The sequence below is a fragment of the Providencia sp. PROV114 genome, from assembly GCF_032704305.1.
Lineage (GTDB): Bacteria > Pseudomonadota > Gammaproteobacteria > Enterobacterales > Enterobacteriaceae > Providencia > Providencia rettgeri.
The window spans coordinates 461371-692056 of sequence record NZ_CP120528.1 but is presented as its reverse complement, the minus strand read 5'-3'; the positions used below and the strand labels follow the sequence as shown (position 1 = coordinate 692056).

At 41.4% G+C, this 230686-nt stretch carries 175 protein-coding genes, 3 tRNA genes, 3 rRNA genes, 1 pseudogene and 1 other annotated feature (2 of these 183 running past the window's edge); of the genes and pseudogenes, 64 read left to right on the top strand and 118 right to left on the bottom strand.

The window, feature by feature from the left end; genetic code table 11:
• On the bottom strand, positions 1-782 hold the 5' portion of the coding sequence (gene tal, locus P3L37_RS02930; protein ID WP_004914703.1) for a transaldolase. It extends 172 nt beyond the left edge of the window; only the first 782 of its 954 coding nucleotides appear in the window; the start codon lies at positions 780-782; the stop codon falls past the left edge of the window.
• Between the two features lie 384 nt (positions 783-1166).
• Here tal and yaaA point away from each other — a divergent pair, with 384 nt between their 5' ends.
• Both yaaA and P3L37_RS02920 read left to right on the top strand, forming a co-directional pair.
• Positions 1167-1943 (top strand): peroxide stress protein YaaA, encoded by a 777-nt coding sequence (gene yaaA, locus P3L37_RS02925; RefSeq protein WP_109911856.1) that lies wholly within the window; start codon positions 1167-1169, stop codon positions 1941-1943.
• Positions 1944-2134: 191 nt separating this feature from the next.
• Positions 2135-3124 (top strand): aldo/keto reductase, encoded by a 990-nt coding sequence (locus P3L37_RS02920; RefSeq protein WP_004914707.1) that lies wholly within the window; start codon positions 2135-2137, stop codon positions 3122-3124.
• Positions 3125-3175: 51 nt separating this feature from the next.
• On the opposite strand, the gene P3L37_RS02915 is transcribed toward P3L37_RS02920, so the two are convergent.
• Genes P3L37_RS02915 through P3L37_RS02895 form a run of 5 tightly spaced genes read right to left on the bottom strand, consistent with a single transcriptional unit; the run spans position 3176 to position 9811 of the window.
• Complete coding sequence (locus P3L37_RS02915; protein WP_042851912.1) at positions 3176-3598, bottom strand: DUF411 domain-containing protein; 423 nt, start codon at positions 3596-3598, stop codon at positions 3176-3178.
• A 41-nt stretch (positions 3599-3639) separates the two neighbouring features.
• On the bottom strand, positions 3640-6777 hold the full coding sequence (locus P3L37_RS02910; protein ID WP_110731401.1) for an efflux RND transporter permease subunit: 3138 nt from the start codon (positions 6775-6777) through the stop codon (positions 3640-3642).
• 3 nt (positions 6778-6780) lie between these two features.
• Positions 6781-8049: an efflux RND transporter periplasmic adaptor subunit gene (locus P3L37_RS02905; RefSeq protein ID WP_110731402.1), complete on the bottom strand. Its 1269-nt coding sequence runs from the start codon at positions 8047-8049 to the stop codon at positions 6781-6783.
• Between the two features lie 17 nt (positions 8050-8066).
• A complete protein-coding gene (locus P3L37_RS02900; RefSeq protein ID WP_227024219.1) occupies positions 8067-8408 on the bottom strand; it encodes a copper-binding protein in 342 nt (113 codons plus the stop codon).
• Between the two features lie 8 nt (positions 8409-8416).
• Complete coding sequence (locus tag P3L37_RS02895) at positions 8417-9811, bottom strand: efflux transporter outer membrane subunit (protein ID WP_211889272.1); 1395 nt, start codon at positions 9809-9811, stop codon at positions 8417-8419.
• Positions 9812-9965: 154 nt separating this feature from the next.
• On the opposite strand from P3L37_RS02895, the gene P3L37_RS02890 reads away from it, so the two are divergent.
• The 5 genes from P3L37_RS02890 to P3L37_RS02870 all read left to right on the top strand — a co-directional run bounded on the left by P3L37_RS02890 (position 9966) and on the right by P3L37_RS02870 (position 13744).
• On the top strand, positions 9966-10649 hold the full coding sequence (locus P3L37_RS02890) for a heavy metal response regulator transcription factor (protein ID WP_109911851.1): 684 nt from the start codon (positions 9966-9968) through the stop codon (positions 10647-10649).
• Positions 10642-12027, top strand: a complete 1386-nt coding sequence (locus tag P3L37_RS02885; RefSeq protein ID WP_004914721.1) for a Cu(+)/Ag(+) sensor histidine kinase — start codon at positions 10642-10644, stop codon at positions 12025-12027. The genes P3L37_RS02890 and P3L37_RS02885 overlap by 8 nt, the downstream gene beginning before the upstream one ends.
• Before the next feature lie 114 nt (positions 12028-12141).
• On the top strand, positions 12142-12609 hold the full coding sequence (locus P3L37_RS02880) for a hypothetical protein (protein ID WP_109911850.1): 468 nt from the start codon (positions 12142-12144) through the stop codon (positions 12607-12609).
• Between the two features lie 215 nt (positions 12610-12824).
• A complete protein-coding gene (locus P3L37_RS02875) occupies positions 12825-13040 on the top strand; it encodes a hypothetical protein (protein WP_004914725.1) in 216 nt (71 codons plus the stop codon).
• Between the two features lie 56 nt (positions 13041-13096).
• Positions 13097-13744, top strand: coding sequence for a hypothetical protein (locus tag P3L37_RS02870; protein ID WP_004914728.1), 648 nt, complete (start codon positions 13097-13099; stop codon positions 13742-13744).
• A 126-nt stretch (positions 13745-13870) separates the two neighbouring features.
• Here P3L37_RS02870 and thrC read toward each other — a convergent pair whose 3' ends face one another.
• The 4 genes from thrC to thrL all read right to left on the bottom strand — a co-directional run bounded on the left by thrC (position 13871) and on the right by thrL (position 18715).
• Positions 13871-15166 (bottom strand): threonine synthase, encoded by a 1296-nt coding sequence (thrC, locus tag P3L37_RS02865; RefSeq protein WP_109911849.1) that lies wholly within the window; start codon positions 15164-15166, stop codon positions 13871-13873.
• A gap of 3 nt (positions 15167-15169) precedes the next feature.
• Complete coding sequence (gene thrB / locus P3L37_RS02860) at positions 15170-16099, bottom strand: homoserine kinase (RefSeq protein WP_109911848.1); 930 nt, start codon at positions 16097-16099, stop codon at positions 15170-15172.
• Between the two features lie 3 nt (positions 16100-16102).
• Positions 16103-18562: a bifunctional aspartate kinase/homoserine dehydrogenase I gene (gene thrA, locus P3L37_RS02855; RefSeq protein WP_109911987.1), complete on the bottom strand. Its 2460-nt coding sequence runs from the start codon at positions 18560-18562 to the stop codon at positions 16103-16105.
• 24 nt (positions 18563-18586) lie between these two features.
• Positions 18587-18708 (bottom strand) — a sequence feature (Thr leader region).
• Positions 18647-18715 (bottom strand): thr operon leader peptide, encoded by a 69-nt coding sequence (gene thrL, locus P3L37_RS21380; protein ID WP_071548816.1) that lies wholly within the window; start codon positions 18713-18715, stop codon positions 18647-18649. It overlaps the preceding feature by 62 nt.
• A gap of 1078 nt (positions 18716-19793) precedes the next feature.
• Here thrL and arcA point away from each other — a divergent pair.
• Positions 19794-20510, top strand: a complete 717-nt coding sequence (gene arcA / locus P3L37_RS02850) for a two-component system response regulator ArcA (protein WP_004905684.1) — start codon at positions 19794-19796, stop codon at positions 20508-20510.
• 110 nt (positions 20511-20620) lie between these two features.
• On the opposite strand, the gene creA is transcribed toward arcA, so the two are convergent.
• Complete coding sequence (gene creA, locus P3L37_RS02845; protein ID WP_004914737.1) at positions 20621-21097, bottom strand: protein CreA; 477 nt, start codon at positions 21095-21097, stop codon at positions 20621-20623.
• A 185-nt stretch (positions 21098-21282) separates the two neighbouring features.
• Between creA and robA the strand changes: the two genes are divergently transcribed.
• Positions 21283-22197: an MDR efflux pump AcrAB transcriptional activator RobA gene (gene robA / locus P3L37_RS02840; RefSeq protein ID WP_004914738.1), complete on the top strand. Its 915-nt coding sequence runs from the start codon at positions 21283-21285 to the stop codon at positions 22195-22197.
• Positions 22198-22240: 43 nt separating this feature from the next.
• Here the strand turns inward: robA and gpmB are convergent, their stop codons facing one another.
• Positions 22241-22888, bottom strand: a complete 648-nt coding sequence (gene gpmB / locus P3L37_RS02835) for a 2,3-diphosphoglycerate-dependent phosphoglycerate mutase GpmB (protein WP_102138956.1) — start codon at positions 22886-22888, stop codon at positions 22241-22243.
• Between the two features lie 52 nt (positions 22889-22940).
• Between gpmB and yjjX the strand changes: the two genes are divergently transcribed.
• Positions 22941-23477 (top strand): inosine/xanthosine triphosphatase, encoded by a 537-nt coding sequence (gene yjjX, locus P3L37_RS02830; protein ID WP_004914743.1) that lies wholly within the window; start codon positions 22941-22943, stop codon positions 23475-23477.
• Positions 23478-23845: 368 nt separating this feature from the next.
• Here the strand turns inward: yjjX and trpR are convergent, their stop codons facing one another.
• Entirely contained in the window at positions 23846-24163 is a 318-nt protein-coding gene (trpR, locus tag P3L37_RS02825; RefSeq protein WP_004914745.1) for a trp operon repressor, read from the bottom strand.
• Between the two features lie 325 nt (positions 24164-24488).
• Positions 24489-26402 carry a murein transglycosylase gene (gene sltY / locus P3L37_RS02820; RefSeq protein WP_184957478.1) on the bottom strand — a complete coding sequence of 638 codons (1914 nt, stop codon included), beginning with the start codon at positions 26400-26402 and terminating at the stop codon, positions 24489-24491.
• A 473-nt stretch (positions 26403-26875) separates the two neighbouring features.
• On the opposite strand from sltY, the gene ettA reads away from it, so the two are divergent.
• A complete protein-coding gene (gene ettA, locus P3L37_RS02815) occupies positions 26876-28543 on the top strand; it encodes an energy-dependent translational throttle protein EttA (RefSeq protein ID WP_004914750.1) in 1668 nt (555 codons plus the stop codon).
• A gap of 190 nt (positions 28544-28733) precedes the next feature.
• Here the strand turns inward: ettA and nadR are convergent, their stop codons facing one another.
• From nadR to serB, 3 genes are all read right to left on the bottom strand, one after another.
• A complete protein-coding gene (gene nadR, locus P3L37_RS02810) occupies positions 28734-29969 on the bottom strand; it encodes a multifunctional transcriptional regulator/nicotinamide-nucleotide adenylyltransferase/ribosylnicotinamide kinase NadR (protein WP_109911846.1) in 1236 nt (411 codons plus the stop codon).
• 29 nt (positions 29970-29998) lie between these two features.
• Complete coding sequence (gene radA / locus P3L37_RS02805) at positions 29999-31384, bottom strand: DNA repair protein RadA (RefSeq protein WP_004914753.1); 1386 nt, start codon at positions 31382-31384, stop codon at positions 29999-30001.
• A gap of 319 nt (positions 31385-31703) precedes the next feature.
• A complete protein-coding gene (gene serB / locus P3L37_RS02800) occupies positions 31704-32681 on the bottom strand; it encodes a phosphoserine phosphatase (protein ID WP_004914755.1) in 978 nt (325 codons plus the stop codon).
• Positions 32682-32873: 192 nt separating this feature from the next.
• Here serB and P3L37_RS02795 point away from each other — a divergent pair, with 192 nt between their 5' ends.
• Entirely contained in the window at positions 32874-33647 is a 774-nt protein-coding gene (locus P3L37_RS02795; protein WP_272667458.1) for an AhpA/YtjB family protein, read from the top strand.
• 26 nt (positions 33648-33673) lie between these two features.
• On the opposite strand, the gene P3L37_RS02790 is transcribed toward P3L37_RS02795, so the two are convergent.
• Positions 33674-34456 carry an energy transducer TonB gene (locus tag P3L37_RS02790; protein ID WP_109911845.1) on the bottom strand — a complete coding sequence of 261 codons (783 nt, stop codon included), beginning with the start codon at positions 34454-34456 and terminating at the stop codon, positions 33674-33676.
• Positions 34457-34635: 179 nt separating this feature from the next.
• On the opposite strand from P3L37_RS02790, the gene P3L37_RS02785 reads away from it, so the two are divergent.
• From P3L37_RS02785 to P3L37_RS02765, 5 genes are all read left to right on the top strand, one after another.
• The gene (locus P3L37_RS02785) at positions 34636-35172 is read left to right on the top strand and encodes an RNA polymerase sigma factor (protein ID WP_096864546.1); all 537 of its coding nucleotides are present in this window, start codon (positions 34636-34638) and stop codon (positions 35170-35172) included.
• Positions 35172-36158 carry a FecR family protein gene (locus P3L37_RS02780; protein ID WP_109911844.1) on the top strand — a complete coding sequence of 329 codons (987 nt, stop codon included), beginning with the start codon at positions 35172-35174 and terminating at the stop codon, positions 36156-36158. Before P3L37_RS02785 ends, P3L37_RS02780 begins: the two co-directional genes overlap by 1 nt.
• 117 nt (positions 36159-36275) lie before the next feature.
• Positions 36276-39053: a secretin and TonB N-terminal domain-containing protein gene (locus P3L37_RS02775; protein ID WP_109911843.1), complete on the top strand. Its 2778-nt coding sequence runs from the start codon at positions 36276-36278 to the stop codon at positions 39051-39053.
• A 69-nt stretch (positions 39054-39122) separates the two neighbouring features.
• Positions 39123-40829 carry an ABC transporter ATP-binding protein/permease gene (locus P3L37_RS02770; protein WP_196719791.1) on the top strand — a complete coding sequence of 569 codons (1707 nt, stop codon included), beginning with the start codon at positions 39123-39125 and terminating at the stop codon, positions 40827-40829.
• Positions 40819-43608, top strand: coding sequence for a M16 family metallopeptidase (locus P3L37_RS02765; protein ID WP_272667459.1), 2790 nt, complete (start codon positions 40819-40821; stop codon positions 43606-43608). The genes P3L37_RS02770 and P3L37_RS02765 overlap by 11 nt, the downstream gene beginning before the upstream one ends.
• Positions 43609-43679: 71 nt before the next feature.
• Here P3L37_RS02765 and P3L37_RS02760 read toward each other — a convergent pair whose 3' ends face one another.
• The gene (locus P3L37_RS02760; RefSeq protein WP_110731407.1) at positions 43680-44699 is read right to left on the bottom strand and encodes a hypothetical protein; all 1020 of its coding nucleotides are present in this window, start codon (positions 44697-44699) and stop codon (positions 43680-43682) included.
• Between the two features lie 205 nt (positions 44700-44904).
• Between P3L37_RS02760 and P3L37_RS02755 the strand changes: the two genes are divergently transcribed.
• Positions 44905-45399 carry a GNAT family N-acetyltransferase gene (locus P3L37_RS02755; protein WP_109911839.1) on the top strand — a complete coding sequence of 165 codons (495 nt, stop codon included), beginning with the start codon at positions 44905-44907 and terminating at the stop codon, positions 45397-45399.
• A gap of 59 nt (positions 45400-45458) precedes the next feature.
• Here the strand turns inward: P3L37_RS02755 and deoD are convergent, their stop codons facing one another.
• From deoD to P3L37_RS02705, 10 genes are all read right to left on the bottom strand, one after another.
• Complete coding sequence (gene deoD / locus P3L37_RS02750; protein WP_004914779.1) at positions 45459-46175, bottom strand: purine-nucleoside phosphorylase; 717 nt, start codon at positions 46173-46175, stop codon at positions 45459-45461.
• 398 nt (positions 46176-46573) lie between these two features.
• Positions 46574-47797 carry a phosphopentomutase gene (deoB, locus tag P3L37_RS02745; RefSeq protein WP_004914781.1) on the bottom strand — a complete coding sequence of 408 codons (1224 nt, stop codon included), beginning with the start codon at positions 47795-47797 and terminating at the stop codon, positions 46574-46576.
• A gap of 52 nt (positions 47798-47849) precedes the next feature.
• Positions 47850-49172 carry a thymidine phosphorylase gene (gene deoA, locus P3L37_RS02740; RefSeq protein ID WP_110731408.1) on the bottom strand — a complete coding sequence of 441 codons (1323 nt, stop codon included), beginning with the start codon at positions 49170-49172 and terminating at the stop codon, positions 47850-47852.
• Between the two features lie 48 nt (positions 49173-49220).
• Positions 49221-50000 carry a deoxyribose-phosphate aldolase gene (gene deoC / locus P3L37_RS02735; RefSeq protein ID WP_110731409.1) on the bottom strand — a complete coding sequence of 260 codons (780 nt, stop codon included), beginning with the start codon at positions 49998-50000 and terminating at the stop codon, positions 49221-49223.
• A 494-nt stretch (positions 50001-50494) separates the two neighbouring features.
• On the bottom strand, positions 50495-51778 hold the full coding sequence (locus tag P3L37_RS02730; protein ID WP_181937082.1) for a NupC/NupG family nucleoside CNT transporter: 1284 nt from the start codon (positions 51776-51778) through the stop codon (positions 50495-50497).
• A gap of 305 nt (positions 51779-52083) precedes the next feature.
• A complete protein-coding gene (locus tag P3L37_RS02725) occupies positions 52084-52869 on the bottom strand; it encodes a TatD family hydrolase (RefSeq protein ID WP_272667460.1) in 786 nt (261 codons plus the stop codon).
• On the bottom strand, positions 52862-53959 hold the full coding sequence (locus P3L37_RS02720) for a patatin family protein (protein ID WP_004914789.1): 1098 nt from the start codon (positions 53957-53959) through the stop codon (positions 52862-52864). Before P3L37_RS02720 ends, P3L37_RS02725 begins: the two co-directional genes overlap by 8 nt.
• 132 nt (positions 53960-54091) lie before the next feature.
• Positions 54092-54502: a BON domain-containing protein gene (locus P3L37_RS02715; RefSeq protein ID WP_110731411.1), complete on the bottom strand. Its 411-nt coding sequence runs from the start codon at positions 54500-54502 to the stop codon at positions 54092-54094.
• 192 nt (positions 54503-54694) lie between these two features.
• On the bottom strand, positions 54695-56284 hold the full coding sequence (gene prfC, locus P3L37_RS02710) for a peptide chain release factor 3 (RefSeq protein ID WP_004914793.1): 1590 nt from the start codon (positions 56282-56284) through the stop codon (positions 54695-54697).
• 202 nt (positions 56285-56486) lie between these two features.
• On the bottom strand, positions 56487-57551 hold the full coding sequence (locus tag P3L37_RS02705) for a tartrate dehydrogenase (protein ID WP_004914795.1): 1065 nt from the start codon (positions 57549-57551) through the stop codon (positions 56487-56489).
• Positions 57552-57653: 102 nt separating this feature from the next.
• On the opposite strand from P3L37_RS02705, the gene P3L37_RS02700 reads away from it, so the two are divergent.
• Entirely contained in the window at positions 57654-58568 is a 915-nt protein-coding gene (locus P3L37_RS02700) for a LysR substrate-binding domain-containing protein (protein ID WP_110731412.1), read from the top strand.
• Between the two features lie 34 nt (positions 58569-58602).
• Complete coding sequence (locus P3L37_RS02695; protein ID WP_109911835.1) at positions 58603-59508, top strand: helix-turn-helix domain-containing protein; 906 nt, start codon at positions 58603-58605, stop codon at positions 59506-59508.
• 45 nt (positions 59509-59553) lie between these two features.
• On the opposite strand, the gene P3L37_RS02690 is transcribed toward P3L37_RS02695, so the two are convergent.
• From P3L37_RS02690 to P3L37_RS02680, 3 genes are read right to left on the bottom strand one after another with little or no spacing between them, the layout of a single operon-like run.
• Positions 59554-60507 carry a PDR/VanB family oxidoreductase gene (locus tag P3L37_RS02690; protein WP_109911834.1) on the bottom strand — a complete coding sequence of 318 codons (954 nt, stop codon included), beginning with the start codon at positions 60505-60507 and terminating at the stop codon, positions 59554-59556.
• 16 nt (positions 60508-60523) lie between these two features.
• The gene (locus tag P3L37_RS02685; RefSeq protein ID WP_109911833.1) at positions 60524-61972 is read right to left on the bottom strand and encodes an NAD-dependent succinate-semialdehyde dehydrogenase; all 1449 of its coding nucleotides are present in this window, start codon (positions 61970-61972) and stop codon (positions 60524-60526) included.
• A gap of 38 nt (positions 61973-62010) precedes the next feature.
• Positions 62011-63138: an aromatic ring-hydroxylating oxygenase subunit alpha gene (locus P3L37_RS02680; protein WP_004914806.1), complete on the bottom strand. Its 1128-nt coding sequence runs from the start codon at positions 63136-63138 to the stop codon at positions 62011-62013.
• Between the two features lie 322 nt (positions 63139-63460).
• Between P3L37_RS02680 and P3L37_RS02675 the strand changes: the two genes are divergently transcribed.
• The gene (locus P3L37_RS02675) at positions 63461-65020 is read left to right on the top strand and encodes a BCCT family transporter (RefSeq protein ID WP_196718585.1); all 1560 of its coding nucleotides are present in this window, start codon (positions 63461-63463) and stop codon (positions 65018-65020) included.
• 86 nt (positions 65021-65106) lie between these two features.
• Here the strand turns inward: P3L37_RS02675 and rimI are convergent, their stop codons facing one another.
• Both rimI and P3L37_RS02665 read right to left on the bottom strand, forming a co-directional pair.
• Positions 65107-65559: a ribosomal protein S18-alanine N-acetyltransferase gene (rimI, locus tag P3L37_RS02670; protein WP_109911832.1), complete on the bottom strand. Its 453-nt coding sequence runs from the start codon at positions 65557-65559 to the stop codon at positions 65107-65109.
• Positions 65528-65938: a DNA polymerase III subunit psi gene (locus P3L37_RS02665; protein ID WP_004914814.1), complete on the bottom strand. Its 411-nt coding sequence runs from the start codon at positions 65936-65938 to the stop codon at positions 65528-65530. The genes rimI and P3L37_RS02665 overlap by 32 nt, the downstream gene beginning before the upstream one ends.
• A 133-nt stretch (positions 65939-66071) precedes the next feature.
• On the opposite strand from P3L37_RS02665, the gene rsmC reads away from it, so the two are divergent.
• The 3 genes from rsmC to P3L37_RS02650 all read left to right on the top strand — a co-directional run bounded on the left by rsmC (position 66072) and on the right by P3L37_RS02650 (position 67499).
• Positions 66072-67085 (top strand): 16S rRNA (guanine(1207)-N(2))-methyltransferase RsmC, encoded by a 1014-nt coding sequence (rsmC, locus tag P3L37_RS02660; protein ID WP_272667461.1) that lies wholly within the window; start codon positions 66072-66074, stop codon positions 67083-67085.
• A 195-nt stretch (positions 67086-67280) separates the two neighbouring features.
• A tRNA-Leu gene (locus tag P3L37_RS02655) sits at positions 67281-67366 on the top strand.
• 47 nt (positions 67367-67413) lie between these two features.
• Positions 67414-67499: transfer RNA gene (locus tag P3L37_RS02650), tRNA-Leu, on the top strand.
• A 109-nt stretch (positions 67500-67608) separates the two neighbouring features.
• Here the strand turns inward: P3L37_RS02650 and P3L37_RS02645 are convergent.
• The 6 genes from P3L37_RS02645 to P3L37_RS02620 all read right to left on the bottom strand — a co-directional run bounded on the left by P3L37_RS02645 (position 67609) and on the right by P3L37_RS02620 (position 74046).
• Positions 67609-67863: a DUF1435 family protein gene (locus P3L37_RS02645; protein ID WP_004914817.1), complete on the bottom strand. Its 255-nt coding sequence runs from the start codon at positions 67861-67863 to the stop codon at positions 67609-67611.
• A 118-nt stretch (positions 67864-67981) separates the two neighbouring features.
• Entirely contained in the window at positions 67982-68512 is a 531-nt protein-coding gene (locus tag P3L37_RS02640; RefSeq protein WP_109911985.1) for a GNAT family N-acetyltransferase, read from the bottom strand.
• 206 nt (positions 68513-68718) lie between these two features.
• Positions 68719-70158 (bottom strand): alkaline phosphatase, encoded by a 1440-nt coding sequence (gene phoA, locus P3L37_RS02635; protein ID WP_004914820.1) that lies wholly within the window; start codon positions 70156-70158, stop codon positions 68719-68721.
• Between the two features lie 181 nt (positions 70159-70339).
• Positions 70340-71908, bottom strand: a complete 1569-nt coding sequence (locus tag P3L37_RS02630) for an alpha/beta hydrolase-fold protein (protein ID WP_226537940.1) — start codon at positions 71906-71908, stop codon at positions 70340-70342.
• Between the two features lie 58 nt (positions 71909-71966).
• A complete protein-coding gene (locus P3L37_RS02625) occupies positions 71967-72581 on the bottom strand; it encodes a DUF3156 family protein (protein WP_042851671.1) in 615 nt (204 codons plus the stop codon).
• On the bottom strand, positions 72556-74046 hold the full coding sequence (locus P3L37_RS02620; RefSeq protein ID WP_004914823.1) for an APC family permease: 1491 nt from the start codon (positions 74044-74046) through the stop codon (positions 72556-72558). Before P3L37_RS02620 ends, P3L37_RS02625 begins: the two co-directional genes overlap by 26 nt.
• Positions 74047-74443: 397 nt before the next feature.
• Between P3L37_RS02620 and P3L37_RS02615 the strand changes: the two genes are divergently transcribed.
• Complete coding sequence (locus P3L37_RS02615) at positions 74444-75106, top strand: helix-turn-helix domain-containing protein (protein WP_109911828.1); 663 nt, start codon at positions 74444-74446, stop codon at positions 75104-75106.
• 145 nt (positions 75107-75251) lie between these two features.
• Here the strand turns inward: P3L37_RS02615 and P3L37_RS02610 are convergent, their stop codons facing one another.
• The 4 genes from P3L37_RS02610 to P3L37_RS02595 form a co-directional block, all read right to left on the bottom strand.
• Positions 75252-76745: an aldehyde dehydrogenase family protein gene (locus tag P3L37_RS02610; RefSeq protein WP_004914825.1), complete on the bottom strand. Its 1494-nt coding sequence runs from the start codon at positions 76743-76745 to the stop codon at positions 75252-75254.
• 28 nt (positions 76746-76773) lie between these two features.
• Positions 76774-77142: a cupin domain-containing protein gene (locus P3L37_RS02605; protein ID WP_109911826.1), complete on the bottom strand. Its 369-nt coding sequence runs from the start codon at positions 77140-77142 to the stop codon at positions 76774-76776.
• Positions 77143-77191: 49 nt separating this feature from the next.
• Complete coding sequence (locus P3L37_RS02600; protein ID WP_109911825.1) at positions 77192-78496, bottom strand: NAD(P)/FAD-dependent oxidoreductase; 1305 nt, start codon at positions 78494-78496, stop codon at positions 77192-77194.
• 340 nt (positions 78497-78836) lie between these two features.
• Positions 78837-79580 carry a helix-turn-helix transcriptional regulator gene (locus tag P3L37_RS02595; protein ID WP_109911824.1) on the bottom strand — a complete coding sequence of 248 codons (744 nt, stop codon included), beginning with the start codon at positions 79578-79580 and terminating at the stop codon, positions 78837-78839.
• Positions 79581-79845: 265 nt separating this feature from the next.
• Between P3L37_RS02595 and P3L37_RS02590 the strand changes: the two genes are divergently transcribed.
• Complete coding sequence (locus P3L37_RS02590; RefSeq protein WP_004914829.1) at positions 79846-80790, top strand: nucleoside hydrolase; 945 nt, start codon at positions 79846-79848, stop codon at positions 80788-80790.
• A 43-nt stretch (positions 80791-80833) separates the two neighbouring features.
• Here P3L37_RS02590 and P3L37_RS02585 read toward each other — a convergent pair whose 3' ends face one another.
• On the bottom strand, positions 80834-81820 hold the full coding sequence (locus tag P3L37_RS02585) for a glycosyltransferase (RefSeq protein ID WP_004914830.1): 987 nt from the start codon (positions 81818-81820) through the stop codon (positions 80834-80836).
• 303 nt (positions 81821-82123) lie between these two features.
• On the opposite strand from P3L37_RS02585, the gene P3L37_RS02580 reads away from it, so the two are divergent.
• The 4 genes from P3L37_RS02580 to idi all read left to right on the top strand — a co-directional run bounded on the left by P3L37_RS02580 (position 82124) and on the right by idi (position 86511).
• Positions 82124-83038 (top strand): DUF808 domain-containing protein, encoded by a 915-nt coding sequence (locus P3L37_RS02580; protein ID WP_109911823.1) that lies wholly within the window; start codon positions 82124-82126, stop codon positions 83036-83038.
• A 373-nt stretch (positions 83039-83411) separates the two neighbouring features.
• A complete protein-coding gene (gene narX / locus P3L37_RS02575; protein WP_109911822.1) occupies positions 83412-85169 on the top strand; it encodes a nitrate/nitrite two-component system sensor histidine kinase NarX in 1758 nt (585 codons plus the stop codon).
• Positions 85170-85187: 18 nt separating this feature from the next.
• On the top strand, positions 85188-85844 hold the full coding sequence (narL, locus tag P3L37_RS02570; RefSeq protein ID WP_272667462.1) for a two-component system response regulator NarL: 657 nt from the start codon (positions 85188-85190) through the stop codon (positions 85842-85844).
• A 145-nt stretch (positions 85845-85989) separates the two neighbouring features.
• Entirely contained in the window at positions 85990-86511 is a 522-nt protein-coding gene (gene idi / locus P3L37_RS02565) for an isopentenyl-diphosphate Delta-isomerase (RefSeq protein ID WP_004914838.1), read from the top strand.
• Positions 86512-86990: 479 nt separating this feature from the next.
• On the opposite strand, the gene P3L37_RS02560 is transcribed toward idi, so the two are convergent.
• From P3L37_RS02560 to pepQ, 9 genes are all read right to left on the bottom strand, one after another.
• Complete coding sequence (locus P3L37_RS02560; RefSeq protein ID WP_316927673.1) at positions 86991-87164, bottom strand: hypothetical protein; 174 nt, start codon at positions 87162-87164, stop codon at positions 86991-86993.
• 90 nt (positions 87165-87254) lie between these two features.
• A 5S ribosomal RNA gene (rrf, locus tag P3L37_RS02555) occupies positions 87255-87370 on the bottom strand.
• A gap of 143 nt (positions 87371-87513) precedes the next feature.
• Positions 87514-90531, bottom strand: a 23S ribosomal RNA gene (locus P3L37_RS02550).
• Positions 90532-90868: 337 nt separating this feature from the next.
• Positions 90869-90944 (bottom strand) — tRNA-Glu (locus P3L37_RS02545).
• Positions 90945-91076: 132 nt separating this feature from the next.
• Positions 91077-92616, bottom strand: a 16S ribosomal RNA gene (locus P3L37_RS02540).
• The 16S, 23S and 5S rRNA genes sit together here with 1 tRNA gene alongside, the layout of an rRNA operon.
• Before the next feature lie 461 nt (positions 92617-93077).
• Positions 93078-93602 carry a menaquinone-dependent protoporphyrinogen IX dehydrogenase gene (gene hemG, locus P3L37_RS02535; protein ID WP_109912565.1) on the bottom strand — a complete coding sequence of 175 codons (525 nt, stop codon included), beginning with the start codon at positions 93600-93602 and terminating at the stop codon, positions 93078-93080.
• A gap of 60 nt (positions 93603-93662) precedes the next feature.
• Complete coding sequence (gene trkH, locus P3L37_RS02530) at positions 93663-95114, bottom strand: Trk system potassium transporter TrkH (RefSeq protein WP_109912566.1); 1452 nt, start codon at positions 95112-95114, stop codon at positions 93663-93665.
• 28 nt (positions 95115-95142) lie between these two features.
• Complete coding sequence (locus tag P3L37_RS02525; protein WP_109912567.1) at positions 95143-95757, bottom strand: IMPACT family protein; 615 nt, start codon at positions 95755-95757, stop codon at positions 95143-95145.
• On the bottom strand, positions 95757-97091 hold the full coding sequence (pepQ, locus tag P3L37_RS02520; RefSeq protein ID WP_109912568.1) for a Xaa-Pro dipeptidase: 1335 nt from the start codon (positions 97089-97091) through the stop codon (positions 95757-95759). The genes P3L37_RS02525 and pepQ overlap by 1 nt, the downstream gene beginning before the upstream one ends.
• Before the next feature lie 257 nt (positions 97092-97348).
• Between pepQ and fadB the strand changes: the two genes are divergently transcribed.
• Together fadB and fadA are read left to right on the top strand one after the other, a co-directional pair.
• Complete coding sequence (gene fadB, locus P3L37_RS02515) at positions 97349-99541, top strand: fatty acid oxidation complex subunit alpha FadB (RefSeq protein WP_272667552.1); 2193 nt, start codon at positions 97349-97351, stop codon at positions 99539-99541.
• Between the two features lie 4 nt (positions 99542-99545).
• A complete protein-coding gene (gene fadA, locus P3L37_RS02510) occupies positions 99546-100712 on the top strand; it encodes an acetyl-CoA C-acyltransferase FadA (RefSeq protein WP_004914870.1) in 1167 nt (388 codons plus the stop codon).
• A 214-nt stretch (positions 100713-100926) separates the two neighbouring features.
• Here fadA and fre read toward each other — a convergent pair whose 3' ends face one another.
• From fre to pepE, 3 genes are all read right to left on the bottom strand, one after another.
• Positions 100927-101628: an NAD(P)H-flavin reductase gene (gene fre / locus P3L37_RS02505; protein WP_004914872.1), complete on the bottom strand. Its 702-nt coding sequence runs from the start codon at positions 101626-101628 to the stop codon at positions 100927-100929.
• 10 nt (positions 101629-101638) lie between these two features.
• The gene (gene ubiD / locus P3L37_RS02500; protein WP_004914873.1) at positions 101639-103114 is read right to left on the bottom strand and encodes a 4-hydroxy-3-polyprenylbenzoate decarboxylase; all 1476 of its coding nucleotides are present in this window, start codon (positions 103112-103114) and stop codon (positions 101639-101641) included.
• Positions 103115-103226: 112 nt separating this feature from the next.
• The gene (gene pepE, locus P3L37_RS02495) at positions 103227-103952 is read right to left on the bottom strand and encodes a dipeptidase PepE (RefSeq protein ID WP_109912570.1); all 726 of its coding nucleotides are present in this window, start codon (positions 103950-103952) and stop codon (positions 103227-103229) included.
• 165 nt (positions 103953-104117) lie between these two features.
• Here pepE and rfaH point away from each other — a divergent pair, with 165 nt between their 5' ends.
• Entirely contained in the window at positions 104118-104612 is a 495-nt protein-coding gene (gene rfaH, locus P3L37_RS02490) for a transcription/translation regulatory transformer protein RfaH (protein ID WP_004914877.1), read from the top strand.
• A gap of 76 nt (positions 104613-104688) precedes the next feature.
• Here rfaH and tatC read toward each other — a convergent pair whose 3' ends face one another.
• The 17 genes from tatC to ltnD all read right to left on the bottom strand — a co-directional run bounded on the left by tatC (position 104689) and on the right by ltnD (position 120556).
• On the bottom strand, positions 104689-105456 hold the full coding sequence (tatC, locus tag P3L37_RS02485) for a Sec-independent protein translocase subunit TatC (RefSeq protein ID WP_109912571.1): 768 nt from the start codon (positions 105454-105456) through the stop codon (positions 104689-104691).
• A gap of 3 nt (positions 105457-105459) precedes the next feature.
• A complete protein-coding gene (gene tatB / locus P3L37_RS02480; protein WP_004914882.1) occupies positions 105460-106005 on the bottom strand; it encodes a Sec-independent protein translocase protein TatB in 546 nt (181 codons plus the stop codon).
• A 3-nt stretch (positions 106006-106008) separates the two neighbouring features.
• Positions 106009-106290, bottom strand: coding sequence for a twin-arginine translocase TatA/TatE family subunit (tatA, locus tag P3L37_RS02475; protein ID WP_004260812.1), 282 nt, complete (start codon positions 106288-106290; stop codon positions 106009-106011).
• Between the two features lie 113 nt (positions 106291-106403).
• Positions 106404-108038: a ubiquinone biosynthesis regulatory protein kinase UbiB gene (gene ubiB, locus P3L37_RS02470; RefSeq protein ID WP_004914885.1), complete on the bottom strand. Its 1635-nt coding sequence runs from the start codon at positions 108036-108038 to the stop codon at positions 106404-106406.
• The gene (locus P3L37_RS02465; RefSeq protein ID WP_004914888.1) at positions 108025-108678 is read right to left on the bottom strand and encodes an SCP2 domain-containing protein; all 654 of its coding nucleotides are present in this window, start codon (positions 108676-108678) and stop codon (positions 108025-108027) included. The genes ubiB and P3L37_RS02465 overlap by 14 nt, the downstream gene beginning before the upstream one ends.
• Before the next feature lies 1 nt (position 108679).
• Entirely contained in the window at positions 108680-109435 is a 756-nt protein-coding gene (gene ubiE, locus P3L37_RS02460; RefSeq protein ID WP_047756010.1) for a bifunctional demethylmenaquinone methyltransferase/2-methoxy-6-polyprenyl-1,4-benzoquinol methylase UbiE, read from the bottom strand.
• 75 nt (positions 109436-109510) lie between these two features.
• Complete coding sequence (gene rmuC, locus P3L37_RS02455) at positions 109511-110866, bottom strand: DNA recombination protein RmuC (protein WP_109912573.1); 1356 nt, start codon at positions 110864-110866, stop codon at positions 109511-109513.
• Positions 110867-110973: 107 nt separating this feature from the next.
• The gene (locus P3L37_RS02450) at positions 110974-111504 is read right to left on the bottom strand and encodes a DedA family protein (protein WP_004914898.1); all 531 of its coding nucleotides are present in this window, start codon (positions 111502-111504) and stop codon (positions 110974-110976) included.
• 150 nt (positions 111505-111654) lie between these two features.
• Positions 111655-112437 (bottom strand): tyrosine-protein phosphatase, encoded by a 783-nt coding sequence (locus P3L37_RS02445; protein WP_109912574.1) that lies wholly within the window; start codon positions 112435-112437, stop codon positions 111655-111657.
• A gap of 274 nt (positions 112438-112711) precedes the next feature.
• Positions 112712-113470 (bottom strand): uridine phosphorylase, encoded by a 759-nt coding sequence (gene udp, locus P3L37_RS02440; protein ID WP_004914901.1) that lies wholly within the window; start codon positions 113468-113470, stop codon positions 112712-112714.
• Positions 113471-113759: 289 nt separating this feature from the next.
• Positions 113760-115136, bottom strand: coding sequence for a GntP family permease (locus tag P3L37_RS02435; RefSeq protein ID WP_004914902.1), 1377 nt, complete (start codon positions 115134-115136; stop codon positions 113760-113762).
• 10 nt (positions 115137-115146) lie between these two features.
• Positions 115147-116106, bottom strand: a complete 960-nt coding sequence (denD, locus tag P3L37_RS02430) for a D-erythronate dehydrogenase (RefSeq protein ID WP_004260834.1) — start codon at positions 116104-116106, stop codon at positions 115147-115149.
• Between the two features lie 63 nt (positions 116107-116169).
• Positions 116170-116937 carry a DeoR/GlpR family DNA-binding transcription regulator gene (locus P3L37_RS02425; RefSeq protein ID WP_004914906.1) on the bottom strand — a complete coding sequence of 256 codons (768 nt, stop codon included), beginning with the start codon at positions 116935-116937 and terminating at the stop codon, positions 116170-116172.
• 12 nt (positions 116938-116949) lie between these two features.
• Complete coding sequence (gene otnI, locus P3L37_RS02420; RefSeq protein WP_117163038.1) at positions 116950-117729, bottom strand: 2-oxo-tetronate isomerase; 780 nt, start codon at positions 117727-117729, stop codon at positions 116950-116952.
• Positions 117730-117739: 10 nt separating this feature from the next.
• On the bottom strand, positions 117740-118381 hold the full coding sequence (locus tag P3L37_RS02415; RefSeq protein WP_109912576.1) for an aldolase: 642 nt from the start codon (positions 118379-118381) through the stop codon (positions 117740-117742).
• The gene (gene otnK, locus P3L37_RS02410) at positions 118374-119651 is read right to left on the bottom strand and encodes a 3-oxo-tetronate kinase (RefSeq protein WP_110731420.1); all 1278 of its coding nucleotides are present in this window, start codon (positions 119649-119651) and stop codon (positions 118374-118376) included. The genes P3L37_RS02415 and otnK overlap by 8 nt, the downstream gene beginning before the upstream one ends.
• Entirely contained in the window at positions 119648-120556 is a 909-nt protein-coding gene (gene ltnD / locus P3L37_RS02405) for an L-threonate dehydrogenase (protein ID WP_004914916.1), read from the bottom strand. The genes otnK and ltnD overlap by 4 nt, the downstream gene beginning before the upstream one ends.
• Positions 120557-120938: 382 nt before the next feature.
• Between ltnD and P3L37_RS02400 the strand changes: the two genes are divergently transcribed.
• The gene (locus tag P3L37_RS02400; RefSeq protein ID WP_109912578.1) at positions 120939-121328 is read left to right on the top strand and encodes a YidB family protein; all 390 of its coding nucleotides are present in this window, start codon (positions 120939-120941) and stop codon (positions 121326-121328) included.
• 214 nt (positions 121329-121542) lie between these two features.
• Here the strand turns inward: P3L37_RS02400 and metE are convergent, their stop codons facing one another.
• Positions 121543-123816, bottom strand: a complete 2274-nt coding sequence (gene metE, locus P3L37_RS02395) for a 5-methyltetrahydropteroyltriglutamate--homocysteine S-methyltransferase (protein ID WP_109912579.1) — start codon at positions 123814-123816, stop codon at positions 121543-121545.
• Positions 123817-123924: 108 nt separating this feature from the next.
• Between metE and metR the strand changes: the two genes are divergently transcribed.
• Positions 123925-124881 (top strand): HTH-type transcriptional regulator MetR, encoded by a 957-nt coding sequence (gene metR / locus P3L37_RS02390; RefSeq protein WP_109912580.1) that lies wholly within the window; start codon positions 123925-123927, stop codon positions 124879-124881.
• On the opposite strand, the gene P3L37_RS02385 is transcribed toward metR, so the two are convergent.
• The 3 genes from P3L37_RS02385 to P3L37_RS02375 all read right to left on the bottom strand — a co-directional run bounded on the left by P3L37_RS02385 (position 124766) and on the right by P3L37_RS02375 (position 128982).
• A complete protein-coding gene (locus tag P3L37_RS02385) occupies positions 124766-125665 on the bottom strand; it encodes a carboxylate/amino acid/amine transporter (RefSeq protein WP_117163035.1) in 900 nt (299 codons plus the stop codon). The two genes, metR and P3L37_RS02385, sit on opposite strands and share 116 nt — an antisense overlap.
• A 57-nt stretch (positions 125666-125722) precedes the next feature.
• Positions 125723-127372 (bottom strand): Na+/H+ antiporter, encoded by a 1650-nt coding sequence (locus P3L37_RS02380; RefSeq protein ID WP_004914931.1) that lies wholly within the window; start codon positions 127370-127372, stop codon positions 125723-125725.
• 263 nt (positions 127373-127635) lie between these two features.
• The gene (locus P3L37_RS02375; RefSeq protein ID WP_004914933.1) at positions 127636-128982 is read right to left on the bottom strand and encodes an NCS2 family permease; all 1347 of its coding nucleotides are present in this window, start codon (positions 128980-128982) and stop codon (positions 127636-127638) included.
• 614 nt (positions 128983-129596) lie between these two features.
• On the opposite strand from P3L37_RS02375, the gene P3L37_RS02370 reads away from it, so the two are divergent.
• A complete protein-coding gene (locus tag P3L37_RS02370) occupies positions 129597-131285 on the top strand; it encodes a hypothetical protein (RefSeq protein ID WP_109912581.1) in 1689 nt (562 codons plus the stop codon).
• Positions 131286-131332: 47 nt separating this feature from the next.
• On the opposite strand, the gene P3L37_RS02365 is transcribed toward P3L37_RS02370, so the two are convergent.
• Together P3L37_RS02365 and P3L37_RS02360 are read right to left on the bottom strand one after the other, a co-directional pair.
• Entirely contained in the window at positions 131333-132616 is a 1284-nt protein-coding gene (locus P3L37_RS02365; RefSeq protein WP_109912624.1) for an MFS transporter, read from the bottom strand.
• Positions 132617-132710: 94 nt separating this feature from the next.
• Positions 132711-133463: a sulfite exporter TauE/SafE family protein gene (locus tag P3L37_RS02360; RefSeq protein WP_109912582.1), complete on the bottom strand. Its 753-nt coding sequence runs from the start codon at positions 133461-133463 to the stop codon at positions 132711-132713.
• A 211-nt stretch (positions 133464-133674) separates the two neighbouring features.
• Here P3L37_RS02360 and P3L37_RS02355 point away from each other — a divergent pair, with 211 nt between their 5' ends.
• Positions 133675-134232, top strand: a complete 558-nt coding sequence (locus P3L37_RS02355) for a helix-turn-helix domain-containing protein (protein WP_109912583.1) — start codon at positions 133675-133677, stop codon at positions 134230-134232.
• Here P3L37_RS02355 and P3L37_RS02350 read toward each other — a convergent pair.
• The 4 genes from P3L37_RS02350 to ivbL all read right to left on the bottom strand — a co-directional run bounded on the left by P3L37_RS02350 (position 134229) and on the right by ivbL (position 137262).
• Positions 134229-134891, bottom strand: a complete 663-nt coding sequence (locus tag P3L37_RS02350) for a hypothetical protein (protein ID WP_109912584.1) — start codon at positions 134889-134891, stop codon at positions 134229-134231. The genes P3L37_RS02355 and P3L37_RS02350 overlap by 4 nt on opposite strands.
• A 193-nt stretch (positions 134892-135084) precedes the next feature.
• Entirely contained in the window at positions 135085-135369 is a 285-nt protein-coding gene (ilvN, locus tag P3L37_RS02345; protein WP_004914949.1) for an acetolactate synthase small subunit, read from the bottom strand.
• Positions 135370-135371: 2 nt separating this feature from the next.
• Complete coding sequence (ilvB, locus tag P3L37_RS02340) at positions 135372-137069, bottom strand: acetolactate synthase large subunit (RefSeq protein ID WP_109912585.1); 1698 nt, start codon at positions 137067-137069, stop codon at positions 135372-135374.
• Positions 137070-137172: 103 nt separating this feature from the next.
• Positions 137173-137262 carry an ilvB operon leader peptide IvbL gene (gene ivbL, locus P3L37_RS02335; protein ID WP_196719222.1) on the bottom strand — a complete coding sequence of 30 codons (90 nt, stop codon included), beginning with the start codon at positions 137260-137262 and terminating at the stop codon, positions 137173-137175.
• A 333-nt stretch (positions 137263-137595) separates the two neighbouring features.
• Here ivbL and P3L37_RS02330 point away from each other — a divergent pair, with 333 nt between their 5' ends.
• Together P3L37_RS02330 and P3L37_RS02325 are read left to right on the top strand one after the other, a co-directional pair.
• Positions 137596-138768, top strand: a complete 1173-nt coding sequence (locus P3L37_RS02330; RefSeq protein WP_272538066.1) for an MFS transporter — start codon at positions 137596-137598, stop codon at positions 138766-138768.
• A gap of 239 nt (positions 138769-139007) precedes the next feature.
• Positions 139008-139415 (top strand): helix-turn-helix domain-containing protein, encoded by a 408-nt coding sequence (locus P3L37_RS02325; protein ID WP_117163030.1) that lies wholly within the window; start codon positions 139008-139010, stop codon positions 139413-139415.
• Between the two features lie 274 nt (positions 139416-139689).
• Here the strand turns inward: P3L37_RS02325 and P3L37_RS02320 are convergent, their stop codons facing one another.
• Entirely contained in the window at positions 139690-140211 is a 522-nt protein-coding gene (locus P3L37_RS02320; protein WP_109912589.1) for a single-stranded DNA-binding protein, read from the bottom strand.
• Between the two features lie 486 nt (positions 140212-140697).
• Between P3L37_RS02320 and uvrA the strand changes: the two genes are divergently transcribed.
• Positions 140698-143532, top strand: a complete 2835-nt coding sequence (gene uvrA, locus P3L37_RS02315; RefSeq protein ID WP_109912590.1) for an excinuclease ABC subunit UvrA — start codon at positions 140698-140700, stop codon at positions 143530-143532.
• 79 nt (positions 143533-143611) lie between these two features.
• On the opposite strand, the gene P3L37_RS02310 is transcribed toward uvrA, so the two are convergent.
• The 3 genes from P3L37_RS02310 to dnaB form a co-directional block, all read right to left on the bottom strand.
• Positions 143612-144808, bottom strand: a complete 1197-nt coding sequence (locus P3L37_RS02310) for an aromatic amino acid transaminase (RefSeq protein ID WP_109912591.1) — start codon at positions 144806-144808, stop codon at positions 143612-143614.
• Positions 144809-144910: 102 nt separating this feature from the next.
• On the bottom strand, positions 144911-145993 hold the full coding sequence (gene alr / locus P3L37_RS02305; protein WP_004260901.1) for an alanine racemase: 1083 nt from the start codon (positions 145991-145993) through the stop codon (positions 144911-144913).
• Between the two features lie 291 nt (positions 145994-146284).
• Positions 146285-147697 carry a replicative DNA helicase gene (dnaB, locus tag P3L37_RS02300; RefSeq protein WP_004260904.1) on the bottom strand — a complete coding sequence of 471 codons (1413 nt, stop codon included), beginning with the start codon at positions 147695-147697 and terminating at the stop codon, positions 146285-146287.
• A 211-nt stretch (positions 147698-147908) separates the two neighbouring features.
• Here dnaB and P3L37_RS02295 point away from each other — a divergent pair, with 211 nt between their 5' ends.
• Entirely contained in the window at positions 147909-148892 is a 984-nt protein-coding gene (locus P3L37_RS02295; RefSeq protein WP_110731425.1) for a quinone oxidoreductase, read from the top strand.
• 55 nt (positions 148893-148947) lie between these two features.
• On the opposite strand, the gene dusA is transcribed toward P3L37_RS02295, so the two are convergent.
• The 7 genes from dusA to P3L37_RS02260 all read right to left on the bottom strand — a co-directional run bounded on the left by dusA (position 148948) and on the right by P3L37_RS02260 (position 156460).
• Positions 148948-149949, bottom strand: coding sequence for a tRNA dihydrouridine(20/20a) synthase DusA (gene dusA, locus P3L37_RS02290; protein ID WP_109912593.1), 1002 nt, complete (start codon positions 149947-149949; stop codon positions 148948-148950).
• Between the two features lie 212 nt (positions 149950-150161).
• Positions 150162-150788 (bottom strand): isochorismate family cysteine hydrolase YcaC, encoded by a 627-nt coding sequence (gene ycaC, locus P3L37_RS02285; protein ID WP_004914979.1) that lies wholly within the window; start codon positions 150786-150788, stop codon positions 150162-150164.
• Between the two features lie 137 nt (positions 150789-150925).
• Positions 150926-151135, bottom strand: a complete 210-nt coding sequence (locus P3L37_RS02280; protein ID WP_109912594.1) for a YdgH/BhsA/McbA-like domain containing protein — start codon at positions 151133-151135, stop codon at positions 150926-150928.
• A gap of 362 nt (positions 151136-151497) precedes the next feature.
• Entirely contained in the window at positions 151498-151971 is a 474-nt protein-coding gene (locus tag P3L37_RS02275; RefSeq protein ID WP_004914988.1) for a DUF6882 domain-containing protein, read from the bottom strand.
• Positions 151972-151974: 3 nt separating this feature from the next.
• Entirely contained in the window at positions 151975-152910 is a 936-nt protein-coding gene (locus P3L37_RS02270) for a nucleoside hydrolase (protein WP_109912595.1), read from the bottom strand.
• 98 nt (positions 152911-153008) lie between these two features.
• Complete coding sequence (locus P3L37_RS02265) at positions 153009-155168, bottom strand: ornithine decarboxylase (RefSeq protein ID WP_110731426.1); 2160 nt, start codon at positions 155166-155168, stop codon at positions 153009-153011.
• 272 nt (positions 155169-155440) lie between these two features.
• The gene (locus P3L37_RS02260) at positions 155441-156460 is read right to left on the bottom strand and encodes a mechanosensitive ion channel family protein (RefSeq protein WP_109912597.1); all 1020 of its coding nucleotides are present in this window, start codon (positions 156458-156460) and stop codon (positions 155441-155443) included.
• 143 nt (positions 156461-156603) lie between these two features.
• Here P3L37_RS02260 and P3L37_RS02255 point away from each other — a divergent pair, with 143 nt between their 5' ends.
• Entirely contained in the window at positions 156604-157011 is a 408-nt protein-coding gene (locus P3L37_RS02255; protein ID WP_004915000.1) for a DUF2750 domain-containing protein, read from the top strand.
• Positions 157012-157046: 35 nt separating this feature from the next.
• Here the strand turns inward: P3L37_RS02255 and P3L37_RS02250 are convergent, their stop codons facing one another.
• The 3 genes from P3L37_RS02250 to rbsK all read right to left on the bottom strand — a co-directional run bounded on the left by P3L37_RS02250 (position 157047) and on the right by rbsK (position 160473).
• Complete coding sequence (locus tag P3L37_RS02250) at positions 157047-158063, bottom strand: aldose 1-epimerase family protein (RefSeq protein WP_272667551.1); 1017 nt, start codon at positions 158061-158063, stop codon at positions 157047-157049.
• Positions 158064-158127: 64 nt separating this feature from the next.
• Complete coding sequence (gene fucP, locus P3L37_RS02245) at positions 158128-159435, bottom strand: L-fucose:H+ symporter permease (RefSeq protein ID WP_110731428.1); 1308 nt, start codon at positions 159433-159435, stop codon at positions 158128-158130.
• Positions 159436-159543: 108 nt separating this feature from the next.
• Positions 159544-160473 (bottom strand): ribokinase, encoded by a 930-nt coding sequence (gene rbsK, locus P3L37_RS02240; RefSeq protein ID WP_004915011.1) that lies wholly within the window; start codon positions 160471-160473, stop codon positions 159544-159546.
• A gap of 168 nt (positions 160474-160641) precedes the next feature.
• Between rbsK and deoC (P3L37_RS02235) the strand changes: the two genes are divergently transcribed.
• Together deoC (P3L37_RS02235) and deoR are read left to right on the top strand one after the other, a co-directional pair.
• Entirely contained in the window at positions 160642-161310 is a 669-nt protein-coding gene (deoC, locus tag P3L37_RS02235) for a deoxyribose-phosphate aldolase (protein WP_109912599.1), read from the top strand.
• 55 nt (positions 161311-161365) lie between these two features.
• Positions 161366-162145, top strand: coding sequence for a DNA-binding transcriptional repressor DeoR (deoR, locus tag P3L37_RS02230; protein ID WP_004915016.1), 780 nt, complete (start codon positions 161366-161368; stop codon positions 162143-162145).
• Between the two features lie 42 nt (positions 162146-162187).
• Here deoR and rnz read toward each other — a convergent pair whose 3' ends face one another.
• A complete protein-coding gene (gene rnz / locus P3L37_RS02225; RefSeq protein WP_110731429.1) occupies positions 162188-163102 on the bottom strand; it encodes a ribonuclease Z in 915 nt (304 codons plus the stop codon).
• Between the two features lie 235 nt (positions 163103-163337).
• On the opposite strand from rnz, the gene P3L37_RS02220 reads away from it, so the two are divergent.
• From P3L37_RS02220 to P3L37_RS02210, 3 genes are all read left to right on the top strand, one after another.
• On the top strand, positions 163338-165620 hold the full coding sequence (locus P3L37_RS02220; RefSeq protein ID WP_109912601.1) for an inverse autotransporter beta domain-containing protein: 2283 nt from the start codon (positions 163338-163340) through the stop codon (positions 165618-165620).
• Between the two features lie 194 nt (positions 165621-165814).
• On the top strand, positions 165815-167983 hold the full coding sequence (locus tag P3L37_RS02215; RefSeq protein ID WP_109912602.1) for an inverse autotransporter beta domain-containing protein: 2169 nt from the start codon (positions 165815-165817) through the stop codon (positions 167981-167983).
• A 424-nt stretch (positions 167984-168407) separates the two neighbouring features.
• Positions 168408-181949: an invasin domain 3-containing protein gene (locus P3L37_RS02210; protein ID WP_272667550.1), complete on the top strand. Its 13542-nt coding sequence runs from the start codon at positions 168408-168410 to the stop codon at positions 181947-181949.
• A gap of 60 nt (positions 181950-182009) precedes the next feature.
• Here the strand turns inward: P3L37_RS02210 and rtcR are convergent, their stop codons facing one another.
• The gene (gene rtcR, locus P3L37_RS02205; protein WP_109912625.1) at positions 182010-183593 is read right to left on the bottom strand and encodes an RNA repair transcriptional activator RtcR; all 1584 of its coding nucleotides are present in this window, start codon (positions 183591-183593) and stop codon (positions 182010-182012) included.
• A 486-nt stretch (positions 183594-184079) separates the two neighbouring features.
• Between rtcR and P3L37_RS02200 the strand changes: the two genes are divergently transcribed.
• Genes P3L37_RS02200 through P3L37_RS02190 form a run of 3 tightly spaced genes read left to right on the top strand, consistent with a single transcriptional unit; the run spans position 184080 to position 186583 of the window.
• Positions 184080-185198, top strand: a complete 1119-nt coding sequence (locus P3L37_RS02200; protein WP_004915038.1) for a slipin family protein — start codon at positions 184080-184082, stop codon at positions 185196-185198.
• A gap of 3 nt (positions 185199-185201) precedes the next feature.
• Positions 185202-186428, top strand: coding sequence for an RtcB family protein (locus P3L37_RS02195; RefSeq protein WP_117163018.1), 1227 nt, complete (start codon positions 185202-185204; stop codon positions 186426-186428).
• 26 nt (positions 186429-186454) lie between these two features.
• Positions 186455-186583: a nucleotidyltransferase domain-containing protein gene (locus P3L37_RS02190; RefSeq protein WP_226537988.1), complete on the top strand. Its 129-nt coding sequence runs from the start codon at positions 186455-186457 to the stop codon at positions 186581-186583.
• Between the two features lie 86 nt (positions 186584-186669).
• Here the strand turns inward: P3L37_RS02190 and P3L37_RS02185 are convergent, their stop codons facing one another.
• The 5 genes from P3L37_RS02185 to P3L37_RS02165 all read right to left on the bottom strand — a co-directional run bounded on the left by P3L37_RS02185 (position 186670) and on the right by P3L37_RS02165 (position 191847).
• Complete coding sequence (locus P3L37_RS02185) at positions 186670-187092, bottom strand: DoxX family protein (RefSeq protein WP_004915049.1); 423 nt, start codon at positions 187090-187092, stop codon at positions 186670-186672.
• 205 nt (positions 187093-187297) lie between these two features.
• The gene (locus tag P3L37_RS02180) at positions 187298-187864 is read right to left on the bottom strand and encodes a molecular chaperone TorD family protein (protein WP_117163017.1); all 567 of its coding nucleotides are present in this window, start codon (positions 187862-187864) and stop codon (positions 187298-187300) included.
• A gap of 34 nt (positions 187865-187898) precedes the next feature.
• The gene (locus P3L37_RS02175; protein ID WP_117163016.1) at positions 187899-188798 is read right to left on the bottom strand and encodes a dimethyl sulfoxide reductase anchor subunit family protein; all 900 of its coding nucleotides are present in this window, start codon (positions 188796-188798) and stop codon (positions 187899-187901) included.
• On the bottom strand, positions 188795-189433 hold the full coding sequence (locus tag P3L37_RS02170; RefSeq protein WP_109912607.1) for a DMSO/selenate family reductase complex B subunit: 639 nt from the start codon (positions 189431-189433) through the stop codon (positions 188795-188797). The genes P3L37_RS02175 and P3L37_RS02170 overlap by 4 nt, the downstream gene beginning before the upstream one ends.
• Positions 189430-191847: a DMSO/selenate family reductase complex A subunit gene (locus tag P3L37_RS02165; RefSeq protein ID WP_264967545.1), complete on the bottom strand. Its 2418-nt coding sequence runs from the start codon at positions 191845-191847 to the stop codon at positions 189430-189432. The genes P3L37_RS02170 and P3L37_RS02165 overlap by 4 nt, the downstream gene beginning before the upstream one ends.
• A gap of 192 nt (positions 191848-192039) precedes the next feature.
• On the opposite strand from P3L37_RS02165, the gene P3L37_RS02160 reads away from it, so the two are divergent.
• Positions 192040-192813: an AraC family transcriptional regulator gene (locus tag P3L37_RS02160; RefSeq protein WP_004915063.1), complete on the top strand. Its 774-nt coding sequence runs from the start codon at positions 192040-192042 to the stop codon at positions 192811-192813.
• A gap of 24 nt (positions 192814-192837) precedes the next feature.
• Here the strand turns inward: P3L37_RS02160 and P3L37_RS02155 are convergent, their stop codons facing one another.
• The 4 genes and pseudogenes from P3L37_RS02155 to soxR form a co-directional block, all read right to left on the bottom strand.
• Complete coding sequence (locus P3L37_RS02155; RefSeq protein WP_162598843.1) at positions 192838-193080, bottom strand: hypothetical protein; 243 nt, start codon at positions 193078-193080, stop codon at positions 192838-192840.
• A gap of 153 nt (positions 193081-193233) precedes the next feature.
• Positions 193234-193558 (bottom strand): annotated as a pseudogene (locus P3L37_RS02150) (fimbria/pilus outer membrane usher protein); the annotation flags it as partial.
• A 318-nt stretch (positions 193559-193876) separates the two neighbouring features.
• On the bottom strand, positions 193877-195523 hold the full coding sequence (locus P3L37_RS02145; RefSeq protein WP_004915075.1) for a Na+/H+ antiporter: 1647 nt from the start codon (positions 195521-195523) through the stop codon (positions 193877-193879).
• A gap of 342 nt (positions 195524-195865) precedes the next feature.
• Positions 195866-196363, bottom strand: coding sequence for a redox-sensitive transcriptional activator SoxR (gene soxR / locus P3L37_RS02140; RefSeq protein WP_109912609.1), 498 nt, complete (start codon positions 196361-196363; stop codon positions 195866-195868).
• 99 nt (positions 196364-196462) lie between these two features.
• Here soxR and P3L37_RS02135 point away from each other — a divergent pair, with 99 nt between their 5' ends.
• The 4 genes from P3L37_RS02135 to P3L37_RS02120 are packed head-to-tail and all read left to right on the top strand — an operon-like array spanning position 196463 to position 201301.
• Positions 196463-196891 (top strand): DoxX family protein, encoded by a 429-nt coding sequence (locus P3L37_RS02135; RefSeq protein ID WP_109912610.1) that lies wholly within the window; start codon positions 196463-196465, stop codon positions 196889-196891.
• Between the two features lie 12 nt (positions 196892-196903).
• Positions 196904-198013: an efflux RND transporter periplasmic adaptor subunit gene (locus P3L37_RS02130; protein ID WP_109912611.1), complete on the top strand. Its 1110-nt coding sequence runs from the start codon at positions 196904-196906 to the stop codon at positions 198011-198013.
• A gap of 10 nt (positions 198014-198023) precedes the next feature.
• Entirely contained in the window at positions 198024-201128 is a 3105-nt protein-coding gene (locus P3L37_RS02125; protein WP_109912612.1) for a MexW/MexI family multidrug efflux RND transporter permease subunit, read from the top strand.
• Positions 201125-201301, top strand: a complete 177-nt coding sequence (locus P3L37_RS02120) for a hypothetical protein (protein WP_162598844.1) — start codon at positions 201125-201127, stop codon at positions 201299-201301. The genes P3L37_RS02125 and P3L37_RS02120 overlap by 4 nt, the downstream gene beginning before the upstream one ends.
• A 65-nt stretch (positions 201302-201366) precedes the next feature.
• Here P3L37_RS02120 and arnT read toward each other — a convergent pair whose 3' ends face one another.
• From arnT to P3L37_RS02090, 6 genes are all read right to left on the bottom strand, one after another.
• Complete coding sequence (gene arnT, locus P3L37_RS02115; RefSeq protein WP_109912613.1) at positions 201367-203010, bottom strand: lipid IV(A) 4-amino-4-deoxy-L-arabinosyltransferase; 1644 nt, start codon at positions 203008-203010, stop codon at positions 201367-201369.
• Between the two features lie 368 nt (positions 203011-203378).
• Positions 203379-204653 (bottom strand): bifunctional O-acetylhomoserine aminocarboxypropyltransferase/cysteine synthase, encoded by a 1275-nt coding sequence (locus P3L37_RS02110; protein WP_109912614.1) that lies wholly within the window; start codon positions 204651-204653, stop codon positions 203379-203381.
• A gap of 292 nt (positions 204654-204945) precedes the next feature.
• On the bottom strand, positions 204946-206205 hold the full coding sequence (locus P3L37_RS02105) for an aromatic amino acid transport family protein (protein WP_004915136.1): 1260 nt from the start codon (positions 206203-206205) through the stop codon (positions 204946-204948).
• 275 nt (positions 206206-206480) lie between these two features.
• The gene (gene dcuC, locus P3L37_RS02100; protein WP_004915139.1) at positions 206481-207839 is read right to left on the bottom strand and encodes an anaerobic C4-dicarboxylate transporter DcuC; all 1359 of its coding nucleotides are present in this window, start codon (positions 207837-207839) and stop codon (positions 206481-206483) included.
• A gap of 252 nt (positions 207840-208091) precedes the next feature.
• Entirely contained in the window at positions 208092-208547 is a 456-nt protein-coding gene (locus tag P3L37_RS02095; RefSeq protein WP_004915141.1) for a regulatory protein RecX, read from the bottom strand.
• Between the two features lie 173 nt (positions 208548-208720).
• Positions 208721-210178 (bottom strand): DUF4026 domain-containing protein, encoded by a 1458-nt coding sequence (locus tag P3L37_RS02090; protein ID WP_209102635.1) that lies wholly within the window; start codon positions 210176-210178, stop codon positions 208721-208723.
• A 253-nt stretch (positions 210179-210431) separates the two neighbouring features.
• Here P3L37_RS02090 and P3L37_RS02085 point away from each other — a divergent pair, with 253 nt between their 5' ends.
• From P3L37_RS02085 to P3L37_RS02045, 9 genes are all read left to right on the top strand, one after another.
• Complete coding sequence (locus P3L37_RS02085; RefSeq protein WP_004915146.1) at positions 210432-210614, top strand: hypothetical protein; 183 nt, start codon at positions 210432-210434, stop codon at positions 210612-210614.
• A gap of 236 nt (positions 210615-210850) precedes the next feature.
• Positions 210851-211870, top strand: a complete 1020-nt coding sequence (locus P3L37_RS02080; protein ID WP_109912617.1) for a hypothetical protein — start codon at positions 210851-210853, stop codon at positions 211868-211870.
• Complete coding sequence (locus P3L37_RS02075) at positions 211870-213015, top strand: BamA/TamA family outer membrane protein (protein ID WP_109912618.1); 1146 nt, start codon at positions 211870-211872, stop codon at positions 213013-213015. Before P3L37_RS02080 ends, P3L37_RS02075 begins: the two co-directional genes overlap by 1 nt.
• Positions 213015-214160, top strand: a complete 1146-nt coding sequence (locus tag P3L37_RS02070; RefSeq protein WP_109912619.1) for a DUF4056 domain-containing protein — start codon at positions 213015-213017, stop codon at positions 214158-214160. The genes P3L37_RS02075 and P3L37_RS02070 overlap by 1 nt, the downstream gene beginning before the upstream one ends.
• 491 nt (positions 214161-214651) lie before the next feature.
• Entirely contained in the window at positions 214652-215461 is an 810-nt protein-coding gene (locus P3L37_RS02065; protein WP_109912620.1) for a protein bax, read from the top strand.
• 511 nt (positions 215462-215972) lie between these two features.
• Positions 215973-217391, top strand: coding sequence for an MBOAT family O-acyltransferase (locus tag P3L37_RS02060; RefSeq protein ID WP_272667548.1), 1419 nt, complete (start codon positions 215973-215975; stop codon positions 217389-217391).
• Positions 217378-218547 carry a DUF459 domain-containing protein gene (locus tag P3L37_RS02055; RefSeq protein ID WP_109912621.1) on the top strand — a complete coding sequence of 390 codons (1170 nt, stop codon included), beginning with the start codon at positions 217378-217380 and terminating at the stop codon, positions 218545-218547. The genes P3L37_RS02060 and P3L37_RS02055 overlap by 14 nt, the downstream gene beginning before the upstream one ends.
• On the top strand, positions 218519-219745 hold the full coding sequence (locus P3L37_RS02050) for an SGNH/GDSL hydrolase family protein (RefSeq protein ID WP_272667547.1): 1227 nt from the start codon (positions 218519-218521) through the stop codon (positions 219743-219745). Before P3L37_RS02055 ends, P3L37_RS02050 begins: the two co-directional genes overlap by 29 nt.
• A 502-nt stretch (positions 219746-220247) precedes the next feature.
• Positions 220248-221069: a helix-turn-helix domain-containing protein gene (locus P3L37_RS02045; protein WP_110731440.1), complete on the top strand. Its 822-nt coding sequence runs from the start codon at positions 220248-220250 to the stop codon at positions 221067-221069.
• Between the two features lie 72 nt (positions 221070-221141).
• Here P3L37_RS02045 and P3L37_RS02040 read toward each other — a convergent pair whose 3' ends face one another.
• The 3 genes in view from P3L37_RS02040 to P3L37_RS02030 are tightly spaced (each overlapping or abutting the next) and all read right to left on the bottom strand, a layout consistent with a single transcriptional unit that may run on beyond the window.
• Entirely contained in the window at positions 221142-227999 is a 6858-nt protein-coding gene (locus P3L37_RS02040; protein ID WP_316927672.1) for an Ig-like domain-containing protein, read from the bottom strand.
• Positions 227996-229537 carry an Ig-like domain-containing protein gene (locus P3L37_RS02035; RefSeq protein ID WP_316927671.1) on the bottom strand — a complete coding sequence of 514 codons (1542 nt, stop codon included), beginning with the start codon at positions 229535-229537 and terminating at the stop codon, positions 227996-227998. The genes P3L37_RS02040 and P3L37_RS02035 overlap by 4 nt, the downstream gene beginning before the upstream one ends.
• Positions 229534-230686, bottom strand: partial view of an Ig-like domain-containing protein gene (locus tag P3L37_RS02030; protein WP_316927670.1) — the 3' portion only. Its footprint extends 374 nt past the window's final position; only the last 1153 of its 1527 coding nucleotides appear in the window; its start codon lies beyond the right edge, outside the window — the gene reads right to left on this strand; the stop codon is at positions 229534-229536. The genes P3L37_RS02035 and P3L37_RS02030 overlap by 4 nt, the downstream gene beginning before the upstream one ends.

Here is a 230686-nt window from a genome sequence, read left to right as displayed (position 1 = left end):
CGTACTAATTCACCTTGTGATTCTGACAGCTCTTTCAATAATCCTGGAGAGATAGTTAAGCGGTCACAACCGGCTAATTCAATGATTTCACCCACATTACGGAAGCTTGCGCCCATTACCACAGTTTTATAACCGTGAGCTTTGTAGTAGTTGTAGATTTCAGTAACAGAAACCACACCTGGATCTTCATGTGGCGCGAATTCTTTCTTATCTGTATTCGCTTTGTACCAGTCAAGAATACGACCCACAAATGGAGAGATCAGGTATACACCCGCTTCCGCACAAGCACGTGCTTGAGCAAAAGAGAATAATAAAGTCAGGTTACAGTTAATGCCTTCTTTTTCCAGTTTCTCTGCAGCACGGATACCCTGCCAAGTCGAAGCCAGTTTAATCAGAATACGGTCATTACTGATGCCTGCATCGTTGTACATTTTGATTAAGTGACGCGCTTTAGCAATACAAGCTTCTTCATCATAAGAAAGGCGCGCATCAACTTCAGTAGAAATACGACCCGGAACTAATTTCAGAATTTCCAGACCGATATTAACAGCCAGCTTGTCACAAGCATCAACAATTTGTTGCTCGCGATTATTGCTTTGCTTACGTGCCCATTCTACCGCTTCATCAATTAATTTACGGTACTCAGGAATTTGTGCAGCATTTAAGATCAGCGATGGATTTGTGGTCGCGTCTTGTGGCTTGTAAAGCTTCATTGCTTCGATGTCGCCAGTATCAGCAACAACAGTTGTCAGACTACGTAATGAGGTTAGTTTATCGGTCATTTCTTTAATCTCGTTGTTATACCCGTCATATTCCAAGTTGTAGCGGTGTTGGCTACCTACAATTCTTGCGACTCTTGTGGTGTAGGCTAACAAACTGCAACTTGAATTACTTTGCGTATTATAAAGGAATTGTGGCTATCGCCGCACCGTCTACAGATAATATCATGCATCCATATTGCTGCAAGCAAGTAAATCTAGTCAAAAGCAACTATTTGATTGGCAATCGATTTCGCTAGCCAATTAGAAACTGAATCCTTTTAGCAAGTTATATCGTGCTGTTATTGTAATAAAGAATAATATTGGTTTGGCTTATCGTATCAATTAGCCAATTAGGCAGAATTTTTGCTAAAGTAAGTAGTATCATTCTTTATTAAGGGTCAAGTCATGCTTATTACAATTTCACCTGCAAAAACATTAGACTACGAAAGCCCACTTGCAACACAGCAATTTACTCAGCCTGAGTTACTCTCTGAGTCTCAAAAATTAATTAATGTCTGTCGTAAGTTAACCCCCGCGGATATCGCCAGTTTAATGAAAATTAGTGACAAACTTGCAGGGCTCAATGCCGCTCGTTTTGCAGAATGGCATGCGGACTTTACCCCAGAAAATGCACGCCAAGCGATCCTCGCCTTCAAAGGTGATGTATATACGGGTATGCAAGCAGAAACGTTTTCTCAAAACGATTTTGAGTTTGCTCAATCCCATTTACGTATATTATCAGGCCTTTATGGTGTTTTAAGACCGCTAGATTTAATGCAGCCTTATCGCTTAGAAATGGGAATTCGTTTAAAAAATACCCGTGGAAAAGATTTATATGAGTTTTGGGGAGACATTATCACCAAGCAATTAAATCATGCATTAGCCGAGCAAAAAGACCCAATATTAGTCAATCTTGCCTCAGATGAATATTTCAAATCAGTGAATACAAAAAAACTGGATGGCCAAATTATCAAGCCTATTTTCTTGGATGAAAAAAATGGTAAATATAAAGTTATCAGTTTTTATGCAAAAAAAGCTCGAGGTTTAATGAGCCGTTTTATTATCCAAAATAAATTAACGAAAACAGACCAACTGGCTGATTTTAATTTAGAAGGCTATCAGTTCGATGAAAGCCAATCTAAAGGTAACGAGTTGATATTTACTCGCCCAGAGCAAGCTTAATGCACAAAACGTGGGGACTGGCGCACAGCAGATACCCACGTATTTCAAAATACTTCATTCTTTTTTCAGGCTCAATCACAATTTACTCATAAACCTTCTTGCTAAGCACGAATTAGCATTGATTCCTCAGCCTACTTTTTAGCTTTATGACAGTATAAATTGAGTTTTACCCACTATTTTGGAGGTGAAGTATGCCTTATGTCGCATCATCAAAACGCTATACTGAAATGGAATATCGTTTATGTGGCCGTAGCGGATTACGCTTACCACTGATTTCATTAGGGTTATGGCACAACTTTGGCGATAACAAACCCTTTGATAATTGCCAAGCCATGCTTCGCCACGCTTTTGACCTTGGGATCACCCATTTCGATCTTGCGAATAATTATGGGCCACCGCCAGGATCTGCCGAAAGTACATTTGGCAGGATCATGCAACAGGATTTTCTGCCTTATCGTGATGAAATGATCATTTCATCGAAAGCCGGTTTCACTATGTGGGATGGCCCTTATGGCGACTGGGGAAGTAAAAAATATTTGGTTGCAAGCCTAAATCAAAGTTTGAAACGCATGGGTTTAGATTATGTAGATATCTTTTATCATCATCGACCTGACCCCAATACTCCATTAGAAGAAACTATGGGAGCACTAGATCTCATTGTTCGCCAAGGAAAAGCTCTGTATGTGGGAATTTCTAATTACCCAACAAATTTAGCTAAAGAAGCCATTAATATTCTCAATGAATTAGGAACCCCTTGCCTGATTCACCAACCTAGATATTCCATGCTAGAACGCACTCCTGAAGAAGATTTACTTGATTTACTGGAAGAAGAAGGTGTCGGCTCTATCGCATACTCTCCGTTAGCAGGTGGAATTTTAACCGATCGCTATCTTAATGGTATTCCTGCGGATTCACGCGCTGCGGGTAATCCTTCTTTACCGCCAGAAAGACTCACATCCAACGTTTTATCAAAGGTTAAACAGCTGAACGAGCTGGCGGTAAAAAGAGGACAGAAGCTAAACCAAATGGCCTTAGCATGGTTACTGAGACATGATAGGATCACTTCAGTGCTCATCGGAGCAAGCCGTATCAGCCAAATTGATGATGCGATGGGGATCCTAAAAAATCGTAATTTTACGCAAGAAGAGCTCAAAGCTATCGAATTAATATTAGAAAGCTAATGAAATACACAAGTTGCAGGAAATCCTGCAACTTACTGAAATACAGCTTAATTAACGATATTCCCCATTTGCTTTAAACTGCACCACAGAATAAGGCTGAGTACGGCCATCTGGCTGCTCCATACCTAGGCTACCAATTGGCATGCCCGGAACAGAAATTCCCACCACATCTGCCGGTAAAGCATCAATCGCATCAAGGCTACTCACAGGAACATGCCCAACAATCACTTTGCCTTTGTATTTCGCTATGTGGCAGCTGCGTAAGTTATAAGGGACCTTCAATTCATCATTGAGTTGATTTAATTCATCATAACTAATTTCGTTCACTTCAACGTTATATCCCGCTTTTTTAACCCCTTCTCCCCACAATTCACAGCAACCGCAATTTGCATCTTTATACAATTGCACGCTCTGGCTTTGAGAAAATGCCGAAAATGACAGTAATAACATTCCACTCAACATTAATTTTTTCATTTTTAATTTACCTTCAAAATAGTCATGGTGAATATTCATCATTATTTATTATGACGTAACTGGCAGATTAATTTATAAGCTGCAGGAATAATAAATAGGGATAATAACGGTGCGGTGATCATGCCGCCAATCATCGGCGCCGCAATACGGCTCATCACTTCCGAACCAACGCCTGTTCCAAGTAATATGGGTAATAAGCCCGCTAAAATTACAGCAACCGTCATGGCTTTAGGACGAACTCGTAAAACAGCGCCTTCATATAATGCACGGTCTAAATCTTGATCTGATAAGCTGCTTATTCCTTGCTGTTTTTCTTTATCTTCGATTGCATGGCGTAAATAAATCAACATTACCACACCAAATTCAGCGGCTACACCTGCTAATGCAATAAATCCAGTTCCTGTCGCAACCGATAAATTAAAGTTCATCCAGTAAAGGAACCAAATAGCCCCAACCAAAGCAAAAGGTAAGCTTAATAAAATCAGCAAAGCTTCACTAAATCGTCTGAATGCTAAATAAAGCAAGACAAAAATAATCATGATGGTAGCGGGAACCATTAACATTAACTTTTGATTAGCCCTTTCAAGTAATTCGAATTGCCCCGTAAAGGAATAGCTAAGACCCGGCTTCATTTGGATGTTATCTTTTATTGCTGCATCAATATCTTTAATAACAGAGACCATATCGCGATCGCGCGCATCAATATAAATCCAACTAGTCGGTCTTGCATTCTCAGTTTTCAACATTGGAGCGCCCATATTCACGAATACATCCGCAACATCACTAAGCACAATTTGCTGTTTACTCGGCGTTAAAATTGGCAACAATTTCATCGCAGATACACTATTTCGGTAATCTTGAGGATATCTTATGCTAATTGGATAACGCTCAATCCCTTCAACCGTTTCCCCAACCATTTCCCCGCCAGTCGCCATTGAAATATAAACTTGTACGTCACTGATGCTCATACCAAAACGAGCTGCTTTTTCTCTATCAATTTTGACATCAATATAGCGCCCACCAACCAATCGCTCGGCTAAAACAGAAACAACTCCAGGCACCGATTTGGTGACTTTTTCAATTTCTTGGGCTAATGCATCAATTTCTTCGAGATCTCTGCCGGATACTTTGATACCTATAGGGCTTTTGACTCCCGTAGATAACATATCAATACGATTGCGAATAGGAGGAACCCATAAGTTCGCAACTCCAGGTAAACGCACCGTTTCATCAAGCTCATCAATAATTTTTTCGAGAGTCATACCTTCTCGCCACTGTGTTTGCGGCTTCAAACGTATCGTTGTTTCAATCATTTCCATCGGGGCTGAATCCGTAGCTGTTTCAGCTTTACCGACTTTTCCAAATACCGTATCCACCTCAGGAATAGTTTTGATTAACTTATCTGTATTTTGTAGTAAAAATGCTGCTTGTGCAGGAGAAACCCCCGGTAACGTTGAGGGCATATAAAGTAAGTCACCTTCATTAATCGCAGGAAGAAATTCACCACCTAAATGTTTTAATGGCCATATCACGGTAAATAAAGATAAGAAACCAATTAACAAAGTTGTTTTTGGCCATGCCAATACCTTAGTTAAAATAGGGCTGTAGAGTGAAATCAACCAACGATTCAGTGGGTTTTTATTTTCATTTGGAATATTACCGCGGATCCAATACCCCATTAGAATTGGAATAACAATTAATGCTAACGCTGCAGCCCCCGCCATGGCATAGGTTTTTGTAAATGCGAGTGGACCGAATAAACGGCCTTCTTGCCCTTCTAACGTAAAGATAGGAATAAAAGACAATGTGATAATTAATAAGCTGATAAATAATGCGGGTCCAACCTCAACAGCCGAGTCCGTAATAACTTTCCAACGCTGGGCATTATCAATGACTTTACCTTCATTTTCATGCTGCCACTTTTCTAATTTTTTATGTGCATTTTCTATCATAACAATGGCAGCATCCACCATGGCTCCGATCGCAATTGCAATACCCCCTAATGACATAATATTTGCATTTATTCCTTGGTAGCGCATGACGATAAAGGCAATAAATAATCCAAGAGGCAAGGAAATAATAGCCACGAGAGCAGAACGGAAATGCCATAAAAAAACAGCACACACTAATGCGACAACAATAAATTCTTCCAGTAACTTATAACTTAAATTATCAATCGCGTTATCAATAAGAATACTTCTATCATAAGTCGTGATAATTTCGATGCCTTCCGGCAAGCTAGCACTTAAATCTTCAAGCTTCTGTTTTACATCATGAATCACATTACGTGCATTTTCACCTGAACGAAGCAAGATAATACCACCCACGACCTCGCCTTCTCCATTTAGCTCTGCAACCCCACGGCGCATTTCGGGCCCTTCCTGTATTCGAGCCACATCTTGTAAGTAAATGGGGACGCCATTTTCCGAGGTTTTTAGGTAGATTTTATTAAAGTCATCAATAGATTGAAGGTAGCCACTTGCTCTAACCATATATTCAGCTTCAGCAATTTCAATCGATGACCCACCCGCTTCTTGGTTAGCCATTTCAACTGCCTGTTTTATTTCAGGTAATGTCACTGAAAATTGGCTAAGTTTGAGTGGGTCAACTAAGATTTGGTAAGATTTAACCACACCGCCAACGGTTGCAACTTCTGAAACATTTGGCAACGCCTTCAATTCATATTTCAAAAACCAATCTTGTAATGAACGCAGTTCCGCTAAATTATGCTTTCCCGTTTTATCCACTAAAGCATATTCAAAAACCCAACCAACACCTGTTGCATCAGGTCCAATGGATGCCACTGCACCTTTAGGTAATTGGTTTTGGACTTGGTTTAAATATTCTAAAACTCGTGAACGAGCCCAGTATAAATCTGTATTATCTTCAAAAATAACATAAACATATGAGTCGCCAAAGGCAGAAAAACCACGCACCGTTTTTGCTCCCGGCACAGATAACATTGTGGTTGTTATCGGGTATGTGACTTGGTTTTCGACCAATTGTGGCGCTTGCCCTGGGTAAGTGGTTTTGATGATCACTTGTACATCAGATAAGTCAGGTAATGCATCAACAGGAGTACTGCGAATGCTCCAAATACCCGCAATAACTAAAAATACGACCCCCATTAGCACTAAAAACCGGTTAGCAACTGAGCGTCTTATAATCCATTCCAACATACTCTACTCCTGAGATTTATGTGATGAATGATTAGATGACGCCGATGGTTCGGGAAGCGCTTCCATCTTGGCTAATGCCCCGGCAATATTCGCTTCAGAATCAATTAGGAAAATCCCCTGAGTCACTATATGCTCGCCCACTTGTAAGCCTTCAGATATTGCCGTCATTTGTTGGGATTCACTCAGCACTCGCACCCTTTTCGGAATAAATTCACCATTCTCACCAACAGCAATAACATGCTGTTTTTTCCCTGAATCCACAATGGCTTGTGATGGGATCAACAAACTTTCCTTACCTTCTGCAACTAGATTTAAATATGCAGTCATACCCGGTTTTAATAAATGGTTAGGATCCGCAATTTCTGTACGAATATTAATTGTACGACTTGCTTGATCTGCACTGGGTAATATCAACCAGTTTTTTACATTAAATAACTGCGAAGGGTAGGCAGGAATAGAAACTGTAAATTGTGTTTGTTGATTAAGTAATTCAGCAACTGACTGAGGAACAGATGCATTAATCCACAATGGATCTGTTCCTTGAATTTGTGCAATAACGACTTCTTTGGATACGTTCATCCCTAAGCGCAAATTAAGTGCAGTAATTACCCCAGAAATAGGGGCTTGAACGGTAAAACGTGTTTGCACTTTTCCTGTTTTAATAAACTGGGAAAGCGCACCTTCTGGCATACCATTTAAACGTAAACGCTCAATGACGCTATTAAGATCTTGTTGGCTCGCATTCATTTGCTTAAGTGCGAGATATTCGCTTTGTGCTTCAACCCATGCTGGGATCGTTAGCTCCGCAATAGGAACGCCTTTTTGGATCCTCTCACCGACTGTGAATGGATAAACTTTTTCAACAAAACCATTTTCTCGTGCTTGTACGATCGCAAATTGGTGATCATTAAACACAATTTCAGCTGGAAATGTTAAGTCATAGTTTAATTTTCCCCACTTTACATCCACCGTTTTAAGCCCTAAATTTTGTGTCTGTGTTGGGTTAATTGTTATTCCTTTGCTATCCGCTGAAGCCAAGTTTTCATCCGCATATTTAGGAACAAGGTCCATGTCCATAAATGGGGATTTTCCTGGTTGATCAAATTTAGTATTGGGATACATTGGGTCATACCAATACAATACGGTGCGTTCTTGTTTTTCAACTGATTGGCTATTATTTTCTACAACGAAAAAATAACGATAAAATAAAATTGAAATAACGCTCGATAAAATAATTACCAATAGCAATTTGGTCAGGTTAACTAATGACATAACATCTCTCTACCTATTTAGTTTATCTTTTCGATGGATTTCAACATTGAAAGATTACCTTGTTGTACAAAGGAAAATTTTAATTCATCATTTTCTTGTAAACCGTTGATCATATTTTCATTTTCATAAGTAAAACGCATAGTCATTGGTGGCCAGCCAATACTTTCAATTTCTTTATGGTTAATCGTTAATTTCTTGTTCTCTTTATCAATCGAAATGAGCTTTCCTTCCGTATTGATTGTCGGTTCTGCGACTTTTTCTGGATAAATAGAGTGGTTATGTTCAGCGCCGCTTGCATAGCCAGTTGCTGCTAACATCGCCATTGAAATTGCAAAAAATACCGTATTTAATTTTTTCATTGTTACCCTCATGATTTTATTAATCCGCCACCTAGTGCAGAGAATAAATTTATTTCATTCTTCTGCTGTTCTATTTTCAACATCAATAAATTTTGCTGTTCGGTAAATAAGCTACGCTGTGCTTCAAGAACATCGAGATAGCTCAAGCCACCATATCGATAACTAGCTTGTTTCTGTATTAAGACGTTTTGCAGCGTGTTGACATATTGCTCTTGGGATATAAGTTGTTTTTCTAAACTCGATTTGATCACTAGGGCATCTTTCACTTCACGAAACGCCACCTGAATGCTTTTTTCATAATTAGCAATCGCTTTATTTTTTCTAATATTTGCCAACTCTAAATTTCGGCTATTTGATCCTCCAGTAAAAATAGGTAACGTGATTTTAGGAATAAAATTCCAGATACCATTTGAAGAATCAAATAGCCCAGTTAAAGACTCGTTATTATTTGCGATACCCGTATTAAAGGAAATTGAAGGAAAAAAAGCAGCTCTCGCTACACCAATATTGGCATTCTCAGAAACAATATTTTGTTCCGCTGCCATAATATCTGGGCGTTTTAATAATATTTCAGAGGGAATATTTGAAGGTGTTGTAATCAAGGGATAATTCGGTTCGTAGTGCCCTAACTCTGAGTTTATCTTTGTTACATAATCATTCGTCAAAAAATTCAGTAAATTTTCATTTTTTGCAATTTCACTTTTAATTTTTTCGATATTAATAGAAATAGACTGAACTTGTCCTTTAGCTTGTTCTAAGTCTGATAGCCCCGCTTTTCCTGCCGCCACTTTTTGTATTACTATCGATTGACTATTGAGGTAGCTTTGTTTCGTCTCTTGTGCAATTAATAATAGTTTTTGGTTATACACCACATCTAAATACGCTTCTGCTACCGTTTTGATTGTTATAATTTGTGTCGCACGGTTCATCTCTTGAGAAGCGATAAATTTTGCTTTATCTGCATCAGATAAATTTTTAATACGTCCAAAAAAATCCAGTTCATAGCTGATATCAATACCCGCACTATATTTCTTATTGAACGATGTGCCAGACTCTAATGATTGGCTGTAGTCAGCACTCATTGATGAATTAACTCGAGGATATTTTTCAGCTTCCGCTAACCCAAAACGCACACGAGCTTCTTCTACATCTAACGCAGCAAGATATAAATCACTGTTTTTCTCAAGCGCAATTTCTATCGCTCTTTTCATTTGTGGATCTTGAATAAATTTGTCCCAACTAGGAATCGATAATTCTATTTGAGCCTGCTTTACTGCATCAGGAATATTGCTACTGAATTGATGAGGTACATTAAGATTAGGACGTTGATATTCAGGGGCTAGCGAAACACAACCCGTCAAAATTAAGGCATAAGCTATAATTAATATTTTTGGGGAATACATGGTATAGCCATGCCTCTAGTGATTAAAATTGAGGCTATAGTAAAAAAGAACAACTGTTAGATTCATGACATGAAAATGACAAATTTGTCATTTTACATTTCGTTACTGTAGTGCTTAGAATGGCAGTATTGTTTACCTGTCTGCTAGGTCTAAGATGAAATTACTTATTGTTGAAGATGAACATAAAACGAGAGAATACTTATCTAAAGGCTTAAGTGAGTCCGGGTTTATTGTTGATGCAATCGAAAATGGCATTACAGGCCTGCATATGGCCACAACTGAAGACTATGATTTAATTATTCTTGATGTGATGTTGCCGGATATTAACGGCTGGGAGATTGCAAAAAAATTACGCAGTGTAGGAAAAAATACACCAATACTCATGCTTACTGCTTTAGGTAATGTTGAACATCGAGTCAAAGGGTTAGAGTTAGGTGCTGACGATTATCTCGTTAAACCATTTGATTTTTCTGAGCTACTTGCCCGAGTGAGAACTTTATTGCGCAGAGGCAATAACAGCATCCAAAAAACACAATTTACCATCGCTAATTTGCATGTTGATCTGATCAAACGGCGCGTTACCCGTGAAAATGATAAAATTATACTCACCAGTAAAGAGTTTTCTTTATTGGAATTTTTTATTCTTCACCAAGGTGAAGTTCTTTCTCGTTCTCTAATAGCCTCAAAAGTTTGGGATATGAATTTTGATAGTGATACCAATGTCATTGATGTTGCAGTCAAAAGACTGAGAGCTAAAATAGATCAAGGCTATGAACCTAAATTGATTCATACCATCAGAGGAATGGGCTATTTACTTGAGATCCCTGAAAATGATTAAGTTATTTCGATCTCCTGTCTCTATTTCAATTCGTCTTATTGTTTTAATCAGTATTACCCTCTCCCTCGCTTTATTATTATTTAGCTCGATCATGATCAATTCAGTTATGTTACATTTCAAACAGCAAGATGAATATACATTGAGCCAAATAAATCTCACTATTCGCAGTTTATTAAGTGAAAAAACTAACTCACAAGATGAACAATTTTCACGTATCAGAACTATTTTGAATGAACACCAAGATTTGGTTGTCTACCTCATAGATCAAAATGGGAATGTCCTGACTTCCTCAAATGCAACTGTAGACCTCATTTCTCGCCTAAAAAATTATGACTCGACTAAAGATAATGCGGATCAATATCTTGAAAGTTATCGATTAGCCGAAAGTAAAATTAAGGTATATCGCTCCAATGATATACAGCAATACCGCCTAGTAACGGCTCTTTCTCTTAATTTTCATCATAATTATCTTAGCTCTCTCATATATAACCTGATAATCAGTGCGATTTTACTGTGTTTATTTACTATTGCAGTTGTTTATTTTTTAGTTATCAAAGGCCTCAAGCCACTTAAAGAAGTTAGCGATGAAATAAAGAATGTAACCTCTGAAAATTTAAGTGTTCGTTTAGACCCTGACTCTGTGCCTAATGAATTAAAGCAATTAACTAAATCATTTAATCAGATGTTAGTAAAGATTGAAGATGTTTTTGTAAGGCAAACGAATTTCTCTGCAGATATTGCCCATGAAATGCGTACGCCAATTACTAATTTAATGACTGAAACTCAAATATCTCTGAGTAAAAACCGCAGTAAAGAAGAGCTAGTTGAGGTGTTATATTCTAATTTGGAAGAATATAACCGTCTATCACGAATGATATCTGACATGCTTTTTCTTGCTCAAGCAGATGATAATAGGCTTATTCCAGAGAAAAAAATGATTAATATTAAAACTGAAATAGAGCTTATATTTGATTATTTTGAATATCTCGCAGAAGAGAATGAAATAAAACTCAAGCTGATTGGTGAAACAACCTCTATTATGGCCGATAAAGACATGTTAAGGAGAGCGATTACTAACTTAATCTCAAATGCTATCCGCTATACCCCAAAAGGCGATTCTATCAGTATTAATATTTCAAATGTAAAAGAGGGAATTGAATTAATCATCAGCAACCCTGGTATAAAAATACCAGAAGAACATTTAGCTAAACTTTTTGATAGGTTTTATCGCGTGGATAAATCAAGACAACGAAAAAATGAAGGAAGCGGTATCGGATTAGCTATCGTCAAATCGATTGTATCAGCACATAAAGGCAGGATCACTGTAACATCAGATGATTTTTCAACACGTTTCACTGTATTTTTACCTATAAAATAAAATTAAAAATTTCGTTATAAATGGCAATTTTGTCATTTTGTTGTCAGTATTCAGACAGAAATAAAGCCTTATTATAGTTATAAGATAAATTATTTAACTTAATAAGGATTCACAATGAAAAAAATTATTTTTGCTTTAGCGATTTCTGCTGTAACAACACATGTAACAGCAGCCCAAACAGAAAAAGAAATTCATTATAATGCAGCAACTGCTCTCAGTTTCACTGAAAATAATACCTCTTATTCCAATCTAAAATCGATTAATAACCATTTAAAGCAAGCGGGTATTTCTGGCAATAATATAATTAACTCACCTCAGTCATTTCTTCAATTAGATGAACATACTCAAGCTGCTACTGCATTGAATTTTACTCAAAATAACACATCTCCAGTAATACTGAATATGATCAGCCGCCATCAAAAGCAATCACCTAACTATAAAAAACCGATAGTAAAAACGGCTAAATTATTTTCCGATATGAATGAAAGTGAGAAGGCTATTACTATGCTAAGTTTCAATAAAAATAGCTCTTCGGCACCAATTCAAAATGAAATTATGAAAATATCAAAAGATAACAAATAATTAGTTTTAAATAAAATTATTTAGTTCAATTAAATAAAACAAAAGTCTATTTTAATCGGAAAATCATTATAGTAAGTTTAAAGCTTATTATAATGATTTACCCTATTACATTTTTTATTACCTAAATAAATAAATCCTTTATTGATTATTCGAATCTGTGAATTACAATTCACTTGCAGTACACATTCATTTAAACTTTTCAATGAGGATTTATTATGTACAAAGCATCTATTATTATCGCATCATTATTATTTTCAACACTAGCATCTGCAACTTCCTTAGAGTCTCAATTATCATCAAAAAATATAATGACTTTTTCTGCCGAATATTCACTACATAATGGTGGAAACGGTGGTAATGGTGGTAATGGTGGCAACGGTGGTCATGGTGGCAATGGTGGTAACGGCGGCAATGGCGGACATGGTCATTAATTTATCTCAATATTAAATTTCTCCCCCTTCTTTTTGGAGGGGGAAAGGAGAAATACATGAATCATAAGGTTTGCATTTCATTAAGTCTGTTATTAATTAGCTCTTATTCCATCTCAAGTTATTCTCATTCCTTATTTAATACTACATCTAACTGTTCGTTAAAAAATGAACTTATTATTAATGACGTTAATAATAAAATATGTTCGATATTAAATGGTCAATATTATTATTCTAAGATCCTTAGCTTTGCAAGCCATGGGCAAAACGGAAATCATGGCCAAAATGGAAGTCATGGTCAAGGTGGATTAGGTGGTCAGGCCGGGCAAGGTGGTGATGGTCAAAATGGTGGAAATGGCGGAACAGGTTCAAATAACGGCAACGGTAGTAACGGTGGAAATGCAGAAGCTGGCAGTAATGGTAACGGTGGAAATGGTGGCCATGGTAGTGTTACCGGTGGTGACGGTGGCCATGGGGGAAATGGTGATGGAACCGGCAATGGTGGTAATGGCGGCAATGGCACAATGAATGGGAATGGAGGAAACGGGGGGAATGGGGGAAGTAATGGTGGGAATGGCGGCAATGGTGGAAATGGTTCTGGAGGTGGAAATGGCGGCAATGGTGGCAATGGCAGCCAAGGCGGTAAAGGGGGACGCGGTGGTTCAGATGGTGGTAGAGATGGCCTCGACGGCATCAGTACACTCTAATAGGCAAATTCATTAGCTGTGAATAAGTGATGTGGCAATATGAAACCATATAATTACCTTAACAATAAATGGTCTTATCATTAAAAACGGAAGCTTCTGCTTCCGTTTTTCGTATCCACATATTCTTTATTGCTTAGGTGCTAATTTCATTAAAAATGTGCGTAATTGGGTAAAGTCAGATGGTAAAAAGTGTGAAAGTAGCGGTAGCTCTGCACGCTCAGCTAACTCTTTTGGTAAAGGTATGGCCTTATTAAGGATCTCTTCAACACTTTCCTTAAACTTAGCTGGATGTGCCGTACCTAAAAACAGCCCGTATTCGCCTTCTTGCAACTGGTCACGCAGCACACGATAAGCAACCGCAGCATGTGGCTCAGATAAATATCCTTTTTTATCTAATTCACGTACTGTTTCTTTAGTCACTTCATCACTCACAACCCCATGGCCTAATTCATCAAGGGACCAACCTTTACGGCGGAATAACTCCTCAATACGAGGCCAGTTGTTCGGCTGACTAACATCCATGGCATTCGATAATGTAGCCACAGTTTGCTTTGGTTTCCATTGTCCATCAACAAGGTAACGCGGCACAGTATCATTTACGTTAGTCGCTGCAATAAAGCGTTTGACAGGTAAGCCCATTGCTTTGGCTAATAAACCTGCCGTAAGATCCCCAAAGTTCCCACTCGGAACCGAGATCACTAGTTGATCGCGTTTTTCTGCTGGGATCTGCGCGACCGCTTCAAAGTAATAGCAGATCTGAGCAAGTAAACGACTGATATTGATCGAGTTCGCTGAATTTAAGTACAGCGCCTTTTTCAACTCTTCGTCATCAAATGACTGTTTTACTAATGCCTGACACGCATCGAAGTCATCTTTAATCGCAACCGTATGAATATTTTCACCCAGTGTACAAAAGAGTTTTTCTTGCAGCGGGCTGATTTTCCCTTCTGGATAGAGAATAACAACTTGCACGTTATTAAGACGATAGAATGCGTGAGCGACTGCCGCTCCGGTATCCCCTGAAGTTGCCGTCAAAATGGTCACAGGTTGCTCACCAGCGACTTGACCTAACGCCTGAGCCATAAAGCGGCCACCGAAGTCTTTAAATGCGAGGGTTGGCCCATGATATAGCTCCAACGTTGCAACATCATCTTCAACTTTAGAAACTGGCGCAGGAAAAGCAAATGCGGCTTTAACTCTCGCTGCTAGCTCTTCTGATGGAATTTCATCACCAATAAAAGCACTTAAAATACGGCTGCTACGTGTGACAAAATCTAATTTTAATAATTCGTCGATTTCAGCCGCACTAAATTCAGGCAGATCTTGGGGAAAGAATAAGCCTTGTTGCTTCCCTAACCCTTGCTTAACCGCTTGCGCAAAACTTACTTGTTCATTGTTATCTTTTAAATTATACAGTTTCATTATTTACCCTATTGTCCTTGCCCCGGCCAGATCCAAACGGCAGATATGCACAAAGCCTTCATCATTCTGAATATAATGTTGTTGCAAGTAGCTCGCCATATTTTCAGCGATATGTTTCTCATCGCAAATAGCAAATAGTGTTGGCCCAGAGCCAGAGATACCACACGCCAATGCACCTATTTCTTTTGCGTTCTGGCGCGCTGCCGCAAAACCCGGTAATAGTTGTGTACGATAAGGCTCAGCAACAACATCTTGGATCATCGTTGCTGCAAGTAACGGCTGGTTTGTATGACATGCATGAATGAACCCTGATAAGTATCGACCATGGTTTACAATGTCGTGACGTGGGTAGCTATCAGGCAGGATCGCACGTGCTTCCGCTGTTGATACTTTAATTCCTGGATAGGCCATAACCCAATACCAATTTTCAAATGCAGGTACAGGCTGTGAAATAATACCATTTTGCTCGATAATCAGTTGTAAACCACCTAAAAAACACGGAGCGACATTATCATAATGCACACTACCAGAAATACGCCCTTCCAGTTCCCCCATCATGCCAAGCAGTTGGGTATCATCAAATGGTTTCTCTGCAAATTCGTTTAGCGCCATCAATGCGGCGACAACAGAGCAGGCACTAGAACCGAGCCCTGAACCAATTGGCATATTTTTTTCAAGCGTCATCGCAACATTTAATGGCTGACCAAGACGCTCACAAAACAGCTGCCAACATTGGTAAACAATATTGTGCTCATTCTTTTTCGGAAGTTTAGCAACGAATTTGCCTTTATTCGTCAACGAAAAGGTGTCTGCCGCTTCAACTGTTACACAATCACCTAATAGTGAACCGTCTGCAGGCGAAACTGCTGCCCCTAGGACATCAAACCCGACGCTCACATTACCAATTGAAGCCGGTGCATAAACTTTAATCACTTATTAAACTCCCAATTTCCATGAAAGGGTACGCAGCATATCCGCAAATACACCAGCCGCAGTAACATCATTACCTGCGCCATAACCTCTTAATACTAAAGGAATTGGTTGGTAATAGCGTGTATAGAAAGCTAGTGCGTTTTCGCCATTTTTAACTTTGAAGAGAGGGTCATTACCATCTACGGCAACAATCTTAACCTGACAGCGTCCTTCTTCAATCAATCCAACATAGCGTAACACTTTTTGTTCTGCTTCTGCGGCTTTTATACGTTGCGCAAATTGTTCATCCAATTGTGGTAGGCGTGCCATAAATTCAGGCACTGCGCCACTACTGTCAAAATCCGTTGGTAAAACAGGTTCAATTTCAATATCTTGTAACTCTAAGTCATAACCTGCTTCACGGGCTAAAATTAACAATTTACGCGCCACATCCATACCCGATAAATCATCACGAGGGTCTGGCTCCGTAAAACCTTTTTCTTTAGCGAGTGTTGTGGCTTCGGATAAAGACATGCCTTCGTCTAACTTACCAAAGATGAATGATAAAGAACCGGATAAAATTCCGCTGAAATGAACCAGTTCATCCCCTGCATTCAATAAATTTTGCAGGTTCTCAATAACCGGCAAGCCCGCGCCTACGTTAGTGTCATAGAGGAATTTACGTTTCGATGTTTCACTTGCCGCACGTAACTGATGGTAGTAATCCATCGACAAAGTATTGGCTTTTTTATTTGGTGTGACCACATTAAAACCATCTTTCAAGAAATTGACATACTGCTCTGCAATTTCCTGATTTGATGTGCAGTCAATAATGACAGGGTTCAAGAAATGGTATTCACGCTCTAAGCGAATTAAACGGCTTAAACTAAATGGCTCTTTCGCTTCCGCTAGCTCCGCTTTCCAGTTATCTAAATCAATCCCTTGCATATCCGTTAACATTGCCCGTGAATTAGCAATACCACATACACGCAAATCAATATGCTTTTGTTTTAACCATTGTTGCTGGCGGTGAATTTGCTCAATTAATGCATTACCAACGCCACCAACACCAATGATAAAGGCCTCGATAACTTGTTCCGCATTAAATAGCATTTGGTGACATAAGCGTACCGCCGTTGTGGCTGACTCGTTGGCAATAACAGCAGAAATAGAGCGTTCGGAAGACCCCTGTGCGATAGCGACAATGTTTATGTTACCGCGAGTTAAAGCGGAGAAGAAACGCGCGGAAATGCCTTTCAACGTGCGCATGCCGTCACCCACAACTGAAATAATCGCCAACTGCTCCATCACATCCAGAGGATCAAGTACGCCATCTTTCAGCTCTAAGTAAAACTCTTCTTCCAGTGCGGCACGTGCTCTCACTAATTCATTTTGCGGGACACAAAAGCTAATACTGTACTCTGATGAAGACTGCGTGATCAGGACGACCGAGATCCCTTTACGAGACATGACTGAGAAAATGCGTGCAGCCATACCCACCATTCCCTTCATACCGGGGCCAGATACGTTAATCATCGCCATGTTATTCAGGTTGGTGATCCCTTTCACTGGTGTGCTATCGTCAGTTTGACCATCACCAATTAAAGTCCCCGGAGCGCTTAAGTTAGTGGTATTTTTTATCAGGCAAGGGATTTGGAATTGAGCAATTGGGGCGATGGTACGAGGATGGAGAACTTTGGCACCAAAGTAGGATAACTCCATGGCCTCCTGATATGACATACCTTTCAACAAGCGTGCATCGGGTACTAAACGCGGGTCACAAGTATAAACCCCATCTACATCAGTCCAGATTTCACAACAATCAGCCCGTAAGCATGCCGCTAAAACTGCAGCTGAATAATCAGACCCATTACGACCTAATACCACTAATTCACCTTTGTCATTACCTGCAGTGAAGCCCGCCATTAAGACAAAATGATCTTTCGGTATATTTAAATCAGCAATGCGTTTTGTTGACTCATTTATATCAACGGTAGACTCAAGGTAATGGCCTTTCGCGAGTAAGCTCTCTACAGGGTTAATTACAGTCACATTATGGCCGCGTGCTTTTAGCACCGACTCCATAATGGCGATAGAGAGTTTCTCGCCACGGCAGATAATGGCTGCGTTAATGCTGTCAGGACATTGTCCGAGAAGAGTAATACCATGCAGTACTTGTTTGATTTGTGCGAATTCTTGCTCTGTCAATTTTTTTAAACGGTCATATTCAAAACCGGGTTGTTTTTCTTTTAATCCTTTTAAAAGGTTAGCAAAAATCATTTCAGCATCATTAACATGCGTGATGACATCTTGTCCTGCAACCGTTTTTTCAATCATAGCAACCAGATGGTTAGTGATTTTTGCTGGCGCGGATAACACCAAAGCCACTTGTCCATCTGCTAGTTTACTTTCAGCGATGTCGGCAACATTCAGTACTCGTTCGTCATTTGCAACCGAAGTACCGCCAAATTTAAGCACACGCATGGTATTTCTCTCCTGAATTAACACCAAAAAAAAGCCCGCATCGGTTAAGTATGCGGGCTTTTTCATTTTTATTTTTTGGATGCGTCAGCCCGCCCCGTTTCCTGTGGTTACGGTGGTGGTGGTAATAATAATAGTCAGGCTGATATTACGCATAGATTCTGTCTGTCTCTTAGATTCTTTTAAGTTTCTCCCTATACGGTTAAAGCAATTGGTATATTTTGTCAAATTTATTTGCAAAACATCCCTTTTAAAACTCTTTTTTTATTTGATAAATTATCTATCAGCGCGAAAAACACATTCACAAAAAGATACCTATCACACCAATGATGGTATTAAAAACCAAAAAAACTTAAATTTTAAGTTAAATAATTTTTTACCTAGCCAGAAATGAAATTGCCTATTAAATAGGCAAAACAGATAGCCTTTAGCGATTTCTTGTGAAGAAAATCAAAATGAAAATATGAACAACAATGACCCACTTAATCAATGCATTTAGCAGCTATATTTCTTATCATTTGCCCCATGTTCATCAATACATAGGCACCATTACACAAGTCAGTATTGATACTTAATTTTATGATTTTTTCATTCGTTTAAATTACAAACAAATGCTATGAAATTGTTAAAAAATAGTCACAGCAAAATAAAATAAGTATTTTTCCTAATTAAATGAAACAAAAAATCACAAACTAAATATTTACACCCCGTTATCTCTAGCAAGATAAATTTTTCACCTTTTTCTGTAGCAAAATAACATTTCGAAATTGGAGGTAAGTCACAAATTAAACATTATTTATAATGGTATATTTAACTCATTGAAGACTATGTTCATTGATACCAAGCCGAAGCATACCCTATGCATCAACTACTCCCCTTTTTTAGACGCTATCTGATTCCTAAACACCGCATTAATTTATATAATTATCTGCCTAACAATTTTTGTTAACGTGCTACAATTGATTTTGATATGTATCAACAAAAGTTAGTTTTTTAGGTGGTAAATGCAGTATTAGCTGTTATATTGCTGTTAACAGTACAATATTGGGAAAGTGCTTACATTTTGACTTGCAGTTAAAGTCTTTTGCCTAAAATGGCAACATAATGTCACTGTTGAATTTCAAAACAAATTTATACTCATAAACGTTTTTTCCAGAGAACAATATCAATAACCACCTAACTGGAAACGGCTTGTGAGTTCAGTATTTTTATTTTAATACTTTAGGTAGCAACTATGCAGACCCCACACATTTTGATTGTTGAAGATGAAATTGTCACACGCAATACGCTTAAAAGCATCTTTGAAGCGGAAGGCTATGTGGTTCATGAGGCAACTGATGGCGAAGAGATGAATAACGTTCTCTCTGAGCACGACATCAATTTAGTCATCATGGATATTAATTTACCAGGAAAAAACGGTTTATTACTTGCTCGTGAGCTTCGTGAACAAGAAAGCATTGCGTTAATGTTCCTAACAGGACGTGATAACGAAGTCGATAAAATCCTTGGCCTTGAAATTGGTGCTGATGACTATATCACTAAACCATTTAACCCACGCGAACTGACTATTCGTGCACGCAATTTACTGTCCCGTACAATGAATTTAGCGGGTGGTACGGAAGAGCGTCGTTTAGTGGAAAGCTATAAGTTTAATGGTTGGGAATTAGACATCAACAGCCGTTCATTAGTCAGCCCTGCCGGTGAGCACTACAAATTACCCCGTAGTGAATTCCGTGCGATGCTGCATTTCTGTGAAAACCCAGGAAAAATTCAGACTCGTGCAGACCTGCTGAAAAAAATGACTGGCCGTGAATTAAAACCACACGACAGAACTGTTGACGTAACGATCCGTCGTATTCGTAAACATTTTGAATCGACACCTGACACACCAGAAATTATCGCTACTATCCACGGTGAAGGCTATCGTTTCTGTGGTGATTTAGACGAATAATTAGAAAGCTAATTATTTACTGGTTATCGAAATCCGTTGTCTTTCTGGCAACGGATTTTTTATTTGCGAGTGATTTTTATTGCGAGTATAGCGGCTCAACTATTTTGTGATCACCAAGGCATAATCGGTACTGCGCTCAGCGCATTCTTTGGAGAACCATCGATCATCTTATCTGAATAAGTCAAATAAATTAATGCATTACGCTTAGGATCATAAAAGCGTACAACTTGCAATTTCTTGAAAACTAAAGATGTTCGTTTTTGAAAAACAACCTGCCCTTTCGTTGGTTTGCGTTTGACACGGTCATTTAACTCAATCGGCCCAACTTGCTGGCATGAAATTGCAGCATCAGAAGTATCTTCTGCTAAACCTAAGCCACCTTTGATTCCCCCTGTTTTTGAACGGCTTAAATAACAAGTCACATTCTCAACATCGGGGTCATCAAATGCTTCAACGACAATTTTATGGTCAGGGCCGAAAATTTTAAAAACAGTATCGACTGAACCAATTTCTTCAGCAAATGTGATGCCCGGCAACACTGATAATAATGCTGCAAGTACGATATTTTTTAATCTGGAACGACGCATACTGAATTCCCTATTCAACTAAAAATCGGTAAAACTTCGTAGTAAAACGAGACTTATTATTCACTTTCTTAACTAATTATCAAATACAACTCATTTACTATAAACGAAAAAGATAACTTGATATAGAATAGCAATTCATTGATAGATTATATCTGTTCTATAAGTCGCATTGGCTGGGGATATACATGGATCAAACTAATATTATTCGCGACTTGCTTCGCTGGATAGATGACAACCTAGACAAACCACTCTCACTGGATAATGTTGCAGCAAAAGCTGGCTACTCTAAATGGCATTTACAACGAATGTTCAAAGAGGTGACTGACCAAGCGATTGGTGCTTATATTCGAGCCAGAAGGCTTTCTCGTGCAGCTGTGGCATTGCGGCTAACAAGCCGACCAATTCTTGATATTGCGTTACAGTATCGTTTTGATTCGCAACAAACTTTTACTCGAGCCTTTAAAAAGCAATTTAACCTAACCCCTGCTTTTTACCGCCGAAGTGAAGAATGGTGTGCAGCAGGAATTTGCCCACCGATTATTTTAGATAATCACACGAATATTGAACATGAATTCTTGCAAATGCCAGCGCAAGAGCTGGTTGGCTTGGAACAAAGTTGTTCTTATGCGTTAGAAGAGTGGTCAACGGCCTGTTCGCAAATGCGCCAGACATTTTGGCACTACTATTTGGATAATACGACGACAATTGCGTCAGAAGTTTTTGGCTTGCACCATGCCATTCATAATCCAGAAAAAGAAGATGAACAAACGGTGTTTTATACCACTGCGGTAAGACCCGAAGATGCAAGTTTTAACACTGACCAATACACAAGTTTAACGTTGCCAAGTGGTCATTATGTTAAATTTTCGTTCAACGGCACACCAACTCGAGATGCATTACAAGAGTTTTTATACCAAATTTATGGTGTATATCTGCCTAAGCTGAATTTAACGCGTCGTCCTGGTTATGACATCGAACATTATCGATTAAAAAATATCGATTTACGTCATATCACCCCAGAAAATGATGACCCAAAAACACATATCGATACCTTTGATTATTATGTCCCAATCAAAACAGGTTCGACCGCAACACCTTAAAGTAGAGGAGTTTCAGTTTGTTGAAACTCCTTTTTCTAAATCGTTAACCTTGCTGTTCATCGAGAGCAGGCTGCGACAAGTGTGTCACCTCACCAGCTGTTTCAACTATCCAACCATTCGCCAACCATGGGCTGTTTTGGTAATCAACACGAGATAGTGAACAATTACGTAAACGTAAGCGGCGTTCTGAATAGGCAGGAACCCCCATAATACGGCTAATTAACGTACTTAACGCAATGCCGTGACTAACAATCAGTGGGCGACTCCCTTCAGGCAAATCTAAACAACTATTTAGTGCTGCAAACATGCGTGTATACAGCTCCTCCATCGATTCACCCTCTGGAATTCGTCCTCCACGTGTGCCATCAATTAAGCTTTTACGCCACTGTTCTTCCTCTGGCGTTAACGACTCTATTGCTCTTTGCTCAAGAACGCCCATATTTAGTTCACGTAGACGCGGTTCTGTGGTAATTTCACACCCGCATACACTTGCAATTATTTGTGCAGTTTCCAGTGTGCGTCCCATATCACTAGTGATAATATGGGTAATGCCTTCTGACTTTATCCTCTCAGCCACCTGCCTTGCTTGCAGTCGTCCAGTGGCGGTCAGAGGGCTATCGGATTGTCCCTGGATGCGACGAGCTAAATTCCATTCAGTTTCGCCATGGCGAACAAGATAAACCTGTAACATAGATGTGTTCCGTTATTACTTTTCGAAGTATGTGTTCAAAGGAAAATAATTAATGTACCAAGTTATAGCTGCAACGACTAATCCTGCCAAAATTAAAGCGATCCATCTTGCTTTCGATGCTGTTTTTGGGGCTGGCAGTTATCAAATTGAAGATATTAATGTCGATAGCAGCGTTCCACAGCAACCTATCGGTAATAATGAAACCCGTACTGGGGCTAGACAGCGCGTCATGGCCTCTCGGCAAGTTCGCCCTGAAGCGGATTTTTGGGTTGGTATTGAAGCGGGTATCGAAGACGATATGACATTTGCTTGGATAGTGATTGAGCATAAGCAAATACGCGGTGAGTCTCGCTCTGCCAGTATTATGATCCCAGAAAAAATTCTGGCGGGTATTCGTGAAGGCCGTGAACTCGGTGATGAAATGGCCTTTTTAACAGGCATCGATAATATCAAACAACAAGGTGGTGCCATTGGTTTTTTCACTGACGGGGTATTAACTCGCACCAGTGTTTACCAACAAGCCTTGATATTGGCCTTGGTTCCCATTAAGCATGAAATTTATAAAGAGCTAAACCAAGTAGAAGATTAATTATACTTAAAATAATTAAAATTGCATGTGCGATTAAACACCACTCTTTTCACACTAAAGTATGGGAAACCATACTTTTTTTGTGCCTATTTATTTGAAATATGACCAATACCAATACACTAAATAGTTCGAATTGTAGGTAGGCGGCAAGTGGCGCTAAGCCCTAGGAGCATACACAAGTATGTGACTAAGGCTCCCTCATGAAGCCAACACCGTGACAGTGCAAAATATGACGCGTATTTATATTCTAAATAATTCGTGCTGTGACTAGGCGACCAACGAGGATAGCTCGGGGAGCATACATAAGTATGTGACCCGAGTAGCTGAGAGCAGTCAACAACGTCACAGTACGAAGTATGACGAATATTTTAGAGGAGTTGTTGCTCCAACCACTCCTTCACAGGAATAGGCGCTGACTTCAAACTATTTGACCCGCGCGTAATAGTCGCAATTCCCACGCCTAGCTCATTTTTCAGTTCTCTTTGGCTCATTTCGCCGCGCATCAGTTCTTGCACAATTTTAACGCGAGTCGCTAACGCTGTACGCTCATCTGGCGTGAGTAATAACTGAAGAACTGGCAGATGAATATCTTGTTCAAATGCCAATTGTAATAAATTCACAAAGCGCAGCCAGTCAGCGTTCTCATCGGCTGTTAGAGCCGGATCTTGGTGTTGATTTGCTGTCATCGTTTATCCACCCATACTATTTAACTAGTACAAATAATAACACACTCTTATTAGAAATCATCAACCAAACGCTTTTCAAGCTTCAATAATACAAAAAATAACCAAATTTCATTTAGTTAGCTAATAACGCTTTAGATAGTTTGAATAATATCTAATCGACCGATGTGGAAAGTTAGAAATAAACATTTCCCATACCCACCAACACGCTAAAGCATTCGTGCTGTAGCAAGGCGGCAAAAGAGCTAGGCCCTAGGAGCATACATAAGTATGTGACTAGGGCTAGCGAGTGCAGCCAACACCGCTACAGTGCGAAGGATGACGCGAATTAGTATTTCATATTCCACTCATTAGAAAGCAACACCTTACTATTTTTCTGCCCCATAAAGTGCCGATAGAATAAGTCATATGACAACACGTTTTTCACATAGCCGCGAGTTTCTGAGAACGGAATACTTTCCACAAAGGCGACCGCATCAATACGCCCACCACTATTACCTAACCAACGAGTCACACGAGATGGGCCTGCATTATAAGCCGCACTGGCTAAAATGCGGTTATTACCAAACTGCTGATAAACATCTTCCAAATATGCTGTTCCCAGCTCAATATTGGTCGTAGGATTAGTTAATTGACTAGCATTTACGTAGTTAATACCTTGTTTTTGCGCGGTATGTTTTGCTGTTGCTGGCATCAATTGCATCAAACCTGTCGCTCCGACAGGTGAGCGAGCTTGTGGATTCCACGCACTTTCTTGGCGAGCGATTGCCATTGCATAGCTCTTTTGAATATCTTTCGATTTGGTATATAAATTGAATTCTTTATCCCACGCTAATGGGAAACGTTCTTCTAGGTGATCCCAAAGTTTAGCAGTGATAGTCGCCTGCACGCTGAGATCCGCCCACTTATTATCAAACGCATAACGCGCTAATTGCTCTTGCTGGTTGGCAGGTAGCGATGCCACTAAACTCACCCATTCAGAACGAGCAAGGTTGTCTAGCTCCCAATACATTAACTCTCTAACTCGCTGAACTTCTGGGAGTTGACTGACGCTTGAGTCTGGTTTAACAGCCGTTTTAACGTATACAGGGTAATCTACTTCTAAAACTTGTGCTGCAACCATTGGGTAGAAACCGCGTTTTTCAGTTAATTGGCGAAGTAACGTCTCACCTTCTGCTTTTTTACCTGCATCAATTAACGTGATGGCCTGCCAATATTGCCACTCTTCTTTATTTTTCACTTCCGCTGGCAAGCGATTTAACCATGAAGCGACACCTTTCTTATCGCCAGCCCCTAATGCCAAACGAACACGACGCTCTCTCAATGAAGATGAATTGCTTTCTTGAATGGTCTCATCACGCCATTGAGCCTGTTCAGGGGTCACATCTCCCATATATTGCCAAGCAATACTGTCTTTAAGTAATTGCTTTTCTGCCATGTTCATTTTTTGTGCAGAACTTATGCTATTAAGTACCATACGAGCCGCATCAGGGGATTGACGTGCATAACGACTAAAAGCCGCGATGGTGGCTTGGCGAGTAAAATCCGTTGGCGTCATCGTTTTGGCGAATGTCACAACTGAGGCTGGGTCATTTTGTAATTTCACTAACGCATCACCAATCGTTTTATAACTTGCTGGTAAACGTTTAGCTAAATAACTCGCAATCGAAGTATTACCCTCTTTTATGGCTAAATTAATGCGCTCAAGAGTCATTTCAGGGGTTAAATAACCCGCTTTTTCCCATTCATTAAATAACTTATCACAAGCACTCGGCATTGAACGGCCATTTAACCAGGCTTTTTCTGCCCCTTGCCATGCAACTTGTTTATTTCCCACTGCCCAATTAGCAAAATAAAAATTACATTGTGCTTCTGCAGGTTTTGGGGCTTCAGGGCTAAACTCCAGCAATGATTTCCACTCTTGACGACGGGCTAACTCATTCACAAATCGAGTTTTTAAGTTTTTAGCAACGGGTAGCGTCGGGTAAGTATTAATAAACTCCTGAACTTGGCGAGGTGATACAATATCTAAGTCTTGAGTTAGCTCACGATAAGCGAGATAAGGGTAAAGTGGATAATCATGCAAGGTCGGCAGCAAGCGCTCGACTTCATCCATTTTATTGGCATCCCATGCAACCTTAATTGCTTGATAACGCTCCCGCTGTGCCTGTAAGGAATCCGCCCATACTGTGCTGGAAACCAGCAACATTGTTACAGGTACTGCCGATAACCAACCTTTCATATTCACTCGCTCCATCGCTAAACTAAAGTCAAAATACAGGAAAACCTTAACCTATATATACCCCAAATAATTCGAGTTGCAGGTAGGCGACAAGCGAAGATAGACGGGGGAGCATAGATAAACTATGTAACTCGGCTAGCCTAGTGCTGTCACTTACACCTCAACGAAAAGCGCTGCAACTTGAAGGATTACGGGTATATTAAACATATATCAATACTATGAATGCTACCGAAAGTTTTTATTTAGTAACAGCGGAGAGTTCTTGAATTTTTCGACTTTACAGTCTTTTACTTTATATTTATTAGGTTTTTACTCTCGAGTTAACGCAGATAGCCTAGACCATCACATACGCAATCAGGTATAGTTCATACCAAAATATTTATTGTTGTTTATCCAATCGCAGTAGGTCATGTATTCCTACTGCATAGAAACAGAAAATTAAAATTCCCTTTATAAATCAAAAGGTAAATAAATTGGCTCAATACGTTTATAGTATGTATCGGGTTGGAAAAATTGTTCCACCGAAACGTCATATTTTAAAAAATATCTCTCTGAGCTTCTTTCCGGGGGCTAAGATCGGTGTTTTAGGTCTTAATGGTGCAGGTAAATCAACATTACTGCGTATTATGGCAGGTATTGATACCGATATCGAAGGCGAAGCACGTCCACAACCTGGTTTGAAAATCGGCTATCTTCCGCAAGAACCTAAGTTAAATCTTGAACATACTGTCCGTGAAGCCGTTGAAGAAGCGGTTAGCGAAGTCAAAAATGCATTAACTCGTTTAGATGAAGTTTATGCAGCTTACGCGGAAGAAGGTGCAGATTTCGATAAACTCGCGAAAGAGCAAGGCGAGTTAGAAGCGATTATTTCCGCACAAGATGGCCATAATTTAGATAACCAATTAGAGCGTGCGGCGGATGCACTGCGCCTACCCGCTTGGGATGCTAAAATCGAAAACCTCTCTGGGGGTGAACGCCGTCGTGTGGCAATTTGCCGCTTACTACTCGAAAAACCCGATATGCTACTGCTCGATGAGCCAACCAACCACTTAGATGCTGAGTCTGTTGCTTGGTTAGAGCGTTTCTTACACGATTACGAAGGGACTGTTGTGGCTATCACGCATGACCGTTACTTCTTAGATAACGTTGCGGGTTGGATCCTCGAACTTGACCGTGGTGAAGGTATTCCTTGGGAAGGTAACTACTCTTCTTGGCTTGAGCAAAAAGATGAGCGTTTGGCGCAAGAAGCCTCTACAGAAGCCGCTCGCCGTAAGTCTATCGAAAAAGAACTTGAGTGGATCCGCCAAAATCCAAAAGGCCGTCAAGCTAAAGGTAAAGCGCGTTTGGCTCGCTTTGAAGAACTCAATAGCGTTGAATATCAAAAACGTAACGAAACTAGCGAACTGTTTATTCCACCTGGACCGCGTTTAGGGGATAAAGTTATCGAGGTTGAAAACCTAAGTAAATCTTATGGTGACCGCGTTCTGATTGATAACCTGAATTTCTCAATCCCGAAAGGGGCAATAGTCGGGATTATCGGCCCTAACGGTGCGGGTAAATCCACCCTGTTCCGTATGATTTCAGGCCAAGAGCAACCGGATTCCGGCTCAATCACGTTAGGTGATACCGTAAAAATTGCCTCTGTTGACCAGTTCCGTGATGCGATGGATGACAGCAAAACTGTCTGGGAAGAAATTTCTAACGGCCAAGATATCATGCGTATTGGTAACTTTGAAATTCCAAGCCGTGCCTATGTGGGTCGTTTTAACTTTAAAGGCGTGGACCAAGGTAAACGTGTTGGTGAGTTATCAGGTGGTGAACGCGGCCGTTTACACTTAGCTAAATTACTGCAAGTGGGCGGTAACGTCCTGTTACTCGATGAACCAACCAACGACCTCGATGTTGAAACTTTACGTGCCCTGGAAAACGCCCTGTTAGAGTTCCCAGGCTGTGCCATGGTTATTTCCCATGACCGTTGGTTCCTTGACCGTATTGCAACCCATATTATTGATTACCAAGACGAAGGTAATATTACGTTCTTCGAAGGTAACTTCTCTGAATATGAAGATTACAAAAAACGGACGTTAGGCGCGGAAGCGTTGCAGCCACATCGTATGAAGTATAAGCGTATGACCAAATAATCCCTGTCATAATTTAGAATTATAGCGGTGTTGGCTGCGCTCGTGAGCCCTAGTCACATACTGGTGTGTGCTCCTAGGGACTCACTCTCTTGCCGCCTACCTATAATTCAAATTATTTAAGGGATCGATATCATATAGATAGAATAAAAAACGGCATCATTCGATGCCGTTTTTTATTGGGTGACTTTATTTATAAGTCATCCAACATCAGTAACTGCTGAACAAGGGTAACACACTCTAAGAAGCGTGTGTCATAATCTGAGGATTCTACACGCACAAATTCAATATTGTTTTTCTTCAGCATTTCAATGAGTAAGCCTTGGAACGCTTTCCGGTCTTTATCACTCCCCAAGCTTCTTAAACCATCAGCTACCCAAGGAGTGTTATTCTCTAAAACTATGACTAAATCGAATCGGTATTCGTCTATCAATGCCTGAACAAATGGATGCTCTTTGCCTTCATAGCGCAAACAAAAGGCTTGAGTCGTGACAAAGTCGGTATCAATAAATGCGACTTTATTAGCATATTTTACTGCAAAATCAATATATTGAGCGTGTCCTAAGGCGATTTTGTCGTAGTCAGAATATTGCAATGCCATCTCATCACCACCTAAGTGGCTAAACACATAGTCACGGCCATATTCCCATGCGCTGGATGTATTGAAAATATTCGCTAACTTATTGACTAACGTAGACTTACCACTCGATTCACCGCCTAAAATCGCCACTTTACGCACAAAGAAGGGTTTAACTTCCGTTGGGATATATTCCCAATAACGAAACGGCGCCTGACGAATTTGGTTACCGCTAATATTCATAAACGTACGTTCAGGGTCAATCAAAATGGTTTCGATACCTAAATATTTTTTATAGCGCGGAGCGTCATTCGCTTCCCCTGAATAAATAAAACTTGGGTTAATATTATGCTTTTTCAAAAAGCCTTTCATTCCATCACTCCACACTTCCCAACCGTGTGGATACGGCTCTATGCCATTTTCATCAAATGAGTGAATATGAATATTTTTTTGATATTTAAAGGTTTGTAATAACCACCGTAAACGGTCGCTTACTGTGGGCTGTTGAGACATAGAACTGTTAATAAACAAGTCCTTATCACGGGGTTCATCGTGGCAGAGAATGACATGAAGCTCATCCACTTGGCTACACGCCCGTTGAATCAAATAAATATGCCCAGTATGTAATGGATAAAATTTGCCGAACACTACCCCAATCGTTTTTTGCTGATTGGGGTATTCAAGACCTAAAAAGCGATGAAGAGCCGCAATTTTTTGTGCGCTAGGGCTTTTAATTTTGTCGTTAATCAACTGGCTGAGATAGCCTTTGGTCATATCTGTCGCATCCGCAACTTGCTGGAGCGTGTAACCCGCCCGTTTAATTGCGTTTTTAAGATAGTCAAATTCAGCCATGTATTTTCCTTTTACCCTAAATTAAAAGCTTATAATTCATCCAAAATACTTAATGCGTCTGCTAATTTCTTCACGCCATACACTTTCATGTCCGGAGGTGATTTTTTGGGCATATTCGCATGAGGGACAATAGCGCGTTTAAAACCATGTTTTGCTGCTTCAGAGATACGTTCTTGCCCACTTGGAACTGGACGAATTTCCCCTGCCAGCCCAACTTCACCAAATACCACAAGGTCTCTAGGTAACGGACGATCACGAAAACTAGAAACAAGGGACAGCAATAGTGCTAAGTCAGCACTGGTTTCGGTGACTTTAACGCCCCCCACGACGTTAACAAAAACGTCTTGGTCTGACATTTGCAAACCACCGTGGCGGTGTAATACGGCCAATAAAATGGCTAAACGGTTTTGTTCAAGCCCGACCGCAACACGCCGTGGATTCGACATCATAGAATGGTCGACAAGCGCTTGGATTTCCACCAGCAGCGGTCTTGTCCCCTCCCAAACTACCATTACCGAACTACCTGATGTGATTTCATCACCACGGCTTAAGAAGATTGCTGAGGGGTTACTGACTTCTTTAAGCCCTTGTTCTGTCATGGCAAACACACCTAATTCATTGACTGCTCCGAAACGGTTCTTATGACTACGCAAAGTACGGAAGCGGTTATCCGCATCGCCATCTAGCATAATAGAGCAATCAATACAGTGTTCGAGGACTTTAGGGCCTGCCAATGAGCCATCTTTGGTGACGTGACCGACCATAATGATGGCCACACCACGGGTTTTCGCAAAACGGGTAAGATAAGCCGCGGTTTCCCTAACTTGTGCCACACTGCCCGGGGAAGATTGGATATCCGCCATATGCATCACTTGGATAGAGTCAATCACCATCAATTTGGGCTGCTCTTGCTCCGCAGTTAAGCAAATTTGCTCAATACTGGTTTCTGACAGCATATTGAGTGAGTCGGTCGGTAGCCCTAAGCGGTGCGCTCGCATCGCCACTTGTTGAAGAGACTCTTCTCCTGTGACATACAGAGTTTTCATTTCACGGGACAACAAACACATGGTTTGCAACAATAAGGTACTTTTACCCGCTCCGGGGTTCCCTCCAATGAGGATGGCACTCCCAGGTACGACTCCGCCACCGAGCACGCGGTCAAACTCTTTAAATCCTGTAGTAAAACGAGGCAGTTCTTCGAGGCTGATTTCAGATAATTTCTGAACCTTACTGACCCCAGCCGCATTTCCTGCATAGCCCGTTAAGCGGTCAGTACGCGATGAAGAGCTTGTTGAGGCCAGACGCACTTCCGTAATGGTATTCCATGCATGGCACGCACTACATTGCCCTTGCCAACGCGGATAATCTGCCCCGCAATCATTACAGACAAACGCCCTTTTAACCCCTTTTGCCACAGCAAACTCCTCTTAAAATTCAATTTTGTTCTTATTTCTTATTTTTATAACATTTCAACCCTATACGCTAAATAGTTCGATATTGTAGGTAGGCGGCAAGCTTAGTTATCCCTAGGAGCATACATCAGTATGTGACTAGGGTGATTAAGTGCAGCCAACACTGCCACAGCACAAACCATAAAATATCGATATCAATATTCAAAATAGTTCGGGTTGTGGCTAGGCGGCAAAAGAGGATGTCTTGGGGAGCATACACAAGTATGTGACCCAAGCAGCCGAGTGCAGCCAACACCGCCACAGCACGAAATATAAAGAATATTTAGCGTTCTTCGTGTTTGAGGCCCCCGCTCAACACACACATCACCCCCATCAGATCTGCATGACGAATAGCGACCTTCGCCCTTGCGTACACCTTTGGTTTCGCATGATACGCAATACCCAGCCCCGCTTTACGGATCATCTTCAGGTCATTTGCCCCATCACCGATCGCCACCGTTTGTTCAATGGGAATTTCCAGTTTTTCAGCCAATTTAACCAAGGTTTGCGCTTTATATTTCGCATCTACAATTGGGCCTTTAACTTTGCCCGTTAACTTGCCATTTTTGACTTCAAGTTGATTAGCAACCGCCGCCACAAGTTTCAATCGCTGTTGCAAGTTATTAGCAAAGAAAGTAAAACCACCGGATGCTATCGCAATGTGCCAATTCATTGCTTGTAACTTACGTACGAGATTCGTTAAGCCTGGCATTAAAGGCAATGTTTCCATCACTTGATCAAGAATAGCGGCATCAGCGCCTTCAAGTAAGCTAACTCTTGCTCGTAAACTTTCCGTAAAATCGAGCTCCCCTAACATGGCTCGCTCGGTCACTTCTGCAACCTGCTCTCCCACCCCTGCTAAGCGAGCAATTTCATCGATACATTCAATCTGAATGGCTGTCGAGTCCATATCCATCAGTAATAGGCCCGGTGAACGCAAACGTGGTATTTGCCCTAATGGCACCACATCTAATAAACATTCGTCAGCGAGTTTTTTAATTCGCGGTGTAATACTCCCGGCAATTCTGACCACTTGGTAGTCATCAATACGCCACGAGGAGACAATTACGATAGCGATCCCTAATCGCTGTTGGAAATTACTGATCCGCGCTTTATCTAAGCCACGGCCATATAGTAACCACCCACTGTCACCTGCACGATAATCCAATGGCATCACTTCTTCACCACTTAACGACAATGGCAACCCCGGCCATTTTTGGATTTCGTCGGGTAGATAACAATAGGTCAAACTCGTTGACATGAAAATTAGCTCCTGTAATCGAAAAAACTTTTTTATAATGATAAGTTGCGAGCAGCCGAACGAAGCCACTATACTAAATTTTAAGGCTTTGTGACCTTATGTATTTACTGTTAAAACTGAAGATAACCCCATATTCGCTAAAGTATAACGGCATCTTTATACTCAAAATAAGTCGAGAGCACCAATAAAGCAATGAAACTTACCTTTAGGCTCCACAAAACAGTCATTATCGTTATCTGCGTTGCGTTGGTAACTTTACTTATGCATGGTATTTCTTATTTAGGAAATAGCCAAAACCAAGGCAGAATTGAGCAATTTAAACAATTGACCTATGTTCTTGCTGAACAAGTCGCCTTCAGCTTATCTGATTATATTGTTCCAGGCAGTAAAGATTTTAACTTAGAGCGCATTAATGCCAATTTAAATAACGTGGTGAAAGATAGGTATATTTTAGATGCCAGTATCTATACCGCTAGCGGCACATTGGTCACTCAAGTTGGTGAACCTACCACGGTAAAAGAACGTCTCGCGATAGATGACAGCTCATCACTACAAAACTTTCAATACCAGCTTGTTGTTCCCATTCAAGGAACAAAAGAGCCAAAAGGCTATTTACGCTTGACGATTGATACAGAGCTCCTTTCAGCCGAAATTCAACAAGCAGATAACAGTACCAATGTATTACGAATTTTTATTCTACTCTCCTTGTGTATTGGTTTCGTTTTAGCAAATACATTACTGCGTTTAAAGAAAAAGAAAGGTCACAAACAAGCCCCTCCGTTAGTCATTAATACAGAGGAAAATCAAGATGATAATGGAGATGACAACAGTAATGAAGATGGCAAGCAAGAGAACAAAGGAACGCCAGCTACTAAACCAGCACGTTTGAAACGAAAGAAAGAACCTCGACCTTATCGCCCTAAACGGCCTACCTCAAAAAATAAGCCAAATTCATCTGATAAATAGCCCTAAAAAGGGCTATTGAGTTAAATTTAAATAGAAGTTGTGTCGAACACGATTGGCGCAATAAACTCGACCCGACCATCGACTAGCAATGTTTCTGGCGGGGTAGGAAAAGGCGCAGCACGTGAAATTGTCGCCAACGCTTCTTTATCCAATATTTTCGTACCGGATGAATTCAATAAACTGGCGGCAATCACTTGGCCCCGACTATCCAAAACTACTTTTATATGAGAAACCCCTGTTGAGCGGTAACGCAGTGCAGCACGCGGATAGCGTTTGGTTTTAGCTATCCGCTGATGAACCTCACTTTGCCAACCTTGGTGCCCACTCACTGCCGCAGACGCATTACTGGAAAAATTCGCACTGCTACTGGATTCGCTCCCTGATGCAGGGGCGGAAGTGACCGTCGACTCCTGGGTGGTAACAGGTGCTTCGTCGATGACTTTTTTCTCTTGTGGAATTTTCTTTTTCGGTGGTCGTTTTTTCTCACTGACTTTCGTCAATGTGCCATTATCTACAATCGCAGTTTCAGGTAATTTATCCACCTTTTCAACGACTTCAGGTAATGATTCCTCACGTGTCGTCATTTGTTGTTTAGGGGCATGATTGATTTCAGGCTCAGCCTGCTGTTCAAGCTGATAAACACCCAGCTGCAACGAGATTGCTGGTGGTAATACCCCGGTCTTAGGAATTGAAGAGGTAAACCATCCAATAAAAATGATTGCCAGTGTTCCATGGAAAAGACAACTTAAAACCAAACCGCCTAGTGGACGGAAAATCGGGCGCTCTAACTGACCCGTCATACTGCTCATATTCTGCCTCACGACTTTATTTTTTGCAGATTATAGGCATAATACAAACAAAAATGATATTCATTATTATTAGTAAAAACACAATTATTAAAATAAATTATTGATTTAAATAATAAAGTAATCTGAGCAGATTATTAATCAGCACAACTGTGCTCTTTTATGACATTAACACCAGTAAAATGACTATTGATAAATCTCTTGCCCGTAAAATTAGCGGTGCGTATCAGTCAACATATAGCCAACTTGTGCGCTTTTTCCGCAATCGGCTAGATAACAGCAACGATGCTGATGATTTATCACAGGATGTGTTTACACTATGGCTAAACCGTAAAGAACAAACGCCTGTAAAAGAGAGCCGCGCTTATCTGTTTAAAATTGCGAATCATGTTTTGATTGACCATTGGCGACGAAACCAACGCCAAACTAAATCAGAGACATCCATTGATGACGTTACTCATGAGCCACATTTTGAACAGAGCCAAGCTGATCCCAGTGAAATCTTGGAACATCAGCAACGGATCCAACGGCTGAGCGAAGCACTTGAAACGTTACCCCCCCGTCGACGAGAAGCATTTTTGCTGTATCGTTTTGATGGCTTATCTCAAAGCGAGATTGCTGAGCGAATGGAAATTTCAATCAGTATGGTGGAAAAACATATTGCAGCAGCACTTGTTCACTGTAAAAAACACCTTGATAATCAGGGCAATAATTCGTAATGACACACGACTCTTTGCAAACATCAGATGATGAAAGCCGCATTGATGAAGAAGCCGCGCTGTGGTTTACCCGCATGCATAGCCAACGCATTAGTGCTCTTGAAACTGAGCAATTCAAACAATGGGTTGCAGCATCACCTGAACATGCAAAAGCGTATGATGCCATTGCTGAGCTATGGCGCGATTTTGATGATATGCCGCGCCCTGCTAGCACAATACTTCCGAAGGAAAAACGCCCTTTTTTTCGCTTATGGCGCCCTTTGGGCAACACTTTAGCGGCATTTTTTATTGCAGCTATTTTGTTTTTACCTTACAGCCACTTGCCTGCGATGTTACTCAATAATATGACCTTAGTAGCAACGGATACGCCTAAAGAAGTCACATTACCCGATGGTTCTCAGCTGTTTCTTAACCGCAATACCCGTATTCATGTCGCCTATGAAACTCCAGTGCGTAATCTGTACCTAGAACAGGGAAATGTTTACTTTAAAGTCAAATCCAACCCTTATCGGCCTTTTATTGTTCAAGCTGATAACCGGCGTATTCAAGTGGTAGGAACCGAATTTGAAGTTAACAAAGTGGCTCAGCAAGTTGCTGTGAATGTCAGCCAAGGCATTGTCAGCTTTGAAGATGCCGCAAGCAAACAACCCGTTTTCCTACTTGCTGGTGACAGTGCAGTCAGTCAATCGCCGAACAGCCCAATCGCTCGCCAACACATCAACCCGCTAGATGTGGCTCGTTGGCGTTTTGGTGAATTTGTTTTTGTTGATAAACCACTTTCAGAAGTCCTCGACGAACTTAAAAACTATTCATCGATAAATATCGAGCTTTCTCCTGCTCAATTAGCGAAGAGTAAAATCTCAGGTCGCATCAATACCCATCAGCCAGAACAGTTTTTTCAAGCCCTTCCTTCATTACTTCCGGTACAAGTCGTCTATCGAGATAAAAATAACGTATTGATTATTCAAAATAAAAAAAATAAATAAAAAATATTTTCATTTGCAGGTGAGGATAATTCTCATTTCACCCTCTTCTTAACTAGTCATCATTTTGCTGACCTATTTTCGCACACTTTTTGTGCAGCTTAAGAATAAGGGATAACCATGTCTATTCAGTTTACTCAAAGCCGATTAAGGCCGCTCGCCCTTGCTATTGCAGTGAGTAGCGCCATTGTTTGTCAAACTGCCTTCGCGCAAGAAATGAATTTTTCATTACCAGAACAATCACTGGCTGCCTCAGTGGCTGAAATTAGCCGCCAAGGTCAAATTCAATTGATTTATGATAAAGGTCAGTTAAATGGCTTACGAGCACCTGCCTTGTCTGGTAACTACTCCGCACAAACCGCATTACAAAAAATACTCATCGGTAGCGGCTTAGAGTTAGTCAATGAAAATGGTGTTTTCGTTATTCGTCAGCAAAATTTAAGCCAAGGCACATTGGTATTACCGGAAACTCAAGTCTCTGGCGTTGTTCAGAATCACCCCGCAACAGATGTTATGTCAGCACCGCAATATGTGACGTCTGAAGAGATTAGCCAGAAAAATACCGGTGATGGCAATATCACCGATTTAATGAAAACTAACCCTGCTGTCCAATTTGCTAACAATGACAGCAACTCGATGAACCAAGGAGAAATCAAGCCTTCCCGCATCTCAATCCACGGCTCAAGCAGCTATCAAAATGCTTATCGCCTTGATGGTGTTAGTTTTAATAATGATTTTGACCCCGCAGACAGTGGTCTCGGTGAAACAGCGACCCGTCTGAGCAGTAGCGACCAAGGGATCTACATCGATAGCCGTCTGATCGACAGCATGACAGTGTATGACAATAACATTCCTGTCGAATTTGGTGGGTTTACAGGGGGAACCGTTGAAGTCAATAGCCGTCGCTGGCAAGGGGAAAATAGCGCCCATGCCTATTACCGCTTAACTCGCTCCGGTTGGAACAACTTGTTCCATGACTCCACACAAGGTATTGATACCACAAAAAATGATACCGCCAACCCTGCTCGCTTTCAAAACCGCTACGATAAAAATGACTTTGGTGGCTGGTTTGAATTAGGGGTGAGTGAAAATTCAGGGCTCGTATTCTCGGCCTCACGTCGTAGCTCGACTATCCCGATGACAGTGACGGGTGGCGAAGCATTTGTACTGGAAAACAACCAAATCGAACCTATTTTTTCTGATTCAGGTAAAAAAAATCAGCGCCGTACCTCAGATAATTACTTTTTAAAATATTCACTGGATTTATCGGATAAAAGTTCATTAGATTTATCTGCTAACTACGCCTCTTACGATAGCCGCTTATTTTCTTCGTCCGTCAGCAACTCGGGTTATGATTCAACCCATGATGGATTAGGTTTTACCGCTGTATTTAAACATCAGCTGGATTTAGGCCAATTTGAAATCACTGCTAATACTCAAGACTTAAAAGATAACCGTAGCAACGACCAAAAATACTCACTAACCGTTAGAGCGATTGAGTTTGATGAGGATTGGAATTACCTCGGCATGACAGAACGTAATAGTGGTGGCCTTGGTGATTTAGAATCGAAACAGAAAAGTCATGGTCTAAAAACAGTGATGAGATTTAATTCTCTCGAAGATAGCTTAGGGATAACTCATCAACCAACGTTAGGGGCCGAAATAAACTATACCAAAGGGACGTATGTCCGTGATCATGATTATCTCCGCTACACCTATTCAGGTAATCTAATCAAAGATGATTATAATGGTAGTCTGACAAATATTAACCGATTTAAAAAAGGGTCATATTCCGCAGACTACACTAACTATGCAATTTTCTTGGATGATAACATCCAGTATGGCAATTTAACGCTACGACCAGGTATTCGTCTTGATCGTGATGATTTTGTAAACCGCACTAATATCGCACCACGTTTATCCGGTAACTATGATGTATTCGGTAATGGTAAAACGCAAATTATAGCAGGTGCGAACCGCTACTATGGCCGCTCCATGCTGACTTATGCACTGTACGGTGCGCAAAATGGCGGAATGCAAAATTGTAATGGTAGTGAATGGGATCCTTGCTCCCTAATATTAGAGAATAACAATTGGGATAATCAAAAAGATTACGAAGGGATCGATTCACTAAAAACGCCATATAATGATGAGCTTACTGTTGCTCTGCAACAAGAAATCCTTTCAACCACATGGCGTCTACAATACGTACACCGTGAAGGGTATGACGAAGTCAGAACTCGTACCAAATATGACACTCGTGATGCCGATAAACGTAGCATTCGGATGTACGACAATGGCGGCCGTAGCTCACACGACACCGTAACCCTTTCAGTTAATAACAGCCAACCTTGGGAGTGGGCAGATGCTTCCCATGTAATGACAGCATCACTTACATGGCAGCAAAGTGAAAGTAATACCCCGAAAGATTCAGGTTATAACTCATTTGACCCAGCCAATAAAGTCAATCTAAACAAAGTTTGGTATGACGGCAAAATTATTGATGCATCAAAATTGCCTTCAACCAGCTTTAACTCTCCGTTCAAATTTAACTTAGAACTGACCAGTGTTTGGGATGATTATGACCTAACTTGGTACAACCGCCTACAATGGTGGGGAGCTCGAGACCAAGCAGTTCGCTACGATAACGCCTACGCAGTCGACCCTGAATATGGACAAGTTCGTAAGTACACCAAGCAGCATTTCTCCAGTAAATATACGTGGGATACTCGCCTAGGCTGGAAACCTGAATTCGCTCACGGTTTTGGCTTCTCAGTCGAAGTGAACAATATCCTTAACAATAAAAATGTTGCTGACCGCTTTGTCTTTGAAGACCGAGTATTGAAGTCCTACGACCCGGGCCGTCAGTTCTGGTTACAAGTCAATTACGACCTGTAATCCACCAGCAATGTGAGCAATTTAAAAAATATAAGCCATTAAAATAAAACAACAAATGAACAAAACGTCATGAAGACACTGAAACAATTTTTCTATTTAGTAAAACCTTTTTGGGGGCAGCGTGCTGCCCTTTTGTGCTGGATACTGCTGTTTGCCTCACTCGGGCTCACGTTGTCCTCAGTTTGGTTCAACGTCAAAATGAACATGTGGAATGGGGATTTTTATAACGCCCTACAAAAACTCGACGGCCAAGCGCTGTATGGCTTATTGCAATACTTTGTGATTTTAGTCAGCGGGCTAATTTTTGTCGTTGTTATGGGTAATTACCTAAAACAAATGCTGATTATCCGCTGGCGCAAAGGCATGACGGAGCAAGTACTTAGCCGTTGGTTATCCCCAAATAGCAAACATTACCTATTAAGGCTGACATCACAAGAGCCAGATAACCCAGACCAACGTATTGCCGAAGATATTCGTTTACTGATTGAATCGACATTAAATTTAGTGGTGACATTCCTCCACTCAATGTTAACTCTGATTTCATTTGCGACCATCCTTTGGACACTTTCCGGTAGCCTGTCGTTTAACTTTGCCGATAGCGACTGGACCATTCCTGGGTATATGTTCTGGGCTTGTATTATTTATACCCTCATTGGTATTGCACTTACCCAATGGATTGGTTTCCCACTTCGCCGTTTGCATATGGATAAACAACGCCGCGAAGCGGATTACCGTAGCTCATTAATTAATTGCCGCCAACACGGTGATGCCATCGCAGGGCAGCGTGGTGAAACTCAAGATAGAAAAGAACTGATGGGGCGCTTTGGTGAAATTATTAGCAACTGGAACCGCTTGATCCGTTGTGAGCGGAACCTCTCTTTCTACACAGTGGGTTACCAACAAGTTACCGCCTTAGCGCCTGTATTACTCGCATTACCTAAATTCCTTGCGGGTGAAATCATGTTGGGTGGCTTAATGCAATTGCGCCAAGCCTTTACCAGTGTTGCCACTTCACTCGGCTGGTTTATTTTTGCCTATAAAGAAATCGCCGCATGGCAAGCCACAGTCTCCCGTTTATACAACTTTGTGGTTTTATTGGAAAACGATAACAAAGCGGTGGTTACTATCGACGAAAAATCGCCACCTCTGATCGCTAAATTATCCGTTTCTACCGCAGACAACCGCTGCTTAATTAATTCCGTGAATATAACCGCCAAACAAGGCGAATTAACCTTGATTCGTGGCCGTTCTGGTGTTGGTAAGTCCACCTTATTACGCACGCTAAGTGGGCATTGGCCTTTCTTCAACGGCACTATCAGCCGAACAGAAAAAGTTATGTGGATCCCACAACGCCTCTATTTACCAATTAGTCGGCTTGATAGCTTATTGGCTTATCCCAAAGCAACATCCCAATTTAGTCAGCAAGATTTTCAATATGCATTGATGTTAGTCGGGTTAGAAAAGCTGCATCACCAACTCGCACTCGAAACTGATTGGAACAACCGCCTATCTGGTGGAGAACAGCAGCGCATTATGTTTGCGCGTTTATTGCTCAACCGACCAAAACTACTGTTATTGGATGAAACCACCTCTGCCCTTGATGAAAACAGCGCATTAGAACTCCTCGCTCTATTGAAAGCTGAGTTACATGACAGTGCCATTATTTTGGTTAGCCATCAGAGCTTCGTTGCTCAATTTGCGGAACAACAAATATTGCTCGTTGAACCTGCGAGTGAAAAATCCTTAAATACAGGAACACCTGAATATGCTTCGTAAAATTACCTTCGCCACACTGGTAAGCATTCTGCTCGGTGGCTGCGCAGGCAGCACATCTGTGAGTCAAAATGCAACCTCGCTGTTGCCCGTACGCGGTGACCTGCAACACTATCAACTCGAAAATGGACTGCAAGTTTACCTTCTACAACGCAATCAACCTGGAGTTGAACTGCGTTTGTTGGTCAGTAGCGGTTCATTGCAAGAAAATGAACAGCAACTTGGTCTCGCGCACTTTACTGAACATATGGCGTTTAAAGGCACCAAACATTTTCCGGGAACCACGGGGTTCAAACAGCTTGAACACCAAGGGCTTAAACTCGGTAGCCATGTTAATGCGATCACCAGTTTAAATTCCACACTATATAAATTATCACTCCCTGAAGCCACGACAGCACAAGTCGCCACGGGCTTACAAGTGATGGCTGATTGGGCATCAAATATGACATTTGACCAAGACGCCTTTGAAAAAGAGCGTCCTGTCATTGTTGAAGAGTGGCGTTTACGCCAAGGAATGGGCTATCGCATCAACGATAGTTTAGAAAAATTACGCTACCACGGTAGCCGATACGTCGATCGCAACCCAATTGGTTCATTAGATGTGGTACGCAATGCCCCGATTGAGCAAGCGAAAAGCTATTACCAAACATGGTATCAACCTCAGCGAATGTCACTATTAATTATTGGTGATTTCAATAGTTCATCAGTACGTAATCAGGTTGATAATTTATTTGCGCTCCCTAAACCCGAAAAAGTGGCAGAAGATAACCCGCAATGGAAACAATTTGCCCACTCAACCAATATGTTAGTGCAAGGCGTGTTTGATAAAGAGCAAGGGGCGCGTTATGTGCAATTTGCCTTACAAAAGGATGTTAGCGCACCGCTAAATACGCGCTTAGGGCAGTCCGAAGATTTACTCGATAACCTCTGGTTAGCCATTTTAAACCAGCGTTTCTCCGTCATGATGGATAACGGTATTTTGCCATCCATTAGTATCAATGAACAAGGAGCAATGTTAGATAACCAGCGCTTACAACAGTTGATGATCATCCACCCTAAAGGCAATGATTACCAAGGTGCGACTGAGATTTTATTTACAGAGCTACAACGCCTTGCTACTGAGCCGGTTACCCAAGAAGAACTTGATTCTGCAAAGCAAGCCATGCTGAAAAAATTTAGCCAGCAAGCCGCTTCAGAACAACGTTATAGCAATGAATATTTAGCGGGGCAACTCACTACGGCACTTGAATACGACATGCCGATGTGGAATAAGCGCCAGCAGTTAGATAACAGCTACCAATTGATAAAGTCTGTCAAACCGCAGGATTTACAACAACATGTCGCTAAATTCCTACAAACCGCCTCCCCGCGTTTAGCATTAATTGGACCGGATACAGATGCCGCGACAATGGATAAGTCCGCATTTAATCAACAATGGCTTAAAATACGCCAAAGTACACCCGGGCCATTTACGCTGCGCTCCAAAGCGATTCAACTACAGCTACCTCAAGTTCCCAAAGGGGATATTGTTGAGCAATCTAAGCTACCGGTTGAAAAAACAGAGCGTTGGACATTAAGCAATGGTATTCAGGTAATTGTTAAAACAGATAAAAATCTGAAAGATGACATTCAATTTAACTTGCAATTACCGGGTGGCCGCTCGTTAGAAACACAACAAACGGCAGGTTTAACCGATTGGGCATTGAAACTTCCTGAAAGCAGCGGTTATGGGAATTACAGCGCTCGTGATCTGGCTTTACTGGCAAAACAAAACCAAATTAGCGTTCGCCCATACAGTGAATTACTCACGCATGGTTTTCGCGGAAAAGCCCCTGTCGATAACCTTGAAACGGCGCTACAGTTACTCAATTTAAAACTTACCGCTCCACAATTTAGTGGTGAAAAATTAGAGCAACAAAAACAGTCTTTTGCGTTAAATTTAGCCAAAACCCCCGTAGAGCGCACGTTCCTTGATAATATCAATCAAGAAAGCTATACCCATGGTGAATTTTTAGTGATCAATCCACAGGGGAGCTGGCAACAATTTACGGCTCAACAGTTACAGCAAGCCAACCGCCAATTGCTCACATCAACGGTGGATATGACACTGGTGATCACCGGAGCAATGAATAGCCGTGAGCTAAAACCGCTGTTAGAGCAATGGGTTGCATCATTACCACAAAGTAACCAAAAGCTGGTATCTCGTGACCAAGGGATCATGCCAAAAATGGCCAGCTTTAATAAAACATATCCCATCAGTAGCAGTGATAAAAGCATGGTCAGCATTCAATTCGCCTCACCCGCCGTATGGAGCCAACAAGATAGCTTAGCAATTCAACTTATTGATACCATTGTGAGCCAACGTCTGCGCGGTGAATTACGTGAAAAAGCCAGCGGGATCTATGCATTAGGTTTTTCACAGATGTTAGCGAAAAAACCGCAACCTTATTACCTCTCTCGCTTGAATTTCACCACATCACCTGAGCGCGCTGAAGAAATGACGCAAATCGCCCAAAAAACGATTGGGCAAATTCGTCAAACAGGTGTGAGTGAAAAAGAGTTAACTGAAGCAAAAAATATTTGGCTCACTGAAAATTCACAAGTGACGGATAGCTCAAGCTATTGGACCGAAGCTTTGGCACAGATTGCTGCAGATGATGGGCAATATCAGCGTTTAAGCCAACAGCAAGATATTATTCGGCAACTCACGGTTGAGGATATTAACCGCTTGGCTCGTCAGTATTTAGGGCAGAATTCAAAAGTGTTTATGATGACGCCTTAATTACTAAATCAAGGTTAGAAAGCCAACAATATATTGTTGGCTTTTCTATCCCGAACTATCATTATTGCTATTCAAAAACGAAAAAATTTTTTCATCTCTAAATAAACTTCTTTTGCTTTTTTTATAAAGAAAAATAATTTCCATTCAATAGCATTTAATAATCGCTCCCGTAAGCTTTTAGGTTTCATTTTGATATCATCGAATATATGGATAGGCTTGACTATTTCAGTATCTATTTTTATATAATCAGCAAGATTACTCTCAATTCTACCTAACGTTGCCTGTGATAAGATATCAAATCCATATTCGAATAGGGAATTTAGTTTTTTAATAAATATCTCTGGTTTCTCATTTTCCTTCAATTTTAAAATATTATCTTTAAAGTGAATAAATAGTTCATCGGGAACATCCTTTAATCTACTCATTTTAGAAATGGTTTTAGTTAATTCCTTATATAACTCATCAGCAACATCAATCGGTTCTGGTGTTGTTATAGTTGCTTGTGATGGTAGCGGAGGAAAAGATTCTAAATTAGTACATTGCGTATCTTTAGCTATCCCCATTGGTTCTTCTAAATAGTTAACAATAAATTTATTTGTAACATATTCTTTATCTAAAAAAAGCTCATAAAAATCATAAAGTTTAATAACAATGTCATCCGATGATTTCGTTTTTTTCATTTCGCTAATTATTTCTTTAATTAAATCAACATCTCTCTCATCTACTTTATTATTTTTCAATAAGCTATAGAAGCTTTTTTCCATTTCATTTGGAATGGCAATCGCTTCCATTAATGGTGGCCATTCCGGCTTCTCAATGACTCTTATTCTATATTCGTTTCTTTCAAGTCCAACTTGGGGTAGATTACTACCTTTCAATACACCGTGAAGAGGGGCCTCTGCATATTTAATCTCATCAATATTATTTTTATTCTTTCCTCTTAGATTTATAGGCGATAACGTTCGAGTCTGCTTAATATTTTTTATTTGCTTAGTAACATATTTTTTAATTTTTTTTGGGGCATTTTTTATATTCTCCTTGCTCGCTGTTAAGTTAACTAAAATGTTTTTCCTACCCATTGATTCAAGCATAATAATTCCTCTGAATAAATTACTGAACGCTATATAGCCAAAATCGTATATCTATTTATTATGTTGTGATATCAGATAGCGATTTTGTCTATTTTTAGTCACTCAATTTGTAATGCCTTTCATGACGTTGATGACTATCGATTGACAGGTCATCGTTTTAATGTGATTAATATTCTTATAATAAATAACGATAAAGAGACTCGATGTGAACAACGTAACCATCCGCAGAGCAACACTGGACGATGTGTCTGCAATCACCCAAATGCACGCTGACTATTCCGCGTATGCGAATACTTTACAACTGCCATACCCAACAACAAATACGTGGGAAGCTCGCCTAAGTGCTAATGACCCGCTAGTCACACAGTTTGTGGCCACTATTGATGATGTCGTTGTCGGGTTACTCGTTATTCATCAACCAAGCCAAATACGTCGCCGCCATGTGGCTACCTTCGGGATTACCGTTAGTGAAGCCCACCAAGGCAAAGGTATTGGCTCACAACTGATGCGAGTGATGGTGGATTACTGTGACAACTGGCTGAATGTCCATCGCATAGAACTAGAAGTATTCGCCGCAAATGGTAGTGGCGTCGGGCTGTATGAAAAGTTTGGTTTTGAACTAGAAGGCCGCATGAAAGATTATGCATTTCGTGATGGGCAATATGTTGATGCGGTGATGATGAGTAGGATCAAAAAATAGCGATAAAAAAATGCCACACAATAGGTGGCATTTTAGCGCATAATGAAAACGTCTAACGACTATTTGTCGCCTAACAGCACGGAGTCCAGTGCAATTTCAATCATCTCATTAAACGTGGTTTGACGTTCTTCTGACGTTGTTTGTTCGCCAGTTTTGATGTGGTCAGAAACGGTACAAATCGTTAATGCACGTGCACCAAACTCAGCGGCAACACCATAAATACCCGCAGCTTCCATTTCAACACCTAGGATGCCGTATTTTTCCATCACTTTGAACATATCAGGATCTGGTGAGTAAAATAGGTCTGCTGAGAACAAGTTACCCACACGCACATTCACGTTTCTTGCTTTTGCCGCTTCAACCGCATTATGGACTAAGTCATAGTCTGCAATCGCTGCAAAATCATTTTCTTTAAAACGTTGACGGTTAACACGTGAATCAGTACAAGCGCCCATACCAATCACAACATCACGCAATTTGACGTCATCCATTACTGCGCCACATGAACCCACACGAATAATCACTTTTACACCAAAGTCAGTGATCAGTTCTTTCGCGTAAATGGAGCATGAAGGGATCCCCATACCGTGACCCATAACAGAAATTTTACGACCTTTATAAGTCCCTGTAAAACCTAACATGCCACGCACATTATTGACTTGGCGAACATCCTGAAGGAAGGTTTCAGCGATGTATTTTGCACGTAATGGGTCGCCTGGCATCAGAACGACATCAGCGAAATCACCCATTTCTGCATTAATATGTGGAGTTGCCATGATTATTTCCCTTTAAATGATTAAATTTTTTTAAATGAATAAGGTGGTTCCCCACCTTATTCTTAAAAAAGATGACGGCAAAGCCTTGCCCATTACCTTTAACTGCGCACAATTACCCTAAATAATTTGAGTTGTCGCTAGGCGACAAAGAAAATCATCCCTATGAGCATACATAAGTATGTGATTAGGAGGATTTTATGCAGCCAACACCGCGACAGCTCAAAGAATGACGGCAAAGCCTTGCCCATTACCTTTAACTGCGCACAATTACCCTAAATAATTTGAGTTGTCGCTAGGCGACAAAGAAAATCATCCCTATGAGCATACATAAGTATGTGATTAGGGGGATTTTATGCAGCCAACACCGCGACAGCTCAAAGAATGACGGGTAATGGGTGTTAGAGCATTGGTTTACCATACTCCATTGGCGACAAATCAAAGTACTTAGCGACTGTCTGCCCAATGTCCGCGAACGTTTCACGGTGACCTAATGAGCCAGGTTTAACTTTTGGTCCATAAATCAGTACTGGGATGTGCTCACGGGTATGGTCTGTACCTGGCCAAGTTGGGTCACAACCGTGGTCAGCGGTTAAAATCAGAATGTCATCTTCTTTAACTAATTTCATTAGTTCAGGTAAACGACGGTCGAACAATTCTAATGCTGCGGCATAACCAGCCACATCACGGCGGTGGCCGTATGCTGAGTCAAAGTCCACAAAGTTAGTGAAAACGATGGTGTTATCACCCGCCAGTTTCATTTCTTCTACCGTTGCATCGAACAGTGCATCAATACCTGTGGCTTTAATTTTCTTAGTGATACCAACATGAGCGTAAATATCAGCAATTTTACCGATAGAAACCACTTCACCTTGTTTTTCATCAACTAATTTTTTCAATACTGTTGGTGCTGGTGGCTCTACCGCTAAGTCATGACGGTTACCTGTACGTGTGAAGTTACCGGCTTTATCACCAACAAATGGACGCGCGATAACACGGCCAATGTTATAACCACCTTTGGTTAACTCTTCACGTGCGATTTCGCACAGCTCATACAGTTTATCTAAGCCATAAGTTTCTTCGTGGCACGCAATTTGGAATACGGAGTCAGCAGAGGTATAGAAAATCGGTTTACCGGTTTTCATGTGCTCTTCACCCAGTTGATCGAGGATAACTGTACCGGATGAATGGCAGTTACCTAAATAGCCCGGCAAGTTTGCTTTCTCGACTAAAGTATCCAGCAGCTCTTGTGGGAAGCTGTTTTCTTCATTAGAGAAATAACCCCAATCAAATAGCACAGGTACACCCGCAATTTCCCAGTGACCTGACGGGGTATCTTTACCCGAAGAAATTTCGCTCGCATAAGCGTATGCGCCAATAATTTCTGCATTAGGATCAAGGCCTGCAGGGAATGAACCGCTTGATTCTTCTCCTGCTTTACCTAAACCTAATTTTGTTAAATTCGGTAAATGCAGAGGCCCTTTACGACCAATATCCGCTTCGCCACGTGCGCAAGCATCTGCAATGTGACCCAGTGTGTTTGAGCCTTCATCACCAAATTTATGTGCATCGTGTGCAGCACCGATCCCAAAGGAATCCAAAACCATAATAAATGTGCGTTTCATATTTTTCTCCTGCGGTATTTTTAAATACGATATACCACTAAAATCTTGTGTATTACTCGCTGATTTGGCGATAAACCATTGGTGTAGCTTCAGGTGCTTTACCACCAATCACCATCGCTTCACGCACTTCCTTCGCGGCTTCTTCCCACGCTTTTTCACTATTTGCATGGATAATTGCCAGTGGCGTTTGGGTATCCACTTTGGCACCTAACGCAGCGATATCACTCAAACCAACACTATAATCAATTGGGTCTGTCGCTTTACGACGACCACCACCTAAAGTCACGACAGACATTCCCAGCGCACGTGTATCCATTTGCGTGATAATGCCGTCTTTTGGTGCATAAACCGCTTTGCTCAGCACTGCAGTCGGCAGGTATTTGTTGTAATTTTCAACAAAATCAGCTGGCCCTTTTTGCGCTGCAACCATACGGCCAAACACTTCTGCCGCTTTACCATTGTCTAATACTGCCTGTAATTTTTGACGTGCTTCTTCGCGGTTTGCGGCTAATGAGCCAGACACTAACATTTCTACGCATAGCGCCATGGTGACTTCATAAAGACGTGGATTACGGTATTCACCTGTCAAAAATTGTACAGCTTCACGCACTTCAACGGCGTTACCGGCACTGGATGCCAGTACTTCATTCATATCAGTTAATAATGCGGTGGTTTTACACCCTGCGCCATTCGCGACTTTAACAATAGACTCAGCTAGCTGTTCTGACTTCTCATAAGTTGGCATAAATGCACCTGAGCCAACTTTAACGTCCATCACCAGAGCATCAAGGCCTTCTGCCAATTTTTTACCTAAGATTGAAGCCGTAATTAGCGGAATAGAATCTACTGTCGCAGTGATATCACGGGTCGCATAAAAACGTTTATCTGCAGGTGCTAATGAATTGGTTTGCCCAATAATTGCTACCCCGACATCTTTGATAATGTCACGGAAACGCGCATCATCTGGGAAAATATCGAAATTAGGGATCGCTTCGAGTTTATCTAATGTGCCACCGGTGTGGCCTAAACCACGGCCTGAGATCATCGGTACATAGCCACCACACGCTGCGACCATTGGGCCGAGCATTAATGAAGTGACATCACCCACACCACCAGTTGAATGTTTATCAACTAATGGGCCATTGAGATTGAGTGATTTCCAGTTCAGCACCGTTCCTGAATCACGCATAGCTAGCGTTAATGCAACACGCTCAGGCATGGTCATATCATTAAAATAGATAGTCATTGCCAATGCAGCAATTTGACCTTCTGAAACTGAGTTATCGCGAACACCATTGATAAAGAAACGAATCTCTTCTTCGCTTAATGGCTTACCATCACGTTTTTTACGGATAATTTCTTGTGCCAGAAACACAATATGCTCCTTTAAAGTCGAATTTATCGGCTAACAATATTGCGAAAATTAATAGCTACTGCTTGATTTTTTAACGTCAAAACCCAGCGTATTTAATAAATTTGCTAATAAACTAGAAGCACCAAAACGGAAATGACGGCTATCTGCCCAATTATCACCTAAAATTCGACCAGCTAACGCTAAATATTCTGCCGCTTCTTCTGCGGTACGTACGCCACCAGCAGGTTTAAAACCAACAGTTTTTTCCACACCCATATCATGAATGACTTGCATCATGATTTCTGCGCTTTCTAATGTTGCATTAACAGGCACTTTACCTGTTGAGGTTTTAATAAAATCAGCACCCGCTTTAATGGAAATTTCAGAAGCTTTACGGATTAATGCCGCATCTTTTAACTCACCGGTTTCAATGATCACTTTCAACAGCACATTGGCTGCCGCGCAAGCGTCTTTACAGGCTTTCACTAAGTCAAAACCAATTTTCTCATTACCGGCAATCAATGCGCGATAAGGGAATACCACGTCAACTTCATCCGCACCGTAAGCAATCGCCGCTTTAGTTTCAGCTAATGCGATATCAATATCATCGTTACCGTGAGGGAAATTTGTGACCGTTGCAATACGTACATCTGGAGTGCCTTGTTCACGTAATGTTTTACGTGCAATTGGAATAAAACGAGGGTAAATACAGATTGCTGCTGTATTGCCTGCAGGGCTTTTCGCCTGATGGCACAGTGCGATGACTTTCGCATCAGTATCGTCATCATTTAAAGTGGTTAAATCCATAAGGGACAGCGCGCGTTGTGCGGCCGCTTTTAAATCAGTCATATAACTCTCCAACGTAGTTAATTCTTCAGAACGACACGTTCTTTGTTGGCGAGCGGGCTTGGTTCCTTAAAGATGCTAGTCGGATGCTTTCCGAACTGAGCAGCTGAGATCCTTCTCACCGCATCATGCCCTAGAGTCCTAGACTCTGAGAACTAGCAGTTCCATAGCAGCTTACTAATGCCTATTTGACCATGGAATGATGCCATTTTATGTGCTACAAATCACATTAATCGACTGAATGTTACATTATTAAAATAAAAAATGTGATCACAATCTAATTATAACATCTCTCGCCATCCATTTTTCTCTCAAATGGCTTTTCAATATATTCTTCATCATTAATTGACTAAGTTAAGAATAGTTGAAAATTTACGATTGATATAAAAAGTCACAAAAGAATATAGCGAATCAAAATGAAAACGGAAGGGCTATTGCCCTTCCGATTGACTTATTTGAGTTTGAGATGATATTAATCTTACCACCAGATACATAAACTAAATGACTGCTGCTGCGCCTAATGTCAAGAAAAAGCCAGCAATCGTTGCACTCATTAAGTTAGACAGGGTACCGGCCATAACCGCTTTCATACCTAAACGAGCAACATCACCACGGCGATTTGGCGCCATTCCGCCTAAGCCACCGAGTAAGATAGCGACGGATGAAAGGTTAGCAAAACCACATAATGCAAACGAAATAATCGCTTTAGTATGGTCAGAAAGTACTTGTTTACCTGCCGCCAGAACTTCAGCATCCGCTTTCATGTATTCACCAAAATTCATGAATGCAACAAACTCATTCACGACAATTTTTTGGCCGATGAAAGAACCGGCAATTGTCGCTTCACTCCACGGCACACCAATTAAGTATGCGATTGGGGCAAATAACCAACCTAACAATAATTCAAGTGATAATTGTGGATAATCAAACCAGCCACCAATGCCACCTAAGATACCATTGATCAATGCAATCAAAGCGATAAACGCCAATAACATTGCACCCACATTCAGTGCCAGTTGCATCCCTGATGATGCCCCAGAAGCGGCCGCATCAATGATATTAGCAGGGCGTTCATCTTCAGCGACTAAATCTGTCGCATCAACCCTATCTTTTACATCTTCTGTTTCTGGAACCATCAGTTTGGCGAATAACAAACCACCTGGAGCGGCCATAAAGGAGGCCGCAATCAGGTATTCCATCGGTACACCCATTTGTGCATAGCCCGCCAAAACTGAACCCGCGACAGAAGCTAAACCACCACACATAATGGCAAATAACTCTGATGTCGTCATTGTTGCAATATAAGGACGAACAACCAATGGCGCTTCCGTTTGCCCAACGAAGATATTTGCTGTCGCAGATAACGATTCTGTTCTTGAGGTTCCCAATATTTTTTGCAGGCCACCACCAAGTACTTTAATCACTAACTGCATGATCCCTAAGTAGTAAAGGACAGCAATCAATGAAGAGAAGAAAACAATGATTGGCAAAACGCGGAAAGCAAAAATAAAACCACCGCCGCCAAACAGTTCAAACATTTTATCGGAAACCAAACCGCCAAAGATGAAGCTCATCCCATCTTGACCATATCCAATAACTTTAGAAACCGCGTCAGACATCCCTTGGAGCACACTACGCCCCGCAGGAACATAAAGAACAAATGCACCAATGGCTAATTGAATTAAAAATGCGCCGCCAACTGTGCGTAGCCTAATTGCTCGGCGATTGCTGGAAAATAGAATAGCTATCGCGATAAGTACCGCCATTCCGATAATACTCATAATGAGCTGCATGGAAGGATCCCTGTTCACTTTATTTTAGGTTGATATATAAGGAAACGTGTAAGTCGCCTTGACTCTTAGTTTAATGATTATACCTAGTCATCACCAATAACCCGCAATACTCATCACAAATACATACTGCAATAAACAACAAAAATTCAAGTAATGTGATAAAAATCACAAAATCAACTCAGTTTAGTCTGGAAAGACACTAAAATCCCAATTAGCCACAATAAAAACTAAATAGATTTAAATAGCTAATTAATGAAATTATATAAATATTATTTATGATTATGTATACGGTTTTACTGAGGAAGATTAAATAACGACAAACTATTGTTGTAAAGTTGTTGGGCTATTTCTGCAGGGGATTCGTGGCGAAGCTCACATAATGAACGAAAAACCCACTCAATACGCTCAGGTCGATTTGGCTCGCCTTGGAAACCTGAAACAGGCATATCGGGGGCATCCGTTTCGAATAATAATGAAGTCAAAGGAAGTTCTGACATCACATCGCGAGTTTTATTCGCTCTTTCATAGGTAATTGTCCCACCCACACCAATATAATAACCCAGCTTAACAAAGGCTTGCGCTTGAGATAGGCTACCAGCAAAGCCATGTACGACTCCACGAGCAGGAACATCAAAACGACGCAACATCGCCGCTAATGGGTCATGACTTTTACGTGAATGCAAAATAACTGGTAAATCAAACTGTTTCGCTAGCTTTAATTGGGCGGACAATACCATTTGCTGGCGTTCAAACTGAGGGTTTTGCATATAGAGGTCGAGCCCTATTTCCCCTATCGCCACACACTTTTTATTTTTTTTGTTAAGATAATCAACCAAAATATCAATGTGTTGCTCTTGAAACTGGCTCAAATATAACGGATGAAACCCCATAGCAGCATGCAACTGCGAATACCGCTGTGCCAGTTGCCAAACTCGTGCAAAATTATCCACACTCACGGTAGGAATAACAATATCACTCACGCCACTTTGTCGAGCAAGCTGCAAACTTTCAGCGAAGGAATCACTAAAAGGAGGGAAATCAAAATGGCAATGGGTATCGATAAATTGATGTTTAGCCATCACGGTTTTCATTTGCTGATATTGCGGCCAAAGGCATTGACGTGACAGGCTCTGCCACCAATTCCGGAATGAGTTCGTTCGGTACTTGTGGCTCAAGCTGAATATCTAATGGGTTAGACTCAATTTTTTGTGCCAAGGTATGGCTAAAGCGATTTGTGTTGTGCTCAAAGGCATTACCCAGTGCAGCAATAAAATAACGACCACACCGGCGCCCCGTATGGTAATCTTGATTAAGCGAAGACACCTTACTACCCAGTGCACTGCTTTTCAGTGGAACAGGTGGATAAATCTCAAAGACCTGTACATCTTTTGGTGGGTTTTCAATAAATTCTTGTGTTCTACGGTAGCTTTTCAGATGAACTTTCAGCATCGCAGCCATACGTTGTAGGCCATTCTTATCCCCTTCCAGCCACCGAGTCATTCTTTTCACCCATTCAGGGGTAAAATACATTTGGGAAGGCACGGTACGGATCACCACAATAGTCTCTGCACCGCGGCGGTATGCCTCTTCAACTGGGATAGCTGCACTAATGCCACCATCTTGGTAAAGCGTGCCATCAAATTCGACACCTGCCCGGTAAAAGCCAGGGATAGCGCTGGATGCGCGAATAATATCGAGCCAATTGTCAGCGTCAGGTTTTAGAAAAGCGGCTGAAAAATCATCACTGCGGCTTGCTCCCATATAGAATTCACGACCTGAATTTAATAAATCGAGCCCTGCTTGTATACGTAATGGGAATTCTTTTGCTGTGGTGTCGACGAGCCAATCTAAATCAATCAGATGGCCTCCACGGATAAAGCGTAGTGGATTAAAAAATGCCGAATTGGTCGTATAGCGAGTGATCACACGGCGCGCATAACCCGCTTGCCCACAAATATACGCAGACAGGTTTTGAGCCCCTGCTGAAGTACCTATCATCAGATCAAAAGGGTTGAAGTCAGAAATAAGAAACTCATCCAGTACACCCGCTGTAAAAATCCCTCGTTGGCCGCCACCTTCACAAATCAGGGCAGTTTTTCCCGAGTTAATATTATCAAAGAATGCAAGCGGCTCAATCGTGCCAAGTGTAACTGAAACGTGTTTTCCCATAATGCCTCTAGATGACAGAAGTTCATTTGAAATAGCTCAAAAACAGAATGAGCTTCCTTTTGAAAGCCCACCCTATCAAGATTGTACAATAAATATTCAGCAATATGAGCTATTGAGACATTTATTTATAGATTAGTTAGCAATCACTAAACCATTTTGTACTGATTTTACCCCTTTAACTTGAGAGGCGACTTGGGTAATTTTATCTATCTGATCGGCTGATTTTACAAAGCCTGATAAGTAAACAACACCATTGACGGTTTTAACTGATACGCTGTTACTCGAAATACCTTTCGTACCCAGTAATTTTCCTTTTACGTCCGCAGTAATCGCTGAGTCATCAATGTACTCACCGGTATTTTTAGCGCCACTCGAAATGGCATTCCCAGTGTCTTTACCGGCCATTTCCACTGTCTTAGATGCACTGTCCCATGTTTCTGAAGCTTGTTTTTTCAAAGCACTATCCGATGATGAGCTACAAGCTGCTAGCGTCCAGCTCAACCCAATAACTCCTAACACGCTCAATAGTTTTGCTTTTTTCATAAAAACCTTCCTTTCACTGCAATGGACAACGAATAATATAGCCTAAGTAAAAAAATATAAAAAATAAAGAGAAAGGTAATAAAGACAGAATATTCTTGATGATAAGCACCAAAAAACAGAAAAAGAAGCTTTAAATGAAGTTCGAAATAAGATGACCCACTGACTATTGTTAGCCGTGGGCCATCAACGCAATTAGTGTTCGCGTGTTTTGCGGAATTTAACGTCAGGGTAACGTTCACTGGTGAGGTTAAGATTCACCATAGTCGGTGCGATATAAGATAAGTTATCGCCACCATCAAGGGCTAAGTTTTGCTCATTTTTGCGTTTAAACTCTTCGAATTTCTTCGCATCATCACACTCAACCCAACGCGCAGTAGAAACGTTAACGGCTTCATAGATAGCTTCAACGTTATATTCGCTTTTCAAACGTGAAACCACCACATCAAACTGCAGCACCCCTACAGCACCAACAATTAAATCATTGTTAGTTAACGGGCGGAAAACCTGTACCGCTCCCTCTTCAGATAACTGAACGAGGCCTTTTAACAGTTGTTTTTGCTTCAATGGGTCACGTAAACGAATACGGCGGAATAATTCAGGGGCAAAGTTAGGAATCCCCGTAAACTTGAGTTCTTCACCTTGCGTGAAGGTATCACCGATTTGAATCGTGCCATGGTTGTGTAACCCAATGATATCCCCTGCATAGGCGTTTTCGACCTGAGAGCGATCCCCCGCCATAAAGGTTAAAGCATCAGAAATAACCACATCTTTTTTGATACGCACTTGGCGTAGTTTCATGCCTTTTTCATAAGTACCTGAAACAATACGCATAAATGCAACACGGTCACGGTGTTTCGGGTCCATATTCGCTTGAATTTTAAATACGAAACCGGTGAATTTTTCTTCTGTCGCATTAACTTGGCGTAAATCTGTTTGGCGTGGCTGCGGCTGTGGAGCCCATTCAACTAAGCCATCTAACATATGGTCAACACCAAAGTTACCTAATGCAGTGCCGAAAAAGACAGGGGTTAATTCACCCTGCAAAAATGCATCATGGTCAAATTCATGGGATGCCCCTTGAACCAATTCCAGCTCATCGCGTAACTGCGCGGCTAGTTCCTCACCAACAGCGGCATCGAGATCGGGGTTGTTTAACCCTTTAATTATACGGACTTCTTGAATCGTATGCCCTTGGCCTGTTTGGTATAGGATTGTTTCATCACGTAATAAATGATAAACACCCTTGAATAATTTACCGCAACCGATAGGCCATGTGATTGGACAACAAGCAATTTTCAGCTCATTTTCCACTTCATCCATTAATTCCATTGGATCACGAATATCACGGTCCAATTTATTCATGAAAGTTAAGATTGGAGTATCACGTAGACGGGTAACTTCCATCAGCTTACGTGTCCGGTCTTCAACCCCTTTACCGGAGTCAATCACCATCAAGCAGCAGTCAACCGCCGTTAATGTACGGTAAGTATCTTCGGAGAAGTCTTCGTGCCCTGGGGTATCCAGTAAGTTAACAAGACAATCATTATAAGGAAACTGCATGACAGAGGTAGTAATCGAAATACCACGCTGCTTTTCCATTTCCATCCAGTCAGATTTAGCGTGTTGATTAGAGCCACGGCCTTTTACCGTACCTGCACGTTGAATAGCATGCCCGAACAATAACACTTTTTCAGTGATTGTGGTTTTACCCGCATCGGGGTGGGATATGATAGCAAACGTTCTGCGTGTGCTAACTTCATGGAGAAAGTTCTGATCTGTCATTTAACCGTTCTTTTCGTTTATATACAGATTTGTATAAGCATTCGAAGAGGCTCAATGTGGCTCTTGGCGTCGCAAATCCGTCTTGTTAATCAAAATTGGCGGATATTTTCGCAGATCTTGGGGGTATTAACAATCAAAGCATCGAGGAACAGGCAAAACAGTCCCCCGATAGCTCACTAAATTGGCTCAATAAATACCGCCTTTAGGCACTGACTAAACGGGTAATTTCATCCCCTAGCGCCTGTGTACTAGCATTGCCTCCCATATCGCGAGTCAAATGTTGACGTTGTTTAATCGCTGTTTCTACTGCGGACATGATAGAATCATGCATCTCGGGACATCCCAAATGCTGCATCATCATGGCGGCTGCCCAAATCGTACCAATCGGGTTGGCAATATTTTGCCCTGCGATATCAGGTGCTGACCCGTGAACAGGCTCAAACATCGATGGGAATTGTTTTTCTGGGTTAATATTGGCCGATGGCGCAATCGCAATAGTTCCCGTACAAGCAGGCCCTAAATCAGACAAAATATCACCAAACAGGTTTGACCCGACAATCACATCGTAGAACTCTGGCATTCTCACTAAGTTTGCTGCAAAAATATCAATATGGAATTGGTCAACTTTGATATCTGGGTATTGCTTCGCCATTTCGGCTACACGGCTATCCCAATAAGGCATTGAATGAAATAACCCATTAGATTTCGTCGCTGAACTTAAATGTTTTTTCTCACGTGACTGCGCCAAATCAAAAGCATATTTTAAGATACGGTCGGTACCTTTACGGGTAAAAATACTTTGTTGCAATACCATTTCTTCATCCGTACCTTCGTACTGAATACCGCCAATCGCAGAATATTCCCCTTCAACGTTTTCACGCACGACATAAAAATCAATATCTCCCGGTTTTTTATCTGCTAGTGGGCATTTAATGCCATCAAATAAGCGTACAGGGCGTAAGTTAACATATTGGTTAAAAGCGCGGCGGATGGGTAATAGCAGCCCCCATAATGAAATATGATCAGGAACACCAGGGAACCCTACCGCGCCGAGGAAAATCGCATCAAATTTTTGCAACTGTTCTAAGCCATCTTCAGGCATCATGCGCCCAGTACGGTGATAGGTTTCGCACGACCAATCAAAATGGGTAAAGTTAAGTTTTACATTGTGTTTATTGGCTGCTGCTACTAATACTTTTAATCCTTCAGGGATCACTTCGGTACCAATACCATCACCAGGAATAACCGCTATATTAAATTGTGACATTGTGAAAACCTCTGATAAATGAATTATGTCTGTTTGTTCTCCAGTTTAGGGGTTGCTGTGATAAAGTATAGATATGAAGTGTAATCCTTAGGTTTACAAACTATGAACAAGCTTCCTTCGTTAGAGGATATCCGCGTTTTTGTCACAGTTGCCCGCTTGATGAGTTTCTCTCAAGCGGCTTCACAGCTGTTAGTGTCCCCAGCTTATGTTTCTAAACGCATTAAATTGCTAGAAGAAAATTTAGGACAAACTTTATTTTTTAGGACTGCTCGCTCAATTAAGCTAACTCACGAAGGGCAAATTATTTTACGTAGCAGTGAAGTGATGCTAGCTGAATTGGAACAGATGCAACAGCAACTCAACGCCTGTCGCGAAGAGATCCGCGGCTCACTGCGTATCAGTTGTAGCACAGGGTTTGGCAGTACTTATATTAACCCGTTTATCCTCACACTACGGGGAAATTATCCTTTATTAGGTATTGATCTCACTTTAACCGATAAGTCTGTCGATATTATTAGTGAAAACATTGATGTTGATATCTGTATTGGCGGTGCAATAGCAGAGCAATTTATTGCAAGGCGAATTGCACAAAACCAACGAATTTTGTGCGCTTCACCAACCTATTTAGCAAAACACGGCTACCCAAAATATCCACAAGAGTTAGAACAAAAACACTTTTGTATTGCGATTAAAGAGCGCAACCAAGCCCCCGCCGTATGGAAGCTTGAACAACAGCAAGAAAGTATGACGGTCACCCCCAATAGCAAATTAACCGTCAACAATGGTGAAGTCGCTAAACAATGGTGTTTAAGTGGCGAAGGGATCCTATTGCGCTCCCAATGGAGTGTGCAGCCTGAGTTACAGTCTGGCCAATTAGTACGAGTGTTACCGCAATGGCACCAAACCGCAGATGTTTATGCTGTATATTCGAGAAGTCTCCGAACGAGTGCTAATCTTAGAGTCTTTATCGAAAATCTAGAGCAATACCTTGCTACTCACTTATCACATGGTTTTTAGTTAACCCCATAAGTTATAAGGTAAACATGAATTGATGACAGAAACAGAGACATTCAAAGAACGTTTGTTGAAATTGCTAAAACAGAAAAAAATGAGTCAATTAAAAGCAGCTGAAGCCCTTGGGGTTTCCCGAACGGCGGTTAATAAGTGGACAAAAGGCGGTATGATTGATGAAGATAATCTTGAAAAGCTCGCCACGTTATTGGATGTCGACAAAATATGGTTGAAATACGGTGAATATACCAATAACCAAGTTACTGTTAGCAATTCAGGTGTCATGCGCAACATCAACGAAGTTCATCTTCAAGAGTCGGCAGATATCGTGACATGGGAGTGGGACTTATTAACGGGAGAATTGAACTACTCGGACAACGTTGAAGCCGTTTATGGCATTAAAATCACCAGTAATGAAGATTTCTGGGCCTTAATGAGCCATGACTCCAAAGAAAAACTGGTCAATGGATATTCTAAAATTATCCGTGAAGGTGGTGCCCATGAAATGGATTTTAAAATTAACTGGGAAGACGATTACCGCTGGATCACCTCCCGAGCGACAGGGGTTAAAGGCCCGAATGGCAAAGTGACAAAACTGGTTGGGATCAGCTTAGACAACACAGAACGTAAAAATACCGAACTGCGCCTGCGTAAAATCAAATGCTATTTCGACGTCTTATTGTCCCATTTCAATCATTTAGTCGTATTTACCGATAAAGCAGGTGAAATATTAGCCAGCAACTTACACAACCAATCGACTGAAATAGATTACCTTGAACTACAACGTTTATTGTATCAATTAGTGATCAACCATAAGCCATGGTTAGATGAAGTATTTCGCACTGGGCGGGGGCAAATCGTATTTCAAGATAAGCAAATTACGGCTTATCAACACTTTAATGATGAAAAACAGCCTTTTTTAATGTTTGAATTAAAAGATATTTAAAACCAGTATCTTGCCCCACTTATGGCTAAAGCGGGGCAGCTTTGATTATAAATCAAGAACTAATCGTTTAGATTTAGCTCGCGAAACACACAACATCATCGTTTTTTGCTCGGCTTTTTCATCATCATCAAGGTAGTGGTCACGGTGGTCGGCCTCTCCCTCAAGTATCGCCGTCTCACAAGTCCCACAAACTCCATTACGGCATAAACATTCCACGTTAATGCGCTTATCAGCTTCGATTACCTGTAAAATAGACTCGTCTTTACCCACTTCCAAACTAAAGCCTGAACGTTGAAAATAGACCTCAAATGAATCCCCTTCACTGGCAATTTCACCAAAATTTTCAAAATGAACCTGTGATTCACCAAGGTGCTGATGACCCTTTTCAATCACCTCATTAATTAATGATTGAGGGCCACATACATACAGATGGCTATTACTCGCTTGTGCTTTAACCAATTGTTCGACAGACATTCGCTGCCCTTGGCTGCTGTCATAAAGAAATAACCGCGAGCCAATACGCTGTTGTAAATGTTCAAGAAATGCCGCTGTTGCACTATCACGAAAACAGTAATGAAGCTCAAAATCCATTTCATTTTCTTCTAGCTCATAGAGATAAGAAAGAAAAGGCGTGATCCCAATCCCACCTGCGATCAAAATATGCTTACATTGGTTATCCGCAGCTAATGAGAAAAAATTCTGCACTGGGGACAAATATAAACTATCCCCAGCAGATAGGTGCTCATGCATAAATGCCGAACCGCCTTTCGAATTTTCATCACGTAAGACTGAAATACAATAGCTTCCACATTGCTGTGGGTCACTGATTAATGAATATGCACGTTGCAAACCAGCCTGCTCACCCATATGAACGGTGACATGACTACCTGCGCTAAAAGGCATTAGCGCGCCCTCTTGTGCAACAAACTCGAACATTTTGATATTTGGGCTAATTTGCTCAATTCGACTGACATTGACTGCAATTTTTTGTTGGTTCATCACAGTGCCCCTCTCATTATTCAATATCTAAACACAGATACTTAGTACTTAAATAATCCTCAATGCCATATCGAGAGCCTTCTTTTCCTAAACCTGATTGTTTTACTCCTCCAAAAGGAGCAACTTCATTAGAAATTAAGCCTGTATTGATACCGACCATGCCACTTTGCAGTTTTTCAGCAACGCGGTAAACACGGCTAACATCACGAGAAAAGAAATAAGCCGCTAAGCCATAAATCGTATTATTGGCACGAGCAATCACTTCATTTTCATCACTAAAACGAATCAATGTTGCAATAGGACCAAAGATTTCTTCATGAACAATCCTCATTGAGTCATCAACATCAACAAGAACTTTTGGATTAAAGAAATTGCCATACTCCGCCACTTCGCTACCTAAGGTTAATTGGTGTGCCCCTTTCGCGAGTGCATCTTGCAGTAACTCATTCATACCATCAATGGCACGTGTTGTTATCATAGGCCCAATATCCGTTCCTATTTCAAGGCCATTACCGACTTGCAATTTGGCGACTTCTGCAACGAACTTGGACTGAAATTCATCGAAAATAGCATCTTGAAGATAAAAACGGTTCACACAAACACAGGTTTGCCCGCCATTACGAAACTTCGCTTGCACCGCACTTTTTACCGCTTTATCAATATCTGCATCATCAAAAACAATAAAAGGCGCATTTCCCCCCAGTTCGAGTGATGTTTTTTTAATTGTCGATGCACACTGCTCAGACAATACTCGGCCAACTTGCGTTGAACCGGTGAATGAAAACTTACTAATAAGCTCATGTTTAGTTAGACGTTCACCTAAAACACGAGAATCCCCAGTAATGATATTGAATATCCCTGCGGGAATGCCCGCTTCATCGGCCAACTGAGCGAGGGCAAGTGCCGTAAAAGGCGTTTCAGTCGCTGGCTTGATGATAATACTACAACCCGCAGCCAGTGCTGGAGCCGCTTTACGAGTGATCATCGCTGCGGGAAAATTCCATGGCGTAATCGCACTACAAACGCCGATCGGCTGCTTGATTGTCGAAAGACGGTTACTTCCCACCGTTTGAGGGATGGTTTCCCCATAAACACGTTTCCCCTCCTCCGCAAACCATTCGATAAAAGAAGCCGCATAGCGAATTTCACCTTTTGCCTCATGCAACGGCTTACCTTGTTCAAGAGTCATTAAACGCCCAAGATCATCAACATGGGCTTCAATCAGCTCAAACCAGTGGCGTAAAATGATAGAACGCGCTTTAGCAGTAAGCTTACTCCAATCTTCCATTGCGACATGCGCTTGTTCAATAGCGTCATCCACTTGGGTGACTGACAGGCTGGGAATTGTTCCCAGCACAGATTGGTCAACAGGATTAGTCACAGGGATTTTTTTATCTGAATCAACCCATTGCCCATTGATGTAGCATGACTGACGAAATAGCGCAGGGTGAGTTAAATGATGCATTTGTGACTTCTCCTTTTGTTTTTTTATGGATAACGTGATTACTCAGTGTGTGCGCCAGCAACAATTTTGTGGAAATGGGCAACACCATGTTCACTAATTCCACTACGCTGTCTGTCAGCCATAATGCGCCCTTGGCCTCGGTAACCTCGTGATCGCAATCCTTTTTGTACACTTTCCACCAAGCGCAGATCTTCTGGGCGGAATACGGTACGATACCATTCAACTAAGTTTTTCTGATATTCAGTCAGTTCTTCATTGAGGAAATAAATATCATAGTGCTGCAAGGTTTCCCCTGCGTTCACTGGAAACTCATAAATCACCGTCATGAAATCCCCGCCAGGAGGCATATTGAACATGGTGCTTGGCCAAATCCAAAAACCAAAGAAACGAGGGTCTAAAACAGATTCATCAAACTGATAAGAGGACTCAGAGGGTTTTGCTTTACCAATTTGAACAGTCCAATTATCCAATAATTGGTGTTCGTATACGTTAACATCTACGGAACTTGCAAAGCTCACATGGTTAGTTGGACAGTGATAACACTCAATATAGTTATCAACGATGGTTTTCCAATTGGCTGGTGTATGACTAACAAAACGTGCAGCCAATTTTAAATCGCTAATCACCGCACATGCTTCTTGCATTTTTTCGGCTAAGCCTGGAAGCTGCTCTTCAATAGGTTGTGGTTCACCAACTGTCATATTTACATAGATAAACCCTGCATGTTCAATAACATGGAAGCTACTCAATGACATTGCATCTGCTTCAAAATTGTTCACATTCTCACAATTGGTCGCATGTGCTAGTTGACCATCTAACTTGAATGCCCACGCATGGTAAGGGCAAGTAATCACATTTTTGACTTTACCACTTTCACCGCTGATCAACTGGTGTCCACGGTGCGGGCAGACATTATAAAAACCACGCAATACATCATCACGACCACGAACAATCACGAGGCTTTCGCCAATGAGCTCACGAGTGATATACGAATTTTTTTCTTTTACCTCACTAACATGAGCGACACAAACCCATGAATTAGCAAATATTTTTTCTTTTTCATACTCAAAAACATCATTAGACGTGTAATAACGAGCAGGGATTGTCCATGCGTTATCAATATCAAGGTGATCATTAATCGAAATGACTTTAGCTGCATTGCTCATAATTGCCCTCACTTATGTAAACTTATAGTTAACACATTTTTCAGGAATGTTAATGCAGATCGCATTAATGATCAAATGAAATATTGATAAAAATTTAGTCAAAAAGATTTATTTGTTTTATAACAATGAATTGCATTAACAATAATTATTGCAACTGTTAATAATTAGTTAATTACTTGTTGACTACGTAATCTTTGCATGGCTATTCTCTGTAAACCAAAAGTAGCATTTAACAAAAAAGTACCCTTAAAAACAAAACGAGTATTCCCTGCAAGCCAACTCTCATAAAAGAAAAAAATAAGTGAGCAACTGGAGAAGAGGTATGATGAATCACAAAAAATCCGTATTTTACGTGTCGCTAGCCTTTAGTCTGGCGTTAATCAGTTTTGGGGCATTTATTCCTGATAAACTGGAAGCTTTTTCACATTCCGCCTTAAGTTTTATCTATAACAATCTAGGTTGGTTTATCCTAGGTTCCGTTTTTATCTTTTTCAGCTTTTGTATGTTTCTTGGATTTTCCAAATTTGGTCACATACGTCTTGGTGATGACAATGATAAGCCGGAATACAGCACAGTCACTTGGATTGCGATGTTATTCAGTGCCTCAATTGGTATCAGTTTGATGTTCTGGGGAGTGGCAGAGCCTGTTTCCTATTATATCAGCCCACCAGTTGGTCAAGGTTCAACAGAACAGTCGGCCAAAGCAGCCATGCAATATGTCTATCTACACTGGGGGGTTTCCGCATGGGCGTGTTATGCACTCGTCGGTGTGGCTTTGGGCTATTTCCAATTTAGGAAAAAGCTCCCGTCGTCACTTAGTTCTGTTTTCTATCCCTTAATTGGGGATCGGATCTACGGCTCTGTCGGGAAATGGATCAATATATTGGTGATGTTATCGGTCGTTATTGGTATCGCCACATCATTAGGCTTTGGTACACTACAAGTTAACAGTGGTATGAATTACTTATGGGGATTGCCCATTAGTATTTATGTACAAATTGGTTTGATTGCTATCATTACTGTTGTTTATGTTGCTTCGACAATTTCCGGGCTACAAGGGGCAATAAAACACCTATCAAACTTAAATATCATACTTGCTCTAGGATTGATGGCATTTATCTTTCTATCTGGCCCAACCCAAACTATCTTAAAAGTCTTATTCCAAGGCATTGGAGACTACGTCCAAAATTTTGTCAGCATGTCATTTCGCACTGAACCCTATAATGACGGTACTTGGATTGCTAACTGGACACTGTTTTACTTTGGTTGGTGGATAGCATGGGCACCGCTAGTTGGCAGCTTTGTGGCTCGTATATCGAAAGGAAGAACAATCAAAGAATTTATGATTGGCGCAGTATTTATTCCTGTATTAAGTGCTTTTGCTTGGTTTGCAGTCATGGGTGGGTCAGCAATCCATCTTATTCAAAATCTAGGCCAAACAGCACTGGCTGATGCCGTAAAAACCGATGTCACATCCGCATTGTTTAAGTTCTTAGACTATTTCCCTGCATCAACATTTATCAGTATTTTAGCCATTGCCTTAGTGCTGATTTTCTTTATTACTTCTGCTAACTCAGCGGTATTTGTACTGGGAATGGTCAGCGAAAATGGGAACCCAAATCCTTCTCATGTCACTAAAACCATTTGGGGAGTCATTATTGCAGCAATCGCGATCGTGCTAATTATGACAGGTGGATTATCAGGTTTGCAATCCGCACTGGTTGCTATGGCGGTGCCATTATCCATCATGATGCTAATTATGTGTTACTCCACCTATAAAGGCCTCAATGAAGAAGTCAATGCACAAGCTGCAGCCAAAAAAGAGTTAAAAGATAATATCCAAATAATTAGTAAACCTATCCTTCCTGAAATTGAAAAATAATCGTCACTAAAAGCACAAACCCCAGTATGTCTGACAACATATTGGGGTTTTAATTATATTAGTAATAAATTATTTATTACTTAAATTTATTCATCGGAAAATAGAGTTAAAGCAAGTACTAAAGCATCTTCTCGGCCTTTTTTGGCAGGGTAGTAATCTTTACGTACCGTTACTTGGTGAAAACCTAGCTTATCGTATAGATGCAAAGCAGATGCATTTGATTCTCTCACTTCTAACCATAATGTGAGAATGCCTTTCTTTATGAGTTCCTTGATAAGCTCTTCTAGCAACAAGCGGCCATACCCTTTCCCTTGGTAATCAGGGTGGAGAGCAATATTGAATAGGGTCGCCTCATCAAGAACACATTGTGTTATCGCATAACCAATAATTTGATTATTAACAGAAATTTTTAAGTTATGATACTTTTCCCCTTGATTTCCATAAAAAACTCGCTCAGTCCATGGAAAGTCATGGCTTAACTTCTCAATTAAGTACGCAGTTGCAAGATCAGATTGCTTTAGTGTTGAAATTTTCATCATATTGATAAATTTGTTTCCATAGTGCCCGTTTAGCGCTACAGCTTGTACTTAGCTCAGACAAAACAGGTGAAGTAAACATGACTTTTGAACCTTCAGGCTGGATTTCATCACCTAATACCCAACATGGTGTTATTATTGGTGTTGGGATTAAACCTAATTGCTCTGAATTGACACAAACCACATCGTCCTGTGCAATATTCATGGAAAGAAAAACATCTTTTAGCAATTGGCTATTTAAATCAAGGTTCTCATCAGTAATAATAATAAGCTTAGTCGACGCTGGGATCCTTACACCACGTTCACCACGTAACACAGCAGGATTTCTCACCATCCATTGAGTGATCCCCATTTGTTCTAAAAGCCTGTCACGTCGTGTCATTTGATTTTCCAGTCGCAATTTTACAACCACATCTTATCAAAGGGGATTAATAGCGCCAACAGAGCAATGCTATTTCTCTTATCTTTGGTAAGATGTCATCGGTTTTTTTATTATTTTAGGAGATTGACAGAATATGTCATTACTGACACCTGCCAGCGAAGTTATTCAACGCCATCTCGAACATTTTACAGATCGTCATGTCATTTTGGCTGGTGACATTCAGGATGAGCTCGCTGCAACCTTAGAAGCAGCTAGTGTTCGCGTCATCACCAACCAGTATCATCACTGGCAACGCTTACAACCGTTAATGGGTGATATGGGGTTATTCTCTGCCATAACCCCAGCAGAATTTATCCAGCCTTGCGATACTCTCATTTATTTTTGGCAAAAAAACAAGCAAGAAGCCTGCTTCCAACTCGATGACCTTTGTACTCACCTTGCTGCAGGTAGCCAAATTTTTATCGTCGGCGAGAATCGCAGTGGTGTTAAAAGCGCCGAATCTATTATGGAAGGGATCGCTAACTTACAAAAAATCGACTCTGCACGCCGTTGTGGCTTGTACTATGGTGAATTAGAACAACCCACAACCTTTGATATTGCTCGCTGGTGGCGTCATTATCAAATTGATAATGTTAGAATTAATGCATTACCTGGGGTATTTAGCCATAATGAGCTGGATATCGGTAGTGATCTACTATTGTCCACGCTAACTGACCCAATGAGCGGTGATCTGCTTGATCTCGCCTGTGGCAATGGCGTGATCGCTGCGGTGATCGGCTCACAAAACCCAGAGATCAAACTCACCTTAAGTGATGTCAGTGCGTCTGCGCTTGATTCCGCAGTATCCACTCTTGAGGCCAATAAACTGGTCGGCAGAGTCATCGCAAGTGATGCTTACTCTGATATTAACGATAAATTTGATTGGATTATTTCAAATCCACCATTCCATGATGGCCTAAATACCAGTTATCGTGCGGTTGAAAATATGATTTACCAAGCCCCTAAATACCTGAAAAAAGGTGGACGTTTGCGCATCGTAGCTAATGCTTTCTTACCCTACCCTGATTTGCTCGATAAAGCTTTTGGTAGTCACGAAGTACTTGCCAAAACAGGAAAATTTAAAGTTTACCAAGCAGTTAAGCGTTAATTTAATCGCTAATAATTTAACTAAAGCACAATTTATCATACTACTCATTGGCTGGTGCTCCTTTACCGGCCATTTTTTCATCAATCGAAAAATACTTCATAAAAAAATTATTGACGTTCGTCGAAATTAGCCTAAAATCCGCACCACATTATTGCTGGTTAGAAGCATTGATGAATCAAAGTTTAGTTAGGTATTGCGAGGGTGGCGGAATTGGTAGACGCGCTAGCTTCAGGTGTTAGTGTCCTATGGACGTGGGGGTTCAAGTCCCCCCTTTCGCACCACTAACTTTGTATAAACCACAATAATTTAGTATTGACGAGACAGTATTGCGAGGGTGGCGGAATTGGTAGACGCGCTAGCTTCAGGTGTTAGTGTCCTTCGGACGTGGGGGTTCAAGTCCCCCCTTTCGCACCACTGGTCAGTCATTGTTTATAACACCCTGCCCATTTTGACCTTCCTTGTACGACTAGCGCTGCCCTAATTCTCTATTTTGTTCTGTTTACTTACTGATTAGATTATAGAACTACCTTTGTAGAACAAAGGCCATCATAAAACATGCGAGTGAAATAACTGCGGGGACAATCAATAAACGACGAGAACCGCGATTAAATAGCATCCCAGCGGTTGCTACCATCATGGTAATCATAATGATTTTTAGATTATCTAAGCCCATATTATTGAGTATATAAGCAATGCTCAGCAATATCACAGCAAAAACACCCCAAAGGCCAGCACCTATTCGCCTTAAACCTGTGGTTTTTGATATGCTAGTTGGCATAGTGACCTCAACACCCTTAAATGATAATGATTATCAATCATATCTAGTTTCTAGTAAATTTCAATGCTTTTTTATTTCACCACGCTATAAATTAACACTTATTTTACAAAATACAAACTTACGAAAATAGATAAATAAAATGAATATCTTCGGGCTCCAATGCAAATAATTCAGGGTCAGGCTGGGCAATTAAGGAACAACCGAGATGTTGATAAAAGTGCACCGTATTTTCTGAAGGTGTCGCAGAAATATATAAGCCTTTTGCTCCTTTTTGTATCGCCATTTCAGCGCATTGTTGGAATAACATCCCTGCTAAACCTTTACCACGATGTGAGTGGCTCACATGCAGGAAAGACAATTGCAGTAAATTTTTTTGTTCGCCGCGCCACACATTATCTAAACTTGCGGCGGCAATTAGCTTGCCCTGCTCAAAAACACCAAGAAATACCGCTCCTTGGTCATAACTTTCCAACAAATGAGGGGTATAAGCTTCAGGTTCGCCTTCTGGCCAACCTTTCATATCAAACCGCTGCTTGGATAGCACCAACTCACCATTTCGATATAGATAAAGGTTTTCAATTAATTCAGTGCGGTCGATAGACCAAACAGATGGGATTTCCTCTCGTTGCAGTTCGCGAACTTCTCTCATAATGTCATTCTCATTATTCGTGCCTATGAATAAGCACATTTATTGTTATTTAATAAATCAATTTATCAAGATAATGAATAAAAAAAGAAGTGCAAATGTTTAGTACGTTCATTGAGGCATGGTTGAAAAATAAGAAAAAAAAGGGCTAGAAATAAAAAAACTCCCCGCAACATCCTATTGCGGAGAATTTTTACTACAGGGTTGGTTTATTGCTTCAATCCCATTGCATCGCGCATGGTAAAGAACAAATCAGTTTGGTCAGTCAGACCCATTACGTTTGCCGCATGTGGACCATAAGCCGCCACACGTAACTGAGCACCCGTGTGCTCTTGAGAATCATCTTCTTCAGAGTTACCGTAATTTACCACCATCACAGAACCGTCTTTAGTAATCAACGCCTGCGTTAAACCCGTTGACTTAGTGCCTTCAGGAATAATTTGGCTTGAATGTGAATGGTCAGCGGTCACGATAACTAATGTATCACCATGTTTTTTAGCGAAATCTAAGCCGACTTGTACAGCTTGGTCGAGAGCGACAGTTTCACCAATTTGACCACATGGGTTTGCTTTATGGTCTTGCTTATCGATAGAAGCACTTTCAACCTGCAAGAAGAAACCATTTGGGTTGACTTCTAACAGCTCAATCGCTTTTTTCGTCATTTGAGCCAATGTTGGTGCATTCGGGTCTAACTTAGCATTCGGTTTACATTCTAACGGCGCATTGTTGATATTACCGTAATGAACTGCTTTCGGGCCTTCCCATGCAACAGTCATGTTGCCATCATGGAATAAGCCCAGAACAGGTTTATCTTGATTTGCAACAGTAATGCTGTCTAATGACTTAGCGTCACGCACAATATTATACCCACGCTCAATCGCCTGTTGCTCCAACGTTTTACCTTTGTAGTCACCCGCCTTTGCTTCTTGCTTGAAGCTCTTAGCTCCACCACCAAGGGTGACATCTGGGCGAGTTACCAACAGTTGCTCTGAAATTGAACCACGACCGCCATTTTCTAGCGCGTTAGCCGCACATTTTTCTGCTGTTTCCTCAGGGCCATAACATTTACGCGCACTCACATGCGAAAACTGTGCAGCTGGCGTAGCGTCTTGAATCTCAGAGGTTGTGACGTTACCCGTCGCTTTACCATTACGTTTAGCTATCTCAATTAATGTCTCATGATCGTTGCCAAATACATCAATCCCTAATGCGCCATTGTAGGTTTTTACACCAGAAGACCACGCCGTGGCAGACGCTGCAGAGTCAGTCACATAGTCTGGTTTTTGGGTTTTCTTATCTAACGCATAATGGGTATATTGGCCTGTAATTGGCAAGGCATCGATTCCTTTAAAGAACCCTGAAGCACCTTCTGCATAGTTACGGGCAACGGTTATCTCTGAGTCACCCATACCATCACCAATAAACAGAATCACATTTTTGGCTTGGCCATTGTGAAGTGCCGCTTTCATGATATCAGTTTGCTCTGTCGCTAAACGACGCGCACCACCAAATTTTGTGATATCACCTTGTGCCGCACGGTTTTCTGACACCGCATCATTTTTATCAGCCGCGTAGGCAGGGACTGCACTTCCTAAAATTAAAGTACTTACCGTGACAGCTAAAAGGGATTTCATAAAATTACCAGTCATAACTGTTTCCTTGCCAATCAATAATAAAAAGAGAAAATGTGTATTTCAAATAATGACAGGCATGCTAAAGGAGCTAGATGACAGTTGAATGACGCTTTTATGGCGAAATGAAGACGTTTGTCATAAATGTGAAAAAGCAGCTAAATATAAGCTGCTTGTTGTGAATCAGTGTTATGGCTATTTACCATTGTGACACAAGTTGATTTGTTCCCTCATAAAGCGTTTCACACCAAGAAACATAGTCGTGCCCGCTAGGTAACTCAATAGCATCAACTTGATAACCTTTGTGTTTTAGAACATCCAGTAATCGGTAGTGGTTCTGAATAATTCCCCCCCAACTACCGCGTTGTTCGAATAAGCCGGCCTCAAGGAAAAAACGGATAGGTTGCGTTGGTATAATTTCGATTTCACGAATTAACCACTCAGGGTCTTTATCTTTTGGAGCCCACCAATAAGATCCTGACATACTGATAACATTACCGAAGATTTCAGGATGTTGTAATGCATTCCATGTCGCGCCAATCCCACCATAACTGGAACCCGCAATAATCGTATGGCTTGCAGGCGCTTGAATTCCCATTTGTGCTAATTGAGGCATAAGCTCATCTGCCAGCAACTTAGGAAAGGCATCATTTGGGGGAAGCTCATCCCCACGACGCTCTGAATTTATGCTATCAACAAATATAATATTCATAGCTGGAAAACTCCCCTGATTCATCCACTTATCAAAGAATTTCTCCATTTGATAGTTTTGCAGGTAAATTTGCCCATCCAATAGCAACAATAACGCCGGTGATTCCATTGGTACATTAGGCTGATAAACCGTTATTTTTCTTTCGTTTTTTAATATTTGACTCACCAACGTAAAAGTCTCTAAACGGCCTTTAATCTGCCGATTTTCTACATCAGGAAAGTGACACTGGCGTATGTTCGGTGCCAATGATAACAACGAAAAACGGTTATATTTATCGACATTTAGGGAAGGAATAACGTGAGAATTATATGGGTCAGACTGCGCGGTGACTAGAATTGCTTTACGTTGAGCAAAACCGCCTTCCGGTACAGAAGGGATATCAGGTGCAATTTTATATTGCGATAACGTATCATTAGGGATGATAAAAGAACGATACCAAATATCCGTTCCCGCCAAATGGGCCATTCTTTCGTGATTACCTGACGGCGCACCTAAAATATAGGCGTTTGCTTTCGCGCCACGCCAAAGGAATGTCACCCGTTTTTGTCTATTTGAAAAATCTTCAACCAGTGGCGTTCCTTGCGCGGCAACGGCTTGCCAAAATGCGCTTGTATCACCATTTTGATAATATTCATCCAATAAACTTTGCAGCTTAGGAGTAACCGGTTCATTATCCTTTTTAATGGCTAAAGGCTGGTACTGGGTGACATCAAACTTTAATTGCCAAGGTTTACCCGGCTCACCATTCAACGCTAAATAATAAACCCCATTTTTTGATACTAAATAATCCGCACTATGAGGTTCTTGTACTGAACCGTACTCTTGCAATGCACGCACTGGCTGTTTATTGGAATCCAATAATAGAACCTTGGAAAGACCTTCACCGCGTTGTTTTATAAAATCTTGCTGCGATACTTCAAAAGATAAGCAGCTATGACCTTCGCTATCATGTACCCCTTCAGCAAAGGAAAGCTCAGATAAACGTATACAGTCAGCGTGTGTTGCCATCACCGCAGAAGAAAACAACATACAACCTAAAAGAGGCAAAGATTTCACATCAAATTCCAGTGAGTCAATTGATAATAATTATTACTATCAAAAAACTCTTTTAAACTCAATGGCTCACAGCACGTTTTTCCACCAGTTGGTTAATTAACTGCAGCGCACTCAATAAATAATAGCGTTGTTTTTTTATTAATCTCAAATAACGGCGAGTCGCGGGAATGCGGCTCACCATTTCTGATGCCGTGTAAGGCTCAATTTCACAACGCCAACGACCTCGGCTAAACTCTATCTCGCAATGATTAAATTCCAGCTCTTCTAATGTTTGCCTAATAATTGGGTACTCATTCAGCCATTCAATAACTTTCTGCCCATCCATCTGCTTCGAAACAAAATGGATATGCTTCTTCTTTATAGTCCCACGGGTTTTTACTTCAATTTTTGCATTGATACTATCTGTACATTGGCCAGATACCGCAAAACGGCTATACACAATAAAAGCGAGAAACAATTTTCTTGGCCGTTCAGTCACCTCAATCGTTAATTCGGGTTGAGGCTGCACATGAAGCACTCCGGGTGCCCCCCACTCACATGGATAAGGCGCCATGTCCTTCTCAACACGGTTAAGAGTCAATCCTGTTTGATATCCGGCAGGCAAACGTTGCTGGGTAAACTTACCGATTTTCTTCCACAAAGACGGTTTAGGCGAGGTTACGTAATGGCTCAAGTTGGCCTCCTTCCATTTCTTCATCAGCGAAGGAATTAGATAAAACGTATTCAACATCCACAGGTTTAAATGGGTTCACTTTCTGTACAAAAACGGTCCAAATTAATGCATATCCGGCTGTTAAACCTAACATAATGGCAAAAGGAATATAGATATCCGATTTATTCATGCCTGGTGGAGTGATATACACAATCGCTAAAATAATCCCGACACTCGAAATAATTTGCGGTATAGGGAAAAAAGGCGAACGATAGGCTCGATGTAAGTCAGGTCGACGAATACGCAATAACACTACTGAAATCGTTACCAGCAAGTAAGCCGTACCCCAAGAACACACCGCCGCCAGTACCAATGGAATGATACGATCAAGGTCGCCTTGAATAGCAAAAGCGTGCAAACATGGGATCATCACAGCTACTAAAATACCGAATACTGGAGTTTTAAAACGAGGGTGCAAATAAGCAAAGATGCGTGGTAATGCCCCATCAAGAGCCATTCCATAAAGAATGCGAGGAACCGCTGCCATTAACGTATTGATGGTCGCTCCACCAGCCAGTAATAACGCGATACCTATCCAGTATTTACCAAACTCACCCATAACAATTTCGGCGAATGCAGGGATTGCCATCGGTGTTTCAAGTAAACGCGTACCTGTCAGCGGGTCAACGACCACATTTTCCACTTGGTTCGCTAGCGCTGCACCGAATAACACCATACAGAGTGCGACACAAAATAAACCTGTTGTCATCGCACGGGGAATCACTTTCGCGGAATTTTTAATTTCAGGAGCCATTGGGGTTACTAGCTCACAACCAACAAACATGAACATTGCCATACCAACAAAGCTCAGTATTAGTGTTGGGTCCGTATTGAGTGGCTGACCAAACCAGCCGTCCATATCCACATGAAATGGCAACAACAAACCACTCACACTAAAAATTACTAACGTGGACCACATGGCAAATGTCAGTACAACCTCGACCTTACCAAAGGCTTCAATACCAAATGCATTTAAGATACCAAACGTGACAACCAACCCAACACCTACCATCCAAGATGAGTTACTGGTCTCTAAGACCGTGTTGAGATGCTCAAAATTAACGAGAGCCATAATCCCTGACAGAATAGTTTCGGCAGTTCCTGCAAACACATGCACAATCAAGTAAGCCGAAAGCGCACCTGTTATCGCCCAAAAGCGTCCCATCCCACAAGAGATATAGTCATATACTGAGCCTGACGTTGGGAGAATGGCCGCAGCCTCCGAAAATGTAGTTAACTGAGCTTGCATCATGATGAAACTGAGTAGCACCGCTAAGGCAAACGTATCGCCACCGATGCCGAATCCACTCGTGACGGTTAAAATAACAGGACTGGCCATAATCAAACCAGCAGAACTCGCCAAGGTGGTCGGAAAGCCAACTTTCCCTTTTTCTAAATGTGTCGACAATTTTGAGGATAAATTCATCTTGCTTCCCTCTCACTCTCTACCTAGCTATTAATGTGAATTTTTTGTAAAAATAAAGTGGTTTCATATCCACTATAGAAATAAGCTTAAATCCACTGCTATCGTTCTAAAGGACGATACCCAGAGAGAGGGGAAATAAAGTATAGCTCGCGAAAAGTACCCATATTTTTAAAAACAAAAAAAATAATTAAAGTAATATCAATATGTAACAAACAAACCACTTGTTAATATATTAATAAATATCTTTCTAAAGATACCAAAAAGCAGCAAATCAATATTCATGAGGTTTTCATGAGTTTTAAATACTGCTATCAACTTCACGTTATTAATATGTTTATTTTATGTTAAATCCATTAAGAGGCATGATAATAATTCGATTAGTACACAAGGGAATATGATGAATTCACCATTATTCGAGCCTCATCAACAAACATTGATTGATTGCTGCCTAAATACCATTGCGCATATTATTCCGGTTTCTGCATTGGTGTATTACCTCGTGAATGATCATTGCCAACCAGATAACTACGTTCTTCACGGGATACCGGCAAAAATGCATGAAGAGTATCTCGCTTATTTTCACCAATTAGATCCTTTACACCCTGACCATTTTCGCAGCGATGATTTACGCTTAGTGAGAATGGATTCTGAAATACGCCAGCAGAATCAAGCTTTTTTCCATGATTTTATGCAGCCAAATAACATGACTGATATGGCGGAAATATTTATTCGTCGTAAAAATAAAATTATTGCGGGGATTTCGGTGCTGCGAGACAGCCCATTTAGCCAACAAGAAATCATGCGATTAAATACTATTTTACCTGTCGCTGAGCTAATGACATTTGATGTACTACCTGATTCCTTAGTGGCTTATACCCCCAAAGAACAAGAAATTATCCATTTAGTACGAGAAGGCGCGAGCAATAAGCGAATTGCATTATTACTGGGGGTTTCGCTATCAACAGTGAAGACTCACTTACGCAATATCTTCACTAAAGCAAATGTGACTAACCGAACCGAGCTTGTTTCATCCGGGTTTATCATTCACCAAGAAAAATGACAGTAAATCTAACGACCACCCGCCGTGGATGAACATCCACAATAGCTTTGTCTTTGAATTGATTAATAAGCCATAGTATCTATCAAATATAAAAAACCCGGCACGATGGCCGGGAAATGTTGATTAATTGAATATAAATTGAACACTAATAACGCACCATGACAGACTTTAACTCTGTGTAATACTCAATAAAGGCACTACCAAATTCACGACCAATACCTGATGACTTAATGCCACCAAATGGCACTGCGGGGTCAAGGAAGGTATGCATATTCACCCATACCGTTCCCGCTTCAATGCGTGAAATCATACGCATTGCTTTACTAAGATCATTTGTCCATAAACTCGCAGCTAAACCAAACGGAGTGCTATTCATCATCTCAATAAGTTCTTCTTCGTCATCGTAACTCAAGAAAGTCCCTATTGGCCCAAATGTTTCCTCTTTCATCAATACATCATCTGGGCTATTAGCACGAATAATGGTTGGAGGCACAAAGTACCCAGCGCCTGCAATGGGTTGGCCACCATAAATAATTTCACTACCCTCTTGGCGAGCTTTTTCAAACAAACCTAAGATTTTTTCGTAATGCGCTTTATTGGCCAGCGGCCCCATCTCGGTTGTTTCATCCAATGGAGAACCGACTTTCATCGCAGACAAACGCGTTTTTAGTTGCGCTAATACTTCATCCATCAATTTAGATGGAATATAGAACCGCTCAGCAGCCGCGCAAATTTGCCCTTGATTTAGATACCCCGCTTCAATAATCCCATTAACAATTTTTTCAACCGGAAGGTCAGCTAAGAATGCAGCACCATTTTTCCCACCAAGCTCCAGTGTTACTCGGGTTAGTTTACCTTCCATTGCTGAACGCCCTACCGCCAGCCCAGTCGGTACAGACCCCGTAAATGTCACTTTAGAACAAAGTGGATGATGAATCAGTGCCGGCCCAACTTCACGACCACCACCATTTACGATATTAATTACACCGTCAGGAATTCCCGCCTCTTTTGCCAATTCCACCACTCTTAGCATAGTTAGTGGAGTAAATTCACTTGGTTTCAACACAATCGTACAGCCACATGTTAAAGCAGCCGCTAATTTCCAAATGGAAATCATAATAGAAAAGTTCCAAGGAATAATACCAGCCACAACACCAACAGGTTCACGCTGGGTAAATGCAGAATATTTCTCACCATTAAAAGAAGGCAATGAAACATTCAATGTTTCCCCGCTGATTTTAGTCGCCCAACCGGCAAAATAACGCAAAAACTGCGCAGATGACCCCACTTCAAGAAAACGAGATAATTGAATGGTTTTACCTGAGCATAACGTCTCTAACTGGGCTAATTCTTCAAGGTGCTTTTCAAGCAAGTCAGCAAGGCGGTTTAAGCAATTCCCTCTTTCCATTGGTGTCGTGTTTGCCCAAACTCCTTTAAATGCAGCATGAGCCGCATCCATTGCGGCATCAACTTCCGCTAAAGTTCCTTCTTTTACTTTAGCAATAACCTGTTCAGTGGCTGGGTTAACAACATCAAAAAAAGTATCGCCTTTGCCAGAAACCGGTAACCCGTTGATAAAATGACCGTGCTGACGCTTCAAAAACTCACTGACTTCTGGTAATAGGGTTAACTCGCTCATTGTTATCACTCCACTCAATAGAAATTAATTAGGCATTTACACAAGCTAAGTAATGTTTTACGAAGCGTGGTGTATCAATTTCCCATAAAACTTCGGTACCTTTCGCGGCAAACCAGGTATCGCCTTTATGGTATTCAACCGTCACACCGGTTTTCACATCCGTTAACTTCACCGAACCTTCGTGGACTGTCGCCATTTCATCAAATGGATATACCATTTTGAACTTGCCTTTAGTACAAGCAAAAATACCGCAGGTCAGGTTATCCGTTGGTTCACCGTGGATCATTGCAACACTCGCTTGAGGATCGCCTTCAACAACCACAGAGCCTAAATTTGTCACGCTACCAACATTCAATAACTCAGGTAGTGGTTTATTTAACAGTAATGGACTAATCATAATTTTTACCTTTAATCGATTTTAATAAACTAATTAGGTGGATAACGAATTAGCGACGACCTTGCCAATAACCGGATGTCTGATGCATTATTTTTGCCAACGAAACAATCACATTACGCAGACTATCTTTACCAATAATATTGGCGTGCGGGATAGAACTCATTAAGTCATAACGATGAGAACCTTCCACCATCCCTTCAGCAAGAACTTTGCACACAATCTGGCTTGGCGTAACACCAAAACCTGAATAGCCCTGTGCATAAAACACATTTTTGTGTTGTGGTAATGAACCAATTTGTGGAAATAAATTTGCACTACATGCCATTGGTCCACCCCAAGCTAATTCAATTTTGACGTCTTTGAGGTAAGGAAAGACTTTTAGCATTAAATTACGATTCCATGCTTTAAGATCAGACGGAATATATTCAAGAAAATGAGTGGAACTGCCAAATAATAGGCGATTCTCATTCGTCACCCGGTAGTAATCTATTACAGGACGAATATCACTATAAGCACCACGAATTGGGCTAATTCGCTCGATTAATTCATCAGGTAGCTCTTCCGTCATTAATTGATATGCGTAAGTATTAATAGTTTTAGGGTAAATCGTCGGCTCAAGGCCATTTAAAAATGAATCGCAAGCCCACAGCATTTTCTGTGCTTTAACTGTTCCCATCGCAGTTCTGACTTTGATGGTATTACCATATTCCACATTTAATACTTGGCTATTTTCAAATATTTTAGCGCCATATATTTCACTAATCGCTTTCGCTTCACCCAATAATAAATTCAATGAATGAACATGACCGCCACCCATGTGTTTGATCCCACAGGTATAAGCATCAGAACCAATAATCTGTTTTAGTTCTGAGCCACTGTAAAACTCAATTTCTTCATCAGGATCAACTGACTTAAAATCTTTTAGCCAACTGCGTAAGGTTTTTTCTTGGCGCTTATTACTACCTAAGTATGCGTAACCACGGCAAAAATCTGCATCAATATCATATTTAGCGATACGATCACGCATGATCCCTGCGCCCATATTACTGAGTTTAAAAATCGTTTCTAAACCCTCTGGCCCGACATATTTTTTGATTGCATCGATATCATGGCCAATGCCTGCCATTACTTGCCCGCCATTACGCCCTGAACCACCGTAGCCAAGGTGCCGTCCTTCCAAAATAGCGATATTGGTAATCCCTTTCTCACACAGCTCAAGCGCAGTATGGATCCCAGAAAAACCACCACCAATAATCACCACATCAACATCAAGATCTTCCTTTAGCGTAGGAAAACGTAAGTCATACTTTTTAGTTGCTGCATAGTAACTCAATGATTCTACTTGGTTATTCATTATGGATACCCTATTTAGTATCTTTCGATAACTCGATTATCTTAACCTTACATTAACAATTACATAGCCCTTTAGGGACATTCGAAACATAAAGTTAACAATTGTGACGCAAGTAGAATATTTAAATAATAATAAAATTTTAAAAAAATAAAAAAACAATCTAAAAATCAAATAATTAATAAACCATTTTCATATTAATAATAATGATTATTAATTTAATTTTAGTTCATACAAATCATCTAGACAAAAATAAAAAAAATAATGCAGCAATAAAAAAGATAACAAGCTATAAAATGCTATTAAATCATTAGGTTAAAATAAATATAAAAACACATTATACTTAGCTTAACCTATTCATTAATAAGTTAAATAATTCAACCTGTGAATTAATATTTAGTTTTTGATAGATATTTTTACGATGATTTTTCACTGTTCCTAAACTAATGAAAAGCATCTGTGCAATTTGTGGTGAACCTTTACCTGCTAAGATTAATTCGACAACTTCACACTCTCTTGGTGTCAGCCCAAATCGTGTTTGCATATCAGTATTTTGATGGTGGTTCGACACCGAAGAAGGAGAAACATCTTTATGAAGTTTCACCATACTACGAATGATATCGAAGGCGTCTTTAAGGGGCGCTTGCGTATATTTTCCCGAGAAAAAAGGCCTATCTTCATTACCAAAAAAAATGCCTAATTGCCTGTCAGTTGAAATATCTAATAACAACCCAGCTTCATCACACCACCCTGTCTTACGATAAAAATTGAGATAATAATCTGTATGATAAAATCCTTTAGGTGCGAGTTCTTTTAGTGTTAATACTTTGGAAGCGCCTCCCTTTTGGATTTCTTGGTAGAATGGATCCATTAAATAAGCACCTCGTTGATAGATTCTGTTAATACTATCGCTATTACGGCGCTCTACTTTGGAAAGAAATCGGGGTGGAGCTCCTTTTTCAAAGGAGTAAACAATCGCATTATCGAATGCAATAAGTGAAGATAACCATGATAATAAATTAGGATAAAACTGGTTAGTTGCAACAGAATCAATGACATCAGGTAATTTTTCCAGATAGTTCTCCATTCTGCCTCCACAATTATTAACTAATTAATAAACCCCCTCTAGGCGGCTTCATTTATATTGCTTAAAACTTCATAAAGAACACATTATCTTTATAAACTCAACACGATTGTTATTAATATGTTAATCACATCACTCTATATTAGTAACCCTAATGAATAATTTCATTACATTAGTATTCATAAAAATAGAACTTACATCACATAAAAATAAATTTATCCATATATTATGTTAATTAAAAGTAAATAACCTAATAAAAGGAGAAATAATGTCTAGCAATAAAATTATTATCGATTGTGACCCTGGCCATGATGATGCAATGGCAATTTTCTTAGCATTAGGCAATTCAAATGTAGAGTTACTTGCGGTAACGACGGTTGTCGGAAACCAAACTTTAGACAAAGTTACTTATAATGCACGCGCAATTATGGAATTCGTTAGTGCAAATGATATCCCTATCGCTGCTGGTTGCTCTAGGCCATTAGTGAGAACAATACAGACTGCCCCAGAAGTTCATGGAACAACAGGACTGGACGGCACTCACCTCCCTGAACCCAAATTACCTATTGACCAACGACACGCTGTGGACTTAATTATTGATACGCTGAAGTCACATCCCTCTAAAACGGTTACTCTCGTACCTATCGGAGGACTCACAAATATTGCTTTAGCCGTGAGGAAAGCACCTGAAATTGTAGAATTAGTAAAAGAAGTTGTTTTAATGGGAGGAGGCTACCATACGGGCAACCGTACTGCAGTCGCCGAATTCAATATCCTTATAGACCCTGAAGCTGCTCATATCGTGTTTAATGAAACTTGGCCTATCACTATGATTGGGTTAGACCTTACACACCAAGCAAGGCCAGACGACCAAATAATGGAAGCAATTGCAGCGTTAAATACACCTGTAAGTGACTTTGTTGTTGAATCTCTAAATTACTACACGGCAGGTTACCGTAGACGTAATGGCTATACTGACCACGCCCCGGTTCACGACCTATGCGCTGTTGCTTATGTTATCGACCCATCCATAATGGAAACGATTAAGGCTCCAATTGATATCGAGCTACAAGGCGCTCTAACAACAGGTATGACAGTGACTGACTTTCGCCATCCAGCTAAAGCAGATTGCCACACACAAGTCGCCACAACATTAAATAACCCTCAGTTATGGGATATGTTTATTGCTTCTCTAAAGCAACTAGAAAAATAAAAACAAAAAGGTAGCCTATAAAAACAGCTACCTTTTCAGAAGATTATGATTTGATAATTTCTTTTAACTTAGTGTAGCGTCTAATTAATCGCCATTTTAATTTTACTGTTGTTGCATGCGCCCACACTATTTGCCAATAACCCTTATCAAAAAATAGTTGTACCATTTCCTTCTGTACATCGGGTGATTTAATGGCTAATAGCGCTTGAATCACCCCCAAACCTTCCTTTCCTACCTGCCATAAGCAAGCTGGTGCCTGTTTAACTTGTTCAGGATAACGCTGGTAAATATTTAGCAGCATATCAATAATCTTCAAATACGTTTTTATCTTGCGGACAGAGCGTTCATCACCACTTAATGAATGCGAAACAGATTGGTTATGGATTAAATATCGGTAGTATTGTTCATTAATAAATTGCACGCGCTTCGCCACGAGTAAGACTTCCGTCGTCCAAGGAATGTCTTGATGATGTAACTTAGGCTCAAAGAAAAATTTGTGTTGGCGCAACATGTCCAAACGATATAAATTCAGCCAAGTTACATGCAGAAACTTGCGTGAACTTAAGCCAATTTCAAGCCATTCAGGGCCTGAAATTACCCCAGTTGACGGGACTTTATTCGGTGGGAAAATTGCCTTTGGTGCATCACCATTAGTATAAACATAAGTTCCATTACAGGTTGCAACATCGAGGTCATTTGATAATGCTATTTCTAATAAACGCCCATACATTTGAGGGCTAATTTCATCGTCAATATCAGGGAATGTAATATATTTTCCCGTAGCCTCTACCATCCCCGTATTACGGGCAACTGATACGCCTTGGTTCTCTTGATAAAGCACTTTTAAATGTACAAATTTATCTGCGTAAGACTTAATGATGTCTTCACTTTTATCTTTAGAACCATCATTAACAACGATCAACTCCCAATTTTCTAACTTTTGCGCGATTAAGCTATCAAAAAACTGAGGTAGAAATTTTTCACCATTATATACAGCAACGACAATACTCAAAACTGGCTGAGAAGACATGTATTAACCCTATACCAATCTATTAAAAATTATTCATAAGCTAAATAATTAAACCAAATATAAAGCAAAGTAGCAGATAGCAATATGTCACTTCATGTTACTTCACTAAAATTAATAAGTTAGAAAAGAAAAAATCACATTGGTTCCATTGTCATAAAAATTTAATAATTTAAAATTCAGATTTATCAATCTGCAATGGAATTATCTTATTTGTAAGTATGATTTATATTGTAATGAACTAATTATCCATTAATTGACCTAATAAACATTAATGACACCTTAAAAAATATTGAGGATATTCTTGTGGCTGGAAGTAGCTTACTCACATTACTTGATGATATTGCCGCTGTACTAGACGATGTTTCCGTCATGACAAAAATGGCTGCCAAAAAAACATCCGGAGTTTTAGGTGATGACCTCGCACTAAACGCCCAGCAAGTCACAGGCGTTCGTGCAGAGAGGGAAATTCCTGTTGTTTGGGCCGTCGCTAAAGGGTCATTTGTTAATAAATTAATACTTGTTCCTTTAGCGTTGTTAATCAGTGCGTTTATCCCTTGGGCTATCACACCTCTACTCATGATTGGTGGAGCCTATCTTTGTTTTGAAGGAGCAGAAAAAATCACTCATAAGCTATTGCATTCTAATGCAAAAGATTCTACTCCCCAACACCAATTGCAATTATCAGCAGAAGAACTTAAGGAATTTGAAAGTAAAAAAATCAAAGGAGCTATTCGTACCGATTTTGTTTTATCAGCTGAAATTATTGCCATCACACTCGGCATTGTTTCCACTACCTCTTTTATCAACCAAGTAGCCGTACTCTCTATCATTGCTATCGTGATGACTGTCGGTGTGTATGGCTTAGTTGCAGGTATTGTGAAATTAGATGACTTAGGCTTTTATTTACAGAAGAAAACCTCTTCTTTATTAAAAAAATGTGGTAATGCCTTAATTTATGCGACTCCTTATCTCATGAAAACATTATCTATTGTAGGAACAGCTGCGATGTTTATGGTCGGTGGAGGTATCCTAACGCACGGTATCAGCTATATTTCAGAATGGATTACCGAAATATCATTTACCGCAACCTTAACACCTATCATTGGTAGTACTATGCAGTTTGTCTTACCGACTATAATTAATTTATGTTTTGGGCTAGTAACCGGCCTAATCCTTGTCTCGATAATCTCACTATTCAAAAAATTTAAAAAAGCCTAAAACAAAAAGATAGCTCTATCGATTAGAGCTATCTTTCTTCCTGCCATTCGATAGTTTTTCAGTAACATTTTTCGGTGTATATTATTTTACACATTGATTTTCATCGATATTTAAACTGATCTAAATCAAAGGAAATTCATCTTTAATTTAAGCTATAATACGTATCCCCATTCCAGACTAAACCAAATTTAATCTTATATATCAATAAATAAAAGTACAAAACTTAAAGAGAAATTTTATTTTCTATTTTCTATTTTGTTATAACACCAGAAAATTACTACCAAAGTAGTATATTTAATGTTCGCCCCTTTATGAACAATACTAGAACTATGCATTTTAAGTTCGCTAGCGCGACTCTTTAAGGAAGTGACACATGCCCACACTGTATCGTCGATTTTCAATTATTAACCAAGTGATCGGCCTTATGCTACTTATTGCGATCTTAGGAATTATTGGGATGACGATTTCTAATCGAATGATTATAAGTGTACAAGGTAATGCTCACGCAATAAATAAATCAGGTTCACTACGAATGCAGAGCTACAGATTGCTTTCTCTCGTCCCTCTGAATACTCAAAATCAGCGTTATCTCGACGCATTAGAATCTGACCTCATTAGCCCAGAACTGACTCAAGTTGTAAAAATTGAAAGCTTAACGCCTCAATTTGATGAGCTCTATAATTACTGGTTACATATCTTACGACCTTCATTAATGGAAGCAAATACGCCTAACGATGCAAGGTACGAAGTTATATCATTTGTAAGTAAACTTGATGAATTGGTTCATAATATTGATGAGAAAACAGAAAGAAAGATTGCTTATGTAGCTATGACACAACTGATTTTTATTAGCTTAGTATTCTTATTACTTATGGGAACCATCTGGCACTTAAGAAGAAAAATTTATTACCCATGGGTTAAATTATTATCAATGGTCAATGCGATTGGGCGAAAAGATTTTAGCCAACGCTACCCTAAAAATAATAGGCAAGATGAGTTAAACGCATTAGGAGAAACGCTGAATCAAATGTCAGATGAATTAGCGCTAAGCTATCATCAACTTGAAGAAAGAGTTGCAGAAAAAACTGCAGATTTAATCACAAAAAATAAAGTGTTATCTTATTTATATCAATCAAACCAAATTCTTCATTCATCAGATCCCCTCTATTTGCGATTACAAAAAGTCCTTATTGAACTAGAAAACATTACCATACTCAAAAATCTAAGTTTACGGTTGTATGAAGAAAGTAATGAAGCCTATTTTCATGAAATATGTTGCCATTCAACCGGATTATCTGAAGAGAAGACAACGAAGCTAAAACAACAAATTTCAATCGATAAACCTCTCAGCTTACAATGGGATTTATCAGACAATATGCATCGTTATGGCGTTATTATTGGTGAGATTGAAGATAATCAAATACTTTCAGACGAACAAAACAACCTCGTTTCTGTTCTAGCAAAACAAATCTCTGGTATGCTCGCGATGGAGCACCAAATAGAACAACAACAACAGTTGCTTATCATGGATGAACGTTCTGCAATTGCACGCGAACTTCATGACTCTATCGCTCAGTCTTTATCTTGTTTGAAAATGCAAATTAGCTATCTGCAATTACAGCCTGAGCCATTACCAGAAAAACCTCAACAGCTTTTAACAGAAATGCGCAGCGAAATTAATACCGCATATAGCCAACTGAGAGAGCTATTAACCACATTTAGGCTTAAATTAATGGAACCTGGCCTACTTCCCTCATTAGAAAGTACCATTAATGAATTTAGCGAACGTATGGGGTATACAGTAACCTTAAACTACGACCTACCCGCAAAGAGTATTTCACCACACCAATCTATTCATATTATACAAATCGTCCGAGAAGCATTAACTAATATTCTAAAACATGCTAATGCAACATCGGCTGAGGTTTCATTAAACCAGTATGATGGTATTGTTACTATTACCATTATCGACGATGGTGCAGGGATCACGTCAAACACTGATAAACTTAATCATTATGGGCTTATTATTATGAGAGAAAGAGCATTAAGCCTTAATGGTAATTGTTGTATTACACCTAGGCCTCAAGGTGGAACAGAGGTAAAAGTTACCTTTCCTTTATCTGACGCTTAACATACCGGAAAATCATCTATGGAAAATACAAATATAGTAAACGAAAAATCAACCATTCTACTTATTGATGATCATCCGATGCTAAGAAATGGAGTCAAACAATTGATTAGTTTGGAATCTTCATTACAAGTTATCGGTGAAGCAGGAGATGGTAAAACAGGTATACAGATCGCTGAAGAGCAAGATCCTGATCTTATTTTACTGGATCTCAACATGCCTGGAATGAATGGTTTTGATACTCTTGATGAACTTAGAAAGCGAGAACTATCCGGTAGGATTATTCTTTTTACTGTTTCTAATTATAGTGATGATTTAGTCAATGCACTAAAAAGAGGTGCTGATGGCTATTTGCTTAAAGATATGGAGCCTGAAGAGCTTATAGTCGCCCTAAAAGAAGCCGCTAGCGGTAAGTTAGTTGTTAGCCCAACATTAGCATCTGTACTTGCTGAATCACTCAGAGACAATACCACACAGGATGATAATAATATAACTTCATTAACACCAAGGGAAGCCGATATTCTAGAGCTGATATCACAAGGCTTATCAAATAAAATGATAGCTCGTAAACTAGATATCGCAGAAAGCACAGTAAAAGTACATGTTAAACATTTACTTAAAAAGCTCAATTTAAAATCAAGGGTTGAAGCCGCTGTTTGGGTGTTACAACAAAAATAATTTTTAATCTCACAGCTATATAAGCTTATGATAGCTGTGAGCTTTGAAGAAATCATGTTAACTAATAAACAGCTCTAATATGCAAACTTATATTTTTAATTATACTAAACTAGTGTAATAATTTTTATGATGGAAAATAGTATAAATGGAAGATGAATTAATTTTAGTTAATGAACATGATGAACCTGTTGGTGTTATGTCAAAATTATTGGCACATCAACTCGGTTATCTACATCGAGCATTTTCAGTATTTATCTTTAATGAGCAAAATGAGCTATTAATTCAACAACGGGCACTTCATAAATATCATTCAGCAGGGCAATGGGCAAATTCTTGCTGTAGTCACCCTAAACCTAATGAGGATACTCAGAAAGCTGCTGAACGTAGGCTTCAAGAGGAGCTAGGCTTTGTCACCCCATTAACATATGTGGGTTCCTTAATTTATAAAGCTGATGTTCAGGGAGGCTTAATTGAACATGAATATGACCATATTTTTATTGGTTATTACAACCAATATATTCAACCAAATAGGGATGAAGTTTCATCTATACGGTGGGTAAGTCTTCCTCAATTAAAACAAGAGATCGTTCTTACGCCTGAAATATTTACACCATGGTTTAAAAAAATATTGGAAGAATTTCCTTTATTAAATATTTTAAATAAATGAGTTTGTAATATTTTAATTTTTAAGACACCATTCAAATCATAAAAAAATTTATATAATATTACATATCATAAAGATATATTATAGATGAGAAAATAATTTAATTATCAGTTTCATATAAATAAATAGTGCTAGTTTAATCTCAATTCTCAACGTAGGCTAACTAATCTTTTCCATTGAATTATTTTCAATACTAAATATTGTCATTATTATTTATTCATTGAATATAATTACATTATTAATAAACTTTACTGGTATATTTCTATAGTAAGTAATCACTTAAAACTTACTGCGGCCTTATTCACTATATTTTATTCCTTCTTTTACCCGATATATTTTTAATCCTATAATAAGTGAGCTATTACTCACTACCTTATCCCCTCAATCGCATTCCCCCCTGAATACTCAGAGTGCAACGCCTTGATTTAATTCTCCCCTCTTAACTCCCCATCCCCTTTTGTAGCCCAAATAGAAGTGAGTTGTTACTCACTACTTTGCATCGTGAGCTGCCATTGACGGTAGTTATATTCATGACTAATGACCCTACGAAGAGGAATAACATCAAATAAATTAAGCGAGTCGTTAAAAGAAGAAAGAAGTTGGGAAGTTGGGAAGTTGGGAAGTTGGGAAGTTGGGAAGTTGGGAAGTTGGGACATTAAGGGGCTTCAACGCTAACATCAACAATTAGTTAGTTTCCCCCAAACGCAAAAAAGCCACCCAATGGGTGGCTTTCTCACTAATTGAATGTCTGGCAGTTCCCTACTCTCACATGGGGAGACCCCACACTACCATCGGCGCTACGGCGTTTCACTGCTGAGTTCGGCATGGGGTCAGGTGGGACCACCGCGCTATTGCCGCCAGACAAATTCTGTGTATTCCCGTTTAATCTCACTTTCGTGCACTAAACCAGAACATTAATCTCGAACAAGCTGCTGTGTCCTTCACCTTTCGGCTTCTCACGCTTATTGAATCAACATAATCTCTCTAAAACACCTTCGGTGTTGTCAGGTTAAGCCTCACGGTTCATTAGTATTGGTTAGCTCAACGTATCGCTACGCTTACACACCCAACCTATCAACGTCTTAGTCTTAAACGTTCCTTTAGGACCCTTAAAGAGTCAGGGAAGACTCATCTCAAGGCAAGTTTCCCGCTTAGATGCTTTCAGCGGTTATCTCTTCCGCACTTAGCTACCGGGCAATGCCATTGGCATGACAACCCGAACACCAGTGGTGCGTCCACTCCGGTCCTCTCGTACTAGGAGCAGCCCCTTTCAATCTTCCAACGCCCACGGCAGATAGGGACCGAACTGTCTCACGACGTTCTAAACCCAGCTCGCGTACCACTTTAAACGGCGAACAGCCGTACCCTTGGGACCTACTTCAGCCCCAGGATGTGATGAGCCGACATCGAGGTGCCAAACACCGCCGTCGATATGAACTCTTGGGCGGTATCAGCCTGTTATCCCCGGAGTACCTTTTATCCGTTGAGCGATGGCCCTTCCATTCAGAACCACCGGATCACTAAGACCTACTTTCGTACCTGCTCGAGCCGTCACTCTCGCAGTCAAGCTGGCTTATGCCTTTGCACTAACCGCATGATGTCCGACCATGCTTAGCCAACCTTCGTGCTCCTCCGTTACTCTTTGGGAGGAGACCGCCCCAGTCAAACTACCCACCAGACACTGTCCGCACCCCGGATAACGGGGCTACGTTAGAACATCAAACATTAAAGGGTGGTATTTCAAGGTTGGCTCCATGCAGACTGGCGTCCACACTTCAAAGCCTCCCACCTATCCTACACATCAAGGCTCAATGTTCAGTGTCAAGCTATAGTAAAGGTTCACGGGGTCTTTCCGTCTTGCCGCGGGTACACTGCATCTTCACAGCGAGTTCAATTTCACTGAGTCTCGGGTGGAGACAGCCTGGCCATCATTACGCCATTCGTGCAGGTCGGAACTTACCCGACAAGGAATTTCGCTACCTTAGGACCGTTATAGTTACGGCCGCCGTTTACTGGGGCTTCGATCAAGAGCTTCTCCTTACGGATAACCCCATCAATTAACCTTCCAGCACCGGGCAGGCGTCACACCGTATACGTCCACTTTCGTGTTTGCACAGTGCTGTGTTTTTAATAAACAGTTGCAGCCAGCTGGTATCTGCGACTGGCTTCAGCTCCATCCGCGAGGGACTTCACCTAGCGCCAGCGTGCCTTCTCCCGAAGTTACGGCACCATTTTGCCTAGTTCCTTCACCCGAGTTCTCTCAAGCGCCTGAGTATTCTCTACCTGACCACCTGTGTCGGTTTGGGGTACGATTAATGATAATCTAGAGCTTAGAGGCTTTTCCTGGAAGCGGGGCATGAGCTACTTCATCACCGTAGTGACTCGTCGTCGGACCTCAGCATATAGTGAACCGGATTTGCCTAATTCACCTGCCTACATCCTTAAACCGGGACAACCGTCGCCCGGATAGCCTAGCCTTCTCCGTCCCCCCATCGCAATTATCACCAGTACGGGAATATTAACCCGTTTCCCATCGACTACGCATTTCTGCCTCGCCTTAGGGGTCGACTCACCCTGCCCCGATTAACGTTGGACAGGAACCCTTGGTCTTCCGGCGTGCGGGTTTTTCACCCGCATTATCGTTACTTATGTCAGCATTCGCACTTCTGATACCTCCAGCATACCTCACAGTACACCTTCACAGGCTTACAGAACGCTCCCCTACCCAACAATATTTACATATCGCTGCCGCAGCTTCGGTGCATAGTTTAGCCCCGTTACATCTTCCGCGCAGGCCGACTCGACCAGTGAGCTATTACGCTTTCTTTAAATGATGGCTGCTTCTAAGCCAACATCCTGGCTGTCTGAGCCTTCCCACTTCGTTTCCCACTTAACTATGACTTTGGGACCTTAGCTGGCGGTCTGGGTTGTTTCCCTCTTCACGACGAACGTTAGCACCCGCCGTGTGTCTCCCGTGATAACATTCTTCGGTATTCGTAGTTTGCATCGAGTTGGTAAGTCGGGATGACCCCCTAGTCGAAACAGTGCTCTACCCCCGAAGATGAGTTCACGAGGCGCTACCTAAATAGCTTTCGGGGAGAACCAGCTATCTCCCGGTTTGATTGGCCTTTCACCCCCAGCCACAAGTCATCCGCTAATTTTTCAACATTAGTCGGTTCGGTCCTCCAGTTAGTGTTACCCAACCTTCAACCTGCCCATGGCTAGATCACCGGGTTTCGGGTCTATACCCTGCAACTTATTCGCCCAGTTAAGACTCGGTTTCCCTACGGCTCCCCTATACGGTTAACCTTGCTACAGAATATAAGTCGCTGACCCATTATACAAAAGGTACGCAGTCACCCCACCCCAAAGCACATTCACTGCTTGTTTTGTGTGTTGGGCGTCGCAAAAAACGCTCCGCCAACGCGTGTTGAATGTCACTTTAAAGTTGTCCTCAACACCAGAAAATGCTTTGGTGGTGGGGCTCCCACTGCTTGTACGTACACGGTTTCAGGTTCTATTTCACTCCCCTCGCCGGGGTTCTTTTCGCCTTTCCCTCACGGTACTGGTTCACTATCGGTCAATCAGGAGTATTTAGCCTTGGAGGATGGTCCCCCCATATTCAGACAGGATAACACGTGTCCCGCCCTACTCGTCGAGTTCACAACACTAACACCTTCGGATACGGGGCTATCACCCTTTACTGCCGGCCTTTCCAGACCGTTCTCCTGATGCTAATGTTGATTAAGACTCTGGGCTGCTCCCCGTTCGCTCGCCGCTACTAGGGGAATCTCGGTTGATTTCTTTTCCTCGGGGTACTGAGATGTTTCAGTTCCCCCGGTTCGCTTCGTTTGACTATGTATTCATCAAACGATAGTGCAACGAGTTGCACTGGGTTTCCCCATTCGGAAATCGTCAGTTATCACGGTTCATATCACCTTACCGACGCTTATCGCAGATTAGCACGTCCTTCATCGCCTCTGATTGCCTAGGCATCCACCGTGTACGCTTAGTCGCTTAACCTCACAACCCGAAGGTGTCTTCTTACAACGAGTGACTGTGCTTCATGATTTCGGCGTTAGTCCGTGCGCGCAATGCTCACGTACGTTAAGTACGCTGCGCTTGCTGTGCGCGGGCTGCCTTGAACTCATGTCGCTCGTCGACTCGATAGTTCAAAGTACACTATTCAAGTTGAGATTTTTGAGAGACTCTCACATTGTTTAAGCGATAAACAATGTGCGTTGTTTTCAATTTTCAGCTTGTTCCAGATTGTTAAAGAGCATAATTGTTAAACCAACTATTTACATAATTGGCTTAATCATTATTGGGGACATCGTCTTTCACTCGATATCGGCGCAATTGGCGTCCCCTAGGGGATTCGAACCCCTGTTACCGCCGTGAAAGGGCGGTGTCCTAGGCCTCTAGACGAAGGGGACACAAGATATTGCACATACTACTGCGGTATCTCATGTAAGTCCTATTCTCTCGAATAAGTCTCCCACGTAAAGCCATTGCTCTACTTTCTATCAGACAATCTGTGTGAGCACTTCACAAAAACACTTCAATGGTAAGGAGGTGATCCAACCGCAGGTTCCCCTACGGTTACCTTGTTACGACTTCACCCCAGTCATGAATCACAAAGTGGTAAGCGCCCTCCCGAAGGTTAAGCTACCTACTTCTTTTGCAACCCACTCCCATGGTGTGACGGGCGGTGTGTACAAGGCCCGGGAACGTATTCACCGTAGCATTCTGATCTACGATTACTAGCGATTCCGACTTCATGGAGTCGAGTTGCAGACTCCAATCCGGACTACGACGTACTTTATGAGTTCCGCTTGCTCTCGCGAGGTCGCTTCTCTTTGTATACGCCATTGTAGCACGTGTGTAGCCCTACTCGTAAGGGCCATGATGACTTGACGTCATCCCCACCTTCCTCCGGTTTATCACCGGCAGTCTCCTTTGAGTTCCCGACCGAATCGCTGGCAACAAAGGATAAGGGTTGCGCTCGTTGCGGGACTTAACCCAACATTTCACAACACGAGCTGACGACAGCCATGCAGCACCTGTCTCAGAGTTCCCGAAGGCACCAAAGCATCTCTGCTAAGTTCTCTGGATGTCAAGAGTAGGTAAGGTTCTTCGCGTTGCATCGAATTAAACCACATGCTCCACCGCTTGTGCGGGCCCCCGTCAATTCATTTGAGTTTTAACCTTGCGGCCGTACTCCCCAGGCGGTCGATTTAACGCGTTAGCTCCGAAAGCCACTCCTCAAGGGAACAACCTTCAAATCGACATCGTTTACAGCGTGGACTACCAGGGTATCTAATCCTGTTTGCTCCCCACGCTTTCGCACCTGAGCGTCAGTCTTTGTCCAGGGGGCCGCCTTCGCCACCGGTATTCCTCCACATCTCTACGCATTTCACCGCTACACATGGAATTCTACCCCCCTCTACAAGACTCTAGCTGACCAGTCTTAGATGCCATTCCCAGGTTAAGCCCGGGGATTTCACATCTAACTTAATCAACCGCCTGCGTGCGCTTTACGCCCAGTAATTCCGATTAACGCTTGCACCCTCCGTATTACCGCGGCTGCTGGCACGGAGTTAGCCGGTGCTTCTTCTGTCGGTAACGTCAATCGCTGATGATATTAGCATCAACGCCTTCCTCCCGACTGAAAGTACTTTACAACCCTAGGGCCTTCTTCATACACGCGGCATGGCTGCATCAGGCTTGCGCCCATTGTGCAATATTCCCCACTGCTGCCTCCCGTAGGAGTCTGGGCCGTGTCTCAGTCCCAGTGTGGCTGATCATCCTCTCAGACCAGCTAGGGATCGTCGCCTAGGTGAGCCATTACCCCACCTACTAGCTAATCCCATATGGGTTCATCCGATAGCGCAAGGACCGAAGTTCCCCTGCTTTGCTCCTAAGAGATTATGCGGTATTAGCTACCGTTTCCAGTAGTTATCCCCCTCTATCGGGCAGATCCCCATACATTACTCACCCGTCCGCCGCTCGTCAGCGAGAAGCAAGCTTCCCCTGTTACCGCTCGACTTGCATGTGTTAGGCCTGCCGCCAGCGTTCAATCTGAGCCATGATCAAACTCTTCAATTAAAAAGCTTGATGCTCAAAGAATGTTTACTGTCGTTTGATTTCCGAAGAAATCAAATTACCTATTAGTTCATATATATGAATTAACGTGTTAGTCACTCTTCAAGACTTAAAATCAAATATTTTTTTGATAGTGTCCTGTGAGTGCCCACACAGATTGTCTGATAAATTGTTAAAGAGCGTTGCGACTAAATCTTTTGATTTTCGACTTCGAGGTCGTTGTCGCGAGGTGTCGTATATTACGTTTTTTATTTAGAAAGTCAAGAGTTTATTTTCAACTTTTTTCTTTCTCACCTCTGTTATCACTGGGTTACGAAGTTTTCTTCGAACCGGTTTGTCGTGACAACGGATGCGCATTATAGGGAGTCGAAAAATTCTCGCAAGTGTTTTTTTGATTTATTTCATCAAGCGATGATTTATTAAACAAATCACACAAAATAACTACGTTTTGTTGAAATTGTGAGCTACAAATCATCAAATTCAACTGTGAATTCAGCAACCTTTTCCCAGTTAGTATATTCAATCTCTGTTTTTGGATCGGTTGGGCCATCTGTCATTTTCATTATTAGACGAATCATCATTCTATCAAACCATGTATAACGTGGATAAAACAGCGCTCCGGCAAAAACAGACTTCAATGTAGGCTTCCAAGGACATGCTTCTAAAAATTTTCGCGTATATGCGTTGGTTTCTACCGTATTCTTGCCTTCTTTTCTTGCCGTCAAATTTACAGCAAAAAAACCCGTCTTCATTGAGTTCAATTGATTTTGATGAGAAAGCACGAAGCGTTGTAGTTTTTTATTGAAATGCCCATAACGAATGGATGCCCCTACTAATACTTTATCGTAGCCTGATAAATTAAGCTGTTGGTCAGTATTTAAATCACGAATATCACATTCACGACCTGAGTTTCTCAGTTGCTCCGCCATTTTTAGAATAATTTTTTTAGTTTGCCCATCCGTACTGGAGTGTAAAAGTAAGTAGCTCATTATTGTTCCTAAATTAATATCATTTCTATATAGGTAATATTATTTATTAATTGTACCCAACTATTCACGCCAAAAAGTGGGAGTCAGTAGCACTAATAAAGTGAAAACTTCCAAACGCCCAAATAACATCGTGACAACTAATATCCATTTGCCTGTAGGGTTCATCGTTGTGAAATTATCAGCCACAGTCCCTAACCCTGGCCCTAAGTTATTCAGTGTCGTTGCAATTGCTGAAAAAGCAGAGAATTCATCAACTCCTGTAGCAATCAGTAATAATAAGCTGACGACAAAGACCAGTGCATATGCAGAAAAGAAGCCCCAAACAGCTTCGATGATCCTTTCAGGTAATGCGCGTTGTCCTAATTTGATTGTGTAGACTGCATTTGGGTGAACTAGGCGCTTTAACTCACGCGAGCCTTGTAAGAAAAGTAACAATATACGAATAACTTTTAACCCACCACCTGTCGAGCCTGCACATCCACCAACGAATGCGGCGCACAATAGCAGCATAGGTAAAAAAAGAGGCCAACCAGAAAAGCTATCTGTCGTAAATCCAGCCGTTGTCGCCATGGACACGACTTGGAAGAATGCCTGATCAAGTGTTTGACCAAAGCTACTATAAACAGAATGGAACATAAGTACTAAGGTACAAATAACCACCAAGACAAACTGGAAGCTAATAAACATTCTAAATTCAGGATCGCGCCAATAAATCCCTAAACTACGTCCAGTTAATACTGCAAAGTGCAAACCGAAGTTACAACCAGAGATAATCAGGAAAATACCAATGATAGTGTTAATCGCAGGACTATTGAAATAACCAATACTAGCATCATGAGTTGAAAACCCACCAATAGCGATAGTCGAAAAGCTGTGAGAAATAGCATCAAAAACATCCATACCGGCTATCCATAGAGCAACCGCACAGGCAATAGTTAGCAGTACATAGATAAGCCATAATGTTTTTGCTGTTTCTGCAATACGAGGCCGCATTTTATTGTCTTTCAAAGGACCCGGCATTTCTGCACGATATAGCTGCATTCCCCCGACACCCAAAAGTGGTAAAATTGCAACGGCAAGTACAATAATCCCCATCCCCCCAAGCCATTGAAGCATCTGCCGATAAAATAAAATAGCTTTGGGTAGGGAATCAAGCCCTGTTAACGTTGTCGCACCTGTCGTCGTCAATCCTGAGAACGATTCAAAAAAAGCATCAGTTACCGAAAGATTAGGTCTTTCAGAAAAAATAAAAGGTAATGCCCCTACGCTTCCCAGTACCGTCCAAAATAAAACAACGATAAGAAAGCCTTCTTTTGCTTTCAGTTCGTGCCGGCTATTACGGGTTGGTAGCCACAAAAAAAGACCAATTAGCAAAGCAGTAATAAAAGTCTGGCTAAAAGCTCGCCCTGCACCATCACGATAAATTAGCGCGACAATACCAGGAATAACCATGGTAAAAGAAAAGATGATGACAAGCAGCCCGACTATACGGGTTATTGCACGAAAATGCATTCGGCAGGTTCCTTGATAAAACTGTTTACTATTGTGATTCTGACGTGAGCGTTAAGGCTCCACGGCTTATATCGCGTAATTTATCATTGACTTCCTGCTCAAGAGTGGCAGGAATTGCAATTTGTAAAGAGACAGTTTCATTATAATCACTGTGTAAAACTGTGCCATTCACTTGGACAAGCAGTTGTTCAATCGCATTAATCAATGAATAGTCGCACACTAAATTAAAGATTTTTTGTGGTACTTTTGTCTTTGTTGGTAATATTTTTAATGCTTGCTGGGCACCATTTCCATAAGCTTTAACTAGCCCACCAGTGCCTAGTTTTATCCCACCAAAATAACGTACAACAACACAGGTAACCTCCCCTAGATTGCTACCTAATAGTTGCGCCATGATGGGTTTTCCTGCTGTTCCTGTCGGCTCTCCGTCATCAGAGAACCCCAATTTTTGTGAATCATCAGGCCGACCAGCAACAAATGCCCAGCAATGGTGCCGGGCATCTGGGTATTGAGCTTTAATCGATTGAATGTAATCTTTTGCCGCTTCAATACCATCTGTATGAGCTAAATACGTAATAAATTGGCTTTTTTTGATTTCTTCTGTAAAAGAAATGGTTTCAGCCGGTATTAAATAAGGTTTCATTAACGTAAATGTAAGTCTCGAGTCATATTCTCAATACGATTTGCATGGATCACGATATTATCTTCAATGCGGATTCCACCGTAAGGTTTGAAGAACTCGATTTTATCCCAATTAAAGTGTTGGCTGAACTCCCCATTTCTCCATTCAGATAACAGAGATTCAATAAAGTAGAGCCCAGGCTCAATAGTTAACACCATTTTAGGTTCTAAAACACGAGTACAACGCAAGAATGGATACATTTTAGGAGCTGCGAGATGAGTACCACTATCATCTTGCATAAAACCTGCAGCATCATGAACTTGTAACCCAAGTGGATGGCCTAAACCATGAGGTAAAAATGGCGTTGTTAAGCCACTTTCCACCATCGACTCTTCGCTAATATCTTTAACAATATCATGTTTAATCAGTATCTTAGCAATCCTATGATGCATATCCACGTGATAATCAGTATAGCGGACACCTGCCTTAATCGTATCAATTAAAGCAAGCTGCTCTGTGTTGACATCTGCAACCAATTCAGCAAATTCGTCTTTACCTTTCGCCGCATAAGTTCTCGTAATATCAGCAGCATAGCCATTATATTCAGCGCCTGCATCAATAAGAAAACTGCGTAATTCGTTCGGCACAGTTTGCTGTAGTTTCGTGTAATGTAATACCGCCGCATTTTCATTCAGCGCAACAATATTACCATAAGGCACATTGGTATCTCGATGACCGGTAGATTGTAAGTAACTGACATTAATATCAAATTCGCTCATACCTGCACGGAATGCTTCGAGAGCAGCGAGGTGCCCATTTACAGCCATTTTTTGAGCTTCTCGCATACAGTAAAGCTCATAATCTGTCTTATAAGAACGATGATAATGATAGTAATCTAAAACCGATTTGGGATTGATATTATGCAAAGAAATCCCTAAAGATTCTGCTCGTGCTGTTGCTGAGCCTATATAGGCAACATTTTCTTTTGATAAGCTTGCGAGAAGCGTTTTGATGTCATCCGCATTTTTTAAGTGGATTAGCTCAATATCTTTGGTCCAAAAACTGTTCGGTAGTGGCTCAACACTATGCCAATAGTCAACGGGGGAATAAAACCATAGCTTAGGCTTATTTATACCATCAACTAATAACCATGAATGTGGAACATCGGTAACAGGTACCCACGCTTTGAAATGAGGGTTAACTTTAAACGGATAGTCGCTATCATCAAGAAAGATGCGTAGGGGTTCACCTGAATGAATCAATATGGCATCTAATTTGCTGCGCTGTAAAACTTGCTGAGTTCTGTTTTGTAACGTTTTAATGTGTTCAGCGTAGAGTGCAGTCAGTTTTTCCATTTCCTTCAACCTTTCAGCATTAATTAGAAAAATTAAGCTTACCACGTTCTGTTATTAACGGATATGCACTCTGTTGCAAACCCTAATTAATTAATTGATATATAATACATTTATCATTTAAATCATTAATTATTTCACTTAATTGCTGTGACCAACCTTCCATTTTTGTCATTAATCATTTGCAATTAATTAACATTCTAGTCACACTCTTTTCATCTGGTCGTACCAGATAACACTACCACGTAGAGGAGAGCAGAATGCTTTATCAAAGTGACACTATCTATATTCAATGGTTGAAACAAGGGATTGCAGAACTGGTTTTTAACTCACCAGGGCCAATTAATAAATTGGACACCCACACCGTTGCTTCACTTGATGAAGCCGTGTCTGTTCTTGAGCAACAAACCGAGCTGCAAGGTGTAATTTTCCGTTCTGATAAACCCGCTTTTATTGTTGGCGCTGATATCAAAGAGTTTCTGTCACTCTTTGAAGCATCAAAAGAAACACTAAGTGATTGGTTACACTACGCTAACAGTATATTTAATCGTATTGAAGACCTGCCTGTTCCAACGATTTGCGCCATTAATGGCTATGCACTAGGTGGTGGTTGTGAATGTGTTTTATCCACTGATTTTCGTATCGCCTCCCCTGATGCCCGAATTGGGCTTCCTGAAACGAAACTTGGGATCATGCCTGGCTTTGGTGGGTCTGTTCGGCTACCTCGATTAATTGGTTTGGATAGCGCATTAGAAATTATTACTGCGGGTAAAGATATCGATGCCTCTCAAGCTTTAAAACTTGGCCTTATTGATGCCGTTGTTAATACAGAAGCTCTCACACAATCAGCGCTACAACTCATTGAATCTGCAATCACCGGAGCCTTCAATTGGCAGCAAAAACGCCAACCTAAACTTAGCCCTCTGCAATTGAAACCTATTGAGCAAACGATGAGTTTCAATGTCGCTAAGGGAATGGTGTATAAGGTTGCAGGCAAACACTATCCAGCCCCTATGGCGGCTGTGAATACAATAGAAAAGGCAGCAAATTGTACCCGCGATGAGGCCTTAAAGCATGAAACAGCAGCATTTGTTCCTCTAGCGCATAGTGATGTTGCACGTGCGTTAGTGAGTATTTTTCTAAATGACCAACAAGTTAAGTCAAATAGTAAAAAGATCGCACAACGTATTGAGATTCCAACACATGCCACCGTATTAGGTGCAGGAATTATGGGCGGAGGCATTGCTTATCAGTCTGCCAGCAAAGGCGTACCTGTTTTAATGAAAGATATTAATGTTAAGTCATTAGAATTAGGGATTGAAGAGGCACAAAAGCTATTAAATAACCAATTTGAGCGTGGAAAAATTACAGCTGTAAAAATGGCGGCGACCTTATCATCTATTCATCCTTCATTATCTTACAATGGCATAGAAGATAGCCAAATCGTCGTTGAAGCCGTTGTTGAGAACCCTAAAGTCAAAGCTGCTGTATTAGCTGAAGTTGAGTCCTTAGTAACAAGTGAAACTATACTGGCTTCAAATACATCAACTATTCCAATTTCAACCCTCGCTAAATCACTAAAGCGCCCAGAAAACTTCTGCGGAATGCACTTTTTTAACCCTGTGCATCGAATGCCATTAGTCGAAATTATTCGCGGAGAACAAACTTCTGATAACACTGTTGCTAAGGTTGTTGCCTACGCCAATAAAATGGGGAAAACCCCTATTGTTGTCAATGACTGCCCTGGCTTCTTTGTTAACCGAGTACTTTTTCCTTACTTTGCTGGCTTTAACTTACTGTTACAAGATGGGGCTGACTTTAGAGAAATAGATAAAGTCATGGAAAAAGAGTTTGGCTGGCCAATGGGGCCCGCTTATCTTCTTGATGTGGTTGGTATTGATACTGCTTTTCATGCAGAACAAGTTATGGCTCAAGGTTTTCCTGAACGAATGGGAAAAAAAGGCAAAAATGCCATTGATGTGATGTATGAACAACAACGTTTTGGCCAAAAAAATGGCCACGGGTTTTATCAATATGAAAAAGATAAAAAAGGGAAACCGAAAAAAGTTGATGATCCGCGGACGGATGAACTACTTGCTACTATTTGCTCAACAAGACGCTCATTCACCAAAGAAGAAATTATTGCTCGAATGATGGCTCCAATGATCAACGAAGTTGTTCGTTGCTTAGAGGAAGGCATTATCCAAAGCCCTTCGGATGCAGATATTGCTTTAGTTTACGGTTTAGGCTTTCCACCATTTAGAGGGGGAGTATTCTGCTATTTAGATACCTTAGGTAGTCAATCTTACTTAAAAACAACGGAATCTTTGCAGCACTTGAGTCCTCTATATCACGCGCCTAGCGGCTTAAAAGGAAAAGCGGCTACTAATGCAAGATATTACCCACAGCCACCAGTAGTGGCGATTGATGTCAAAAAAGTTGCGAGAGGTTAATTCTATGGAAAATGTCGTCATTATTGATGGAATACGTACACCAATGGGCCGTTCAAAAGGTGGGGTATTTCGCCATGTTAGAGCTGAAGACCTTTCTGCGCACCTCATGAATGCGATTTTTGAACGTAATCCAAACTCAAGTAAAAAAGAATTGGATGACATCATCTGGGGTTGTGTTCAGCAAACACTAGAGCAAGGGTTTAATGTTGCTAAAAATGCAGCATTACTCACAGATATACCTCATACGGTTCCTGCCGTTACAGTAAATCGCCTTTGTGGTTCATCAATGCAAGCGATACATGATGCGAGCCGGTTAATTATGACAGGTGATGCAAAATCAGTACTCATTGGTGGAGTTGAGCATATGGGCCACGTCCCAATGACTCATGGTATAGATTTCAACCCTAAACTGACTTTACGTGTTGCTAAAGCCGCTGGAGCGATGGGATTAACTGCTGAAATGCTTGCCAAAATGTATAAAATTAGCCGAGAAGAGCAAGATGCATTTGCATTAAGGTCTCACCAACTTGCAGCTCTAGCAACGGAAAAAGGGAAGTTCAATAACGAGATCGTTCCAATTAGTGGCCATGATGCCACTGGTAACCTCATTTCGGTAAATTATGATGAAGTGATTCGCTTTGATGCAAGCCTTCAAGGTTTGGCTGCTCTTCGCCCCGCCTTCGATCCTGCTAGTGGTACAGTGACCGCAGGTAATTCATCTGCTCTATCTGATGGTGCATCTGCGATGCTGCTAGCCAGCGAAAGTTATGCCACACAGCAAGGCATTAAGCCTCGAGCTAAAATACGCTCAATGGCAGTTGTTGGCTGCGATCCATCGATCATGGGATTTGGCCCGGTGCCAGCAAGTGAACTCGCTTTAAAGCGCGCAGGACTAACTTTAAATGATATTGATATTATTGAATTAAATGAAGCTTTTGCAGCGCAATCTATTGCATGCTTAAAAGGCTTAAAGCTATCAGAAAATCAACTAGATGATAAAGTAAATCTCAGTGGTGGGGCCATTGCGCTAGGCCACCCTTTGGGATGCTCAGGAGCAAGAATTTCAACAGCATTGCTTAATCAATTAGAACAAAACGATAAACAATTTGGTTTAGCCACCATGTGCATCGGGTTCGGCCAAGGTATTGCTACAATTATTGAGCGTGTTTAACAATTTAGTTTTAGTTTTCGCAAACATTGTATTTTGTCGATGTTCCCGCCTAGTCAGGGGCGGGTTTTTTTTGCCTTTTTCTGGCCAAATAGCCACGAAAAATTTAAAGATTATCGATAGGCGGTAAGTGAATGAGACCCTAGGAGCATACAAAAGTATGTGACTAGGGCGAATGAGCGAAACCAACACCCCCTACAATTTGAAGTAGGACGGGTTAAATGAATTCGTAAGCATCTCCAAAGAGTTGTTCTGCCTTAGCTCCTCGCTCACTACAAAACCGCTCTCTCGCTATTTTAGCCATTTCAAAGCGGCCTGCGATATAGATATCATGACTGGACAAATCACCAAAATCTTCTAATACTGCGCTCAGGACTGTTCCTGTTCTACCACGCCATAGTTCGTCTGGTTGCTCTACAACTGGAGTGATCTTCAAATTAGGGTAATTTTCACTGAGGGCCTGCAATTCACCAAGGTCATATAAGTGTTCCAATTGGCGCCCCCCCCAATAGAAAGTGATATCACGATCCGAGTTTTCAGCTAAAGCTGCAAGTAATACAGAGTGGGTATAGGAAAAACCGGTCCCACCTGCAATTAAGATCATTGCGTTACTGCTATTTTCCCGAAACCAAGCTTTACCGTGAGGAATGTCAATATTTATACGTTTCTGGTCTAAAATTCTATCCATGACAGCCATTGCGTATAAATTAATCTCAGAAGCACCAATATGTAATTCAATAGTTTCTTTATTATTCGGTGTAGAAGCCATTGAAAATGGTCGCTTATCTCTCTCATCCATCACGACCATTAAATATTGACCTGCTTTAAAATGAAAAGGACCATCTGGCAACAAAATCACCCGATAAACCGTATCCGTGATAGATTCAACAGATGTTACTTTACAGCTTAAAGTTGCCATGGTTTCCCTCTTATTTTGTGTCAAAAATATTTAACTGTTCCCAAATATCATCAATGCGAGATTTAACGCTCTCTGTCATTACAATAGGACGCCCCCACTCACGATCTGTCTCACCCGGCCATTTGTTGGTGGCATCAAGCCCCATTTTTGAGCCTAATCCTGATACAGGAGAAGCGAAGTCGAGATAATCTATGGGCGTATTTTCCATCATTACTGTGTCACGAGCAGGATCCATACGGGTTGTAATTGCCCAGATGACATCTTTCCAGTCTCGTGCATTAATATCATCATCACAAACAATAACAAACTTAGTGTACATGAATTGGCGCAGGTATGACCAGACTCCCATCATGACTCTTTTAGCATGTCCTGCATATTGTTTTTTCATTGTCACAACGGCAAGACGATACGAGCACCCTTCAGGAGGAAGATAAAAATCAACAATTTCAGGGAATTGTTTTTGAAGAATGGGAACAAGGACTTCGTTTAAGGCTTCCCCTAATACTGCGGGCTCATCTGGTGGCCTTCCCGTATAAGTTGAATGATAAATTGCATCACGACGCTGAGTCACATGAGTTACAGTAAATACTGGGAAATTATCTATTTCATTATAATAACCAGTATGGTCACCATAAGGGCCTTCAGGGGCCATTTCACCCGGTTCAATATACCCTTCTAAAATAATTTCAGCGCCAGCAGGAACTTCGAGGTCATTCGATATGCATTTAACAACCTCGGTTTTATTACCACGCAACAACCCCGCAAAAGCGTACTCTGATAATGTGTCAGGAACTGGTGTTACCGCACCTAAAATGGTCGCAGGATCTGCACCAAGGGCAACTGCAACAGGAAATTTTTCACCGGGATGTGCTTGGCACCATTCTTGAAAATCCAAAGCACCACCGCGATGAGATAGCCAACGCATAATAACTTTATTTTTTCCAAGAACTTGCTGACGATAAATACCTAAGTTTTGCCTTTCTTTATGTGGGCCTTTAGTCACCGTCAGACCCCATGTAATTAGAGGGGCAGCATCTTCTGGCCAACAATGCATAACAGGTATTTTTGTGAGATCAACGTCTTCACCTGCCCAAATTTGTTCCTGACAAGCCGCTGAGCTTAACCGTTTAGCTGGCATATTCAACACTTGTTTAAATTTTGGAAGCTTATCAAAAAGGTCACGGAAACCTTTCGGTGGATCAGGCTCTTTCAGAAACGCCAGTAATTTGCCTACTTCATGTAAAGCTTTTATATCTTCTTGCCCCATCCCCATCGCAACACGTTTAGTTGTTCCAAACAGGTTACACAAGACAGGCATGTTATAGCCTTTGGGATTTTCAAATAATAGGGCCGGTCCCCCTGCTCTTAGTGTACGATCTGCAATTTCTGTCATTTCCAAATAGGGGTCGACTTCCATTGTAATGCGTTTTAGCTCGCCTTGTTTTTCAAGTTGCGAGATGAAATCTCTAAGGTCACGGTATTTCATTATCTTCTTTTACTGTTACAGAGGGAGTCCCATTATAAGACGTCCGGCCAAGGTTACAAGTTACTGTCTAAAGCACTTAAAAATCAATCTTTTTCTGGTTTAGTATACCATTTTACTGGCAATCAAAAGGGACTAATTTTTCTAATAGTAATGTATTAAATTGCTCTGAGAATGTTTTATTATGCTGAAATAGTTTAAAACCTTCATCTTTTCCACTGAAATAATGAAGTTCATTACCTTTAATTTGTAACCCACTTCCTTCCCTGAGCGCAACAACAACTTCATGAGGATTAATCACACAAAATTCTTGTAATCGCTCATCACGAGTTTCTCCCATATGACCAGAGATGTGAGCATCAATATAATGAGGATTAATTTGTAATGGGAATAGCCCTAAAGATGGCATAATTGCTGCGTTACTCACAGGCATATCATTCGTAGTACGAATACTTGGTGTCGCTACATTACATCCTGCGCTCCAGCCGATATATGGCACGCCACGTTCACGAACTGCGCGTTGAATCGCAACGATCAACCCATTCTCATGTAGGCATTTATTCAACCACCAAGTATTGCCGCCACTTACAAGAATGCATTCTGCCTGCTCAATCGCGTCCACTGGACTAGAAAAATGCTCAATTGATGTAACTTTTATTCCCAACGCTTCGGAAAGCTGCTCTGCTCTTTCGTCATGTGAGCCACGAAGAACTGCATAAGGAACCAAAACCGCTGACTTTATGTTCTTACGAGCAATCATTTCTTTGATTCGAGGTAAAGCGTAGCTTAGCCATACAGGGTTGCCTGGTAGCTTGCCGTTACTCAACAAAAAGATATCCATTATGTCTCCTACTGATTTGGTTTTTGCATTACAGTTATCATAAGACTATATTCGATTAATATAGACTGATGAATATCAATGATATGGTGCTGTTATTCATTAGTCACATTGTTATGTCGTAATTTGTTATCATAAACATAGTTTTGTCAGATGGAATTCAAAAAAATGGAAAAATGGTATTTGCTTTATTGCAAACGAGGCCAAATTGAACGCGCTATGGAGCATTTAAATCGACAGAATGTTGTTTGTATGACGCCCATGACTGAAATGGAAAAAGTGGTTAGAGGAAAAAGAACGACTGTGCAAGAAGCTCTGTTTCCAAATTACTTATTTGTGAAATTTGATCATAATGAAATTCATACGACAACAATCCAGTCAACGAGAGGGGTCAGCCATTTTATTCGTTTTGGCCAATTGCCGACGGAAGTCCCTGAAGAGATTATTGAACTCCTACAACAAACCCCTATTAGTTATTCTGTCGCGCCAGATATACCAAAGCATGGTGACCAAGTGACTATTACCGAAGGTATTTTTGCGGGGGTGCAAGCTATTTTTGCTGAACCTAATGGTGAGTACCGTTCTATTCTTTTGCTGAATATTTTAAATAAAAGCGTCCCCAAAGTAGTTGATAATACACAGTTTAAAAAAAATACAGATTAAGCATTGAAGTAATAAAAAAGCCCTTCTTAGAGGGCTTTTCATCATTCTGTATTGAATAACGATAGGTTAACGCAAATTAGGACTCTTCTTTTTCTTCTTCCTCTACGCCTTCTTGTCGATTTCTACCTTTGCCAACATAGAAATTGGATAGTAAAACACCGAGCTCAAAGAGCAAATACATAGGAACAGCAAGTAAAGTTTGAGAGAGAACATCAGGCGGCGTTAAAAACATCCCAACGATAAATGCCCCGACTAAAATATAAGGACGTTTACGTTTTAGGGCTTCAGGTGTAGTGACGCCTGTCCAACACAGTAAAATAATTGCAATAGGGACTTCAAATGCAGCACCAAAAGCCATGAATAATGTCATGACGAAACTAAGGTATTTACTGATATCTGGGATAAAGTTAACGCTATCTGGAGTTGTTTTAACAAAGAAACCAAATGCGAGCGGAAAAACAACGAAGTAGGCAAATGCCATTCCCAAATAAAACAAGAAACTACTTGAAACAAGCAAAGGCAACATGAGTTTACGTTCATGCTTGTATAAGGCAGGTGCAATGAAAGCCCATATTTGATAGAGAATAACTGGGATCGATACAAAAACCGAAACCATCATTGTCAATTTAATTGGGGTAAAGAATGTAGACGCCACATCCGTCGCACTCATTTGCGAACCTACTGGCAGCTTATCAATCAAAGGAGCTGCAACCAGCCGATAGATATCATTTGAAAAATAAGCAAGCGCAGCAAAAACAATTAAAACTGTAATTAAACAGTTGAGTAGCCGTTTACGAAGTTCAATGAGGTGGCTAATAAGTGGTTGTGTATCATTTACAGCCATGTGTTATTTTTCACTTTCAGTTTGATTAGAGTTTTTTACATTAGCATCGAGTGATTCTACTGTTTTCACAGCGGCTGAATCTTCCGGTTTCTGCTCCTCCTCAACAACTGCCGCCATTTTAGCTGCATGTTCAGGGTTTGGATCAGACTCTTCAGGTTGCTGAGTATTATCTTTCGCTTCCTTTACAGCACTATCGTAACTGTCAGTGATCTCTTTTGCTTTGTTTAACTCTGTTTCAATATCATTAGTTGTCGCTTGGTAATCGCTTTTAAGCGATTGTGCCGCTGTACGCAGTTCTTCCATAGACTGCTTAAGTTCCGGAGAAAGCGCTTCTAAATTAGCTTTTTCTTCCACCTTTTTCAGCGTTTCTTGTAGCTCCTGCAGCTTTAATTCTTGCGATAACTCGTTTTGTACATTTGCAGCCATAGAGCGCATCGCACGGATCCACCCAGCGACAGTTCTCACTGCCACTGGTAACCGCTCAGGGCCTAATACAACGAGACCAATAACTGCAACAAGCAACAGTTCACTAAAACCTATGTCAAACACGGTTTAACCCTGCTCTTTGTTTTTGCTCTCAACTGGGCTTTCTTTCTTTTCAGCAGCCTGTTGTTCAGTAATATTTTTAGGTGCGAAGTCAGCATCTTGCTTTTCTTGTTCTGCTTTTGCTTTTTCGTCATCATTCATTGCTTTTTTAAAGCCTTTGAGTGACTCCCCCAAATCCGAGCCTAAAGAACGCAATTTTTTGGTGCCGAAAATTAAAATAATAAGCAAAGCAATGATAATGAGTTGCCAAGGACTACCGAAAGCAGCCATTGCAATAGTTGATTCCATTGTTAATACCTCTATAGTTTTGGGATCAATTGTTGTTAGATCTATTATATACAACCAACACAAAATACGGAAATGTTCACAGCCTTATAAACTTGTCGCAAAACAAAGTTTACTTAATTTCCGCCAGTTTTACACCAACCAAACAACCAAGACAGTGCTCCTGCCACCATAAACACAATACCAAACGGGGTGAGATTCGAAATAAGGAACATACTCCCACAGAGAATAAATGTGGCACCTATACCTAAAAGGTACTGAGATTTACGTTGTTTATTACGCTGACTTTTCAGTTGTTGCGTTAGTTGGTCTATGTTTGATTGTAAGTATTTATGTTGCCGTAATGCACCATAAATTAAATCAGGAATTTCAGGCATTTTTTCTGCCCAATACGGTGCCTTTTCTTTTAATGCTTGAGTAATTGCAGGTATCCCTACTTGGCTATGAACCCAATCCTCAAGGAATGGTTTTGCTGTTTTCCAGAGATCAAGCTGCGGGTAAAGCTGCCGACCTAACCCTTCAACATACAATAATGTTTTTTGTAATAATACCAACTGTGGCTGAACTTCCATGTTGAAACGACGTGCTGTATTAAATAAATTCAATAACACTTGCCCAAATGAAATTTCAGCCAATGGTTTTTCAAAAATAGGTTCACATACCGTACGGATAGCAAACTCAAAGTCTTCCACATTCGTGTCTGAAGGAACCCAGCCTGAGTCAACGTGTAGTTCTGCTACTTTGCGGTAATCACGATTAAAAAACGCAATAAAGTTTTCTGCCAAATAACGTTTGTCTTCTTTGTTCAATGAACCGACTATTCCACAGTCTATCCCTATGTATTGAGGATCTTCTGGATGATCGTAGCTAACAAAGATATTTCCTGGATGCATATCTGCATGGAAAAAACTGTCGCGAAAAACTTGTGTAAAGAAGACTTTAACACCACGCTCTGCCAGCAGTTTCATATTGGTTCCTTGCGCTTTAAGCGCAGCAATATCAGAAACTGGGATCCCGTAGATACGCTCCATGACCATCACATTTTCACGACAATAATCTGGATAGACCTCTGGCACATACAGCATGGCGCTGTTTTCAAAATTACGACGAAGCTGAATGGCATTTGCTGATTCACGGAGCAAATTAAGCTCATCAATCAACGTTTTTTCGTATTCACGCACGACTTCTTTTGGTCTTAACCGCCGCCCATCTGGCAACAACGGAACCCAATTGGCAATGCGGTACATTAATTTAATGTCAGCTTTAATAATTGGCAGAATATCAGGGCGAATAACTTTGATGACAACATCTTTGCCATTTTCTTTTAACGTTGCGGTATGAACCTGAGCAATAGATGCAGAAGCTAAAGCTTGTTCATCAAAATCATCAAACCATTGTTCTAAAGGGCCTTCGAGAGATTCTTCAATATAGCTTCGTGCCAGTTTGCCATCAAAACTCGCCACTTTGTCTTGCAATAGCGAAAGTTGATCTGCGATTGCGGGTGGGAAAAGATCTCGACGAGTCGATAGCATTTGGCCAAATTTGATCCAAACCGGCCCGAGTTCTTGTAGGGCGAGACGAAGCCTTTCACCTAATGCTTTGTCTTTATGCTTATTTCTGATCCAAAAGAAACCTAAGCGACCAATTCTTAATGGTAACGTTAGTTTAATTTTGGGGATTAACTCATCTAATCCGTAAGAGAGAAAAACCCGAATAATGAAGTAAAGTCGTTTTATTTCACCGGGTGTCATGCTTCTCCTCCAACTGGCTTAACCGTTGCTCAAGCGCACTCATTGAATATTCCACTTGCTCAACCTCATCACTAAAATGAGCGAGTTCAAGCTGGCTAGGTGCCATTTTCCATTCTTCAACAATGGCGTCTTTGATATACGTTTTTTGCCGTTTTACTAAATGAGATGCAAGACAAACACCTTTATTCAGGAACTTACTAAGGCCCTCTGCTGCAACATCACCAATGTAAGGAGACAGATAATGAGCAGGGTTCCAAATAGCTAAGTCAAGCAAAGAAGACCAGTGCTGTACAATTTGCATATCCCCTTCAATCACGATATCACCACGATTGATAAGTTGAGATAATTGCTGTTTGTCTTTCAATTTAACGAGCGTGAAGATGGATGTTTTAATGGTACAGTCCGCAGGCTCAACCCACTGGCTTAACACATCAACATGATTTTCAGCAAAAACGAGCGTCAACGTTTTATTCAGTTCTTTAAGTTCAATTGCCATAACTTTGCCTGCCAAACGCATCCTAGCTGGCTGTAGAACTTTTTCTTTGAACAACATGTGGTTAAGAGAGGTTTCCATCAATGCTGTGATCAAAGAATACAAAACTGTATTTTGGTTTTCGGTATGTGTTGATGGTGCTTCCATCTTAGAATTTAAACCCTTTATGCAATGCGACAATTCCACCTGTCATATTGGTGTAGGAAACCTGTTCAAACCCTGCATTTTCCATCATACCTTTTAGTGTTTCTTGGTTTGGATGCATGCGGATTGATTCAGCTAAATAGCGATAGCTATCGGGATCATTAACGATCGCTTGACCAATACGAGGGAGTATATGGAATGAATAGGCATCATAAGCTTTATTCAGTGGCTCAATAACTGGTTTTGAGAACTCTAATACCAATAAACGCCCACCTGGCTTCAACACTCGGAACATAGAGCGTAGCGCTTTGTCTTTATCGGTGACATTACGCAGACCAAAAGAGATAGTAATGCAGTCAAAATAGTTATCAGGGAATGGCAGCTCTTCCGCATTGGCTTGCACGTAATTAACATTACCGACAATACCAAGATCACGTAATTTCTCACGCCCCATTTTTAGCATTGAATCATTAATGTCTGCGAGTATGACTTCGCCTTTTTCGCCCACTAAACGTGAAAATTTAGCGGTTAAGTCACCCGTTCCACCCGCAAGGTCAAGTACTCGCTGATTACGACGTACTCCGCTCGCCTCAATGGTAAAACGCTTCCAAATACGATGAATACCAAATGACATCAAATCATTCATTAAGTCATATTTTGATGCTACTGAGTGAAAAACATTCGCTACTAGGCCAGCTTTATCTTCTTTGCCGACAGTACGGAAACCGAAATCAATGGTTTCTTTAGTTGGTTCAGTCATTTCTCTTATGCCTGCTTATCATTCAAACTTTTGTAGGAAGTGTAACAGTCTTTGAGCCAAAACCCTATCAGAAGTCTAAGATTCCGCACAATTAGGCGTCTCAGACCGCTCAACCAATTGAGGCGGGATAGGTTGCTTAATTTCGACCCCTAGCTCTTTAAAACTTTCCGCCTGGCTAATTAAATTTCCACGCCCTTGAGCAAGACGCTTCATTGCCGATAGGTAAGTATTATTTGCTTTATCAAGACTGGTGCCTAAAACCTGCATATCATCTACAAACAAACGCAGCTTGTCATACATTTTTGCTGCTCTATTTGCTATCTCCTGAGCATTTTGCCCTTGGCGTTCATACCGCCAAATATTATTAATCGTTCTCACTGCGACTAGCAATGTTGAAGGACAAACTAACATAATATTCTGTTTAATTCCTTCATCAAGTAACTCGGGAGCTTCTTTCAAAGCCAGTAAATACGCAGGTTCAATAGGGATAAACATTAAAACGTAATCCAGTGAACGAATTCCCGGTAACTGGTGGTAATCTTTACGACTCAACATACGCATGTGATTACGGATAGATGCCACATGATTTTTTAACGCTTGTTGCTGTTCATGTGGATCTTCGCTATTGAAGTAATGTTCATAGGAAACCAGCGACATTTTTGCATCAACAACCACATCTTTCCCTTCTGGAAGATGAATAATCACATCCGGTTGATAGCGGCTATTATAGCTTGTATTGATACTAACTTGAGTTTCAAATTCACTTCCCTCACGTAAACCTGAGACTTCGAGGATCCGAGTAAGAATGGTTTCCCCCCAGTTCCCTTGAATTTTGTTATCCCCTTTCAGCGCTCGTGTCAGGTTAACGGCCTCTTTGGTCATTTGATTATTGAGCTGCTGTAATTGCCGAATTTCATAGGCTAAAGTGTGGCGCTCTTTGGCTTCCTCACCAAAACTTTGTTGAACTTGCTGACGAAAACCTTCTAATTGCTCGCGAAAAGGTGACAACATCGCCAATAGGCTTTTTTGTTGTTGCTCAGATGCACGACGCTCATTCTGTTCAAAAATACGGTTAGCTAAGTTTTCGAATTGTGCTGTCAGCCGTTGTTCACTATTTTGTAAAATACGCTGTTTTTCTTCGTTGGCTAGCTGGTTCTGTTCAAAACGAGTGATTACCTCGCGAAGCTCTGCTTCTTGTTCTCGGTTAATATCCCTTTGAGTACGCAGCTCTTGATCTAGCCTTTCGTATTCTTCTTTCCATTGCGCAAGGTGAATATTTTTTTCGTCACTTGCCGCAAGTTGGCGGTTGAGTTGTTGCAGTTCCTGATCTTTTTGCGTAATTTTTTGGGCAATAGAGAACCACGTTGCCAAGCCACCAACTAAAACGCCACTCAACGCACCAATAACAGCATATAAAAGAGAGGTATCCACGGTTAAATCCTTACTTTACAAAGTCTAGTGTAAGGTAATGGGATACTGTATAAGTGTCCAGAGGTAATTTAGCCATTGAAGAAAATTTTGCGAAGCGCTTCGCAAGCTTAGCCTATCCAGCTCGCAAACCATTTCAAGCCTAATGCCCCAGGCGCTAGAATACCAAATGCCCAAATCATCGCAGAAGCGATATTAGCGAGTTGGAAATGCCGTTGTGGCATGGCGCAAATCCCTGCAACCAAGGGAACAATGGCTCGCAAAGGCCCGAAGAAGCGCCCAAAGAAAATGCCCCAAATACCCCATCGGTCAAAGAAACGCTGCCCTTTATCAATCATTTGCGGGTTACGAGAAATCGGCCACATATGGCGTACATTTTCTTTGTAATGATAACCAAACCAATAAGAAAGCCAGTCCCCAAAGAAAGCACCAAGTGCTGCTGCTAACCATATTGGCCAGAAAGTAATATTACTTTCACCAATCAAAGCACCGAGCGCAAGTAAAATAACCGTTGCAGGTAACAGAAGCGACAAAAATGCCAGAGATTCCCCAAAAGCCAGAAAGAAAATAATAGGAAGCGCCCATACTTCATGTTCGCGTGTAAAGTCCGTCACTATGGTGACAATTTCATTGAGTGTCACGGTCAGTTCCTTTCATTAGGGGATAATCAGAATACTGTAACGAAAAAGTGGTAAATCAAAGTTAAACAAAGCAAAAACACCTTTGGGAAAACCGAGTTGTGGATAAAGAAAAACGGATTATCCGACAACTCATATTCCAATTAGAGCAACTTAGTCCAGAAACTGGCTTTGCAGTACTTCTCGTTGCTGCCTTCCTAAACCAAAATCTTTTTCTAGCCATTGGTCAACATTGCCATACTGGCTTTCAATACTGTTTAGTGCTGTTCTCAAGAAGTCTTCACGTACCGAATAGACATACTCAAATTTTTTCACGATGCTTTCGTCCATCGTTTTTGCATGCTCTTCAAGTAAGTGTTTGCGGTAAGGTGCAAGTGTTTCATTAGTCAGTAAGTAATCTTCCATTACGGTGTCTAAATCTGCACCTAAAGCAAATAACACCAATGCGGACCCGACGCCCGTACGGTCTTTTCCTACAGCACAGTGTTGTACTATGCCACCTTTTTCTGGTTGTTTGAGTAAATTGACCAATTGATGATAAGCGGGGTTGTTCAGTGGTAACAATTCATATAAACGAAACATAAAGGCTTGCGGATCAAATTGTTCCAATATCTCTGGCGTTAATTTATCTAAATTTGCGGTGACTTCTTTGGCTAACGGATTTGCTGGCGCATGCACATAATGCGCTCCTTGCCAAATGACATCAGGCTTATCTAAGATTTCAGCTTCATCACGATAGTCAATGATTTGGAAAAGATTTTGTGAACGCAAAACCGCTTCGTCTTCCTGTGTTAATCGGTCTAACGCACCGGAACGAAACAGGACACCGGGCTTAATTTTGCCACCGTTAGCAAGTTTTTTACCACCGAGATCACGAAAGTTAATACCGCCCTTCAAAGGCAGAACAGAAGGATGAAGATAAGGTGTTGTTGACATAATAATTCCTTTTCGCCCTATAGCTTTCATTCCAGTTAGCCATAAAATAAACGTAACCTGAATAATTTAAGGGCACATAATATTGATAATTGTTTTTATGACAATAACAGATCTAGCAAATAAGAGGATCAGAATATTTCCTGTAAATTGATTAGTAATTGCCAAATCTATCGAGGAAATAAAGAGAAATGAAAAGTGGATAAAGGGACTAAGCCCGCTTACTTTTTGTCCACAACCGAGTGAAAGTCAAGTAAACGGGCCAGTAAATCAGGGACTACAGTAAGCGGCGAGCAGCTTCAACCACAATACTTAATACGTTACCTTCCGTTTTCTTCAGTAACGCTTCATTTGGAATTTCTTGTTGGGTACGATTCACGATAACACCCGCAACCATACCAGCACGTAACCCTTTACTACTAGAACACATAGTCAGCAATGTGGCTGATTCCATTTCATAGTTCATTACGCCCATGTCTTGCCACTCTTTCATCGAACCTCTGAAATGACGCATCACACGGCCAGTATAGGTATCATAACGCTCTTGACCTGGGTAGAAGGTATCAGATGATGCAGTAACACCAACATGAACGGTCGCACCTGCATCTTTCGCTGCGGCATAAAGCGCATTAGTACAGTCAAAATCAGCAACAGCTGGGTATTCTAATGGTGCGAAGTGTTGGCTAGCACCGTCTAGGCGCACTGCCCCTGTTGTCACCAGAACATCACCGACATTGATATCTTCTTGGATTGCACCTGTTGTACCAATACGTAAGAAAGTACGGATACCAAGCTGTGCAAGTTCTTCAACTGCAATTGACGTTGATGGACCACCGATACCGGTTGAACAAACAATGACAGCTTTTCCGTCAAGCTCACCACGCCAAGAGGTGTATTCACGTAATGACGCAAGGTGTACAGGGTTATCCATCAGACGTGCAATTTTTTCAACACGGTTAGGATCCCCAGGAACAATCGCTACGGTCGCACCCTGTAAGTCACTTTTCTTTAAACCTAAGTGGAAAACGTCAGACATTTCAAACTCCTTTACACAATGGCATCATTAAATCAGTCAATACTGATTAATCGTTATTTGTAATATAGCGAGAAAACGATATTTTTTTAGTGATGAATATCACTTTTAATGAAAACAATAAAGGATTGATTTCATTATTTAGTGACTTGCATCACATAAATTCATGAATTTTATTTCTCTTTGAATTCCATTGCCATCAGTATAGATGAAAGTTTGGCATAACGACAAAAGCGCCCCTAATTGCTGGGCGCTTTGATTATTTGGCAGAACTAAAACTGATAACGCTATGTTAGAGAATTACATCAAGAACAAGGACACCAACTAGGCCTATCGCCCACGCAATGGTGGTCGGAATAGACCAAACAATCATTTGTTGTTTAACGTCCTTAATTCCCATCATTCTGTTCACCACCCAATACAGGCTGTCGTTGAAGTAACCGAAGAACAGAGACCCCATGGTTGCCGCTTGCGCCGCGACCAATAAGTTAATATCCGGTATTTGGCTAATGATTGGCGCAGAAATAGATGCTGCGGTAATCATTGCTACCGTACCCGAACCTTGAATCAAACGAACCAATGTCGCGATGATAAACGGAATCAATACTGGTGTAATCGGCAGATTTGCAACATGTTCAGCAAGAATATTTCCTGTGCCACTATCACGCAGTACCGCACCTAATGCACCACCCGCTCCCGTAACTAGCAGGATAATACCCGCTGCTTGTAAGCCTTCTTCCATACGGTCGATGACTTCTTCTTTTGTTGCTTTTGGCATTAATGTGTAAACAGAGATCAACACACTAATTGATAATGCAATAATTGGTGCGCCTAAGAATTCAAATGTTTGGAAATACCAATTACTTTCCATACCTTGGAAAGATTCTGTTTTGAGAATTAATCCATTGATAGCATTGATAAAAATTAACAAAATAGGTGTGATAATCGGTAAAAGCGATAAGAACAGGCTTGGTAATGGCTTATTCGCTTTTTCTTCCATATAACGAGCGTGAACTTCTTTCAGGTCTTCACTGCCCGTTTCATCTGGCATAAATTCAGGGTACTTAGTCCCTAACCATTTTGCGTAAAACACAATACCGATAACACAAGGGATAGCCAGGCTCATACCCGCTAGGATCATGGCGCCAACATCGACACCAAAAATCCCTGCCACGCCTAAAGGCCCTGGTGTTGGTGGAACGGTATGGTGTGTCACCACTAGCCCACCAGCGAGTGCAACGCCTAAAGTTAGTATGCTACGTTTACCATTTTTGGCTAATGCTTTTGCCAATGGATATAAAATCACAAAAGCAGAGTCAACGAAGATAGGAATACTGACAATATAACCGGTAATTGCCAGAGCCCATTCTTCACGCTTTTTACCTAACCATTTGATAAAGCTATAAGCGATTTGTTCAGCAGCACCTGAAACTTCCAGCACCCTTCCCATCATTACCCCGAGTCCGATAACGATACCGATGCTACCGAGTGTTGACCCAAAGCCTTTTGTAATGACTGTCACTGTCTCTGCGGCAGTCAAACCACCAGATACACCAGCGATTGCCGCAGCAATTAGCATAGCTAATAACGCATGAACACGCGTTCGTAATACTAAAAAGATCAGGACAAATATGGCCACTGCGAGGCCAATAACAGGAATATAGGACATAGGCTATCTCCTACTTAGACGAGCCGTGGTGAGTGATAAACGAACGGATCGCATCACCAAATGAGCCATCTGCACGGAAACCGAGATCCAATGCACGGCTAATATCAAATTTACCCGGCCAACTCGCCACAATGCGGTTAATAGCTTCATCTGGTTCAAAACGAATAAGATCCACCGCTTCTTGGCCTGCAACATCACGCAGGGCATCAATCATGCCTTGAACAGTAACCGTAATACCTGGTAGGTTCACAGTGCGAGATTTACCGAATTTCTCAGCAGGGATACTGACCGCATGAATAAAGTTGTTAATCACGGTTTCAGGGCTAGATAACCATAGCGCAAGGTCAGGGGAGACAGGGCAAACACTTTCAACCCCATTTAATGGCTCACGAATAATGCCACTTGCGAATGAAGACGCCGCTTTATTGGGTACACCAGGACGAATACTAATGGTGGGTAAACGCATCACACGGCCATCAACAAAGCCTTTACGTGAATAGTCATTGACCATCAGTTCACACATCGCTTTTTGAGCGCCATAGGATGACTGTGGGTTAACGACACACAAGTCTGTGATGACATCCGGTAGCTCACCACCAAACACGGCAAGAGAACTGGTGAACATAAATTTGATTGCTGGGTTCTTGGCTCGAGCGACTTCCAATAATTGGCGAGTAGCTTCGAAGTTAACCTTCATACCCAAGTCAAAGTCACTTTCAGCGTGACTACTTACGATAGCGGCAAGGTGGAAAACCACATCGGTTTGTGCATCGATCAGTTTATCAGCCGCGCCTGCTTGCGTTAAATCTAACGCAACGCAACTGACTCTGGCATCTTCAACCGGTGATGTAGGGCATTGAATATCGGCTAAAACAAGGTGGTCAAATTTTAAACCCTGGCTATTTTTAAGCAAAGCAGCGGCTAGCTGCTGGCCCAGAAAGCCTGCGCCACCAGTAATAATAACTTTCATTGTAATTCTCCTTGCTATAGCCTTTTAGCTGGCTATGCAGTTTTAGGTAAGATTATTTATGTTTTATGTCTTGATTAAATGAAGTTTTATGTTTTGTTCTGTTATCCGCTGCACCACATCAGCTGGCAACTGGTCATCGCAAATGATGTCGTGCAATTGATTCAATGGGCAAACACGAAACATGCCATATTTGCCGAATTTGCTACTGTCTGAAACCAGTACACAGCGACGGGCAACATCCAATAGCGTTTGTTTTATCTGAACTTTTTCTTCATGTGGGGTAGAAACCCCGTGCTGTAAATCCCATGAGCTAGTGCTGATAAAAGCAATATCAACATTGAGTGTTTTCAGCATCATCGCGGCCGTATTTCCTACACTAGAATGGTTACGTTTATCCACCAATCCCCCGGTGTGGTATAGGTTTAGCTGCGATTTATTCATTAAGTACTGCATAATCGAAAAATCATTAGTGACAATCGTTAAGTTAAAACGCTCACCGAGTACGCGCGCTATCTCAAAAGTGGTGGTTCCTGCATCGAGATACACCACTTGCCCATCTTCAACTAATGAGCTGGCAAACTGACCAATTTCACGCTTATGGCGATGATGCAACCGCGCCTTTTCACTCCAAGGTAGCTCTTGGCGCAACACATCATTTAACTTAACTCCACCACTGATACTGAGTACCTTCCCTTCTTCTTCTAACATCCGAATATCACGTCGCACTGTCATATGAGAGACATTCATTAGCTCAACCAAATCACTGATCGATACGGTTTGATGTTCATGCACGTAACGGTAAATAAAATCACGACGCTCAGAAGGGAGCATAGGTTCTCCTAATTATGAATTTGCTTGTTTAAGCCAGCCTAATCCATCTTCGGTGCGGCCTGCAGGATGGTATTCACATCCTAACCAACCCTCATAACCCATTTCATCCAACTGCTTAAAAATCCATGGGTAATTGACTTCACCGCTATCCGGTTCATGACGATATGGGACTGACGCTATCTGAATGTGACTAAATTTACCCCATAAACGCTCAATTGTTTTCAATAAATCACCTTCCATAATTTGGCAGTGATATAAATCCAACTGGATAAATACATTTTCACGATTAATTTCAGGTAGTAATGCTTCCGCTTGTTTTTGCGTCGTCAAAAAATATCCAGGCATATCGCGGGTATTGATGGGTTCGATAAGCACACGAATATCGTGCTCAGCCATCACATCTGCCGCATATTGAATATTTTTGATATAGCACGCGGTTTGCTGTTCAAGTGTATAATTTTCATTCACTTTCCCCGCCATCGCATGAACTTGTTTACAGCCTAATGCTTTTGCATATTTCAATGCAGTTTGTACGCCCTCGGCAAATTGGCTCTCACGGCCCGGGAGCGAAGCCATACCACGCTCTCCCTGAGCCCAATTTCCCGCAGGCATATTAAACAGGGCCTGTGTTAAATGGTGTTTGCTCAGTTCACCCGCAATGACATTGGCATCTTCTTCATAAGGGAAGAGATATTCAACACCGTTAAACCCCGCATTCGCAGCACGTTCAAAGCGCTGTATAAAAGGCACTTCGGTAAACATCATGCTTAAATTTGCAGCAAATTTAGCCATTTTCGCCTCGCTACTTTTGTGGATAACGACTTTCGAGCTGTTCAACTTGCTCTTGCGTTAATGTTGTAAAGCCATGTGGGCGTAATGTGATATATAAACGAGCGGTATCTTCTAACTCTTCTGCATTGAAGAACGCTTGTCTTAACGTTTTGCCACCCACGACCGGACCATGATTCGACAGCAATACCGCATTATGTGTCGGTGCTAATTTTGCAATTTCCTCACCAATTCGGTCATCCCCCGGTGGCAAGTATTCAATCAATGGCAGTTTCCCCACTCGCATCACATAATAAGGTGTGATTGGAGGTAAACAATTTTTTGTATCTAACCCCGGCAAGCAAGACAACGCCGTTAACCAAGGTGAGTGAAGATGAACAACCGCTTGGCAATCAGGGCGTTGCAAATACATCGCCATATGCATAGAAACTTCTTTTGTCGGTTTATCTCCCCCAATCCAATTTCCTTGTGCATCGAGTTTACTCAGTTTGCTAGGGTCTAAATCACCAAAACTGGAATTTGTCGGTGTCACAATAATCGAACCATCAGGTAACCGAGCACTAATATTTCCTGCACCACCGCTGCTGTAACCACGGTTAAACATTGATTTAGCCCAATCGACTAACTCTTGGCGCAGCGCCTTTTCATCACTCATTAAACATCTCCTGTGCAAACTGGAAGAAATTTTCTTGGCCGAAATTACCTGATTTCAACGCTAACCAGTTACCGCTTGCTAAGTCCTGTACCCATGGCACACCTGGGGCGATTGGTGAGCCAATACTTAATTGTTCTGTCCCAAGGCTTTGAACCACTTTTCCGGAGGTTTCACCACCCGCAATAATAAAGGTGTCATACCCTTTCGCTTGCAACAGCGCGACGACCTCACCAAATACCTTCTCGACCGCGAAACTCGACTCCGCAGCACCGTATTTCTCTTGTGTTTTTTTCAGTAATTCAGGTGATTGAGTGGCATAAAGCATTGGCGCCAAACCCGTTAGTTGCTGTGCTTGCACCCAATCTGCCAATGTTTTGGCATACTCAGGGTTATTTAAACACTCACCCACATCCAACATTTTTACAGGAGCAACTTGCTGATAAGCCTGAACTTGTTTGTTAGTCATTACCGAGCAACTTCCCGATAAAACAACTGTTTTCCTGTTTTTCCCTGTTGGCTTTTCACCTCGTTGCGTTGTACCGCCCCATGGACATTGGCTATCCACATTGGCCAGTGCAGCACCGAGACCGGAACCCCCTGTCAACAATGGCATCGCTTTAACCGCTTGTGCGATAGGGAGCAAATCATCCATTGTTAAGCTATCAACAACCGCGTAACTCACACCTTGTTGGGCTAACTCGGTCAGTTTTTGGCTAACAACCTCACTGCCTTTTTGAATATCTTCAAGTTTGATTAGACCGGCTTGACCTTTTGATTGTTTTTCCATCACACGCAATAAATTTGCGTCGGTCATTGGCGTTACAGGATGGTGCTGCATGCCACTTTCATTAAGTAGCTGGCCATTCACAAATAAATGTCCATGAATCACCGTTCTACCGTTAACGGGTAGCGCGGGGCAAACTAATGCTAAGTTTGTACCCAGTTGCGCCATTAATGCATCCGTAACGGGGCCAATATTGCCTTTTTCGGTTGAATCAAACGTCGAACAATATTTAAAGAAAATTTGCTGGCAATGCGCTTTTTGTTTCAGCCAATTACCTGCATTGGTCGATGCACTGACGGCTTCATCGACAGGACAAGAGCGGCTTTTTAAACTAATCACTATCGCATCAACATCTTGTGGTACTGGTGTGCTCTCATTGGGTTCATTCAATAACTGAACAACCTTCCAACCGTTTTGCACCATAAAGCCTGCAATATCTGTCGCACCGGTAAAATCATCTGCTATTACGCCTAACTTCACTGTCATGCTTTTTTCTCCGGTAAAGTAATACCTTTAAATGTTTTAATCACCGCGCTGTCATCCTGTTGACCAAAGCCTTCATTGCTCGCTGAAATAAACATTTGATGAGCTGTTGAAGCAAGTGGTAATGGGAAATTTAGTGCTTTTCCAGTTTCCATCACTAGCCCTAAGTCTTTGACAAAAATATCTACTGAGGATTTTGGCGTATAATCACCGTCTAAGACATGTTGCATACGGTTTTCAAACATCCATGAATTTCCAGCTGCATGAGTGACAATGTCGTACATCACGTCAAGCTCAATACCCGCTTTGGCGGCTAAAGCCATACTTTCTGCCGCAACAGCAATGTGTACCCCAGCTAATAACTGGTGAATCGTTTTGACGGTTGAACCTAAGCCAACTTCATTCCCTACTCGATACAAGCGCTCAGAAATAGCGTTAAATACGGGTGAAAGCTGCTCAAATAGAGCTGGTTCACCTGAAGCCATGATGGTCAACTTCCCTTCAGCGGCTTTAATTGAGCCACCTGAAATAGGCGCATCTACAAGGGGTAATTGATATACAGCAAGTCGCTGAGCGATATTTTTAGTTTGTTCCGCAGCCAAGGTACTGTGCAGCACAATAACTGTGCCGGGGCGTAATTGTTCAACTAAAGGCTGTTCACCCGAAAACAAAATGGCTTCAACTTGACGACCATTAACCACTACCAGCAACAAAGCATCAATTTCATGGGCAAATTCCGCTGCATTTTGCCCCACTGCAATTGCTCCTGCATTAAATAGGCTTTTGCATGCATCTTGGTTTAAATCAAATCCATAGGTGGGAATGTTATTTTTTATAAGAGATTGTGCGATCCCCATCCCCATAGAACCTAGGCCAATCACGCCAATTTTATTAACGAAATTTCCCATAATGACCCCTGATGTTGTTAATCTTCGTGACTGTTGTGAATTTTCACACAATAAAATTCACAAACACATGACTAATATCACATTTGAGATAATATAAAAAACCAACAAATAAAGCATAACAAGTTGAATTAAAACAAAATAAAAAACACCGCACCTCAAACACACTTTCACAGGATAATGTGATAAAAAATGTGATGCACATTATGTTTATTCACGTTTAATTCACAAATGCCAAACCGTGGTTTTTTTACTGGGCTATATTCAATGCATCATTTCTATTGACCTAAAACTTAAATTGCTGAAAATAGCCGACTACAATTTTTTGAATAATGCTCCATACTATGAATGAGAGCATAAATTGGCAGATTGCCTAGGAGATAACATGGGGTTGTTTGAGCAAATGATGGGTATGGTTGCAGGCGATAAAATGCAACAGTTTCAATCAGTAATAAACTGGGTTGAGAATCAAGGTGGCCTTCAAGGTGTTATCGAAAAATTTAATGAACAAGGCTTAGGTGGTGTTATTGCCTCGTGGATCAGTGAAGGGAATAATTTACCTATCGATGCCAGCCAATTAATGCAAGTTTTTGGAAATGCGAATATCCAAGAATTGGCTCAACAGGTAGGCTTAGAACCTCAAGCAACCTCACAAATGATTGCTAAATATCTTCCTCAGTTAGTTGACAGCGCCACACCAAATGGCGAAGTTCCAGAAAACCTCGATTTGGCTTCTATCGGTATGAACTTACTGAAATCCAAATTATTTGGTTAATATTTTCTAAAAAGGCAGGTTTCCCTGCCTCAGACTGCTGAAAACATATTATGTTTGGCGACAAGTCGAATAGGTTTTGAAAATAAACGAGGAAAATCAATTTATTGATTTTCGGCTGATAACACAAAGCGGGAAAAACCACGCTTTTATCCCGCTTTGTCAACAACCTCAGGCAGGTTTCCCTGCCTTTTTGACACACTAACTAGTCGCCATTTTACTGCTCATTTCTAAGCTGTTTCGCTGCCTCAACCATGTTGGCTAATGCTTGGCGAGTTTCTGGCCAGCCGCGAGTTTTCAAGCCACAATCTGGGTTTACCCATAAGCGCTCAACCGGAACACGCTTCGCTGCCTTTCTTAATAGCGCAACAATCCATTCCACATTAGGTACATTTGGTGAGTGAATATCGTACACTCCTGGACCAATTTCATTTGGATAATCAAAATCTTCGAATGCATCTAACAAATCCATATCTGAACGTGATGTTTCAATCGTGATCACGTCGGCATCCAATGCCGCAATGGAATCCATGATGTCATTGAATTCGCAATAGCACATATGGGTGTGAATTTGTGTGTCGTCATCCGCAATCGCAGCACTGAGTTTGAAAGCATCAACCGCCCATTTGAGGTAAGCCGCCCACTCGTCTCGACGCAATGGTAACCCTTCACGCAGTGCAGGCTCATCGATTTGAATAATACCGATACCTGCTTTTTGTAAGTCGTCGACTTCATCACGCAAGGCTAGCGCAATTTGTTTCGCAATCGTTTCACGGCTCACATCTTCACGCGGGAATGACCAACATAGAATAGTGACTGGGCCGGTTAACATCCCTTTGACCGGTTTTTCCGTTAAGGACTGAGCATATTTTGCCCACTCTACTGTAATCGCTTCTGGGCGACTAATATCACCAATGATCACTGGGGGTTTTACACAACGCGAACCATAACTTTGCACCCAACCATTTTGGGTAAATACATAACCATCAAAGTGCTCACCGAAGTATTCCACCATGTCATTACGTTCAGCTTCACCATGCACAAGGACATCGATATCTAAAATTTCTTGTTCTTTAATGGCTTGCTTAATATGCTCACTAATATTGGTGCGATAGTAGGTTTTATCCACATTCCCTTTTTTGAAGTCTAAACGTAATGTTCTGATTTCACTTGTTTGAGGAAATGAGCCAATCGTGGTTGTCGGCCATAATGGTAAGTTAAAGCGTTGACGTTGGCGTGCTGCTCGCTGTGGATAGGGGCTATAACGTTCTGTATCCCCTTCGCTGATTGCTGCTAAACGCTGAGCTACTGATGCATTATTCACACGAGCTGATGTTCTACGCGCTCGAATAGGTGCACTGTATGTATCTAATTCAGCAATATGGCTGTCTGTTGGCTGATTTAACGCTTTTGTTAACAGAGCAAGTTCTTCACATTTTTGGATAGCAAAAGCAAACCAGCTTTTCACCTCAGCATCTAAACGTGTCTCATCATTTAAGTCAATTGGGCTGTGTAGTAATGAACATGACGTTCCTACCCATATATCACGCTGGCCTAAGAACGGCTTCACCTGTAAGAATTTTTCCCCTAAGTCAGCCTTCCATACGTTACGACCATTAATAATTCCTAGTGATAATACCCAGTCTGCTGGCAGTATTTGGTGTAATTTTTCAATATCATCAGCGCCTGCAACCACATCAACATGTAGACCTTGCACAGGGAGTTGCTTAATCAAGTCTACATGGTGACTAATGCCATCGAAATAGGTGGTTAACAGTAATTTTATTTGGCCTGACAGCGCTTGGTAAGCCTGCTGATAAGCTTGCTGCCATTGCTCTGGTAAATCTAACACTAATGCAGGCTCATCAATTTGCACCCACTCAAGACCTTTTTCTGCTAAGCGCGACAGGATCTCCTGATAAACAGGTAATATTTCATTCAATAATGATAAGCGGTCAAACGGTTCACCTTTCACTTTACCTAACCAAAGGTAAGTAATAGGACCAATGATAACCGGTTTCACATTATGGCCTAATGCTAATGCCTCATCGACTTCATCAAACAGTTGTGTCCAAGACAGCGAAAATTGTTGCCCTTTTTGAAATTCAGGCACGATGTAGTGGTAGTTAGTATTAAACCATTTCGTCATCTCGCCTGCTGGAGCAGGTTTGCCCGTTGGTGCGCGACCGCGAGCAACACGAAATAAAGTATCCAAATCAATCGAACCATCTTCATTTTGATGGCGTGGCGGTACATTGCCCAATAGCAAACTGGTTGTCAGCACTTGGTCATACCAAGCGAAATCACCAACAGGTAATAGCTCAACGCCCGCATTTTTTTGTTGCTGCCAATGGCGCACACGTAACTGATAACCGGTTTCTAATAGTGTGGCCTGATCAATTTTACCTGCCCAATAATCTTCTTGTGCACGCTTGAGCTCTCTTTTTAGACCGACACGTGGAAATCCAAGTGTATGATTTATAACAGACATATTGACCCCTTAAAATATTTAGCCGTCTAGATGTTTACACATCCATAATCAACAGGTACTGTATAAAGCACAAGCGCAAATTATTCATTGTCACCGTGAAGGTTTCTCATGATCGAATTAAAACATCTAAAAACATTGCAAGCGCTCAGCCAATACGGTTCATTAGCGGCAACAGCAACACACTTGCACCAGACACAATCTGCTCTATCACACCAATTTAGTGATTTAGAGCATCGATTAGGTTTCCGGTTATTTGTTCGTAAAAGCCAACCATTGCGCTTTACGCCACAAGGAGAAGTCTTATTACAATTAGCACAACAAGTTCTGCCATTAGTAAAAGATGCCATTCGAGTATGTAATGAGCCTGGGGTTTGTGCGTTACGCATCGCTATTGAATGCCATAGCTGCATTCAGTGGTTGACCCCTGCATTACAGCAATTCAGACAAACTTGGCCTCAAGTTAGCATCGATTTTAAATCTGGGGTGACGTTCGACCCACAGCCTGAGTTACTTTCAAGGGAATTGGATATTGTGATGACCTCTGACATTTTGCCAGATCAAGGCATCCACTATACGCCAATGTTTGATTATGAAGTGAAGCTGATTGTGGCGAATGACCATCCGCTAGCCAAAAGACCGCATATTGAGCCCCATGATTTGGCGGATGAAACGTTGTTTATCTACCCGGTACAACGGGATCGCTTCGATGTTTGGCGCCATTTTCTGCAACCTGCAGGCGTGTCACCTAATGTGAAAAATGTTGATAACACATTAATTTTAATTCAAATGGTCGCAGCTAAAATGGGCATTGCCGCACTGCCTCACTGGGCAGTTGATTCATTTGAAAAACAAGGGTTGATCAAAACCAAAACCTTGGGTAGCGGTTTGTGGAGCCGGCTGTATGCCGCTTGCCGTGAAGGAGAGCAGCGCCAGCCAGCTATTGAGGCGTTTACTGAGACGACGACGGATCACGCTGTGGAGAACTTGTCTTATGTGAAGGCCGCGAAAGGATCCAACGCTTATGCACCCAAAGAGAAGCAACTATTAGGCTCGATCCTATGGTAAAACTCAGCCAATCCGGATGTTGTTGCCAGATAGCAAAATTAACTAATAACCCCGCTGGGACCATCATGTTATTCATAATAGCAAGGGTTCCAGCATCCACTTTGGTTGCGCCATAGTTCCACATAAAGTAGCCAATGCCTGAAGCTGCAATCCCCAACCACAGTAAGACACCCCACTGGAGAGTTGTTGTCGGCATCATCGATTTATTACCAAATAGCAACCACCCTAGTAATGCAATTAACGTTGCACCAAGGTAAAACCATGAGAAAGCCTGATGTTGAGGGATTGGATGCACCTCCATCAGACGCTTATACCCCACCTGCCCAATCGCAAAAAAGATATTTGCTAGCTGCACAAAAAGCAAACCTAACCAAAAAGATTCGCTCAAGTGGTCATAACGAATAATTGCCGCGCCAATTACCGCCAATAGTGAGCTAAACAAATAACCTTTACGCAACTTTTGCCGTTCTAGTAAGTCATAAATTAACGTGACATATAGTGGTGTTAATACTGTAAAAAGCAAAAATTCGGCAACGGTAAGGTATTGATAAGCATGGAATACAAATAGGTACATGATGCCAAGTTGGCAAGCACCCACTAGCATATAAAGTGCAATCACTTTAGCGCTAAACTGGCGCCAACGTAGGAAAGGTAAAAAAACTAGCGAAGCCAGTGCCACCCTTACAAGTACTGAAAACCAACTATCTACTTGGCCCGCAAGGTATTCGCCGATAAGACTAAACGACGCTGCCCAAAGCAGCGTCGTGATAACAAGTAACCACATAATGCTGTATTTCGCCCCAAACTTTACAATGTCGGCTAGAATACTCGCTTTTTGGTTTTAATGCTCTTTTTCGATCAAAACGGCTTCTAATAAATCCAGATCAACCAACAGCGTTTGTAACGTTTCATTACTGATTTTCTTGGTTGCACGTAAGTGATAAAGCTCACCACGCTCCGCACGTAATGCCGTCAAACGAAAACGTCGTTCAAGGTCTTCAACCAGCAAATTATGATCAATTTCATCTTGCCCTGCCGTACGTCGTCTTAGATAACCTGTCACACGGGAAGCGACTTCACTGATATCTTCTGAATCGAGTTTTTCATCAACGTCAGCAGATAAACGTTCCTGCATCTTATTTAAGCTAACAATCGCCACTTCTGCCATTGCGGCTTTTGCCATTCGAATTTCATTGGCATCGGCTTCTTTGTCTCCCACGGTAAAATTACGCAGCAGAAGCGGTAAAGCGACCACACCTGCAAAAATGGAAAATAAGATAACCCCTGCGGCAATAAATACTAGCTGATAACGCGCTGGGAATGGTGAACCATCGGTTAAAAATAACGGAATAGAAAGCACACCCGCTAAGGTAATCGCACCGCGTACCCCTGCAAAAGAGGCTAGCCAAAGCTCACGTACGGTATAGTTAGCAAATTGCAGTGGTTTTTTCTTTAAGAATAAACGGCTAAACCTTTTCATCAGCCATAGCCAACAGAAACGCAATAGCAGTAGAGCAAAATAGATAATGGCTACTGCCGCAAATAGCATCCAAGTTTCTACGCTTGGGTCGAGATCCGCTTGGATAACAGACGTTTCCCAAATACCGGGCAATTGAAGCCCTAACATGATGAAAACCAACCCGTTAAAGACAAATTCAAGCATAGACCAAACGCTATCAGCGCGTAGTCTCATCGCTAATGGAGCGTTACGGATAACCCCAGACTTTGTGATAGTCATACCGGCCGCAACAGCGGCTAAAATACCTGAAAAACCAATATGTTCCGCTATCATGTATGAAGCAAATGGTAGCAATAACATAAACACAATTTGGGTTGCTGGGTCATCACCGCTCCAACGGCTCATTAGACGTAATGATTTACTGTATAACCAAGTCACGATAATACCCGCGAGTAGCCCACCAATCGCGACCTTGAAAAATTCAATGGTGACGCCAGAGGCACTAAATACCATCGTCCCCATGGCAATTGCTACTGCAAATTTTAATGCTACCAGACCAGAGGCATCATTCATCAATGCCTCCCCTTCTAGCACACTCATCATTCGTTTAGGGATACGCCCCTTTCCGACAATGGATGATAAGGCAACGGCATCGGTTGGTGATAACACCGCCGCTAGAGCAAATGCTGCAATCAATGGAATACCTGGCATCAGCCAGTAAATTAAATAACCAATCCCAATCACTGTAACCAGTACAAGAACCAATACTAAAATAAAAATTTCTCGACCGTTTTGAAAGAATTCGCGTGTTGGCGTTTTCCACCCATCAACAAACAACAAAGGTGGAATTAACAGAACCATAAAAAGTTCTGGGTCAAAGGTGACATGTAGGCCGAATTGAGGCCATGCTAATAGCGCACCAATAGCAATTTGAATGAGAGGAAGAGGAATACGAATAGGAAGAATTTTAGCGGCAACCCCTGAAACAGAGACAGCTAAAATCAAAATAAGAATAGTAAAGAAAATTTCCATGTTGCCCTTACTGAATTAACCTAGCGACTAGAACCTAAAATATTGCCTGCCGCCGCATAGTAAGAGATAGCACCGTCCAGACCATGATTATTAAAACCCAGCCATTCACCAGTGGAAATCATGCACATCCACTTGATTAACCGCCTTCTCTCTATTTTATCCTTAGCCATCCATTTTCGGGGAAAAAATTGAGACTTTACGATTAATTAATACAATAAGTTAAAAAGGTGGCAACATTAGCCACCCTATTGAAATAATATACTTTAGATTGCCAATCCTGAAGCGTAAAACGCCACTAAAAGTACCGCAATAATGACTGTGCCAATATTCAATTTGCGCCATTCACCTGCACAAATACGGCCGATAACCAAAGCAGCAAAGCCCAACATGATACCCGTGACGATATTACAAGTCAGAACAATGAATACCGCACACAATAAACCAGACATTGAATCTACAAAGTCATCGAAATCAAGCTTAGAGACATTACTTAACATTAAAAGCCCAACATACATCAATGCCGGCGCCGTTGCATAGGCAGGCACCAAATAAGAAAGTGGCGATAAAAAGAGAATGAGTAAAAACAGTACGCCGACAACCACTGCGGTTAAGCCTGTACGACCACCAGCAGCGGTACCCGCTGCAGATTCAATATATACAGCAGCAGGAGATGCGCCAATCGCCCCCGCAAAGATACTGCTCACGGAGTCTGCGGTTAACGCTTTACCACCATCAATAATTTGGCCGTCTTTATCCAATAAATTGGCTTGTCCCGCCACCGCGCGAATAGTCCCCGTTGCATCAAAAACAGCGGTCATCACTAATGCAAGTAAGCTTGGCAATACCATTGGCTGTAATGCGCCCATGATATCCATATTGAAAACTAATGAAAGCCCATCATCACCCAATGAAGGCAACTTGAAAAAGCCTTGATATTTAACCGCAGGATCAAAAATTAAACCAATAATTGAAATTGCAATAATAACAAGTAATACGCCACCCGGAACGCGGCGTTTTTCTAAACCAAAAATGACCGCTAACCCAGCTAATGACATTAATACAGGGAAAGATGTAAATTCACCTAGAGCAACAGGCAGGCCTGCATTTGGGTTTTTGATCACTAAACCCACCCCATTAGCAGCTATTAACAGTAAAAATAAGCCGATACCAATACCTGTGCCATGAGCAATACCCATTGGCATATTGCGTAAAATCCAACTACGAATACCTGTCACAGAAATGATGGTGAACAAACACCCCATTAAAAAGACAGCGCCCAATGCCACAGGAATACTAATTTGCTGCCCTAATACCAAACTAAATGCGGTAAATGCAGTCAGTGAAATAGCACAACCAATCGCCATCGGTAGATTGGCCCATAACCCCATCAATAAAGAACCAAAACCAGCCACTAAGCAAGTTGCAATAAAGACCGCTGTTGGTGGGAACCCTGCTTGCCCTAACATGCCAGGTACAACGATGACAGAATAAACCATCGCTAAGAATGTGGTTAATCCTGCAATGATTTCACGGCGAACTGAAGAGCCGCGCGCTGTTATCTTGAAAAATGAATCCAATTTGCAACTGGATGAAGCCTGTTGGCCTGACATGGTATACCTCTGCTGTTTAATGGAAAACGACGACTTTCAAATACTGCTAACGACTAATTTATACGTTGACGTAAACGATTACGTTTTTAAGAAAAAACAAACTGGCTGAGAAAAAATCCCAATAAAAACAGTTGCGCAATCGTTTGGTTTTTAAAATAGAATAAAACGTATCGTGAGGGGAGCAATTATCATTCTAAACAGGGGGAATGATCAAGCATTTTTAGCATTTCTTACCCGTTTGTTCTTTCCCCCGCTCCCAAATATATAGGCTCTTAAGCAATGAACATTATTTTCAAATAATGATTCTTTTTAGTTACATTTATTTTACGTAAAAATAGCTAAATACCTTTCATATAATGTCTGTTTAAAGTGGAAGGTTATTTTTTTGATACAATCCAAGAATATTTGCTTACAAAACCAATAGCTAAAAACTTATTTACTGGTGGTAATATGCGTCTGTTAAAAATGTGGCTAAAAATACATTTCTTATTGTTTTTCATTAAAAAAATATCATTCACTGAGTAAATATATATTTAAGTACATAAGCTCAATTATTATCAACCGCAGTTATAGTTTCAATTTAATCAAGTAAAAAACACATAAAACGTATTAAAATGTCAAATAAGAATGCACCATTAATCATATTACAGCGGAGTATTTTACTGCTTTTTATTAGTTTTCTTGCTCTGTATTTATTACCAGGAATATATAGCCATAGCCCTTGGAAGCAAGATGAAAATTATAGTTTTGGTATTATTCAAACTATGTATGAAACTGGTAAATGGTTAGTTCCCACAAATGCGGGTGAACCATTTATGGAAAAACCTCCGCTTTATTATTGGGTTGCTACGATTACCTCTCATTGGTTATCAAGCTTGATGCCACTTTATGATGCAGCCCGTAGTGCAAGCTTAATTTTTTCGGTTATTAATTTTTCATTTTTTATCCTTTTGGCGCGTCGTTTTTTCCAAGCCACAGACTTCACTGATACTCGGATTTGGGTCGCTTTTGCACTGTATGCCTGTGCTCCCGGTATTATCAGGCATAGCCATGATATGTTTACCGATGTTGCACTAATGGCAGGAACAACTATTGGCTTATATGGGTTATTGGGGCTGATACAACAACAAAAAATGCGCATGTCTGCACTTTGGTTATCTCTTGGGACCATCGTCACCATGTTGTCAAAAGGCGTTTTTATTCCTGGCGTTCTCTGGATTTGCCTTTTTTTATCACCTATTTTTCTTGCTCAATGCCGAACTAAGCAGTTTTGGTTATACAGTTTAACGGCGGGGTTAATCGCGCTTATCGCCATTTTACCTTGGCCTATCCAACTGTATCTTCAGCATCCCGATTTATTTCTTGTGTGGTTTTGGGAAAACAATATCGGCCGCTTCTTTGGTTTTTCGGTTGAAAAATTAGGGGCAAAAGCTAATTTAACTCGCATTCCAGCGGCAGTTTCCTTATTTGCCTTTCCTTCTGGTTTACTGGCTGTCGCTTATTTTCTAAGGCACCCGATTAAACGTTTATTTAATTCAAATGAGTTTCTGCTGGCGCTATTTCCTTTATTAGGTATCATTTTTTTACAGATTTCAGCTTCTGGTCGCGCGCTATATTTACTCCCTTTTGTTGCCCCCATGGCCATATTAGGAACCCTAACACTACTCAGTTTCCCTGAAAAAATTCTTAATGGTATCGCTCGCTTTGCGGCTATTTTATGGTCTGTACTCATTCTGTTTTTATGGGTCTGCTATCTTATCGCCTTGATTGGCCATCAACACGAATGGCTAACCCCATTTAGTCGCTGGCTTCCCATGAGCTACCAAATGCCCTTTTCTTCCATTGCATTTATCAGTGGTCTGTTGATTACATTAGTGTGGTTTTTACGCAATAAAATTATTCCAAACTTTATCTCACCGGCTTTTCACATGATGAAAAATTGGTTATTAGGCCTATGTGCCGCTTGGGGGATAATTTTAACCTTGTTTTTGGGCTGGATAGACTACGCAAAAGGTTTCGAAGGGGTTTTTGTCGATTTAAACCAGCATTTAGCAGGCCAGTTTACAAAAAACGATTGTATGGCTTCTGATAATATTGGCGAATCTGAAGCACCGATGCTCTACTATTACACTGGCGTATTACACCAACGCCAAGACCGCTTTGAAAAACCTGAACAATGCCGCTGGTTAATTGTACTCTCGAAAACAATCAAACCTGCACCGCAAGGCATGGAATTATTCTGGCACAATCATCGGCCAGATGAATTCCGAGAAAACCTTGTTGTGTATAAAGTTATTGAATAATCTATTTGTGGTGCTCTCTAGCTTAAGTAGGGCACCACAAATGCGCTTTATGGGCTGACTTGTTCAACCATTTGAGCGCTATATTTTTCTCGTGTGAACCATAAAAATACTGCCACAGACAGAACCAATAGCACCGGTAAGCCCACTGGTGAGATTGAAGTCGCCACTCCCGCCAATAATGGCCCTGATAAATTACCAATTCCCCATAGCATGGCCGCCGCTGCATTAGCGATGATCAATTCATTCCCTTTGAAATATTGGCCAATTTGTACCAAGGCAATCGTATAAATTGCCCCTGCCGTGGCTCCTAAGATAAATAACAGAACCCAAATCAGATAAGGTTGAGTAATAAGGAAGGGTAATAATAAGCTAGCTGCGAGTGTGATAATACCACAAATTCGGTACAGTTTTTCTCTATTCATATGGTCTGCAAGCCAGCCAAAAGGTAACTGCATAATGGCATCTCCAGCAAGGATGGCGCTAATCATTAATGCAGCAACCGCCTCTGTATGCCCCATTCCCATACCATAAATTGGGAACATCGATAAAATGGTTCCGTCAAAAAAAGCAAAAAATAAAATTCCACCACAAATACCCGGTGCAATTTTTACAAATTGAATAATTGAAAAATTAGATTGCGCGGCATTTTCAGCTAAACGGTCACCAACTTTTTGATCCATTAAAATAAATAGCACTACAGAGATTAAATGGATCAACGTACAAATCAATAAAGGCGATTTATCTTCCACACCATAATAAGCAATAAATGAAGGCCCAAGTAGCTGACTTACTGTGAACACGGTAGTATAGATTGCTAAGATCCGACCCCGCTTATTTTCAGGGGATAATTCATTAATCCACGTTTCTCCCAAGCAAATCATCACGCCACTCGCTAAACCCGTAACTAACCGTAATGGAAATAACAGCCAAAGTGGTAACGTACTCAATAATGGCAATAGGCTAATGGCAGAAACGAGGGTTGCCAATAGCATTGCCTTTCGCTTACCTGACCAACGCACAATACGTTGAACCATAGGGGCAATTAAAAACATACCTAATGCAGGAGCCGCAGAAATAATGCCAATATACAACTCATTGAAACCATAATTATTTAGCCTAAGAGCCACCATTGGAATACTTAGCCCAATAACGATACCAATGACAGCAATACTCATTGTAATGGTAAAAATAGCAAAAGATGGGGAACGTCGAAAATTTTGTAAACGCTGATTATCAGAGCTCATGTTGAAATTAACCCGTTTCTTTTTAGCAAAAGAACAGATTTTAACTCCATAAAATAGATTATTATGAAAAATAAAAAACCGCATCATTACTAGTAAAACTAATAATGTTCGTGGTGATTGTAACACGACTCATATATTCTGCTATTTATCTTTATAAAACTATTTTTAATATTCTAAATACTTAAAGGACGAAAAAATATCGATAAAGCAGCACAATACCTGATAATAAAATTATGGCATTAATAACTTTTAAAAAACTTTCACGTGAAATTTTTAATGTTATATGCCGACCAACCCACGTACCAATTAACATGGCAGGGGAAAATGCTAAAGCAATCAATAAAATATCTAGATTGAGATACACACCCATTACTAAAAATATCACCACTCGAGTCAGCGTGCTAAAGCCAATTAACGTCATTTGAGTGATACGAAAACGCTGTTTATCTTCAATTCGGCTAGATAAATACATGGCATAGATAAAACCACCACTGCCAAATAAAGCACTAAAAACACCGCCCACTAAACTAAATGGGACAACCAACGCTTTTGAAAAAGGTGATTTTGATTTTTTAGAAAAAAAAGCATGTAAGACATAACCGACAACAAATAACCCAAGTAATAATACGAGTATATCGGGACGCGTTTTTAATAAAATCGTAGCACCAACTAAACTCCCGATTATCATTAATGGAATTATCCATTTAATTTCCTGATAATCCGCATTTTTACCATCTTTAAGTAAATTTAAAACTGCAGCGGTTAGATCTATTAATGCAAGGATTGGAACAATCATGTTTAACGGCAAATACATGGCTAATACAGGGGTTGCAATAAGAGCAGAACCAAAACCCGCCATGCCAAAAACCAAATAAGCAAACAACAATGTCGAGAAACAAATCGCCATTTCTGGTGATAACAATTCAAACGGCATGACCTTAACTCCAGAAGTTTTTTAACGTCCTCACTATAGATTTTTTCAAATACAGAAAATAGTTTTATTTTTGTAGGGTTTTAAATTTCAAATCTATATCAAAAAACAAAATAGCCACTTTAAATACAATATACAACTAAGAGTGTATAATTTACTTCTCTGAGTGATACAGAACTAGCACAATAAATTAAAATTCAGGTAAAGACACATTGTGGATAAAAAAATTAATTTAAAAATAGGGCAGAAAATTCGTTTACTTAGGCAAGCAAGGGATCTCTCGCTAAACGAACTATCTCGTTTATCAGGGATTTCGAAAGCCGCTTTATCCAAACTGGAATCTGGTGATTCAAACCCACGCATCGACACATTAGAGTCGATCGCCATTGCTCTACGCTTTCCTCTCAGCGATTTGTTTACGCGGCAACATGAAGCTTATCCCTACTTGCTTAAAGCCACTCCCAGTGAAAAAGAGTATTCACAACAGTTTAAATTTCGCATTAGCATGGGAAATATCTCTGAAATCTGGCAATTAACCATGAAAAGAGGCGCTATCATTAATAGCCCCGCCCATATGAGTGGAACTCACGAGCACATTATGGTGAATTCTGGCTCACTCATGTTGCGGTTGCATAACGACCAAAATATCCTTTTGGAGGCGGGGGATTTCTATGCTTTCAGTGGTGATTTCCCACACAGTTATCTATGCATGGAAGGGGAGCTCCAAGCCACCGTCGTCATGACTTACTCTCATCTTAGTGATAGTGTTTAAATTAAGGCATGTTGTGCATCATAACTAATGCGCAATGTTCCCTTTTTAAATTTCATCGACTTAATTGAAAAATGCTGAATATTATCTAGCGAAGAAACATGCGTTCCACCACAAGGCATTTCTTCAGTTTGGTCGATATAACTGATCCGCAAATCACCCTTTTGCTTTATTGCAACGGACCGCCCACTGCGAATGCTTTGGTTAACAATATCTTCGATATATTGGCTATCAAGTTTATCAAAAGGAGTGACATCCCCTTCCATCATGCTAAATTCCACTCGAGATTCATCAGGAAAATGATGGCCTTTTTGTGCCAGCCAGCCAAAGCGACGTAATTCCCAATTCAGCAAATGACCTGCGGTATGTAGCGCAGCGTAACGCTGACGTTTTTCCTTATCTACCCTTGCAACCACATTATTTTCTTGACTAAAAGTAACGCCTTCAGGAAGGTATCCTACAATTAAACCATTCGGTTGTTTCCTAATACGAACAGCAATATCATTCACCCAAGCTGTATCCATGGGTTGCCCACCACCTTGTGGGTGGAAAATATTGTCTTTTAGAGCCACCCAATGACCTTCATCATCATTCCCTTGTGCCAGTATGGTTGTTTCAATTTCATATTGATAAGTGTTCGATAAATAGATGTTATTTTGCATAAATTTATACCTGTTTATTATTCAATTTACCAAATGCAAACCTGTAATGCGTTCAAAAAATCATTATTCAGTAACTGAATTTATACCACTTTCGTTCGGTTTAGGAAACCCTAATTATCGCTATGATTAAACATAAAAGAAAATAGCCCATACTGTTGGTATGGGCTACTAGGTCATAAAATTTACCTCAGAATTACTGCAAATAATTTTGCATTGTTTCGAAAAGACGCAAATCATCACTAAAGCGTACTTCCCGAACATCTTCTAATTTTTCAACTTGGTTAATCATTTGCGGCAAACGCTCATCTTTTTGTACTAATAGCCATATACGGCTTTCATCTTTATCTTTAATCGGCATACATAGAATGCCATCAACATTAAATGCTCTACGCGCAAATAAACCACAAATATGTGACATTACACCTGGGTGATTACGAACAATTAGCTCTAAAGCAATCGGATGATGTTCAAATACCATAATTACGCTCCAATCATATCAATGTTAGCTGCACCCGGTGGAACCATTGGATATACCTTCTGATTCACATCAATCAAGGCATGGATCAAACATGGACCTTTGGTATTCATTATCGCTTCTAATGCCATTTCTGGGTCTGCTTCATTATTTAAATCGCAAGTTTGCAAACCAAACCCTGCAGCAATCTTAATAAAATCGGTTTGATACGGATAAGCTGCAGCAAATATGCGATTTTCAAAAAATAAATCTTGTTGTTGATGTACCATCCCTAATGCTTGGTTATTCATTAAGATAATTTTGATATTCAGTTGGTGCTCCGCTGCGGTGGCCAATTCCTGAATATTCATCATCAAACTGCCATCACCGGAAAAACACACAATGGTTTTTTCGGGTTTTGCCAACGCTGCACCAATGGCAGCAGGCAGCCCAAAGCCCATGGTACCTAACCCACCTGATGTCAGCCATTGACGTGGTCGAGACAAGGGGTATGCTTGAGCCGCCCACATTTGGTGTTGCCCAACATCCGTTGTCACAATCGCATCTTCACCAGCCGCACGTGCCGTAGACAGAACCAAGCCATAATGGTTCAGCGGGTTATCAGCCTCGCTAAAATTCAATGGATATTGCTCTTTTAATTGATTCACTTTCGCCATCCAATCTGTGCGTTCATTGCGTTCTACTAAAGGCAATAATAATTCCAATATTTGCCCTGCATCTGCATGAATAGCGATATCTGGACGCTTAATTTTGCTGATTTCTGCTTTATCAATATCCACATGGATAATTTTTGCGTTAGGGCAAAATTTCTCTGCTTTACCTATCGCTCTATCATCAAACCGTGCACCAATCACAATCAATAGATCCGATTCTTCCATGATCATATTAGTACTTGCGGCAGCGTGCATACCCAACATTCCTAAATATAATGGATGGCGCATTGGAATAGTGCCAAGTGCCATTAATGTCATGGTTGTCGGTAATGAAGCCTTTTCCGCAAAAGCGATCGCTGTTTCTGTCGAATCAGAACTAATTACCCCACCACCAAAATACAGTACTGGACGTTTCGCCTTATTAATCATTTCAGCCGCTTGCAGAACTTTTTCCACATCAAATGCAGGTGCTTTATCTTTCGGTAATACTTCTGGTATTTCAGTTAGTTCAATTGTGGCAGTTTGCACATCTTTTGGAATATCAATCCAAACAGGCCCAGGGCGGCCTGACTCTGCAATACGAAAAGCATCACAAATCACTTGTGGCAATTCATTGATATTACGAACCAAATAATTATGTTTGGTGACTGGAATCGAAATACCATAGGTATCAACCTCTTGGAAAGCATCTGTGCCAATCATTGACGAAGAAACTTGAGCCGTAATACAAACCAGCGGGATAGAATCCAGTTTTGCATCAGCGATAGCGGTCACTAAGTTTGTTGCCCCAGGACCACTTGAAGAGATACAAACCGCGGCTTTCCCCGTGGTACGTGCAATTCCCTGAGCAATAAAACCTGCACCTTGCTCATGGCGAGCCAATATATGGCGGATTTTCTGGCTTTGACCTAATGCGTCATAAAAGGGTAAAGCCGCTCCACCTGGAATGCCAGAAACGATGGTAATACCGTGTTTTTCCAGTAAATATACAATTAATTCTGCGCCCGTAAAGCGGGTTTTATGTGGTGTTGTGGTGCCCGATTCGCTCATCATAATTATCCTTTGCTAGCCTGCGGATCCGAGCGAGAGGTGATAAAAAACCCCGCTCGGTTTGCGCCGGCGGGGTTTCTAAATCTGCGTTGATTTGTACCCGTTACGGCGCTAAGCCCACGACCACCACCACACGCACGACCACCGCGGCACGTGGCGCGGTTAGTAGTAGGTTTAAGTGATTAGTCATCATGTTCACGGGTTCTTCCTGTTTAGTCTGTCTAATTTATTGATTATTGTTTTTCAGTTTCTTTTATTAAAAGAACATAAATTTCCCAGCATGACAATCATTTTTTCTTGTTTTATCCCAAAGGAATAGTAATTGCGACACTCATCACATCTCGCACCAGCAGCGACATTATCCATTAAAATAAAAAAATATAGCATTAATCACTACTTAAAATACCATCGCAGACCTTGACTTAAAGTCAACTTTAAGTTGTATCCTTTGCTGCATTCAGAGGGATTATTCCCTCAATGTAAGAAATATAACCAATTGATTTTTAATTAATAGACAGAGGGATATATGCCAAAATCCGTTTGGTGGTTAACTATCACACTTGCATTATTTATCACAGGAAATGCGATTGTCCTTTCTGTAGCAGTAGTTATTGGCGAAAAATTGGCTACCAACCCAACTTATGCAACTATTCCACTGGTAAGTCAGTACGTTGGCTTAATCTTAGCAACTATTCCGATCGCATTTTTAATGCAAAAATATTCGAGAAGAGTGGGTTTTATTATTGGTAACATCGGTGGGTTAATCGGCGTAGGCTTCTCTATTCTTGGTGTGATAGAAAGTCATTTAGTGTATTTTTCCATCGGGTTGTTTTTCACTGGAATTGCTATTGGTACTGCACAACAATTCCGTTTTGCCGCACTTGAAGAAGCACCTATTTCTTTACGAGCAAAAGCTATTGGCCTTGTTATGAGCGGAGGCATTGCTGCGGCCTTAATCGGACCAACATTAGCCATTACCACCCAGCGCTTTTTTACAGAATACCCGTTTGCAGGGCCGTTCATCACGTTAGCCGCCATTTATGTGATCGCATTTATTCTATTACTCGTTGTGCCTTTAAAGAAAATAGTGAAAACGCCATCGGATGAAGTGTTAGTCAAACGCAACTACAGTGCATTGTATTCACAACCTATTTTAAAATTAATCGCTATTGTCAGTGCCGCTGGGTATGCCATTGTAGTTTTTACTTTTGCCTCGATACCGTTATCTATGAAACAACATGACTTCGCCTTTTCCTCTATTGCGATTGTATTTCAATTCCATGTATTAGGTATGTTTGCACCGTCATTCTTCACTGGAACATTAATTCATCTTTTAGGGGCAAAACGCATTATTTTCTGCGGTATCGTACTGTTAATTTTATCAGCAACGATGAACCTGCTAGGTAACCATTTTTACAATTATTTGTTGGCGGGTATATTTGTGGGTGTTGCTTGGAATTTGCTTTTAATCAGTACCACCAACCTACTACCCCATACATATAAAATGCATGAGCGAGCTAAAGTACAAGGCATGACTGATTTTCTTATCTATTTTTTCGGTGGAATAGGCAGTTTAGGAGCAGGCGTTCTTTTCTTCACTCTCGGATGGCAAGCGATGAATATTCTATCTGTAATCATTTCCGCTACAATTTTAATGAGTTTTTGGAAGCTAAAAAAATATATCCCCAAACACCAATGAAAAGTGATATCACTGTACGATGGTTTTATATTCAGAGAGCGTAATAATTTCATCTATTGTTAATCGATATGATGAATATATCTCCTTAAGATAAACTCTACTGGCTATAAACTAATTAAAAATCGGTATTTTGTCTGTTTTGCCAATTAACAAACTGAATTCAACTTTGTTTACTATTTATTTATTGGCTATTGACTGAATGAGGGATAAGATTAAAAAGTAACTAATAGGAAGATATTATGTATAAAGAAATCCCTGTTCCCTATAATGGGAAGTACACAGAATTTCAATCTACAGTTGTTAATGAAATATTAGTTTGGATTGAAATGAACTTAACCAGTCGTCTATTACTTGATGATATTGCACTAAAATCAGGATATACAAAATGGCATTTACAAAGAGTATTTAGAAAAGTTGTTGGTATGCCTTTAGGTGAATATATTCGCCGAAGAAGGATCTGTGAAGCTGCTAAAGACCTATGCTCCACTGAACTTCAGGTTATTGATATTGCATTAAAATACCAATTTGACTCCCAGCAATCTTTTGCAAAGCGATTTAGAGCTTATTTAGGTACGTCACCGTCAATCTACCGCCTGTCCGGTGAAAGCCAAAATGACCCATTACTACTGGAACCTAAAGTAGCTTGATACGCTAATATGAAAATAAAATTTATATTTCTTTTTTTTATAACACTACCAATACAAAGCCCCATGTAATTTAATTGCTGGGGATTTTTTATTTATTTAAGAAATTCTTAATTTAGAATTAATAAACTCTTAATGTTTCGGTTCTGTATTTGTTTTATCATTCCAATAAAAAACAATATTTTCTAGATATATATTATTAGCATTTATATTTATTAAAAAATAAAGACTTCACAAGGAAGCCTTTATTTTATTTATACATTCTAATCAGTAAGAATTAGAACGGAATATCGTCATCAAAATCCATTGGTGGTTCATTGGTTTGTGGTGCAGGTGCTGATGGGCGTGCGGCTGGCGCTCCACCACCACTGAATTGTTGTGCCGCTTGAGGCTGCTGTGGTTGGCCCCAACCACCTTGACCGCCTTGACCTTGTGATGGTGCATCACCACCACGGCCACCTAACATTTGCATTGAGCCACCGATATTCACAACAACTTCTGTCGTATAACGATCTTGACCACTTTGATCTTGCCATTTACGTGTTTGCAGAGAACCTTCGATATAGACTTGTGAACCTTTTTTTAGGTATTCACCTGCTACTTCAGCAAGTTTGCCGAAAATAACGACTCGGTGCCATTCGGTTTTTTCACGCATCTCACCGGTTTGCTTGTCACGCCAACTTTCAGAAGTTGCCAGAGTCAGGTTTGCCACAGCTCCGCCGTTAGGCATATAACGGATTTCTGGATCTTGTCCTAGGTTACCGATAAGAATTACTTTGTTTACGCCTCTGCTGGCCATTTATTACTCCTGATGCATTGAATTTTAATCTCTGGATTAGCCGTGAAGTTTACCACGACAGAGCTGATTTGCACCAATATTTGAAATTGAGCTTGTTAATTTGCGAAACGCTTTCCAGCTTTTAGTGAAATTTCATAGTGCTTTTGTCAGTATAGACACAAAATAATGCACACCGCATCTATCTTTTCCTTTTCGATAAATTCAGATCGCTGTTTTTCTGTTTTTCTGTTTTTCTGTTTTTCTGTTTTTCTGTTTTTCTGTTTCACCATTAAAATCTTACTCTAAATAATTCAAGTTGTGGCTAGGCGGCAAGCGAAGGTATCGCGGGGAGCATACAAAAGTATGTGACCTGCGTAGCTGAGAGAAGCCAACAACGCCACGGTTTGAAATATGACGAATAGGAAATACTGTATATCCATTCAGCCATAAATATGTGATAATAGTCTCTTGCGATTGTTCAATATCAAATCATCCGGGAAGTGGTAAATGGATAATATCGAAGTCCGCGGCGCACGTACGCATAATCTGAAAAACATCAATCTCGTCATCCCTCGCGACAAACTCATTGTTATTACTGGGTTATCTGGTTCAGGGAAATCATCTTTAGCTTTTGATACCCTGTATGCAGAGGGTCAGCGCCGTTATGTTGAATCTTTATCTGCTTATGCCCGCCAGTTTCTTTCTTTAATGGAAAAACCGGATGTCGATCATATTGAAGGGTTATCCCCTGCTATTTCGATTGAACAAAAATCCACTTCACATAACCCTCGTTCGACGGTCGGAACCATCACAGAAATTCATGACTATCTGCGATTATTATTTGCCCGTGTTGGTGAACCTCGCTGCCCTGATCACGACATACCGCTTGCAGCTCAAACTGTTAGCCAGATGGTCGATAATGTTTTGGCTCAACCCACCGATCGCCGAATGATGCTACTTGCTCCTGTCGTTAAAGAACGTAAAGGGGAGCATGTTAAGCTACTCGATAACTTGGCCAGCCAAGGCTATATCCGCGCCCGAATTGATGGGGAAGTTTGCGATCTCTCCGATCCACCAAAGCTCGAATTACAGAAAAAACATACGATTGAAGTCATTGTTGACCGTTTCAAAATTCGTGATGATATTGCTCAGCGTTTAGCCGAATCTTTTGAAACCGCGCTAGAACTATCTGGTGGTACTGCAATTGTCGCTGATATGGATGACGCAAACGCAGAAGAACTGGTTTTTTCTGCGAATTTTGCCTGCTCCGTTTGCGGCTACAGTATGGTAGAACTTGAACCTCGCCTATTTTCTTTTAACAACCCTGCTGGGGCCTGCCCAAGCTGTGATGGCTTAGGTGTTCAGCAGTTTTTTGATCCCGAAAGAGTCATCCAAAATACCGAAATCTCACTTGCCGGTGGCGCAATTCGCGGTTGGGATCGCCGTAACTTTTACTATTTCCAAATGCTAATGTCATTAGCTGAGCATTATAAATTTGATGTGGAAGCGCCTTACGACACCCTGAGCCCAGCTATCCAAAAAATTATTTTATATGGTTCAGGCAAAGAAACGATTGAGTTTAAATACCGTAATGACCGTGGCGATATCACTGTACGCCGACACCCTTTTGAAGGCGTACTCAATAATATGGAGCGCCGCTATAAAGAAACGGAATCAACAGCTGTCCGTGAAGAGTTAGCGAAATATATCAGTAACCGTCCATGTGTCTCTTGCCATGGAACGCGCTTACGTAAAGAAGCGCGCTTTGTCTTTGTTGAAAATACAACGTTGCCGGAAATCGCAGATTACAGCATTGGCCACGCAATGGAATTTTTTCAAAACCTAAAACTCACTGGTCAGCGTGCTCAAATCGCAGAAAAAGTCTTAAAAGAAATTGGCGATCGCCTGAAGTTTCTCGTCAATGTTGGGCTTAATTATCTGACTCTTTCACGTTCTGCCGACACCTTGTCCGGTGGTGAAGCACAACGCATTCGTTTAGCAAGCCAAATTGGTGCAGGTTTAGTGGGTGTGATGTATGTCCTTGATGAACCTTCAATTGGCTTACACCAACGTGATAATGACCGCTTACTTGAAACCTTGATCCACCTACGCGATCTAGGAAATACCGTGATCGTGGTTGAACATGACGAAGACGCGATCCGCGCCGCAGACCATGTGATTGATATCGGCCCTGGTGCTGGGGTGCATGGCGGGCAAATTGTTGCCCAAGGAACATTGGAAGATATTGTCGCAAACCCAGATTCACTCACAGGTAAATTTTTAAGTGGTGAGCGCAGAATTGACATCCCGCAAAAACGCGTTCCAATTAATAAAGATAAAATGCTGACTGTGTTCGGGGCAAAAGGCAACAACCTGAAAAATGTGACATTAAAAATCCCAGTCGGGTTATTTACCTGTATTACTGGTGTATCTGGCTCGGGTAAATCAACACTGATAAACGATACCCTATTCCCTATTGCTCAACGTCAATTAAATGGCGCAACCACCATCACGCCAGCCCCTTATTTGGATGTAGAGGGCTTAGAGCACTTTGATAAAGTGATTGATATTGACCAAAGCCCAATAGGCCGGACACCACGCTCGAACCCTGCCACCTATACTGGTGTATTTACACCTGTGCGTGAGCTATTTGCTGGTGTACCTGAATCTCGGACTCGAGGTTATAACCCAGGACGTTTTAGCTTTAACGTAAAAGGTGGCCGTTGTGAGGCTTGCCAAGGTGATGGGGTCATCAAGGTTGAAATGCACTTCTTACCTGATGTGTATGTCCCTTGTGACCAATGTAAAGGTAAACGCTATAACCGAGAAACATTAGAGATTAAATATAAAGGTAAAAATATCCATGAAGTTTTGGATATGACTATCGAAGAGTCTCGTGAATTCTTTGATGCCGTACCTGCACTTGCCCGCAAGCTACAAACTTTGATGGACGTTGGTTTATCCTACATACGTCTCGGCCAATCAGCGACAACACTCTCAGGTGGTGAAGCACAGCGTGTGAAATTAGCCAAAGAGCTGTCTAAACGCGGAACAGGGCAAACTATCTATATTTTGGATGAGCCAACAACAGGCCTGCATTTCGCTGATATCCAACAACTTTTAGTCGTTTTACATCAGCTTCGTGACCAAGGAAATACCATTGTGGTGATTGAACACAACCTTGATGTCATTAAGACAGCGGACTGGATTGTCGATTTAGGCCCAGAAGGTGGTAGTGGTGGCGGTGAAATTTTAATTGCTGGTACACCAGAAGAAGTGGCTGAGTGTGAAAAATCGCACACTGCAAGGTTCTTGAAAACGATTTTAGAACGCGGCTATTAAGTCGAAAGGCCATTAAAAATAAGTAGAAAGACCATCAGGGAGCATTTTGCTCCCTGATAATTATTACGATAGCTAAAAATTATTGGCTAACGGCGGCAAATGCTTCCACAATACGTTTAACATTATGACGATTAACACCTGCCATACAAACGCGGCCAGTTCCAACCAAGTAAACCGCAAACTCGTCTTTCAGGCGAGCCACTTGCTCTTTAGAAAAACCCGTGTAGCTGAACATACCGCGTTGCTTTAATAAGTGGTCGAAATTTTGGTTTGGTAGTGCCTTTTTCAGCTCATTAACCAGTACCGTACGCATGTCTAAAATACGTAAACGCATCTCTTCCACTTCCGCTAACCATTTAGCTTTTTCAGCGCTATTGGTTAATACCGCAGCAACAATTTTTGCGCCATTAGATGGTGGGCTAGAATATAAACGGCGAACACCCGCTTTTAGCTGACCTAACACACGGTCACGTTCATCTTGGTTTTCACAGATCACCGACAGGCCACCCGCACGTTCACCGTAGATACCAAAAATTTTAGAAAATGAATTACTGACAAACACGGGTAAGCCAGCTTTAACCATCGCTCGGATAGCATAAGCATCTTCATTAATGCCTTCTGCAAAACCTTGATAAGCAATATCTAAAAATGGGATCAATTTGCGTTCTAATGCTACCTTAGTGACTTCATCCCATTGTGCAGGAGTCAGGTCGGAGCCTGTTGGGTTATGACAGCACGGGTGCATTAGGATGATGCTATTAGCAGGCAATTGTTTGAATGTCGCTAGCATCTCATCAAATTTAACGCCTTTGGTTTTTTCATCAAAGTACGGGTAGTAATGCACTTTTGTTCCCGCACCTGAAAAAATAGAGGCATGGTTTTCCCAAGTTGGGTCACTGCACCACACTTCTGAGTCGGGATAATATTGATGTAAAAAATCAGCACCAATTTTTAACGCACCAGAACCACCAATCGTTTGGACAGTAGCGATACGTTCCTGTGCAATTAGCGGGCAATCCTCACCAAATACTAATTTTTGTAATTCAGTACGGTAATCTTTCAAACCTTCCATAGGCAAATACAGTGATGCGCTTGCTGGCAGTTTATTTAACGCCGCTTTTGCCGTACCGACTGTCGCCAGTTCAGGGGTTTTCCCGTCACCATCATAGTAAAGACCGATACTCAAATTAATTTTATTTTCACGAGTGTCTTTATTAAATTCATCCATTAACGACAGAATTGGGTCGCCCGGATAAGCATCAACATGTTCGAACACAGGACATCTCCTAATCATTATTTTACGCTAAATAAACCAAGCGATGATTTGCCATATTTAGCGCCATTTTTACGTTGTTATCTGAAAATAACCCTTTGCTGGCTATTCGTCTACATATTCCATTGCAACTCTAGAGGTTAACTTCGTCAGTAACTCATAGTTGATAATGCCTGTTTGTGTGGCAATTTCTTCAACCGGTAGTTGATTTCCCCACAAAATAACGTCATCCCCCACTTTATCATCGGCATTTAGTCCCAAATCCACCACTGTCATATCCATGGAAATTCGCCCAACAATAGGCACTTTTCGCCCATTAATTAACACCGGTGTGCCTGAAGGTACGTTACGTGGATAACCATCTCCATAGCCGATGGCAACAACACCAAGCAGCGTATCTTTATCACTGCACCATGTTTCACCATAACCTACACATTGTCCTGCCGCATGTTCCCTAACCGCAATTAATGTTGATTTTAGTGTCATCACAGGAAGCAAACCGAAGTCTTCTGCACTTTTCCCTTCTTGTGGCGAAGCGCCATACATCATGATCCCTGGACGAACCCAGTCATAGTGAGCTTCTGGCCAAAGTAAAATTCCTGCGGAGGCGGCAATGGATTTCTCACCCTCTTTGCCGTCAATAAACTGTTTAAAGCAGGCAATTTGTTTTTCAGTTGTCGGTAAATGGGGGGCATCCGCTTGGCAAAAATGACTAACAATATTGATAGGGAGCTGAACTTGCTGGCAGCGTTGTAAACGTTGATAAAAGCCTTCGGCATCTTTAGGAAGTATGCCAAGGCGGTGCATACCTGTATCCAGTTTCATCCAAACTTTAAGAGGATAGGGTAATTTGGTGGCTTCTAGCATTTCAAGCTGTTCTATACAGTGGATCACGGTGTCAATCTGGTGTTCTGCCATTAACAACAAGTCAGATTGTTCAAAAAAACCCTCCAGTAAAACAATCGGTTTTATCACACCGTGCTGCCGTAATAGTAGCGCCTCATTGAGTCTTGCCACACCAAAGCCATCCACCAGCTCTTCTACTGCCTGACCAACCCCTACTAACCCATGACCATAAGCGTTTGCTTTGACAACTGCAATCATCTGGCTATTTGGTGCAATTTCTTTCACCCGTTGCAAGTTGTGTCGCAGAGCGCGGCGGTTTATCAATGCGGTTGCCGCTTTCATTGTTTCCTCGTTCTTTTTCTCTAAACCCGCTAAAAATTAAGCTGCCCTTTGGCAGCCCAATATATTCTCTATTTGTTATACGCTAAAAAATATCAATTTCCATTCGATCTTGTTTCTGTATAAAGAAAAAATTATTCAAACTAGTTTAACTTTAATACTCTAAATAGTTTGCATTGTCGCTAGGCGGCGATTGAGCTAATCCAAGAAGCATACATAAGTATATGATTCGCGTAGCCGAGTGCAGCCAACACCGTGACAGCGCAAAATATGACGAGTATTTATGATGAGGATTTAGTCCTCATCATTATAAGCTGGCCCTGCATAATTATCGAAGCGCGACCACTGCCCATTAAACGTCAACCGCACCGTACCAATCGGCCCGTTACGCTGTTTACCGAGAATGATTTCCGCAACCCCTTTGAGCTCACTATTATCGTGATAAACCTCATCACGATAGATAAACATGATTAAGTCCGCATCCTGCTCGATAGACCCTGATTCACGTAAATCCGAGTTAACAGGGCGCTTATCGGCACGTTGCTCAAGACTACGGTTTAACTGTGACAACGCCACTACGGGAACATTAAGCTCTTTTGCTAACGCTTTGAGTGAGCGTGAAATTTCAGCAATTTCTAACGTTCGGTTATCAGAAAGAGCAGGAACTCGCATCAATTGAAGGTAGTCAATCATGATCAAACTTAACCCACCATGTTCACGATAAATACGACGCGCACGTGAACGTACCTCTGTGGGAGTCAAACCTGACGAATCATCGATGTACATGTTGCGTTTTTCCATCAAAATGCCCATCGTACTTGAAATTCGCGCCCAATCCTCATCATCAAGTTGCCCAGTACGAATGCGAGTTTGGTCGACACGAGATAGTGACGCCAACATACGCATCATAATTTGGTTGCCGGGCATCTCTAAGCTGAAGATAAGTACCGGTTTTTCTTCTGTCATTGCCGCATTTTCGCACAAGTTCATCGCAAAGGTGGTTTTCCCCATTGACGGACGTGCAGCAACAATAATTAAATCAGAGCCTTGTAAACCTGCTGTTTTTTTATCGAGATCTTGATAACCTGTTGAAACCCCAGTAACGCCGTCGTGCGGTTGTTGGTAAAGTTGCTCAATTTTTTCAACAGTTTCCGACAAAATGGCTTCGATACCCTTTGGCCCTTCATCTTTATTCGCTCTTGACTCGGCTATTTGGAACACTTTGGTTTCGGCTAAATCGAGGAGATCTTCACTGCTACGCCCTTGTGGGTCATAACCTGCATCCGCAATTTCATTGGCGACAGATATCATATCGCGAACAATCGCACGTTCGCGGACGATGTCAGCATAAGCATTAATATTCGCTGCACTTGGCGTATTTTTAGATAGCTCAGCCAAATAAGCAAAGCCACCCACGCTATCCAATTCACCCTGTTGTTCTAGTGATTCCGATAACGTTATAAGGTCAATGGGTTTGCCTTGCTCAAGCAAAAATTGCATTTGTGAGAAAATGGTGCGATGGGGTCGGCTAAAGAAATCAGCGTGAGTCACACGTTCAGAAACGGTATCCCAGCGCTCGTTATCTAACATTAACCCCCCTAAAACAGACTGCTCCGCTTCGAGAGAATGTGGTGGAAGTTTTAACCCTTCCATTTGGTGGTCTCGTGGGGCATCCGTTTTGAAATTTGATGAGGGTTTTTTAGCCATACATTAATATCCAAGTCTATAATTAACGATCTGCGCTTAGTATACGCCAATCTTATTTTTTTGTGGTTTTCTTTGCGTCTTTACGCAAAGTAATCACAGGATAAATACATCACTGAAAGCACAAACCTGTAATTCTTCTGATTGAAACATGGCGTTATGATAAAACGATTGTTATTGTAATTAAAATGAATAGTCCTTATTGGAGATTGTCATGGCAAAACGTATTGAATTCGCGCAACATGGCGGCGCTGATGTACTTAACTTAGTAGATTATTCCCCAGCAAACCCAGCAGATAATGAAATTCAAATAGAAAACCGTGCTATCGGGATTAACTTTATCGACACCTATGTTCGCAGCGGTTTATACCCTGTTGCTAAGCTACCAAGTGGCCTTGGTACAGAGGCGGCAGGTGTTGTTGTGAAAACTGGTGCCCATGTCACAGGTTTCAAGCCCGGTGACCGTGTCGTTTATGCGCAAGGCCCTCTAGGTGCTTATAGCGAAGTCCATAATGTCCCTGAAAGTGCCGTGGCACACCTTCCTGATGGTATTACCTTTGAACAAGCCGCAGCCAGCTCATTAAAAGGCATGACGGTTTATTATTTATTCCATCAGACATATCAACTGAAACGTGACGAAGTCTTTCTGTTCCACGCCGCTGCAGGTGGCGTTGGGTTGATAGCTTGCCAATGGGCAAACGCGCTAGGCGCTAAGATGATAGGCACGGTGGGTTCTGCAGATAAAGCGTTAAGAGCCAAAGATGCCGGAGCATGGGAAGTCATCAATTACCAAACAGAAGACATTGCAGCTCGCGTGAAAGAAATCACTAATGGCGAGAAAGTGAATGTGGCGTATGACTCTGTCGGTCAATCTACATGGATTGCTTCTTTAGACTCGCTCAAGCGTCGCGGCTTAATGGTGAGTTTTGGTAACGCTTCTGGTCCTGTTACCGGTGTAAACTTAGGAATTTTAAACCAAAAAGGCGGATTATACGTCACTCGCCCATCACTTGGTGTCTATGTGACTAACCGTGCTGAGCTAGACCAAGCTAGTAATGCCTTATTTGATATGATTTTAAGCGGAAAAGTGAATGTAGATGTGCCGCAATCACAAATTTTTGCTTTAAAAGATGCACAAAAAGCTCACCTCACTATCGAATCAAGAAAAACCCAAGGTTCGAGTTTATTGGTTCCATAATAAGCGACTCAATATGCAAAAAGCGCCAAATGGCGCTTTTTTCCCCACATGATAGCTATTCGCCACGCGTCACAAACTCGAGAGCTTGCTCAACAACGACTAAGTCAGCCCCTTTTTTATGCGCATTTTCACTTAAATGACGACGCCACTGACGTGCGCCGGGGATACCTTGGAAAATCCCTAACATATGGCGGGTCATATGGCCTAAATAAGCGCCTTTCGATAACTCTTTTTCGATGTAAGGGTACATCGCTCTAACAGCGTCAACACCATTAGTGACAGGAAAGTGCTCACCAAACAATTGGTTATCAACCGCCGTTAAAATAGACGGGTTTTGATAGGCTTCGCGCCCCACCATGACGCCATCTAGGTGTTGAAGATGCTCTTTTGCTTCTTCCAGCGTTTTGACTCCACCATTAATCGCCATGGTCAAATGAGGAAAATCACGTTTTAATTGATAAACTCGCGGGTAATCAAGTGGTGGGATTTCGCGATTTTCTTTTGGGCTAAGGCCGGACAACCATGCTTTACGTGCATGGATAATAAACATTTCACAGCCGCCTTTATCAGAAACAGTTTCAATAAAATCACATAAAAACGCGTAGCTGTCTTGCTCATCAATACCAATACGAGTTTTTACGGTTACAGGAATAGAAACCACGTCTTGCATGGCTTTCACACAATCAGCAACAAGCTGCGCATCTCCCATTAAACAAGCACCAAAACGCCCATTTTGTACGCGATCTGATGGGCAACCTACATTTAGGTTAATTTCATCATAACCACGCTCTTGTGCCAATTTGGCACATTGCGCTAATGCGGCAGGATCGCTACCACCAAGCTGTAACGCAACAGGATGCTCTTCCTCACTAAAAGCAAGATAGTCCCCTTTTCCGTAAATAATCGCCCCTGTTGTGACCATTTCGGTATACAGCAAGGTGTTTTTGCTTAATAAGCGATGAAAATAACGGCAATGGCGATCTGTCCAATCGAGCATAGGGGCAACGGAAAATCGGTTTAGGTTGGTATAGCCTTGTTTTGAGGTATTTTGATGCATGGTGTTCTTGTGTATTAAAATCAAATGGATAGCTCCAAAAGCAAGGAGCCAAGCAAAAACAATAGGCTATTATAACATAGAGCGAACTAAGTGCGATGATGACGAAAACGAGTGGCTGGACTTGGTTAAATTAACGAAATAACCCCCGATATGAGCAATGTCATACCGAGGATTTATAAACCAATTATGTCATTTTAATACTCAGTCACGCACTATTTTTTCGCAGAAAGCAGTGCATAGCTAGTCATTAAGTTACGGTAATCAGGGATATGGTTTGAGAACAACGTTCCTAAACCTTCCACATCATTACGCCAATCACGGTGTAATTCACAAGCAGCACCAAACCAGCTCATCAGTTGAGCCCCTGCTTTTGACATTCTATCCCATGCGGCATCACGTGTTATTGGGTTAAATGTACCTGAGGCATCAGTAATAACAAAAACTTCATAGCCTTCTTCCAGTGCAGATAGTGCAGGAAATGCCACACACACTTCTGTCACAACACCGGCAATGATTAGCTGTTTTTTACCTGTGGCTTTAACCGCTTTGACGAACTCTTCGTTATCCCACGCGTTGATTTGACCTGGACGGGCAATGTAAGGCGCATCTGGAAAGGTTTCTTTTAATTCAGGAACTAATGGGCCATTAGGACCATCTTCAAAAGATGTCGTCAAAATAGTTGGTAAGTTAAAATACTTTGCCAGATCGGCTAGCGCTAACACGCTATTTTTGAATTTGTCCGGATCTTGGTCACGAACTAGCGATAACAAACCCGTTTGATGGTCAACAAGTAATACAGCTGCATTATCTTTATCTAGGCGGTTATATTTAAAGCTCATATCAACGACTCCTCAATGATTAGAAAAGTACTCTATATTGGTTCAGATAAAATAAAAGTGGCATTTAATCTACTTACTGATCCTAAAACACCACTTTTCATCAAAAATATTTCAATAAGATGAATTCACACAATTTGTTATTTGGTTTCAGCACTCATTGTGACAAAATTCCCCATACGAGCGCTGGTAATTGTATAGCTGTCTGCACCGGCTGCTTTAGCTTTAGCTGCAATTTTTGCTTCTGTTGAAGCCAGCGTATCACCTGTTGCAGTGATTGTTGCTGCTGATGCACCAAATGCAACGAAAGATAATACAGAAGCTGTCATCAAAGTTTTTAACATGTTCATAGTCTAATTCCTTCACTTAGTATTCGATGAGACAACCCTTGTTGTCTGCGATGAAGGTATCTTACGGGTAATGACATTTAGGTTAAAGCTAATAATATCGCTCATCTTATTCAGTTAAATTGAATAAGATAAAAAGAAGAGAAATAAGAAAGAGATTCATTGATGGCTAAGTGGCTAAATACATCGATCCAACCATCGATGCTTAGTTAGCTATTTATTAATTCAATCATTTGCTCAGCCAATTCTGGAGTTGCAGCTGATAGCAAGTTCTATATAGAAAAAGAAACTGAGCATAACGGACAGGCTAATGGAATAACGGTGCTAAAATGCCTTATCGACCAGAGATAAGGCACCGATACAACCTAAATTTGTTGAAGAGAAACCTCGCCAAATGTCATAAAGATTAAAGTATGCCCTGCAATTCCACGGTATACCCCTTGTTGGCTATTGAGTTCGCAGGCTAATGCCGTTAATTGCCATGCGTCATATTCTTCAATTTGGCTAATACGGGCGGTTAATAATGTGTTGTCTTTCCGCTCGCCATAAGCTTTCACCGCGATTGCATCTTGCGTTAAAGCGTTGTCGATAGAACTGTTTGCCCAACTCCACATCCAACTACCTTGGCTTTGGTCATATGTACCAACAATTTGCACCGGCGCTGTTGCCATAAGATTATCAGGTGCATGAAATATAATGGTTCCTTCGTCTTGGTTTACTGACCAATCTGCTTCATCTAATTTCCATGTATCACAATGAAATTGGTTTTTGGCCTGTAACGCATTCATGCTACGTTCAATTAATGCCTCATAAGGCATTTGTTCTATTTCATTATCCATTGATTACCCAATATTTTTTAATGCCTTGATAATTAACTGCCAGAATTTATGATGGTCTAATTTAACGGCAACTTGAGTATGGCAATTTTCAGGAGCCGGATGGCGGAAATCAGCCACTGTCATGCCTAACGTGTGCGTTCCGGTCAGTTCAATATTCACTGGGACTTTTTGTGTGGTCATTACGCTAGGGTCAATAACATAAGCAACCGCACAAGGGTCATGTACTGGCGGCGCATCGAAGCCTTGGGCCTGCTTGTACATTTTCCCAAAGAAATCCAGTAGTTCGACGACAAACTGCGAACAATCACTGCCAATCGCAGCAATTTCATTCACTACATCAGGAGTTGCTAACGCTTGATGGGTAAGGTCTAAGCCCACCATGGTTAACGGCCATTTCTCATTGAAAACAATATGAGCCGCTTCTGGGTCAATTTTGATATTAAATTCAGCTACCGCACTCCAATTCCCAACATGATAGCCCCCACCCATCAGCACCACTTCTTTAACTCGCTCGACAATGCGCGGTTCAAGACGAGCAGCAAGCGCAATATTGGTTAATGCGCCAGTAGGCACTAAAGTTACTGTTTTAGGCGGGTGAGACATAATGGTTTCGATAATCAGTGAAACGGCATGTCGCTCATCAAGCTGCAATGTTGGTGTCGGTAGTACAGGCCCATCAAGCCCTGAATCCCCATGAATGTCAGGCGCAACTTCAATTTCCCGAACTAAAGGACGTTCTGAACCTGCGGCAAAGGAAATACCCGTAATTTTCGCCATTTCAGCGATAGCCAGTGCATTATGAGTGACTTTTTCGAGGGTTTGATTGCCGGCAACGGTTGTTACCGCCAATAATTCAATGTCAGGGTTACCGTAAGCCAGTAATAACGCGATAGCGTCATCATGGCCGGGATCACAATCGAGGATTATTTTTTTGCTCATACCTTACCTTATTAAAATTGGAGTCAGAAATGGCACTGACCCCAATTTAACGAGCTAGCAAGGTAAAATCTATGCTTAATATCTGAATATTCAGAAATTTATTTTAAAACATGCGCATAGACTCGTTTTTTCTCACCTTCATTTTTTGAAATATAAACACCTTGTAACTCCGGCGCAAAACCCGGTAATGCATTAATACCAGTTTCTAGTGCCTTGAAATAGCGCAGTACTGGCCCTGACCATACTTCCCCAGGCACAACGCACAATACGCCTGGAGGGTACGGTAATGCCCCTTCAACAGCAATACGGCCTTCTAATTCATCCAATGGCAATAATTCACAGTTACCACGAATAAATTCTAAATGTGCCTGCTGAGGTGCCATTTTCACTTCAGGGAAGTGAGCTTTACGGAACATCTCTTTTTGCAGCTGTTTAATATTGTCATTAACGCTGAGCTGGTGCATTTCTTGGCATAAACGGCGTAATGTATAACCTTGATAATGATCTTGATAACGCAGATAAACAGAAGGCAATACATCCTCTAATAACGCATCTTCATCCAATAACTGTTCGAAGCGGACTAAATGAGATACTAGCAGTTCCAGTTTTTCATGTGTTTCTGCTGGGGTTAATAAAAACAGAATTGAATTTAAGTCACATTTTTCAGGGATCACACCATGTTCACGTAAAAAGTGAGCCAGAATCGTTGCAGGAACACCGAAAGATTCATATTCTCCACTTTCAACATCAATCCCCGGTGTCGTTAACATCAGTTTACAAGGGTCAACAAAGTACTGATCCTGCTCATAACCCTCAAATGCATGCCAGCGTTCTTGCGGTATGAAGTTAAAGAAACGTTGCTCAGCGGCGATCTGCTCTGTTGGGTATTCGTGCCATAACTTGCCATCGACAATTTCAGGGACAAAAGGCTTAAAATAGCGGCAGTGCTGAAATATCGATTTTCTTACCTCAATCCCCACTTTCACACAGTCCATCCACATCATTTTGCCTGCATCACCTTGGTGAATACGTGCATTGACATCCAAAGAAGCAAATAGAGGATAAAATGGGCTGGTAGAGGCGTGCATCATAAAAGCATTATTGAGTTTTTTGTGTGAAACAAAACGCTTTTGCCCCTTGATATGATTATCTTTTTTATGGATTTGTGACGCTTGAGAAAAACCAGCCAGTTGTTTATGAACTGACTGAGTGACCATGATCCCGGGGTCGTTCTCATTTAATTCAAGTAGCAATGGCGAGCACTGGCGCATCATGGGAATAAATTGCTCATACCCCACCCATGCGGAATCAAATAAAATGTAATCACATAAATGACCTATTTTATCAACGACTTGCCTTGCGTTATACACCGTACCGTCATAAGTTCCAAGTTGGATCACCGCTAAGCGAAATGGCCGTTTGGCTTGCGCTTTTTCTGGCATCACTTCTTGGATAAGTCCACGTAAATAACTTTCGCCAAAACAGTGCGCATCAATACCACCAATAAAACCAAAAGGATTACGCGCGGTTTCGAGGTAGACCGGTGTTGCCCCCGCCTGTATCAGCGCCCCATGGTGGTTTGATTTATGATTATTACGATCGAACAAAACTAAATCACCCGGTGTTAACAACGCGTTTAACACTACTTTATTGGATGATGAAGTGCCATTTAGTACAAAATAAGTTTTGTCCGCATTAAACACTTTCGCGGCGAATTTTTGCGCCTCTTTCGCTGCGCCTTCGTGAATCAATAAGTCGCCCATTGCGACATCAGCATTACATAAATCGGTACGGAACAGGTTTTCACCATAAAATTGATAAAATTGCTCCCCTGTCGGGTGACGACGGAAAAATTGGCCGCCTTGGTGCCCTGGGCAGGCAAAAGTGACATTATGACCCGCAGCATAATCCATCATTCGAGCAAAAAATGGCGGTAATAACTGCTCAAGATATTGATTCGCAGCATCGAGTAATTGACGACTATTTTCTTCACGAGCAGCGGGGGCGGGTGCTAATAGCGCCGTCAAATAAGGCGGTAAATTTTCATCGGTTGGCAGCTGTTTATCACTGATGATAAACAGCGGAATACTCAACTGGCTCTCAACGACTCTTTCCCACAGCCCTTGGTTGGCATCTTGTTCAGATAACACGACAGCGGCAATATTGTTTAACTGTGCATCGCGAATATCTATCCACTGAAATTGATTAGTGAAATAGATTGCGACCCCCTGGCTACATGCCACATTGATTTTGTTCATAGCAGTCTGGCTCTTAGTTAGCTGAGGAAAAGAGGCGGACAATATACTTGATAGATCAGGGAATTGAAATGATTAGCATGGTCGGAAAAAATAACCAGATTTAGAAAGTCGAATATATTTTATAAGCCACTGGTTAATAGCATAAAAATTCTATCTCATCACAACCCACGCCCCCATACTTCAGGCCATCATAAAGATAATAAAAAGATAAATTAACCAATTAACCCGATGATCACCACCAATTAATCGGTCAATTTATCCGTAATGGGACGTTAGTTGTTTTTTTCCACATACAAAGTCTGTGATGGGAATGCAAAGTCCGCATCGTGGCGTTTAACTATCTCAATGATCTTCAAATACACCGCTTGCTGCGCCGCTAACCATTCAGCCCAAACTGTTGTTTTGGTAAAACAATACACCATAATGTTTAACGAAGAGTCGGCAAAAGCATCGAAATAAACTAATAAGGTTTGACTGGTATCGATATTCGCATCTTGTTGCAACATTGTGCGGATATCGTCGACAATCGCCCCAATTTTGTCTGAATCTTCGTAACGTAAACCAATTTCAGTTTTGATGCGCCGGTTAGTCATGCGCCCTGGGTTTTCCACACTAATAGAAGAAAAAACCGAGTTGGGAATATAGAGTGGACGGTGGTCAAACGTAATAATTTTGGTGATCCGCCAGCCGATTTCAACTACCGTCCCTTCGATATTTCGATCCGGTGAACTGACCCAATCACCAATGTTGAAGGGCCGATCAAAATAGAGCATTAACCCAGAGAAAAAGTTACTCAAGATATCTTTACCGGCCATACCAATAGCAATACCGCCAATCCCACCAAATGCCATCAAACCAGAAAGGCTCATCCCAAAATGTTCACCAAACAGTAGCACCATAATGACAAATATCGTGGTTTTAAATACGCGGGCGACAATACGTGCCGAAGTGGGATCACTGCCTTTTTTAATCTGTGTTTTTTCTAGTCGGTTCGCTAGCTGGAACAGTTTTCGCATTAAAATCAATGCAATCAATGAGATGGTAATAAAATTAACCAGAGAAGTTGAAATAAAGGTTAAATCAAAATCCGTTGCTGCCATGTCTACATATTGGGCAATAACAATCACCACGCCACACAGCACAAGAGTTTGAACCACATGGATCAAAATACTTTTGCGCTTATGTTTATGTTTACGTCGTTTATGTACAATCTCAAAAGCTAAATAGATTGCGAGAAAAACCGCAATTAAAGTCATGCCAATCGCATATTTTTCAAGTAATGCTTCTATCATTTCTAACCGCCCTAAAATTTACCTGATAGATCTTATTTTTATTTGTTTTACTGTGTACTATTTCTCATTATCTTGTTATTAAGATAACAATTATAAAGATAATTTTCCCAATAATTATCAGTTACTTTTTAGATTATCCAATAATGAATAACAACCTATTTTCCCCAAATGAGAAAGAAATAAATAATGTCCATGCGCTTAGGCCATACCAACAGTATAACTACTTTGTCGGTAAAATTGCTGACTGGGAGCAAGTGTGGAGCCTCGGTGATGGGGAAAACCTCGTTACCGCATGGAATGATGAAAAATGTCTTTTTCTGCCCCTATGGCCTGCCAAAGCGTATGTTGAATTGTGTTTAACGGGTGAATGGGCGAATTTTACGCCAATGCTATTTACCCTTGAACACCTGATGACAGAAATTTTGCCTGATATGCATGAAGCAAATATTAAGGTTGCTTTGATGATGCAACCTGATGGAAAAAAAACATTAGTTTATGATGCGGCGGTGCTTCTCGCCGATTTAGCAGAAGAATGCCAACAATACGAGTAAAAGGCAGCAATGTGCTGCCTTTCTGAGGCAAAAAACTACTTTTCAACACCAGTAGTCACAGTAAATTCACGAGTTTTCCCCGCCTCTAACCAAATCAGTGTTTGGTTATTTTTCGCGGCTAAAAAGCCTTCTGGACGACAAGTGGCAGGCAATACAAATGCGCCAACTTTTTGGTCACCATTGTACAAAATCCAACGAGTTGCATAATTTAGCTGGTTAGATTTAAAACGCGTTACAAACGTATCTCCTGCGGGTGAAATTATCCTAAACTCAGGCGTTGCGGTATATTGGCTAAGATCATCCATAAAAAACACAATTTCAGGGTCACACATTTGTGGCTGATTAAGCTGATTTAATGAGACTTTGCCAGATTTCAACGCTTCATTAAATGCCAGCCATTTTTCAGTTGGCTGTACATGCCCTGGTATTGATTCACGCAATTTAATCGCTTTTTCAGGAATATTTTGTGTTAGCGTTGCATTCTCCACGTAAGCATAATTCATATGGCACATATATTGGAGAGGCATAGGAACCGATGCTAAATTGGTGACTGACATATGAATATCAAATAATGCACTGCCCGCATTTAATTGCACTGACGGTGTCGCACGATAATGGTGACCAAAACCCATCACATACTCATATTCGCCGACAACTTTCAAACTTTCGCCTGTCAGTTCCAGCCAAGCGCTATCCATTGATGCACAAGGCATTTCCCCATGTAATGGGTGAGAATCTTCTGGAGAAGGGCAACCATTGCTGATTAAACCTGAATGGAATGCAAAGCAACCGTAGGTTTCAACTACTGTTGGAACTGATTTTGGCGCTGAAAACATATTTTCCATTTTCAGATTTTGGCCACAAAATTCCGCATCCCAAATCATTTGCCCTAAAAAAGGTAAAATCGTTAAATACCCTTGCTGATTTTCAATTCGTAACCCTTCCACGCCTGTTTGGTAACGAAATGCCGTGGCAGTAAATTGGTCATTTTTTAAAATAAGCGTCGGGTTTTCCGTAAATAAGCTTTTGTGAAGAGGTATCAATGTATTCATTTTCATACTCACGGTTTAATGAGATAAATGGAATTGGGCAGCTTACACTACCCAATTTGAGGAACTATTTCGTGGCTTGTTTCGCTTTAAAGCGGCGTTCACCCACAAAGTAAATACCGACATACACGAAGCACAGCATGGAAACAAGGAATGAAAGTTGTAATGAGTGCAACATGTCTGCGACATAGCCTTGAACCGCAGGGACAACTGCAGCACCGACAATCGCCATCACAATAACCGCCCCGGCCATTTCAGTATGTTCATTATCAACGGTATCCAAAGTGCCTGCATAAATAGTTGCCCAGCAAGGTCCAAACAGAATACTGACCATCACCGCTGCATAGACCGCTGTAAAACTCGGAATAAATGCAACATAAATTAGGAACAGCGCACCAATCACCGAGTAGATAATTAAGACTTTTTCTGCATTAAAGCGGGTCATTAAAATATTGGCAACAAACTTACCAATAAAGAAACAAGCGAAGCTATACACCATGAAATTCGAGGCATCACGTTCGTTAATATCCCCCATTTCTAATGCGAGACGAATAGTAAATGACCATACTGCCACTTGCATTCCGACATATAAAAACTGGGCAATAATTCCTTTTCTAAAGCGACTATTTTTCGCTAAATATTTTAAGGTTTCTAATGCAGTAGGACGCTTATGATCTTGCGTTTCTGCCACTTTACATTTAGGAAACTTAGTAATAAGGAATAAGACCATTACCACAACCAATACCATAATCATATAACGATAAGGTTCTAGGGTATTTTCCAACATGGCTAAACGGAATTCATGGATTTGCTCCGCATTCATTCCCGCCATTTGGTTTTGTAAGCTATCCCCTTCGGAAAATACCAGATACTTGCCCAGTAAGATCCCGCCTGCGGCACCAATTGGGTAGAAGGTTTGGCTAATATTTAAACGCAATGTGGCGTATTGTTTAGGACCTATCATTGAACTATAGGTATTCGCGGCGGTTTCGAGAAAGCTTAAACCTATCGCAATGGCGAAAATAGCCGCCAAGAACATGGTATAGGTCGCCATATGAGATGCAGGGAAGAACATACTGCAACCCGCGATATACAGGATCAGCCCCACCATAATGGCATATTTATAACTGGTTTTTTTGATCACTAACGACGCCGGAATGGCGATTAAGAAATAACCACCATAGAATGCGCTTTGTACTAAAGCCGAGGCGAAGTTACTGAGTTCAAAGACACTTTTAAACTGTGTGATTAAAATATCATTTAATGCTGCGGCACATCCCCATAATGGGAACAGGCACGATAGTAGGATAAATTGGAATAGAGGTGTCTTACTCAGGTAGCCATCCGGTAACTGAGTGATGTTCTTAATGTTCATAGTAACCCTTATATTTTTATAATTTATACCCGATGAGTGGCTATGTGGCTCTGATGACCACTTAATTATTCAAAGGGTATATAGCTACGTTGGACTATTATTATTTAGCTATTCATTAGCGGTGTTGATTTGCACAAATTCATTAAATTGTTCAACACTTGGATAAGAAGATTGAGTTCCTTTCCCTGTCACACTGAAAGCCGAAAACAGAACGGCTTTTTTCAGTGCTTCTTCAATATTCCCCGTATGGACATAGTAATGCGAGAAGCAGCCGATAAAGGCATCCCCTGCACCACTGGTGTCAATCGCATTCACTTTAATTGCGGGTATATGTAACTCGCTGTCGCGAGTCATCCATAACGCCCCTTTTTCCCCTAATGTTACGATGACGTTTTTTAACCCTTTATCCAATAAAGACTGCGCAGCACGACGAATGTTATCCATCGTGTCGACTGGCATATTGGTTAAAATTTCAAGTTCCGTTTCATTAGGGACAAAGAAATCACATCGGCAGGCAAAATCGAGATCGAGCGTACGTTGTGCAGGGGCTGGGTTCAGTAACACTGGGATCCCATGTTTATTGCCAAATGAAATCGCGTGATAAACCGTTTCAAGCTGGACTTCTAATTGCAGAACGATCAACTTACATTTTTTCAGATCTTCCGCTGCACGATCGATATCTTCAGGTGATAAAAATTTATTCGCCCCTTTGACGATCAAAATACTGTTTGATGAATTTTGATTAACAAAAATAGGTGCGACGCCACTTGAGGTACAAGGCACTTTTTCCACATAACGAGTGTTAATACCGTAAGACTCCAAGTTACGGATCGTATTATCCGCAAAAATGTCATCCCCCACTTTGGTTAACATGATCACTTTTGAATTCAACTTAGCAGCAGCAACCGCTTGGTTCGCACCTTTACCACCGCAACCAATTTTGAAAGCTGGCGCTTCTAAAGTTTCGCCTTCTTTTGGCATTTGATCGATGTAAGTGATCAAATCAACCATGTTTGAACCAATAACTGCTATATCCATAATGTCCCTCGTGTTAAATAAATCACATAATGATATGATAGTAACATTATCATGTTGCAAAAATATCATTTGTGATTAGGATCTCGAATAACGAATGATCAAGTGTTATATCTACCACATTTCCTCATTCTTTGTTGTCTATCCCACATTTATATAGGAAAGTTGAAAATGCAAGACTTAGCAAAATATATTGATCACACTTTACTTGCTGCTAATGCCACTGTTAGTGATATTAAAACATTATGTGCCGAAGCGGCAGAACACCATTTTGCATCAGTGTGCGTAAACACAGGTTATGTTCCTTTAGCCAGCGAGCTTTTAAAAAACAGCGACGTTAAAGTTTGCTGTGTGGTAGGCTTTCCATTAGGCGCTTGCTTAACGGAAGCGAAAGCGTTTGAAGCAGCAGAAGCCGTGCGTCGTGGTGCTGATGAAGTGGATATGGTTATCAACATTGGCATGCTCAAAAGTGGCGACTTAGACTTTGTTCGCAAAGACATTGAAGCGGTATTTGCTGCCTGTGGTAAAGCAACATTAAAAGTTATTTTAGAAAATTGCCTGTTAACTGATGAAGAAATTACTCAAGTTTGTGAAATTTGCCGCACAATTAAAGTCGGTTTTGTGAAAACTTCAACAGGTTTCAGTACAATGGGCGCAACAGAACACCACGTGGCACTGATGCGTAAAGTGGTTGGCGATGAAGTCGGTGTAAAAGCCTCCGGTGGTGTGCGTGACCGTGAAACCGCAATTAAAATGATTGAAGCGGGTGCAAACCGTGTCGGTGCAAGTGCAAGCGTTGCCATTGTCACAGGCAATAACACCAAACCAAGTGACTATTAAGTGATGGGGCGCGGTCTAACCGCGCCAATTTTGTGTATTGAAAAAGGATTGTAGGGTGATAGAAACTAAACAAAAAGAACGCCTTCGCCGTTTAAGTGAATGTTTAAAACGCTCAGGACGCATTCATCTTAAAGAAGCTGCTAGAATACTCGAAGTTTCAGAGATGACTATTCGTCGAGACCTGAGCGCAGATACAGAAGGCCCAATTCCGATGTCACTGCTTGGTGGCTACATAGTTTCTGTTACCCAACCTGCTAATTTACTGACCCAAGAAGCACAAGCCGACATTTTCACCCCCGATCAAACGGAAGAATTATATATCCCGAACCTTGCCGCTAGCATGGTGACCGAAGATGATGTGATCTTCTTTGATAATGGCATTGAAATGGCCACCTTGATTTCACTCATCCCAGAAGAAATTAATTTCACCGGTATTTGTTACTCACATAACGTTTTCCTCGCCCTTAGCCAGAAAAAAAATGCCACTGCGCTATTATGTGGCGGGGAATATCGCCCTAAAAGTGATTCTTTTTACAACCCATCACTCCCCTCATTACTTGATTCAATCAACCCGAAAAAAGCCTTTATTTCAGCAGCTGGTGTGCATGGGAATTTTGGCGTAACTTGCTATAATCTCGATGATTTACCCATGAAGAAAAAAGCGATGGAAAAATCTATCCGTAAGATTTTACTCGCCCCTTATAACCTGTTTGATGAAGTCGCGACCGCCAATATGGGGGAATTATCACAATTTGATGTGATAGTCACAAATAGGCAACTTTCTGATGAATATGAGACATATTGTCGTAATGGCTTTGTGAAAGTAATTTATTAAAATCATCAATAGATTAAGCGGACAATATCTTGCCCGCTTACATTAGATCTTCACTGTCAAATAGTCTTCTGCGATTTCGCTCGCGGGGAACACAGCTTGGCATTCCGCGAGTAACTTTGGGATATCCTCACTCGTATAACGACCACTCAAGTGAGTGGCAATAAACCGTTTAACCCCTGCCGCACGAGCTAGCTCAGCCGCCTGTACCGTAGTCGAGTGCCCTCTTTCATTGGCTTTTTGTGCAAACTCCGCTTCTAGGGTCGTTTCATGGATCATCACATCGGCATTTCTCGCAAGTTCCAGCGCTCGCTCTGTCGGTTGCGTATCGCCAAAAATCGCAATAATCTTTCCGGGGATCGGTTCACCGAGGTAATCAGCTCCATTCACTGTTCGTCCATCATCAAGAACTATCGTTTCCCCCGCTTTAAGCGCTTGCATCCAAGGGCCACGAGGAATATTGTCATTAGCTAATTTCACTGCATCTAATGCGCCACGTTTCGGATGTTCTTCAATACGATAACCATAACACTCAACACGATGGTCAAGGGCATAGGCCGTCACAATCAGTTCTCCATCGTCAAATAATTGGCCAGCTTCGATTTCCACTATCTCCAGTGGATATGTCATATAAGACACGCTCACGGTGAGTACCGTTTCAATAACCTGTTTTAACCCTTTCGGTCCATAAACAATCAATGGGTCTGTTGCTCCCCCCATTGAGCGGCTGCATAACAACCCGGGTAAACCAAAAATATGGTCTCCATGCAAATGAGTAATAAAAATTTTTTCAATTTTTGGTGTTTTAAATGGGCTATTTAAAATGCGATGCTGTGTCCCTTCACCACAATCAAATAACCAGTAGCTTTTACGGATACCGACTAAATTTAATATCATACTGGTGACATTACGCTCTTTTGTCGGCACGCCAGCACTAGTTCCTAGAAATGTTAATTCCATAATACCTCATCTAATCTTTTGTTTTTATTATGGTAAGATTTTTTCCAATTGAAAATTTCTTTATTTTATTCGTCTATTATTCAATATGTTCCAATTATAAATAAAAATCGGCTATTCCTAATTTCTTCCAATATACAAATCCCTTTTCTGTATTAGTCCAATTAATTCCCAAGTGTTTTTTACACCGCATATTCCACAATACTAAAAGTGAATATCTAATCTAGGAATATATTTAATGCTTTGCTCTAAAAAGAAATTTCCGGCACCTTTGGCCTTATTGGTGGCGACCGGCTCATTAGCTATTATGTCAACATTGCCCAGCGATGCAAAAATGCTAACACCGGATGAACTCCCGCTTTTAGGGAGTCCTATCCCAAAACTAGAAAGTAACGATGGTGAACGTAACTTAGCGCAATACAGTAAAACAGCCGCAACATGGCTTGTAGAACAAAAAAATAGCCATGAAATCTCACAAATGGCGCAAAGTTATCTCAGTAATCAAGCAGCTAACGCCGCAATAGAGGAAATTACTCATTGGCTCTCAAAAGCGGGTAATGTGAAAGTCAGCCTGAATTTTGATAAGCAACTATCGCTTAAAAACAGTCATTTTGATTGGCTCATCCCTTGGTATCAACAAGCTAATATGTTGTTATTTACCCAGCACAGTATTCACAATACATATGGCCGGTTGCAAAGCAATAATGGGATTGGTTTGCGTCATTTCAACGAGCAGAGCACCGTGGGTGTCAATGCATTCTTTGATCATGACCTTTCACATTATCATTCCCGGTTAGGCGTTGGGGCTGAATACTGGCAAGATTACTTAAAACTCAGCGCGAATACCTATTTTCCCGTTTCGTCATGGCGCAGCTCATCTGAGCTAACTCGCGCTTATGATGCGCGTCCTGCTCGTGGGTGGGATGTACAAGCACAAGGATGGCTACCGGATTACCCGCAACTGGGAGGTAGCCTTAAGTTTGAACAGTATGTCGGCCATAATGTGGCTTTAATGGGGAAAAATAAACTTCAAGAAGACCCTGCTGCCGCGACTATCGGTATGAATTGGACCCCTTTCACTCTTGTCACCTTTAGCGCCGATCACAAAATAAGTAGCGGATTACAAGATACCAGTGCCAAAGTGCAATTTAACTGGGTATTTGATAAGAATTTTATTGAGCAAATTGACCCTGCTAAAGTCGGTGAATCACGACGTGTTTCGGGTAACCGCCTTGATTTCGTCAATCGCAATAACAATATTGTTCTTGATTATCAAAAGAAAACTGAAATTCAATTGAAGCTCGTGGCAAAAATTCAAGGTAAAGCTGGACAAGAGCTACCGCTCGTACAATCGATGATAACCCAACACCCACTGAAAAAAATTGTCTGGAATGCACCTGAATTACTCGCTGCCGGTGGTGTTATTAGCTCATCGGGTCAAAATGCTACCGTAAAATTACCCACTTATAAAACGGCATCAACACCTTCAGAACGTGAGAAATTGAATCGTTATCGCTTAAGTGGTATTGCCTATGATATTCACGGTAATGCATCACCGACAAGTGAAACACTGATTGATGTGACCAGCACGAATACTGCAACGACTAGCCAAGCAAAAATACAAAGTTTGAGAGTCGTTCAAACAGCAGCATTGGCTGATGGTAAAACAGCCAATATGGTTTCAGCCTATATCACTGACTCAAAGGGTAACCCCATATCAGGAGAAACAGTCAATTTTAGTGCGACTCGTGGAAAAATTAGCGCTCAAGGGGTGACAAATCAAAAAGGAATTATTGAGATGCCACTCACCAGTATGACAAGTGGTATCAGTGAGATTACCGCTACCGTAAATGGCCACAGTGAAACCGTTGCTGTCTATTTTATTAGTGGAAGCTTGAAAAAAATTGAGATCTTAAATACTCAATCGACCTATGCAGGTAAAGAGACAGCTATTGTACTCAAGCTAATCGATGAAAATAACAATCCAGTTTCTGGCGCTGATGGGATCATCATGGTCAATATTGGCAATAAACAAGTTCCTGTCGAGATTGAAGAGAGTTCGGTTAATTTAGGTGAGTATAGCGGGTTACTTGCAGGCCAAATGTCCGGGGATTACACCATTAGCGCTTCTTTACATGGAAAAACGTCACCTCAGCATACGTTCACGGTGAATCCACCACTGACAATTAATGCGATTAACTCTGATGGCAGCGGCCCTCATGGCCAACTTGGCGTTATTGATAAAGTCGAAATCACAACAAGTACCACGAATAACGTGAAAATAGGCGATGACGTACTTATCACAGTCACACTCAGCGATGCCTTTGGTAACACACTTGAGGGGATAAACCCTAAAAATATCGACCTTGGTCGCTATAACACTAATATCCTTGGCTGGTATGAAGACAGTGATGGAGATTATTCTACCTACTTAACATTACCGGCCACTGGTAACCTTGACATTATAGCTTCAATCAATGGGTATCCAAGCCAGACAATAACTATTTTAGTCACGCCTTAAACACGTCCTTTAGCGTACTCCCTCCGGCTCGGAGGGAGTCTAAAAAAATAGGATTCATCAAGCAATAAACCTACCATTCCAAAAATGTCCACAGTAAAAATTTCGCTTCCTTTTAAGTCCAATAAATTCACAAGCACATCTTGCTATCAGCCCTGACAATTGTAACGTTAATATTGATATCAGGAATATGTCCGATGAATGCCCCTTCGTCAAAATTGAAACCCAAGCTACCGAACCGTTTGGTACTCTCTACGGCTATGTGCTCAATAGCTATTGTGCCTGTCGCACCAAGTTATGCCCAAATCCCTCATTTGGACGATTTGCCGACACTCGGTAGTCATGCCATTCAATTTGAAGAAAGCCAACCAGAAGATACTACTGAACGTTTTTTAGCAGAATATGGGCAAAATGCCGCAAATTTTGCTGCTACAGAAAAAAACAGCAAAAATTTGGCAGAGATGGCGCAAGACTATGCACGCCATAAAGCCGCAAATATCGCGACTGATGAAATAACACATTGGTTATCGAAAGCAGGTAATGCTAGATTCAATCTTAACCTTGATAAAAAATTATCAATTAAAAATACCCAATTAGATTGGTTAATACCTTGGTATGACCAACCAGATTTATTGCTATTTTCTCAGCACAGCATTCATCGCACTGATGGTCGGTTACAAACCAATACAGGTATTGGATTACGTCATTTCCAGCAAAATAGCATGGTCGGGGTGAATGCTTTTTTTGATCATGATTTATCCCATTACCATTCACGATTAGGGTTTGGTGTAGAATATGCACAAGATTACGCCAGAATGAGTGTGAACAGCTATTTGGGGCTATCGACTTGGCGAAGTGCATCCGAATTAGCTTATGATTATAACGCGCGCCCTGCTAACGGCTGGGATATTCAATTTGAAGGCTGGTTGCCCACTTATTCTAATTTAGGGGCGAGCCTAAAATTGGAGCAATATTATGGCGATGACGTGGCTTTATTTGGTAAAAATGAGCGCCAGAAAGACCCTATGGCGGCGACTGTCGGCATCAATTGGTCTCCATTCCCCCTCCTCGCGCTAAATGCAGAACATAAAATGGGCAGTAGTGGCGCAAATGAAACAAGTGCAAAAATTGCATTCAATTGGTTGTTAGGGAAAAGCTTAGCGCAACATCTTGATGCTTCAGCGATAGAAGCTACCCGCCATATTCCTAGCAACCGCTATGATTTCGTTAATCGTAATAACAATATTGTGTTGGAGTACCAAAAGAAAACCTTAATTTCATTATCATTACCGAAAGTTATTCAAGGAATAACAGGAGAAGAGCTCTCTATTATCCGCAACTTAACCACTAAATACCCTTTAGACAAAGTTGTTATAGAAGCGCCTGAATTGGTTGCAGCAGGAGGAGAAATCCACCTTAATGGCATAGAAAGTTCAGTCAAACTACCGTCATATAAAATTGCCAACGACACCATTAAAAATCAACAACTCAACCTTTACCGTTTAACCGTGACGGCTTATGACACCAACGGAAATGTTTCCCCGCAAGCGGAAACGTTAATTGAAGTGACTAACACAGGCACTCTCACCATCAGCCATGCAAATACCGCCAAAAGAAACAATGCCGTTGCTGATGGTAAAGATGCAAATACATTCGCCGTAGTAATTAAAGATGCTCTTGGCCACCCTGTACCCAATGCGAAAGTAAACTTTATATTACCTGCAGGTCTTAAATCTATTGATCAAAAAAATACAGGATACGATTCCCTACTAAATCACTTTATGTGGAAAGCCCAAGCGGCGAAATCCGTTTCTGAACAGCCGTATAGCATCGTTACCAATAGTAAAGGTGAAGCTTCTATTCAGTTCACCTCTTTTATATCAGGAAGTTATGCAATAAAAGCAAAGACTGAGCATGGTACAGAAATAAATGAGATGTATAACTTTAAACCTGATATTAACCAATCATTTATTGGTAGCATTGATATCATTCAAAACAATGTAATGGCAGACGGGATCAGTAAAAACAAAATTAAACTGCATATTGTGAATAACAGCCGACAAAGCATTGCTGGCGCGCTTGTTCATTTTGAAGCGCCAAATGGCATTATCTCACCAGCTAAGCTGACTGATGAACATGGCAATACGGAATTAGAAGTTAGTAGCTTAGTTGAAGGTTCTATAGATATCATTGCAACCCTAAATGGCGATAGTAGAACAATACAAGTTAACTTTCAAAGGAATGGATCTGCGATCAATATTCAGCCAAGCACAGGAACTCTTTTCAAATCCCCAGTAAATGAGCAAAACAGTCCTACACGCACGCCGTTAAGTTTGCTAAGGCAGTTATTTCAAAAAATAGGATAATACTTTCCGTATAAAATAGACTGAATCTAGCTGCTCTTTCAGTGTTAAAATTTGCCCCTTAACAGGGGCATTTTTAATTCAATTAATCTAGCTTATTGCTTTATTGAATCACGACTAAATTTACTATCATACCCACCAAATATTGCACTTTAACAAACCTTTAAAAGCCATATTCTAATGTTAGTATTTTGTATTTTCATAAGCTAATCAATTGTTTTTATTCAAGTAAGATTTATTCTCAGCCGATAAAAAACACCTTTATATAGGCAAGGAGGTTATTTTTCAGCGTTATCAATAAAAGCCGCCCATACTACGATTTTCCACCTTGTAATTTTCGCTTCTGTTTAAGTCAAACTAATTCACAAGCTCTTACCTGTATAAGCATTCAACAATAGCCAAGTTAATAAAACTAGGAATAAATTGAATGAACTCCGCTACGTCAACTATAAAGCAAACACTGAGACATAAAATCTCAAATGGCTTTGTCCTCTTTATTGCAATATGGTCTTCGGCCATCATGCCGGTTATGCCAAGTTATGCAAAAATGCTAACACCTGATGACCTACCGACTCTGGGGAGTGACCCAGTACTAACCAATGATGATAAAACAGAGAAGCTTATTGCTGAATATAGCCAAAGCGCCGCGCGTTTTATCTCTGATAAGAAAAAAGCAGCAGATCTTGCAGATATGGCGCAGGACTTCGCTCGCAGTAAGGTCACAAACGCAGCAACAGATGAAATAAATCGTTGGTTATCTAAAACCGGTAATGCCAAATTCAGTGTTGACGTAGATAAAAAATTATCCATTAAAAATACCCAATTAGATTGGTTAGTACCTTGGTATGACAGTACCGATTTATTATTGTTTACCCAACATAATATTCATCGCACTGATGGCAGGCTACAGACCAATAATGGTATTGGGGTTCGTCGCTTTACACCTAAGAGCATGATGGGCGTCAATGCCTTTTTTGATCATGACTTATCTCGCTACCACTCTCGCCTAGGTTTCGGAGCCGAGTACGCACAAGATTTCTTAAAACTAAGCGCCAATACCTATTTACGTGCATCAGAATGGCGTAGTGCTTCTGAATTAAATAATGACTACAATGCCCGCCCTGCTAATGGATGGGATTTACAGGCTGAGGGCTGGTTGCCTTCTTACCCCAATATTGGCGGAAATCTTAAATTTGAGCAGTATTTTGGCGACGATGTTGCTCTATTCGGTAAAGATAAGCGCCAAAAAGACCCGCTCGCCACCACAATTGGGGTGAACTGGACCCCGTTCTCACTGGTAACTTTAAGCGCAGAACAAAAAATCAGTGGTGGATTAAGTGAAACTAATGCCAAATTAGAGTTCACTTGGGCACTAGGTAAGAGCCTCGCAGAGCAACTTGACCCTACTAAGGTTGGTGACTCTCGTCGCCTATTAGGTAGCCGCTATGATTTTGTTAATCGTAATAATAACATCATACTGGAATACCAAAAGAAAACGCTGATAACTCTATCACTACCTGCGATTATCCAAGGGAAAACTGGGGATGAGATACCTTTAATCAATGCCCTCAATACCAAATATCCGTTAGACAAACTGACCATTCATGCCCCCGAATTTTTAATGGCGGGAGGAGAAATCATCCTTGATGGCGCTCTGACAAAAATCAAACTCCCTTCCTACAAAGTCGCTATGACTGAGCAGGAAAGGAAAAAAAACAACCTTTACCGATTCACGGTAACGGCATCTGATAGCAAGGGAAGCATTACACCACAAGCCTCAACCTTTGTTGAAGTAACCAACTCAGGGGTACTATCGATTAAGCATAACGAGGTCATTAAAAAAGGAAACTCTCTCGCCAATGGACAAGATATCAATGTATTAACAGTTACTGCCAGAGATGTTTTAGGCAATATAGCACCGGATTCAACCGTAACCTTTACCTTACCGACTGAACTAAAGCTGGTCACACAAAAAGCCACATCTTCAAGTATGGCTTTCAAGAACCTGTATAAAAAAATGCAGGCCGCTAAATCAACGGATAAACAAAAATATAAAGTTATCACCAATATAAAAGGAGAAGCTTCGGTTCAATTCACCTCTTTGACCATGGGTGAACACCGAGTTCAAGCCGTTGCAAATGGCGGCGTACCAATTGAAACCGCTTTTTTCTTTATTGCCGATACGCAACAAGCACATATTAATCATTTCAATGTTCTTAGTGATAATGCGGTTGCCGATGGAAAATCTAAAAATAAAATTCAATTCCATATCACCGACAACCACTCACACCCAATTCAAGGTGCCATGCTGCAACTTGATGCGATAAATGCCAATGCCACACAATTGAGCCAGACCGATGAACAAGGCAATACTAACGTTGAGGTAACAAGCCAAGTCGCAGGGCCTGTTAAAGTAACAGCAACACTGAATGAACAAAATGTAACGGTAGAAACGCATTTCGTGTTTGGCCAACTAGCCCATGTCACCATTTTAGATCTCTCACAAGCCGAGGCTGGTACAGACAGCAACATCAAAATTTCATTAACTGATACACATGGCAATGCCGTCTCGGGGGCTGATGGTACTGTCACGGTCAATATCGATGGTAAACCTACCCCAATAATAATTAGTGAAACCTTTCCGGGTAGCGGAGTTTATACAGGGAAATTACCAGGACAGCATAGCGGTACACCAAATATCACCGTCACTGTTGATGGGCAAACCTCTCCCCCTGAGACGCTGATTGTTGAGCAACCAAAAACCATTTCACCAAACAATACGGACGGTACAGGCCAAAAAGGGGAAAAAGGCGTTATTGATAATATCGTCACCACCCCAAACAAAACCCATGGTTTACAATCAGGGGATACTCTTGAGGTTACCGTTACCATCACCGATACCTTTGGTAATGGGCTATCAGGCTTAAATACCGATAATATCGATATCGGTAAACATAAAGGCGATACGCTGACATGGACGGACAATGGTGACGGCTCGTACACCACCACCTTGCCATTAACTGAAGTCGGCAACAATGACCTGACCGCCACCATCAATGGTACTACGAGTTCAAAAACTGACGTTCTCGTCAATAATGCCAGCGGAACTGTTCATATTGATAAAGTCAAAATCATCAAAACAGAAAAACCAGCGGCAGGTATAGATAGCACCATTACCCTCGAATTAACCGACAAACATGGCAACCCAGTGGTTGGTGAAACTGAAGTTACTGTCAATATAAATGATCAGCCACACACTTTGCCAGTAACAGAAATCTCTCCGGGTATTTATGAAGCTATTATTGCTGGGCAACTCACGGGCAACCATGATATTTCCGCTATTGTTAACGGGAAAGAATCACCAAATGAATTGCTAATTGTTGAGCAGCCACAACCTGTTAAACCCCAAAATCCAAACGGTACAGGGCAAAAAGGTGAACAAGGCGTTGTCGATAAAATCGAGATCAAAACAGGTAACACAGTCGGCCTGCAATCTGGCGATAAGCTCGAGATCACCGTCACAGTCACCGATGCCTTTAATAACGGCTTATCAGGCTTGAACACCAATAATATCGATATTGGTAAACATAAAGGCGATACATTGACATGGGTTGACAACGGTGATGGCTCTTACACTACCACCTTGCCACTCCCCGAAGTCGGTAATAATGACCTCACTGTTTCCATCAATGGCACTGCAAGTCCACAAAAACAAATTCAAGTTAGCAATGCCGCAGGGAAAGATAAAGTCAGCAAAGTTACCATTATCAAAACAGAGCAACCTGCTGCAGGCTCAAACAGCACTCTGACTGTGCAATTAACCGATAGCAACGGCAACCCAGTAGTCGGTGAAACTGAAATTATCGTTAATATTGATAACAACCCACACACTTTACCCGCGAAAGAAGGGAAACCGGGTATCTATGAAATCACGCTGCCAGCACTGCAAGCGGGCAAACATGATATCCATACGAGTGTAAATAATACTGTATCAATCAAAGAAAGCTTACTAGTTGAGCAGCCAAAACCGATTTCCCCGAATGACTCAAACGGCACAGGCCAGCAAGGTGAGAAAGGTGTTATTGATAAGGTGACGATCGCACTTGATCACACTCACCGTTTTGAATCCGATAATCCTCTTGAAATCACGGTAACAGTAACGGATGCCTTTGGTAACGGTTTGGCGGGTTTAAATACCGATAATATCGATATCGGTAAACACAAAGGGAATACCTTAAACTGGGTAGATAATGGCGATGGCTCTTACACCACCACGTTGACCTTAACCGACGTTGGTAGCAATGATTTAACTGCCTCCGTCAATGGTAGCCACAGCCCACACACCGAAGTTCAGGTCAATAATGCCACAGGGGCATCCCATGTTGATAAAGTCAACATCATCAAAACAGAAAAACCGGCAGCAGGCACAAACAGTACCGTCACTATCGCGTTAACCGATAAACATGGCAACCCCGTGGTTGGCGCAACAGAAATTACCCTCAATATTGATGGGCAAACCCATAAACGTCCTGCCAAAGAAGGTAACCCCGGTATTTACGAAGTGACACTACCCGCACTACAAGCAGGAAATCACAACATTAGCGCGAGTGTGAATGGTAAGGGCTCAACTGATACAACTTTAGTGGTTACCCCACCAACGCCAATTAAACCCAATAACACAGGTAAGCCGGGAGAAAAAGGCGTGGTTAATAGTATTACCATGACAACGGGCAATACCAACAACTTACAGTCTGGCGATCAACTTGAGATCACCGTCACCGTCACCGATGCCTTTAATAACGGTTTAACTGGGCTCAATACGAATACAATTACCCTTGGCGGATTTAACGGCAAGCCAGTCTGGAAAGATAACAGCGATGGTTCTTACAGCGCGACCATCACGTTAACTGAAGTTGGCGCGAAAGGTTTAGTTGCGTCAATTGATGGCAATAAAACCCTCGTAAAACCGATTCAAATTAGCAACGCCGCAGGGAAAGATAAGGTCAGCAAAGTTGAAATCATCAAAACAGAAAAACCTGCCGCAGGTTCAAGCAGCATACTGGCAGTTAAATTAACCGATACACATGGCAACCCAGTAGTCGGTGAAACTGAAATTATTGTTAATATTGATAACAAACAGCACACATTGCCTGCGAAAGAAAGGAAACCGGGGATTTATGACGTCACACTGCCAGCCATGCAAACAGGTAACTATCAAATTACTGCCGCGGTGAATAGCCAAGGCTCCGCTAAAGATACTTTAGAAGTGAAAAAACCAGCTTCAGTAAACTCGAATAATACAAGCGGAACAGGTAATAGTGGCGAACGAGGCGTTATCAATAACATTACCATGACGACCAGTGATATCACTCATCTGCAATCGGGTGATAAGCTGAATATCACCGTGACCATAACTGATGCATTTAATAATCTATTAACCGCTATCGACCCTAGTAATATCATCTTGGATGGATATAAAGCAAGTTCGCTAAAATGGTTAGATAATCGTAATGGTACTTACACGACTCCGTTGCTATTAACACAAACAGGTTCTAATCATTTAGCGGCATCGATTAACGGTTATAAATCACAAGTCATCCCCATTACCGTGAGTAATTCGACTGATATCAACAAGGTGGCTAATGTCGAACTTGAACCAATTACGCCAAGTGAAGCGGGTGAAAAACAAACTATCACAGTGAAAGTTACTGATAGCTACCACCACCCTGTCACCGCGATTAACAGTATGATAATGGCAAATATCAATGGCCTACCGACACCCATTGCTATAACGGAATCACTTACTCAAGAAGGGACTTACACAGGAATATTACTTGCACAAAATACGGGCAAATACACCGTTAATGTGACAACTAATAAAAAAACCGTATCAAAACCTTGGACCGTTAAAACGGCAAGGACGATCAGCGCTAACCAAAAAGATGGCAGTGGTACAGAAAATCAACGTGGTGTGGTTAAAACCGTTGCATTGGACTCGTCATCACCCAATGACCTAAAGTCAGGCCAATCATTACAATTAATCGTGTCAATTAAGGATGCCTTTGGTAACGCCCTTGAAGGGATCAGTAGCGCTAGTATTCAATTAACACATAAACAATCTAAGCAGAGTTCTGTTATTTGGACAGACCTACGGAACGGTGAATACACCGCTCTGTTGCCACTGACAAAAATTGACCAAGACTCGTTAACAGTGAAAGTGAACCAAATAACCACTTCCCCACTTAACATTAATGTTGGGAATGCCACTGCCGCGACACAAATCAAACAAGTTGAAATAAAAAGCATCACTAAACCTGCGGCTGGGGAAACAAGTACCATCACACTGGCACTCACTGATGCCAACAACCAACCTATTACAGGGATAGATAGTAACGCAGTTGTCTCTATCAATGGCGCTGAAGCGTTACTTAAGATCACTGAAACCACCACCAAAGGGATTTATACCGGTATCCTTTCAGGCCAAAAATCAGGAGTTCAGAAAGTCAACGTCACTGTTGGTGGCGTTAAGTCCACAGAATCAACCTTATCCGTGGATGCTCCAATGCCTATTGCGGTTAATCATAGTGGTAAATCAGGTTCTCGCGGTGTCATTGAGCGCGCAACACTGACCATTTCACCAACCAAAGACTTCAAGTCAGGTGACCCGATTAAACTGACTCTGGCCTTAAAAGATACGTTTGATAACCCGCTCACAGGCGTTGACGGAAGTAACATTACACTCATTCATGGTCAAACAAGTCCTGTGGCTTGGGTGCCTCAACAAGATGGCACTTATACCGCGGATTTAGTGTTAAATAAACTGGGTAAAGACAGCTTAGCGGTCATCGTCAATAACAGGGATAGCAACACAGTTCCTATCAATATCACTAAGCAATCAGACAGTACAGCGATCCACAAGGTTGAGATCCTCACTATTGTCCCTATTGCCGCTGGTGCGGAAAGTACCTTTACGGTTGCATTAACCGATGCGCAAGGCAACTCGGTCGAAGGCGTCCAACACGTGGATGTCACCATTAATAATCAAAAACTGCCAAATATCGCTGTGACGCAACAAACCGATGGCAGTTATATCGGCACTCTACCAGGGCAACAAACGGGGGATCATGACATAGTTATCACCGCCAATAAAATCCCATCCACGCCAAAAATACTCACCGTGGCACAATCGGACACCGTCACCGCAAGCGCAAACGGCGGTGGCACAAACGGCCAGCGCGGTGTGGTCAGCCGTGTGGCACTCAGTGCAACCCAAAACAGCAATTTCACATCGGGTGACAGTTTGCAGCTGACGGTCACATTAAAAGATAGCTTTAACAACCCACTAAAAGGCGTCGGCAGTGCCAGCATTGCGCTACAGCACAACAACAAAAATGCTACCCTGACATGGACTGACCACAATAACGGCAGCTATACCGCCACATTGCCATCAAGCCAATTAGGCAACAATGACTTGAAAGCCACAGTGAACAGCCAAGAGAGCAACATGGTTAGTATTGATGTGGTCAGCCCGAATCAAGCGGCTCAAGTTCACCAACTGACGCTCGAACCGATTGCCCCATCAGCAGCAGGTTCAGAGCAAACCATCACCCTAAAAGCCGTGAATATCTATGGCCATGGTGTGGTCTTACTTAAAGATGAGATAAAACTCACCCTCAACGGAGCACTACTCCCCCTCACATTGACTGAAGATAGCAAAATAAAGGGCACTTATACCGCCAAATTACCCGCACAAAAAACGGGCCGTTATGACGTTAACGTCGCGATTGGTCAAAAAACAGCAACACAACCATGGGAAGTCAAGGCGCCAACAACCATCAATGCCGCTAAGGCTGATGGTTCGGGTACCGAAGGTAAAACGGGCGTGGTGAAAACCGTCGAATTACAGGCGGTTGCAGCTCAAGGTTACAAATCAGGAGAAACCGTTCAACTGACACTGACCTTAACAGATGCGTTTGATAATAGACTCACAGGCATTGAAAGCACCAAAATTGCACTCACTCATGGTCAAACAAGTCCGGTGGCTTGGGTAACCGGCAAAGATGGCACTTATACCGCGGATTTAGTGTTGAAAACACTGGGCAAAGATAGCTTAGTGGCCACCGTTAATAAACTGGAAAGCAAAGCGGTTCCAATCAATGTCACCAAGCAATCAGCCAGCACGGCTATCCATAAAGTCGATATCACTGATATCACCAATGCAACAGCAGGTGCAGAAAGTACCTTTACGGTTGTATTGACCGATGCTCAAGGCAACTTGGTTGAAGGTATTCAAAACGTAGATGTCACCATCGGTAATCAAAAACCAACAAACATCGCGTTGACTCCACAAGTGGATGGCAGCTATACAGGGAAATTACCAGGGCAACAAACGGGGCCTTATGATGTGGTTATCACCGCCAATAAAATCCCATCCACGCCAAAACCACTCACTGTGGAGCAACCTGATACCGTCACCGCAGCATCAAATGGTGGGGGAACAGCAGGAGCACGTGGTGTCGTCAATGATGTCACACTGGCTGTAACACCAGACACTAACATCAAATCAGGCGATAACTTACAACTGACCGTGACCTTAAAGGATAAGTTTAGTAACCCACTTAAAGGCGTTACCAGCATCACTCTGCTACAAAATCAAGGTAGTACAGTGACATGGAGTGATAACAATAACGGCAACTATACCACAACATTACCAGTAAAAGTGTTGGGAAGTGGCACGCTAAAAGCCATCGTTAACCAGAAAGAGAGTTCAACCGTAAACATTACGGTGGAAAATACCAACCAAGTCAATCAAGTAGATAAGGTTATCATTGACCCTATCGCCCCGTCAGAAGCTGGGAAAGCGGGCAATCTTACCGTGAAAATTCAAGATACCCATCAACAAGGTGTGACTCAGATAGCTAATGACATTAAAGTCACTATCAACGATAAATTAGCAGACATTAAGTTCACTGAAACTAGCACCAAAGGCACTTACAACGCGACACTACCGGCAAGTAAAGCAGGCAGTTACACCGTTAAAGTCACGGCTAATAAACAGAAAAACCAACAAAGTTGGGTCGTTAAGGCTGCCACAACCATTAAAGCAACTCAAACTGATGGTTCAGGTAAAGCTGAGACGCAAGGCGTGGTGAAAACCGTCGAATTACAGGCGATTACAACTCAAGGTTACAAATCAGGAGAAACCGTTAAACTGACACTGACCTTAACAGATGCGTTTGATAATAAACTCACAGGCGTTGAAAGCACCAAAATTGCACTCACTCATGGTCAAACAAGTCCGGTGGCTTGGGTTGATGGCAACGATGGCACTTATACCGCGGATTTAGTGTTAAATAAACTAGGTAAAGACAGCTTAACGGCCATCGTCAATAAACAGAAAAGCCTCCCTGTTGAGATTACGGTTCATAACAATGAAGGGAAAAGCAAGGTCAATAATGTTGAAATTGTCCATGTTTTACCCGTAGCTGCAGGTTCTGACAGTACGATTGTCTTTTCCCTGACTGACTCAAATGGGCACCCGGTATCCAATATTACCAGCCTGTCCGTTACCGTCGATCAGCAACAACCAATTTCCATGCAAGTTGCTCAAGTCCCTACGGGCAAATACGTTGGGACATTACCCGGACAGCAAAGTGGCTCACACAATATGGTTGCATCTATCCCAACTCAAAATGTCACTTCAATCGAAAAATTATTTGATGTTAGCAAACCAGTGCCAATTGCTGCTGTTGCTAGGGATGGGAGTGGTAAGAAAGGCCAATACAAAGTCGTTAATGAAGTATTGCTGAATGTAGCGCCAACCAGTAAACATAAAGCTGGCGAGAAAGTTACACTCATCGTCACGTTGAAAGATGCCTTTGGTAATGGGCTAAAAGAGGTTTCTAGCAACAGTATTGTGACTGCTCACCAGCAATCAGGACCTGTCATATGGAAAGACCATGCGGATGGCACTTATACCGCCGACTTATTATTGCGTAAATTAGGCTCTGATACGTTAAAGGTTACTGTCAATAACACTATCCAATCACAGGTTATTAATGTTGAGGCGCCACAGGGGCAATCTGCTGTTAGCAATGTGGAATTAAAGGCAACGAACAAAACTCTTATGGTGGGAGAGTTAGTTGAACTGCAATTAACATTAACTGATATCCATGGTAATGGTATTGAAAAAGTACAAGCCAATGATATTCAATTGGAGCACAACCATACGTTTGCTTCAAAGCTAGTTTGGAAAGAAAACGGAGCAGGTGTTTATACCTCCGTGCTTCCATTATATAAACAAGGGAAAAACACCTTTGTAGCCCGAGTTAACCACCAAAAAAACACACCATTCACGATTAATGTTAGTGCTCTCTCGGACGCAGCCCATGTGAACTCTGTTGAACTTTCAACCAGCACCAATCAACTGACCGTGGGAAGCCAAACGGAACTGACACTTCAATTAACTGACCAATGGGGTAATGGTGTTGAGGGTGTTAATGCGGCTGATATCACCATTAATGATGCACATACGCAGAAAAACCTCACGGGTTTAATCTGGACATCAAAAGGAAATGGTATCTATATCGCGCAAATCACCCTATCACTCGCGGGTATTCATTCCCTGAGAGCGACAGTTAATCAACAAAAAAGTAAAAATGTGTTAATTGAAGTAAAGCCTTCAACAGACCCCAGCCGAGTTCACAATGTAACGCTAACGGCGACACCAAACGTTATCACTGCGGGTGATAACGTGACCTTATCCTTAAAGGTAACAGATATCGATAACAACCCAGTTATCAATCTCAACAATAGCGACATTCACTCGACAGACATTCCTAACAAAAGACCAATAATTTGGAAAGAAGATAGCCGTGACTTAGGTACCTATACCACCACCATCATGCTCAGTGACGTTAAAATGCATACTCTCAGTGCGGGTATTGGTAAATTTACAGATACAACCACTGTCACGGTCAATTCACCAACTGGTAAAGATGCTGTAAAAACAATCACTATCTCACCGATATCCGACAGTGACGCAGGACAACCATCATCATTATCCATTAGTTTAACTGACCAATATGGCAACCCAGTTAAAAATATTAGCAGTAGCGATATCAAAATGAAAATTGATGATAAAGAGCAAAATATTATATTTATGGAAAAAAACAACATAGATAGATATATCGCTCAGCTCCCTGCGACTAAAGCGAGTAACTATAAAATCAGTATCGGCGTCAACGGCAAGTCAAAAACGGTGTATTGGAACGTCAAAGCACCAAAAGAAATTTTGATTAACTCTTATGATAAAGATGGTTTGCGTGGCTCATTAGACACCATGTCTATCACCCACAACGCAAAAAATAATACAGTAAATTCAGGCGATAAAATCACCCTAAAAGTCGGACTAAAAGATAAGTTTGGTAACAAGCTGACTGGGGCATCATCGAAATTGAAGTTATTAACTGACTTGCAATCGACCTCCATATGGAAAGAACTTAAAGATGGTTTTTACTCTCAAGAACTCACTATGAACAAGTTACACTCGCAGCCTATTCAAGTTGCCGTAGATAACATGATCAGCGATAAACTTGAGCTAACCGTTGCCCCAGCCAAAGGTGTAAATAACGTCCATAAAACCACTCTTGAAACCGATGTAGGTACTCTTGAAGCTGGGAAAGAGGTGACCTTAATATTAGCGCTAACAGACAGTGTTGATAATGGTGTTATTGGTATCAATGCAAGTGATATTCAGCTCACCAAAAATGATAATCCAGTTAACGTAAAATGGGATAGCCTACAAGATGGCGTCTATACCACTAAACAACAGTTAAAAACTGTCGATAATTACCAGTTTAAAGCCACTGTCAATAAGCAACCAAGCCGCATTCAAACCGTAGAAGCAACTGACCCAAGTGGCAAAGATGTGGTGAAAACCGCAGCACTTTCCACCAACACCAACACGCTTGATGCTGGTAAAAAAGTTGACTTAACGTTAAAACTACAAGACCAATATGGCAATTTGGTGACTGACGTCACAGGGGCTGATATTGTGTTAACCGATAATAATAGCGCAGAAATTATTGATAGCCGCAGTATTGCTTGGCATGAGGTATCGACAGGCGTGTATAAAGCCACCTTACCATTAACCAAAGTCGGTAAACACACATTAACCGCGACGGTGAATAAACAAGATGCCAATACTAAGGAAGTCACGGTGAAAGCCTTGAAAGGGGCTAGCAATGTTAATGAGATTAAATCAACTCCTGCAGTAACTTCAATGAGTGCAGGTGAGAGCACTATATTAACCCTCACCATGCTTGATAAATATGGCAATGAAGTGGCAGATGTTGCCCCGAAAGACATGAAGCTCGAAAATAGCGATAATACTATTATCACGAAAGCATCGTGGGTGAAAACACCATTACACGATAGTGTCTATACCGCTCAGATAACCTTAGAGAAAGTTAAACAACACACTTTATCGGTTGAGGTAAATGGTCAGATAAAAAAAATCAACATTGATGTGAAACCACTGAAAGGCGCTAAAAATATCGCGAAAGTTGAATTAACTACGCCAGCAACGGCCAAATTAGGTGTGGATACTCCACTGACATTACAACTCAAAGATAGGTTCGGTAATGGTGTTATTAATGTTGCTAATCAAGATATTCAATTAACACATAATGGCAAAGAAAAAAGTATCACTTGGACCGAAGACTCTAATGGGCAATACACCACAAATTGGCAATCGACGAAAGTCGGTAAACATCAATTAGATGTGGTAGTTAATACTAACCGTTTGATAAAACCTATCGAGATCGAATTTATGGCTCCGCAAGGCGCAAACAGTGTTGAAGTTATTCACATAAACACTTTAGACACCGCAGAAACTGGAGATACCGTTAAAGTGACACTCCAATTACGAGATAAAAATGGTAACGGTGTTATTGATATCAGTCCAAGTGACATTACTTTATCGAGTAATAAGCAACCTTTATCTTCATTAGTATGGAGTGATGATAAACTTGGAAACTATTCAACCAATGTTAAGTTTGACACTGAAGGAAAGCATACATTAACGGTTATTATCAATAATCCAGCCAAAATAACAGGAAAAAAAGAGATTAATATCCAAACAGACGCCCCTATTTTTGACAGCGGGAAAAGTGAACTCTCTGTTGATACCGATTCAGTTGAAGGTAATGGCAAAGACAAGGCGATAATAACCTTAAAGCTTATCAATAAAAATGGAGTACTTATCTCAGGTAAAAAACCAAAGATCACTTCAAGTAGTGGAGTCCTAAGTAACGCTGTTATGAAAGAAACCGCAGCATCAGGTGTGTATACTGCATCTATCTCGAACTTAAAAGCAGAGAAAGTAATGGTAACCCTTGACTCTAATTCAATTGGTCATGTGGGTACCGAACAGGAAATTGATATCTATTTCTATTCTTTCCAACATATTAACTACCCTGCCACCGCAATGATTTACAAACAGTATTTTCATTTCTATTCAATAACAAAGGATTATACTGATTATACATGGGAGAATAGCCATCCCGGTGTGATAGGCTTTGGTACCAAGTTGGTCCCTTATATAAAGAATAAACCAAGTCGTCAAAAAAATGTCATCAAATTAACCGCTAGGCCGAATAAAAACAGCCATAAACTTGAAGCTATACGCGCAACGATAACAATAAATACATATTTCTACCCCACGGACACGAGAGAGCGTCATATAGATGATTCTGGGTGCAGCATTAATGGAGGCCGTCCTGCCTATAACTCAGAAATAGCAATGTTATTTCAAAACCCTCAGAAAAAAATAGATACAGATCATAATGTTCTAGGATTGTACTGGACAGGAAATGATTCTGCGAATCTTACTGCCGACAAGGTTATTTCCATGCAGGCCTCATGGTATGACCATAGTCTAAAAACACTTTGTATTATCGAATATTAACCCCCTCATCCCCGCTTCGGCGGGGATTTTTCTTTCTACGATTTAGCAATATAGCGTCCCTCAATACCCCGCCTTCACCCCATCCCAATCCAATTCAAATTTGGCGAGATATTTTCGCAGCCTGTCCGCATCATTGGGCTGTTTTTTGTGTTGCCGTGATACTGCAAACAGCTCACGCCCCGCCTCGGAAAGGGAAGATGAACGGCGGCAAACTTCAAGTACTGTTGCCAGTTGCTGCTTATCGAATAAATCAATCTCACCAATTTGCTTTGGAAATGTATTGGTTGATTTTGGCTGCCATTGAGACTGCAAACGGCCAATTTCTTCCTCGGCAACCACTTTAGTAATGCGCCCGCGCTCGGCAAAGGTCGCCATCCTGCTAATCGAGGCGCCCAATTCACGGAAATTGCCGCGCCACTGGGCTTGCAAGGAACAAGCAAACTTCACATACAGGCTGCGTGCTTCGCTATCAAAGCGGATTTGGCTTTGCTGATCTTGGCAAAGTTTGGCTAATTCATAATCGATATTGGGTTCAATATCTTCACGACGTTCTTTTAACCCCGGTAGGGCAAAGGTCCACATATTGATACGGGCGTATAAGTCTTCACGAAACTTACCCGATTCCACTTGCTTTGCAAGATTGCGGTGGGTTCCCGCTATCAGCTGGAAATCACTGTGGATTTCATTGTCGGAGCCAAAAGGAAAAAAACGTTTTTCTTCAATGGCTTTGAGTAACATAGCTTGTTCATCAAGGCCAAGTTCTGCAATTTCATCTAAAAATAAAATGCCGCCATCGGCTTCTTTTAACAAACCGCCTCGTGCATTTAGTGCCCCAGTAAACGCCCCTTTGACATGGCCAAATAGCGTCGACATGGCATTATCACCGCGCAAAGTGGCGCAGTTCACTTCCACAAAACGCCCCTTGACTTGGTGGCGGCTTTCCCGCAATTGGTAAATGCGTCGCGCCAAAAACGACTTCCCAGCCCCCGTTGGGCCATTGAGTAAAATCGGCGCTTTTGAGCGCAAAGCCACCCGCTCGATTTGCTCAATCATGGTGTTAAACGCAGCATTACGCGTGGCAATCCCGGATTTTAAGAAGGATACCTGCTGTTGCTGCTCTGTTTGGAAGCGACTGGTGATGTGGGTATAACGGCTTAAATCAAGGTCAATCACCGTATGAATGCCGATTGGGTCTTTTTCTCTCCCCTTTTGGCTGGGAGAGGTTTGGATTAATTTGGCAGGTAAATAATGAGCTTCGGTTAATAAAAACCAACAGATTTGTACCACATGGGTGCCCGTCGTGATATGCACCAGATACTCTTCGTCGTCAGTATCAAATTGATAACTTGAAGAAAAATCCAATAACGAGGTATACACCTCTTCGAAATCCCACGGGTCGGCAATATCCACCTCATGCAGCACCACTTCGGTATTGGGAGAGGCTTGCTCAATATCCTCCTTCACCCGATGCGCCATGCCATAGTCATTGACCTGATGTAGCAGTTCAAAGCGACCGATATCCAAATCAGGTTGTTGGCACAAGCCTACCGTTGGGCGCCATTTTGTCCAGCGATTGGCTTTTTTACCTCGCCTATCGAGTACCGTGCCCAGTACGCCAATAACAACTTTGCGTTTTTTATTCATAATGAGTTTATATAAATTCATAAAAGACGAGATAAAAATATAATAAATAGCCTAATTCATTTCATCATTCAATGTTAGTAAAATTTCATTAAAATATTTATTTGTTATTTTTCAATGATATAAAAATATTTATTATATTTTCATCAAAGTTGGCACGCTTCTGGCAATTATCTATTTATCCACTGCCGAAAATTGTCTGAACTTCGCGTTCAACCGGTGCAGACATGGTGGCGTTAGTCACTACATGGTCTGTATGCCGCCGTCAGTAAGACACCTTGGTAATAGCCTAGCTATCAGGTTCGACTCCTGAAAAAAATACAAATCCAACTGTATAAAACTAAGTTGAAGTTAAGCTTAAAACCACCACTCGAGAACCTTGCCGAGTGATGAGCAGAAATTTAGACAGCCGTACTGGGCACTCTACTTTTCCCCTCACCACTTCGCTTTTTTCTTCAGTGGTGGATAAACCATAAAAAAGGAAAAATAATGAAAAAAATCAATATCGCTCAAGGACAAATCGCATTGACCGCTAAAAATGGGAATTTTAAACAATTACTAACAGCGGGTGAGCACCATTTAAACGACTGGTTCAATCGATTGACAGTGTCATTGTTCACCCTCGACAATGAGGCCATTGATGAAAAATTGGCCGACCACTTACGCCAATTTCACTCTGATTGGGTTGATGAGCACTGTATTGACATCATTTTAGCTGATGATGAGATTGGTTTTATTTACTTGCACAATAGCTTGGCAGAAATCTTGCCACCAGCAACCCGTCGGTTGTATTGGAAAAATGGCAATAGCTTAAAAGTGGAACTGCAATCACTAGAAAATAGTGTTATTGACTCCGCCTTAGTTGCCCGATTAATGGGTAAAAAACGCATTAAAGGCAATGAGTTGGCCTTGATTAGCCAAGTACCTGCATGGCATGTCGGTATGCTAAAAATTGATGGTGAGATACAAGATTTATTACAACCAGGAACTTACGGCTATTGGAAAATCAACCACAAACCTGAGGTTGAAATCATTGATACGCGTTTGCAATCACTTGAAGTCAGCGGGCAAGAAATTTTAACCAAAGATAAAGTCACATTGCGCGTCAATCTGTGTGCTAATTGGCGCTATCAGGATGTTTTGCTGACATTTTCAAAATTGAGTCAGCCTGTAGAACATTTATATCGTGAATTACAATTCTCAATAAGAGAAATCGTGGGGACTCGAACCTTAGATGAACTGTTAGAAAACAAGCAACTAATTGATGAGCTGATGTTGGCTCAAGTGGCGCAATGCGTCACTGAGTTTGGCCTAGAAATCGATAGCATTGGTGTTAAAGATATTATTTTACCGGGAGATATGCGCACGATTTTATCCCAAGTAGTCGAAGCCGAGAAATCGGCACAAGCAAACGTGATCCGCCGACGTGAAGAAACCGCGGCGACTCGCTCACTGCTAAATACCGCTAAAGTGATGGAAAACAACCCCATTGCCTTGCGTTTGAAAGAGCTCGAAACCTTAGAAAATATTGCGCATCGCATCGACCAAATTTCTGTTTACGGTGGATTAGACCAAGTATTAAACGGATTAGTAAAAATTAAGGAATAAATAATGATAAATAATAAATTCAACGAATTAACTCAAGAAAATGGCGTACCGGTAAAAATGTGGACCAATGGGGTTCCTGTTGACCCGAAAGCAGTTACACAACTACAAAATACCGCCAAAATGCCGTTTATTTTCAAGCACCTTGCTGTGATGCCTGATGTACACGTGGGGAAAGGTTCAACCATTGGAAGCGTGATTCCAACTAAAGGGGCCATTATTCCTGCGGCGGTTGGAGTGGATATTGGTTGTGGAATGATTGCCGTAAAAACGTCCTTAACGGCATCGGATTTGCCGGATAGCCTGCAAAATATCCGTTTTGCCATTGAAGCGGCAGTGCCACACGGTCGAACCACCCATCGACATGGGCGTGATAAAGGGGCTTGGCATCGTACACCGGATATTGTCGATAGCCACTGGGCACATTTAGATGCAGAGTTTAAGCGTATCTGCGATAAGTACCCAAAACTGCGCCAAACTAACCATTATAACCATTTAGGGACGTTGGGAACGGGAAACCACTTTATTGAGCTGTGTTTAGACGAACAAGACCGTGTATGGGTGATGCTACATAGCGGGTCACGCGGAGTGGGAAATGCGATTGGTAACTTGTTTATCACACTCGCGCAAAAAGATATGCAACAGCATATTGCTAATTTACCTGATAGAGACCTCGCGTATTTCGAAGAAGGAAGCGTACATTTTAATGACTATATGGAAGCAGTGGGTTGGGCGCAAGACTTTGCCCGCCATAACCGTGAAGTGATGATGCACCGCGTGTTAGAAGCACTATCGCGTGAAATTCCAAAACCGTTTATTACAGAGCAAGAAGCTGTAAATTGCCATCATAACTATGTGCAAAAAGAGCAGCACTTTGGTGAAGACGTTTTAGTGACACGAAAAGGTGCGGTATCCGCTCGAAAAGGCCAAATGGGGATCATTCCAGGGTCTATGGGGGCGAAAAGCTTTATCGTGCGCGGGTTAGGAGACGAAGAAAGTTTCTGTTCCTGTAGCCACGGTGCAGGCCGTGTAATGAGCCGAACTGAAGCCAAAAAGCGTTTCTCAGTTAGCGACCAAAAAATGGCGACTGCCCATGTTGAGTGCCGAAAAGACAGTGATGTGATTGACGAAATACCGATGGCCTACAAAGACATCGACGCGGTAATGGCAGCACAATCATCACTGGTAGAAATTGTTCATACCCTACGCCAAGTGGTATGTGTTAAGGGTTAACGATAAAACGTTACAGGAGAAAAAGCATGGAAACTGACCATGAAAGTGTATCCGTGCTAATGAGAGAACGGATAGAGAAAACACTCAAAGAAATAGAAGAAACTCATCACGTTAAAATACTGTTTGCATGTGAATCCGTGTTAGAAAATCATTAACAGGTATTTTTCAAAAAAATAGACCATCAGAAATTTTTTGATGGTCTTTTTTCAAAGGCAATGTCAAACACAAAAGAAAAACAGGTTTATCGCCAGTTCGGGTTTTTAATAATGGAATATTTACCCGCACCTAAAAATGCCAATGCAATACCACTCAAGAAGAAATACACTAGGCTTTCGATGGCCCATGCACCGGTTTTATCCAATACAAATGTTTTATCTAGCCCAATCATTAACCATGCAACCACCATGGTGAAAGCCACTAATAAAGCTGATGGACGAGTTAAAATCCCTAAAATAATAAAAATAGGCGCAACCACTTCACCTAGAATTGTTCCATAAGCAATAAATTCAGGTAAACCATAAGAAGCCAGCAGCGCTTTAATACCACTCGCACCAGTCATTAATTTGCTCATACCATGAAACAACATGAGCCCACCAACAGAAAGACGCAATAACAACCTGCCAGCATCTTCATGGGACAACAAACGATTTAATAAATTGACCACTTTATACCCCCTATGGATATCCAAAACATCATTAAGTAGTATGGCTTAAAAATGCATTATGGCTTAGAAAGATAAAGTAAGAATCATTTTAATTTGCATTTCTTATAACTAAATCAATTTTCATTTAATTAAAATTTGTTAACCTTTCACCTATTCAAATATTACGTTTAATTAACCATTTAAAAATCAAAAATATTGAATAATATTACAAGCACGACCTGACAGTCACCAGAGCTAATTCAGTTAATGCATTATAGAATGGGCTATAGCTTGTTCGATTTAATTGCTGAGAAAATTGTGGTAGCCAACTTCCCAAATGGTCATTCAACAATTCTTTTAATGCGGCTTCCCTGACTTGTGAAGCCAAAACTGCCGCTTGAAATAACATTAAACCAACATGGTCAGAGGGCTCTGGATAACGAGTCTGTATTTTTAAACGCTCCCGTTTTAAAAACTCACTCAATGCCACCGTGGAAGAACCTTGCAAAACACCCTCTGGGTCAAGATATACCGAGCCCCATGGCGGGGCGGGTAATGCTTCAGGTCCAATAAACAAATCCGTCCACTGAGTATGCAGTGCCGCAATCTCAATATTTAGCGATGCCGAGATCCGTTCGCTAAGCGAGATGCTGACCTTACAAGGCCACTGAGATGCGAAGTCATCTAACTTGAAAAAGCTTATTGCATAATGACTTGCATCGTCATTCGGTGAAAATAAATAGCACGTGCCTAAAATATTAAACGCGGCTGCATAGTGTGAAAAATGGATCATAAAAAAGATAATTTCCTAAGCAATACGCTGTTATCTATATGTGGATCGTGTAAAAACAGTAACGCAGCATAAACTCAGCAACCATCGCCGCTGTACAACCAACCACTAAATATCCTTTACTGCTCGAAGTCATAACCCCATTCGCCGTTTGTCGTATATGACGAAACAACCCATATCCCAATACCATCACCGCCAATATTCCAACTACCCAACTCGTGATACGCAGTGACCAAATCCCTTGGTAAGCATGGATAGAGTCGATAGGAAATGTAATGGATTCATTATTATAGCTAGTGTGAACCAAGTAACTTTCATAGGCAGGCTGATAAGCTAAACGAACCAGTAAGCTAACCCCAATCACCGCCCATAACATCCATAACCCACGAGTTGATATCTGAGTCTCTACGGCTCCGATGTTAAAACGCAATAACAAATTGATTAATAAATAATACCCAGCAGCTCCCGCAGTAAACATCGTGCCGTAGAACATCAAATACGTATTATCATTCATCCACGTTAACATTGATGTATAACGATAGATTGAAGCCATGGCATACACATCGCATAGCCCTGCAATAATGGCCAAGCCAAGTAGCAAATATGACAATTCCTTTTTGAGCCATAACCATAGGAAAGTCAGCCCGAGAAAAGCAAAATAGGTAGCGGTGAATACCACTTCACGGCTTAACCACGATGAAAAAATATTCAGCAGTGAGTTAGGCGCATTTAAAGGAACCCCTAAGTGGGTGATTGAGGACAATAAACCGATACCCGCAAATACGCAGGCGACAAATACATACCACAGCAAAAACTGTGCGTGCGTTTTGCCCGTTAAATTCGCCGATAATTTGTTTGCAAAAAGCGCTAACATCACACTCAACCCAATGGATGTTTGCATTAAAAATGTGAATAATAACAGTGGCCATTCATTCATTTGGCTTCTCCTTGTGAGTCTTGTGTACGACCCGCCCCAAGATGTGGATGGATCACTAAATTTGGGTGGGTAATCGATGAGTCTGGTAATCCTCGGACATCCGCTAGCTCCCCATAACGTTGTCGTAATTCATCAATTGGGCCAAATTGAATGGCTCCTAGTGGGCAAGTGGCGACGCAGACGGGCTGTTCCCCTTTTAGTTGTAAATCAATACAAAAATCACATTTCGACATTTGCTTGGTTTCAGGGTTCATTTGCGGTGCACCATACGGGCAAGACCACGCACAGGTTCCACAGCCCACACACTTATCTGTATTGACCATCACAATGCCATCCCCTTCACGCTTGTGCATGGCTGTCGTCGGGCAATTTTTCACGCACATTGGGTCGGCACAGTGGTTGCAGGAGATGGATAACGTATAGGCAAAGACGTTATTCACCAGTCCCCCATAGCCATTTTCAATAAACTCACCGCCAGCAACTTCGTATACACGACGATATTTGCGCCCCACGTCGAGGTTATTTTTATCTTTGCACGCCACTTGGCAGGCTTTACAACCGGAACAACGCGCAGAGTCAATATAAAAGCCAAGCTGTTTGTCACTGACTGCGGGATAAACCTGAAATTTACTCATGCTCTGCTTACCTCCACCAATAAGGTTTGATGGGCATTTCCATGTGCCATTGCTGTACTGCGGGAAGATGTTAAAACGTTCGCACAACCGCCTTGGTCAATGCCATTTTCATCAGGTTGCCACCATGCTCCTGCCTGTAAAGCAACAACACCAGGCATAATGCGCTGGGTGATTTTGACCGGTACCATGGTGATACCGCGGTCATTATTCACTTTGACCCGCTCCCCATCCGTGATATTTCGTCTTTTGGCATCGATAGGATTGATCCATAACTCTTGGCGCTGTACTTCTTGTAACCACGGGTTAGCAAATTGCGTTGAATTGGCACGATTACGACCTTTCCAAGTGATTAATTGCAATGGATAGCGGGAAGCTAGTTCATCTTCCGGCCCCTCAATGGCAGGCACATAATGAGATAAAGCAGGGATGTCCACGTCATTACGCTCATAAAGGCGCTGAGAGAAAATTTCGATTTTTCCGGATGGTGTTTCAAACGGGTTATTCTCGATATCGTTAATATTTTTTTCGAAGGCAACATGGCCCACATGCGGTTTGTGTTTTAACAAATGGCGGCGCTTAACCAGCAGCTCATCAAAGGTTGGAATGCCATCTTCCGGGCGTTTTTGATGAGCGTCATTGACTAAATACTCAATCCACTGTTTTTCTGTACGGCCTTCACTGAATTTTTCGCCAACACCGAGTTTTTCAGCCACGTCGCGTAACCATTCATAGTCACTACGGCGCTCAAATTCAGGCTCGACGACTTTTTCAGATAAAATAATATAATTACCCGTTCCCCATGTGCCACCCACATTCCAACGCTCTAAGAAACTGGTTTCAGGCAGTAAAATATCGGCATACTTGGCACTGGGAGTCATATATAAGTCACTGTAAACAATAAACTCAACTTTACTTTCATCTTCCAGAACTTTAGCGGCATGCAAAATATCGGGGTTCTGGTTGGTCATATAGTTACCCGCTAACGAAAAAATCATTTTGATTTCCGTATCGAGTTTTTCTGCGTTTTTTAAACCGTTATTGGGCGTTACCAAATCTTTATTTTCACAGGCCTGCACCCAATTGGTGATATTAATTTTCGCTTTCACAGGGTTGTCAAATAAGCTAGGACCCGCGAGAGTTTTACGGAGATCCGGCGTAACTGCCATGCCATAACCTGCTGCCCATCCCCCTTTTACGCCCACATTACCTGTGATTGTTGCCAACAAGGTCGCGCCTCGGGCGGAACGTTCACCACAGATATGACGCTGAGGCCCCCAGCCTTGCATTAATACCGCTGGTTTGGTGTTGGCATATTCACGTGCCAATTGACGTATGGTATCGGCGGGTACTTTGGTAATGGGTTCCGCCCATTCAGGAGTTTTCACTATTCCATCTTTTTTCCCCATCAAATACGCCATCAATGACTCATTTTCGGGTATGCCTTCGGGCATCTGGTGCTCATCAAAACCAACAGTGAATTTATCGATAAAGGTTTGATCATGCAGGCCCTCACTGATGATCACATACATCATGGCATCCATCATCGCATTGTCTGTAGTCGGTAAAATAGGGATCCACTGATCCGCTAATGACGATGCGGTATCTGAATAACGCGGATCGACAACAATGAATTTAGTGCCATTTTTCTTCATTTTTTGAAAATAATGATTCGTATGACCAAAAATGGTTTCGTTAGGATTATGCCCCCACAGAATCACCAATGGCGTATCTTCGAGCGTGTCTAAGGTGCTACCACTGGCTGATGTGCCATAGGTATAAGGTGTGACCGCCATGGTATTGCCGTTACTCACTGAATGGTAATTCTCCAGAAAGCCCCCCGTGATATTAAATAGACGGCGTAGCATATTCGCACCAGAGAAAATGCCTCCAGTCACTCCAGTACTGAGGCTAACAAAGCGTGATGCAGGGCCATATTGCTCGTTGATACGCTGCATATTGTCGGCAATCAATGTCGTCGCTTCTTCCCAGCTAATGCGCTCAAAGCGCCCCTCACCACGTTTACCCACTCTTTTCATTGGGTATTTCAAGCGATTTGGGTGATAAACAAATTTCCGATAACTGCGGCCGCGTACGCAAGCACGCATGATGGGCATCTCTTCATCTAAATCGGCATCTGGGCGGGTACTAATTCGGGTTACTACCCCTTCTTTAACATGTGCTCGAATATCACATTTGCCACCACAGTCAAAACTACTACAGGTAGAAACCACTCGCTCACCTTCATTTTGTAGCATTGTGGTTGGGATGATATTCGGGTTTTCTGGTGTCGATGCGACCGTGTTTGTGGTAATAAAGGGGACAGCCATGAGCGCAGAGCTGCCTTGAATAAACCGACGACGGGTTAAGGGTTTAATCAGACTCTTGCTATCTGCCCGATCGTGATAATTTTCCATGATAACTCTACCTCTGGCATACATTAGGTTGCCGCGCTAGAGTAATCATTTCCCGGTTTGCCAACTTTCGAAAAGCCGCCAAACACATTGGAATTTCAGCCAACCATATAAAACATGTGGTTATGTCAATAAAAATTGCCTATATTCAGAAGATAGATAATAATTTTTGAATCTCAGCCAAGATAAATTCCTATGCGAAATATTCCTCTAAAAACTGTCGATGCCACTCCACGTGATGTGTTAGCTATCGGTACTGATTACCTACCAAACGTGTTACTCGATTCTCACGTCCACCGCCGTGCCCAGTTTTTATATGGCGCAACAGGATTGATTGAAGTCAGTACTGCAGATGGTGAATGGGTCATCCCGCCTGATAGCGGGGTTTGGATCCCCTGTAATACCCCTCATGAAACCCGCATGTTGAATGTCAGTACACGTAGTTTATACATTGAGCCCAAAGCGGCTCCTCGTAGAGGAAATAAGTGCGAAGTACTCAGGGTTTCTCCCTTACTTCGTCAATTATTGCTTGAAGCGGTTGATACCCCGATTGAATATGATTTAAATGGCCGTGATGGGGTAATGTACCAATTGATTTTGCATGAAATTGCACAAGCAGAACCCCTGCCTTTCTACGCGCCCATCCCACGGGATGAACATTTAGCCCAGTTGTGCAGGGAATTTCTAAAAGCCCCACAAATCACCTCATTACCACAAGAATGGGCAGCAAAATTACATAAAAGTGAGCGTTCATTTAGCCGTTTTTTTGGTGCTCAAACGGGGCTATCTTTCTCAGACTGGCGGCAGCAAGCTTGCTTATTAAGTGCGATTACCCACATTTCTGCGGGTAAATCCATTACCGAGGTTGCATTTGATTTAGGCTACAGCAGTGTTGGGTCTTTTTCGACTATGTTTAAAAAATGGTTAGGGCAAAGTCCATCCAGTTTTATTCAGAAAATTGGTGGATGATATCTAACCATTCAAAAACCCAATTTAATCAAATGTGGCGATTAACCATGCAGACCCTTGATAGCTTCCTGCGTCTGCATTAGCTCCTTGAATACGACTACGTATCTGAATCGTATGCTCTGACTGAATTCCCACACGAATGTCTGTGCCTGCCGCCCCAGTTTGCTCATCCACAATTTCTAACTGACTGTAAATCGTTTTATTTGAAGCATCTTTCATCGGCAACCGCTTTTGCGGGTCGCTATCGGTGGCATAGTCTAACCGCAATCTTACCTTCGTTAAGGTTGCAAATTTGCATGTATACCTGATGCTTTCACTCACCAAGCTATCATAATGAATACGACTTAATTGGCCATGCCGTAAATTGACCGTGCTAGCCTATCCAGAGCTCGTTTGCGTGGAACACATCGCTTTTACATTTAACTGAGGTAACGAGACGGTACTAATACTAAATTTACTCTCTTCGCCATTTTCTTCGCGTACCGTCACATCCAATACACCACGGATGCCGCTATCGAGTGTTTGAATGCGAAATGGCTCTGGAGGAACGGCTGCTTCAGAAATAATACATTCTTGACTGCGAACAATCACAATTGCATTAGTGTTTGCCATACCAATAATTTCAGGTGCATACCCCCGCTAATTTAGGCGGTAGCATGCGGTCATCACTTTCTAAAGAAAAACCAATATATTGCCAAGATTCAAAAATATCCGAATAAAAATAATTTTCTCCCACGGTAAAAATAAATAACCGAGTTGATTTTGATAATTGAGGTGCAATATTTAATTTGGTTAATCGTATAGATTTTTCCTTACTGAAGTGTTAACCAGATAAGAACAAAAAACCCGCCTTATCTGGCGGGTTTAGGATGTCGCATATCCCCACCACTAAGTGATGGTAATAATAATGCTTAAGCTAACGGCACCCTGTGACATATAAATTTCCCAAATAGAATTGCAACTAACTTATCAACAACCAACACAAACAGTCAAACTTAGTTGAGTTATAATCATAAACAAAAGGCCTGAATACATTCGGGATTCAGGCCTTTATTTTCACTAACTAATGTTTACCATTTTTATGGTGATTAAGTGTTTCTTCTTTTAAATCAAGTTCATCACGTAAACGGTGATACACCCTTTCATTGATATTTTTGCTTTTACGCATTTGATATAACGCGTCCCGTTTTGCTTTTAATGCTGACTTGGACATCTCGCGTTCCATATCAATCATCTTATGTAAATCATAGACATCTGACTCAGTTTCATCTGAGTTATCGAGTCGTCTACCATAAATTTCTAACAGTTGTGCCCCAACCTCAGTACGCATGGCAATTTCATCCATATCATCCGATGGGTGGTTCATCAATTCACGTAAATGTGCCATTGCGGCTTCATTTAAGGCTAAACGCGCTCGAATTTCGTCATTATCATAAGGTAAGTCTTGTACCAGCCCTTTAGTTAAAATAGGCAGTGCAATACTGGCAATCAGTAATGAACATAAAATCACCCCCATTGCTAAGAAAATAGCCACGTCACGATTCGGAAATAATGAACCATCTGGCATCAATAAAGGTAATGTTAAAATACCCGCTAACGTAATCGCTCCACGCACTCCCGCTGTCGCCATCACTGCCATCATACGAATATGCATAACATCGGCTTCTTTACCACGACGGCGTTTATGGAAGACCGTTAGAGTCATCGAGATCCACACCCAGCTAAACCGTAAAACCGCCAAGGCCACAGTAATGATTGCCACATAAACAAATAGCATCCAAGGATGGCTTGCACCCGCGGCCTCTGCTACAGCAGGCATATTTGTCCACATACCCGGTAACTGCTCGCCTAACAAGATGAAAATCATCCCGTTCAACGCAGTTTGTACAGTATCCCACACCGCTTTACTTTGCATACGTGTTGCGGCTTGCATACGCCCTGCAATTTTTTCATAGTGCATGGCAATACCTGCAACCACTGCGGCTAAAATACCGGAAACATGTAAATGTTCAGCTAATAAGTAAGCCGTAAATGGCATCAATAAACTGATCATAATTTGAATAGCAGGTTCTTCCCCAGTGCGCTTAACTAGCAATTGGTTTAACCAGCCAATTGCCCAAGCCACCAGCAAACCAATTAAAATTCCGCCAAAAGCCACTAATACAAACTGCCCCGCTGCTGAAGCAAGGGAAAATGTGCCTGTTAGCGCAGCGACCACCGCAAAACTGAAACACACCAGACCCGTTGCATCATTCAGCAATGACTCCCCTTCTAGAATATGCGCCATTCGCGATGGTAATGGGGAATTGACGGTCATTGCAGACACCGAAACAGGGTCTGTTGGCGACAAAATAGCAGCCAAGGCAAAAGCAACAGCTAAAGAAATGGCCGGAATTAACCAATGTATAAAGAACCCCATACCAATAACCGTAACCACCACTAAACCTATGGCTAACGACATGATTGGTTTAATTTCTTGAAATAAGGCTTCTTTAGGAATACGCCAGCCATCAAGAAACAATAAAGGTGGAATAAATAAAAACAGAAATAAATGAGGTTCAAATTCAACCGTAAAACCGTATAAAGACAAGCCAGCCCCCAGTGCTATCTGTATTAGGGGTAATGGAATAATATCTTTGAGCAGTCGTGAAACAAAAACGCTCACAACAACGGCTAATAAAAAAACGAGTACAAGTGTCACTACTGACATTGATTGCTCCATATTTAGCTAATCATTAATTACCAGTTATGCAGTAAATAGATAAATTGAATCAATGTAAAGTGGCAATTAATCATCTGATACAAAAACAATAAATTTAAGAAATAGCCTATCTATCATTAAGTTACAAAAATACTATCTACTTGAGTTGTCAATAAAAAATTTATTTATCAATTTGGTAAATAACGATTAAAACTCCATCTCAACAATAAGTTATGCCTTACCGTTAAAAATAGAATTAAACCATCATTACTTAATGATATATCTAGATAAATAGCCACGTTAAACAATGGCCATCCAAATAATGAAAAGTGCGGGTTTTAATAAAAGAGCTTATGGACGTTCTAAAATACGGGCACCAGGACCTTTCCGACCAAGGACATCATCAGGGTTACGCAGTGGGCAATCACTTAATGATAAGCAGCCGCAACCAATACAGTTATCCAATTCATTACGTAAACGCGTCAGTTGCCGAATACGCTTATCTAAAGATTTACGCCATTGTGTCGACATCTCCTGCCATTGTTCTGAAGTTAGCGCACTATTTGCAGGAAAACGCCCTAATGCCTCTTGAATTTCATGTAATGGGATCCCTGTACTTTGTGCGACTTTAATAATGGCAATATAACGCAGTACAACAGAGTGAAATCGTCGCTGATTCCCTTGAGTTCGAGTACTTTGAATGAGTCCCTTTGATTCATAAAAATGGACTGTAGAAACAGGTACTCCCGAGCGTTTTGCCACTTCGCCCACCGTTAGTGCCCGCGTAAAATCAATTTTTTTTCCCTCGCTTTTCTGAGGTTTTATCGTTTTTGTGTCTTTGTCCGCCATTTTATCTCACCTTTGCTTGACCTCAACTTAACTTAAGGTTTTATAGTGCCACCCTGCTAGTTTGTCAATTGAGGTTACTTTTTAAAAGGGGATAGGTTTATGCCATCGGTGATTACCAAAATGTTAGAAAGCAATAGCTTATGGATTATTGCTCGCTTACTCATCTTGGTTTTATTTATTTCATCTGGTTTAGCCAAAGTTTTTGATTATGAAAATAGTCTGGCCGAAATGCGTGCCGCGGGTCTTCACCCAGATTGGTTTTTCAACATTGCTTCTGCTGCTGTCATGTTAATTGGCTCAGTTCTTGTGCTATTTAACCGTCTTTTATGGCTTGGAACTGGGGCGCTAGCCGTGTTTTTGTTCCTCACAATTGTGGTTGTCCACACCTTTTGGAGCTACACGGGGGAACAAGCTCAAATTGCAATGTTTTGGGCAATTGAGCATATCGCTGTTATTGGGGGCTTAATTGCTATCGCCATTGCAGGGCATTTTCGAGGTCTTTATTTCGCGTTAAAAGCGCAGAAATAGAAGGAAAATTTAATGAATAAAAAAACAATAATGACACTTTGTTCCGTTTTAATCGCTGTTGGGGCGGGTAGCGCGATTTATTCGACCTATGCCCAAAACGAGGAAGACGAACAAGCAGCTTACCAATATCCACCAGTAAAAGTGGCATTGGCTCCTGTTAGCTTAGATACTGCGCCTCGTACCTTTTACGGTGTGGGTGAATTAGAAGCAGGCAGCCAAGTGTTAGTCGCGGCAGAAACCAATGGTCGTATTACGAAAATTGCATTTGAATCTGGCCAACAAGTCAAAAAAGGCCAATTATTAGTGCAGCTCAATGATGCCGTTGAACAAGCGGATTTATCACGTTACCAAGCACAGTTGCGCAATGCGGCTCGCTTATACGAAAGAACCCGTTCATTATCTGCGCAACATTTAGTGGCAGAGGCTCAAGTAGATAGCACTCGTGCTGAACGTGATATTGCCCAAGGCCTAATCCGTCAAACCCAAGCATTAATTGCACAAAAAACGATCCGAGCGCCATTCGACGGAACGATAGGTATTCGCCAAGTCCATGAAGGACAATATTTAAACCCCGGCGAAGCCATTGCCAGCTTGGTGGATACCCAAACCTTAAAGCTCAATTTCTCTTTAGATGAACAAGCCTCACCGGAACTGCATCAAGGCCAAATTGTTGATATTACAGTTGATGCTTATCCCAATAAAACATTTCCAGCCCGTATTACTGCCATTGACCCACTCATTGGAAAATCACGCACTATCGCCCTGCAAGCCACACTGGAAAATAGTGATGGCACACTAAAAGCAGGAATGTACGCCAACGTGAATGTGGTACGCCAAGCCAGTAATGAAGTCATTACGATCCCAGAAACCGCAGTCACTTATACCGCCTATGGCGATACTGTGTTTATTACGCAAGGTGAAGGCGATGCGATGACCGTTAAGCGAGTGTCCGTAAAAACGGGACAACGTTGGGATGGCAAAATTGAAATAGAACACGGCTTAAGTGCTAACGATAAAGTCGTCACGTCTGGGCAATTACGCTTAAACGACGGCTCTGCAGTCACCCCTGTTGCCCAAGATACATTGTCTGAACCTGTCGCTAACACAGCTCAAGGTTCATAAGGAAGGCGTAATGAAATTTACTGATATTTTTGTTCGCCGACCTGTTCTGGCTCTCGTAGTCAGTGCTTTGATTGTGTTAATTGGTTTATTTGCGCTGAGTAAGCTGCCTATTCGCCAATATCCACAACTTGAAAGCTCGACGATCACCATTACCACGCAATACCCTGGCGCATCAGCTAAATTGATGCAAGGCTTTGTGACACAACCCATCGCACAAGCGGTTTCCTCTGTAGAAGGTGTCGACTATTTGTCTTCTTCTTCTGTGCAAGGAAGCAGCCTTGTCACCGTACGAATGGAACTTAACCGAGACTCCACTCAAGCCCTTGCACAAGTAATGGCGAAGGTGAACCAAGTTCGTTATAAATTACCGAAAGAAGCTTATGACCCTGTGATTGAGCTTTCCTCTGGGGAATCCACTGCGGTTGCTTATATCGGTTTTTCCAGTACCAATCTATCCATTCCTGCCCTGACAGATTATATCTCACGCGTCATTGAGCCAATGTATTCCTCAATTGACGGCGTCGCCAAAGTTCAAGTTTTTGGTGGGCAACAGTTGGCGATGCGTTTATGGCTTGATGCCGATAAATTAGCCGGCCGAGGTCTAACCGCTGCCGATGTTGCGCAAGCGGTTCGCCAAAACAACTACCAGGCGGCTCCCGGTAAAGTCAAAGGCGAGTTCGTTATTTCTAATGTTTATGTTAATACCGACCTCACTAATGTCGATGAGTTTCGTGATTTAGTGATCCGCAACGACGGCAATGGATTAGTACGTTTAAAAGATGTGGGAACCATTGAGCTAGGAGCCGCTTCCACAGAAACCAGTGGTTTAATGAATGGTGAGCCTGCGATTTACCTTGGTTTGTTTGCCACACCAACCGGTAACCCACTGGTAATCGTTGACGGTATGAATCAATTGATGCCTGACATCACCAAAACATTGCCGCCCGGTGTCAAAGTGGAAATGGCATTTGAAACTTCGCGCTTTATTAAAGCGTCTATTGACCAAGTTATTAGCACATTAATTGAAGCACTATTGATTGTTATCGTTGTTATTTACCTGTGTTTAGGTTCAATTCGCAGCGTAATCATCCCAATTTTAGCTATTCCGCTATCAATGTTAGGTGCAGCCGCACTGATGATGGCATTTGGGTTTAGTATTAACTTACTGACATTACTCGCCATGGTATTAGCGATTGGTCTGGTTGTCGATGATGCTATCGTGGTCGTCGAAAACGTCCATCGCCATATTGAAGAAGGGAAATCACCGGTTTTAGCGGCTTTAATTGGGGCTCGTGAAGTAGCGGGGCCCGTTATCGCAATGACAATCACCTTGGCTGCAGTCTATGCGCCAATAGGGCTAATGTCAGGTTTAACAGGAGCTTTATTTAAAGAGTTCGCACTCACCTTGGCCGGTGCAGTTATTGTTTCCGGTATTGTGGCATTAACCCTTTCCCCTGTGATGAGCTCTTTTATGTTGAACTCAAAACAAAATGAAGGGCGTATGGCGCGTATGGCAGAAACCTTCTTTTCTACCTTAGCCCATTACTATACCATTGTATTGAATTTCTCTTTGAAAAACCGTTGGTTAACAGGTGTTATTGCCATTGGTGTCTTCATTAGCTTACCACTGCTTTATCAATCTGCCCCTCGTGAATTAGCTCCTGTGGAAGACCAATCCAGCGTATTAACGGCAATCAAATCTCCTCAACACGCTAACCTCGAGTATGTAGAACGCTTTTCGCGTAAGTTACATGATGTTTTCATGGAATTACCGGAAACGGAAAGTACTTGGATTATTAACGGAACCGATGGCCCTTCCGCCAGCTTTGGGGGAACCAACTTGACGTCATGGGAACAGCGTGACCGTGCCGCATCTGAGATCCAAGGGGACTTACAAGGACGCGTGGGTGATGTCGAGGGGAACAGTATTTTCGTTTTCCAATTACCCGCTTTACCAGGTTCAACGGGTGGCTTACCAATCCAAATGGTTCTCAGAAGCCCGCAGGATTATTCGGTACTCTACAAAACCATGGAAGAGATCAAGCAACAAGCCCGTGAAAGCGGCCTATTTATGGTGGTAGATAGTGACCTTGACTACAACAATCCTGTAGTAGAAGTCCGTATTAACCGTTCAAAAGCGAATAGCTTAGGCATTCGCATGCAAGATATCGGCGAATCACTGACCTTATTAGTGGGTGAAAACTATATTAACCGCTTTGGGATGGATGGCCGCTCCTATGATGTGATCCCTCAAAGTATTCGTAGCCAACGCTTAACACCGGAAGCCCTTTCACGCCATTATGTGAAATCAGAAGCGGGACCTCTGATCCCACTGTCAACGGTGGTCGATATCAATACCCAAGTTGAACCAAATAAACTCACGCAATTTAATCAGCAGAATGCAGCAATTTTCCAAGCAATACCCGCCCCGGGTGTCACGTTAGGCCAAGCCGTTGCCTATTTAGATGATATTGCCAATGAACTACCCGCCGGTTTTAGCCATGACTGGCAATCCGATTCGCGCCAATATAAACAAGAAGGAAACACCCTCGCCTTTGCCTTTATGGCGGCGCTCATCATTATTTACTTAGTCTTAGCGGCACAATATGAAAGTTTAGTCGACCCATTGATTATCTTGATTACTGTTCCACTTTCAATTTGTGGTGCGTTGATTCCATTGGCACTTGGCTATGCGACATTGAATATTTACACCCAAATCGGCTTAGTCACATTAATTGGCTTAATCAGTAAACACGGAATATTGATGGTTGAGTTTGCCAATGAATTACAAGCCAATGAAGGACTAGATAGACGACATGCCATTCTCAAAGCAGCACAAATTCGTTTACGCCCAATATTAATGACAACTGCGGCAATGGTGATTGGTTTAGTTCCGCTGCTATTCGCCACTGGAGCAGGAGCGAATAGTCGCTTTGGCTTAGGCTTAGTGATAGTCACCGGTATGTTAGTTGGCACATTGTTTACCCTGTTTGTTTTACCGACCATTTATACCTTACTAGCCCGTAATCACAGTGCAACCGCACTAACCCCAAGGCGCTATGAGCTTGCCGAAGCGAATCGCCTAATCAAAGAAACTGAGGAGACGTCCCAATGAGAAATACGTTAGCTAGCCGTCATCAACGTAACAACCGTACAGTCAACGAAGTGGAAGTGAATACGATGAGCAATAGCATGGCAATGCTATTAATTTATCATGGTCTCCCCGCAGGTCCGGAAAAAAACCATTCCACCTCGTACCCGAATACATTAGGTAAGCCTACGCGCTAATGTAAATAGCCGCCAAACCATTTAGGTTTGGCGGCTATTATCAAACAACATGACAAAGTACTCTATTAGCCTTCGTAAAAAGCTAAAACAAGATTACCTTCCCGAATAATAATTGGATTGCCGGGTAATGCATCCAATAATTCACGCTGAGAACTTTCTACGACCACCGCCACATCTTTATAATGGTAGTTTTTTAATAAGTCAGGTAGCTGTTTTAAGCTATAAAACCGATTAGCGGCATCTGGGTATTTGAGCCCGTAGCCTAATTCCCCAGTTTGGTGAAGCATTGTAATATCACTACGTTTAAGTACCCATGCCAATGCGGTACCGAGCCCTACATTATTGGTTAACAATACAGATTTATCAGCTAATTGGTGATGATATTTCGCAATCACCTCTTGCGGAGTATTATTACTGGCAATACGAGATGGGATCACATGCCCTACCGTTAAGCTAATTGCCACCGTACACACTGCGGCTAAATACCAAAACCGTTGCTTGAAAGAGACCAAGGCAACCAATAACCAAAAAATAAAGGCTCCCGCAGCTAACCATAATTTTTCACTTTCATCGGCCTGAAACACATTCAGTTTAGGGTAATAAGCAGAAACAATAATTCCCCCAGCAATAGCGCCACCAATTAGTGTGTTAATCAATGCATTCAAGCGAATAGGCAGTGTTTTTCTCTCAGTGAGAATTTTTTCAATGTAGGCCGCCATAAGAATGGCAATAGGTGCAATACAAGGCAAAATGTAGGTCAGTAATTTTCCTTTAGTGATACTGAAAAACACAAATGGCGCAATAAACCACATCAGAAAATAAATATGTAACCCTTTTTGCTGCCATGCGTGGCGTAGTGCGCCAAAAAGGTACCCCAGCCAAGGTAATACCGCAGCGAGTAAAATAGGGATATAAAACCAAAATGGGGACTTATTTTGTGCATTATTCGCCATAAAACGTTGAATATGCTCAACCCAGAAGAAATAGTTCCAGAAATCAGGCTCACGGCTGGCAATCACAAAAGCCCAAGGTAAGCACACGACAAAAGCAGTAAATAGCGAAACAAAAGAGAAAACAAACACTTCTTTGAATTGCTTAAAGTAGATGGCAGTTACTGAACACACCAGTAAAGGCAGCACTAAAACAAGAAAGCCTTTTGTTAATACGCCTAACCCACAGGCTACCCCCATCATCATGAAGGCGAATAATTTATGAGAGAAGTATTTTGTCGTTAACCCCCATTGAAAAAAGAAAATCACCATAGTGATAAATGCTGTCACGATGGGGTCAAGAATATTGTAGGTGCCGATGGTAAAGACCATCAACATTGAAAGATAAATAAACACCGCGTTGAAAGCGAGACGTGAGTTTTTCCAAGCCATTTTGGCACTGAGATACACAAATAGCCCACTGACTAATGTACTAAATACTACGCCAAGGCGAACCGAAATGTTATTTTCACCAAATAACATTTGGAAAATAGCCCCTACCCAATAACCAAAAATAGGCTTCTCAAAATAACGAATATCTAAAAGTTCAGGAACGCTCCAGTTATAACTAATAATTAATTCCCGACTAATTTCTGCATACCGCAGCTCATCCGGTTGCCACAATAACCTACCGTTTAATGGTAAAAAATAGGTTACTAGGACAAAACCGAATAACAGGCACCATTTAAGGTAGGCAACTTTATTGTTTGCCATAATCATCTCATCTCAACCATTCTTGTTATTAATATTTAATAATTTTATTTAGTTCATTTGAAAAACACTTTCTTTTTATTTAGCTATTATCGTTATGGCAATTAAACCTCATTTAAACAAATCGAACGTTAGTTGGTAGAAAGGTCACTGTATATAAACAATCAATAAATGAATACTACAATTCATATACAAAAAGAGATAAGAATCAAATAATAAGACTGAGTGTTTAAAGAATAGTTCAGTATTTAAAAATAAGGTGAAAATTTAATTCGTTCTTAATATTAGTCATTAATACAAAAAAGTGTACGGCAGTTTATAAACAAAAACCGGTCAGGGTATTCACCATAACCGGTTATTATTCATACCAAGTAAAGCTATTTGGCCGCAGATAACGCTTGTTCAAGGTCGGCTAAAATATCATCGATATGTTCTATGCCAATTGATAAACGAATCATATCTCTGGAAACCCCGGCTCGTGCTAATTCTGCGTCATTGAGCTGGCGATGCGTCGTTGATGCAGGGTGGCAAGCTAGTGATTTAGCATCACCAATATTCACCAACCGCACAATCAGTTTCAAGGCATCAATAAAGCGAGCTCCTGCTTCTTGGCCACCTTTAATACCAAACGACATAATACTGGCAGGTTTACCGTTCATATATTTCTGTGCTAAATGATGTTCAGGGTTGCTCGGTAGCCCTGCATATTTCACCCATTCCACTTGAGGGTGATTTTCGAGGTAATTCGCAACTTTTAGTGCATTTTCAGTATGTCTATCCATTCTTAACGCGAGAGTTTCTAACCCTTGTAGAATTAAAAACGCATTAAATGGTGACAATGCAGCACCCGTTCCGCGCAGTGGGGCAACACGGCAACGCGCAATAAAGGCAGCGGCGCCAAAATGTTCAGTATAGCTTACACCATGATAAGCCACGTCAGGCTCTATCAATAATGAAAAACGGTCTGGATACTCTGCCCATGGGAATTTACCTGAATCAATAACCATTCCACCCAGTGATGTACCATGGCCGCCAATATACTTAGTCAATGAATGAACCACGATATCCGCCCCATGTTCAAATGGGCGACATAAATATGGGGTCGCTACGGTATTATCGACAATCAAAGGCACACCATGGCGATGTGCAACTTCAGCGAGTGCAGCAATATCCACAATAAAACCCGCTGGGTTTGAAATTGACTCACAGAATACGGCTCGAGTCTTGTTATCAATAAGCGCTTCAAGCGCTGCTAAATCATCGTGCTCTGCAAAACGGGTTTCAATTCCTAAGCGTGGCAAAGCGTGGGCAAGTAAATTGTATGTTCCGCCATATAATTTTGCCACGGAAACAATGTTGTCCCCAGCTTGTGCGACTGTTTGAATCGCATAAGTAATTGCCGCCATTCCAGAAGCAACCGCCAACCCTGCAACCCCACCTTCAAGGGCAGCAACACGTTGCTCTAGAACATCATTCGTTGGGTTCATAATTCGCGTGTAAATATTACCCGCGACTTTTAAATCGAAGAGGTCAGCACCGTGCTGAGTGTCATCAAAAGCATAAGAAGTCGTTTGGTAAATCGGTACGGCAACAGACTTGGTTGTAGGATCAGGAGAGTAACCCGCGTGAATCGATAATGTTTCTAATTTCATTCGTTATCCTTGTTACGACACACTGGAAAAAATGCAATTGCCAGAGGAGGTTCATAATTATGTTGTTATGATTCTGTGATAACTCTAGATATTACCTAAGACGTCATATCGAGCAACTAATTGAACTTGAAATTATTTCACATAGATAGATACGACAATGGTGATTATCACCCTTTCAGCTTAAAAATTAGTTATATCAATGTCTATCCTTATAACCTATTTCGTATTGATATAAAAAAAGCCACAACCCATACAGGTCATGGCTTTGTTTCTTATATAACTTTATTTATAACTACAAGAAAGCGCCATAAATAACAGAAGTAATAGATGCTAACCCACAAATAAAGGTGAAAACTTGTGCAGGTTTTGACGTGCTAAATTTCTTCATCGCAGGAACAATATTCATCGACACAACAGGCAGAATAAACAGAATAGCGGCAATCATTGGCGCCCCCATCGTTTCAATCATGCCTAAAATACTTGGGTTACGAATAGTCACAATCCACGTTGTAATCACAATAAACAGCATGGATGCCATTTCAATTTTCTTTACAGAAAAAGAAGAACGAGACTTAATTAACCCAACTAAACCTTCGTGAGCCCCTAAGAAGTGGCCAAAGTAACTCGATACAATCGCAGCAAAGGCAACAATCGGCCCTAAATAAGACAAGATTGGCGATGGATTGATATTTGCGATATGTGATAACACACTGATATTTTGTTCTTTAGCAACAGCAAGTTCAGCTGGGCTTAATGATAGCACCACAGAGAAAACAAAAAACATCACAAAGCCAGTCAGCATTAATGCGGCCCCGCCAGTGATCATATCTGTTTTCACAATAGCATTATTGCCGAATTGTTGGCGCTGGTCTTTGGTGAATTGGCTGATGATTGGGCTATGGTTAAATGAAAATACGATAAGGGGGATCGCCATCCAAACAACCACTGGCATTGAACTCCAGTCTGGTGCCACCTCTAGCATTGACATATTCCATTCAGGAATTAAATACAATGATAAAGCTAATAAAATGAAGACCAAAGGGTAAACCATTAGAGACGTGAGCTTTAACATCAGGTCACGACCAAATACCACCCCAGCAGTCATTGCAGCAATCAGCACGCCAGACAATAACCATCGTGGTAGTGGATCTATACCTAGTTGATTGACAAGAAACGAATCAACCGTATTTGTAATACCCACACCGTAAATCAATACGATAGGGTAAATAGCAAAAAAATAGGCAAAGGTAATAATATTTGCGCCTATTTTACCAAAATGCTCTTCGACCGTGTCGGTAATATCCGCATTTGGATTTTTTGAAGATAAAACAAAGCGAGCTAACCCTTTATGGGCCAGCCAAATCATTGGAGTGGCAATTATTGCCAATACGACTAATGGCCAAAACCCCCCGGCACCGGCTTTAATTGGCAGGAATAGAACACCTGCGCCAACAGCGGTTCCAAATAAAGAAAGTACCCAAGTAAAATCCTTATAGGTCCACTTACTGGCAGGTTTATCTACTGCGACTACTGCTTTTTCAATTGTGCTCATCTTGTGTTCTTCATCATTAACGTTATTAAAATAAGATGTGCAGATTTTGCATTAAATGAGCAGTAGTACCTAATTTAATTACGCTATTTTTTTCAACTTTTTGGTGTAGATCTCGTTAATAACGTAAAAAAACAAATGCCACGTAATTATTCTGTAAATAAATAATTTCGCAATTAATTAAAAGAGTAAATTTTAGATATAAAGTATTTAATTTTTAATTCGAGAAAGGGCTGAATGATTCATTCAGCCCTTTTTTTATCTGAGAAACTGAAGTTTTACAGATAGACAGGCACTAATATTTCTGTCGCAATCACAACCACAACCAATCCAACTAAAACTGGGATTGACGTTCTTTTCACCACTTCGAACGGAGAGATTTTAGCCATACCAGACACGGCCACGACAACCCCTGATACAGGCGATAAAGTCCGACCTAAGTTAGAGGCTTGCAGCATTGGGATCACTAAATAAGCCGGATTGACCCCCATTTGTTTTGCTAAGTGAGGTATTAGCTCAACGAATGCATAGAATGGTGCATTACCCGACCCCGTTGTCATCGCGGCTAACATCGTGATCACCACCAGTGCGATCATCATCACTATAGCGCCTGAACCGAATGATTGAGCAAGGTCAATTAGCCCTTTAATAAAGCCAATGGTGCTTAAACCTTGTGCAAACACCCCTGCTGCCACTAATAACATCACGACCGTTGCAAATGCTTCTGCCATGCCTTTATAACAAACTTCTAAGCCACTATAGACGTGTTTAGCGCTGAAACTGCGAATAAATTCAATGACTGCTGCCAAAATAATACAGCCAACAATAATAGTAACAATATGCAATTCAGGCGCCCATTTGCCATCAAACACTAAAACACCAATAATCGGTGTGAAAGGTAAAATAGCGTAGAAAGCAGGTGCATGAGTTTTAATTTCATTAACATCTAACATTTCAGTTGTGACATTTTCTTTTCTGTCGAGATAACGCTGCCAGAAAAAGTGGGCGATTGACATGGCCACAATTGCCGCGATAGAAATCGGTAAAGTTGTTTTAAATGCAAAGTCGATTAATGGCATTTCGGCTGCTTTTGCCGCTAAGATAACATCACCAGACGTTGGCGCTAAAATAATTGCCGCTGGTGACGCACAGATTGCCGCAGCTGCACCACGACTGATCCCGACATTCACCATGACAGGGAATAGCGTCGCCATCAGTAATACCCCAAGGCCAGTTGCAGAGGAAACGGCTAGCGACATCAAACATGCCACAATATAAGCAGCAACCATCAACAAATAAGGTGAATTGATCATTTTTAATGGTTTAGATGCGATTTTCACTACGACATCATTCGCCCCAATATGAGTCATATAAGATGCAAACCCACATAGCACCATGATCATCATCCCAAGGTCGCCACCACGGCTCATTAATAGGAATTTTATGTATTCCAAAATATCTGTTACACGCCACCCCGTCGTCGGAACAGAACCTGGTAAAATACTTTTTCCCATAATAGCGGTAATGATCAGAAGTAAAATACCCCCGGTCATTAACACTCCCGTTGCGGAATATCCTTTTATGATATAACGCCCAACTCCAATGGCGACAATAACGCCGATTAAGAGCTCAATCATTTATTTCTCCTGCCTGTCTTATTTTGTAATTATAAAAAAATTACTCTGCCTAATTATTAAGCAAAATTCACTGACAATGATCATGTCAGCAGATGATTTTTAATATAGAAATGCGTTAAAACACAAGAGAAATAAATAAAAAATCTATTTTAGCTACCCATTTACAGCTGATAGCCCCAAATATTAATAAAGAATAGGAAAATCAGCTTTGTTTAGCTATGCAATGTTTTTCACATTAAAGAGGAAAATTGATTAACTAAATAACTCATAAATCATATCACCAAAAAAACCGCGATATTGCAGATAACGAATTTGCTTACTTTTTTCTTTAAAATCTTTAGGAATACTATCCCCAAACTTCTTACTGCGCACCCATGCAGCCTTTTCAAACCAATCTACATCTAAAGTAGCAAAATGCTTTTCCACAATCGTTTCAGGAAAACCTTTCTGCCGCATTTCTTGTTTTATCCGCAATGGGCCGTATCCCTTGCGCAGATAACCTTGCATTAATAGCCCTGCAACACGGTCATCATCAAGAAAATGTTGCTCACTTAACCGCTCAAGCACCAATTCAATTAAAGGCTCGTCAATAATGCCTTCATTTTTTTCATACATACGCCGTTTCATACGGGCAAATAGCTCAGCTTTACCGTAATCACGGCGGGAAAGCATAAATAAGGCATATTGGTAAAGCTCGGATTCATTCATGGCGTTAAACTTTCATCATTAAATTGGGCGCATTGCGCGCCCAGTCTAACATAAACCTTTGTACTCTACGTTGCATGTAGGCGACAAGCGAAGACAGACCGATGAGCATACATAAGTATGTGATTCGGCTGGCTAAGTGCAGTCAACACCCATGCAGCTTGAAGTATGACGAGTTAGTGAACTTGAGTACCACTTAGCAGTTTATATATCGTATCCGGAGTATAGCTGCCGTCTTGGAAATAAATTGTCCAGTCCGTAATATCATCACGTGTTAATGGATAAACTTCCCCTTCTTGCATATTTTGCACATAAAAAGGATGGTTTATTAAGCGCCCTTCAAATTGGTCACCATGCCAAGAAACAGGTTCAAACCACATATGTTCATGACCATCGAAATCTTCTTCCGCATCATGGTAGCCAATACCGCATTTCACTAAAAAGCGCCATTCAGAATCTTCAGCTTCCTCGTTTTTACCAAGGAATTTGGCAAAAAAGCCTTTCTTCTGAGCGACCTGTTTTGGCCCATAGTTATCTAACATATGGGTGAAATATTCCCAACGCAATTTAGCTTTACGCGACATATCTGCCGTTTCTTCATCGGTGCGCATAAACATCATGGCGTTTTGATCTTCAAAACCTTCAAAGAAACTTTCTAATACTGGGTTTTCTTGTGTCACACGGAACAGCATAGCGGATGGGTGTTGATGAGATTCATCTCTATCATGCCAATCCCCCATAAAACGTTCAGATGACACATCTCCAAACTCGAAGTTCATCTCTTCTAGTGGTTTTAAGTCATCAATTGGGGTTGATTTCCCTACATGCAGCAGCCCTTCTTCAAACGGTACTGCAACTAAATACTCATAGCCCGTTTGGGTTTGTCCAATAAAAATGGGCTCATTAAACACGATTTTCCCGTGAGTAATGCTGTTATTCACAAAGCTCCAAAACAGTTCGGGAATACCATAATAAGAAGCAATCGGGTGCGGTATAATAATTTCCGCTTCCGACAAACCACAACGTGCCAAACCGTGCGTGTGGAACCAATACATAGTCGGAGCACGCTCTTCTTCCGGCTTGTCTTCGTTATCTTCTTGGTCATAAATAGCATGAACAACATACAAAGAATCAATGCTTGGCATCAAATCATCAATGAGTTGGAAATTAAGCCACTCACGAGTAAACACTTTCCCTGCGGCAGAAATATCCAAGCCCAGTAATAGATCGGGCACCAAGATTTGAATAACCTTTAGCTGCTGCAGATAATTGACTAATGGTTGCCCTTGAAATAAGCACTCAACAATTACCGCTTGAGGGGCTGCACTTGCTTCTGCATACAACTCAGGGCTGATTGGGTCAGTGGCAAAATAAGGGTTGATGGTATATTCAGGGTCGCTATCCACTAAAGCGATATAAAAACGTAATTCTTCTTCATCTTTTTTACAGCTAAAGAAAAAACCGCCATCCTCTGGAATGTAATCTATCTCACCCTCGGTGAAATAAGTTTGTTCTTCTAAACGCTGCTCAAGTAATAAAGACGTCAGCTCAGAACCAGGAATAGCAACCATCATTGATGCTTCTTTCTCGCCCTCACCTGCTGCGGTATCAAGGTAGTGTTGTTTATTATTCATTTTTAGACCTATTAATAAGTGACTGTGGCGAGGATATCAGCTTATATTCGTTAAGAATATTGTGATTATTCTTAACAAACTGAGATTGTGATTTGATCCTTCGTATTGCAACTAAGTTAACAAATAATCATTATTCGACAATCAGTTATTCTACTTTTCATACGGTATTGACTGAGGCACAATAATGCTCTTTCTTTAATTTGCTTTATATTGATGAAGCAAAAAGTTCTATTTCAATAAAGGTAATTCAAATATGGCTGATTTAACCAAAGCACAAAAAGAATATGTCGATGATCTCGCAATGCAACGCGTTTTCGATATGAATAGCGATGAAGTGTTGGTCAACGCCTTAGAAGAAAAAATTCACCAAATGGAAGACCATTTGAAAGCCTATTTTCATGAGCGTGTTAAGTTTCATCAGCAAACTAAAAAATAGCCTTTTGCCTGCTCCGTGCCGGTATTGTTTATTATATCGGCACCTGCCCTATCCCTTTCATATAACCATTTTAAATGAATAATAAACGCGCATTTCTTTAGTTCAACTTATCAACAAAAAAGCATTAAGCGCCATCTAAAAATGAATTTCTAATGATAGAATTCTAATCATCACTGTACGACTAATAACAATTTATCTATTACACTTCTTTATTGTCCAAATATTGAGCCTATTTTATGAAACGCATTCAATTCAGTACTGCACTGATCCTTTCTTCTATTATGAGCATGTCTGTGAGCTTTGCCGATAGCGATCGTCCATTATTTTCAGTCTCTGTAAGTGAATCTGGAGTACCACAAAATAATAGCGAAGGCGGCATTACTCGTTCTTCTACCACAGAGTCACGAGTACTGCCGATTTGGGGCGATGAGGCCCGCGCTCGAGGGTATGATTTACCGGAACCTTTTGGGATCGGCTATGGATATATGAACCTACGTCAAGATATAAAAGTTGATAAAATAGCCTTTAAATCAGAAAAGGGCGTAAATATTCCTTTTGTTAAATTCGATTTAAATGATGATTTAATGATTAAAACAGGACATACACGCAGTAAGAATGAATCACATATGCTAAAACTCGATACTTGGGTCTTTCCATTTATGAACGTATATGGCGTTTATGGAAAAACCAAAGGTACATCAACCACAAATCTTGATAGCGTAAAAGCTCGAGTCAAAATTTTTGGCAAAGAGAATATAATTGATATCGGTAAAAATCTGCCTTTTGAATTAGATTATAAAGGAAAAACGTATGGTGGTGGTGTTACCTTCGCTGGTGGGTATAACCAATTCTTTAGTACATTAGATTTTAACTATACCAGAACAAGCCTTGATATCTTAGACGGTGACATTACTGCTTTTGTTGTAACTCCTCGGGTTGGTTATGAATTTATCTTTGAACCTTTGATCCCTGGTCAAGGTAATACAAAACTACAAATTTGGACTGGTGCCATGTATCAAGATATTACTCAACGATTCAAAGGTGATATTAGTAAACTAGATTTACCGCCTGAATTGAGTGGGTTAATGGCATTAGCACCAGACGATGCAAAATTCGATGTTAAACAGCATCTTGCCCATAAATGGAATAATACTGTCGGTGCTCGGGTTGAACTCACTCGAAACTTTAATGTGTTAACCGAAATCGGTTTTAATAACCGGAATAGTTTTTATATTTCTGGGGAATTCCGTTTTTAATGTGGCATTCGGCAATTATTCAAAGGCTGGTCTTGCTCAGCCTTTTTATTATTTTTCCTGCTAAAGCTGATTTTCTTCCTGACCGCCAGCAAATCGATGGCTGGCTAAACGATCTCGGTGGGGAAAATAGCTTTGATGAAAGTAAAACTGTAGATTGGGGCATATTACCAGGGCCATTTTATACCCCCGAAATGGGCATTGGTATTGGCACCGCACTGGTTGGTTTATATCGAATAGATAAAGAAGATAAACAAACCCAGCCATCTTCTATTGGCTTAAGCGGTTTTGCGTCGTCGACCGGCGCATTTGGCTTAAATTTTACCAATTATAATTTTATTGATAACGACCAGTGGCGGTTATTTGTTTCCGGCACCATTAACAATATTCCCACTTATTATTGGGGTAAGGGATATTCTGCAGGGAAAAATGATCACAATAAAGAAAAGTACCATTCTCAAGAGTTCCAAATAACTCCAAGAGCCTTATACCAACTGACTGATTCTACTTATGTTGGGCTCGGTTGGAACTTCTCATCAATCAATGCCAGCGATCCTGATGATGGTGCGAAACAGTATTTCTCCAAGTCAATTGGGGGTCGTTCAGTGTTAAATTCAGGCATCAGTGCATATTACAGCTATGACACACGAGATTTTCTACCCAATGCCTATCATGGGCAAGCTTTTGAGGCTGTTTATACTTATTTTACACCTAACCTTGGTAGCGATACTCGCTTCCAAACCACCCAATTACAATATGCCTATTACCATACCTTAGCCGAAGAGACTATTATTGCATTCGATAATTATGCGAGGTTTTCAAGCGGAAATGTACCGTGGAACCAGCTATCATTACTCGGTAATGGTAACCGCATGCGCGGATATTACGAAGGCCGTTATCGTGATAACAATATATTCACCAGCCAAATAGAACTCCGCCATAAACTCGATTGGCGCCATGGCGTTGTTGGTTGGTTAGGCACAGGAACCATGAGCGATACTGCGTCCGAATTAGGTCAAGGGCATTGGTTGCCCACCGTAGGTGTTGGCTACCGTTTTGAATTTAAACCAAGAATGAATGTTCGCTTGGATTTAGGTGTCGGCCGCAACAGTACCGGGGTGTATTTTCAGGTTGGGGAGGCATTTTAATGTTCAAATGGGTTCTGGCAATGGGGATTGCGCTTTTATTAGCCGCCTGCCAAAGTCATGACAAACTGGAATTGCCTGCCATTGAGCCTGTAATTACCCCCTATACTTTTGAAGCGGCCTCACAAGCTTGGCCTGTGGTTGCTTCCTTAGCTCCTCCACAAGGTTTGCGCGCTTGCTGCGCTTTTGGCTACAACTTGCAAGCTGAACTGTGGGGATTACCTGTCCCGTTTTACACTATCGATAATATCGTTGAAGCAGATAGCCTCGGTGAACATCATTATAATGACAGCTTTTTAGGTGCCTCTGCTGCATTAATGGGGCTCAGTAATGAAAAAATAGGCTTACTCTATACAGATAAAAGCGGGTTTATTGATATTTCCCATGTCAGAGATACTGCAGATTATACTTTTTACTTATTTAGCCAAATTTACCCACGCCTTGGTCAACAATGGTCGCTGTCACTTAGTGAAGAGTTAGCGGATAGACAAATTCATTTCAGTGCATTTGAACCACCACAATCTGCCAAACAACGTTATACCCTAAGCGCCTACTTAGCCGCAAAATTGGCTTTCCAGCTCGCGGTATGGCATGAAATTGCCCAGTGGTATGGTTATCAATCTGTACCAGGATTTTCCGAAGGGATTTCCGCATTTTCCCCTGAAGACCTGTACTCAAATTTACTGGGTTCCCGCCTCGCTTTAACTTTGATACTACAAGGCCGAGCAGACTCTTTAGCCACTTATTCTCAATCAATGGAAAATATTCTTCCACTGGCACTTCACCAGCTCGGTAGCAAAGATAGAAAAACCACGCGAAAAATATTTGATAGCGTTGATGGTTTATGGTGGAACAGTTACCGTAGAGTTCCGGAGAAATTTCTTGTTTTAACAAGAGATTACCAAACAAGTGACCAACGTTACCCTCTGATGCCTCCACAAATTATGCCGTCTGAAGGCTTATTTTTAACGTTGCCTGATCGCTATCTCAAATATGATTTGTCATTGCTCGCACAACTGCGTTTGCTCCCTACTGATGATATGAAACTGCTCCCCAAACCAACTTCTTATTGGACGGTGTCAGATTTTCAACAGCTAGCGGACGATGCGAAACAACAAGATTTACTGCAACAAATTTTAAAACCTTAAAAGACCTATTTATGATATCCATATTAGTCACTCAATAAATCTTTGCCCTGACATTACCGTACTTAAAATTTAAGCTAAATATCACTTTTTACTCATTTACAGATAATAATTTTATTTCACTTTTGTCACCTCGATAGGCTTTAATAAAACGATGGAGATCTCATTTTGGTTAAAAAACAGCCTATCAACTGCTTGTTTTTCAGACAAAATAACCCTGTAATAACTACATGAACTGTATGTTTTTTACTCAAATTTAACTTAAGTGAAGCTCAGGCACCACAGAAATGAACAGTTTAATTTATTATTCTTCATATGAAAATATACCAATAGAAACTTTACACCATTTAAAATCAGTTTATTCATAATAATATAAAAAAGTCTACAAAATAATACAGAAATTTCCCTAATGTCACCCGGATAAATGTAGCTCGTAAAAAATTAATCTGCTAATATTCGCTCGAATTTTGTTCAGAGATACTTAGGAGAAGCAAATGCCCTCTCGAACGATGAGGACAAACGCCGTCTTCGCTTTCTTATTTTTACTTTTATTTTCGAGCCTGAGTATGGGCTCCACCAGTACCAGCACAATGCTCAATAAAGAGTATACTAATAAAACTGTGCAACAGAATGTAAGTCAGGCTAAAACCTCACTCCCTGATTTACGTAAATACCCTTCTGGTACACCTCGAAAGAAAGCATTTTTGAAAACGGTTGTCCCTGTTATAGAAAAAGTGAATAAGCAGATCATGGCTGAACGTACTTGGTTGTTATCAGTACGAGCTAACAAGAAATGGAGCGCCCAAGAATTGCGCCGTCTTGAGCAAATCTGTAATAGTTATGGTATGAAGTGTAGTAACCCAAAACGTTTAAATTGGGACAAACTATTGAGTCGTGTCGACATCATGCCAACGCACTTAGTTGCAACACAAGCAGCAACAGAGTCTGGCTGGGGGACTTCACAACTTGCTCTGCAAAACGGTAATTTATTTGGTATGCGCTGCGGTAGCGGCTGCCAAACTAAGAAAGGTAAAGTCAAAGGCTATTCTTCCTATACTTCTGTAGAAGATACTGTGACTGCTTATATGAAGAACATGAATACCCATAATGCTTATGAGTCACTGCGTACTTCACGAGCAAAGCAACGCCTATCAAAAGATGAGCTAGATACTAAAAAGCTAATCAATGATATGAAAGGGTACTCAGAGTTAGGTTCAACCTATAACCGCTATTTACAAGAGATGTACGCGAGTAATGAAGAATTGATTACACAAGCTCAACAAAGAGCAGCCACTCGCATTTAATTTTGTATCACCAGGTACAAGACATAAAAAAAATCCACTTCGTTAAGTGGATTTTTTTATTGTTTTTTAGATTGACTCTATTGCTCTAAATAGTTCGAATGGTGGCGAGGCGGCAAGAGAGGGCCCCTACTACCAATCAAATGCATTACTTGTTTTTTGATGGTTTTTATTCATTATTTTAGATTGGCGCTATTGCTCTAAATAGTTCGAGTGGTGGCGAGGCGGCAAGAGAGGCTCCCTACAGCCAATTAAATGCATTACTTGTTTTTTTGATGGTTTTTATTCGTTATTTTAGATTAACTCTATTGCTCTAAATAGTTCGAGTGGTGGCGAGGCGGCAAGAGAGGATATCCCTAGGAGCATACATAAGTATGTGACTAGGGTAGCTGAACGTAGCCAACAAAGTCACCGCTCGAAATATGACGAGCAATATTCTGATTGCATAGAAAAAGAGATCAAATATCATATACCCTCACCTTCTAACAAAATAATTAACATCTTTGAGTCTAATATGAATTTCTTCTCTTTTGAGTTTCTTGGCTCTTTCTTAATTTTTTTTCTTATTTATTGGGGTTGTCAGCCCAGTGCAAAACTACAGAATGGCTTATTAATCACTGCTAGCTATTTTTTTGTTTATTCATTTAGCCCTGACTTTGCTTATATTTTATTTAGCTACACACTGATCATTTATTTGCTTACCAATGTCGCAACTAATTGGCTCTCTAGTCGATGGATATACGGTATTCTTACCGCCGTCATTATTGGTTTCTTTACCACCTTTAAATATTACTCATTCTTTCAAGAGACTATCCAACAAACACTCGACAAATTTGGTTTTAGTGTTGGTCTTCCTATATTGGAAATACTCGCACCTCTTGGCCTCTCCTTTTATGTATTCCACTCGGTAAGCTATACGGTATCGGTTTGTCGCAAAGAAATTCCCAAAGCCGATTTCTTTGACGTGACACTATACCTTGCATTTTTTCCCAGCATCGTTGCGGGGCCAATCAATCGTGCGAAGAACTTTCTTCCTCAAATACAAGCTGAAAGCCGTGAGGTTTTAGATCCTCGAAAAGCCATATTGCTTATCTCATTAGCACTGGTGAAATTGTTTTTATTTAGCTCTTACTTATCTGAAAATTTTGTAAACCCTGTCTTTGATGCCCCTGTGGGTTACAGTGCGGGAGAGATTCTAATAGCAACCTATGCGTATGCTTGGAATATTTACTTTAACTTCTCTGGTTATACCAATCTGGTGACAGGCATCGCGTTATTATTAGGGTTTAGAGTTCCTGTTAACTTTAATGCGCCTTATTTAGCTGCAAATTTAAAAGAGTTTTGGGCTCGCTGGCATATCAGCTTATCAACCTTTATTCGCGACTACATTTATATTCCCCTTGGCGGTAACCGCAAAGGTTTTAGTCGTATGAATACTAATGTATTCCTTGCTATGGTCATTTCAGGGTTATGGCACGGTGCTGCAATGACATTTGTGGTATGGGGGGCCATTCATGGATTAGGGATTGTATTGCTCAATCTTAAGAATTTATGCATGGAAAAATTAGGATGGACCCAAGTGATCCCTAATAAAACATTATCAGTTTGGGTGTCGCGTATTATTACTTTCCATTTCGTCTGTTTTGCTTGGATCTTCTTTCGCAGCGCCTCATTTGATGATGCCCTGTTAATGGTCAATCAAATCATTGCCCCTGGTTTTATCGCTTCTATTAATGCAAGCTTGGGGCTATTAGTCGCATTTTGGCTACTACTGATTACCTACCCTTATTTTGTACAAGCCTACCATTATGTAGCGAAAAAATACCAAACTATTCCTTGGTATTATTACCCTATTCCGCTCGCGATTATTCTAACCATTATGTTTATGCTTTCTCCTTCAGGTATGCCGGGGTTTATTTATGCTAACTTCTGAGTTTAAAAATACCCTCATCAAGGTTGGGCAGATTTTATTTATTGTCCTCGTTGCCGGCCTATTATTAATTTGGTTGAATCAAAGCTCACTAGAACGATTTTGGCAGCAGAAATATCACCAAGATACCCCATGGGCAAAAATGGCGGGGAATCCTATCTGGGATTATGGAGCTTATTTACATGATGGTGCACTTGAAGCGGGAAGCCTATTTACTTACTACGCATCAGGGCAAAAAGCGCAAGAAGACAAGCAAGCGGCAGAAATCGCATTGGCCAATAAAGACAAAACACTCAGTTTTCCCACCGAGTTTCAAGTTGGCCTTCATTTTGTGAATGGCTATATTTATCCAGCTGAAAGCTTATCGATTACCTTCCCTGAACGCCTGAAACGACCACAAGCTAGGGAGAAAAACCCCAAAATTAACTTTGGTGGTTTTACTATCAAAAAAGATCAGCCAATCGTGCCAAAACATGTAGCCAATATTGAAAAAGGCCAACAAGTCCTGTTTGCGGGGGACTCCATGATGCAAGGTGTTGCTCCACATGTTAAAAACATGCTCTTGAAAAAATATAATATTGATAGCATTAATCTAAGCAAACAAAGTACAGGATTAGCATATCCACGCTTTTTCAATTGGCCACAAACCATTGCCAAGGCATTGAATGATAACCCGAACATTAAGGTTCTCGTCGTTTTTTTAGGACCTAATGACCCTTGGGATATGCCACCACAAACGGGTTATAAATACGTCAAATTTAAAAGTGAAGATTGGGAAAAAGTGTACCGTGAACGGATTAGTGATATAATATCGACCGCTCGCCAGCACAATGTTGATGTTATTTGGGTTGGCCCCCCTAATATGCGTAAAAATACGCTCTCCGATGGTATGAAATTCTTGAGTAGCCTCTACCAATCTGAAGTTGAGGATAACGGCGAAATTTACTTTTCTGTTAATGATGTCTTTAAATATAAAGGCGATACCTATTCTGACTATATCGGTGATGCAAGCAGTACAATTAAATTGCGAAGTGGTGACGGGATCCATTTCAGCGGAAAAGGCCAACAATTGATTGCTGAAAAAGTATTCTCACTCATTCATTTCGAAGAAGAGGAAGAAAAGGAACCTCATGAAACTGAACAAACTGTGTCAAGCTAAGTCCAAAATATTGGCGGGTAGCGTGATTGCGCTTTTATCGCTGGGCTTATTGTCTTGCCAGAACACATCAGACAAAACACGTACGACTAGCCTACCCAAAGGCCGGCCTGCGGTTGCACAAGGGCAGTTGATCAATAACGCCGAGCCTAATTTGCCACTGTTGGCGAAAAAGCTGCACCAAGGCAACCAACAAGTGCACATTGTCCAAATTGGTGACTCACACACCGCCGCTGACTTTTTCAGTGGCAATTTAAGAACCTTGTTCCAGCAACGCTATGGGGATGCCGGTCCAGGTTTTATTCCGCCTATTTCAGTACCGGGGCAACGTACCGCAACCATTAATCGCACAAGCGAAAAGAAGGAGTGGTCTCTGGCTTCCAGCCGTAAAGATGAACGCTTTGATTACCCACTTGGTGGGCTAATTGCCGAGCCGCAAACTGCCAACAGCAAAGTGGTGCTTAAGCCTTTACAGCCTGCGCTAGGTGCTTACCAGCTACAAACTCTCTATCAAAGCGCAGGTGATTCACAAATGCGTGTCGCTCCTGCTGTTTCCCCCAGTGTTGCATTACCCGCCACGGGGAGCCAGTGGCTATTTTCATCCCCTGTAAATACCCAACTTCCCACTCAGGTTACTGTTAATAAAGGTAATGGGTTAAAAATCGGTGGGTGGTTAGTGCGTTCACAAAAACCAGGAGTGATGCTTTCAGCACTTGGGCTCAATGGTGCAACATTAAGTATGGCAGATAAATGGCAGCCACAATGGAGCGAAACTTTAGCGCAAATGTCGCCTGACATGGTGATTTTAGCTTATGGAACCAATGAAGCTTTTAATGATACGTTAGATTTAGCCGCTTATGAGCAAAATTTACGTGCTAAAATCCGCTTAATTCGCCAACAAATGCCTAACAGTGTTATTTTGCTTATCGGCCCGAATGATTCACTTAAATTTAATAATGCAGCTAGTTGCCAAGCTCAAATGCCTGTGAATTTAATGAGTGTGATTCAAATTCAAAAGGCCGTCGCTGCTCAGGAAAATACGTTATTTTGGGACTGGCAAGCCTTTATGGGTGGCCCTTGTTCAATTCGCACATGGGCAGCGCAAGATTTAGCCCGCCCAGATAATGTTCACCTTTCTGTTGAAGGGTACAAAAAGAGTGCTCAAGGTTTATATAGTCAGTTAAGCCAAATACTGAATTAATGACTAACTCAATGCACGATAAGGCAGAGGTATTTCAACGTACCCTGCCTTTTTATTGACGACGACTATTTTTAATATTTATCGCCTAATAGTGGCCATTTCACTTTAGCTTTTTTCTTACTTATCTTTTTATCACCCTAAAAATCCAATTCCAATTTTAAAGCTAAAATAATTATTTTAAATAAAAACAACAAATTAAAAATGTCATTCTTGGAATACTACTGACTAATTTCGAATTTATTTTTCCTTCTAAAAAACATAAAAAATTGTGACCATTAATTAAATCAATATACACCGCATAAAATTAGTATCCCTACATCCCTTCTAGTAAACCACATCGCTATACGCTGCGATTTATAAAACAAGGAGGTAATAACAAACCGCTTCTCACCTTATGCAAGCTCAGGGTTTGTTGTTAAAATGGAAACCGTGAACAATTCTTTGACACAGCCAGAATAATTTTACGGTCGCAATCGTAGGTAATATTTATTTAGGTTCAAAAATGTCGACTAATTTCTGTGTAAAATCGTTTCATACCTATATTGAAACGCTATCAAATAAAATAAAAAATAGCTTTTACCTCACTCACTCCCTACTCTTTAAGCTGAGCTCGGGTGAAATTGACATTCGAATAGAAGAAGGCCCATGGCAAAAACTGACGGCCTCAGATATCTGTTTTCTTCCTAAAGGAGCATCAATTGAGATAATTAATCGTGATAATCACAATCTACTCGCTGTGGATGTACTTCCAATAACCACGGATATGTTAAAATCCTTTTATCAACAACAGTCTGCATTATTTATTAGTAAGAAAAAAACATCTTCAATAAGTCAAATCTGTTGTACTAACTTACAAGAAAACCCAATTATTGAAGATGTATTTCACTCAGCCATTAAAGAAGTTAACTCACCCACTAACCAGAATATTATTCATATTCATTTGGGTTTTATTTTGTCATTTTTTTTACTGGTAAATGAATTTATCCCTACATTGTATGCATCAATAAATATCTCGATAAAAGATAAAGTGTATGACTTAATTTTTCATAGTGCAGGTAAACAATGCCATACTTTAGATACTATCGCGAAAAAACTTCATATGAGTTCTTCAACGCTTAAACGACGACTGGCCAGTGAATATACCAGTTTTTCCAAAATTAGCTTAATGTCGCGAATGAATAAAGCGATGATATTATCGAAAACAGAAAATATGCCTATGTCACGTATTGCTCAAGAAGTTGGCTATGATGATATTCCTTATTTTTTACTGGCATTTAAAAATTTTCACGCACAATCCGCAGCAACATTTTCGCTCTTCAAATAGTTTATAATTTAAAATGTTAAGCCTCATCATTTATTATGATGAGGCTTAACGATATTGTCTAAAATCTCTTCACTAGAAATTGTGATTATCAATATCTATTTGAGATATCGTATTATCAACTACTGGAATATCTGTTAGCATCACCACGTTACTTTCTACTGGTGTCGATGCAGGGATTATTGATGCATCTGGCAGGGTTGAATCTATCGTAATTTTGCCTGTAATTTTCTTATCACTAAAATTACCCGCAACATCTTTCACTTCAAGAGTATATTGATAGGAACCATCAGTCAGTGGGTTAGTGACCGGAATTGTCCATTGACCGTTTTTATCCGCCGCCCCGGTATAACTCTCATTCGCAATCTTTAGCTCAACGAAAGCACCAGCTTCAGTGGTTCCACTGAATTTTGGCTTGTTATCGTTGGTAAGATTATCACCTTTTGTACCGGTATCGGTCGTCTCATCTAATTTCCCAGAAAGTTCAGGCGCCTTGGTATCAATGGTGATGTTGTCAACGACACTTTTTTTATTACCCGCGCTATCTTTCACTTCAAGAATATATTTATAGGAACCATCTGGCAGTGGATTAGTGACCGGAATTGTCCATTGACCGTTTTTATCCGCCGCCCCGGTATAACTCTCATTCGCAATCTTTAGCTCAACGAAAGCATTAGATTCTGTCGTCCCACTGAAGGTTGGTGTTTTATGGTTAGTGAAACCACTGTTTGAGATCCCTGTATCTGATGTAGTATCTAACCCACCCTCCAGTACATCAGGCGGTGTTGTATCGATAATAATCTTACCCCTTAAGCTTTTAGTTCCTTTATGCCCAACAGCATCTTTCATCTCTACTTTATAAATATAGGTGTCCTCTGTCAGTGACGATGGAAGTGTGAATTTCCACTGACCTTTTTCATCAACCTTAATATCCTTATAAACATGCTCACCCACTATTAACTGTAGGACCACACCTGGCTCTGCTGAACCACAAAAAGTGGGTTTTGTGATATTTGTTACGCAATCCAATTGATAAGTATTATCTTTAGAATTACCAACACCACCATCAAGAGTATCTGGAGCAATTGTATCCACCTTGATAGTGCCTTGTAGCATCAAATCATTATTTAGATTACCCGCACTATCTTCTACCCTTGCCTGATAGGTATATTCCCCGTCTTTCAATGCACTTGCTGGAGGTAATGTAAATGCCCAACTCCCCTTTTCGTCTGCAATAATTGTCTGAGAAAAATGAGTGCTATCTAAAGGAGACTTTATATTGAGTAAAACTTGTGCAAAGGGATCACTATGTCCACTAAAATCAGGTATATTCGCATCAGTGAGAACATGCTCTTTAGCAACACCATCTCGTGCATCAATCACACCACCTGTTAATACCTTCGGGGCAGTGGTATCAATCTGAAATCTACCATGTTTCTGGCCACTAATTCCATGCACCTTATCTTCCACAGCTATCGTATAACCGTATGATCCTTCTTCGAATTTTACTTTTTCATCTATCACCCATACGCCATTTTCATCTGCTTTGGCATCGTATGAATGAGTTAAGTTATTATCAAAAATCAATCGGATAGAAGCATGAGGCTCCGTTTTTCCGCTAAACTTCGGTGTTTTTATATTGGTAATATTATCGCCTTTAATACCAGTATCATCATTATCATCTAATCCCCAGGTTATTTCAGGCGTCGTTTTAATTGTTAAGCTACCTTGTAATTTATCTTTCTCTGCACTCATTTTCCCTAATACATTTTCAACCGTAATATTGTAAACATATTGACCGTCAGCTGGCATTTGAGAGGCAAGTGGTTTGAATTGCCAATTCCCAGTCTTATCCGTTTTTACAGATTCATGTATAACTTCTTGTCCTTTAGACAACGTAAAATGTACAGTAGAATTAGGTTGAGTTTTACCACTAAAGGTCAATCCATTGTTATATACCGTATCATTACTGTCGCTCTCACTCATCTGAAAGGTAGGTGTTTTAGGAGTCGAGTCATTATAAATAAGTGAAAAATTGATATTACTTTTTCGATTAATCAGATCGTACGCTGTAATAGAAAATTCAAGATTGTCACCCTCTGTTATATCACTGGGAATACATTCGGTAGGCAATGTATATACCCAGGTTCCTTCATTGTCCGCTTTGGTCGTTCCAATTTTTTTACCTGTTTTATCTTCTATTTTAACAATCCCTGCGGGAGAGGTTTTACCTGTTATTTTTAAGTGATTTTTGTCAAAAATAAGTTCGCCGCCATCACTACTAACACTTTGATTTTCAGTAATACCAAACTCGATTTTAGGTTTTTGGGCCTCACCACTTAACACTTTAATAATGGTTTCATGCTCGACCTTATTACCCGCAATATCAAAAGCGGTAATATTAGCTTTATGCTCACCATTAGGTAAATCTAGAGTATTATTAAAAGTCGTTTGTGAACTATCATCATTAACAGATTTTTTGTCATATTTGATAGTCTTCCCATTAACTGCAATCTCGTAATAATCCATATTTCCTGTATAAGTAAAATTCAGGTGAGGATTATTATTTTTAGCTACATCAGCTGCTTTACTGTGCGTATCACTTTTTTCGATATGAAATTCATTGAATGTAGGGGGCGTTGTTAGGACATTTAGCTTAACAATCCCGAGTATCAAATCTTTCGTTTCATCTCGGAAAATGAGGTTGTGCTCCCCATCACCATCAAGGGGAACTTCAAGTTGCCATTCCCCTTTATCATTTGCTTGGGTCTTGTATTCTTTTCCCCCAACTTTTACTGAGATTTTAGCTTTAGGCTCAGCAATCCCTTTATAAATTGGCTTATTATGGTTTATATAACCATTTCCTTGATGTCCAGAATCCGTTTCGGGATCAAGGAAAATATTCGACTCAGATACAACTAAAAAGGAATGAAATTTCTCTGTCGAACCATATACATCTTGAAATTTCAAAGTATAGCCATGTTGACCCTGTGAAAGCGCATTTTGCGTAGGGAGTTCAAAATTCCATGCGGCTAATTTGCCAGTTTTTCCAGTTATGGTTAGCGGATATTCTTTCCCAGCAATCTGAATGCTACCTTTAAATTCGTCCCCCGTTACACCACCTTTAATTGTTCCGTGCAATTTAGGTGTCTTGCTAACACTTACTTTTAAATCATCTTTACCTGTAGGGCTAGACTCAGCATCAATCAGTGAATCGATGGTATAAACACCTTTTTTTATCCATAAACCTTTTTTTTCAAAATCTTTATTATTCGTATTTCCAGCAGGAGACGTCGCAACGACACCAATAGAACTAACCCCATAAAGGGGGCCAGCTTTCATTAAATTCGATGGAAATGTGAAAGACCACTGCCCGTTTTTATCAATATCTGTCACATCGAACTCACGTCGTTCCCAAAAATAATCTCCAGTATAGTAAGAAAATTTAAACTTTAATTTTGAGCCTGGTGTAGTTGTACCACTAAATATCGGGGTTAAATCATTAGTTGACAGAACACCTTTTCTATCTCTAGTCGCGTTTGAATTAAACGTTATTGCAGAAAGAAAGGGGATAGTATTATCAATTTGCAACGTACCTGTTGTTTCAAAATGATTGTCAGCAGTATCAGTAACAATGACTGTGTATTTACCTGAATAATTTTTATCAAATGTTTCATCTAAAGCTAATAGCCATGCACCATTTTCATCGCAGGTTGTATCGACGCTTTTATTATTCAATTTTAACGTTACTTTATTACCAGGATCGCTTTTTCCCGTAAACTCTGGCTTTTGGTTTTTGGTGATAAAGTCACCAGATGTTCCTAACTCTATCGCATCCGTTAATTTAACCACAGTGAAAGGTGGTGTTGTATCTATAAAAATCACGCCACTTTCATCAGTGGACTTCCCATTAGTCGGGTGTTCCGCAGTCACCGTATAATGATGTCCCCCATCCTGTAAACTATCAAGCGTAATAGCCCATTTTCCTGTAGTGGCATCAGCAATTTCGGTCAATTCCTGTCCAGCAATCTTAAAGGTTATTTTTGCACCTTTGGTAGCTGTACCTGTAAATGTAGGCTTTTTAACATTAGTGATATAACCATCTTTATGCCCACTATCACTCTCTTTATCTAATTCAACTGAAAGTGTCGGTCGATCCCCCCAACCAGTAACTTCACCGGATGGAGAATATTCGAATTTTTTTGTAATCGTTTTTTCATTACCTGCTGCGTCTTTAGCCGTAATAAAATATTGGTTATCTTTGCCAACCGTTGCATCAACATTAAATACCAGTGACCAATCACCGTTCTCATCACTATTAACAGTAACCGTCTTCTCTTTAAACTTGCCCGTTATTTTGCTATTTGGATCAGATTTGCCGCTAATTTGAGGCCTGAGTAAATTCGTCACAACATCACTCGATGCAATGTTGCTTTGACTACTTAGAGCTAAGCCCCCAGTCAATGTCATTTCGGTATCAATGGTGAAAGTGCCCTTGGATGTCGCCTGATTACCGGCTTTATCGGTCACACTGACGGCATAAGTGTGTTCACCCTCGGTAAATTCCGTGGGCAGCGCTTGTGTCCACTCCCCGTTAGCATTTGCGGTGGTCTCATACTTTTCGGTCTCAGTCGTGATCGTCACTGCCGCGTGCGGTTTGGTTTTGCCGGTCAAGGCTGGCGATTTATGGTGGGTAATATTATCGCCTTGAACCCCGCTATCACTGCCCTCGGTCAACGTCGCCGCTGCCGGTGGCAACGTCGTATCAATTTGTAATATATCGCTAAATTCATTTTTATTGCCAGCCAAATCTGTCACTATGACTCGGTATGTATAGACGTTATCTGCCAACTCATTAAGCTGAACCGACCATTCACCATTTTTATCCGCTTTAGTTGGGTAATCCTTTTGGCCTACAACCACATTAACTGTTGAGTATGGGTCTGTTTTACCGATGAACATCGGCTTATTTTGGTTAGTGACAAACCCATTGATGCCATTCAATTTAGCGTCAGTCGACGGTAATGTCGTTTTGATAATTACCCATTCGCCAGTTTGTGTCTTATTGCCTGCTACATCAATAAAAGCAAAATCACAATAATAACTATTATCTGCCAATGGGTACTTAATCTTAAGATGCCATTTACCCTGTTTATCAGCAACCGTCGAGAACCTTCCCCCGCCGAATCTCATGGTAACAACACTGTTGGCCTCTGCTTCCCCTACAAATATCGGGGTATTATGCTTAGTCCATCCATAGCCGTTATAAACGTTTTTATCAAAGCTCAAACTTTTACCATATGACTTTGTATCTATAAAAAAGGCGCCGTCGGACTCGGCCTGATTACCGGCCTTATCGGTTACGCTAACGGTATAAGTGTGCTTACCCTCGGTAAATTCTGTGGTCAGCGCTTGCGTCCACTCCCCGTTAGCATTCGCGGTGGTCTCATACTTTTCGGTCTCAATCGAGATCGTCACTGCCGCGTGCGGTTTGGTTTTGCCGGTTAATTCCGGCGATTTATTGTTGGTAATATTATCGCCTTGAACCCCGCTATCACTGCCCTCGGTCAGCGTCGCCGCTGTCGATGGCAGCATTGTATCAATGGTCACACTTCCTTTTATTTCAACTATTTTTCTATTGCCTGGATGCTCAGCAGTCACACGATAAGGATTCCCCCCCTCAGGTAAACTCTTAACCGAAATCTCCCACGCTCCAGTTACCGCATCTGCATTTGCAGTATACTCTTGGGTATCAATGTATAACTTGACTTCAGCACCTTTGGTTGCGGTACCGCTAAATTTAGGTGTTTTAATGTTAGTAGTGAAATCATCTTTATTTCCACTATCACTCTCTTTATCTAATTCAACTGAAAGTGTCGGGGGCGGAGATTCACCGGAGCCACCCTCCGGAGGCGGGGTATAGGAAAAACTTTGTTTAAGTATTTTTTCATTACCCGCAGCATCTTTAGCTGTAATAACGTATTCGTTATCCTTACCAATTTTAGCATTTACATCAAACGTCAACGACCATTTACCTTGTTCATCGCAATAAACAGTCTTTTTCGTTCCTTTAAATTCACCCGTTATTTTGCTATTTGGATCAGATTTGCCGCTAATTTGAGGCCTGAGTAAATTCGTCACAACATCACTCGATACAATGTTGCTTTGACTACTTAGATCTAGGCCCCCAGTCAATGTCATTTCGGTATCAATGATGAAGGTGCCCTTGGATTCCGCCTTATTACCGGCCTTATCGGTCACGCTAACGGTATAAGGGTGCCCACCCTCGGTAAATTCCGTGGGCAGCGCTTGTGTCCACTCCCCGTTAGCATTCGCGGTGGTCTCATACTTTTCGGTCTCAGTCGTGATCGTCACTGCCGCGTGCGGTTTGGTTTTGCCGGTCAAGGCTGGTGATTGATCCTTTGTGATATTATCGCCTTTATCGCCGCTATCACTGCCCTCAGTCAAGGTCGCCGTGGCTGAAGGTAATTGTGTATCAATCTGCAAACTCTCGCTAAACCGCCCCACATTCCCCGCCTGATCGGTCGCGGTGACGGTGAACGTATAGACGTCATCCGCCAAGGCATCAAGGATCGGCAACGACCATAGGCCACTATCATCCGCTTGAGTGTCATAGGCTTTCCCGGCGATATCCACTTGAATGCGAACCTTCGGCTCCGTTTGCCCCGTCAACGTGGGGGTCATTTGGTTGGTGATAAATCCCTGAATATCTTTTAATTGCGCTGTCGCATTCGGCAACGTCGTTTTGATGGTCACCGTCTCCGCGACAGCTTTTGTGTTGCCGGCCACATCCACCGCCGTCACCGTGTAATCATGCTGTTTATCGGCCAGCGGTTTTTCAACCGTGATGCGCCAACGGCCTTGTGCATCCGCCGTTGTCACCAATTTTTGTTCCGCAATCTGGAGGGTCACGGTGCTGTTCGCCTCGGTTTGACCAGCGAATGTCGGGGTGTTGTGCGGTGGTCCTTGTCCCTGTCTGGTGTGCCGCTGTCGCTGTTGCCCTCTAAGCCCACTGACAGGCTCTCTACCTCGGTATCAATGGTGAAGATACCCATGGATTTCGCCTGATTACCCGCTTTATCGGTCACACTGACGGTATAAGGGTGCTCACCCTCGGTAAATTTCGTGGGCAGCGCTTGCGTCCACTCCCCGTTAGCATTCGCGGTGGTCTCATACTTTTCGGTCTCAATCGAGATCGTCACTGCCGCGTGCGGTTTGGTTTTGCCCGTCAAGGCTGGGAATTGATCCTTCGTGATATTATCGCCTTTATCGCCGCTATCACTGCCCTCGGTCAAGGTCGCCGTGGCTGAAGGTAATTGTGTATCAATCTGCAAACTCTCGCTAAACCGCCCCACATTCCCCGCCTGATCGGTCGCGGTGACGGTGAACGTATAGACGTCATCCGCCAAGGCATCAAGGATCGGCAACGACCATAAACCCTTCTCATCCGCTTGAGTGTCATAGGCTTTCCCGGCGATATCCACTTGAATGCGAACCTTCGGCTCCGTTTGCCCCGTCAACGTGGGGGTCATTTGGTTGGTGATAAATCCCTGAATATCTTTTAATTGCGCTGTCGCATTCGGCAACGTCGTTTTGATGGTCACCGTCTCCGCGACAGCTTTTGTGTTGCTGGCCACATCCACCGCCGTCACCGTGTAATCATGCTGTTTATCGGCCAGCGGTTTTTCAACCGTGATGCGCCAACGGCCTTGTGCATCCGCCGTTGTCACCAATTTTTGTTCCGCAATCTGGAGGGTCACGGTGCTGTTCGCCTCGGTTTGACCGGCGAATGTCGGGGTGTTGTGCTTGGTCAACTTGTCACCTGGTGTGCCGCTGTCGCTGTTGCCCTCTAAGCCCACTGACAGGCTCTCTACCTCGGTATCAATGGTGAAGATGCCCATGGATTTCGCCTGATTACCCGCTATATCGGTCACACTGACGGTATAAGGGTGCTCACCCTCGGTAAATTTCGTGGGCAGCGCTTGCGTCCACTCCCCGTTAGCATTCGCGGTGGTCTCATACTTTTCGGTCTCAATCGAGATCGTCACTGCCGCGTGCGGTTTGGTTTTGCCCGTCAAGGCTGGGAATTGATCCTTCGTGATATTATCGCCTTTATCGCCGCTATCACTGCCCTCGGTCAAGGTCGCCGTGGCTGAAGGTAATTGTGTATCAATCTGCAAACTCTCGCTAAACCGCCCCACATTCCCCGCCTGATCGGTCGCGGTGACGGTGAACGTATAGACGTCATCCGCCAAGGCATCAAGGATCGGCAACGACCATAAACCCTTCTCATCCGCTTGAGTGTCATAGGCTTTCCCGGCGATATCCACTTGAATGCGAACCTTCGGCTCCGTTTGCCCCGTCAACGTGGGGGTCATTTGGTTGGTGATAAATCCCTGAATATCTTTTAATTGCGCTGTCGCATTCGGCAACGTCGTTTTGATGGTCACCGTCTCCGCGACAGCTTTTGTGTGTTGCTGGCCACATCCACCGCCGTCACCGTGTAATCATGCTGTTTATCGGCCAGCGGTTTTTCAACCGTGATGCGCCAACGGCCTTGTGCATCCGCCGTTGTCACCAATTTTTGTTCCGCAATCTGGAGGGTCACGGTGCTGTTCGCCTCGGTTTGACCAGCGAATGTCGGGGTGTTGTGCTTGGTCAACTTGTCACCTGGTGTGCCGCTGTCGCTGTTGCCCTCTAAGCCCACTGACAGGCTCTCTACCTCGGTATCAATGGTGAAGATGCCCATGGATTTCGCCTGATTACCCGCTATATCGGTCACACTGACGGTATAAGGGTGCTCACCCTCGGTAAATTTCGTGGGCAGCGCTTGCGTCCACTCCCCGTTAGCATTCGCGGTGGTCTCATACTTTTCGGTCTCAATCGAGATCGTCACTGCCGCGTGCGGTTTGGTTTTGCCCGTCAAGGCTGGGAATTGATCCTTCGTGATATTATCGCCTTGAACCCCGCTATCACTGCCCTCGGTCAAGGTCGCCGCTGCCAGTGGCAACGTCGTATCAATCTGCAAACTTTCGCTAAACCGCCCCACATTCCCCGCCGCATCGGTTACTTTGACAGTGAATCTATGGCTCCCCTCCGCCAATACACTGGGGATCGGCAACGACCATAAACCCTTCTCATCCGCTTGAGTGTCATAGGATTTCCCAGCGATATCCACTTGAATGTGAACCTTCGGCTCCGTTTGCCCCGTCAACGTGGGGGTAGTTTGGTTGGTGACAAATCCTTGAATATCTTTTAATTGTGCCGTGGCCGCCGGCAACGTCGTTTTGATGGTCACCGTCTCCGCGACAGTTTTTGTGTTGCCGGCCACATCCACCGCCGTCACCGTGTAATCATGCTGTTTATCGGCCAGCGGTTTTTCAACCGTGATGCGCCAACGGCCTTGTGCATCCGCCGTTGTCACCAATTTTTGTTCCGCAATCTGGAGGGTCACGGTGCTGTTCGCCTCGGTTTGACCAGCGAATGTCGGGGTGTTGTGCTTGGTCAACTTGTCACCTGGTGTGCCGCTGTCGCTGTTGCCCTCTAAGCCCACTGACAGGCTCTCTACCTCGGTATCAATGGTGAAGGTGCCCTTGGAT

Coding starts and splice junctions, on each gene's coding strand:
- deoB (WP_004914781.1), bottom strand. CDS start 47,797: ATGAAACGCACATTTATTATGGTTTTGGATTCCTTTGGGATCGGTGCT.
- P3L37_RS02050 (WP_272667547.1), top strand. CDS start 218,519: ATGAAACTGAACAAACTGTGTCAAGCTAAGTCCAAAATATTGGCGGGT.
- narL (WP_272667462.1), top strand. CDS start 85,188: ATGGAAAATACAAATATAGTAAACGAAAAATCAACCATTCTACTTATT.
- P3L37_RS02730 (WP_181937082.1), bottom strand. CDS start 51,778: ATGAGTATTATCGGAATGGCGGTACTTATCGCGATAGCTATTCTATTT.
- P3L37_RS02070 (WP_109912619.1), top strand. CDS start 213,015: ATGTTCAAATGGGTTCTGGCAATGGGGATTGCGCTTTTATTAGCCGCC.
- P3L37_RS02250 (WP_272667551.1), bottom strand. CDS start 158,063: ATGAATACATTGATACCTCTTCACAAAAGCTTATTTACGGAAAACCCG.
- P3L37_RS02330 (WP_272538066.1), top strand. CDS start 137,596: ATGCCAAAATCCGTTTGGTGGTTAACTATCACACTTGCATTATTTATC.
- alr (WP_004260901.1), bottom strand. CDS start 145,993: ATGAAAGCGGCAACCGCATTGATAAACCGCCGCGCTCTGCGACACAAC.
- P3L37_RS02085 (WP_004915146.1), top strand. CDS start 210,432: ATGGCTGATTTAACCAAAGCACAAAAAGAATATGTCGATGATCTCGCA.
- fucP (WP_110731428.1), bottom strand. CDS start 159,435: ATGAACATTAAGAACATCACTCAGTTACCGGATGGCTACCTGAGTAAG.
- uvrA (WP_109912590.1), top strand. CDS start 140,698: ATGGATAATATCGAAGTCCGCGGCGCACGTACGCATAATCTGAAAAAC.
- P3L37_RS02350 (WP_109912584.1), bottom strand. CDS start 134,891: ATGCAAAATAACATCTATTTATCGAACACTTATCAATATGAAATTGAA.
- creA (WP_004914737.1), bottom strand. CDS start 21,097: ATGCGTCGTTCCAGATTAAAAAATATCGTACTTGCAGCATTATTATCA.
- P3L37_RS02610 (WP_004914825.1), bottom strand. CDS start 76,745: ATGAGCGAGTTAACCCTATTACCAGAAGTCAGTGAGTTTTTGAAGCGT.
- P3L37_RS02680 (WP_004914806.1), bottom strand. CDS start 63,138: ATGAGCAATGCAGCTAAAGTCATTTCGATTAATGATCACCTTGATATT.
- P3L37_RS02525 (WP_109912567.1), bottom strand. CDS start 95,757: ATGAAACCTTATTTAATACCGGCTGAAACCATTTCTTTTACAGAAGAA.
- P3L37_RS02560 (WP_316927673.1), bottom strand. CDS start 87,164: ATGTCCCAACTTCCCAACTTCCCAACTTCCCAACTTCCCAACTTCCCA.
- P3L37_RS02375 (WP_004914933.1), bottom strand. CDS start 128,982: ATGTCAGGCCAACAGGCTTCATCCAGTTGCAAATTGGATTCATTTTTC.
- fre (WP_004914872.1), bottom strand. CDS start 101,628: ATGGCAACTTTAAGCTGTAAAGTAACATCTGTTGAATCTATCACGGAT.
- ilvN (WP_004914949.1), bottom strand. CDS start 135,369: ATGGTATTTGAACATCATCCGATTGCTTTAGAGCTAATTGTTCGTAAT.
- P3L37_RS02915 (WP_042851912.1), bottom strand. CDS start 3,598: ATGAAAAAATTAATGTTGAGTGGAATGTTATTACTGTCATTTTCGGCA.
- P3L37_RS02265 (WP_110731426.1), bottom strand. CDS start 155,168: ATGAACAAAATCAATGTGGCATGTAGCCAGGGGGTCGCAATCTATTTC.
- P3L37_RS02145 (WP_004915075.1), bottom strand. CDS start 195,523: ATGTCAGTAGTGACACTTGTACTCGTTTTTTTATTAGCCGTTGTTGTG.
- P3L37_RS02695 (WP_109911835.1), top strand. CDS start 58,603: ATGACAGAAACAGAGACATTCAAAGAACGTTTGTTGAAATTGCTAAAA.
- P3L37_RS02905 (WP_110731402.1), bottom strand. CDS start 8,049: ATGTCATTAGTTAACCTGACCAAATTGCTATTGGTAATTATTTTATCG.
- P3L37_RS02045 (WP_110731440.1), top strand. CDS start 220,248: ATGTCGACTAATTTCTGTGTAAAATCGTTTCATACCTATATTGAAACG.
- soxR (WP_109912609.1), bottom strand. CDS start 196,363: ATGGCGGACAAAGACACAAAAACGATAAAACCTCAGAAAAGCGAGGGA.
- P3L37_RS02605 (WP_109911826.1), bottom strand. CDS start 77,142: ATGATTAGTCCATTACTGTTAAATAAACCACTACCTGAGTTATTGAAT.
- metR (WP_109912580.1), top strand. CDS start 123,925: ATGATCGAATTAAAACATCTAAAAACATTGCAAGCGCTCAGCCAATAC.
- ilvB (WP_109912585.1), bottom strand. CDS start 137,069: ATGAGCGAATCGGGCACCACAACACCACATAAAACCCGCTTTACGGGC.
- P3L37_RS02120 (WP_162598844.1), top strand. CDS start 201,125: ATGAGAAATACGTTAGCTAGCCGTCATCAACGTAACAACCGTACAGTC.
- P3L37_RS02875 (WP_004914725.1), top strand. CDS start 12,825: ATGTACAAAGCATCTATTATTATCGCATCATTATTATTTTCAACACTA.
- P3L37_RS02280 (WP_109912594.1), bottom strand. CDS start 151,135: ATGAACATGTTAAAAACTTTGATGACAGCTTCTGTATTATCTTTCGTT.
- P3L37_RS02260 (WP_109912597.1), bottom strand. CDS start 156,460: ATGATAGAAGCATTACTTGAAAAATATGCGATTGGCATGACTTTAATT.
- P3L37_RS02080 (WP_109912617.1), top strand. CDS start 210,851: ATGAAACGCATTCAATTCAGTACTGCACTGATCCTTTCTTCTATTATG.
- serB (WP_004914755.1), bottom strand. CDS start 32,681: ATGTCAACGAGTTTGACCTATTGTTATCTACCCGACGAAATCCAAAAA.
- ubiB (WP_004914885.1), bottom strand. CDS start 108,038: ATGACACCCGGTGAAATAAAACGACTTTACTTCATTATTCGGGTTTTT.
- thrA (WP_109911987.1), bottom strand. CDS start 18,562: ATGCGTGTGCTTAAATTTGGCGGTACTTCGGTTGCAAATGACGAACGA.
- P3L37_RS02165 (WP_264967545.1), bottom strand. CDS start 191,847: ATGGAAAATTATCACGATCGGGCAGATAGCAAGAGTCTGATTAAACCC.
- rnz (WP_110731429.1), bottom strand. CDS start 163,102: ATGGAATTAACATTTCTAGGAACTAGTGCTGGCGTGCCGACAAAAGAG.
- P3L37_RS02055 (WP_109912621.1), top strand. CDS start 217,378: ATGCTAACTTCTGAGTTTAAAAATACCCTCATCAAGGTTGGGCAGATT.
- rtcR (WP_109912625.1), bottom strand. CDS start 183,593: ATGAATAAAAAACGCAAAGTTGTTATTGGCGTACTGGGCACGGTACTC.
- pepE (WP_109912570.1), bottom strand. CDS start 103,952: ATGGATATCTTTTTGTTGAGTAACGGCAAGCTACCAGGCAACCCTGTA.
- P3L37_RS02325 (WP_117163030.1), top strand. CDS start 139,008: ATGTATAAAGAAATCCCTGTTCCCTATAATGGGAAGTACACAGAATTT.
- ivbL (WP_196719222.1), bottom strand. CDS start 137,262: ATGATGACTAATCACTTAAACCTACTACTAACCGCGCCACGTGCCGCG.
- udp (WP_004914901.1), bottom strand. CDS start 113,470: ATGTCTGACGTTTTCCACTTAGGTTTAAAGAAAAGTGACTTACAGGGT.
- P3L37_RS02075 (WP_109912618.1), top strand. CDS start 211,870: ATGTGGCATTCGGCAATTATTCAAAGGCTGGTCTTGCTCAGCCTTTTT.
- P3L37_RS02105 (WP_004915136.1), bottom strand. CDS start 206,205: ATGAGCACAATTGAAAAAGCAGTAGTCGCAGTAGATAAACCTGCCAGT.
- phoA (WP_004914820.1), bottom strand. CDS start 70,158: ATGACTGGTAATTTTATGAAATCCCTTTTAGCTGTCACGGTAAGTACT.
- P3L37_RS02295 (WP_110731425.1), top strand. CDS start 147,909: ATGGCAAAACGTATTGAATTCGCGCAACATGGCGGCGCTGATGTACTT.
- P3L37_RS02675 (WP_196718585.1), top strand. CDS start 63,461: ATGATGAATCACAAAAAATCCGTATTTTACGTGTCGCTAGCCTTTAGT.
- P3L37_RS02895 (WP_211889272.1), bottom strand. CDS start 9,811: ATGTATTCCCCAAAAATATTAATTATAGCTTATGCCTTAATTTTGACG.
- P3L37_RS02465 (WP_004914888.1), bottom strand. CDS start 108,678: ATGGAAGCACCATCAACACATACCGAAAACCAAAATACAGTTTTGTAT.
- arcA (WP_004905684.1), top strand. CDS start 19,794: ATGCAGACCCCACACATTTTGATTGTTGAAGATGAAATTGTCACACGC.
- otnK (WP_110731420.1), bottom strand. CDS start 119,651: ATGACAGTGAAGTTAGGCGTAATAGCAGATGATTTTACCGGTGCGACA.
- tatA (WP_004260812.1), bottom strand. CDS start 106,290: ATGGAATCAACTATTGCAATGGCTGCTTTCGGTAGTCCTTGGCAACTC.
- P3L37_RS02415 (WP_109912576.1), bottom strand. CDS start 118,381: ATGAGTGATGAAAAGGCGCTGCGCCAAGAGTTAGTCGATTGGGCTAAA.
- rbsK (WP_004915011.1), bottom strand. CDS start 160,473: ATGGATATAGCAGTTATTGGTTCAAACATGGTTGATTTGATCACTTAC.
- P3L37_RS02585 (WP_004914830.1), bottom strand. CDS start 81,820: ATGTCTTCTCAGCCAGTTTTGAGTATTGTCGTTGCTGTATATAATGGT.
- P3L37_RS02065 (WP_109912620.1), top strand. CDS start 214,652: ATGCCCTCTCGAACGATGAGGACAAACGCCGTCTTCGCTTTCTTATTT.
- deoC (WP_110731409.1), bottom strand. CDS start 50,000: ATGACTGATTTAAAAGCGGCCGCACAACGCGCGCTGTCCCTTATGGAT.
- otnI (WP_117163038.1), bottom strand. CDS start 117,729: ATGGCTAAATTTGCTGCAAATTTAAGCATGATGTTTACCGAAGTGCCT.
- P3L37_RS02370 (WP_109912581.1), top strand. CDS start 129,597: ATGTCAAATAAGAATGCACCATTAATCATATTACAGCGGAGTATTTTA.
- trkH (WP_109912566.1), bottom strand. CDS start 95,114: ATGCATTTTCGTGCAATAACCCGTATAGTCGGGCTGCTTGTCATCATC.
- P3L37_RS02640 (WP_109911985.1), bottom strand. CDS start 68,512: ATGAGAGAAGTTCGCGAACTGCAACGAGAGGAAATCCCATCTGTTTGG.
- hemG (WP_109912565.1), bottom strand. CDS start 93,602: ATGAGCTACTTACTTTTACACTCCAGTACGGATGGGCAAACTAAAAAA.
- P3L37_RS02320 (WP_109912589.1), bottom strand. CDS start 140,211: ATGGCCAGCAGAGGCGTAAACAAAGTAATTCTTATCGGTAACCTAGGA.
- P3L37_RS02590 (WP_004914829.1), top strand. CDS start 79,846: ATGTCTAGCAATAAAATTATTATCGATTGTGACCCTGGCCATGATGAT.
- P3L37_RS02725 (WP_272667460.1), bottom strand. CDS start 52,869: ATGGCTAAACATCAATTTATCGATACCCATTGCCATTTTGATTTCCCT.
- P3L37_RS02715 (WP_110731411.1), bottom strand. CDS start 54,502: ATGAAAAAAGCAAAACTATTGAGCGTGTTAGGAGTTATTGGGTTGAGC.
- P3L37_RS02790 (WP_109911845.1), bottom strand. CDS start 34,456: ATGAGCAGTATGACGGGTCAGTTAGAGCGCCCGATTTTCCGTCCACTA.
- P3L37_RS02170 (WP_109912607.1), bottom strand. CDS start 189,433: ATGAGTAAATTTCAGGTTTATCCCGCAGTCAGTGACAAACAGCTTGGC.
- P3L37_RS02160 (WP_004915063.1), top strand. CDS start 192,040: ATGCGAAATATTCCTCTAAAAACTGTCGATGCCACTCCACGTGATGTG.
- P3L37_RS02785 (WP_096864546.1), top strand. CDS start 34,636: ATGACTATTGATAAATCTCTTGCCCGTAAAATTAGCGGTGCGTATCAG.
- arnT (WP_109912613.1), bottom strand. CDS start 203,010: ATGATTATGGCAAACAATAAAGTTGCCTACCTTAAATGGTGCCTGTTA.
- prfC (WP_004914793.1), bottom strand. CDS start 56,284: ATGACAGATCAGAACTTTCTCCATGAAGTTAGCACACGCAGAACGTTT.
- rfaH (WP_004914877.1), top strand. CDS start 104,118: ATGGAAAAATGGTATTTGCTTTATTGCAAACGAGGCCAAATTGAACGC.
- P3L37_RS02765 (WP_272667459.1), top strand. CDS start 40,819: ATGCTTCGTAAAATTACCTTCGCCACACTGGTAAGCATTCTGCTCGGT.
- P3L37_RS02770 (WP_196719791.1), top strand. CDS start 39,123: ATGAAGACACTGAAACAATTTTTCTATTTAGTAAAACCTTTTTGGGGG.
- P3L37_RS02620 (WP_004914823.1), bottom strand. CDS start 74,046: ATGAATTTATCCTCAAAATTGTCGACACATTTAGAAAAAGGGAAAGTT.
- P3L37_RS02700 (WP_110731412.1), top strand. CDS start 57,654: ATGAACAAGCTTCCTTCGTTAGAGGATATCCGCGTTTTTGTCACAGTT.
- P3L37_RS02110 (WP_109912614.1), bottom strand. CDS start 204,653: ATGAAATTAGAAACATTATCGATTCACGCGGGTTACTCTCCTGATCCT.
- P3L37_RS02920 (WP_004914707.1), top strand. CDS start 2,135: ATGCCTTATGTCGCATCATCAAAACGCTATACTGAAATGGAATATCGT.
- P3L37_RS02775 (WP_109911843.1), top strand. CDS start 36,276: ATGTCTATTCAGTTTACTCAAAGCCGATTAAGGCCGCTCGCCCTTGCT.
- P3L37_RS02890 (WP_109911851.1), top strand. CDS start 9,966: ATGAAATTACTTATTGTTGAAGATGAACATAAAACGAGAGAATACTTA.
- trpR (WP_004914745.1), bottom strand. CDS start 24,163: ATGACAGCAAATCAACACCAAGATCCGGCTCTAACAGCCGATGAGAAC.
- P3L37_RS02270 (WP_109912595.1), bottom strand. CDS start 152,910: ATGAGCAAAAAAATAATCCTCGATTGTGATCCCGGCCATGATGACGCT.
- deoD (WP_004914779.1), bottom strand. CDS start 46,175: ATGGCAACTCCACATATTAATGCAGAAATGGGTGATTTCGCTGATGTC.
- rsmC (WP_272667461.1), top strand. CDS start 66,072: ATGTCATTACTGACACCTGCCAGCGAAGTTATTCAACGCCATCTCGAA.
- ycaC (WP_004914979.1), bottom strand. CDS start 150,788: ATGAGCTTTAAATATAACCGCCTAGATAAAGATAATGCAGCTGTATTA.
- P3L37_RS02360 (WP_109912582.1), bottom strand. CDS start 133,463: ATGCCGTTTGAATTGTTATCACCAGAAATGGCGATTTGTTTCTCGACA.
- P3L37_RS02190 (WP_226537988.1), top strand. CDS start 186,455: ATGGAAACTGACCATGAAAGTGTATCCGTGCTAATGAGAGAACGGATA.
- metE (WP_109912579.1), bottom strand. CDS start 123,816: ATGTCTGTTATAAATCATACACTTGGATTTCCACGTGTCGGTCTAAAA.
- robA (WP_004914738.1), top strand. CDS start 21,283: ATGGATCAAACTAATATTATTCGCGACTTGCTTCGCTGGATAGATGAC.
- P3L37_RS02195 (WP_117163018.1), top strand. CDS start 185,202: ATGATAAATAATAAATTCAACGAATTAACTCAAGAAAATGGCGTACCG.
- P3L37_RS02885 (WP_004914721.1), top strand. CDS start 10,642: ATGATTAAGTTATTTCGATCTCCTGTCTCTATTTCAATTCGTCTTATT.
- yjjX (WP_004914743.1), top strand. CDS start 22,941: ATGTACCAAGTTATAGCTGCAACGACTAATCCTGCCAAAATTAAAGCG.
- fadA (WP_004914870.1), top strand. CDS start 99,546: ATGGAAAATGTCGTCATTATTGATGGAATACGTACACCAATGGGCCGT.
- narX (WP_109911822.1), top strand. CDS start 83,412: ATGCCCACACTGTATCGTCGATTTTCAATTATTAACCAAGTGATCGGC.
- P3L37_RS02175 (WP_117163016.1), bottom strand. CDS start 188,798: ATGAATGAATGGCCACTGTTATTATTCACATTTTTAATGCAAACATCC.
- P3L37_RS02445 (WP_109912574.1), bottom strand. CDS start 112,437: ATGTCAACAACACCTTATCTTCATCCTTCTGTTCTGCCTTTGAAGGGC.
- P3L37_RS02095 (WP_004915141.1), bottom strand. CDS start 208,547: ATGAATGAATCCGAGCTTTACCAATATGCCTTATTTATGCTTTCCCGC.
- P3L37_RS02870 (WP_004914728.1), top strand. CDS start 13,097: ATGAATCATAAGGTTTGCATTTCATTAAGTCTGTTATTAATTAGCTCT.
- gpmB (WP_102138956.1), bottom strand. CDS start 22,888: ATGTTACAGGTTTATCTTGTTCGCCATGGCGAAACTGAATGGAATTTA.
- nadR (WP_109911846.1), bottom strand. CDS start 29,969: ATGGCTGAATTTGACTATCTTAAAAACGCAATTAAACGGGCGGGTTAC.
- P3L37_RS02365 (WP_109912624.1), bottom strand. CDS start 132,616: ATGATGCGGTTTTTTATTTTTCATAATAATCTATTTTATGGAGTTAAA.
- P3L37_RS02720 (WP_004914789.1), bottom strand. CDS start 53,959: ATGGGAAAACACGTTTCAGTTACACTTGGCACGATTGAGCCGCTTGCA.
- fadB (WP_272667552.1), top strand. CDS start 97,349: ATGCTTTATCAAAGTGACACTATCTATATTCAATGGTTGAAACAAGGG.
- denD (WP_004260834.1), bottom strand. CDS start 116,106: ATGAAAGTTATTATTACTGGTGGCGCAGGCTTTCTGGGCCAGCAGCTA.
- P3L37_RS02780 (WP_109911844.1), top strand. CDS start 35,172: ATGACACACGACTCTTTGCAAACATCAGATGATGAAAGCCGCATTGAT.
- P3L37_RS02435 (WP_004914902.1), bottom strand. CDS start 115,136: ATGTCCTATATTCCTGTTATTGGCCTCGCAGTGGCCATATTTGTCCTG.
- ltnD (WP_004914916.1), bottom strand. CDS start 120,556: ATGGGAAATTTCGTTAATAAAATTGGCGTGATTGGCCTAGGTTCTATG.
- P3L37_RS02380 (WP_004914931.1), bottom strand. CDS start 127,372: ATGGAAATTTTCTTTACTATTCTTATTTTGATTTTAGCTGTCTCTGTT.
- P3L37_RS02705 (WP_004914795.1), bottom strand. CDS start 57,551: ATGTCACAATTTAATATAGCGGTTATTCCTGGTGATGGTATTGGTACC.
- P3L37_RS02760 (WP_110731407.1), bottom strand. CDS start 44,699: ATGCTTGAATCAATGGGTAGGAAAAACATTTTAGTTAACTTAACAGCG.
- ubiE (WP_047756010.1), bottom strand. CDS start 109,435: ATGACTGAACCAACTAAAGAAACCATTGATTTCGGTTTCCGTACTGTC.
- dnaB (WP_004260904.1), bottom strand. CDS start 147,697: ATGGCTAAAAAACCCTCATCAAATTTCAAAACGGATGCCCCACGAGAC.
- P3L37_RS02910 (WP_110731401.1), bottom strand. CDS start 6,777: ATGTTGGAATGGATTATAAGACGCTCAGTTGCTAACCGGTTTTTAGTG.
- ubiD (WP_004914873.1), bottom strand. CDS start 103,114: ATGAAATACCGTGACCTTAGAGATTTCATCTCGCAACTTGAAAAACAA.
- dusA (WP_109912593.1), bottom strand. CDS start 149,949: ATGCATCAAAATACCTCAAAACAAGGCTATACCAACCTAAACCGATTT.
- P3L37_RS02090 (WP_209102635.1), bottom strand. CDS start 210,178: ATGAATAATAAACAACACTACCTTGATACCGCAGCAGGTGAGGGCGAG.
- P3L37_RS02665 (WP_004914814.1), bottom strand. CDS start 65,938: ATGACACGACGTGACAGGCTTTTAGAACAAATGGGGATCACTCAATGG.
- P3L37_RS02180 (WP_117163017.1), bottom strand. CDS start 187,864: ATGATCCATTTTTCACACTATGCAGCCGCGTTTAATATTTTAGGCACG.
- P3L37_RS02880 (WP_109911850.1), top strand. CDS start 12,142: ATGAAAAAAATTATTTTTGCTTTAGCGATTTCTGCTGTAACAACACAT.
- P3L37_RS02060 (WP_272667548.1), top strand. CDS start 215,973: ATGAATTTCTTCTCTTTTGAGTTTCTTGGCTCTTTCTTAATTTTTTTT.
- tatC (WP_109912571.1), bottom strand. CDS start 105,456: ATGGCTGTAAATGATACACAACCACTTATTAGCCACCTCATTGAACTT.
- P3L37_RS02600 (WP_109911825.1), bottom strand. CDS start 78,496: ATGAATAACCAAGTAGAATCATTGAGTTACTATGCAGCAACTAAAAAG.
- P3L37_RS02595 (WP_109911824.1), bottom strand. CDS start 79,580: ATGGAGAACTATCTGGAAAAATTACCTGATGTCATTGATTCTGTTGCA.
- deoC (WP_109912599.1), top strand. CDS start 160,642: ATGCAAGACTTAGCAAAATATATTGATCACACTTTACTTGCTGCTAAT.
- P3L37_RS02900 (WP_227024219.1), bottom strand. CDS start 8,408: ATGAAAAAATTAAATACGGTATTTTTTGCAATTTCAATGGCGATGTTA.
- P3L37_RS02200 (WP_004915038.1), top strand. CDS start 184,080: ATGAAAAAAATCAATATCGCTCAAGGACAAATCGCATTGACCGCTAAA.
- P3L37_RS02795 (WP_272667458.1), top strand. CDS start 32,874: ATGAAACTTACCTTTAGGCTCCACAAAACAGTCATTATCGTTATCTGC.
- P3L37_RS02425 (WP_004914906.1), bottom strand. CDS start 116,937: ATGCTCCCTTCTGAGCGTCGTGATTTTATTTACCGTTACGTGCATGAA.
- P3L37_RS02690 (WP_109911834.1), bottom strand. CDS start 60,507: ATGAACCAACAAAAAATTGCAGTCAATGTCAGTCGAATTGAGCAAATT.
- pepQ (WP_109912568.1), bottom strand. CDS start 97,091: ATGGAAAAACTGACTGCACTCTACGCTGAACACATTAAAACGTTACAA.
- P3L37_RS02275 (WP_004914988.1), bottom strand. CDS start 151,971: ATGGATAATGAAATAGAACAAATGCCTTATGAGGCATTAATTGAACGT.
- P3L37_RS02400 (WP_109912578.1), top strand. CDS start 120,939: ATGGGGTTGTTTGAGCAAATGATGGGTATGGTTGCAGGCGATAAAATG.
- dcuC (WP_004915139.1), bottom strand. CDS start 207,839: ATGATTGAGCTCTTAATCGGCGTTATTGTCGCCATTGGAGTTGGGCGT.
- yaaA (WP_109911856.1), top strand. CDS start 1,167: ATGCTTATTACAATTTCACCTGCAAAAACATTAGACTACGAAAGCCCA.
- P3L37_RS02685 (WP_109911833.1), bottom strand. CDS start 61,972: ATGCATCATTTAACTCACCCTGCGCTATTTCGTCAGTCATGCTACATC.
- P3L37_RS02220 (WP_109912601.1), top strand. CDS start 163,338: ATGCTTTGCTCTAAAAAGAAATTTCCGGCACCTTTGGCCTTATTGGTG.
- thrC (WP_109911849.1), bottom strand. CDS start 15,166: ATGAAACTGTATAATTTAAAAGATAACAATGAACAAGTAAGTTTTGCG.
- P3L37_RS02385 (WP_117163035.1), bottom strand. CDS start 125,665: ATGTGGTTACTTGTTATCACGACGCTGCTTTGGGCAGCGTCGTTTAGT.
- P3L37_RS02615 (WP_109911828.1), top strand. CDS start 74,444: ATGAATTCACCATTATTCGAGCCTCATCAACAAACATTGATTGATTGC.
- P3L37_RS02255 (WP_004915000.1), top strand. CDS start 156,604: ATGAATAACAACCTATTTTCCCCAAATGAGAAAGAAATAAATAATGTC.
- P3L37_RS02130 (WP_109912611.1), top strand. CDS start 196,904: ATGAATAAAAAAACAATAATGACACTTTGTTCCGTTTTAATCGCTGTT.
- P3L37_RS02645 (WP_004914817.1), bottom strand. CDS start 67,863: ATGCCAACTAGCATATCAAAAACCACAGGTTTAAGGCGAATAGGTGCT.
- sltY (WP_184957478.1), bottom strand. CDS start 26,402: ATGAAAGGTTGGTTATCGGCAGTACCTGTAACAATGTTGCTGGTTTCC.
- P3L37_RS02215 (WP_109912602.1), top strand. CDS start 165,815: ATGAATGCCCCTTCGTCAAAATTGAAACCCAAGCTACCGAACCGTTTG.
- P3L37_RS02210 (WP_272667550.1), top strand. CDS start 168,408: ATGAACTCCGCTACGTCAACTATAAAGCAAACACTGAGACATAAAATC.
- P3L37_RS02125 (WP_109912612.1), top strand. CDS start 198,024: ATGAAATTTACTGATATTTTTGTTCGCCGACCTGTTCTGGCTCTCGTA.
- rimI (WP_109911832.1), bottom strand. CDS start 65,559: ATGATGAAAATTTCAACACTAAAGCAATCTGATCTTGCAACTGCGTAC.
- idi (WP_004914838.1), top strand. CDS start 85,990: ATGGAAGATGAATTAATTTTAGTTAATGAACATGATGAACCTGTTGGT.
- P3L37_RS02135 (WP_109912610.1), top strand. CDS start 196,463: ATGCCATCGGTGATTACCAAAATGTTAGAAAGCAATAGCTTATGGATT.